Consider the following 226639-nt stretch of genomic DNA (forward strand, 5'->3'; position numbering starts at 1 on the left):
CGCCGCCAGCGCCCAGCGCAGCGGCACCAGTGCGTTCACCGTCGCAGCCTGCAATCCGCGGGCGGCGACGACCGCGGACTCATCGAAATCACCGGCGCTGCTGAGCGCCGCCGCGAGTACCATCGCTGTCTTGACCTGGTGTCTTACCGAAGGCACGTCACGCGCGAGACGTTCGGCGGTGCAGGCGTACCGCAGCGACCGCGCACCGTCTCCGGACACCATCGCCAGCTCGGCGCGCACCCAGGCCAGCCGCAAAGGCAGGCGCCACGGCCAACGAACATCACCGTGCGCAGACAACGACTCGGCCTGATCCAGTAAAGCGTGAGCAAGTGGGAACCGCGCCAGTCCCAGCGCATCTGCCGCCAGCCCGACAAACGCATCGGACCGAGCCTCGGCATCGCCATCGGCCAGTGCCAACGCGCGGCCGTCCAACCCGCGCGCCTGTGCATGCCAGCCAAGCTGACGCACCAGGGATGCGCGTGTGCTCAGCGCCCGCGAGGCCAACGCGCCGGGCCGCGACACCGCGATGGCATCCAGCTCTGCATGCGCGGCGGCATAGCGTCCGGATCCCCCCAGAGCCACGGCACGCAGCCAGACATCCTCGGGCGTGACGGCGACGGGAAGCGGCCAGATTGCTGGGAGCGGCCCGAAGGCGGCGTCGGTAAGCACCGCTGCTGCGGACGATCGGAAAGTCACCATGGGCGCGGTCACGGTACCAATTCCCCAAGAAATGGAGTTAACAGTTGATGCAGCGGATGTTAAATCCACGTCAACGGACGGCGTAAACAGTTGCCGAACGCCGCATTAAGGAAACGGAAAACCCACGGCCAAAACGGGCTGACCACGCAGGTGAGCGAGCGTTACGTACCAACGAAGAGCAAAGACGATGAACGTGATGTTAATTCTGGACCTAATGGCGTGATGTTGCCATGATCATCGCCTATTGACTGGATTTCGACCGCGCACCTACTTTGTGTACACCGCTTGTCATCGGCGACACGTCTGGTGCTACTTCACTCACGCGCAGGTCGACTGCGCGCGCAGCGAGAGGGTTAACCACATGCCGCAGCCACAGCAATTGCCTGGGCCCAACGCAGATATTTGGGATTGGCAGATGAAGGGCCTTTGCCGAGGGGTCGATTCGTCAGTGTTCTTCCATCCCGACGGTGAACGCGGCCGTGCCCGCGCTCAACGCGAGATGAAGGCCAAAGAGATGTGCCGGGCGTGCCCGGTGCTGGTGCAGTGCCGCGCACATGCGCTGGCCGTTGCCGAGCCCTACGGAATCTGGGGTGGACTTTCGGAGTCCGAGCGCGAACTGATCCTGCGCCGCGGGATACGTCGCTCCGCGTAATACGTACAGCATGCGTTGGGCCCCCGCGACCAGATGGTGGCGGGGGCCTAACGTTTGCGGAGACGCGACCTAGGCGGCGGAGCCCGCCGGCCGGTCATCGACCTTCCAGTTGAAAGCGATCTGCGACCCCTGGACGTCGGTCGCCATGACCGTGACATCGATCGTCTTTCCCTCCGCATCGACGACCGCGCACCGCTGAGTTGCGCCCTTCTCACCCTTCAACGGTCCCTCACACGTGGCGCCAGTGAGCGTGACCCCGGTCTTGTCCCGGATTCCGTCCTTGAGCCCCTGCTCCAGCTTCGCCTTGGCGAGTTCAGGTGACGATGCCCCCAAGCCGAAGTTCGCCTCGCAGCCCGAGAGCAACAGCCCGGCCAGGACAAGCGCCGTCAGTCGTGACATCCGAGTGGCCATCCGTTCAGTAAACCTCGGCAACTCCGAACACCAAAGGCGACGCCTGTCGGCCGGTCCCACCCCCATAAGGGATTGGGGTGGGACCCCAAACACGGACGCTATTTATTGGTCTCCAAAAGTTACTCATCAGTACGAAATGAATGTTAACTTTTCGGCGCCGGGCCGGGTGTGACCTGCATTACTCATCGCCATCTCGGCGCATGTATTAGGTCATTTATCTCGCACAACGACGGGAACGGGGCATAGATGGACATTCTCAGATGTAGAGAATCAAAATTCACTTATAGCGACCATTGGAGCAAGAGTTCCGAGGTCACATTCGCAAAGAGCGTGAGGAAACTGAGCCAGAGCATTGGCGCCAGCGGTGCTGCCGTGGCGCTGATACTCGCGGGAACATCTCCCGGAGCGCCCGCGGTGCATTCGGCGCTGAGGCCGGCCTATACGGCCGAAGTCCGGTTGACCGGAACCACCATTGGCGTGGGCGGCTCGTTTGAAGGGTTCGGGTTGACCATCCCCGCGTACTTCTACGGCAAGATCGTCCCGGAGGGAGACACGTACCACTCGGTTCCCTATCCGGGCAGTATCAACCTGAATTACCCGATCCTGTCCGACCTCCCCGGCCTGTCCGATCTCCCCTACTGGCCGCAGTCGATGACCAAATCCACCGACAAGGGCGCGTCGTTTGTGCTCACCGACCTGAAAAAAGTGCCGGCGGGCGAGAAGGTCACGCTGGCCGGACTGTCGCAGGGGGCGCAGGTGCTCGAAGTGGTGCGAGCCGCCATGGCCAACGACCCCGCCTACGTCGCGAACGCCCAGAACTACAACTTCACTCTGCTGGGCAACCCATCGCGCCCGGTGGGCGGCATGCTGACGCGCTTAGGGTTCCTCAGCCAGGTACCGGTCTTGAACGACCTCTTCCCCTTCGGCCGGCCAGGCCCGGTCGACAGCCCATTCAAGACTGTCGACTACCAGAATCAGTACGACGGCTTTGCCGACTTCCCCGCCTACTTCAACCCGCTGGCGATCACGAACTCCCTTGTCGGAATCGCTTTCGAACATATCTTTCCCGGATATGCCCTCGACAACCCGAACAACCCGAATGCGGTATCAACCACGGTGGGGAACACGACGTACGTGACCATCCCCCAGCTGCTACCCATCCTGTACCCGTTCCATGTCGCGGCAGCGACGATCGGTGCGCAGCGATTCGTGGACTTCCTCGACCCCGTGCTCCGGGTTTTCGTGGAAGCCGGGTATGACCGCACCGCCGACCCCAGCAAGGTACAACAGCTCAGCCTCTTCACACCGATGAGCAAGATCGTGCAAGCCATTGGCCAACTGCCGGCCGCGATCGCCGAAAGCATGGCGATTCTGGGCGGAAAGCCCTACAACCCGACGGTGCCCGCGCCGATCGTGCCAGGGCAGGCAGTCGATCCGACCGCCACCACAACGGGAACGGCCGAAGCAGTCGGCGCCGAGACAACGACCGCTCTCTCGCCGACCGGCGTGACCGGGCTGGCAACCCCGGTCAAGGCCGGTCCCACAGGGTTGATCGGCCTGCAGTCGGTGCCGGTGATCGGCCCGATCATCAAAGCCATCACGGCGACGCTGCCCAAGGCACTCGGCAACCTGCTGGCCACAATTGCCAGTAACCCCAACACCGTGCTTGGCCGTATCGTCACGGCACTGGCAGGTACGCCCAACAATGCTCCACCGGCCACCGTTACAGCTCAGTCGCCGGAAAAGCCCGCAGCCGATACGAACCCGCACATGGTGGCGGCAGTACCCGCTTCCCGGGAAGTGGACTCTGCCAAGGCGACCCCGGCTCAGCTGACCGCCAAGTCCGCTCCGCACAGTGCAACTGCTGCGCCGGAGACGAATTCGAGTGCCGCCCACACGCCGCCGCCCGCCGCCGCGACGGGAACCAGCGCACAGGTGTACGAGACAGTGGCTACGCAGACGCCACAAGCCGAGGAATCCAAGGCCGCCGCCGCTACCGCGCCAGAGAACCAGGAGCCTGCCGGTAAGGCCGCGACGCCTCCGACAAGCTCGCCAGAAGCGACAGCCACCTCACCCAAGAGCACCACACTCACGTCGCCGAAGAACGGCACGGCCAAACCTATTGCCCATGAGGGGGTTTCCTCGTCGGCGGTGAGCGCGCCGGACGTCACGGCCACCTCACCCAAGAGCGCGACGCTTACGTCTCCGAAAAATGGAGCGGCCACGGCAGAGACCACGAGCGGCCGCAAAGAGGCCGCCACGTCAACGTCTGATTCTGGCCGACCTGAGCACGCGTCCGCAGCATCGGACAACAGCCCACAGGCCAAATCCGCCTCCCCGGTGACGGATAAGAGCAACGGTTCAGCGCAGCCGTCGTCGTCGGGGCCAGACAGTGAGCATCACTCGTCGACGGCAGGGGCCGGTGGGCCGTCCTCGCACTCGACTGGTTCACATGCGGGTTCGGCACCGAAGGCTTCCAAGGCCGCCGCGTAGCAGTCCTCGACGGGCATAGGAAAACACCCCCGGTCCTGTTGGGCCGGGGGTGTTTTCGCGTGTATGCCTAGTGAGCGTGGCCGTGATGGCCATGCCCGTGATCTGCTTCCTCGGCCGGCTTATCGACGATGCTGGTCTCGGTGGTCAGGATCATCCGTGCGGCGGACGCCGCGTTGATGACGGCCGAACGTGTCACCTTCACCGGATCGATGACGCCATCGGCGATCAGGTCGCCGTACTCGAGCGTGGCGGCATTGAAGCCATGCCCCGCGTCCAGCTCGGCTACCTTGCTGACCACAACGGCTCCGTCCAGCCCCGCATTGGCGGCGATCCAGAACAGTGGCGCCGACAACGCGGACTCGAACACGTCGACACCCTTGGCCTCGTCACCCTTGAGCTCGACACGCAAACCGTCCAGCGCCGAACGAGCCTGCACCAGGGCGCTGCCGCCACCGGCGACGATGCCCTCCTCCACAGCGGCCTTGGCCGCCGAGACGGCGTCCTCGACACGGTGCTTACGCTCCTTGAGCGCGGTGTCGGTGGCAGCGCCCACCTTGATCACCGCGACACCGCCGGCCAGCTTGGCCAGGCGTTCCTGCAGCTTCTCGCGGTCCCAGTCAGAGTCGGTGGTCTCGATCTCCGCCTTCAGCTGAGCGACACGCGCCTTGATGGCATCCTCGGTGCCGCCGCCCTCGACGATGACCGTCTCGTCCTTGCTCACCACGATGCGGCGTGCGGTGCCGAGCACCTCGATGCCCGCCTCGCGCAGCGACAGACCCACATCGGGGTTGACCACCTGGGCGTTGGTGACGATCGCCAGGTCCTCCAGGAACGCCTTGCGGCGGTCGCCGAAGAACGGCGCCTTCACCGCGACGGCCTTGAGGGTCTTGCGGATCGCGTTGACGACCAGAGTGGACAGCGGCTCACCCTCCACGTCCTCGGCCACGATTAGCAGCGGCTTACCCTCCTTGGCCACCAGCTCCAGCAGCGGCAGCAGATCGGGCAGCGAGCTGATTTTGTCGCGATGCAGCAGCACCAGCGCGTCTTCCAGGATCGCCTTCTGCTCATCGAAGTCGGTCACGAAGTACTGCGACAGGTAGCCCTTGTCGAACTGCACACCGTCGGTGATGACCAGCTCGGTGTTGATGGTCGACGATTCCTCGACGCTGACCACACCGTCGCCGCCAACCTTGGTCATGGCCTCGCCGACCAGCTCGCCGATCTCCGGATCGCGCGAGGAGACCGTGGCCACCTGGGCGATGGCGTGCTCACCGGACACCGGTGCGGCCACCGTCAGCAGACGCTCGGACACCGCGTCCGCGGCGCGGGCGATACCGGCGCCGAGCGCAATCGGGTTGGCACCAGCGGCCACATTGCGCAGACCGGCCTTGACCAGCGCCTGCGCCAGCACCGTGGCGGTGGTGGTGCCGTCACCGGCGACGTCGTTGGTCTTGGTCGCCACCGACTTGACCAGCTGGGCACCCAGGTTTTCGAAGGGGTCTTCCAGGTCGATGTCGCGGGCGATGGTGACGCCGTCGTTGGTCACGGCGGGACCGCCGAATGCCTTGGCCAGCACCACGTGCCGACCACGGGGACCGAGCGTGACCTTGACCGCGTCGGCCAGCTTGTTGACCCCGGCTTCCAGGGCGCGGCGCGCGGTCTCGTTGAATTCGATCAGCTTGCTCATGTGTTCTCTCTATTCGGCTGATTCAGCACCGACAGGAATGGGTAAAACGCGTGCCGCCCCGGAAAACGCCTGCAACGCAGGTGGTTTCCGGGGCGGTCACACGGTGTTACTTGCTAACGACAGCCAGCACGTCGCGAGCCGACAGAATCAAGTACTCCTCGCCGTTGTACTTGATCTCGGTGCCGCCGTACTTGCTGTAGATGACGACGTCACCCTCGGACACGTCCAGGGGGATCCGCTTTTCGCCATCCTCATCCCAGCGGCCGGGGCCAACTGCGACGACGGTGCCTTCTTGCGGCTTCTCCTTGGCGGTGTCCGGGATGACCAGACCGGAAGCGGTCGTGGTCTCGGCCTCATTGGCCTGTACGAGGATCTTGTCCTCGAGTGGCTTGATGTTCACGGCCACAGTGATCCCTTTCCCTCTCAGGGTGGCTCGGTGGGCCTGATGCCCATGAGCCTGGATTGTCAACAGATGCTTCGGCGGCCGGATGAGTGCCGCGCCGTCGTCGCGGGTGCCGACACGACGTCAACCGATCGCCATCTAGCACTCTATACATGAGAGTGCTAGCGCTCAAGGCTGGGTTGTCGTTACCCGCTCAGGGTCCCGGGATCCATGAGCAGGTGGGCCGACACATCACCGACCATCTCCACATCCACCCGGCGCGAGCTGAAGTACCACCCGTGCTCGTCACGGCCGAACGTATCCCGGTATCGACCCACGACGATCGGCTGCAGCGGCAGCTGCTCGGTGGCCTGCACCACGCAAAACGTCGACCGCGCCGAGGCCGTGCGGTCGCCCGCGACCTCGACGATCGGGTTGAGCACCAGATGCCTGGTGCGCGGGGTGCCGCCGGTCTCGCGGTAGCGACGGGTGGTGGTGAAGAAGAGCTTGGTAATGGCCGAGGCGCCGGACACACTGCCCTGCTCGCCGCCGAAGGAGCCGCGGCCGAGGAGCTCCCCGACTCCGTCGAAGTCCCCCGCGTCCATCAGCTCGGCGTATCGATACAACAGATCGGTGATGGCAAGGCGGTCGGCCACGCTGTCGCTGGGGCCCGTCACCGCACCTGCCCCTTCACCACCGGCAGCCCAGGATCTGCCGCGGCCTGCAGCGAGGAGGGCTCGGCGCCCGCAGCCACCAGATGCGCCGCGAAGGAAGCGATCATGGCGCCGTTGTCGGTGCACAACCGCAGCGGTGGCACGCGAAGCGTCAGACCGGCCTCGGCACACCGCTGCTCGGCAAGTACGCGTACCCGCGAGTTGGCGGCCACACCACCGGCGATCAGCAGCGTCGAGACCCCCAGGTCCGCCGCCGCGCGCACCGCCTTCATGGTCAACACATCGGCGACCGCCTCCTGAAAGCCCGCAGCCACATTGGCGGCAGAGAAATCCGAGTCTTCGCGGTGTTTTTCCATGTAGCGGGCAACGGCCGTCTTAAGCCCCGAGAAACTGAAGCTGTGTCTGTCGTCGCGCGGCCCCGTCATGCCTCGCGGAAAGGGGACAGCCGATGAATCCCCTTGTTGCGCAAGCTCGTCGAGCACTCTGCCGCCCGGGTACCCCAGGCCGAGTAGCCGCGCGACCTTGTCATAGGCCTCACCGGCGGCATCATCCACCGTGGCACCGAGTTCCTCGATGGGCTCGGCCAGCGAGCGCACATGCAGCAGGCTGGTGTGCCCGCCCGAGACCAGCAGCGCCACGCATTCGGGCAGCGGCCCGTTCTCGTAGACATCGGCGGCAATGTGCCCGCCCAGATGGTTCACCCCATAGAAGGGCACCCCCCAGGCCAATGCCAGCCCCTTGGCGGCCGATACCCCGACCAGGAGCGCACCCGCAAGACCCGGACCGATGGTCGCGGCGACCACGTCGGGCTTCTGCACGCCTGCGATGTCTAGCGCGCGCCGCGCGGTGACGCCGAGTGCCTCCAGATGCGCGCGGGACGCGATCTCCGGCACCACGCCACCGAAACGTGCGTGCTCGTCGACGCTGGAGGCCACCTCATCGGCCAACAGCACCACCGACCCGTCGGGGGTCAGCTCGGCGATACCCACTCCGGTTTCGTCGCAGGAGCTTTCGATGGCGAGGATGACTGTCATGGCCGCACCAGCCTATTTCACGATGCCCTGCGCAGGGCGTTTCATGGTGAACGCATCGGCTCCGCTGCCCGGGTAGTACCGCTTGCGCACGCCGACGGTCTCGAATCCGGTGCCGTGGTAGAGCGTGATCGCCGCCGCATTGTCGGTGCGGACCTCCAGGAACACCGGCCCCGGATCCCGATCCGCATGCGCAAGCAGCTCGTCCAGCAGACGCCGTCCGATGCCCTGTTTCTGGTAGGCGGGATCCACGCCGATGGTGTGGATCTCGTACTCCGGTTCGTGATGCCCCAACCGGGAGATGCCGCCGTATCCCACCAGCGTGTGCCCGTCCCTGGCCGCCAGATAGTGGATGTGAGCGGACGCGAGCTCCGCGCGGAAGGCCGACTCCGGCCACGGGTCATCACCTGCGAACAGAATGGCCTCAAGTTCGGCGCACCGACGGGCGTCGCGCCGGCGAAGAGGCTTCAGCTCGACCGTCATCGACGCGGTTCTTTGGCGTCGGGGCGACGCAGATACAGCGGCGTCAGTGCACCCGGAGGCTGTCCCCAGTCAACCACCTGTACCAGCCGCGACGGAGACGGGAACTGACGGTCAAGCACCGGGAGATCGAAAAGCGCTGTGTGATGCGGCGATCCAGCCACCAGGGTGTAGCCCTGCACCGAGACGTCCGCGGGCGCGTCGACGGCCGGGCCGCCGATGCGTGTTCCGTCGTGGTAGCCGGCCCAGTACACCTCACGCCGGCGCGCGTCGGTGACGACGAGCACGCTGCCGGTGGTGTCATGGCCGATCGCGTCGAGTGTGCACACCGGGTACACCGGGATATCCAGCGCCAGGCCCATCGCCGCGGCGGTCGCCATCCCGACGCGCAGTCCGGTGAACGGACCCGGACCGCAACCCACCACAATCGCGTCGAGTTCACCGACGGCGACCCCGGCATCGGCACACGCCGCCCCGATATTGGGGGTAAGCGCCTCAGCATGTCCCTTGGCACCCATGGTGATTCGTTCGGACAAGGCCTGCACCGATCCGTCCGGCGCCCGTCTCACAAGCCCCGCTGTGATGGCGGGGGTGGCGGTGTCCAGGGCAAGTATCACGCTCACGGCTTACGGCTCCAATGCCAGGTTGCGGTGCGTTCATCGGAGTCGGGCGCGCGTTGCAGCCGGATGTCCAGATGGTGTTCCGACAACCGTTCTGCCAGCCCCTCGCCCCACTCCACGACGACCACCGAATCGTCCAGGTCGGTATCGAGATCCAGTGAGTCGAGCTCGCCGAGCAGGTCGGCCCCGTGATGTTCCAGCAGCCGATAGACGTCCACATGTACCAGTGCCGGTGCACCCGGGCGCCGCGCCTCGTGGACGCGGGCCAGCACGTACGACGGCGAGGTGATGGGGCCGTCGACATCCATGCCCACCGCGATTCCCTTGGTCAATGCGGTCTTTCCCGCCCCCAGCGCACCATCGAGCACGACGACGTCGCCCGCGGCGAGGTCACGCCCGATCCGTGCCCCGAAATCCAGTGTGTCCTGCAGTGTGGGCAACGCGATGCGTCCCGACTCATCGATCACAGTCCGGTCCGATCACGCAGACGCTGTTTGATGGCAGCGAAAAGTGTTGGTGTCGAGCGCCTGACAAGACGATCGATGCCGTCGTTGACGATTCCGGGATGTTCCAGTTGCACCAGATGCCCCGATTCGCGCACCAGGATCAACTCGTTGTGCCCGCTCGACCCCAATTGCGCTGCCATGGACTCCGATTGAACCAGCGGGGTGAGCATGTCGGTATCACCGCATACCACCAGGCTCGGCAGCGGCGCGATGGTCGGCAATGCCGCCGTCTCGTCGTGCTCCTCGAGCGCCCGCAGAAAATCCACGATGGTCGTGACGGGTGTCTGATGAATCATGCGCTCACTGAACCTCACCAAGGTCGGGCTCACCCGCTGACCTCCGTATGAGGCGGCCTGCAGCACCGGACCGACGAGCGACTTGACCGCGCCGCGGCCGTGGTGGGCGGGCCGCGGCGCGTAGTGCACGGCCGTGCGCAGCACCCGCAGCGCCGGATTGCGCAACCCCTCACCGATAGCAGTATGCGAAAGACCTTCGGCCGCACTGGCGATCAACCCGACCCCGACAATCCTGCGGCCGTACTGCTCGGGATGACGTCCGGCGTGGGCAAGGATGGTCATGCCGCCCATCGAATGCCCCACCAGGACAGCATTACCGCGAGGTACCAACACCCTCAGCACCGACTCGAGATCGTCGCCGAGCTGGCGGATGGTGCACGACTTGGGAGCCGGCAGGCCCGAGCGCCCGTGTCCGCGCTGGTCATAGAAGACCATGCGGACGTTGTCTCCCCAGCGGCTCGCGAGCTCGCGGCGCTGGAAATGAAACGACGCCATCTGCAGACAGAAGCCATGTACGAACACGACGGTCAGCGGCGCGTTCGACGGACCCACCTCCCGAACCGCCAGCGGCACACCGTCGTCGGTCATCACGATGCTGCCGCGATCGGTCTCCAAGAGGTCGAAATCCTCGTCGCGGTAGGGATCATCGAACCTGCGTCTACCGATCGAGCGCGCGGTGCCGACACCTGCCACCGTCACCACCGCACCGAGCCCCGCCACGCCGGCCAGCCAGGCGTTCGACTTACTGCTCAACGGTCCTGGAATCCCGGTACGTTCGCACCACCCTGCCGCGTGGGCAGGTCACCACCTCGTAGGCGATGGTGTCGAGCAGCTCCGCCCATTCCTGCGCGGTGGGTTCCCCCGCCGCACCCGAACCGAAAAGCGTTGCGACATCGCCGGCCCGCACCCCGGCCTCGTTGTCTCCCACGTCAACCACGAACTGGTCCATGCAGACACGGCCGATGTTCGGGTAGCGGCGCCCTCCGATGGCCACCTCGAAGCGGTTACCCAGTCCACGGACCACGCCATCGGCGTAACCGATCCCGATGAGGGCCGCGTTGGTATCGCGCGAAGCAGTCCATACGTGTCCGTAGGACACTCCTTCACCGGCCCGCACCGGCTTCACCGACGACACCGCGCACGTGAGCGACATCGCCGGAATCAGGCCGGTCTGTATCTCGCCCGGCATCGGGTTGACGCCGTACAGCGCAATACCCGCGCGCACCATGTCATATCGGACATCGGGACGAGTCAGCGTGGCCGCCGAATTCGACAGGTGTGCCACCTCGTAACGCAGCCCCAGATCACGTGCCAGCTCGAGCGCCTCGTCGAACCGGCCTTTCTGCATGTCGATGGTGGGATTACCGAGCTGATCGGCATACGCGAAATGAGACATGATGCCGCGCACCCGAATTGACTGCTCGGCCTGCGCCTTTGCCAACGCCTCGAAAAGGTCGCGGGTGTACTCGGCCGGTACCCCGTTGCGATTGAGCCCGGTATCCACCTTGACGGTCGTGATCGCCTGACGCCCGGTGGACTGCGCCGCGTCAAGCAACTCGCTGAGCTGATCGAGCGAAGACACCGCGACCTGGACATCGGCCTTCAGCGCGGCGGCGTAGTCGGCGCCCGGGGCATGCAGCCAGGCGAGCAGCGGCGCGTCGATCCCACCCGCGCGGACCTGCAGCGCCTCACTGATGGTGGCGACACCGAGTTCGTCGGCCCCGGCCGCGAGCGCGGCACGTGCCACCGGCAAGGCTCCGTGCCCGTAGCCGTCGGCCTTGACGACCACCATGAGCCGGGCCTCGCCGGCGTACTCACGCAGCAACTGGACGTTGTGCGCAATGGCACCCAGGTCGACGACCGCCTGCGCGGTCGTCTCACCCGTGTTCGGCGGGAGGCCGTCCGTTGTCGTCGAAGTTGTCGTCACCGGCTCTATTGTCCCATCCGCGTCAGATCCCCGAGTCGCTGCGCTCCCGCCCGCCGTATCAGTGCGCGAACGGCTGCACCGCGTCGAAGTGCCCGTTCGGTTTCAGCTCGTCAAGCCCCTTCAACACGGTGATGAGGTCATCGCGGAGCGCACGGGCAAGATCACCTGAGAAGCCTTCGCGCACCACCACCCGCAGCACCGCGACATCGGTGACGTCCTCGGGCATCGTGTAGGCCGGCACCTGCCAGCCAAAGGCCCGCAACGAATGCGAGATGTCGAACTCCGTGTATGGGCGGTCGCCCTTGAGCCGGAACGACACCACCGGAATCGCCGAGCCGTCGGTGATCACCTCGAAGTGCTCGCTCTTGTTCAGCTCGTCGCCGAACCAGCGGGCGGTCTCCGACAGACAGCGCATTACCTGCGCGTAACCGGCCCGCCCCAATCGCAGGAAGTTGTAGTACTGCCCGACCACCTGATTACCCGGGCGGGAGAAGTTGAGGGTGAATGTCGGCATATCTCCGCCGAGGTAGTTGACCCGGAACACCAGGTCTTCGGGCAGGTGTTCCTTGCTGCGCCACACCACGAAGCCGATTCCCGGATAGGTAAGGCCGTACTTGTGCCCACTGACGTTGATCGACACCACCCGGGGCAGCCGGAAATCCCAGTGCAGTTCGGGGTGCAGGAACGGCACCACGAATCCGCCGCTGGCGGCGTCCACGTGTACCGGGACATCCGGCTTGCCGGGCGTGGCCGCCAAAGTGTCCAGTGCCGCGCAGATCTCGGCAATCGGCTCCAGCTCACCGGTGAAGGTGGTGCCCAGAATGCCCACGACCCCGATGGTGTCCTCGTCCACCGCGTCGAGCACCTGCTCGGGAGTGATGACGTACCGGTCCTTCGCCATCGGGAGATATCGCGGCTCAACGTCGAAGTACCGGCAGAACTTCTCCCACACCACCTGCACGTTGGACCCCATCACCAAGTTCGGCGTGCGGCCCTTCCAGCCGTCACCGATCTTGGCGCGCCAGCGCCACTTGAGGGCCAGCCCGGCGAGCATCACCGCCTCACTGGATCCGATGGTCGATACCCCGATCGCCGATGACGGGTCCTCGGCAGATAGATCATCGGCGTGGAACAGATCGGCCACCATGGCCACGCACCGCGACTCGATCGCGGCGGTCGCCGGGTATTCGTCCTTGTCGATCATGTTCTTGTCGAACGTCTCGGCCATCAGCTTCTCGGCCTCGGGATCCATCCAGGTCGTGACGAAGGTGGCCAGGTTGAGCCGCGAACTGCCGTCGAGCATCAGTTCGTCGTGAATGAACCGGTAAGCGGCCTGCGGATCCATCGGCTCGTCGGGGAGGCGTAGGGCCGGGATGGGCGCTGTCGACAACCGGCCGGTGTATGCGGGGCTGAAGGACGAGGCGTTGATCTTTCCGGCGTGCGCCGAAAGACTGAACTGATCGCGGGGATTCGACATAAGCCGATTCTCACCCTATTTCGGCGACCGCCCAACGTAGATGCCCAAGAAGACGGGAAGCCGAAATGGGAGCTTTACCCGGACCGGGATCTGCCGCGGCGGCAGACGCCGCGCGGGCGTGCACGTAAGCCCCCATCGCCGCGGCCTTGTCGGCGGGAACTCCGGCGGCCAGCAGCGCACCGATCACACCCGAGAGCACATCGCCCGAGCCCGCCGTCGCCGCCCATGACCCGTGTGCCTTGTTTACGTACGCAGTTCCGTCCGGCTGTGCGATGACGGTGACGTTGCCCTTGAGGAGCACCGTGGCGCCCAGCCGCAGCGCCAACGACCGCGCGGCGCCAACCCGATCGGGGCCCGGAGGTTCACCTGCGAGCCTGCGGTACTCACCGGCATGCGGGGTCAGGAGCGTGGGGGCGTCGCGTGCTGCCACGAGATCAGCCAGCTCGGGGTGCTCGGCGAGGATCGTCAGGGCGTCGGCATCGACGAGTACCGGCAGCCCGCCCGAGAGCACCCGCCGCAGGGTTCGCGTCTGGCGCTCGCCGGTTCCGTATCCGGGACCGATCACCCAGGCCTGTACCCGGCCCGCGGCCTCTTCCGTCTGAGTGGCAATCACTTCCGGCCAATGCGAAACCACCTCGGCAGCAGCCGATCCGGCGTATCGAACCATCCCGGCCGTGGCAGCCACGGCCGCACCCGCACACAAGATGGCGGCCCCCGGATAGGTATGCGATCCCGCCAGCACACCCGTCACGCCTTGCGTGTACTTGTCATCGGCAGGTCCGGGAATAGGCCAGGCGAGGGCCACATCGCGGGCGTCGAGTTCCCGGATTGTCGTGGCGGGCAGATCAAGCCCGATGTCGACCAACCGGACCTCGCCGCAATCACCAAGAGCATGAACGGGTTTGTAGCCACCGAACGTCACCGTGACGGCGGCCCGGAAGGCCGCTCCGTCCACTGTGCCGGTGTGCACGTCTACGCCACTGGGGATGTCCACCGCGATCACCGGAATACCCTCGGCATTGATCTGTTCGGCGATCTCGGCGGCTCCCGGCCGCAGCGGGCCGGTCCCCGAAATTCCTACGACGCCATCCAGAACCAGATCGGTATCGCCGGGCACCGCGGACACCACCCGGCCGCCGGCCTTACGGAAGGCGGCAAGACCCGCACGGTGGGCCCGCTCGGGATTCAGCAGCACCGCGCTGGTTGATACTCCGCGCCGGCGCAGGAAGGTCAACGCCCACAAGGCGTCTCCCCCGTTATCTCCGGAACCGACGATCGCGCACACACGGCGCCCGACCACCACGCCGGCCCGCCGCGACAACTCGTCAGCGACGATCGTGGCCAATCCGTATGCCGCACGCCGCATCAGGACCCCTTCGGGCAGGGCGGCCAGCAGCGGTGCCTCGGCTTCCCGAATCTGCTCGGCGCTGTAGTAGAACTTCATGAATCGTGGGCTCCCCTCGCTCCCTCTTCGCCGTCGAGGAACTGGTGGGCGTGCGATGCAGACGGTACGCCGCGGGGTCGGCGACGCAGGGTTGGCGCGCCACAGGATGCAGACGCCGCTATTCGACGGTTACCGACTTGGCCAGGTTCCGCGGTTTGTCCACGTCGTATCCCCGGGCCTGCGCCACCGCCGCGGCGAACACCTGCATCGGAATCGTGGAGAGCAACGGCTGGTACAACGTCGACACCGCCGGAATCTCGATGAGGTGGTCCGCGTACGGCCGGATCGTCTCATCCCCCTCTTCGGCGATCACGATCGTCCGCGCCCCGCGAGCCTGAATCTCACGAATGTTGCTGAGCAGCTTCGAATGCAGCAACCCCATGCCCTTGGGTGACGGCATCACCACGATGACCGGCAGCCCCTCTTCGATCAGCGCGATCGGCCCGTGCTTGAGCTCTCCGGCCGCGAATCCCTCGGCGTGCATGTACGCCAGCTCCTTGAGCTTGAGCGCACCCTCCAGCGCCACCGGATATCCGACATGGCGCCCCAGGAACAGGATGCTGGAGGACTGCGCGTACTGCCGCGCGAGATCGGCGACCGGATCCATAGCGGCGATGACGCGCTCGATCAACTCCGGCATGGCCTCCAGCTCGTGGTACTCACGAGCCACTTCGTCGGGGTATTTGGTCCCGCGAGCTTGCGCCAAGGCCAGGCCCACAATGTAATTGGCGGTCACCTGCGCCAGGAATGTCTTCGTCGCGGCGACACCGATCTCCGGCCCGGCCCGCGTGTAGAGCACCGCATCGCATTCACGGGGAATCTGCGAACCGTTGGTATTACAGACGGCCAGCACCTTGGCCTTCTGCTCCTTGGCGTGCCGCACCGCTTCCAGGGTGTCCGCAGTCTCACCCGATTGCGAAATGGCGACGACGAGCGTGCTGCGATCCAAAACCGGGTCGCGGTAGCGGAATTCGCTCGCGAGCTCGATCTCCACGGGCAGCCGTGTCCAATGCTCGATGGCGTACTTGGCCAGCAGGCCCGAATGGAATGCCGTACCGCAGGCCACCACGAACACCTTGTCGATATCGCGCAGTTCCTGATCGGAGAGCCGCTGCTCATCGAGAATTATCCGGCCAAGGTCGAAGTGCCCCAACAAGGTGTCGGACACCGCCGCCGGCTGTTCGGCGATCTCCTTGAGCATGAAGTATTCGTAGCCGCCCTTTTCCGCGGCCGACAGGTCCCAGTCGATCGTGAAGACCCGCGCATTGTCGGCGTCATCGTTACCCGCGAAGTCGGTGATGCGATAGCCGTCCGCGGTGATCACCACAACCTGGTCCTGCCCCAGTTCGACGGCTTCCCTGGTGTATTCGATGAACGCGGCAACGTCGGACCCGAGGAACATCTCGCCGTCGCCGATACCCACGACCAGCGGGGTGGACCGGCGTGCGGCCACGATCGTGCCCGGGTCGTCGGCGTGGGAGAAGACGAGAGTGAAGTGCCCCTCCAGCCGTCGCACCACAGCCTGCACCGACGCCACGAAGTCGCCGGCGGTGTCTCCGGATTCGTACTGGCGCGCCACCAGATGCACGGCCACCTCGGAGTCGGTGTCGCTGGCGAATTCGACGCCCGCGGCCTCCAGCTCGGCACGCAACGCGGGGAAGTTCTCAATGATCCCGTTATGGACCACCGCGACCTTGCCGGTCGCATCCCGATGCGGGTGAGCGTTGCGGTCGGTGGGGGCACCGTGGGTGGCCCAGCGGGTGTGCCCCATGCCGGTGGTAGCGCCGAAGGATTCTCCCGATTCCGCGATCGCGGATTCCAGGTTGGCCAGCCGGCCCGCCTTGCGCTGCACCAGCAGCCCGCCGCTGCCGTCGGCCAGCGCAACCCCCGCCGAGTCATAGCCCCGGTACTCGAGCCGCCGCAGCGCCTCGAGGACGACACCAAGGGCGTCCCGGTGGCCGACGTACCCGACGATTCCGCACATAGCCCACCAGGGTAGTTCAGTTCCCGCTGCGGTCCGCAACGACAACGATCAGCTACGGTCATGCCATGGCGAGTACCCGCACGCTATTCAAAGCCCTGACCCGTCGTGGTCCGCACAAGGTTCTGCGTGGCGACCTGGCCTTCGCCGGGGTGAGCGGCGTCGTCTACACACCGGATTCCGGCTTCAATCTGCCTGCGGTGGCGTTCGGACACGACTGGCTGACCGGTACGAACAAGTACCGAGCGACCCTGGAACATCTCGCATCCTGGGGAATCGTCGCGGCGGCCCCGGACACCGAGAAGGGGTTGATCCCGTCACACCTGAATCTGGCTGCCGACTTGGCCACAACACTCGAGATCGTGACCCGGGTGCGCCTTGGCGACGGCAAGATCAGCGTGCATCCGACCAAGCTCGCGCTGGCCGGTCATGGGTTGGGGGCCTCGGCGGCGGTGTTCGCGGCCGCGCGGTCCTCAGCGCTGGTGGACAAGAAGAACCGGCCGACGGGCCCCAAGGCCGTCGTCGCGCTGTTTCCCAGCACGACGCAGCCGCCCGTCGAGAACGGTGCCGCCGCGTTGACCATCCCCGGCCTCGTTGTGACGAGCACCGACGACGCCCAATCGCTGCGATCGAATGCCCTGGCGCTCTCGCAGGCGTGGCCAGGTGCCGAGTTGCGGAACATCGCGAAGGCGAAGTCCAGCGGGCTACCGGAACACAGCTGGCTGCGCAGGTTTGTTGGACTCGGCGGATCGAACCGGGCAACCCAGCGCAACACTCGTGCCCTGTTGACCGGATACCTGCTGTTCCAGCTTGCCGGAGACAAGCGCTACCGCGACTTCGCGGACCCGGCAGCTGAACTACCGAATACCTCGCTGCCCGACGCCGCTGCGCTGGAGATCAGCCAGATCGATCGCGTGCAATCGCTGCTGAGGTAGTCAGCGCCGCCACCGCTGCCAGCGGTAGATGTCGTCCTCATCGAAGTCGGACTCGGTCATATGGATCTGCATGGGCATCTGAAGTTCCGTGACCTCGGCGGACTCATCGAGCATGATGTCGCCGCGTGCTGCGTCGGCGTCATCCCGCAGCTGATCCAGGGTGCTCTCGAAATCCGAGACGATGCCTGCGAGGGCGTCGGTGATGTCGATCATCGCCCAGCCTTAGGCAGTTCATCGGCGGCGATTTCACACGGCGTCTCCCCGGCATCCGTCCCCGCGGCCTGAGGCTGAGCCTGCCGGCTGCTGGGCCCCACCGAAGGCACGGGTGAGGGCTGCTGCGCAGGCTCGGGATGCTGGGCCGCGTTCGGCTGCTGTGTGTGGACCGGCGGTGGGTTTACCGGCGACATCGATCCGGCGGGCTGTGCGGCAGACAGGCCACCGGTAGACGGCGGAACCGCACCCCCCGGCGGCGTCGTGGTCCCGAGTGGCGCACCCGGGGTGGTCTGACCCGCAGGGGCCGGAGTGGCTTCCACCCCACCTGCTCCCGCCAGCTGAACGCCCGGTCCCTGCATCGGCTTGCCATCTGTGGCGAACGTCGCGCCCGCATCCGAGCGGGCCTCCTGGATCGCCGCATCCTTGGCCGCCGCCATCTTGGTGTCCGGGTCCTTCTTGTCGGCAGCCTCGTCGGCCTTCCCGTCGATCTTGTCCTCGGGCTTCTCGTCGCCCGCATCGCCGCCCTGTCCCAACTGGTCGAACGGGATGCTGGAGAGGCCCTCCGTGATGGCGCTGACAATGCCACTGGCCGCCTGGCCGATGGATCCGAGCGCACCCGTCATGGCCCCGGTCAACCCGCTGACAATCTGGCTCGGGTCCATGCCCTGCTGCCCTTGCCCCTGGCCGGCACCCTGCTGCCCACCGCCAGCCATCTGCCCGCCCTGATTACCCATCGCGGAGGCCGGGGTCGCCGTGCCCTGCATCCCGCCGCCCGCGCCGCCGCCGGCGGCGGACCCGTTGGCGGCGCTGCTCTGGCCACCCCCGGCAGCGTCTGGCTCCTGCTTGCCGCCCTTGTTTTTGTCCCTGTCCCTGTCCGTGGAGTTCTGCGGGGACTCGGTGTCCGAGTCGTACTCCGGTCCGAGCTGGCCAGGCGGGTTCTTGAACTCCGCGGGCAGCTCCTGCGTCAGCGCACTGGTGAACGTGTCGTACGCCTCGCCGCCCTTGCCCCATGCCGCCTTCATGGCGGGAAGCCATTTGCCCTCGATGTTCTGCTGGACGTGCGGACCGATCTTCGTGGCGTTGGTCTCGTCGGCCACCGACCTGTCGCCGGTACCGGTCTTGTAGGTGGCGACGGCGCTGTCAAAGGACGCACGATCGGTCACCAACCCATCGACCATGGTCGATGCCTGCTTCTTGAGATCGACGATGGTCCACAGCGTTTCGCGTAACCCGTCAAGACCGGTGGATACCTGCCCGAATTCCTTGGTCACGGCATCGGCGGTGGAGTTGTGCGTTCGCAGGAACTGATTCGCAGCCTCCGAGCCTTTGCCTTCCCACATGCTCATGAGCTGCTGCAGCTGTCCGTGCTGACGTTCGGCGGCGGACTTCATGGTGGTCACCGCGCTCTTGAACAGCTCAAGATCCGCACCGAGCTTGTTCAGGTCCATGCCGGCGTCCATGTCGTACCAATCGAACAGCTGGCGCTCGTTGGCGGTGAGGTCCGGGTTGGTGATCGTGACCGGCGACTTACCGTTTCCCCGGATCGCGGTGGTCGTGTAGTTCTGCGAGTTCGCGATCGCCTGGATGCCCTCGCTGCGCAGCGACTCGATGTCATACTTACCGGCCATTGGCTGCAGCCACCCTTGCCTTGTTCTTGGCATCCCGATCGGCATAACGCTGCGCAGTCGCACGGAGTTGTTCGGCGATCGCGGTGTTGGTGCGCTGCCAGTTCTCGAGGTGAGTGACCACCTCGCGCAGCCCATCCCTGACCGCGTCGCCCTTGGCCGTGTGCCACCGTCCGGCCGATGCCCCACCGAAAGACAACCCACGCAGCTGCTGAATGGCTTTTTGCAGCTCTTCTGCCACGCTGTCGAACTCCCCAGCGACCCCCCGGACACCAGCGACGTTGATCGAGGTTTCTCCCATATTGACTACGACGGGTGCATGCCACTTCCGGTTCCATCTTTTTTCACCGATCTGTGGATCATGCGTCTTCCCGTTCAACCGCTTGGTCGGGTAGGGTCGCCGCATGCGCATTGGAACCACGCTGAGCTATGCCGGCGGATTCACCGAAGTCGTTGACGAGCTCGCTGAGCTGGAGAAAGTCGGATTGGACATCGCGTTCGTCGCCGAGGCCTACTCGTATGACGCCGCGAGCCAGCTCGGGTTTCTCGCTGCCAAGACGTCCACCGTAAAGCTCGCGTCGGGGATCTTCCAGCTGTACACCCGAACCCCCACCTTGCTGGCCATGACGGCGGCCGGTCTGGATTATGTCTCCAACGGCCGGTTCGTCCTGGGCATCGGCGCCTCGGGCCCGCAGGTCATCGAGGGATTCCACGGCGTGAAGTACGACGCTCCCCTGGGCCGCACTCGTGAAACCGTCGAGATCTGCCGCAAGGTGTGGCGTCGGGAACGCCTGGAATTCGAAGGCAAGTACTTCACCGTGCCACTGCCTCCCGAACAGGGCACCGGATTGGGCAAGGCGCTGAAGCTGATCAATCACCCAGTGCGCGACCGCATTCCGGTGCTCATCGCCGCTCTTGGCCCCAAGAACGTGGCACTGACCGCCGAGATCGCCGAGGGCTGGCAGCCCATCTTCTTCCTTCCCGAGAAGGCCAATGACGTGTGGGGGGCCGCCCTGGCCGAAGGCAAGGCCAAGCGCGACCCGTCACTCGGCGAGCTCGAGGTCTACGCCGGGCCCGCACTCGCGATCGGTGACGACGTCGAAGCGCTGTACGGATTCGTCAAACCGAGCCTGGCGCTCTACATCGGCGGCATGGGCGCCAAGGGCAAGAACTTCTACCACAACCTCGCGACCGCGTACGGTTTCGGCAAGGAAGCCGACACCATCCAGGAGCTTTACCTGGCGGGCAAGAAGGCCGAGGCGACCGACGCCGTGCCTGACGAGCTGGTCAGGAACATCTCGCTCATCGGGCCCAAGAGCTTTGTCGCCGAACGGGTTGCGGCCTTCAAGGAGGCAGGTGTGACGACTCTCAATGTCGCCCCGCTCGCCGCCGATGCGGCAGGCCGGATCAAGCATGTCGAGGCTCTGCGCGAGCTGCTGTGATTCGTACGCCGTTCGCGTAGCGTTCGGCGTACGTTTGCCTGCCACCCCGAAGGTGGTGGGATGACAGCCATTCCGCGCCGCACGGTCCTGCGTGCCGCCCTGCTTGGGCTCGCTGTTGCTCCGGCGGCGGCATGCGGGCCGGCGTTGGTGACGACTCGTCCGAGACTGACGCATGGAGTCGCAAGCGGATTCCCCCGCTCCGATGGGGCGTTGGTCTGGGCGCGCTCGGATCGCCCGGCCACCATGCTCGTCGAAACAGCTGCCACCGAAAGCTTCTCGGACGTGCGACGTTTCACCGGCCCGACGCTCACGCCGGAGTCTGACGGGACAGGCCGGCTGCGCCTGACCGGCCTGCCCGCGGACAGCGAGGTGCACTACCGGGTGACGCTGGACTCCGATGGAGCCCTGAGTGAGCCTGTTACCGGCGTTTTCCGGACAGCACCGACCGACGCACGAAACGTGCGACTGATCTGGTCCGGCGATGTGGCGGGACAAGGATTCGGCATCAATCCAGACGTCGGCGGGATGAGGATCTTCCGCACCATGGCGGACCGGAATCCGCAGTTCTTCCTGCACAGCGGGGACACGGTGTACGCGGATGTTCCGATCCAGGAAACATTGACCCTGCCCGACGGACGGATATGGCGCAACGAGGTATCCGAGGCGAAAAGCGCTGTGGCACAGACACTCGACCAGTATCGCGGCCAACACGCGTACAACCTCACCGATGCCAACTACCGCTACTTCAACGCGCACGTTCCGCAACTAGTGCAGTGGGATGACCACGAAGTGCTCAACAACTGGTATCCGGGCGAGATTCTGGAGAACGACAAGTACACCGAAAAGCGAGTCGATGTGCTCGCACAACACGGGCACCGGGCATTCCATGAATGGCAACCAACCGAACGCCGCGAAGCCGTTGACGGCCTTGTGTACCAACGAGTCTCATACGGTCCGTTATTGGACGTGTTCATCCTCGACATGCGCAGCTACAAGGATCCCAACTCCACCAACCGGCAGCAGCACTGCGCCATCTTCGGCGCCCGCCAAACCGAATGGCTGATCAACGCCATGGCCTCATCCAAGGCCGTATGGAAGATCGTCGCCAATGACCTGCCGCTGGCACTGGTGGTACCCGACGGCAAGACGAACTTCGAGGCCGTCGCCAATGGCGACAACGGCCCCCCTCTGGGGCGAGAAACCGAACTGGCACACATCCTCTCGCAACTGAAAGCGCGGCAGGTCCGCAATGTGGTGTGGCTGACCGCCGACGTGCACTACACCGCGGCGCATGAATACTCGCCTGCGCGTGCCGCCTTCACAGACTTCGACCCGTTCTGGGAGTTTGTGTCGGGTCCACTGCATGCCGGCGCCGGCCAGGAGAAGCCACTCGACGGAACCTTCGGGCCGCGAGCGGATTACGTCCATGCGGCACCGCCGGATCAGCAGTCACCGCTGGACGGTTACCAGCATTTCGGGCAGGTCGATATCGACGGCACAAGCGGCGATCTCACCGTCACCCTGTGCGACGCCGCGGGTTCCGCGCTGTACACCCGCAGCCTGGCGCGCGCCTAGACCGCGCCGACCACCTCGGCCACCCGCTCGGCGAGGCGCTGTGCGGTCGACTGCTCGCCGGCCTCCACCATGACACGAACGAGTTGCTCGGTTCCGGAAGGACGCAACAGGATTCGGCCATTGCCCGCAAGCTCAGACTCCACAGCGGCGACGGCCGCAAGCACCTCGGGCGCCTTCGCCACCGTGTGCTTATCCGAGACCGGCACGTTGATCAGCGTCTGCGGCAGGCTACGCATCGCGGACGCAAGATCAGCCAATGACTTACCTGTTTGAGCCATCCGGGACATGAGACGCAGGCCGGTGACGATCCCGTCTCCGGTAGTGGCCAGTGAGGGCAACACGATATGACCGGATTGCTCGCCCCCCAAGGCGAATTGGCCCGCGCGCAACTCCTCCAGCACATAGCGGTCACCGACACCCGTCACCTTGACGTCGATGCCCGCCGAACGCATGGCGATATGCAATCCCTGATTGCTCATCACCGTGGTGACCAGCGTGTTATCAGTGAGCTCACCGGCTTCCGCCATCGCCGCGGCGAGCACAACCATGATGGCGTCGCCATCGATGACGTTCCCATCCGCATCTACCGCAAGGCATCTGTCAGCGTCGCCGTCATGCGCAAGCCCAAGGTGAGCATCGTGGGCCTTCACGGCGGCCTGCAGTGGACCGAGATGCGTTGACCCACAACCGTCGTTGATATTGAGCCCGTCAGGGTCGGCATTGATGTCTATCACGTGGGCACCCGCGGCGCGGTAGGCCAAGGGCGCCGCGTCGGAGGCCGCGCCGTGCGCACAATCGACCACCACGGTGACTCCGCTCAGCGGATGGGTGGCGGCATTGTGAACATGATGCAGATACCGGTCGAGGGCGTCGACGGCGTCGCGCACACGCCCGATGCCCGCCCCGGTCGGACGTGCCGCAGGAGTGTCCAGCTGCGCCTCGATGGCATCCTCGGCGGAGTCATCAAGCTTGTGACCGCCGGCACCGAAAATCTTGATGCCGTTGTCCGGCATGGGGTTATGCGAGGCCGAGATCATGACGCCGAAGGCCGCTCCGTAGGCACCCGTCAGGTATGCCACCGCCGGGGTGGGCAGTACACCGACTCGCAGCACGTCGACGCCTTCTGCCGCGATACCCGCGACAACCGCAGCCTCCAACATCTCACCACTGGCGCGCGGATCTCGGCCCACGACCGCGATGGCGTGACCACTGGCCAACGACCGCGCCGCGGCCGAGCCCAGCGCGACCGCAAGCTCGGCCGTCAGCTCGGCATTCGCGACACCACGCACTCCGTCAGTGCCGAATAGTGAGCCCATGCAGTAAACCTTCCATAACCAGTCATATCAAACTGGCCCAATAACGCGATTGCGCCGACACACAGGTTGTGTGCCGGCGCAATACGCGGACGAACAGAGTCGATCAGCGCTTCGAGTACTGAGGCGCCTTACGGGCCTTCTTGAGACCGTACTTCTTACGCTCGATCGCACGCGGGTCACGAGTGAGGAAGCCGGCCTTCTTCAGCACCGGACGGTCCTCGGGCTCCACGATGATGAGCGCACGGGCGATGGCCAGACGCAGCGCGCCCGCCTGACCCGAAGGGCCGCCACCGGACAGGTGAGCGTAGATGTCCACGCTGTCCACACGGTTGACGGAAACCAGCGGCGCCTTGATGAGCTGCTGGTGCACCTTGTTCGGGAAGTACTCCTCCAGAGTGCGGCCATCCAGGTGGAACTTGCCGGTGCCGGGGACGAGGCGCACGCGGACGACGGCCTCCTTGCGGCGGCCAACGGTCTGGATGGGCTTGTCGATGACGACGGGCCCACGAGGAGCGGCCTTGACGGCAGTCTCTTCGGCGGAATCCTCAACAACGACCTCGACGACCGCTTGGTCGCCGCCGTCCACTGCGATGTCCGCGTTCTCTTCGGGGGTCTGCTCTTCGGCGATATCGGTCACTGAGCCACCTGCTTAATCTCGAACGGGATCGGCTGCTGCGCGGCGTGCGGGTGCTCGGGACCTGCGTACACCTTCAGCTTGCGCTCGATCTGGCGGCCAAGCTTGTTCTTGGGCAGCATGCCGATGATTGCCTTCTCCACCGTGCGAGTGGGGAACTTCTCCAGCTGCTCGCCGATGCTGCGCTTACGCAGACCGCCCGGGAAGCCCGAGTGACGGTAGGCGAACTTGTCGGTGAGCTTCTTGCCGCTGAGGGCAATCTTCTCTGCGTTGATGATGACGACGAAATCGCCACCATCAGCATGCGGGGCGTAGGTCGGCTTGTGCTTGCCGCGCAGCAGGGTAGCTGCTTGAACGGCAAGACGGCCGAGCACTACATCCGTGGCGTCGATGACATACCAGCTTGTGGTGATGTCACCCGCCTTCGGCGTGTAGGTAGGCACAGTCTTTCCTTGTCTACTCGGGTGGATCCCCGGACGGCTGTTGCCGTTCGGAGCGCTGGTCATGGCGGGCGGTGGAGGTTGATCTCGGCGACCAGTGGTGACCCGAGCCTCGTGTGCGATGACGTACCGCACGCCAACGAAGGAGCTTACCGGGCGACGTCACCGCAGGTCAAAACGCGGTCGAGCCCGCCCTGTGGGCACCCCGGACACTTCCACAAAAAAACTGTGGGGCCTTGGCGGCTCTCCTCCGCCAAGGCCCCACAGGGTCTTCATTGCTGCCGGGATGATTAGTGCCAGGCTCCCGCAGCGCTCTGGTCGGTGTGCTGCGCGTCCTGGTTACCCTGATCAACCTTGGAGTTGAGCTGAGTCAGGATCTGGTTCAGATCCTGAGCCGACTGGTGCCAAGCCTTCTGGTATTCCTGATAAGCAGTCGCCTCCTGGCCCTGGGCCTGCTGGACCAACGGATCGATATCGTGTCGCAACTCTTCTAGGCCGGCTTGGAACTTGTTGATGATGCCCTTGACATCCGCAACCAGCGCGTCGATCTCGCCGTGGTTATACGTGATCTGCATGGTCAATCCCCTTTGCTATGTGATGCCTTGATGACTATTGCGAGACGCTTAAAAGGTCTGGCCCTCGTCCATTTCCTGGATGCGACGCTTGTTCGATTCCATGGTGTCGTGGATCCCGATCAGCACCTTCTGGATGTCACCCATCTCCTGATCGAAACGCGCCATCGCCTCGTCAAAGGCATGCCGCGCCTGCCCCTGCCAGGTGCTGGTGCCCACCGCTACGCGGTCCCGCAGCTGGTTCTGCATCGCAGTGAACTCCTGGTACTTGCCGTCGATCTTCTTGGCAGTCTGGTCGAGCAGCGCCAGGTCGTTCTGGAAAACAGCCACTTCAGTTCCTCCCTTGTCCCCAGGCCCGGCCAGTCACGGGGTGTGACTTCCGGTTTCTGGCCGGTTTGTCCTTACACCTACATACGATGGCCTGAACGCTAGATCGGTTCCATCTTTTCGAGATTTTTTTCCAGCAATCTCGCTAGTTACCCGAGATTACCTTTCGTACGGTTCGTATTGCCATATCACAAGCCTGTCGAACATCGACGTAGCTATCTCTCATGGACTGACAGCCAATACCTATTCTCAGGTCGTCGTCCAGAAGCACGGTCCATACGATGTCATGCGCCGGGCGAACCTCCGTGTAGGTGACAGCTGGCCGGTCCGCCTTGCGGTCGTCGGCTCTGAAATCTGTGAATACCCCCGGCGACTCCTTCGCCATGGCAGCTCGCAATGTCTCGGCGGTTGCGGCCAGAGTTTCTGTCGGATTCACCCGCACCTGGGTCACATGCACGACCGCCTCGGGGTCCGCGGGTGAGATCACCTCAACCCGCGCTGAGCCGGCACCGCCCGCAGGGATACGCCGTACTGCCCACTCGGCGGGCACCATAAGCTGCACATGCCCCTCCACCAGCAGCGATGTCGCGGCGACGGGTGCCGTGGGCGACGGTCGCCGCTCGCGCGCGGAGGCCACGGTCACGACAACACCGGTCACGACCACGACCACGGCCGCGGCCAGGCCAATCGCGGCAAGCGGCCACCACGCGGGAAGCCGCGGCGTGGACCTTGCGGGCGACGCGGGTGTCCATTCGGGCCTTCTGGCCACAACGGGCTCTTCGGCCTGCTCATCGACGAACGCCGGCCCCCGCGTGGCCTGACCGACATCGCGGAACACCGAATCCTCGGCGACCTGCGATACCCCAGGAGTCAAGCCGATCCGATCGACCGCGTCGACGATCGCCTCACCCATCTCACTATCGGCCGAGTCGACGAGGATCGCGGCGACTCCCGTCGATTCGCTGCGGACCACCTCCTCGACGGCACGCGCCACGGCGCGCGCAACATCTGCGGCGCTCTTGGTCTCCCAGGACCGTTCTTCGAGATGACGAACCGTCGCCTCCGGCTCACCGGCGGAGCCGTGCGCCACGACGATGACGGCGACCTCACCAGGTGACACCTCGACCACCACCAGGGAGCGCCCCGACAAATCGGTGCGCACACCGCGCTCGGCCAGAGCGATGGCGCGCGACCGCACGGTCAGCGTCGCGACCATCATCCGCGCGGCATTCGACAGCACAGTGCACCGTCCAGGACTCCACGCCGTCGGATGGATCAGCTGCATCGAATCGAGGCGAACCGGCGCATTCTGGTCAGTGAGCAACGATTCGAACAGGGCTGCCCAGAGCGCGCGCGACGGAACCACGCGACCTGGCAACAGAGCGATCTCATCATCGAGCGCGGCGACGGCCGACCGAACATCGGAATGCCCGGCCTCGCGGATGCCGACCTCGGTTCGCGCCCGGACCGCGGTCTCGGTCACTTCGATCACCACCCGCGGCCCTATCTGCGGGTCGCGATCCAGAATCACCGCGGATCGCTCCAAGCAACTTGGATCAGCTGTTGACCGCCCGAGCGCATGACCAGGGTGCCACGGCCCGGCGGCTGCTCACTCGGTCTGACCGTCCCCAGCAGCACACCCTCGTCTTTGTTGCCACTCATCTGTAAACCGATGCAGGACAGGTCCTTCATGCGCGCCATCATCGGCTCGAACATCGCCCGCGAGGCACCGCTGGTGCGACGTGCGATCACCACATGCAGGCCGATGTCCTTCGAGTGTGGCAGGTACTCCGCCAGCGGCAGCAGCGGGTTTCCACTCGGCAAAGCCACCAGGTCGTAGTCGTCGACCAGGATGTAGATCTCCGGGCCAGACCACCATGACCTGTCCCGCAACTCCTGTTGAGTCACATCGGGTCCCGGCATGCGCGACTTGAGGAGCTCGATCAACGCAGGCACCTCATCGACCAAGGTATTGCTCGACATTGCGTACTTGGCCAGATGCTCGCTCTCGACGACACCCAGCAAGGTGCGCCGATAGTCCACGATGAACAACTGCGCCTGTTGCGGGGTAGTAGTGCGGACGATCTCACGACACATGGTGCGCAACAAGCCTGTCTTGCCGCACTCGCTGTCGCCGAAGATCATCATGTGCGGCTGCTCGCCGAACTCCAGGAATGTCGGAGCCAGCTCGGTTTCGTTGATACCGACGAGGATGCGCAGGTTCGGCTGATCGTTCTGGGGTGCTTGCGGAACCAGTGCGGCGTAATCAATCTTGTGCGGCAGCATGCGAACCATCGGTGCTTCCGCCGTACTGCGTTGGCGCATACTCGCCGCGGCCGCACTGATCGCCTCACCAAGGTCCTGATTCGACGAGACACTGTCGACGCGCGGCAATCCGATGAGCATGTGCCGACGGTCGCGGGTAATACCCCGGCCCGGCCTGCCATCCGGAACAAGCTGTGCCAGCTTGCGATCGAAGTCCGAGTCCAGCGGATCACCAAGACGAAGCTCGACGCGCGTGCCAATCTGGTCCTTCAGGGCCGGACGGATCTCGGCCCAGCGCGACGCCGTGACCACCGTGTGCACACCGAAACCGAGCCCCTGCGCCGCAAGCGCGGTCACCTGCGGCTCGAGAGCCTCGAACTCCTGACGTACGGTGGACCAGCCATCGATGATGAAAAACACGTCGCCGAAAGGATCATTCGCAAGCTGTGGGTCACCGACACCCTTACGTCGCCGATACTCGGCCATCGAGTCAATTCCATAGGCGCGGAAGGCATTCTCGCGTGATCTGACAATCGTCAGCATCTCGGCGAACGTGCGCCGGATCAGATCTGACTCCAGGCGGCTGGCCACCGAACCGACATGCGGTAGCTGCGCCAATGACGTGAGCGTGCCACCACCGAAGTCCAGACAGTAGAACTGCACCTGCGCGGGACTGTGTGTCACCGCAAGCGAGGTCACCAGGGTGCGGATAGCCATCGACTTCCCAGACTGGGGTGCACCGACAATGGCGACGTTGCCCGCCGCCCCGGACAGATCGACGATGTAGGGGTCGCGTCGCTGTTCGTACGGCCGGTCCACGATTCCGATCGGTACAGTCAGACTGCCCACCGCGTCGAAACCGGCACGACCATGGCGAGGAATCAGGTCGCCCAACGTGGGCGAATCGTCAAGTGGCGGAAGCCACACCTCGTGAGCCGGATTGCCATGCCCCTCAACGCGATCGAGGATTGTGTCGATGACTGACCGCCCTATTACCCCTTCGGATACGGCTGGAGTGTCGTCTTCGGCTACTTCTGCGGGACGCATTTGCAGCGCCACCGGCGCTGCGGTGAACAACCGCGGCGCGGCTCCGGTTCCGGTGGAGGCGACGGCTCGACGCACCGGCCCATACGGCACATACGCACCAGACACATAAGAGGTTTGGAACCGGGTCAGCTCTCCCGAGTCGTCCTTGAGGTAGCAGGAACCGGGGGTGTTGGGCAGATGATAGGCATCCGGCACACCGATGGCGGCACGGGATTCGTTGGCCGAGAATGTCTTCAAGCACAGTCGGTAGGACAGGTGTGATTCCAGCCCGCGTAGACGACCCTCATCCAGACGCTGCGAAGCAAGCAGCAGGTGCACATGTAACGACCGGCCCAACCGGCCGATTGCCACGAAGAGCTCCGCGAAGTCCGGGTGCTGACTCAGCAATTCGGAGAACTCGTCGACGATGATGAACAGTGCCGGTAGTGGGGCAAGGGACGCGCCCGCGACGCGGGCACGCTCGTACTCGGTGACATTGGCGAAATTCCCCGCGGCACGCAGCAACTCCTGGCGCCGGTTCATCTCCCCGGCGAGCGCATCCTTCATGCGGGACACCAGGTTTGCTTCTTCAGCGAGGTTGGTGATGATGGCCGCGACATGCTGTGCCCGGTCCAAGCCGAGGAATGTCGCTCCGCCCTTGAAGTCGACGAGCACAAGATTGAGCGCATCCGGCGAGTGGGTCGCGATCATGCCGAGTGTCAACGTGCGCAAGAACTCCGACTTACCCGAGCCGGTCGCACCGATGCAGAGCCCGTGTGGACCCATGCCGTTCTCGGCGGCTTCCTTGATATCCAGCTCCATCGGAGTGCCGTCGACCGCGATGCCTATCGGGACCCGCAGCCTGTCACGGCCAACCCTATTCCGCCACACCACTTCCGGGTTGAGTAGCCCGGGATCACCGATGCCAAGGATATCGGACCAGCGCGTGCTGACCTCCGTCTGGATCTGAACCTCGTCGCCGCTGCCCGTCAGTACCCGGTAGGGCGCCAGGCGGCGCGCGCACGCCATCGCCTCCGTGACGGTGAGGTGATCCGGGTGGGCGAAAATCTCGGACCCGACGTTGCCCTTGGCGCCCAGCCCGCGTTCGGTCAGTTCCAATTGCATACCGCGACGGGCCGCGAGCGGATCCACTCTGGTACCGATCTCGACCAGAGTCACCGAATCGATGCCGTGATCAACAATGAGGCGTTCGGATCCGATCAGCGTGCCGCTATCGACGATGATCAGAATCTGCGGCCGGTCAGGGGATGGCTGCGCGGTCCGCGAGAACCGTTCCCGCTCGGCGATTAGCGACGCCAACGATTCTTCTACCTCACCCAGCGAGTGGTAGACGAGCCGAGAAGAGCCAACGCCATCGAACGCGCTCGGATGCTGGGAGTGCGGAAGCCACTTGAGCCAGTCCCAGTGCGGCGCCGCATGCCGATTGACCACCGCAGCCACCAGGAATTGATCCGGCCCGTGGAACATCGCCAGCTGACAGATCATGGCGCGCAACATGCCTCGCGCCACCTCCGGTGAACCATCGATGGTGACGGCCGCAAAACCTCTCAGGTTCAACGCGATAGGCAGCTCGGGCACTAACGAGTGTGTCCGCACGAACCGGCGCAGCGCCACCGACGCGACCGGTTCCAGTTCTTCAACCGGGCCGATCTCCGGCGCCACCAACTGCGCTGCCAAACGCTGATCCCCGACACCGACACGCACATGGCAGTAGTCAATGTCTGCGGGACGCCGCTCCCACATACGACGGCCACCGGCCAATGTCCAGAGCGCGGCGGGATCCGGGTTGTTCCAGAGTAAGGCCTTGCGCTGGGCCGCACCGGTGTCGGTGACGTTCTTGCGTACCACTTCGAGGTACCGCAGGTAATCCTTGCGGTCCTCGTTGATTTCGCCGGTCTTGGCTCCCTTGCCCCCGCTGTTGGACACCATGCTGACCATCGAGACCATCATCATGATGGGGAACAGCATGAACATCGGGTTGCGCATCATCCCGCCGCCCGCACCGCCACCCAAGCTCCCCGAGGTGACGAAGAAGGCGATCATGCCGACCATGGCGATCACCATGACCAGCGGCATGATCTTCGCAATGATCGGAGACGGGACCGGCCGCGGAATCTCCGGCGGCGGCTGCACATTGACCTCGCCGCCCGGGACACGAGGCACAGCAAGACGAGGCCGACGAATGAATATTGTGGTGTTCACCCCGTGCTCACTCAGGCCCTCCGGTTCCCCCGCGTCACATCTGTGGCAATCTGTGGCACTCACGCTACCGCCCCGCCCACGGCGGGCTACAGGATAGAGCCGTTATATCCGGTGCCGCAACGAATTCGCTCACAAGATCGCTGCAACCGCTGGTCTCATGGTCGGCCTTCGCCCGGATGCGCCGAACCGCTGGCGACGCTCACCAGCGTTCGGCTAGTGTGCATGCGCAAAGATCAACGACCGTGGGGGCAGGCAGGGGCACAGCATGACACATGCGCAGTCGGGCGCCGGGCAGCGTTCGGCAGTACTCGAACTGTGCCGCGTTTCCATTCAAGCTGAGCGCACCCAGGTCGATCTGGCGCTGCCGACGAGTGTCCCGCTGGCGCTTTTGGTCGGCTCGATAGTCGACATCATCAACCAACATGTCGGCGTTCCCGAACTGACCAGCCCGGAAGACGCCGTGGAAACGCATTGGCGTTTGTCCCGGCCCGGTCAGCCGCCTATGCAGATGTCCAGCACCCTCGGAGAGCTGGAGGTCCGCGATGGCGATCAACTGATTCTCACCGCGGCCGATGTGGCTGCACCGGATCCGCTGTTCGACGACGTCTTCCTTGCTGTGTCCACATTCCGGACCGTGTCGGCGCATCCGTGGAGCCGGACTGCCGCCCGGATACTCGGCGCCTCCGCATGCGGCCTGGCCGCCGTGCTCGGCGCTACGGCGCTGTTACACGCAGGCGCCACAAACCCCGGGCTGCTCCTTCCCATCATCGCGGTGGCGATCGCATTGGTGTCCATCACCGCCGCAGTATTCGCCAACCGGGTCTATGACGATTCCCTCGCCTCTGTGATGCTGAGCCACTGCGCCGTCGGCTTCTCGGCGGTGGCCGGAGCGCTGTTCGTACCGGGAAAGTACGGCGCCCCACACGTGATGCTGGCGCTCATGGTGGCGATGGTCGTATCCATCCTCGCCATGCGCGCGACCGGCACCGGAACGATGTCCCTGGTCGCGGCCGCGTCGGCATCGCTGCTCGGGTTCGGAGCAGCCCTGGGTTACGTGCTTTTCGCTCCCCCGATCTACAGCCTCGGTGCCGTGCTCGGCTCGGTCGGCATCTGCGCGTTGGCGCTCTCGCCGCGCGTGGCCATGGTGCTCGCCCGACTGCCGCTTCCCCCGGTGCCCACCCAGGGCGCACCTTCGCGTCCCGAACATTCGACGGCGCCGATCGACGCCATCGAAGGTCTCGACGGACTCGATACCGAGGGTGATGATGTTGAGGACGCCACGGCCCTGCCGCCGCTGCCCGACCTTCGCGAGAAGGCACTGCGGGCGCACGCCGTACTGACGGGATTGGTGTGCGGCGCATCCACCGTCACTGCGGCGGGAGCCATGCTGGCGGCACTGACCTTCCCTGGGGCGGGCGAACATCACCCCACCGGCCCACACCGATTCAGTGGTGTGGTGCTCGCCGGGTTGATCGCGCTGGCGATGATGCTTCGGGCACGCTCGCACGCCGACCTCGCACAGACGGTCGCGATCAACCTGGGCGGCTTGGCAATTCCGGCAGCGGCGTTCGCGTTCATCGCGGTCGCGTACCCGACGGCGGCGGTGTTCACTACCGTATTGACAACGATCGCGGCCGGTTGCGCCATCGCCCTCGGCTTCCTGGTGTCGGCCCGCAAGTACTCACCAGTGGCCCGCCGCACGGTGGAGATCATCGAATACATCGCGCTATCGCTGATCGTTCCGATTGCCGTCTGGGTATGCGGCGTGTACAGCGCCGTACGGGGATTGAACCTGCCATGAACCTCGGCGTGGCCCGCCGCGTCGCCACCGCTGCGGCCGTTGTGATGTTGGCGATGTCATTGCAGCTGGCAACGGGTTCAATGCACATGCTGGCGACCGCGCACGCCTTCGCGCCACTTCCCGTCGATCCGAGCATGCTCCCGGGCCCGCGACCTCCCGCTCCCGTCGAACCCACGGAGCAGAAGGAACTGTGCCGATTCCCCGGCATTGATCCCAAGCGCGATCTCAACAAGGTGCCTACCCAGCAGCGCGGGCTGGATCTGCCGTTGGTCTGGCAGCTATCGCGCGGCGCGGGCCAGACGGTCGCGGTGATCGATACGGGTGTGGCACGCAGTCCGCGACTGCCACCCTTGATCCCCGGCGGCGATTACGTCTTCGAAGGCGGCAACGGCACCCAGGACTGCGATGCGCACGGCACCATCGTGGCCGGAATTATCGCCGCCGCACCAGATCCCACCGGGGCAAGCGCGTTCAGCGGTATCGCACCCGATGTCAGTCTTATCACTATTCGTCAGTCCAGCGCGAAGTTCGCGGTGAAGAACAAGGGCGGCGGGGGCGACAGGGACGATCCCTCCAAGATCAGCGGTGTCGGAAACGTCGACACCCTGGCCATGGCGGTGCGCACTGCGGCCGACCTCGGCGCCACCGTCATCAACATCTCCGAGGTGGCCTGCGCCTCCGCCAAACAATTCCTGGATGACCGCCCGCTGGGCGCTGCCCTGCAATACGCCGTGGACGTCAAGAACGTGGTGGTGGTCGTTGCCGCGGGAAATGTCGGCGACGGCCAGTGCAAGAACCAGAACCCTCCACCGGATCCGGCGCGGCCCAACACCCCGGACTGGGATTCCCTCCTGGAGACGGTGAGTCCGGCTTGGTACAACGACCTCGTCCTGACGGTGGGCTCGATCGGCCTGGACGGGCAACCCTCTAAATTCAGTCTCGGTGGTCCCTGGGTCGATGTTTCTGCTCCTGGCGAAGACATCGTTTCGCTGGACCCCAACCGTGATGCGCTGACCAACGCCTACATGGGCGAGCAAGGCCCGGTACCCATTCAGGGCACCAGTTTCTCCGCGCCGGTCGTCAGTGGTGTTGTCGCGCTGGTGCGTTCACGCTTCCCTCAGCTCAGCGCGCGCGAAGTGATGGACCGCATCAAGAACACCGCACACCGCCCTCCGGGCGGCTGGGACCCTTATCTGGGCTACGGCGTAGTGGACGCACTGGCGGCGATCAGCGACGACCTCGGTACCACCAGTGATCTTGCCCGCGCCAACGCGGCCAAGAAGCTGCAGCTGCCGCCCGCACCCGCGCCACCCGACCCACGACCACGACGCGTCGCCCTCATCGGAATAGCGGCCTGCGCGGCATTCCTCGCCGCGGCGCTGGCGATGCTCGCGCCGGTCCGCAAGCTCCGACAAGGCCGGGACAACTCCACCGAATAGAACAACGGCGGTGGCGCTTTAGGCAGGCGCTGTAGTCGATGCCGACGGATTGATGGCCAAACCTGTCTTGTCCGGTGGCATTCCGTCGTGCACGACAAGTGCGTCTTCCTTGCTCAGTCGAGGCCCCGGCGGCAGCAGCCCGACGACCGGCCATGGGGCAGGAACGGGTTCAACCGTGAGCCCCAAAGCTTTTGCGGCCTCCAGATTCCCGATGCCAAAACGCACGCCGGTGTCGAGGATGAGATAGAGAGACTCGGCGCGCCCGGTATCGCCGCCTAAACCGGTGGACCGCACGAAAGCGCTGTGCGCGGGTGGAATATAGGCCGTGTCGAGGTTGGGGCCCTCCTTGTCGGCCTGCGCCAGCACCACCGGAACCTGATCGGTCTTCAACGGCAGCGAGTTACCCATCAAAAGCTTTGTCGAGGCGTGCTCCTGCGTTTTCTCCTGCCCGGGCTTCCAGCTGCTGCACAGCACCGACTTCTCCGGGACATCCACGATCTTTCCCGCGCGGTCCGGAAATGTCTGTACCGCAAGCACATTGAGACTCTGATGACCCGAGATCACGTCCGGGGCGACGGCGACGATGTCCTGCGCGCCTTGAGAGTCGGAGAACCGGATCAGATCGGCGGTGACCTCGTTGACGCGTTGCACTCCGTCCGAGAGCACCACGTAATACTCGGCAGAGTCCGCGCGACTCATCTTGATGACCGACCCGACTCGAATACCGCCAGTGGTGATAGGTGAAGACCTTCCGGCATCCGGGATGGGCGGCGGCGCGATGGCCGGAACCTCCGGAATCGCATTGAGGACTGACATCGAGATCGGCCGGGGCAGCACACCTTCCAGCCTCAGCGCGCGAGTCACCGCGGGGTTCGTCAGGTCCACCGCAGCGCGCTTGCCGTCGTAGAGCAGATACATCTGGCTGTTCACCGTCACCAGGGCATACCTGTCCTTCGGCATCTCCTGGTTGCCGTTCTCGAGGGTCACCTTGCCTGCGATCACCGTAGAAGTGACCGTGGAGCTCGGCGGGGGCGTCGCGACATCGCACACCGTCCAGATGGTGTCGTCCCCGGTTAGCGGCCCCGGAATAGAGGCCGGCGCACCGGGAATCCCGACGAGCGGGCCGCGCCGCGCCTTGGCCAGCTCCGAGTCCTTGACCGGCCTGGGATTCTCGTTGTTCCCGGAGATCAACCGGGCCGACGCCAAATTGAGTGCGGGGTGAAGTGTGTCCTGGATCCGGACGTAAACGGCACCGGTGTCTTTGGCCATGACGATGGGCTGATCACCCAGCGGCATGTTGGGACGAAAGAACGCCAAAATCGCACATCCGGCGACGACGACGGCAGCCAGCGCGATGCCGACCATGAGCGAACTGGACTGCGACCGCATCGGGTCATGAATCATTCGGACGTCACGGCGAACCAGCGCGTGTTCCATACGCCGCACCAGAAACCGGTACCCGCTTACCTGCAGTCGGGTGGTCGGTTGTCGCGCCATCGTCCCCCTCCAGGAAGTCTGCGGAACTCGGATCTACGACCCAACGATGCGGCTAGGTCTGCCCCCGGATCTTGTCAGATCGTACGTACCGGCCACACGGCCATGCAGCCTATTGCAATACTGGGCAACCACGATAGGTTGCGGGTGGCCACCGCGATGCCCGAGTCGGGTCGGCGCGGCATCACGGCGGGACGAAAGGGGGAACGATGACCTTGAGCGGAGCCGCGCCGGAACAGGTACGTCGGGCCACGATGCCGATCCAGATCATGGTGACCTCGCAACTGCTGATTCTCGCCGCGGTCCTGATTTCCTTGCTGTTCGGCTGGCCGTGGTGGGCGGCGTTGTTGATCGCGATCGCGTCCTTGGCACTCGCCCTCGGCCGTTGGGGCGGCCAGACGGTCAGGCATTGGGCAGTTACCGGATTCAAATATCTGACGGGCCGCACTTACCGAAGCTCGGGCAGCATTGCCGACACCCCCAGCGGCCAGGACAGCTGGACCGGAACTCGTTGGGAGAACGGGAAACTCATCACGGTGCTGGAGGTCAGCGCAACCCAACGCCACCCCTCCGTCATCACCCCGGACCACTGCGCCACCGACTCACTGGTGCCCCTGCGCGTGCTGCGGGAGTGCATGCATCAGAACGACATCGAGCTGGAGAGCATCGACGTCATCAGCAACGGCCAACGCACCGCACAGGGCACGGTCCTGCGCGGCGGCTACGACCGGCTGGTGGGCCCGCTACCTGCCGTCGCCATCCGCACTGTCTGGGTGGTACTGAGATTCGACCCCGGCGCGAACGTCGACGCGGTCTTCCGCCGCGGAGGCAGCCGACGTGGCGCGGAACGATGTGCCGTCATCGCCACCGCACGGGTCCGCCGGGCATTGGCGGCGGCCCACTGCGCCAGCACCATCCTGCAGGCGGGCCAGATTCACCGAATCAGCGCCGAAATGCTCCGGCAGTACGCGGGCGCACCCATGCACGAGGAGTGGGGCGGGCTCATGCTCATCGACTCCTACAACGTCGCGATGGGAATTGACCCGTGGTACATCACCGACGCCACCCTCACGGGACTGTGGGCGCGGCCCACGCTGGAGACCACCGTGACGGTTCGGCTGCGCCCGGCCGCGAAGGGCCGCACATCGGTTGGGGCACTGGTGCGGTGGGCAACCGACGAACAACTTCCGATACGCCATTCCACGGGCATGACCTCACTGAACGGGAGCCAGCGCGACGCGTTCTTCGCCGGACTTCCCGTGGGGGCCATCGGGTTGGAGTACCTGACCCGCAGCATCGAGATGAGCAACGAGGAACTCGACGGCATTCATCTGCCGACATCGGGCTGCGGACAATTGATCGGCTCGGATATGTCCGGCCGCGCGATCGCCGCACGATTGTCCGGACAGGGCGTTCACACCGTGGTGGTCCGCGCCGAACTCTACGTATGCCAGCAGGTGGTGCTCAGAGCGGTGGCGATCGGTGCGCTTGTGGTCGTCTACACCGACCGTCCCCACATGTGGGATGTCATGGTGACCTCGATCGGCGACGCCAACCGCATCCAATTCGCCAGTGGCCCGGGCTTTATCGACCCTCGATGCACGCTGGCCGTGGTGGACGGCATGCAGCCGACCGCACTTCCCAGCAACTGCACGGCACTGCACATCATCAGCAGCGAGTACGACGCACTTCCGGCCCGGCCGGATGTCATCATCGACCAGCCCAATGGCTACGGCGACCACATCCTCTTGACCGCCGGTGGCGAGACCATCCAGGTCCGCCTCGTGACGGTCAGCGATGAGTTGGCCTACCTGGGCCGGCCGATACAGGCTTTCGCGCAGTAGAAGTTTCGCGGCTTCAGGGCTCGTCGCGCATGCGCTCCCGGTAGGCGGCCACATGCTGCCGGTTACCGCAGTTTCCAGTGTCACAGAACATCCTGGATCTGTTACGCGACAGGTCGATCAGGACGGCATCACAATCCGGGGCGGCACAGGTCTTCAAACGCCGCTGTTCGCCTGTGCGCACCAGGTCCGCGAACACCATGGCGGTCTCGGCACCGAGGCGGTCCGCGAGCGGCGCGTCGCTGGCCGCCATGTGCAGGTGCCAATCGGGTTCCTCGACATGCCGGGTGAGCCACGGCGAGGCGTGGGTATCGGCCAGCAAGGCATTGACCTGCCGGACCACGTATTCCTCGTCGTTGATATGCGCCCAGATATCGCCCAATCGGGTCCGTAGCGTCTTCACGGCCTGCAGCTCGGCCTCATCGCCGTCACGCCTGCCGGTCCAGCCGTACCGATCCAACAGCGGCGGTAGGGCGTCCGGATCAGGGAGCAGTTCCCGATCGTTGCGGGCGGTGTTGATCAGCTCAGCCGCAGATTTCAGCCCCTGCTCCGTGTCATGAGTGAAAAGCATTTGACACCTGACATCCTTCACTTATACCGTCATGACCGTATTCGATTTTACTCATGACACACGGGAGGTGCGGTGAACGACAGGGCCACTTTCCGGGCGGGCGTGATCCTCGCCCTCGCCTCAGCCGCCACCTTCGGATTTTCCGGCCCCTTCGCCAAGTCACTCATGGCGGCAGGCTGGTCTCTGACAGCCGTCGTCACCGCACGCCTGGCCACCGGCGCCGCGGTCATGGTCGTGGCCGCCTGCATCGCGGCACCCGGATGGTTCTCCGAAGCCAGGCGCCACACCAAAGTCGTTGTGCTGTACGGGATCATTCCCGTGGCGGGTGCCCAGTTCTGCTACTTCGGCGCCGTCCGGCACATGTCGGTCGGCGTGGCGATGCTCCTGGAGTTCCTGAGCCCCATCCTGGTTATCGCCTGGACCTGGCTGTCCACCCGGCACCGTCCACACACCCGGGTACTTGCCGGCGCAGCCCTCGCGCTAGTTGGAATGCTGTTGGTACTCAACATCTTCAGCGGATCCCGCGTAGAGCCGGTGGGGGTGCTGTGGGGATTGGGCGCGGCCGTGTGCGCTGCGTACTACTTCATCTCGTCACACCGCGCGGGCGGCAAGGCGCAAGGGCTGCAACCGATCACGCTGACCACCAGCGGGCTACTCGTCGGCACCATCGCGGTCGGCGGCTTCGGGCTCACCGGGATCATGCCGATGACCTTTTCCACTCAGGATGTGCAGGTCGCGGGCTGGCATGCACCGGTCTACGTGCCCATCCTCATTCTCGGAGTGGTCACCACCGCGATCGCCTATCTCACCGGCATCGCCGCCATCGCCCGACTCAAGCCAAGCTATGCGTCGTTGATCGCGCTCACCGAAGTGCTGTGCGCGGTGATCGCGGGGTGGGTGCTGCTCGGGGAAACCATCGCACCCATCCAGTACGTGGGCGCCGCGGTCATTCTCGCGGGACTGGTTCTGGCACATCAGGGCGCGGGTACCTCGGCGGATGCCGAATCCAGCGCAGCCGGGCTCTCAGCTTCTTTACCTGCGGGATTGAAATCACATGGCAGTGACAGCGAATTATCCGTAACCTCAGTGTGTGACGCTACAGCCGAATCCACGCCCAGCCAGTAAGTTGTTCGCCGCCGCCGCACGCGCGGCGGTTGTTTCGGTTGCGGCAATCATGATGACCACGGGTCTCGCGGTCATCCTCCCCGCCACCGCTTCGGCGGCCTGTCCCAACGTCGAGGTTTCCTTCGCCCGCGGGCGTTCCCAGCCGCCAGGCGTCGGAAATATCGGCGACGGATTCATCAGCGCACTGCGCAACCGCGTCAAAGACGTTGGTGTGTACGCGGTCCGGTACGACGCCAACACTGACGTCAGCGGCGGAGCGAACGACCTGAGTGCCCACCTGCAATCGGTGGCCAACTCATGCCCCAACACCAAGCTGGTGGTGGGCGGTTACTCCCTCGGCGCCGGTGTCGTCGATACCGCGCTGGGTTTCCAGGGTCCCGTCTCGATCGGGGACTTCTTCAACTTCACCAATCCGGTTCCCCCTGAGGTCGGTGACCGCATTCGGGCGATCGTCACCTTCGGCAACATCGTCAACCGCTTCGCCCCGATCCAGAACCTCGCGGGCGCCTACTCCGATCGCGTCCTTGACCTGTGCAATGACGGCGACCCGGTCTGCATGGCGGGCGACAACGAGAGCTGGAAGTCCCACACCACATACCCGCCGGCACTCTTTGCGCAGGCTGCGGACTTCGCTGCCGCCCGGGTGAACTAGCCTCGCCTGGGTGACTGTTTCCCAGATCACCCACCGTCAGCTGTCGGTCAATGGAATCGACATGCACGTCGCCGAACAGGGCGAAGGCCCGGCGGTTGTTCTGTGCCATGGCTTTCCCGGGCTTTGGTACACCTGGCGCCACCAGCTGGCCGCGCTGTCTGCAGCCGGATATCGGGCCATCGCGCCGGATATGCGCGGATATGGACGCACCACGGCGCCGCGGGACGTAACCGCCTATGACCGCAACACCACGGTCAACGACCTCGTCAGCTTGTTGGACGCGCTGGATCTGCACGATGCGGTGTTTTCCGGACACGATTTCGGGGCACATCTGGTGTGGGACATGCCCGCCTGGGCGGGGGATCGAGTTCGCGCACTGATCCAGCTGTCGGTACCGCGCACCCGGCGACTCCCGGTAACACCGAGCGTTGGATTCAATCACCTTGCCTCTCAGCACTTCACACATCTGGAGTACTTCCAGGAGCCGGGCGTGGCAGAGTCCGAGCTGGATGCGCAGCCAAAGACATTCCTGGCCACGCTTTTCCACGCTCTCAGCGGGGCAAATCGCTATCTGGATTGTTGGGACCACCCGGCACGCGTGGGCGACAAACGTAACGGCTACCTAGATGTCCTTCCGAGTCCCCCTCCCCTGCCATGGAATTGGCTTTCCGAGCAGGATCTCGACTACTACGCAGCCGAATTCACGCGCACGGGATTCACTGGTGGCCTCAACTGGTACCGGGCCGAGGATCTGGTGTGGTCCCAGAATGAGCACCTGCACGACAGACCCATCGGCGTACCGGTGACCTTCATCGCCGGATCGGCTGATCCGGTCCTGGAAATGCTCGGCCGCGACCCCATGACGGCCATGGCCGATCTCGTTCCCGGTTTGCGGTCGGTGCTGATCGTCGAGGGGGCCGGACACTTCGTGCAGATGGAGCGGCCTGACGCGGTCAACACCGCGATGATTGAGTTCCTGGGGTCGCTTCCGCCCAGGTGACATGGCCCATACCGCACCGATATGACAACTAGATTGACTTACCCGTAGCATTCCCGTGTGACGACGTACAGTGCTGTTTCACCTGCAATCGCGCACGTCCGCCGGTGGGGATTTCCACTCGCCGCTCTGCTCATGTTCATCAGCCTGGTGACCATCTCGCAGCCGGTGACCGCGACCGCCGACCCGTGCGCCGCCGTGGACGTCTCCTTCGCTCGCGGCCGTGATGAGCCGCCCGGCCTCGGCCGCGTGGGTCAGGCGTTCGTTGACGCCCTCGGCCCCAAGGTCGGCAGCATGAACGTCTACCCCGTCAACTACAGCGCCGGACTGCTCTCCACCGGAGAAGGTGCCGATGACCTGCGCGCACACCTCAGCGACGTCGCATCATCCTGCCCGAACACCAAGCTGGTGATCGGCGGATACTCGATGGGCGCGACCGTCGTGGACGACGTCGCCAACAACCCGCCGCCGGACGTCGCCGGCCGGATCAGGGGAATCGCGACCTTCGGAAACATCGACCGGCGCGGCGGTGGCATGACCGGTCCCCTCGCCGGACGGTGGATCGATCAGTGCAATCCCGGCGACCCGGTCTGCCAGGAGGGCGGCCGCTCGTGGACCGCGCACCAGACCTACGAGCAGACAAATCTGCCCGCTCAGGCTGCGTCTTTCGTGGCGGGCAAGCTCTAGAGAAAGGGCACACAAGACCTCGCTGACCCGTAGCATCGTGGTGTGACCACGCATCAGCGGGGCACGAGGGTCGGCGTTGTCCTGAGTTATCTTGTCGCCCTGACGGTGTTCGCGCTGTCGGCGGTGAATGTTGTCGGGCTTGTCTATGCGGTGCCTCACGCGTCGGCAGATCCGTGTTCGGACGTAGACGTCTCATTTGCACGGGGTCGCAAGGAGCCAGTCGGGTTGGGCCGCGTGGGCGGTGAGTTCGTGGACTCTCTGACCCCGCGCATCGAGGCGACCGGGGCCAGCATGAACGTCTACCCCGTCAACTACGACGCTGGCATTTTTTCGGCCGGCGGCGGGGCCAATGATCTGAGCAATCATCTGCAAGCTGTGGCAGCCAGTTGCCCCCGTACCAAGCTCGTCATCGGCGGGTACTCGATGGGTGCGGAGGTAATCGACACGATCATCGGTGTTCCGAACGTGGGCATCGGGTTCAACCGCCCCCTACCTCCCGCAGTAGGCGACCGCATCGCGGCTATCGCGACGTTCGGCAACGCCACCCACCGTACGGGCGGCCCGCTGAGCGGTATCGCTGGCGTATTCGGCTCGCGGGCAATCGATCTCTGTAATCAAGGAGACCCGATCTGCATGGCCGGCCCCAACAACAGCTGGGACGCCCACACCTCGTATGAACGCACCGGACTTCCCGCTGAGGCCGCGGCGTTCGTTGCCTCGAAACTCAACCGCCACGGTGAAGCCGAGCCCAGCGAGTAGTCAGTCCTTCCGGACTCGAACATCACGCGTGATCAACACGCGAGCCGCCATCTCGTCATCGGGCGGATAGTCCACACCGACCAGTGTCAGACCACGCGCCGGTGCAGCCGCGAAATCGCTTGAACGCCTTTCCTTCTTGAGCAGGTCCGCGCACCACTGCGCCGGCCGTCTGCCCTCCCCCACTACCAGTACCGCACCCACCAACGACCGCACCATCGACCAGCAGAACGCGTCGGCGCTCACGTGCGCGGACACCTGATGTCCATCGACCGTCCAGTCGAACCGCTGCAATTCACGGATCGTTGTGGCGCCGTCACGATGACGGCAGAAGGCCGCGAAATCATTCAGCCCCAATAGTTTCTGCGAAGCCTCGGCCATGGCCCCGACGTCCAGCGGGCGGTGCCATCCGACGACATCGTGCCGCTCTAGAGGCAGCACTCCGAACGGCGCCGTGGAGAACCGATATTCGTAGTGCCGCCGCAGGGCCGAGAACCGCGCGTCGAAATGCTCGGGGGCACGCCGTATATCGAGCACGCGCACGTCTTTGGGCAGGAAACGCGACAGCCGCCGGATCAGCCTGCCGAACTCAGGCGCATCCGCGGAGCGGGATCTACCGAGGATTTCTGGGAGCCGAGCATGCGGGATGTCGAGATGCGCTACCTGGCCCGTGGCATGTACGCCCGCGTCGGTGCGCCCGGCGGCGTACAGCGAGACCGGCTCGCCCACGATCGTCGTGAATGCCTCACCCAGCACCCCGGCGACCGTACGTTGGTTGACTTGAGTGGCCCATCCCGCGAAATCGGTTCCGTCATAGGCAATATCGAGCCGTAAACGAACCAGCCCGCCACCGTCTCCGGTAGCGGGCTGGTTCTCAGGTGTGACCAAAGGTCATTCCTTCTTGTCTGCGTCCTCGGCCTCGGGAGCCTCAGCCGTGTCGGCTGCGGCATCCGCCGCGCCTTCCGCCTCGGCAGCCGCATCGTCTGCAGTGTCGGTCTCGACCTCGACGACATCCTCAGCAGGAGTCTCCTCGACCTTGGCCTCTTCGGCCTTCTTGGTCGAAGCGACCCGGCGAGCGCGGTCGGCCTCAGAGGTGACCGTCTTCTCCTTCACCAGCTCGATGACCGCCATGGGCGCGTTGTCGCCCTTACGGTTCTCGACCTTGATGATGCGGGTGTAGCCACCATTGCGATCGGCGTAGAACGGACCGATCTCCTCGAAAAGGGCGTGGATGACGTCCTTGTCGCGGATCTTCTTGAGCACCTCGCGCCGGTTGTGCAGCCCACCCTTCTTGGCGTGGGTGATCAGCTTCTCGGCGTAGGGCCGCAGCACGCGGGCCTTGGTCTCGGTGGTCTTGATCCGGCCGTGCTCGAACAGCGCGGTGGCCAGGTTGGCCAGCAGCGCCTTCTGGTGCGAAGACGACCCGCCGAGACGGGCACCCTTGGTGGGCTTTGGCATTGCGACTATCTCCTATTCGGGGCCGGCCCCCGTATCAGGTAGGACCGGGACGGATTGTGTTTAGAGCTGTTCGGTTTCGGCGAAGTCCTGATCGCCATCGAAGTCGTACGAACCGGTGTCCGACCATGTGCCGGTGGCAACGTCGTATCCGGCGACCTCGGACGGATCGAAGCTGGTCGGGCTGTCCTTGAGCGACAGGCCGAGCTGATGCAGCTTGATCTTCACCTCGTCGATGGACTTCTGACCGAAGTTGCGGATGTCCAGCAGATCCGACTCGGTGCGGGCAACCAGCTCGCCGACGGTGTGCACACCCTCGCGCTTGAGGCAGTTGTACGACCGGACGGTCAGGTCCAGGTCCTCGATGGGCAGCGCGAACGAGGCGATGTGGTCTGCCTCGGCCGGCGACGGCCCGATCTCGATGCCCTCGGCCTCGACGTTGAGTTCACGTGCCAGACCGAACAGCTCAACCAGCGTCTTGCCGGCCGAGGCCAGGGCGTCACGCGGGGTGATCGAGTTCTTGGTCTCGACATCCAGCACCAGCTTGTCGAAGTCGGTGCGCTGCTCGACACGGGTGGCGTCGACGTTGTACGTGACCTTGAGCACCGGCGAGTAGATGGAATCGACGGGGATACGACCGATCTCGGCGCCCGAGGCCTTGTTCTGCACGGCCGGGACGTAGCCGCGACCGCGCTCGACGACGAGCTCGATCTCCAGCTTGCCCTTGTCGTTCAGGGTCGCGATGTGCATGTCGGGGTTGTGCACGGTCACGCCGGCGGGCGGAACGATGTCACCGGCGGTGACGGCACCCGGTCCCTGCTTGCGCAGGTACATGGTGACCGGCTCGTCCTCCTCCGAGGACACCACGAGGCTCTTGAGGTTGAGGATGATGTCGGTGACGTCTTCCTTCACCCCGGGAACGGTGGTGAACTCGTGCAGCACACCGTCGATGCGGATGCTGGTGACGGCCGCGCCCGGGATGGACGACAGCAGGGTGCGCCGCAGCGAGTTGCCCAGGGTGTAGCCGAATCCCGGCTCCAGGGGCTCGATGACGAAGCGCGACCGGTTCTCGGCCAGCGTCTCCTCGGACAGGGTGGGTCGCTGAGAAATCAGCATTCTTTTCTATCTCCTTCTCGGCACCCGCTATTTGATGCCGGTCAGTGGGCCTGTAGCAGGATCGCTACCGGCGATTACTTCGAGTAGAACTCGACGATCAGCTGCTCGGTGAGCGGCACGTCGATCTGCGCGCGCTCGGGGAGCTGGTGCACCAGGATGCGCTGGCGCTCGCCGACAACCTGCAGCCAGCCCGGGATGGGCCGCTCGCCGGCGGTCTCGCGTGCAACCTCGAACGGCAAGGTGTTCAGCGACTTTTCCTTGACGTCGATGATGTCGTACTGCGACACCCGGTAGCTGGGCACATCGACCTTCACGTTGTTGACCGTGAAGTGGCCGTGCGAGACCAGCTGGCGAGCCTGACGACGAGTCCGGGCCAGACCGGCGCGGTAGACAACGTTGTCGAGACGGCTTTCCAGGATCTGCAGCAGCTGCTCACCGGTCTTGCCGGAGGACCGCACGGCCTCGGCGTAGTAGCGGCGGAACTGCTTCTCCATAACGCCGTAGGTGAAGCGGGCCTTCTGCTTCTCCTGCAGCTGCTGGCGGTATTCGCTCTCCTTGATCCGCGCGCGGCCGTGCTGGCCGGGAGGGTAAGGACGCTTCTCGTACGCGCTGGAGCCACCGACGAGGTCGACGCCCAGACGACGGGACTTGCGAGTGACGGGTCCGGTATAACGAGCCATTAGTTCAAGCCTCCCTTAGACCCGGCGCCGCTTGGGCGGACGGCAGCCGTTGTGCGGCTGCGGAGTGACATCGGAAATCGCGCCCACTTCGAGGCCGGCGGCCTGCAGCGAGCGGATGGCGGTCTCGCGGCCGGAGCCGGGACCCTTGACGAACACGTCGACCTTCTTGACGCCGTGCTCCTGCGCCTTGCGGGCAGCGTTCTCGGCAGCCAGCTGCGCGGCGAACGGAGTCGACTTACGCGAGCCCTTGAAGCCGACGTGGCCCGAGGACGCCCACGCGATCACGTTGCCCTGCGGGTCGGTGATCGAAACGATGGTGTTGTTGAACGTGCTCTTGATGTGCGCGGCGCCGAGGGGAATGTTCTTCTTTTCCCGGCGGCGGGTCTTCTGCGCCTTCTTGGGGCCGGAACCGGCGCCCTTCTTCGGTGGTGCCATCGGGGTTACCTAGCCTTCTTCTTGCCGGCGATGGTGCGCTTCGGGCCCTTGCGGGTGCGCGCATTGGTCTTGGTCCGCTGACCGCGCACCGGCAGGCCGCGACGGTGGCGCAGGCCCTGGTAGCAGCCGATCTCGATCTTGCGGCGGATGTCGGCCTGCACCTCGCGGCGCAGGTCACCCTCCACCTTGAGAGAGGCTTCGATGTATTCACGCAGCTGCGTCACCTGATCATCGGTCAGGTCCTTGCTGCGCTGCTCGGGGCTGATGCCCGTGGCGGCCAGGATCTCCTTGGAACGGGTCCGGCCAATGCCATAGATATAGGTGAGCGCGATTTCCATACGCTTATCGCGCGGTAGGTCGACGCCTACTAGACGTGCCATGCGGCAGTTCCTCTTTCATTCAACGAAGGTCTGTTCCCAGTCCGCCCCCTCTAGGTTGGGGCCCCGGCCTCCGTTCCGGGGGTGTCTGCCCGGCGTACCCGGTCAGTGGTTCTGGGAGGTCTTCATTCAGTTATGTAGCTGGTCAGCTAGGTCCTTGCGGACGTTCTGACTAGCCTTGCCTCTGCTTGTGGCGGGGGTCCTGGCAGATCACCATGACCCGCCCGTGCCGGCGAATGACGCGGCACTTGTCGCAGATCGGCTTGACGCTCGGGTTGACCTTCACGTTCCCAATCCTGTTCTTGTCGTTACTTGTACCGGTAAACGATCCGACCGCGGGACAGGTCATAGGGAGACAACTCCACTACCACTCTGTCCTCAGGCAGGATGCGGATGTAGTGCTGCCGCATCTTGCCGCTGATGTGGGCAAGTACCTTGTGTCCGTTCTCCAGCTCAATGCGAAACATCGCATTGGGCAGGGGTTCGACCACCCGGCCCTCGACCTCGATGGCTCCGTCTTTCTTAGCCATATCCTCCGCGATTCTTATTGCCTGCTCCGGCTATCGCCGGCATGACACGGCAACACTCACCGACCTCGAACGTGAGCCGGTGACAGGAAAATCCAGGACAGGGCACGCAGACAGTCGGCACGTAAGCCGCACCGTTGGTCAAGGATACCCGCGTAACGCCCCCAAACCAAACCGGCGAACGGGCCGTCAGAACCGCCCGGAGGTCTTACGACCAGGTGACTCCCGACCTGCTGATATGCGGAATCGCCGTGGGTCGCACCAGACCCGCCGTCAGCCAAGCGCCGGCGATCCAGATATGGGGTGCGGATTTGGCGGCCATCGTCCGCCTGGCCCGCATCGATACGTCCGAACCATCCAGGACTCGCTGCGCCCGCACGGACAGTATCCGGTTACGCACACCCGAGCGCCGCCGCTCGCGAGCGCTGCGGTTGATCGCCAGCCAGGCGGCGGCGAGATCGCTGGGCTCCCCCAGCGCCTCCGCGATGGCCTCGGCGGCCGCGGCAGCGTCGGCCACGCCCGAGTTGAGACTGCGACCCCCCAGCGGGGCGAACTGATGGGCGGCCTCACCCGCGAGCAGCACCCGACGGTTCACGTCGGTGTAGCTGCTGGCCACGCCCTGCACGGTCTGATGCACCTCGACCGACCTGATGTGGTCGGCGTACCAGATATCACCGGTGAGCGCCGTGACCCAGGAACGCACCAGTTCGGTCGACGGCGTGGCCTCATCGTGGGGCAGGAACTGAACATCAAGGCGCAGACCGTCCGGGTAGGGCAGCCGGATGGCGTGACGTCCGCCCAGATCGGGATGGTGGTACTGGATCTGCACCGGCAGATCGAGCGTGACACCGTCAGGGTGCGGTTCGACGTCGATCACCGCGGAAGGGGGCGACGGCGGGCGCTCGGACATACCGATGCCCAGTGCCTGCCGAATGGCCGACCTAGAACCGTCGGCGGCAATGACGTAGCTCGCGCGCAGCCGATCGCCGCTGGAAAGCGTCAACCGAGCGCCGGTGTGGTCGGTGCTGATGTCGGTGACAGCAATCCCGCAGTGGTACTCCACGCCCAAATTCAGCGCCTCGGCCAGGCTCTCTTCTTCAATGGTGCGCTGCGACAAGCTCATTCCCCATGCCGCGGGGTTCCACGGACCGGGTATCCGCGAGGGGGCATACGAGGACATGACGAACACCGGGCGGCCCTGGTAGAAGGTCTGGACACCATGGACCGCGAGCGCGGACTGGCGCAGACGGGCACCCAACTCGGGTGCCACCCGGTCGTATCGCCGCAATGTCGAGTGTCCGACGAACGTCGCGCAGTTCCGGTGGCGCTGGCGATCTTTCGAGCCGGCCGCCTCCAGCACAACAACGCGAATTCCCCGGCGCGCCAAAAGCGTGGCAGCCAGCAACCCCACGGGACCGCCGCCGACGATCACGACGGCGTCATCGGTGATGTCCCGATGCGCGTCCGTCGACACTGCCGCGAGGTGAGCCACCCACTGACGGTACCGCGCCAGGGCACGCGAGCGCCTGTTCAGCCCGGCAACACATAGCCAGCGGGGCGGATACGTGGTACCTATATCGGTAGTGGCGAACATCGCCGTCGGCAACGGGGAGGGGGTCGAGTGGACGGTCTGACAGTCGGATATCTGGCGGCCTTCGCGGTCGGTGGAATCGCCGTGCTCTCGGCTCTGCTGCTTACCGACATCGGCCATGGCGACGGGATGCCGTTTCTGAGCCTGACCTCGGTTTCCGCCGCCCTGACCGGCGCGGGCGCCGGTGGATTCATCGGCTCGGCTCTGGGCATCGCAACGCTGCCGACAGCAATCATTGCAGCCGTGTGCGCGGTTGCGCTGGTGTCGATCCTGCAACTTTTCTTGACGTACCTGCGGCGCCAGCAGGCGAACTCGCATTCGGGGCGCGCGTCCTATATCGGACGGCTCGGCACCATCACCCTGGAGGTGCCATCCGGCGGCGGCTGGGGCGAAGTCGCGTTCACCGATGCCGATGGCAACCGGGTGCACTCGCGCGCGATCACCGACGAACCCGACGGACTGGCCAAGAACGCCGCGGTCTACATCGCTGACGTGGACCACGAATACCTGCACGTCGTTGGCATTCCAAACCAAACCTCTAAGGACCCCGCATGAGCTCACTTCTGATCATCGTCATCATCGCCATCGCGGCGCTGGTGCTCTTCGTGGCGCTGCCGTTGGTCTACGTGCGCAACTACGTCAAGGTGCCGCCGAATGAGGTCGCGGTGTTCACGGGCCGTGGCCAGCCCAAGGTGGTGCGCGGTGGCGCGCGGTTCAAGATGCCCGGCATCGAGCGGGTGGACATCATGTCACTCGAACCATTCAACGTGAACATCAACCTGCAGAATGCGTTGTCCAACAACGGTGTTCCCGTTAACGTCGAGGCCGTCGGGCTGGTGCGCATCGGTTCCAACGACGAGGCAGTGCAGACCGCGGTGCAACGCTTCCTGACCTCCGACCTCTCGGAGTTGCAGCGCCAGATCAACGAGATCCTGGCCGGTAGCCTGCGCGGCATCACTGCCACCATGACCGTCGAGGACCTGAACTCCAACCGTGACTCGCTGGCACGCAGCGTCGTCGAGGAGGCAGGCGGTGACCTCGCCCGCATCGGCATGGAGGTCGACGTCCTGAAGATCGCGGGCATCTCCGACCGCAACGGGTACCTGGAATCGCTCGGCCAGCGCCGGATCGCCGAGGTCCGCCGCGATGCGACGGTCGGCACCGCCGAAGCCGAACGGGACGCGCAGATCCAATCCGCGCAGGCCCGCCAGGCGGGTGCCATCGCACAGGCCGAAGCCGATACCGCCATCGCCACCGCGACCCAGAAGCGCGATGTGGAGCTGGCCCGTCTGCGCGCGCAGACGGAGGCGGAGAACGCTCAGGCGGACCAGGCCGGTCCGCTCGCCCAGGCCCGCGCCGAAAAGGATGTCGGTATCGCCCGCGAGCAGGCGGAAGCCGCGCGTGTGCAGGCCCGCACCGAGGTGGAGCAGCGTCGTACCGAGCAGGCCCAGGCCGCGTTGCAAGCCGATGTCATCGCCCCGGCCGAGGCACGTCGTCAGGCCGATATCGCGATCGCCGAAGGTAGCCGGCAGGCCGCGATTCTGAAGGCGCAGGCCGATGCCGAGGCCGAGCGGCAGAAGGGTTCCGCCGAAGCCGACGCCCGCAAGGCGGCCGCGGACGCCTACCGCATCGAACAGCAGGCGGCCGCCGACGGCACCAAGGCCAAGCTGATCGCCGAAGCCGACGGCACGAAGGCCAAGCTGATCGCTGAGGCCGACGGCGTCAAGGCCAAGCTGTTGGCCGAAGCCGACGGTAAGAAGGAGGTCGCCGCCGCACTCAACGCCTACACGCCAGAGGCCGCCCGGCTGTTGACCCTGCCGGACATCCTCGCGTCGGTGGTGCAGGCGACGGAGGCCGCGTCGAAACCGATCGGCGAGATTGAAAGGCTGTCCATCATCGGGGGCTCCGGTGACGCCCAGGACGCGCTGGGCACTCTTTTCGGGGTGAGTCCGCAGGCAGTGGCCAAAGTGATTGAAAGCCTCAAGGTTTCGGGTATCGATGTGCCGGAGCTTTTGAACCGCACACAGCAGGCCAAGGAATCCACGTCCGCTGCCCCCGCACCCGCGGCGCATCCGGAAGAATCGGTGGAGGAATAGCGACACCTCCTGCGAAGTTGGGACGCAGCATGGGCGAATCGAACCTCACCAAGTACGGGATATGGAAGGGCGGCCCGGTCACCCCGGAGCAGGCCAAGGCCATCGAGGATCTCGGCTACGGATCGGTGTGGATCGGGGGTGTGTTCACCTCGGATCTCGCGTACGTGGAGCCGCTGCTGGAGGCGACCGAGAATCTCACGGTCGCCAGCGGCATCGTGAACATCTGGACCTCTCCCGTCGACGAGATAGCGGCTTCGTTCCACCGGATCGAGGCCGCCTATCCGGGGCGGTTCCTCCTGGGAGTGGGTGCCGGGCATCCGGAGGCCTCGGCCGAGTACCGCAAGCCGTACGACGCCCTTGTCGAGTACCTCGACGGGCTGGATGCCGCGGGCGTACCCAAGCAGCGCCGGGCATTGGCCGCGCTCGGCCCCAAGGTGCTCAAGCTCTCGGCCGATCGCACCGCGGGCGCACACCCCTATCTGACGACGCCCGAGCACACCCGAGAAGCCCGGCAGATCATCGGCCCGGACGCACTGCTCATTCCCGAGCACAAGGTGGTGCTCAGCACCGACGCCCAGAGCGCACGCGAGATCGGCCGCCGCACCGTCGACTTCTATCTTCAGTTGAGCAACTACGTAAACAACTGGAAGAGACTTGGTTTCAGCGACGAGGACGTCACCTCGCCGGGAAGTGACGCCTTCATCGACGCCGTGGTGGCGCATGGAACGGCCGAGGAAATCGCCGCACGATTGCACGAACACCTCGACGCCGGCGCGAACCAGGTACTCATTCAGGTCCTGGGCGATAAGGGGTTGGTCGACACATTGACCTCGTTGGCGGACACGCTTCGGTAATCCCCCACTAGGGTTAGTGCATGCGAATCTTGGTGACCGGCGGCGCCGGTTTCATCGGAGCCAACTTCGTACATGCGACCGTCCGTGAGCGCCCCGATGTCTCGGTGACCGTTCTCGACGCGCTGACTTACGCCGGTACCCGTGAGTCGTTGACTCCGGTCACCGCGTCGGTCGAGCTGGTACAGGGCGATATCTGCGATGCCGAGACAGTGGATCGGCTGGTCTCCGCGCACGATGTGGTGGTGCATTTCGCCGCAGAGACGCACAACGACAACTCGCTCGCGGACCCGTCGCCGTTCTTGCACAGCAACATCATTGGCACCTACACACTGCTGGAAGCAGTGCGCCGCCATGATGTGCGGCTGCACCACATCTCCACCGACGAGGTGTTCGGCGATCTCGAGCTCGATGACCCGAATCGGTTCACCGACACCACTCCATACAACCCGTCGAGCCCGTACTCGGCGACCAAGGCCTCGGCGGATCTGCTGGTGCGCGCCTGGATGAGATCGTTTGGGGTACGCGCGACGATCTCCAACTGTTCCAACAACTACGGGCCGTATCAGCATGTGGAGAAGTTCATTCCACGGCAGATCACCAACATCCTGACGGGCCGCCGTCCGCGCCTATACGGGGCCGGGGCGAACGTCCGGGACTGGATCCACGTCGATGACCACAACAGTGCGGTGTGGCGCATCATCGAGGACGGCGCCATCGGACGCACCTATCTCATCGGGGCTGACGGAGAACGGGACAACCTGTCGGTGTTGCGCACCATTCTGGAACTCATGGGCAAGTCGCCGGACGACTTCGATCACGTCACCGACCGCGCGGGCCACGACCTGCGTTACGCCATTGATCCCACCCCGCTGCGAGATGAATTGGGCTGGAAGCCAAAACATCTCGACTTCACCAGCGGGCTGGCCGAGACAATCTCGTGGTATCAGGACAACGAGGATTGGTGGCGTCCCATCAAGGATGGTGTGGAAGCCCGCTACGCGAAACAGGGGCAGTGACGTGCAGATTCGTGAGTTATCGGTGCCCGGCGCCTTCGAGATCACTCCGGTACAGCATCACGACAGCCGTGGGGTGTTCCTCGAATTGTTCAAGGGCGCAGCGCTTGCCGAGGCCATCGGCCACCCGTTCGATCTACAGCAGGCCAACTGCTCGGTATCGGCGGCCGGTTCGCTGCGCGGGATCCACTTCGCCGACGTGCCACCCGGGCAAGCCAAGTACGTCACCTGCCTGACCGGTTCCGTATATGACGTAGTGGTCGATATCCGTGTTGGTTCACCGACATTCGGCGCGTGGGACGCTGTGCTGCTGGACCCTCGAGACCGCCGGGCGGTCTACGTGCCCGAGGGTGTCGGCCACGGGTTCCTCGCCCTCGAGGACGCCTCGACGGTGGTCTACCTGTGCTCCGCCGGGTATGCCCCGGGCCGCGAACATGGCATCAATCCGCTGGATCCCACGATCGCGATCCAATGGCCGACCAGCCGACCCGACGGCACCGAGCTTTCGCTAGTTGTCTCCGAAAAGGACAGTGCTGCACCATCATTAATCGATGCCCAGGAGTCAGGTCTGCTTCCTGTCGCATCCGAGGTGCAGGCCTTCCTGGCGAACCTTTCCGGCTGATCGGCGAATCTTCCCACGCCACCGCGTGTTTGCTAAAGTCCGTACATGACGCAACCGCCTTCGGGGCCGCCGCCCTCGGATCCCGGGCCACCGGAGTTTCCGCCGTATCCGACTCCGACAGGCCCCGGGTACCCGCCGGTCGGGCCACCCCCAACGGGTGGATATCCGCCCGTTGGCCCGGCAGGGCCTGCGGGTGTCGAGCCTTATCCGCCCTATCCCCCGGCGAACCCGGCGGGTGGGTACCCACCGCCACCTCCGGGATACCCATCGGCGCCCTACGGTTATCCCGGGGCGGGCACCTATCCCCCCGTGGAAAGTGCACGGAGCACCAATGGATTTGCCATCACGGCGCTGATCTTCGGCATCATCCCCTGCCTCGGCGGAATCCTGGGCATCATCTTCGGCATCCTGGGCCTGAACCAGATCAAGCGAACCGGTCAGAACGGCCGCGGGTTGGCCATCGCGGGCATCGCGCTCGGCTCCCTGTGGGTGATCGCGTCGATTGTCGTGATCGCGGCGGGCATCAACGACAAGCCCAAGCGTGACGATTCCGGACACGTCACCCAGTCCGGCGATATGGATGTCACCCAATTGCGCGTAGGCGACTGCGTGGCCGATCTGGGCGACAAAGACTTCTACACGACGACCAAGGCGATTCCGTGTGCGCAGCCGCACAAGGCAGAGGTGTACGCACTGCTGCCGCTGTCCGGGAGCTCCGTGCCCCCACAGTCCGTACTGGACGAGAAGGGTAATGAGGGCTGCAGCACCGCGCTGGAAAGCTACTCCCCCAGCGCATTCGAGGACGACGGGGTCGAGATCACCTACCTCTACCCGACCAAACGTTCGTGGGCGCAGGGTGACCACTCGATCGCCTGCGTGGCCGTCTTCAGCACGGAGCGCACGGCGTCCATCAAGGGCAAGTAGCTACGGGCGCAGCGTCAGGATGCGGGGGCCGTCCTCGGTGACGGCCACCGTGTGCTCCCAGTGCGCGGCCCGCGATCCGTCAGTGGTGACCACGGTCCAATCGTCGGCCAGCACCCGGGTCTGAGTGGTGCCCAGCGTGAGCATCGGTTCAATGGCGAGCACCGACCCCACCGCGAGGAGTGGCCCCTTGCCGGGGGCTCCCTCATTGGGCAGGAACGGGTCAAGATGCATCGAGCGACCGATACCGTGGCCGCCGTAGCCATCCACGATTCCGAATGCCCGGTCGAACTGCTTCTCGGCCGCCCGGGTGCCCAGCTCGATCGCATGGGACACGTCGGTGAGCCGGTTTCCCGGAATCATCGCCGCGATACCGGCCTCCATGGACAGGCGGGTGGCTTCCGACAGCGCCTCGTCGACGGGGATGACCGTGCCCACCGCAAAGGTCCACGCGGAATCCCCGTGCCATCCGTCCAGGATCGCGCCACAGTCGATGGAGACCAGGTCACCGTCGGCCAAGACCGCTGTCGCCGAAGGTATTCCGTGGACCACCTGATCATTGACCGAGGAGCAGATCGAGGCCGGGAAACCGTGATAGCCCAGGAACGACGGCACCGCGCCGGCGTCCCGGATCACCGACTCGGCCACCTGATCCAGCTCCAGCGTCGAAATGCCCGGCTTCGCGGCGTCACGGACGGCGACCAATGCGGCGCCCACGATGGCGCCCGCGGCGGCCATGGCATCGAGTTCTCCGGCGGTGCGCTGCTCCACCGTCTTCTTGCGGCCGAAGAGACCCACTAACGACCCACTGCTGACTCGCCGCTACCGGCCCAGAGCCTGCGATGTCCGCGCGAAGACTTCGTCCACGGTGCCGACGGCATCGATGGTCTGCAGCACGCTCTGATAGTACTCCAGCAGCGGTGCGGTCTCGGCGCGGTACACGTTGAGCCGGTTGCGGATGATGTCCTCGGTGTCGTCGGCGCGGCCGCGGCCCAGCAGCCGCTGCACCAGCTCTTCCACCGGCACCCGGAACTCCAGCACGGCGTCGATCTTGACCCCGCGAGCCTCTTCCATCGCGGCTAGCGCATCAGCCTGATCCACGGTGCGCGGGAACCCGTCGAGGATGAAGCCGTCGGCGGCGTCGGCCTCGTCGAGGCGCGCTTCGACCATCTTGTTGGTGACCTCGCTGGGCACCAAGTCGCCGGCGTCCAGGTACTGCTTGGCCTGGATTCCCAGCTCGGTGCCTTCGCTGATGTTCGACCGGAAAAGGTCTCCGGTGGAGATCTGCGGAATGCCGAACTTCTCCGAAATCAGTTGCGCCTGCGTGCCTTTGCCTGCCCCGGGCGGGCCGAGTAACACCACTCTCACTTCAGGAACCCTTCGTAGTTACGCTGCATCAACTGGCTTTCGATCTGCTTCACGGTATCGAGGCCGACGCCGATCATGATCAGTACCGCAGTTCCACCAAACGGCAGGTTCTGCATACCACCGGAGTTCCCGATCTGCAGGAATAGGTTCGGCAAGATCGCGATGACACCGAGGTAGATCGAGCCCGGCCACGTGATGCGGTTGAGCACGTAGCGCAGGTAGTCAGCGGTCGCACGGCCGGGGCGAATACCGGGGATGAAGCCACCGAACTTGTTCATCTCGTCGGCACGCTCGTCGGGGTTGAAGGTGATCGACACGTAGAAGAACGTGAAGAACACGATCAGCGTGAAGTAGATCGCGATGTACCAGTAGTTGCTGGGATCGGTCAGGTAGGTGCTGACGAATCGATCCCACCAGCCGGTCTTGTCCTTCCCACCGCTGCGCACGAGCTGAGTGATCAGACCCGGGATGTACAGCAGCGAGGAGGCGAAGATGACCGGGATAACACCGGCCTGGTTGACCTTCAGCGGCAAGTAGGTAGAGGTACCGCCGTACATGCGCCGACCGACCATGCGCTTGGCGTACTGGACGGGAATGCGGCGCTGGCCCTGTTCGACGAACACCACACCGACCACGATGAGCAGCGCAGCCACACAGACGGCGGCGAAGGTGACACCACCGCGGCTGTCGAGGATGGTCTTGCCCTCAGCAGGGATCCGGGCCGCGATGCCGGCGAAGATCAGCAGCGACATACCGTTGCCGACTCCGCGTTCGGTGACCATCTCACCGAGCCACATGACCAGGGTGGATCCGGCGGTCATCACCAGAACCATCACGCTCAGCGAGAAGATCGACTGGTCCGAGACGATCTCGTCCTTGCGGTCACAGCCCTGCAGCAGGTTTCCGCTGGCACCGAGCGCGACGATCGAGGTGGACTGCAGCAGCGCCAGCGCGACCGACAGGTAGCGGGTGTACTGCGTCATCTTCGCCTGGCCGGACTGGCCTTCCTTGCGCAGCTGCTCGAACCGGGGAATGACCACGGTGAGCAGCTGAACGATGATGCTGGCGGTGATGTACGGCATGACGCCGACCGCGAAAACCGACAGCTGCAGCAGCGCGCCACCCGAGAAGAGGTTGATCAGCGAGTAGATCTGCGCCGAGTCGCCACTGCTGACCTGTTCGACGCAGTACTTGACGTTGGCGTAGTTCACGCCGGGAGACGGCAGGGTCGCACCCAGCCGATAAATGATCACGATCCCGATCGTGAAGAGGATCTTCCGCCTCAGGTCAGCTGTCCTGAGAGCAGAGACAAAAGCGGAAAGCACACATCCTCCTGCGCATCCTGCAGCTCGCCATGTGATCTGCTAGATGAATCAGCTGGTGATCCCAGCGTTGGGTAACCGTTTCGGCGGCCGTCAGGGCGCGCCCGGGCCGGATACGAGACTAACAGTTCGCTACATACCGGTGGAGAAGACGGTGTCCTTCTGGTCGGGGATGACGGTGCCATCGGTACGCAGCAGCGGGCCCGTACTGCCATCCGGGTTGGTCCGGCCGTCTGTCGCGCACAGGTACGGCTCCATACGCTGCGGATAGGGGTCGATGAACATCGGATTGATCAACCATTTGCCGTCGGCGTTGTCATAGGCCCGGCACATGAGTTCGGTCTTGTTCCGGTTGATGACGAGGTGGGCAGCGGTGGCATCGTCGACGAAGGTGACGTCGGTGGTCGAGTCCCCGGCGGCAAGAATCTGCCGTTTGTTGACGTCGTAGGGCTCGAAGGCGGCGGGGCCCTGCACACCGAAGACCACCTGGTTGGCCCAGCAGCGTTTGCCGTCGACGTAGGTGATCACCGTGTCGGCACCATCGGGTTGTCCGCCGCAGCCCTTGACGTGCGGCGTCTGCCTTCCGTTGGCGTCATAGACGCTGCGCACTCCGATCACCTGATTTGTCGGAATCCCGATTTCCGGTGACCACACCTTGGCCACCACCTCCGAGGACGCCGAGATCACCCAGGTACTGACGCCATGGGCCTGCAAGGTGGCAATGAGGTCCTTGATCTGCGGATAGACCCGCACATACCCCGGCACGGTGGTGGTACCGATGGTCTGAGTGGCTCCGATCGGCGCATCCAGGTTCTCGCGCTTGGCCGCCTGCGCGAATTGCGCGACCTCGTCGGCGGTGTAGCCGGCCGTCAGCGCGACCGTCCACACGTACGCGCCATTGCTCCAGCGCTGGTTGTATCCGGTGAAGGCTTCCTGTTCGTCATGGGTCTTGCCTTCGCGGATCGCCAGGATCTCGTCGGCGCATGCCGCGTTGGTCGAGGTGGGCAGCGGCCGGCCGGCGGGGGTTGCGGTGCCACATGCCTCACGCAGCGCGGTGGCCGCCACCTCGGTGATGTGACGGCTGGTGGAGTGCCAGTCTCCCGGTTGGCGGATCTTGTCGTGCCGCAGCATCCAGGCCAGGGTCGCATCGGAGATGTCGTTCTTGACTTCGGTGTTGTCCCAGTCGAAGAGCGCGATCGCCTTGGTGGGGCGCTTCCAGGTCCCGGTGCACGTGCTGTTGGCGTCGATCGCGGCCTGTAGCCGTTCCCTGACCTCGCCGTACCAGGGCAAGGTGGGGTCCAGCTGGCGGCATCCCGGCGCCGCGGACGCGGCGGGAGTACCCACATTGCATGCCGCAACGGACAATACGACGGCAGCAATCCACCTCATGGCATTCACCGGCCGAAATTACCACCGCGCGTCCGTGATTCGGGGCTGGTCACCGAACGTTCACCGGTATTTCCCGTGTAGCGAGACCGAATCTGCGCGGCTCGCTGCCAAATGCGTTCTCGCAGTTGCTCGATATCGGCCGGATACGGCGCCGACAGAACGTCGGCTCGTGCCTGTTTCGCGATGGCGACCTCACGGCGATAGTTCAGGAAGATCTGAATCTCACCGTCGCGGTCGGCCAGGTACTCATAGTCCGTGTGCCACGGCTCCGTAATGCGCATCAGTTCGGCATAGGTGGCCCACTGCCGCAATGTCTGCGGCCCGCCCGCCAGCACCAGCACTCCGCCGATTCGTTCGACGCTCTCCCACCCGGCCGATGCCGGCGTGTACGGGTACTCCCGTTGCCCCGCGGGCAGCTGCCGCCACGCCCGGAACTCAGCGGCCCTGCTGTCGAGTCCATGGGTGCGCCAGCGCACGGTTCCGTCGGGCGTACTCGGCGGACGCCGACGCAATGCCCGGGCCGCCTGCCGGGTGAGCACGGTCAGATGTGACGGCAGCAGCACAATCGGGTCCGCGGGCTCGGCATCGAACGGATTCAGATCGAGATGCGCACGGTCGATGAGCACCAGCGTGCCGGGTTGCCGCTGATAGGCCAGACCCCACAGCAGCCGTGCCAGCATCTTGGCGCCGGGCTCATCGGATAACACGTGCCAAGTTTCATGAAACCGGTTGGTGGAGAAGCGCACATCGGCCTCGGCGCGCAGCGTGATGATCGTGTAGGACCTTCCGTCGAGCAGCACGGAATGCCGGTGCAGCTTCATCACGCTGCCCGGTGCCGCGGCCGCGTGTGGCCGCACCGCTGTATCGGCCACGTTCACCTCCTGATCTCTCGGCCGCCCACTGTGCCGGAACAGCAAACACCTCGATCCGGGTCGCACGCAACCGAATTTGCGCAGGCCACGGGCCCGGGGGTGCGCAATCCCGGAGCGCGGCGCACTATGGTCGGGGCACCCCGACAACCCCTAAGGAGCCTCGATGACGCGGACCGATGACGACAGCTGGGATCTGGCCTCGAGCGTCGGGGCGACGGCGACGATGGTGGCAGCCCAACGAGCGCTGGCCAGTCGCGTACCCAATGCGCTGATCAACGATCCCTACGCGGAGCCGCTGGTGCGCGCCGTCGGCATCGAGTACTTCGCCAAGCTGGCCTCGGGTGATTTCGACCCCGAGCAGATGGCCGGTTTGGTGCAGCTGGGCATCACCGTGGACGGCATGGCCAACGGAATGGCAAGTCGCACCTGGTATTACGACACCGCCTTCGAGTCCGCCACGGCGGCCGGAGTGCGCCAGGCCGTCATCTTGGCGTCCGGACTCGACACCCGGGCCTACCGCCTGAATTGGCCGGCGGGCACCACGGTGTACGAGCTCGATCAGCCAGATGTGATCGCGTTCAAGACCGACAACCTGGCAGCACTAGGAGCATCGCCCAGCGCCGAGCGCCGGACTGTAGCGATCGACCTGCGCGACGACTGGCCATCGGCCTTGAAGGCGGCCGGCTTCGATCCCGGGCAGCCGACGGTGTGGTCTGCCGAGGGACTGCTGATCTACCTACCGCCGGAGGCACAGGATCGGTTGTTCGCGTCGATCACCGAGCTCAGTGCGCCGGGTAGCCGCCTCGTGTGTGAGCAGGTGCCCGGCCTGGAGACCGCCGATTTTTCCAAGGCACGCGAGCTGACTCGTCAATTTGCCGGAGACACACTGGATCTGGATATGGAATCGCTCGTCTACGCCGAAGAACGTCAAATGGCGGCGGACTGGCTGGCCGAACACGGATGGTCGGTGGTCACCGAGGAGAACGAGGCACTGTACGCACGGCTCAACCTGGAGCCGCCGAACCCATTGCTGCGCACCATATTCCCGAACATCGTGTACGTCGACGCGACGCTGGGCTAGCTCGCCACCCGCGAACGCAACCATGTCCACCAGGCCCGCCTCGGCGCCTCGGGTTCGTCGGTATCGGAGCTCTCAAACGGAACCCCTTTATAGACGGCCAGATACACGTCGATCGTGGTCACGATGACGATCATCAGCACCGGGCCCAGCATGATTCCCCAGAAGCCGAAGGCCGCGATACCCGAGAAGACCGCCAGCAGCATCAGGGCGGGATCCAGACGTGCTCCACGCGGTACCAGGAAGGGGCGCAGCACATTGTCGATGTTGGAGACCACCAGCAGGTGCCAGGCGATGACGAACAGCCCGCCGACCGGGTGGCCGAAGAGGATCATGCCGATACCGAACGGAATCGTCACGATGCCGCCCCCGAGCGGGATAATCGACAATGCGGTCAGCAGTATCGCGAAGAAGAAGAAACCCTGCCGGAACCCGGCGACATAAATCGACGCAGCACCGGCGACACCCTGCGCCATCGCAATCACAAACTGCCCCTTGACCGTTCCGCGCACCATGGCACCGATCTTGTCGAGGTACAGGTCGGTGATCTCCTCCCCCAGCGGATTGAGCTGCCGCAGCAGGTTGAGCACCTTGTCCTGCTTGACCAGGAGTGAGACGAACACGTACAGGAAGATGATGCACGCCGCGACCGCCGACGCGACGCTGCCGACCGCGCTCTGCAGCACCTGCAGCACCCCTTGCCCGACGTTCTCCGCCAGCGATGCGATCGACTGCCGCAGGCTGTCCGGGGTCAACTGCACGTGCACGAATGGGATCCGGGCCAGGACGTCGTTGACCACCGCGAACGCCCGTTGCCCGAGTGCGGTCATATCGGTGTCGTCCACCCAGTTGGAGACACTGTCGACCATGCGGGTGATCTGTACGGTCGCAACGTAAACCAGCGCACCGACCGGGACCACCACCGATCCCAGCGCGCACAGCAGCGTCAGGGTCGCGGCCACACCCGAGCCGAATCGCCGGCCCAGGCGCCGGTACACCGGCGTGAACAGATACGCGGCCACCCCGGCGACCACGATCAGGATGAAATAGCCGCGCAGAAAATAGATACCCACCGCGATACCCACCGCGGTGAGGACAGCGAGCACACGTCTCTGAAATACGGTCAGTTCGGTGTTCACACCACGCCCTTCCGCCGGCAGCTGCACTCGACACGTTAGTCGGTGTCAGCCCCCATCCCGGCGAAACATGCTCGTGCGGTGCGACTAGAAGCGGTAGTCGCCCAACATCATGGTCTGGGCGCCGCCAATGGATCGCTGGGCACGCTGCACCGTTTCCAAGGCCAATTGCGCCACCCGCCCGAGCACCGCATCGGTGACGGCCGCGGCGGCGGGCTGCGAGGACGTCCGCTGCCGCAGCATCGCCGTCAGCGGTGAACTCGGGAAGCTCGCGATCCGCACATCGTCGTCGGGATCTATGTCCGCGAGCTTCTTGGCCTTGGCCACCGCCTCGCGGAACCCGCCGAGTTCATCGACCAGGCCATGCGCCAGCGCATCCCTGCCCGACCAGATTCGGCCCTGCGCAACCGCTTTCACGGCGTCAACACTGAGGTTTCGCCCGTCGGCGACCCGCTGCACGAAATCTTCGTAATGCATGTCGATCTCGGCCTCGACGAGATCGCGCTGCTCGTCGGTGAACGGTTCGTTACTCGACCACGCATCAGCGTTGGCGTTGGTGCGCAAGGTGTCCGAGGCGACCCCGAGCTTCTCCTTGAGCCCACGGGTGATGAACTTTCCGGTGATCACCCCGATGGATCCGGTGATGGTGCCCGGGTTGGCGAGGATCGCGTCGGCACCCATGGCCACGTAGTAACCGCCGGATCCGGCGACCGCACCCATGGACGCCACCACTGGCTTGCCCGCCTCACGCGCCCGGATCACTTCTCGCCAAATGGTTTCCGAGCCGTTGACCGAGCCGCCGGGGCTGTCCACACGCAACACGATGGCGGCCACCGAATCGTCGGCGACCGCGTCGCGCAGCGCCTCGGCGATCACGTCACCTCCGCTGGCCGGTCCGGGCGGAAAGAGCCGGGGCCCGCTGCGGCCACTCACGATCGGTCCCGCCAGGGTGACCACGCCGATGGTCGGCCGCGACGGCCGCCCGGGCAGTGCGGGCAGGCTCGGCACCTGTGGCCGGGTGGCCCGGGCGTAGCGCGCCAGATACAGCAGCGGGGGTTCCTTATCGGCGTGCACACCGGTCAATTCACCGATGCGCGCATACGCCTCATCGCGATATCCGATGCGGTCGACCAGGCCTGCGGTCACCGCATCGGTGCGCCGCAGCGGCGCCCGGTCTGCCAGGGCGTCCACCTCTGCCGGGTCGAGCTTGCGCGATGCGGCGACACCGTCGCGAACCTGTTCGGACAGGCTTTCCAACAGCCGCCCGTCGGCTTCCCGCTGCGCCTCGGTGTAGCCGTCCTCGGTGAACAGGTTGGCCGCTGATTTGTACTGACCGCGCGTGAGGAACTGCGCCTCAACCCCGGCCTTGTCGAGAGCACCGCGCAGGAAGGTTCCGCTGGCCGCGAATCCGATGAGTCCCACGGTGCCGGACGGTTGCATCCACACCTCGCCGAAGGCCGACGCCAAGTAGTAGGCCAGGGTGCCCGGGTAGGTTTCGGACCACGCCACGCTCGGCTTGACCGCGCTGAACGCCTCGATGGCGGCCCGCAGCTCTTGGACGGCTCCGGCAGCGGCGGGCGGGATCTGCACCCGGGCGATGAGGCCGGCCACCCGCGGATCGTCGATCGCACGGTGGATGGCGGCAATGGTGTGCCGCAGCGACAGCGGCCTGCTCGCTCCGGAGAAGACCAGGCCCAGCGGATCGAAGCTGGCGGTTTCCGGCGGCACCTCGAGCAGATCGAGTTCCAGGATGCAGTCCCGGGGTACTCCCCGGTGACGTGCGGTGTCGACCTTGGCCAGCAGGTCGTTGACGTCCGTGGGCGTGGTGAAGGCGAACATGCCTTGAGCGTACCGACGAATGCGGCAACGCTCGCGGCTACAAATCCGTGCTGCTGTTCTGCTCGGCGCGTAGGGTCTGAACCATTCGCTGGCGGAGGGGCAACGATGACACGTGTACAGAAGACAACGGCCAAGAAGCTGTTGGCTCAGGTCGCTGCGGTACTCGCGGTCACCACGGTATCGGGGTGTATCGATACGTCCGGGTCACGCGAACTGACCTCATCGCAATCGACGTCATCGACGACGGCCGCCCCCGCCCGCAGCTATCCGGGTTTGTTTCCCGAGTATCGCGGCAAGTTTCACCCCAACCACACCGATCTGGGTGGGCGGAACAATGCCGAGCTTGCCGGTCTACTGCCCGTGGCCGCGGACTTTCCTGGACAAGGGGACACTCGCGCGCCGGATATCGCCGCCGATGACGGCTCCGGGCTGGGCATGCATGGCCAGACGGACGGTGAAACCCGCCCGCCCGAATGCCTCTACACACCGTTCGGTAAATCCTTCTCGAGGACACCGGACGGCTCGGACTGGAACCTCTACTACGCGGCATCGACGCTGCACGAAACAGATCCAGCCGGTGGCCGCATCGTCGTCACGGTGAATCGTGAACGCGAAAACACCGACGTATTCGCATTGACCACCGACTGGATCAAGAAATGCGGCCAGTACGACAGGGCGTTTCCGACATTCGCCAAGCCGGAGGTGCGTAATCGGCACGTCACCGACACCTTCGCGCCCGGACCGATCGTCGACGGAGTGCAGACCTACGTCTACACCAGCGCCAGCACCGACCTTGATGACACCTCCGCCGATAAACAGTCGTCGGGGGTGCGCGGACAACGCGTGCTGCTCGCCAGGGTGCGCTCGGTGGTGTTCGAGGTGGAAGGCACCGATCCGGCCGACGCGGGCCTGCTGGATCAGCTGATGGCCACCACCATCGCCAACGCCAAGCATGCGCCGCCGCCCGCCGATCAGAACGCCGGACGATTGGCCGGGCTGCCGGCCTGCGACACCGTCGCGGCCCAACCCGGAATTCCACAACCGGATCCGGCGCTGGATTGCACAATTCGCACCTCGGACGGCAGCGGGGTGATCTTCGAGGTGCTGGGCACTCCCACGGGAACCATCCGCGTGTTCAACGGCAGTGGTGCACAGCTGCAATCCATTCGCGTCCCCAATTCGATCTTCCAGCAGCGCGTGCCCTTCCTGCAGGACCTGGATCAGGACAAGCGCGAGGAGCTGCTGGTGGTCAGGGCAACCGGCGACCCGGCGGGCGATCTCATGGATGTGTGGCGCTCGCGGCCCAACTCCGATCAATTCGACATGACCGGAACGATTTTCGGCGTCCCGCGATTCTGGCTGACGTCCGATCGATTCATCGGAATCTTCTCGCGCAACGGCGCCGACGCCGGAGTGGCAGCGCTGTTCCGGTTCGTCGACAACAAGCTGGAGGTGCTGGCGCTGCTGGATACCGAAAGACGCGTCGACAACAAGCCTCTCGACGATCCGAAGTGGCGCCTGAACGCCAACGTCAAATGTGCGATGAACGTGTCCGATGACCCACCCGGAGCGCTGGGGGCACGGATGGATGCGTTACGCGCAGCCGGTGTCGACCCGGCCACAGCCGCGGAACATTTCTGCCTGCAGCCGTGGGTACCAACGCTGTACCGGCAGGGCACGCGGTGAGGTGCGCATGACAAAGTGGCACGCCACCATACTTCTCGGCGCAGGATTGACGCTCGCGGCATGCACACATGGCGGCATCCACCACTCCGGAACACCGACGAGCTCGGCGCCGAGTCGGCTCGACGCTCTACCGCTGTGCTCGTCGATCAAGCCACAGGCCATCGAACCCGACCCAGACCCGGCGCTGGACTGCGTGCTGCGGTCCAAGGATTCGGCGAAGCTGACATTCGAGGTGCTGGGTACGCCACCGATCACCGTCAAGGTCTACGAGCCCAACGGAACTGAGCGACAGACCTTTACCGTTCCCGTCAACAAACCGGAACGAACTCCCCCGCTCCTCGCCGACCTGGATCGCGACGGCCGCGACGAGCTGATCGTGGTGGACACCGTCGGCTCCGATGGTGATGTCCTGAATGTGTGGCGGGCCAACAAGGATTCGGGGAAGTTCGCCCAAGCGGGACAGGTGATCGGCTATCCGGACTTCCGGACTACCGATGAACACTTCACCGCGTTCTACGCCAGCACCGGGGCCGGATCGGGCAGGGTTTCCCTCTACCGGTTCGTCAACGACAAGGTCCTGGGACTCGGATCGCTCTTCGTACAGGCAGCGGACTGGCCGGATCCCCCCGATCCCGCCCGCACCTGGTACACCAACGGAAACACGCTGTGTTCCTTCAACTACGACGACGTTCCCCCGGGGCAAGCCGAGAAGACCAATCAGGCTCTGACGGACGCGGGCGTGGACCCGCCCGCCGCCCAGGACCGATTCTGCAAACAGGCCTGGGTCGCCGACATCTACCGGAAGCGCTAACCGGACGTAACCAACGCGGGTGCGGAGATGATCCTGACCTAGACGACTGAATCACCGCCCGGCCCGCGTGCCCGATGGTATGACTGTCGAATGACGCTCAAGATGACGGTGTCACCTGCTCTGATCGGCGGCGATGTCGATGAAGGGTACGGCAAGATCGCCGATGCATTCCGCGCCAACTTCGCGCGCGGAGACGAAATCGGTGCCGCCTTCTCCGTATACCGCGACGGTGTGAAGGTCGTCGACCTATGGGGTGGTTACCGCAACGGCCTCACCAAGGACCCGTGGCGTGAAGACACCATAGTCAACATGTTTTCCACCACCAAAGGTGTTGCATCCCTTGCTGTCTCCGTCGCCGCATCGCGCGGGCTGCTCGACTACGACGCGAAGGTCGCGGACTACTGGCCGGAGTTCGCCCAGGCCGGTAAGGCCAATGTCACGGTGCGTCAACTGCTGTCCCACCAGGCCGGGTTGCCCGCACTCGACGCGCCGCTGAAGCTGGCAGACCTGACCGACCCGATCAAGGTCTCCGCGGTGCTTGCCGCCCAAAAACCAGCGTGGACGCCGGGCACCCGACATGGCTACCACGCACTCACCCTGGGGTGGTACGAATCCGAGCTCATCCGTCGCACCGACCCTGCCGGCCGCACCATCGGACGGTTCTTCGCCGACGAGATCGCCGCTCCGCTGAGCCTGGATCTGCACATCGGATTGCCCGCCTCGGTGGACCGCGGCCGGGTGGCCGAACTACATGGCTGGAAGCGGCACGAAGCATTGCTGCACCTCAACACCATGCCGCCCCGATTTGTACTGGGACTTCTGAATCCTCGCGGCCTCACCGGCCGAAGTGCCAACCTGCCCAACGATATCGATGCGATGACCGACTTCAACCAAGAGAAGGTGCGTACCGTCGAGATGCCCGCCGCCAACGGGATCGGCTCGGCCCGCTCGGTGGCTCGCGCATATGGTTGCGCGGCAACCGGCGGGGCCGAACTCGGTCTGACACCGGCGACCCTCGAAACGGTGACAGAGCCCGCAGTCCCTCCCAGCAGAGGTATCCGCGACAAGGTGTTGCATGTCGACTCGGTGTTCTCGCTGGGGTACTGCAAACCGTTTCGCGACTGCGTCTTTGGGTCCTCCGGGAAGGCATTCGGCACCCCCGGGCTCGGTGGATCGTTTGGCTTTGCCGACCCCGACACCGGTATCGGATTCGCCTACGTGATGAACCGATTGGGCTTTCACCTGTTCAGCGATCCCCGCGAACTGGCGCTACGTCAGGCACTGTTTCGGGATGTGCTGGGCACACGTCCGCAGACATGAGCCTGCTGCTTCGCCGAGTGCATACCGCACGCAGGCAGTTCACGCGATAGCTCTGCTCCTGGTATGCACTCGGCGAAGCAGAAAGGGCGCCCACCCGAAGGTGGACGCCCTTTCTGGAAAGCGGTTACTAGGCCTCGTTGACCGATCCGCCTGCGGCGGTGATCTTCTCGCGAGCCGAGTCGCTGAACTTGTTGGCAGTCACCGACACCTTGACCTTGAGGTCTCCGTTGCCGAGCACCTTCACCAGCTCGTTCTTGCGCACCGCACCCTTGGCAACCAGGGCCTCGATGGTGACGTCGCCACCCTCGGGGAACAGCCGCTCGATGTCGGCCACGTTCACCACCTGGTATTCGGTGCGGAAGCGGTTCTTGAAGCCCTTGAGCTTCGGGAGCCGCATGTGGATGGGCATCTGCCCACCCTCGAAGGTCACCGGCACGTTCTTACGTGCCTTGGTGCCCTTGGTACCGCGACCCGCGGTCTTACCCTTGGACCCCTCACCACGGCCGACGCGGGTGCGCTCGGTCTTGGAGCCCGGGGCCGGGCGTAGGTGATGCAGTTTGATGGTCATTGCTTACTTCACATCCTCGACGGTGACCAGGTGGCGAACCACCTGGAGCAGGCCGCGGGTCTGCGCGTTGTCCTCACGGACAACGGTCTGGCGAATCTTGCGCAGACCCAGTGTCTTCAGACTTTCGCGCTGCTTCCATCGGGCTCCGATGGTGCTGCGCACCTGGGTGATCTTCACGTCAGCCATGGCTGCCTCCCTGTGCTGCCGCAGCTGCGAACTCGGCGCGGGCCCGGAGCATGCCGGCCGGTGCCACGTCCTCGATGGGCAGACCACGCCGGGCCGCAACCTCTTCGGGGCGCTGCAGCTGCTTGAGCGCCGCGACGGTTGCGTGGACCACGTTGATGGCGTTGTCGCTACCCAGCGACTTGGCCAGGATGTCGTGCACGCCGGCGCATTCAAGCACCGCGCGGGCAGCGCCACCGGCGATCACACCGGTACCGGCCGAGGCCGGACGCAGCATGACGACACCGGCGGAATCCTCGCCCTGAACCGGGTGGACGATGGTGCCACCGATGAGCGGAACGCGGAAGAAGTTCTTGCGAGCCTCGTCCACACCCTTGGCGATGGCGGCCGGAACTTCCTTAGCCTTGCCGTAGCCGACGCCCACCAGACCGTTGCCGTCTCCGACGATCACCAGTGCGGTGAAGCTGAACCGGCGACCACCCTTGACGACCTTGGAGACGCGGTTGATGGTGACCACGCGCTCCAGGTAGTTGCTCTTCTCGGCGTTGTCACGCCCACCACGACGGTCGTCGCGGTTGTCACGGCGTCCACGGCCGCCGTCGCGACCCTCGTTGGCGCCGCCCGCATTGTCGGGAGCGCCCGAATTGCGCTGCGCCATCATGCATTCCTTCCGTTGAAAGTCACGAACATCAGAACACCAACCCGTTCTCGCGGGCGGCGTCGGCGAGTGCGGCGATCCGGCCACCGTAGGTGTAGCCACCGCGGTCGAACACCACGGTGTCCACGCCGGCGGCCTTCGCACGCTCGGCGATCAGCTGACCGACCCGAGCACTGCGCGCCTTCTTGTCGCCGTCCACTGCCTGCACGTCGGGCTCGATGGACGAGGCCGCCGCCAGGGTGGTGCCGGTGAGATCGTTGACCAGCTGCACGTGGATGTGGCGGGCCGAACGGTTGACGACCAGACGTGGCCGTGCGTCCGTGCCGGACACCTTCTTGCGCAGACGTGCGTGGCGGCGCAGACGCGAGGTGCGGCGCACCTCCGAGACACTCTTGCCGACGGGCTCGTGCTGCTTCGCTTCTGTCTTCGTTTGAGCCATGGTCACTTACCTGTCTTTCCGACCTTGCGGCGGATCTGCTCACCCTCGTAGCGAATGCCCTTGCCCTTGTAAGGGTCGGGGCGACGCAGGCGGCGGATGTTGGCCGAGATCTGGCCAACCTTCTGCTTGTCGATTCCGCTGACCGAGAACTTGGTGGGGGTCTCGACCGCGAACGTGATGCCCTCAGGCGCCTCGATCAGCACCGGGTGGCTGTAACCGAGCGCGAACTCCAGGTTCGATCCCTTGGCGACGACGCGGTAACCCACGCCGAAGATCTCCATCTTGGTGGTGTAACCCTGTGTCACACCGGTCACCAGGTTGGCGATCAGGGTGCGGGACAACCCGTGCAGCGAGCGGTTGCGCCGCTCGTCATCGGGACGGGTCACCACGATGGCGCCCTCGTCGTTGCGCGAGACCGCAATCGGCTCGCTCACTGTCAGTTCCAGAGTGCCCTTGGAACCCTTGACGGAGATGTTCTGGCCGTCGATGTTGACGTCCACTCCGGCGGGAACCAGCACTGGCTGCTTTCCAATACGCGACATGTTTCTAGTCCTCCCCTACCAGACGTACGCGAGGACTTCGCCGCCCACGCCCTGTCGGGCCGCCTGGCGGTCGGTGAGCAGACCAGTGGACGTGGAGATGATCGCCACGCCGAGGCCACCGAGAACCTTGGGCAGATTGGTGGATTTTGCGTACACACGCAGACCGGGCTTCGACACGCGGCGCAGTCCGGCGATGCTGCGCTCACGGCTGGGGCCGTACTTGAGCGAGACAACCAGGCTCTTGCCCACGCGGGCGTCCTCGGTGCGGTAATCGGTGATGTAGCCCTCGCGCTTGAGGATCTCGGCGATGTTGGCCTTGATCTTCGAGTGCGGAAGGGTCACCTCATCGTGGTATGCCGAGTTGGCATTGCGCAGACGTGTCAGAAAGTCTGCGATCGGATCAGTCATAGTCATGACAGAGTCCATCAACCTTTCTCGCCGCGGTTCCCATACAGCACGCTCGTACTGGTTCCCGTAAAGGGCCTGGTACATCCCGTGGTGGGCCTACTGCGAAGTGATCTTCCGTATCTGACCGGGTTCGGTCAGGGGTCGTGCATCGATAGTGCGATCCATGGAGTCTGAAAGCACATACCGACCGGCCATAGGCGAAACACAGCCCAGGCAACCGGTCAAGTGTAGGTGACCTGGACGTACCGACCAAATCGACGGCGGCAGGTCAGCCGGTCGGTGTCAGCGTGAACGGCAGCCAGTAGGTGCCCGGTCCGTCGTCGGGGCATCCCGGCGCCCCCACGGTGAACGTGCGCTCGCCCGAAAAGCTGCCATCGCCGTTCGGGATCAGGAAGTCGGACCGGTCCGCGATCACCGCGCCGCCATCGCTGCAGTGGAACGGATAGTCCGAGGCCGATTCCCATCGATCGTCATTCCACCGGTAGTCGAACAGTGCGGGCGCATCGGGATTGTCGGCAAGCTCGGCCAGCCGCAACCAATGCGCGACACAGCCCTGCGCGCCGCAGGTGGTGGTGAAGCTCGCGGCCTGGGTCGAGGGCTCCGAGGCGTCGGGCCTGCCCTCGAATGTCTGCCGCGAATGGTCCAGGTAGGTGTCGTAAGTGCCGTACAGCGGCACCGGCTCGAGCCGGTCGGCGTGCGCCACCGCGGCACCGCCCAATGCCGTGACAACCGCGAGCGCCAGCGCGCTGTACCTGCGCATATGTCACTGATAACACAGCACATGCACGGCCGGGGCCGAACCGCCGAACACGGTTCTCAGATGACGCCCAGGGCCACCATCGCATCGGCGACGCGGGTGTATCCGGCGAGGTTGGCGCCAGTCACATAGTTTCCGGGGTCGCCGTAGTGATCCGCCGTTTCCACGCAGGTGCTGTGGATGGACCGCATGATCGACTGCAGGCGGCTTTCAGTCTGCTCAAACGACCACGAGTCACGGCTGGCGTTCTGCTGCATTTCCAGTGCACTCGTCGCCACTCCGCCGGCGTTCGAGGCCTTGCCGGGGGCGTACAGCACCGCCGCGTCCTGGAAGTACTTCACCGCCTCGGGAGTGCACGGCATGTTGGCACCCTCGGCGACCAGCTGCACGCCGTTCTCGATGAGCCTGCGGGCGTCCTTGCCGTCGAGTTCGTTCTGCGTGGCGCACGGCAGCGCGACCTGGCAGGGCACCTCCCAGATCGTGCCGTCGGTGACCTGACGCGCTCCGCCACCGCGCTCCTGGACGTACTCGGAGAGCCGGCCCCGCCGGACCTCTTTGATCTCCTTGAGCAGTTCGAGATTCAGGCCGCGTTCGTCGACAAGGTAGCCGTCGCTGTCGGAACAGGCGATGACCTTCGCGCCCAGCTGCTGGGCCTTCTCGACGGCATAGATCGCGACGTTCCCCGCGCCGGACACCACGACCGTCTTGTCGGCCAGAGATTGCGCACGCATCGCGAGCATCTCCTGCGCGAAAAGCACGACGCCGTAACCGGTGGCCTCGGTACGCACCTGAGATCCGCCCCAGGGCAGCCCCTTACCGGTCAGCACGCCCGATTCGTAGCGATTGGTGATGCGCTTGTACTGCCCGAACAGATACCCGATCTCACGCTGACCCACGCCGATATCACCGGCGGGCACGTCCGTGTATTCGCCGATGTGCCGGTACAGCTCGGTCATGAAGGACTGACAGAAGCGCATGATCTCGGCGTCGGAACGCCCCTTGGGATCGAAATCGGATCCGCCCTTGCCGCCGCCGATCGGGAGGCCGGTGAGCGCGTTCTTGAACATCTGCTCGAAACCGAGGAACTTGACGATCGACAGGTTCACGCTCGGATGAAAACGCAGACCGCCCTTGTACGGGCCCAGCGCGGAGTTGAACTCCACCCGATAGCCGCGGTTGATCTCGACAGCACCGTCGTCCCTGATCCATGGGACCCGAAAGATGATCTGCCGCTCGGGTTCGCAGATGCGTTCCAGGATCGACCAGCGGTCATAGTCCGGCGTCTTGCCGACCAACGGGGTAAGACTGGCCATCACCTCGTAGACAGCCTGCTGAAATTCCGCCTCCCCCGGGTTACGTGCGAGGACGGTCTGGAAACGCGGCTGGAAGACGGGGTGCAGAGCCTCAGGCATACCTAATAGAGTGCACCACAGCGCATTTGGCTAACCAAGCGGCATAAGACCGCGAGGCTAGGCCGCAGGTGCGGGCGCGGTGGCCAGTGCGTTGCCCTTGATCGTGTAGAAGAACGTGCCCTGTTCGGTCTGCGTCCTGATCAGGCCCGGTCCGGCAGCCTCGGGATGCCCGTCCACCACTCCGACACGCGACAACTTGGGGTTGGTGCCCACCGCGTGCCAGATCGCCCATTTTCCGTCCTTGACGCGCGCATCCACCTGAACCAGCAGATCGTCACGCCCGTCCTGGTCGATGTCGAGCAGCTCGACATCGGCGTTGCCGAGGAAGCCCTTGAAGGGCTCGGAGATCGTCTGCACGACCTTCCCATCCGCAGCACGCACTGTGACGGTGGTGGTTGCCCCTTCGGGCTGAGGTGTGCTGCTCGTCTCGAAGCGCAGCCCCAGCTGATCAGTGGACTGCAGTACCCCGGGATCCGCGCTGGCCACACCGGGAAGCGCCACAAGCGCCAGCGCTGCGAGCGCCGCGACGCCGGTGGTGCGCAACCGCGCCTTGCTGATTTCTCGTCGACCCTGCGAGACCTGCATCGGTGTGTCCATTCGTCATATTTGCTCAGACATGATTTCTTCGACCCCTCTCGCTAACCAACCCTCCAGATCAGCGAGTTTGTCGAGCCACTGCCGGACTATCAGCAATGTGGCCTCACAAAGGTATACCAGCTGGACCGCCGCCGCTAACTCAGCCATTCGTTGCGAGATGCGCAACACTGCGCAGAGAACTCCAGCACAGGCCACAGCCCCGCAACGTTCCTGGCCTGCTGACACACGCCAGGCGCTGAATCGATAGCAAAGTGTCCGACTACCCAGGCCGCATTCGACAGAGGCGCGAGCGCCGGTTCACCGGAACTCGCTGGCACAGCGGCGAAGGTTGCTGAGTCAGAATTGGTCGAGCCGCCGAAGGTGTGCCGGGACACCACCGGTGACGGCGCGCGTGTCGACTCACGGGCGGGCGCGTTCAGCGATGAGACGCGCGAATTCCGGCTGCAGCCGTTGAGCTTCGCCCACGGTGATGTGTCCGCCGTCGCGCGCTACCCACCGAGAATCGATGTTGGTGCGACATACGCCATCCGGACAGACCACCGGCCCCAGGTCGATGGTGGACACCCCGACGAGCCCCTGGGCGGCACGCTGCTCGGCGGCCGCAGCCGTGTTCTGCTGGCGCTGAACTTCTGCCAACGCCTCGGAGCGACCGCACCGGGAGGGCGACAGCCAGACCTCGTACCCCGGGCACTTGTACAGATCCCAGTTCACGAAGTGCGGCAAGGTACGCACCACCACGACGGGGACACGCGCCTCCGATAGCTTCTGCAACACCGCGGCCATGCCCAGCTGCCACAACCGGCCCTTACCGGCGTCATCAGTGATCCATTCCTGCGTATCCGGAAGCCGGAACCGCACATGTTGATCGGCCAGGAAGTAGTCACTCGAGGCGGAGGCGATCACCACCAGGCCCGGGCGGACGTCTGCCAGCGCACTCGTCCAACGCTGCACGAAGTCGGCGCAGCCGGGTGGCGAAGGATCCAGCACGAGCTCCACGAAAGGGCAGGCGGCGTTTGTCGCGAGAAGCATCGACCGGTTTTGCTGCGTCGCCGCCGGGACGAGCGCCTCGGCGAACTGTCCGGCATTGGAATCGCCGACGAGGACGACCGACCGCGAATCGACATCCGCGCCTTGGGGCCACAGACAGTCCAGACGGGTCTTTTCGGCATCCGGCATGTTGCCGACGCACCCTCTGCCGACATCCAGATGGGCTGCCCGCTGCGCACGCGCGTCGCGAATCTCCGGTGTGGCTATCTGCGCGGCACCGAATGTCACAGCCGAAACGAAGACCGCCACGCCGACCGACGCCGCCGCGAGTCGCGGCGCGCGCAGATCGGCCAGTTTCCGTCCCGTCCGGATCGGGTCCTCGACATACCGTTTGGACAACCAGGCCGGAAGCAACGAGAGCACGCCCACGCAGGGCACCAGCCATCGGTGCTCGGCGCCGAGCAGATTGTTGGCGAAAACGATGAGCGGCCAGTGCCACAGGTACCAGCTGTAGGACAGATCCCCGATCCATTGCATCGGCGCCGACGACAGCGACCAGCCGACAGGCTGGCGCGACGGTACGGTCCCAGCGATGATCAGCAGGCCCGCGCCCAGCACCGGGACCAGCGCATTGATTCCTGGAAAAGGGTCTGCCGCGGATATCGCAACGGCGCCCCAGGTGACGCCGGCCGCGCCGAGCGCCGCTATCGGTAACGCGACTCGGGTATCCCATCGGCGTATCCGGCTCTCCCCCAAGGCGATCAGCGCACCGACGCCGAACTCCCATGCGCGCGTAGGCGAGCTGTAGAACGAGAAGGCCGCATTGTGCGCATGGAACGGGAGACCATCGCTGGCCGTCAGATAGATCGCGAGCAGCAGCGATACCACCGACAGCGCCAGAAGCAGCGAGAAGGTGACAACCAAGCGACTTGCCCGCCGACGGGCCGCCACGTAGGCAGCCAACGCCATCGTGGCTGGGAAGATGAGATAGAACTGCTCCTCGACCGCCAGCGACCAGGTGTGCAGGAACGGATTCATCGCCGCCGGCGCCGCGAAGTATCCGGAGGGCTCCAGGAAAAGCACCGCGTTCGAGACGAATAGGGCTGCGGCGGCGGCCGTTCGTGCCGCGACCTGCATTGACCCCAGCGGACTTTGGATGACTGCGGCGATCGGCAGCACCACGACGATCAACAGGGCGAGCGCGGGCAGCAGACGGCGTACCCGGCGCGCATAGAAGCGACGCAGATCGATGTGGCCCGTCCTGCCGGTCTCGCGCAGCAGCAGTCGGGTGATCACAAATCCGGAGATGACGAAGAAGACATCGACGCCGATGAATCCACCGGGAACCGGGAGACCGCTGTGATAGGCGACCACCAGCAGAACGGCTACCGCCCGCAAACCTTGGATATCTCGCCGGCGGTCAACCACCGGCTGAGTCTAGATGACGAGCGTTCCCAGATCGGCCCGCAGCGGCGGCTACCGCCAGTACCCACACTGATGGCTGTCGGCGAAGCCCGCCATCGGCTTGGGCGTCGGTGGCGCCAGACGCAAGAACGCACCTCCAGGCGCATATTTGGGCCATTCCGGTTGACCGCCGCCGTTGGGATTCCCGGTCTTCACGAACTGTGCCCAGTAGCTGATCATCTGCGTGGACAGGGCCGCCGATTCCTGACTCAACGGTCTGGACAGATCGAACAGGTAACCCAATTCCGAACCGTGCGAGGCGCCCAACGGCAACGGCGCGCCTTGATACTGCTGCTCTACCGGTGCGGCGGGGTCAGCGAATTCGTAGGCGTACACCGGCGCCTTCCTGACCAGGGCCTCGGCCATATCGAGGGTCGGGCACGCGTAGCTGTTGTCGGTGTCGATCGCCGCCAGCGCGGCGAGCACGTTCCCGCCGTACGCAGACAAGGGATATCGCCGTCCGAGTTCGGTGGCGCGGTCCGCGTACTTGCTTTCCAGCGCACGTTGATACTCCTCGGCGCCGGGCACGGGCTTGTGCTGATACTGCTGGGCCTCGAACACTGTCGCCTCGTTGGCGTTACTGCCGATGAGGACGGGGACGGGAGACGACAGGCCGCTGGTGAATGCGTCCAGTGGCGGCGCCGGAAGCTCCGGTGTCCCGGTCACCGGGCTCACCGGCAGTCCAATGCCGGTGAACTGTGGCGAATCCCGCAGCGCATCAACCGATAACGCGCGCAAGCACGCGGCAACACCGGGCCCGGCCGGGCAACCCACGTCGGCCGCATAGGCGATGCTGTCACGGACGGCGGACGAGACGGGGGCCTGTGCCTGGCACGGGGCACTCTCCATGATGGCCGACCGGAACAGCCCGGAGGCCTTCGGCGCCACCATCAGATCGCACACCGATACGCCGCCCGCCGATTGGCCACCGATGGTTACCTGACCGGGGTCACCACCGAACGCGGCGATGTTGTCACGCACCCAGCGCAGCGCCGCCTCCTGATCCAGCAATCCGTAGTTGCCGATCACATCGGACAGGCCCGGTGCGGCCAGGAATCCCAGCGTCCCCAGCCGGTAATTGATGGTGACCACGGCAATCCCGCCCTGGGCGGCCAGTTTTCGCGCGTTGTAGCCGACACCGTTACCGGCGATGAAGGCACCGCCGTGAATCCACACCAGCACCGGCACCTTCCCCTGGGTGTGGCGCGGCATCGTGACGTTGAGGACCAGGCAGTCCTCGCTCTGGGTCAGATCGCTCTCGGCCCCAGGCTGCGGGCATTCGACGCCCGGGCCCGTCGCATCGCGGGTGTCCGACCACGGCTCGACGGGTTCTGGCTCGGTGAACCGTCGCGGGCCGACCGGCGGTGCCGCGTATGGAATAGCGGTGAAGACACGCACCTCGTCGTCGATGTGGCCGCGCACCGCGCCCGCACGGGTGTTGACGATCGTCGGGTCCGCGGCTGTGGTGGGACTGCATGCCACGACGGCTGCCAGGAGCATCAGCACAGCCAATAGCAACCGCGTCATGTCTCGCTTCTCGGGCACGGGCGCAAGCGTAATGGCCTGAAGGTCCGGACCGCTGGAGAGACGACAATAGGCCGGGACTCGATGAGTCCCGGCCTATTGATCAGTGGCTTACCAGCTGCTCTTGTGAATGCCTGGCAGCTCGCCGGCGTGTGCCATCTCCCGCAGGCAGATTCGGCACAGGCCGAACTTGCGGAACACGGCATGCGGACGGCCACACCGGTTGCACCGGGTGTACGCGCGCACGGCGAACTTGGGCTTCTTGGCGGCCTTGTTGACCAGAGCCTTCTTTGCCATATCAGTTCTCCTTGAAGGGGAAGCCGAGCTGGCGCAGCAGGGCCCGTCCCTCGTCGTCGTTGGTCGCCGAGGTGACGACGGTGATGTCCATGCCCCGCGGGCGGTCGATGGAGTCCACGTCGATCTCGTGGAACATCGACTGCTCGGTGAGACCGAAGGTGTAGTTGCCCTTGCCGTCGAACTGCTTGGGCGACAGGCCGCGGAAGTCGCGGATACGCGGCAGTGCGATGGACACGAGACGGTCCAGGAACTCCCACATGCGGTCGCCGCGCAGCGTGACGCGGGCACCGATCGGCATGCCTTCACGCAGCTTGAACTGTGCGATGGACTTGCGAGCCTTGCGGATCTCCGGCTTCTGGCCGGTGATCGCGGCCAGGTCGGTGACGGCGCCGTTGATGAGCTTGGCGTCACGCGCAGCGTCGCCGACACCCATGTTGACGACAACCTTCACGACGCCCGGGATCTGCATCACGTTGGCGTACTTGAACTCGTCGTTCAGCGCGGTCTTGATCTCTTCGCGGTAGCGAGTCTTCAGACGGGGCTGTGCGTTTTCGGTAGTGGTCATCAGATGTCCTTCCCGTTGCGGCGGGAGATGCGGACCTTCTTGCCGGTCTCTTCGTCGATGCGGTAGCCGATACGAGTGGGCTTACCGTCGGAGTCGATCACCATCACGTTCGACACGTGGATGGCGGCCTCCTGGGTGACAATCCCACCGGACTGCGCGCCACGCTCATTTGCCGACTGTGCGGTGTGCTTCTTGATACGGTTCACGCCCTCGACGAGGACACGGTTGCGCTCCGGGTAGGCCGCGATGACCTTGCCCTTGGCGCCCTTGTCCTTGCCGGCGATGACGAGAACGGTGTCGCCCTTGTGCACCTTCATTTACAGCACCTCCGGGGCGAGCGAAACGATCTTCATGAACTTCTTGTCGCGAAGCTCGCGACCGACGGGCCCGAAGATGCGGGTACCACGCGGGTCATTGTCGGCCTTGATGATGACGGCGGCGTTCTCATCGAACTTGATGTAGCTGCCATCCGGGCGGCGACGCTCTTTGACGGTACGGACTACGACGGCCTTGACGACGTCACCACGCTTGACGGTGCCTCCGGGGATGGCGTCCTTGACGGTCGCCACAATGATGTCCCCGATCCCGGCATAGCGTCGCGACGAGCCACCGAGCACGCGGATGCACAAGATTTCCTTGGCACCGGTGTTGTCGGCGACCTTCAGCCGTGACTCCTGCTGAATCACTGGTCTCTCCTACGTGACCTGGAAGTGGATGTGTGCCGGATTCCGACCCGACACACGCGGTCATGTTGTCTTCAGGGCGCGCGCCATCCCCGGGTTTTCACCTGGTGGGAATGCCTACCTGCCCCGGGGCGCCAAGCACCCACAAGACAACCGCCCTAGTGTAGGTGAACCCGCAGGTCGGATACAAATCCGAGCCACCGCACCCGCTCCCCTCGCCGACTCCCCTCGCCGAAACCTTGGTTCTGGCGGATTCGTCTCGCACATTCTCGCCACAACCTCGGTCTCGACGGGGTGCTACCGATTGAAAGCCGAGCCCTGCTCGCGATCCAGATAGGTATCGCCCTTGTTCTTCAGGAAGACCAGGTACACCACCAGCGATATCGCGATGCACACCGTGACGTAGACGATGAACAGCGGCACCTGACCGTGCTCCTTGAGCGCCTGATAGATCAGTGGCGCGGTCCCGCCGAACACCGAATTCGCCAGCGCATAGCCGACCCCTACCCCGAGCGCGCGCACATGAGACGGAAAAAGCTCGGATTTCACCAGCGCATTGATCGAGGTGTATCCGGTCAGGATGACGTAAGCCCCGGCCACCAACAGAAACGATGCGATCGGCGACCGCGTCTGCGGCAGATACGTGATGAGGACATACGTGTAGACCACTCCCCCAAAGCCGAACCACAGCAGCAGCGGCTTGCGGCCCACCTTGTCGCTGATGAGTCCGCCGATGGGTTGCAGCAGCATGAGGAAGATCAGCCCCGCCAGATTGATCCAGGTGGCAGTCATGGCCTGGTCCTTATAGGCGGTCTTGACGATTGCCGGCGCGTTGACGCTGTACGTGTAGAACGCGAGAGTGCCGCCCATGGTGATGAGGAAGCACAGCAGCAGCGGTTTCCAGTACCGGGTGAGCAGCTCGCGCATCGACCCGGAGCTGGTGTCGGCACCGGCCTTGATGGCCGCGAGCTGCTCCTCGCTGAGCGATTCGTCCATGGTGCGCCGCAGCCAGTACACGACGATCGCGGCCACACCTCCGACGGCAAAGGCTATGCGCCAACCGAATTCGTGAACCTGATCCTTGTCGAAGACGGTCAGAATGATCAGCAGCGTGAACTGGGCAAGCACATGGCCGCCGACCAATGTCACGTACTGGAACGACGAGAAGAACCCGCGCCGTTCGCGGGTGGCCGCCTCGGACATGTAGGTGGCTGAGGTGCCGTACTCGCCTCCCGTCGCGAAGCCCTGGACGAGCCTGCACAGGATCAGCACGATCGGTGCGGCCATTCCGATGCTGGTACGCGAAGGCACCAGGGCGATCACCATGGAGCACGCCGCCATCAGCGAGACGCTGATGGTCAGCGCGGCACGGCGGCCGTGCCGGTCGGCGAACCTGCCGAAGAACCACGACCCCAGGGGCCGCGTGATGAAGGTGACCGCGAAGATCGCGTACACGTAGACCGTCGAGTTCTCGTCGGTCTCATCGAAGAACTGCTTCTCGAAGTACATCGCGAAGACGGTGTAGACGTAGACGTCGTACCACTCGACGAGATTCCCGGAGGATCCTCTGATGGTGTTCCAGATGGCGCGGCGAGTGTCGGCCCGGCCCGATGGAGTTGGCGTGTGGGTACTCGAAACAGTCATGCAGGCTTACTGACCACCGGATGCCGGGCCTGGCGGAGGGCCGTGGCGGGCAGGATCGGGCGCGGTGATGCTGCTGGTCGACGCCACCGCAGCGGGAGCGTCGGCTGCCGGACCATCGGTCGACGGCATCATCCACGCCGGCGCCTTGCGCGTCGGCGATGCCGCCACCGGCTTCGGCGTGGACGATGAGGGTTGCGGTACCGATGTGGTGGGCGATGGCGTCGTGGCAGCGGGCGAGGTCGTCGCGCTCAACGGATTGGCGCTCTTGGAGGTCGACGCCGGGCCGCTCGTCGAACTGCTGCTGGGTGTCGTGGCGCTACTGCTGGCGGCCACCGCGTTGAGCCGGCCGACGACGAAATCGGCGGCCCGGTCGGCCGATCCGTCGGATTTGTACTGCATGTGCGGGCCGAGTCCACCGCCTGCCGGATCACAGATCCCGTCACCGGGGTTGCAGATGTCGATGACCTTGCTGCGCAGATCGTCCCGGATCTCCAGGTCCAGATTCATGCCAGCAACCTGCCAATTTTTCGGATTCCCGATCAATACGATTGCGGGGACGCGCTTTTCAAGGTCGGCCGGGAGCGGGTTGTTGAAGGTGAGACCTGTTCCGTTCTTGCCGAACAGCACATCGACGACGGCTGCGCCCTGAGAGAAACCGCCAAGCACGAACTGAGTGTTCGGGCAGTTTCGCGCGACTTCCTGGACGTGGAAGCTCATGTCATTGGCGCCGTCGCCGGCACGGACCCAATCGAAACTGGCCGGGTAATTGACCGCATAGATGTCGACACTCTTGCCCGGGAGCCGCTCGACGATCTCGTCGGTGACGGCCTTGCCGACATCGCCGAGGCCCGGCGAATCGTTGGTCCCGCGCGCGAAGGACACATCCACATCCGGACAGCCCGCCGCTCTGGCGGTGGGAGAGCTCTCCGTTTGTGCGGTGAGCACCGCGGCGGCTGCCGCGGATACCGCGAATATCGAAACCCCGACCGATCCACGCTTGACGTATCGGTTCATTCGTCCAGCGTAGACAGGTCGGCCCACACATTTACAGAGGTTGGCACCATCCGAAATGACTCTTACCGGGCCCTTACTCACTCCTGATCCGCGCCCGGACGGCACGTGCGCGGATCACCCACTCAGCGGGCACCGCCGTCACCGGAAACTGAAACACGTTCTACTCTTATGTCGTGGACGTGACATACGAGGGCACCAAGAAGGAACTGGCCACCGATGAGGGTGTGCTGCGCTACCACGAGGCCGGGGAGGGCGAGCCGCTGATCCTGCTGCACGGCTCGGGGCCCGGCGTGACCGGGTGGCGCAATTACCGCGGGAACCTCGAGGTTTTCGCGAAGCATTTCCACACCTACGTCTTGGAGTTCCCCGGGTTCGGCGTCAGCGACGCCGTGCAGGGGCACCCGGTCCTGACGGCCGGCGCCTCGGTCATCCGGTTCATGGACGGCCTCGGCATCGAATCCGCCGCTATCGTCGGGAACTCGATGGGCGGGGTCGTCGGTATCAACCTGGCGATCAAGCACCCCGATCGCATCACCAAACTCGTCACCATCGGCGGCGTAGGACCGAACATCTTCAGCCCGAGCCCCAGCGAGGGCCTGCGCCTGCTACAGGAGTTCACCGACAACCCCGATCGCGACAAGCTGGTCCGCTGGCTCAACTCGATGGTGTGGAATCCCGCCGTGGTCACCGAGGAACTCATCGAGGAGCGTTGGGAAGCGGCGATCAACCCGGACGCGCACAAAACCGCGCAGCTGATGTACGGCTCCAAAGCCTTTGCCATGCAACAGCAGTTCCTCGCGAACGCCGACATCGCGCCGTACTGGGCGATGATGCACAAGATCAAGTGCCCGACCCTGCTCACCTGGGGCCGCGACGACAGGGTCAGCCCGCCGGACATGGCGATAGTGCCGATGCGGCTCATCCCCAACGCCGAGCTGCACATCTTCCCCAACAGCGGCCACTGGGTGATGATCGAAGCCAAGCAGGCCTTCGAGCAGACGGTCGTGGACTTCCTGCGGCGCTAGTCGTCGAACGCATACCGCACGCAGACAAATCGCCGGATTCACCTGCGTGCGGTATGCACTCGGCGCAATGCACCCCAACGCAAAAGCGCGCCGCCCCTTTCGGGAACGGCGCGCTTTATGCGTATCTGCTTACTTGGCCTTCTCGAGAACCTCGACCAGGCGCCACCGCTTGGTGGCGGAGGTCGGACGGGTCTCCATCAGCGAGACGCGGTCGCCGACACCGGCGTCACCGTTCTCGTCGTGGGCCTTGACCTTCGACGTGGTGCGGATGATCTTGCCGTACAGCGAGTGCCGGTTACGGGACTCGAGCTCGACCACGATGGTCTTCTGCATCTTGTCCGACACGACGTAGCCGATGGCGGTCTTACGACGCCCACGCGGCTGCTCGGTGGCCGGGGTGTGCTTAGGCCCGGCGGCCTTCTTGGTCTCGCTCACTTGCTGTCCTCGCTATCGGGTCCTGCGGCCAATCCGAGCTCGCGCTCACGCATCACCGTGTAGATGCGCGCGATCTCCTGGCGCACCGCACGCAGCCGACGGTTGTTGGCGAGCTGACCGGTGGCCATCTGGAAGCGCAGGTTGAACAGCTCTTCCTTGGACTCACGCAGCTTGGTGATCAGCTCGTCTTCGGTGCTTTCCCGCAGTTCGCCAGCGGAAATTCCCACTGCCATCAGAACTGCTCCTCTCGTGTGATGATGCGCGCCTTGATCGGCAGCTTGTGGATCGCGCGCGTCAGGGCCTCGCGCGCGGTCTCCTCGTTCGGGTAGCTCAACTCGAACAGCACACGACCGGGCTTGACGTTCGCAACCCACCACTCCGGCGAACCCTTACCGGAACCCATGCGGGTTTCGGCGGGCTTCTTGGTCAGCGGGCGGTCCGGGAAGATGTTGATCCACACCTTGCCGCCACGCTTGATGTGCCGGTTGATGGCGATACGAGCGGACTCGATCTGCCGGTTCGTGATGTATGCGTGGCCCAGCGCCTGGATGCCGTAGTCACCGAAGGCAACAGTGGTACCGCCCGAGGCGGTGCCCTTCTTCTTCGGGTGATGCTGCTTGCGGTGCTTGACCTTACGGGGAATCAGCATGTTCAGCTCTCCGTGCTTGTCTCGGCCGGAGCATCTCCGGCCGGGGTTTCAGCGGCGGCACGGCCGGCCTCGGTGCTCGTCGCGGTGGTACCCGAGGCGCCGCTACGACGCGGACGGGCACCGGCCGGACGCTCACGGCGCGGACGGTCACCGGCAGGCGCGGCCACCGAGGCGGCGAGCTCGCGCTTGCCACCGACGATGTCGCCCTTGTAGATCCAGACCTTCACACCGATACGGCCGAAGGTCGTCTTGGCCTCGTACAGGCCGTAGTCGATGTCGGCGCGCAGCGTGTGCAGTGGCACCCGGCCTTCGCGGTAGAACTCCGAGCGGCTCATCTCAGCACCGCCAAGACGACCGGAGCACTGCACCCGGATGCCCTTGACGTTCGGCTGACGCATGGCCGACTGGATGGCCTTGCGCATCGCGCGACGGAACGCCACACGATTCGAGAGCTGCTCGGCGACACCCTGGGCAACCAGCTGCGCCTCGGCCTCGGGGTTCTTCACCTCGAGGATGTTCAGCTGCACCTGCTTCTTGGTCAGCTTCTCCAGGTCGGCGCGGATGCGGTCGGCCTCGGTGCCACGACGGCCGATGACGATGCCGGGACGTGCGGTGTGGATGTCAACGCGAACCCGGTCACGGGTGCGCTCGATCTCCACCTTGGCAATGCCGGCGCGCTCCAGGCCAGTGGCCAGGAGGCGGCGGATCGCCACGTCTTCCTTCACGTAGTCCGCGTACTGCTTGTCGGCGTACCAGCGGGACTTCCAGTCGGTGGTGATACCGAGCCGGAAACCGTGCGGATTGATCTTCTGGCCCACTAGCGCGAGCCTCCCTTCGCCTCAGCGGTGGTCTTGTTGGCGGCAGCCTTCGAGCCCTCGGCCCGGCGGGCGCGAGCGGCGGCCTGTGAGGTTCCGCCCTTACCACCCTTCTCGGACTTGGGACGGCTCTCCACCACCACGGTGATGTGGCTGGTGCGCTTGCGGATCCGGAATGCACGACCCTGCGCGCGGGGACGGATGCGCTTAGCGGTCGGGCCCTCGTCGGCGAAGATCTCCGTCACCACAAGGGTGGAGGGATCCAGGCCGTCGTTGTTCTGCGCGTTGGCAGCAGCGCTGGCGATGACCTTGGAAACCGGCTCGCTGGCTGCCTGCGGCGCCCACCGCAGGATATCGATGGCGTCGGTTACCGACTTGCCGCGCACCAGGTCGATGACCCGGCGTGCCTTGGTCGGCGAGACCCGCACGAACCGTGCAACGGCCTTGGCCGATGGGTATTCAGTCGTTGTAGTCATTAGCGCCGCTTGCTCTTTCGGTCGTCCTTGATGTGACCCTTGAAGGTCCGCGTCGGGGCGAACTCACCCAGCTTGTGACCGACCATTGCTTCGGTGACGAAGACGGGGACGTGCTTGCGCCCGTCGTGCACCGCGAAGGTGTGGCCGATGAAGTCGGGGATGATGGTCGACCGACGCGACCAGGTCTTGATGACCTGCTTGGTGTTCTTCTCGTTCTGTACGTCGACCTTCTTGAGCAGATGGTCGTCGATGAACGGGCCCTTCTTGAGGCTGCGTGGCATCGCTTACTCCTAGCGCTTCTTGCCGGTGCGCCGGCGACGGACGATGAGCTTGTCGCTCGCCTTGTTGGGCTTGCGGGTGCGGCCTTCGGGCTTGCCCCACGGGCTCACCGGGTGACGACCACCGGAGGTCTTACCTTCACCACCACCGTGCGGGTGGTCGACCGGGTTCATCACGACACCACGGACGGTGGGGCGCTTGCCCTTCCACCGCATACGGCCGGCCTTACCCCAGTTGATGTTGGCCTGCTCGGCGTTGCCGACCTCGCCGACGGTGGCGCGGCAGCGCACGTCGACACGGCGGATCTCACCGCTGGGCATACGCAGGGAGGCGTAAGCGCCTTCCTTGCCCAGCAGCTGGATTCCGGCACCGGCAGAGCGGGCCATCTTGGCTCCACCACCGGGACGCAGCTCCACGGCGTGCACGGTGGTACCCGTCGGGATGTTGCGCAGCGGCAGGTTGTTGCCGGGCTTGATGTCGGCGTTGGCGCCCGACTCCACCACGTCACCCTGCGACAGCCCGACCGGCGCGATGATGTAACGCTTCTCGCCGTCCAGGAAGTGCAGCAGCGCGATACGCGCGGTGCGGTTGGGGTCGTACTCGATGTGCGCGACCTTGGCGTTGACGCCGTCCTTGTCGTGGCGACGGAAATCAATCAACCGGTAGGCACGCTTGTGGCCGCCACCCTTGTGACGAGTGGTGATGCGGCCGTGGGCGTTACGGCCACCGGTGCCGTGCAGCGGGCGAACCAGCGACTTCTCGGGAGTCGAGCGAGTGATCTCCGAGAAATCGGCGACGCTCGAGCCGCGGCGACCGGGGGTCGTCGGCTTGTACTTGCGAATAGCCATGTCTTCTCTAGTCCTCTACTCCCCGACTACGCGGGGGCTCCAAACAGGTCGATCGGCTTGCTACCCGGTGCCAGGGTGACGATGGCGCGCTTGGTGCTCTTGCGCTGTCCGAAACCGGTGCGGGTGCGCTTGCGCTTGCCCTGCCGGTTGGCGGTGTTCACCGAGGAGACCTTGACGCTGAAGATCTGCTCGATGGCGATCTTGATCTGCGTCTTGTTCGAGTCCGGGTGGACGATGAAGGTGTACACGTTGTCTTCGATCAACGAGTACGACTTCTCCGAGATCACCGGGGCCAGGATGATGTCGCGGGGGTCAGCGATGGTTGCCATCAGGCCGACACCTCCTCTTTCTTCTTGGCGTTGATGAAGCCGTTGAGGGCCTCGACGCTGAACACCACGTCATCGGCCTTCAGCACGTCATAGGTATTGAGCTGGTCGTAGGCCAGCACATGCACGTTCGGCAGGTTCCGGACGCTCTTGACCGAAGTCAGATCGTCGCGGCCCAGCACCACCAGTACCTGCTTGCGGTCGCTGATCTCGGCCAGGAACGACTTGGCGCTCTTGGTCGAGGGCTCTTGTCCGGCAACCAGTTCGGTGATCGCGTGGATCCGGCCGTTGCGAGCCCGGTCAGACAGCGCACCGCGCAGGGCGGCGGCGATCATCTTCTTGGGCGTGCGCTGGCTGTAGTCACGCGGCTGCGGGCCGTGGACGATGCCACCACCGGTGAACTGCGGGGCGCGGGTCGAACCCTGACGGGCACGGCCGGTTCCCTTCTGGCGGTAAGGCTTCTTGCCACCACCGGACACCAGGCCACGCGTCTTGGTGGAGTGGGTGCCCTGACGGCCTGCGGCCAACTGAGCGGTCACCACCTGGTGCAGCAGCGCGATATTGGCTGGGGCGTCGAACAATTCGGCCGGCAGCTCGATGGAGCCGTCCGTCTTGCCGCCCGGAGCCTTGACTGCGATCTTCAAAAAATCCTCAGACACTACTTCTCACCTCGCTTGACAGCGGTGCGGACCACAACCAGGCCACCCTTACGTCCGGGGATGGCACCCTTGATCAGCAGTACGCCGTTCTCAGCATCAACCTTGTGCACCACCAGGTTCTGCGTGGTGACGCGATCGCTACCCATACGTCCGGACATCCGTGTGCCCTTGAAGACACGACCCGGGGTGGCGCAGCCACCGATCGAGCCGGGACGACGGTGCACGGCCTGCGCACCGTGGCTTGCGCCCTGACCACTGAAGCCGTGACGCTTCATGGTTCCGGCGAAGCCCTTACCCTTCGAGGTTCCGGTGACGTCCACGTACGCGCCGTCACTGAAGATCTCGGCGGTCAGCTCCTGGCCGACCTCGTACTCGGCGGCAGCGGCCTCGTCGTCCAGACGCAGCTCGGCCAGGTGGCGACGGGGGTTGATACCCGCGGCAGCGAACTGACCGGTGACCGGCTTGGTCACCTTGCGCGGGCTGATCTCACCGAACGCCAGCTGAACGGCGCTGTAGCCATCCTGCTCGGGGGTGCGGATGCGGGTCACCACATTGGGTCCGGCCTTGACGACGGTCACCGGGACAACCCGGTTGTTGTCGTCGAACACCTGTGTCATACCCAGCTTGGTGCCCAGAATTCCTTTTCTTGCCATGGTTTCTGGTTCTCCTACTGGATGTTCACGTCGACGCTGGCCGGCAGGTCGATGCGCATAAGCGCGTCAACCGTCTTCGGCGTCGGGTCGAGGATGTCGATGAGCCGCTTGTGGGTGCGCATCTCGAAGTGCTCGCGCGAATCCTTGTACTTGTGCGGCGACCGGATAACGCAATACACGTTCTTCTCGGTTGGCAGCGGCACAGGTCCAACGACACTCGCGCCGGTACGGGTCACCGTCTCAACAATCTTGCGCGCAGAGGCATCAATGGCCTCATGGTCGTAGGCCTTGAGCCTGATGCGGATCTTCTGTCCCGCCACGCTTCCTACCTCTACTATCACTGGTCCGGAGCGCGCCGAAGCGCACCACCCGATACCGCCGCTGTTTACCTGTCGTAGTTCACCGACCCCCGCGGTCGGGCGTGTCGCCCTCGCGCGCAGTCGTCCGCGGCGAAAATTCTCGTCGCTTGGACTGGGCCGACGCGCCCGTAAGGGCGCTTGTGGTTCGCCGTCCCCGTTCGCAGCGCACCATGGGCGACCCAAGGCACTGCAACCGGTTCACGGCAACCCGAACAGTATGCCTTATCCCGCGGCTGCGGCCAAATCCCTGGTGCACCCATCCGGCAACGGCAACTGCGAGCCCCTGACCTGCGAATCCGGGGACCTCTGGAACGCTAGTACAAGATTCGTTGAGGAGGTCGTGACGTGCGCTGGTCAGAAGCCGACGGAGGGCGTTCATTTCTGCGGGCACTGCCCGTCCTCTCCGGCAGTGCCCCACCGTTCAACATCGACTGCGCCCCTGACGAACCGCTCCCCTTGTTCGCCGAATGGATCGAGCAGGCGGTGCAGGCAGGCGTTCCCGAACCGCACGCGATGACGATCTCGACGGTCGATGCGCAGGGTGCACCGCGCGCACGGGTGCTGATCGTGAAGGCCATCGATGAGAACGGCTGGCACTTCGCGGCAAGCTCGGCGAGTCAGAAGGGCCGCGATCTGTCATCGCATCCTGTCGCGGCGCTGACCTTTCACTGGCCGGCGGTGGTGCGGCAGGTGCGAGTGGTGGGCACGGTTGTCGACGACGGTGCACAGGCGAGCGCTGCCGACTTCCTGAGCAGGCCCATCGGATCCCGAGCCATGGCCTTGACGCTGCGGCAGAGCCAGCCACTGGCGGACGCCGCGGAAATCGACGCCGAGCTCGACAAGGCCCACCGGAAGTTGGCAGACGACCCGGAGCTGGCACCGGTTGAGTGGGTGTCGTATTCGGTACGGCCCACGCAGGTGGAGTTCTGGCAGGGCTCCCCCGACCGGAAACACCTGCGGCTGAGTTACCAGCGCACTGACGACGGATGGGAGCGCACCCGGCTCTGGCCGTGAATCGAGGAGGAGTCGGTGGCCGGGTTCGCAGTCATCTTACTTTCGAGTAAGGTACGTGCTGTGAGTGCATCTCCGACCTATAAGGCCTGGCAGCGTCTGCAGAACAAGCCCGGCGGCTCCGCCCTGTTCTCCGCCGCCATGATGGCCCGTGTCCCCTACTTCGCCTCCGTGGTGCCGCATGTGCACCGGATGGAGCCGGGCTACTGCGAGGTGACCGCTCCCAAGTGGTACTTCGTCTACAACCATCTCAAGACATTCCATGCGATCGCCGCATGCAACCTGGCCGAGGTCGCGATGGGCATGTTGATGGAGGCCACCACCCCGTCCTCACATCGGTGGATTCCCAAGGCGATGAATGTGCAGTACCTCGGTAAGGCCACCACCTCGCTACGAGCCGTCGCCACGTTGGAGGGCCTGGACTTCGCCTCGATCACCGAAGGCACCGATGTGGTGGTGCCGATCAGCATCACCGATCGTGACGGCAAGGAAGTGGTGAAGGCAGAGATCACCACCTGGGTGACCCCCGCCTAAACTCCTTCGGCGGCCAAATTTTGCCGTTATAGACAAATCTATGGTGTGCCGCGCGCACACTCCGGCTATGGCCACCGCACTGTCTGAAATCGAGGAAGCCGGCCGAGTATTGGCCGATCCGACCGCCTATGCCGACGAGCCCCGCCTGCACGACGCGCTGACCCTGTTACGGCGTGAACAACCCGTGGCGAGAGTTGTCACCGACAACTATCGACCATTCTGGGCGGTCACCAAGCACGACGACATCATGGACGTCGAGCGCGACAACACGCTCTGGATCAACGAACCGCGTCCGCTGCTGATGAACCTCGAGCAAGAGGCCGAGCTGGACAAGCAGGCGGCCATGGGGATCGAGCTCAAGACCCTGGTACATATCGACGATCCCAAGCATCGCGTGTTGCGCGCCATCGGAGCCGACTGGTTCCGGCCAAAGGCCATGCGGGACATGAAACTCCGCACCGACGAACTGGCCACCCGATACGTGAACAAATTGATGGAGGCCGGCGGCACCTGCGATTTCGCGCAGGACGTCGCGGTGCACTTCCCGCTGTACGTCATCATGTCTCTGCTCGGGATTCCCGAATCGGACTTCGACCGGATGCTCAAGCTCACCCAGGAGCTCTTCGGCGGCGATGACACCGAGTTCCAGCGCGGCGCCACTCCGGAGGAGCAGCTGCTGGCCCTGCTGGACTTCTTCGGATACTTCAGCGGCCTGACCGCGTCCCGCCGCGAGAACCCCACCGATGACCTGGCATCAACGATCGCCAACGCGAAGGTCGACGGCGAGCTGCTCAGCGACGTCGACACCGCCTCGTACTACACGATCATCGCCACCGCCGGGCACGACACCACCAGCGCCACCATCGCCGGTGGGCTCGAAGCCCTGCTGCAGCATCCGGACCAGCTGGCGCGGCTGCGCGAGAATCCCGATCTCATGCCGCTGGCGGTCGACGAGATGATTCGGTGGGTGACGCCGGTCAAGGAGTTCATGCGAACTGCGACGGCCGATACCGAGATTCGCGGCGTCCCCATCGCTGAGGGTGATTCGGTGCTGCTCTCTTACCCCTCGGGTAATCGCGATGAAGACACCTTCGGTAATCCGTTCACCTTCGATGTGAGTCGAGATCCCAACAAACACTTGGCGTTCGGATTCGGCGTGCACTTCTGCCTGGGTGCCGCGCTGGCGCGGATGGAGGTCAACAGTTTCTTCTCGGCACTACTGCCCCGGCTGGAGTCCATCGAGATCGACGGGGATGTCGAGCGGATGTCCACCATATTCGTCGGGGGCATCAAGCACCTGCCCATCCGCTACAGCTTGCGGTAGCGGCCGGTGCTAATTGAGCCGGGCCGAACCGTCTGCCGCGACTTCGATTGACGCGCCTGCGATATCGGTATCCGCGATCTGTGCCGCCGTATCCCGGTCTTCGATCTTGGCGAAGGTACGCGCCCCCGCGGGCGTGCGGACGCTCACGAACGTCTGGAATGGAGATCCGTCTCGTCCGTAGTTGACGGTCCAGGCCTCGACGGTCGCTGCCCCCGAATACCCGTCGGCTGCCTCAGTTTTGGGCTCCTGATCGACCTCTGCCTGCACGTCCTCGTACCTGAACCCGGATGCGGGCGGCTCGGTTCCGTAGATTCCGAACGCGTGTTTGGTCAGGTATCCGCCGTTGGCCGTGATCAGCCCCTTCGCACCCGGGAGTTCACGGAGCCGCTCTGCCATGGTGGCGATGGAGTGGGTGACGTAGTTGCACCAGGGACCACCGGCGAACGTGAGCCCACCGGTGACCGTCAGCGGCCGCGCGGGATCATCGAGCGCCAGCCCCAACTCGGTGGCTGCAACCTGCACCGCCGAGGGGAAACACGAGTAAATGTCGATCAGGTCCACATCGTCGGTGCTCAGCCCGGCGATGTCGAACGCACGTCTTCCCGCGAGGCGGATTGCCGGAGACCGGTGCAGCTCATCGCGTTCACTGAGCGCGAAGGTGTCGTTGGCCTGGCTGCCCGCGAGCGGAAATATCCAGCGGTCCTCCGGAATTCCGAGCCGTCGCGCTGTTTCTACCGACGTCAGCAGCAGCACCGCACCCTGCTCGACCATGTTGTTGGAGTTCATCAGCTTGGTGTAGGGCGAGCTGATCCACCGATTGTCGGGACCCGGCGTAGCGATCTCCTCGGCGGTGTACGCATCGTTGGACCAGGCGTGAGCGTTGTGTACGGCCACCGCGTTAAACCGCTGCCACAGCTGAGAGATGGCGGTCCGATGTTCCGCGACGGACACACCATTAGCAACCCGGATCGCCTGCTCGAACAGTGGGTACACATGCCCGGGAGAGATGAGGCCGATGGTGGTCTCGGCGCCGCCCACCTGATCCATCCGGCCGCCGAGAATGGTTGGTTCGGCGATGGATTCGTCCTGCGTGGTCCACGACGGTTGCACTCCCGTGGCCATCATCTTGTTGCGTGAGCGCCACATCTCGGCCCCACCGATGAGAACCACATCGGCGTCCCCGGCCAGAATGTCGGCAGCCGCGTGGTTGACCAACAGCTGCGGCGAGTTGCCGCTGGGACCGGTGTAGAACGTCCGCTTGGGCGCCGCACCCAGACGTTCGCCGAGGAGCGCACCGGGGTCGCGGTACTTCCACGAGAAGATGTTCGCCACCGACACCGTGTCGACGGCCGTGAGCAGGTCCAGCGCCCCTGCGTCCTCGGCGGCCAGCCGGGCCGCTCGCTCCATGAGATCGATGGGCTCGGGGATCTCGGAGAACGGGCTGTCGGCGTCTGTGCGCTGGTTGACCTGTCCGGTACCGACGAGGACCGGCGTGCGAGGGTCGAGGGCCATCAGCCGATGGTAACCAACCACCCGGTTGGCCCCGGAGGGCCTCCCGCTACGTGGGCAATGCCGGACCGGCCCCCTCGATCTGGTTACCCGCGCCCGTCATGTCCTTGAGGTCAACACCGGAACGGCCAATCTCACGCGCCCCCGCCACCAGAGCGGCGACAACCTGCGCCGCCTGGTCATAACCCAGCCCCTCTGGAGGGTGAATATTGGATACACAATTACGTTGCGCATCAGTGCATCCCACCATCGGATTGTGCGTGAGGTAGATCCCGACGCTGTCGGCCACCGACAGCCCCGGACGTTCGCCGATGAGCACCAGCACCGTATCGACGCCCAGGGCGGCACCAATGTGATCCCCCAGCGCCACCCGCGCCTGCGTCGCGATGACGAGTGGCGCGATCGAGTACCCGCGAAGCCGCTGGTGCAGCGCCTGTAATAGCTGCACTCCGTGGTCGTCGAGGGCTCTCGGCGATAGACCGTCGGCGAGCACGATGCCGATATCGGCGTTGGAATCGGAGAGCACGTCCAGTGCGCCGTCGGCGGGCGCCCGCCCTAGGTCGGGGCGGCGCAGGTACTCGGATCGATCGCCGGCCCGGCTGGTCACCAACAGCGGTGTACCCAACCCGAGTCCGTCGATGCGTCCGGCCAGGGCGCGCGCATCCAGGGGCGTGTGCACCGCGTCCCGGGCGGCCGCGTGCGCGGTCCCGAACTCCAGCACTCGAGTGGTCGGCAACGCATCACCGCTGCGCCCCAACCCGATTCGGGACTGCGTGGATCGACGCAGCGTGTCCCAGATATCGTGTGCGGCACCGTTGCTCGCGACATCGCTCATAACAGCGCTCGCAATGGCGAGTCGCTGACCGCGATTTCACGCAGCCCACCGTCACGCTCCAGCATCCCCATGCGCTCAAGCCATTCGTTGAACTCCGGTGCCGGCCGCAGGCCGAATGTACGGCGCGCGAACAGCGCATCGTGGAAGGACAGGCTCTGATACCCCAGCATGACGTCATCGGCTCCGGGCACGGCGATGACGAATGCAACCCCCGCGGCGGTGAGCACCGTCAGCAGCACATCCATGTCATCTGAATCGGCCTCGGCGTGATTGGTGTAGCAGACGTCCACCCCCATCGGAAGTCCCAGCAGCTTGCCGCAGAAGTGATCCTCCAGCCCGGCCCTGATGATCTGCTTGCCGTCGTAAAGATATTCCGGCCCAATGAATCCCACGACGGTATTGACCAACAGCGGCTCCACCTCGCGCGCGACCGCGTATGCCCTGGCCTCCAGTGTCTGCTGATCAACGGCAACGCCGCCCACCCCGATGTGGGCTCCGGCAGAGAGCGCCGATCCCTGCCCCGTCTCCAGGTACATGACATTGTTGCCCACGGTGCCGCGCCCCAACGAACGCCCGGCCTCGTTCGCCTCACGCAGCAGTGCAAGGTTGACCCCGAAGCTCTCGTTGGCGCCTTCGGTCCCGGCAATCGACTGGAATACCAAGTCCACCGGTAGGTTTCGTTCGATGAGTTCCATCGTGGTGGTCACGTGTGCCAGCACACACGATTGTGTGGGGATATCGAATCGCAATCGGATGTCGTCGATGAGGCGCAGTAGGTCGGCTGCGGCGTGCGGGGAGTCCGTCGCGGGGTTGATGCCGATGACGGCATCACCGCATCCCAGCAGCAGGCCGTCGAGAGTGGCGGCGGCGATACCCCGTGCGTCGTCGGTGGGATGGTTGGGCTGCAAGCGAGTCGCCAAAGTGCCCGGTAGACCGATGGTGGTGCGGAAGGCGCTGTGGTTACGCACCGCGGCGCCGACGGCGATGAGGTCCTGATTACGCATCAGCTTGCTGACGGCTGCCACCATCTCAGGGGTCAGCCCAGCGGAAACATCTTTGAGCGACTGTGCCCCATGCGGTTTGGTGATCGTCTCCAGTAGCCAGTCGCGGAAATCGCCGACAGTGAGGTGTGAGATGACGGCAAAGGCCTCCGCATCATGGCTGTCGATGATGAGCCGGGTGACCTCGTCGGTGTCGTACGGGACGATCTCCTCGGAGAGGAACGTCGTCAGCGGCACCTCGGCAAGCGCCCAGCGTGCGGCGGCCCGCTCGGCATCCGACTGCGCCGCACAGCCCGCGAGCTCGTCGCCGGATCGGGGCGGCGAGGCCTTCGCGAGAACCTCGGCGAGCGATCCGAACTGGTAGGTGACCGGCCCTGCGGTGTGGCGAAAAGTGCTCATAATGTGCCTATTTCAATTCGTCCTCGGCTTCTGCAAGCGCCGCGAACTCTTCGTCCGGGGAGTTTGCGACCAAGTGGTGTCGGCTATAGAGCCCAAAGTACGCCATAAACAGGATGAACACCCCGAACGTGGCAAAAGCCGCGGTGGTATCGACGATGAAAGTCGCCACTACCGCCGCACACGCGATCACCAGTGCGAACCCGCTGGTGGCGATGCCGCCTGGGGTTCGATACGGCCGCTGCATCTCGGGCTCGCGAACACGCAGCACAATGTGACTGACCATCATCAGCACATAGCTCAGCGCCGCACCGAAAACCGCCATGTTGAGCAACATCGCGCCTTTGCCACTGAGCGACAAGAGGAATCCGATGACTCCCGGCACGATCAATGCCAGCACGGGAGCCTTCCGGCTGTTGGTGACCGATAGCCGGGTCGGCAGATAACCGGCACGGGACAACGCAAAGGTCTGCCGGCTGTAGGCGTACACGATCGAGAAGAAGCTGGCGACGAGGCCGGCCAGCCCGATGTAGTTGACCGCCTTGGCGACCGTGGTGGTTCCCAGCGCCTCGACCAAGGGATTACCCGACTGTCCCATCGCCTCGGCACCGCCCGCGCCGGGCACCAGGAACAGCACGACCGTACCGGTGACAACAAGCACCAGCATCGCCATCACGATGCCGCGTGGGATGTTCTTCGCGGGATCTCGCGCTTCCTCGGCCGCAAGCGGCACGCCCTCGATCGCCAGGAACAACCAGATCGCGAACGGCACCGCCGCCCAGATTCCCAAATACCCGTAGGGCAGTAATGCCGCTGCGCCCGTTGCTGTTTCATCCACGGGAATGTTGGTCAGGTTGTTCGCGTCGAATCGGCCGACGGCGCCGATCGCAAAGGTGATCAGGCCTACGAGCGCGATCCCGGTGATGATGAACATCGTCCTGAGCGCCTCGCCCGCACCACTGAGATGGATCCCTATGAAGATCGCGTACACAGCCAGGTAGATCCACCATCCGTCCTTGAGCCCGAACAGATGCAGTGATTGGACGTAACTTCCGATGAACGTGGCAATGGCGGCCGGAGCTATCGCGTACTCAATGAGAATCGCCGTCCCGGTTGCGAATCCACCCCATGGGCCCAGGGCACGCCGGGCGAAGGTGTAACCACCACCCGCGGTGGGTAGCGCCGACGACATCTCTGCCATGCTGAGCACCATCGACAGATACATCGCGGCGATGACAACCGCCGCGATGGCCATGCCACCGAAACCTCCCTTGCTCAAGCCGGTGTTCCAGCCCGCGTAATCGCCGGAGATCACGTAGCTCACGCCGAGCCCGGCCAGTAGCACCCAGCCTGCGGTCCCCGACCTCAGCTGCCGCCGCGCGAGATAGTCGGCACCCTCGAGATGCGATTGGACACCCGCATGATCGTGCGCGGCCTCCGGATGTGGACTGACGGTGTCATCGGGAGTTGACATCGTCCAATTGTGCGGCCGATGGCGTGTACATGTGCGGTAGACGCCAAGATTCGCACCCTCGTTACGACCACGCAACAAACTGGGCCGCCCGATGCCCGATCATCGCAATCGTGGCCGCCGGTCCGCGGCTCGGAATGGTCGGCATGATTGACCCGTCGATGACAAAGAGCCCGTCGATTCCCCTGACACGACAGTACTTGTCGACGACCGCGTACTTGTCCTCGTCATTACCCATGGGTGCGGTCGCACACAGATGTTGCGACGTGGACCACCGCGGACCACCGAACCGCCGACCGTACAGCTCGGTTACCAGACGGACTCCGTCCCGCAAGCGATCCATATCTGTGGTCTCGCTGTCATACCTCAAGTCGATGTACACCGGCGCTGCAGGATCGACCGAACGTAATTCGACTCGACCCCGGCACCTCGGGGTCATCAACGCTACGCCGATCTGCCTGGCATCGGCACCATTCACCTGAGCACCTGCCATGGCAGCGAATCCTGTTGTGTAAGGGCGTATCTCGAGACCCATCTGACGGTCGGTGTGCAAGACGGTGTCCAGTACGGGATACCCCGGCTGCCCACCATCGCCGGTGTCGAGCACCCACTCCGCGTGGTCCATCACGCGGGTCCCCACACCGGGTAGGTCGACAATGGGCTCGACCCCGACCGCGCGCAGGTCATCGGCCGGTCCCAGCCCGGAGAGCAGTAGCAGCTTGGCGCTCTCAATCGCACCCGCGCTCAATATGATTCGATCAGCGGTCAGAGTCCGCACCGAGCTCCCCACCGCCACCTGCACCCCAGAGGCGCGCCCGCCACCACACAGCACCCGCAATACACGAGTACCGGAGTACACCGCGAGATTGGGGCGCCAGCCCGCTCCCTCCAGATAGGCACGCGCTGGCCCGATCCGCATGCCGCTGTCGATGTTGAGTGGCACCAATCCCACCCCGACACCGGCCTTGCCGTTGAGGTCTGCCACCGCCGGATAGCCGGCTTTGACGGCGAGATCCGCCAGTTCTCTTCCAGCGGTGCTCTGTTCATGCCTGCGCCCGATCGGTATGGGTCCCGATGAGCCGTGTAGCGGATCATCCCGAAAGTCGCGATCGGTCTCCATCGCGCGGAAGTCATCACGTACATCCACCCAGGCCCACCCCGGCACCGACCATCCATCGAAATCCGCGGGCCGACCCCGCACGAAGTAACCGCCGTTGATCGCGCCGGAGCCACCCACCACCGATCCGCGCACCAACTCGGCCTGATCACCGGTGGATGTCAGCGTGGCCCAGTAGTAGGTGGCTATCTGACTGTCCGGGCCGATCGGCAGACGGTACCCGTCGCGCACACCGTCCTCGTCGGCGGACGACGCCGGCCCGGCCTCCACGAGCACCACACGAAATGACGGGTCTTCGGAAAGGCGGCTGGCCAGAATCGAACCCGCGCTGCCCGCGCCCACAATGAGCGCATCCGCGTGGATCGGCCTACTCAGGGCCGTAATTCCGGTCGAAGCGCACCCAGATCGCGCTCCTGCACGATCCCCGACCACAAGCCAATCCCATAGGCGATGTCGTCAAGACGCTTCAGCAATACGTACTCGAGCAGACCGATGCGATCATCGGGAGACGCCGAGTTGTCGTTGCGCTTCATCCAATCCACCACGCCGTCGACAATGGCGGCCACCACGAGCACTTGGCGACTGCGCCGCGACAGCGCGGCGGCCACCAACGCCAATGGCCAGTAATGGCGGCACAACGCGGACGCGATCTGCAACGCGGCACCGCCCACGCCCTGGGTGGCCACTCGAAGGACATCACGCGGTGGGGTGTCCACTCCCCGCAATGTCCGCGCGACACGCCCGGCCGCGAGCGCGGCCATGCCCGCCGCGGCCAGATAGCCCATCCCAGAACCCACCGCCGCCAGAATCCACACCAGCAGTGTCCATCGCGAGATGACCATCGGCGCCACCTTGTCGGGGTGGCGCGTCGACAGCGGCGCAGCGCTCATTCCGTAAAATGCTTTGCGCGCGAACCATTCTCGAAGTGTCAGTCGATGATCATGAGCCACATGGGATACCGGTTCGTACCGCAGCCGAGACCCCGCCTCGATCAGCCGCCAGCACAGATCCACGTCTTCACCGCATCGCAGCGATTCGTCGAACCCACCGATCTCGTCTATCGCGGCCCGGCGAACCACGATCGCCGCACTGGGGACATACGACACCGGGCCGTACGGAACGACGGGCGCCTCGCGAAGGCCAAGGTCCAACGAGGACCTGACCGCCTCATAGCGAGCAATCGCGTTGTCGCTCAAGACCAATCCCACAATCCGGGGGGCGACCAGAGCAACAGCCGGATCACTGAAATGCCCCAACAGTGCCTCCAGCCAGCCGCGCCTGGGCACCACATCCGAGTCAAGGAAGGCGACGAAATCCGTGGTCGCCAGCTTCAGCCCGGTATTGCGGGCCGCTGCCGGGCCCTGACTCTCGTCGTGACGTACCACCGTCACGTCACAGTGCATGCCCTCCAGATCGCATTCCAGGATCGGAATGGTGGAACCGTCGTCGATGACGATCACGCGCATCCCGCGCAACGCCCGTAGCAGCCGGCGAAGGCCAAATCCATTGTTAAGGCAAGGAATAACGACGGTCACGTCTCGATATCCGGGTCCACCCGTGGGCCGGGGGTGAGCGACGGTCGCATCCAGCAGCGTCCGGGCAAGCTGCGCGCTGGTCGCGTCACGGACCTCGAGCCGTCCACCGGAAAGCAGGGTCCGCGCGGCCGGAGCCAATCGCAGCAGCCGGGTTGGGGAGCCACCCAGTAGCGCCGAGCCCTCGTCGAGAACGCGAACGCGCCGATCCACCTGTACCGCGAATCCGTCGGGTAACCGTCCGTGCGGTGCGGACACGCCCTGCGCCGGCTCGTCACTGGTGGTCATACCAGCCGCCCGTCCGCGTCGGGTGTCCAACGGCGCACCGCGTCGGCGCATTGTCGAGTCATCGTCGCGAGCATCCGTGCGCCTTCCTGGCTGCTGGCGGTGGTCGGATCTCCGAGCACACCGATGGCGCTCACCGCCGCTACTCCGCCCGCACGCATAGGCGCCATCAGTTCGCGCAGCGGTGCCGAATTTCCGGCGAGCACTTCCTCACGACGCACGTTCTCTGGTGAAATATGCAGCAGCAGAGACGTTTCCACGTGTCCCGCATGAGCGTCGCCGCCTTCGACCGCACACGCCCACCATGCGATATCGCGCCCCTCGGAACGCAACAGTCGCACCGCGGAGACCGTCGCCTCGATATTCCCGCCGTGACCGTTTACGAAGACGATGCGCCGGCACCACTGTGTGGCCGACCGGGCGTACTCAACGAGGACCCGAGTCAGCGCCTCGGTCCCGATCGAGATCGTTCCAGCGAAGGATTGATGTTCTCCGCTGGATCCGTACGCGATGGCCGGGGCAAGGGCGGTCTGACCGTGACCCGTATCGGCGGCCAGCTCCCCCGCCGCAGCGGTAGCCACAGCATTGGCAATGCGGGTGTCGGTGTCCAGCGGCAAGTGCGGCCCGTGTTGTTCGGTTGAGCCGAGCGGAGTGAACAGCGTAATGGCCTCGTCTGCGAGCTCCGGAGAGATGGCGGTGCTCAAGACAGTCGGAACAGCCACCCGCCGATGGTAGGCCGAATTCACGTCAAATGCATCCAAAGTTGGCGCACACGATCGAGGTCTTTACATCCTTGCTGGCCGTCGGCTTATGCGCTAGGCGCTATTTCGTACCGATTGTCACGCCAGTCCCTGCCGCCACATCGACGACGCCGTCGCCGCGTTCGATTCGCGCTGCGCTGAACTAGTGCCGCCCGAGGCCCCGGGCAAATCCCTCGGGGATCAAAAGATCATCTGGCGATAGTTCGTGCACAGATTTTTTGCCAAGTCCCATCAGCGCCGAGTCGATGCCGCCGCGCATGATGTCCAGGACGTTCTCGACACCGGCCTGACCGGCGGCCGCGAGGCCCCAGAGATACGCCCGCCCGATCATCACCGCGCGCGCACCAAGGGCCAACGCCTTGACGACGTCGCTGCCCCGCCGGATGCCACCATCGAGCAGCACCTCGACATCACCGCCGACAGCCGCTGCGATGCCGGGCAATGCGCGGATCGAGGCAGGTGTTCCGTCGAGATTGTTACCACCGTGATTTGACACCGAGATCGCTGAAACTCCGCAATCCACAGCATTTTTGGCGTCATCGATGCGCATCACACCCTTGAGCATGAACGGACCGTCCCACTGCTCACGCATCCACCGCACGTCATCCCAGGTGGGCGCCGGGGTTCCCATCCACTGCCCGTAGGCATCGAAGAACGGCGGCCCGGCCTCGCCACGGGCCGCCTGGTTCGGCACCCGCAGGTCCGGGATGTTCATGCCCTTGCCGAACGACCACAGCCAGCCGGGCTTGGTCACCACTTCCGGCGCCAGCCGGATCATCGACCGCAGGTTCATCTTCTCGGGTATGGACGGGCTCCCCCAGTCGCGACCGTGCGAGAAGCTCCAGTCCAGGGTGGCGATAAGCCCCACCGCTCCAGCATCTTTCGCACGCTGGATGCGCTGAGCCACGTCGTCGCGTCCGCCCAGCCAGTAGATCTGAAAGTGCGTCTTCGGATTGGCAGCCACCACGTCCTCGATGGGCTTGCTGGCAAAGGATGACAGCCCCATGGCGGTTCCACGCGCGGCGGCCGCCCGCGCCACAGCCACCTCACCATCGGGATCCACCGCTTGAACGCCGGTCGGCGAGATCATCACCGGCAGTGAAATCTCTTGCCCCAACACTGTTGTCGACAGTTCACGGTCCGGCTGAATGCCAACGACGTGGGGCTTGAATCCAAGTTCCCCGAACGCCTCGACATTATCGCTGACCGTCAGCCCCTTCTCACTGGCCGAGATCAGCGAGCTGTAGACGGACTTCGGCAGCCGCTTCTTGGCCCGCTGCTGGGCAATCGCGACCGTTTCGAACCATGTGTTGCGCGCCATCTACCGTCCTGCTCGTATGTTGGAAAGGGGGTTCTCGTCGCACGCGCGCGATGGGGGCCGGCGAGTCAGGGTCAGCGCAACTGGGCCCGCGGCCGGGCCGCGCTTACCCTTCGAATGCGAATGGTCCCCACTGGGTTTGGGCACGACGCGATCTGCAGCCAGGGCCGCCTCGCCGTAGCCCTGTACGCATTCCGGGTCGGGCCCATCCATGGGCAACCCGGTAAAGAACTTCGCCGCCATACAGCCGCCCCGGCAGCTGTCATAATGCCCACAGCTGCTGCACGCACCCGCGGACTGTGGCTCGCGCAACTCGTTGAACAACTGTGAGTGCTTCCACACCTCATCAAAGCCACCATCGGACACCACATTTCCGGCCATGAACCGATCGTGGATGGCAAATGGGCACGCGTAGACATCACCGACCGGATCGATCAGGCACACCACCCGGCCAGCACCGCACATGTTCAGGCCTGGCAAACCACCGGAGCCATCGCCGTACGCCGACAGGTGGAAGAAGGAATCACCCGTGAGCACCCGCTCACCATTGAGCACCAGCCAGTCGTACAACTGACGCTGCTGCGCAGGGGTGGGGTGCAGTTCGTCCCATACATCGGCACCGCGCCCGGAAGGCCGCAACCGTGTAATCCGCAGCGTTGCACCGTATTTTGCCGCCAGATCCGCGAACTCGTCGAGTTGGTCCACGTTATGACGAGTGACCACCACCGAGATCTTGGCGTCCTTGAAGCCGGCGGCAGCCAGATTCTCCAGCGCGCGTACCGCCATGGCGAACGATCCCGCGCCGCGCACGGCGTCGTTCACCTCTGCGGTCGCGCCGTCCAGCGAGATCTGCACATCGACGTAATCGCTCGCGGCCAGCCGCGCCGCCACCTCCTCGGTGATGCGCACACCGTTGGTCGAGAACTTGACCCCCACATGGTGCTCGGTCGCATAGTCGACAAGCTCCCAAAAGTCTGCGCGCACAGTAGGTTCCCCGCCACCAATGTTCACGTAGAACACCTGCATGCGTTCAAGCTCGTCGATGATGCCCTTACACTGCGCGGTGGACAGCTCGCGCGGATCACGCTTGCCCGACGATGACAGGCAGTGCACACAGGACAGGTTGCAGGCGTAGGTCAGTTCCCAGGTGAGGCAGATGGGAGCATCCAGTCCCTGTTCGAACTGATCCACCAGGCGGGGTACAGCGGGAGCGCTCATCAAGCGTCCTCTCGGGTCACGATCATCGTCGAATCCGCCAGCACGGCCAATGCCCGCTGGTACGCGGCGGCCTGGCCGTCTTCGACACCGGCGGCGCGCCAAGCATTCTCAGCGCTGGTGTGGTCGGGAAGCGATTGCACGATCTGCAGCAGGGTGCGGTTCTTCAGGAAGGACAGCTTGCGGGTGCCGAAGTGGTAGAGCAGCGCCCCAAACGGCTCGGGGCGCAACGACACCTGGGGGTGCAACTGCCAGGGCCGGGTCCAATCGAAACCGGCGGGCGCCTCGTCAATCATGGCGCTCATCGAGGTGGGGCGTCTCAGTAGACGCCGCACATCCCGTCGATCGACACCTCTTCGACCAGCGATTCCTGCACCAACTCGGTGTCGGTGGTCTGTCCGGCGACAGTGGTGGGCTCGGCCATCTGTTCACTCCCTTGTGAGTCTGGACTGTGGCAACGATCACGATAATAATGGCATCGAGTGCAGAAAGGGAAGAGGGTGGCAGGAAATGGCACAGTTCTCGGCATGAGTGCGCAGCCGGCGCGCGTGGGACGGCGCCCTTCGACAACCCGGGATGAGATCACCGCAGTTGCCATGGCACTGTTCGCGCAGCGCAACTTCGACGACGTGAGCGTTGACGACATCGCCGCAGCGGCCGGTATCGCCAGGCGTACGGTGTTTCGGTACTACAGCTCCAAGAACGCAATCGTGTGGGGAGACTTCGACTCCCACCTTGAGGTGATGCGCGCACTGCTCGAGAAGACACCGGACACGGTGGATATCAGCACTGCCCTGCGCCAGGCATTGCTGACATTCAACGACTTTCCGGCCGATGAGACCCCGCGCCACCGCATGCGGATGCGGCTGATCTTGGAAGTCCCTGCGTTACAGGCTTACTCGATGCTGATGTACACCGGCTGGCGCGACGTCATCGCGCAGTTCGTGGCCACACGCACCGGCACCGATCCCGGCACCCTCTTACCGCAGACCGTTGCCTGGACCCTGCTCGGAGTGGCACTCGCCGCTTACGAACAATGGCTCGCCGACGAGTCCGCCACGCTCACCACACTGCTCGGCAAGGGCCTCGATGCCGCAGAGGTGGGCCTGCGCGGGCTGGGCTGAGCTCGCGAGCGGAAGGAACAGGCGCTACTCCAGCACGTCGGCGATGGGCGTTCCCGCGGCGATCTTGGCCCGCATCTTCATCACCGGGCCGGCCATCCCGCAGCCGACGACGCCGGTGAGCACACCGTCGCGCTCCAGATATGCCAGGAATTTGCGGCCGTCATCGGAAATGAGATGCACGGTATCCGCGTCGCCGAGATGTCCGAGCGACTGGATCTTCACGTCGTACTGATCGCTCCAAAAGTACGGCACGGCAGCAGCATTAGCCGCTGGCTCCTGACCGAGTAAGGCGGGTACGAGCGCGCGGACTTGATCGGCGACATTGCTCCAATGCTCCACCCGGCTGGGGCGGCCGTCAGCATCCGCCCACGCGGCGACATCGCCCAACGCCCAGACATGCGGGGTGCCGGTACGGCCCACCGCATCGCACACCACGCCGTTGTTGACCTCGACACCCGACCCGTCCAACCAGTCCGTGGCGGGCCGGCTCCCGATACCCAGCACGACGAGATCGGAGTCCAGGCGCGTGCCGTCGGACAAGGTGACGGACTGAACCCGTCCGTCTCCCTCGACCGCGTCTACGCCTACTCCCACCCGAACGTCTACGCCCTCATTGCGATGCAGCCGGGCAACCAGGTCGCCGAGCTGCTGTCCGATCGCCGCCAGCAGCGGAGCAGGTTGCGGTTCGACGAGAACCACGTCAACTCCGTTGGCACGCAATGTGGACGCGACCTCACACCCGATAAATCCGGCCCCGACCACCACCGCTCGCCGCGCCTTCGCAGCGTCGCCTCGCAGCGCGAAGCTGTCATCGGCGGTACGCAGGACGTGGATGCCGTCCAGCTCGGGGAAGGCAGCGATACGCCGGGGAACGAGGCCCGTCGCGATGACGGCCTCTCCGTACTCCAGGGTGCTGCCATCATCCAGCGTGGCCGTCCGGGCAGCAGGGTCCAGCGCGACCACCTTGGCACCGAGTCGCAGTTCAATCTGCTTCTCGTCGTAAAACTCTCGCGGTTTGAGCACTACCGCATCGATTGTCTTCTCCGCGTCGCGCAGGACGTCCTTGGACAGCGGCGGACGGTCGTAGGGCAAGTGCGCCTCGCTGCTTACGATGGTGATCGGCCCGGAGAACTCGGCGCGGCGTAACTGTTCGGCGGTTCGTACCGCCCCCAGCCCGCCACCGATGATCAGTACCCCTCGATCCGCATCGCTCATGGGTTTCTTCTTACACGACTGGACACGGGCGATGTCAGGCCTATCGCCTCTGCCTCTTACCCCTGGACCTGCGCCCGGTCCACCAGGTTGGAAAGCACCACGATGCTCTCGGTGCGGTCGATGTCCCCACTGGCACGGATGCGTTCCAGCGCACGCTCGAGATGCTGGATATCGCGTGCCAGCACCCGCAACATCGCATCGGAGGTTCCGGTCACCGTCGCGGCACTGACGACCTCGGGAATGTCGATCCACGCCCGCCGCAAGGCTTCCGGCGTGATGGTGCCCTGGCAGTAGACCTGGACGTAGGCCTCGGTATTCCAGCCGACGGCAGCACGATCCACCACGGTGGTGAATCCCTTGATCACCCCCGTCGCAACCAGCCGGTCGACACGGCGCTTGACCGCCGGGGCCGACAGGTTGACCTCCTCACCGATCTCGGCGAACGTCGCTCGAGCATTGCGCATCAACAGCGTCACGATCCGCTCATCGGTGGCATCGAGCTCGGCCATTCACGTTCCTCCTCCAGCGATCCGCCCAATCTGCAATAGAATGCCAAATTTACGTTCTGGACGCAATGAATCGCGGCCGCCTACACAACGCATAGAGATTGATTGCGGCAATCGCCTCTCCTACGCTCAGCGCATGACCGTTGTGCACGAGGGTGGACACCCGGCCGGCTCCCCCATCCAACAGCCAGACAGAACACCGACGACGCGTCACTACGTGATGGTGCCGCCGACGTACTACACCGTCGAATACGCGATCAATCCCTGGATGGACATATCCAATCCGGTCGATCCGACGTTGGCCACCGCCCAGTGGGATACGTTGCGCGCCACCTACGAACGCCTGGGCCACACGGTGGACATCCTGCCTCCCGTGGCCGGCCTACCGGACATGGTCTACGCGGCCAACGGCGGAGTCGTGCTGCGGGGCAACGCCGTTGTCGCACGGTTCACCCACCCCGAACGCGCCGGCGAATCCGCCGCACATGCCGAATGGATGCGTGTGCACGGACTGCGCGCCATGCATACCCGGTACACCAATGAGGGTCAGGGCGACTTCCTGCTGGCGGGCGATGTCATGTTGGCCGGCACGGGTTTCCGCACCGACGTCCGGTCTCATGTGGAAGTGGCGCGAATGCTCGACATTCCCGTGGTAACACTGGAGCTCGTCGATCCGCGGTTCTATCACCTGGATACCGCGCTGGCCGTACTGGATCCGCAGACCGTGGCGTACTACCCGCAGGCGTTCAGTGAGGCCTCGCAAGCCCGGCTGCAGTTCATGTACCCCAACGCGATCATCGCCAGCTCGACCGACGCCTACGTGCTCGGGATGAACGCGGTGTCCGACGGTCGCCACGTCATGCTGCCCGCCACCGCGACCGGATTCGCCGAACAACTCCGCACCGCCGGATTCGAACCGATCGGTATCGATCTCTCCGAGCTTCTCAAGGGCGGCGGTTCGGTGAAATGCTGCACGCTGGAGCTGCACTCGTGACCGTCACGGAGGCCCCCGGTATGTCACCCGACTCATACAAGAGCGCCGAATACATCGAGTTGGCCGAGCAGTACGGCGCACACAACTATGCGCCGCTACCGGTCGTCGCCCATCGCGCCGAGGGCGCGTGGATCGAAGACGTGGACGGCAAGCGCTATCTGGATTGTCTGGCCGCCTACTCGGCGGTGAACTTCGGCCACGGCAACCCCGAGATTCTCGCGGCCGCCCACGCTCAGCTCGACACGGTGACCCTGGTGAGCCGGGCATTTCATTCGGATCGTCTCGGCAGGTTCTGTCGCGACCTCGCCCGCCTCTGCGGCAAGGCCATGGTGCTGCCGATGAACACCGGGGCCGAGGCGGTGGAAAGTGGCATCAAGGTCGCCCGTAAATGGGGCACCGACGTCAAGGGAGTGCCCGCCGGACAGGCCAACATCGTGGTGGCGCACAACAACTTCCACGGCCGGACCATCAGCATCGTAAGTTTCTCCTCCGACGAGACGGCGCGCGGCGGGTTTGGCCCGTTCACACCCGGCTTCCGCATGGTGCCGTTCGGCGACATCGCCGCACTGGCACGGGCGATCGACGACAACACCGTCGCCGTCCTGCTCGAACCGGTTCAGGGCGAGGCCGGCATCATCATTCCGCCCGACGACTACCTGCCCGCGGTCCGCGCAATGTGCACCGAGAACAATGTGCTGTTCATCGCCGACGAGATCCAGGCCGGGCTCGCGCGCACCGGCAAGATGTTCGCGTGTGACCACTGGAACGTGGTCCCGGACGTCTACCTACTGGGTAAGGCGCTGGGCGGTGGCGTGGTCCCGGTCTCTGCCGTGGTCGCCGACGTCGACGTGCTTGGCGTGCTGCATCCAGGCGAACACGGCTCCACCTTCGGTGGAAATCCGTTGGCCGCAGCCATCGGATCGACAGTCGTGGCAATCCTCGAGCGTGGTGAGTTCCAGCGGCGGGCGGCGGTTCACGGTGGACATCTGCGACGACGCCTGGATGCGCTGATCGGCCACGGCGTCACCGAGGTGCGTTCACTGGGGCTGTGGGCCGGGGTCGACATCGATCCGAATCTGGCAACCGGAAGACAAATCAGTCTGCGCATGGCAGAGTGTGGCGTCTTAGTGAAGGACACGCATGGCGCGACTCTCCGGTTTGCACCACCCCTTGTCATCACCGAGGACGAAATCGATTGGGCAATAGACCAGTTCGCTGATGCGCTGGCCAAAAGCCGGTAGGTTTCGCCCGGCCCCAGGAGGCACAATGGCACCCTCGTCACCCAGCCTTGCCCAGCAGCTGCTGCGGCGCCGTCCCACGTCGGGGGCTCCCACTGCCCACGGCGCCGGCGGGCATCTGAGGCAATCGATGGGGACATTCCAACTCACCATGATCGGCGTCGGCGCCACGGTGGGCACCGGAATCTTCTTCATCTTGGCCGAATCCGTGCCCAAGGCAGGCCCCGCGGTGATGGCCTCGTTCCTGGTCGCTGGTCTCGCCGCAGGACTGGCAGCGCTCTGTTATGCCGAGTTGGCCTCCGCGGTACCGGTATCGGGTTCCTCGTTCTCCTACGCGTACACCACGCTGGGCGAGCTGGCAGCGATGGTGGTGGCTGCCTGTCTGCTGCTGGAGTACGGCGTATCAGCGGCCGCGGTCGCGGTGGGCTGGAGCCAGTACCTCGACAAACTTCTGGTCAATGTCTTCGGATCGCATCTGCCGCACGCGATCAGCGCCGCCCCCTGGGACAACGTCGATCCGGGAGTGCCGCATGCCTGGCTCAACCTGCCGGCCGTGGTCCTGATTGTCATGTGTGCGATCCTGCTCATCCGTGGAACCAGCGAGTCCGCACTCGTGAACACGGTCATGGTGCTGCTCAAACTCGCCGTTCTGACGGTCTTCGCGATCATCGCGTTCACCGCGTTTCAGGCGGGCAACTTCTCCGACTTCGCGCCGTTCGGCGTCAGCGGTATCGGCGCCGCAGCCGGAACGATCTTCTTCACCTATGTCGGACTGGACACGGTGTCCACCGCCGGCGAGGAAGTGAAGGACCCGCAACGCACGATGCCGCGCGCGCTCATCGCCGCACTCCTCATCGTCACCGCCTTCTACCTCGTGGTCGCCCTTGCCGCACTCGGCGCACAGCCGTGGCGGGAGTTCGAGGGACAGTCCGCCGGCCTGGCCCTGATTCTGGACAAGGTCACCGGAAGTACCTCTGCCAGTACCTTCCTCGCGGTCGGCGCGGTCATTTCGATCTTCTCGATCACCCTGGTCTCGATGTACGGCCAGACCCGCATCCTGTTCGCCATCGGCCGCGACGGCCTGCTGCCCTCGGTCTTCGCGCAGGTCAATCCCCGCACGCTGACACCGGTGAACAACACGATCATCGTCGCGATCGTCGTGGGCCTCATGGCCGCCTTCGTACCGCTGAACAGCCTCGCGAACATGGTGTCGATCGGCACCCTCACCGCGTTCATCGTGGTGTCGATCGGTGTCATCATCCTGCGGGTCCGAGAGCCTGAGCTGCCGCGCGCCTTCCGTGTTCCCGGCTACCCGGTCACTCCGGTTCTGTCCGTGATTGCCTGCGGCTACATCCTGTTCAGTCTGCCCTGGGTCACCTGGATCGCATTCGGGTCCTGGGTTGCCGTGGTGCTGGTGTTCTACCTGGTGTGGGGACGGCACCACAGCGCGCTGAACGACGCACCCAACGACCCAGCCGAACTGCCCGAGAAGGAACCGGTATGACCGTCGTCGTCGGATATCTCTCGGGCAAGGGCGGCAAGGGCGCCCTGCACCTGGCTGTCGAATCTGCCCGCGTTCTGGAGACCTCGCTGACGGTCACCACCGTGGTACCGAAGCCGTGGACCACACTGTCGAAAGCCAAGATCGACGCCGAGTACGCGCAATGGGCTCAGAAGCTCTCCGACGATTCGAAGTCCGAGGCCGCCGCGTATCTCGAAAAGATCAGCGCCGGAATCGATGTCACATTCCACAACGTGGCTCACCGCTCGGTGTCCGGCGGGCTGCTGGAAGCGGTGGAGGCCTCTGACGCGGATGTACTCGTCGTGGGCTCCGCCTCGGAAGGAAGCCTCGGGCAAGTGGTGCTGGGCTCGACCGGGGACCGGCTGTTGCACTCCTCCCCCGTCCCCCTGGCCATCAGCCCCCGCGGTTACCGCGGTTCGAAGGCCGGCACGGTCAGCCGGGTCACCTGCGGATACCCGGGCACAGAGGATGCGGTTGACGTTGTACACCAAGCGGTTCGGCTGACACAACGTCTGCACGCGCCGCTGCGCGTGGTCACCTTCGCCGTACGCGGCCGCACCATGCTGACGGCCGGGGTGGGCCCCGAGGCCGAGGACGCGGTGCTCGCCAGCTGGGTCGCCCAGTCCGAAGAGGCGCTGGCCGGACTGCGTCAGGACGGAGTGATCGAATCCGAGGTCGAGCTCAAGGTCGTCACCGGCGACAGCTGGGACGACGCCTTGGACAACGCCGAGTGGCTCGACGGCGAGCTATTGGTGCTCGGCAGCCGCCCCCACAGCACGGTTGCCCGCGTCTTCCTGGGTTCCCGCGCAACCAAGATCGTCAGGCACAGCCCGGTTCCCGTCGTGGTGATGCCGGGCTAGAGCTGTCTCAGTAGGTCAGGTGCCCCTTGTCGACGGGCACCTGAGCACCGGCCAACGTGCCGGAGGCGTCGCCCGCCAGCCACACCACCACATCGGAGATCTCATCGGGCTCGAGCATCTTGTTGGGCGACAACGGCATCGGCGCAATGCTTGGCAGATAATTGGGATGTTCGGCCAGTAGCTTCATCATGGCGTCGCCGGTGATCATCGGCGTGGTCACCCCGTACGGATGGATCGAGTTGACCCGGATGCCGTACTCGGCCAGTTCGATCGTCAACGACTTGGTGAGTCCGGTCAGGCCGAACTTCGAGGCGACATAGGCGCCGTTACCCGGAGTGCCCTTGAGCCCGGACACCGAGCTGACGATCACGATCGAACCGCCGTTTCCGGCCTTGATCATTGTCGGCACAACGGCTTTCACGGTCTTCCAGGTGCCGGTGAGGTTGGTGTCGATGACGTCTTCCCACTGCTGGTCGGGCATCTCCCACAACCTGCCCCAGCTGAGCACTCCAGCATTGGCGATGAGGATGTCAATGTGCCCGAACTGGGCAACGGCCTCCTCGACCACACTCTGCAGTGCCGCGCCGTTGCGGACATCGGCCTGCTCGGCGATGATCTTGCGCCCGGCAGCCTCCACGAGCCGCACCGTTTCCTTGAGATCTTCCGGTGTCGCAGCCTCGTATCCCGCATACTCCGACACGGGGGCACACACGTCGATCGCAACGATGTCCGCGCCCGCCTGGGCCAGCCGGACGGCGTGCTGCCGTCCCTGCCCACGAGCCGCACCGGTTACGAAGGCCACTTTTCCAGCCAAGGGCTGATCCGCCATGTCTGCTCCTTTGCACTTGAAGCCAGGCTAGCAGCAGCACTAGAACGTGTTCCAGATTCAGGGCCGCTCAGCGGACAAATGAACACTGTCATCAGGAAGCGTGAACCACCGCAAGGCGATCGAGGTGCGCGCCATCATCCCCTGGGCCGCGCCATCGGCCTAGAGATCGCCGAGGATCTCCGCACGTTTGGTGTTGTATTCCGCTTCGGACACCAGTGATGCCAGCTTCAACCGATCGAGTTCGGCAAGCCGGTCGGATACGGAGCCACCGGGGCCAGGGTCGGCCGACGAGGCCCGCTCAGCTCCCTCCGTCTTGCGCAGAATGGCGTCAATCTGTTGGCGGACAACCGGGTTAGAACGGATATCCACCACTCCATCGGTGCCAATGCCGTTGGCCTTAAGAACCTTCATGATCTCGAAGAGTGGGCCGGCCTGGCCGGTCAGGTCATACTCGCGGCCCTGCGACGAGCTGGTGAATTTGGCCGGTACCTGACCGCTGAGTAACGCGGTGCGCTGCCAATCGATCTGAAACCGCTCGGTGCCGGGCGCGACGAGCACAACGAGCTTGCCGCGCGAGAGGGCAGGTACCTGCAGCACCGACACCCGGGTCCTCGTCTCGGCGCGGAACGGGCTGATCCCGTCCCCGTGCACCTGAAGCGTCAGCTTGATGACCGGCTGATCGTTGACCCTCATGCCCGTCTCATTGGCGGCAATTACGTCGGCAAGTGCGAGAATACCGTTGGCCTCCAACAGCTTACGCGCCTCATCGGTTCGAGTGAAGACCAACGTCAGCACGAACGCCAACACCACGATCCCGATGGTGATACCGACGCCGCTGTACAGCATCCAACTCGTCGCGGGTTGGTCGATCACGTAATACATCACGATGAATATCGGCCCGACGATCCCGCAGATCAACGAGAAGGCCAGGATTTTCAGAAAGCGTCCGACCACGTTCATGGCGCTCATCATCCTCCACCTGCGCGGCATCTTGTGCGGGATCCAGCCAGCCTCTAATATTGGCAATACATGTTGTCAACGATGCCGACATTGCTGGATAGGAGGCATTCACCATGCCCAAGCTCACCGCCGTCGACAGCCCGTCGGCCCGCGATCCCCATCCGTACGACTACTACCACCGGCCGGGCATGGATCTACGCCCAATTCCCGAGGGCAAGAACGAGTTCGGCTGGATCTGGCGTCACTGCCGACACGTGCTGTTCGACAACTGGTTCGACGTCGAAGACGACGTCACCCCCACGCCACTGACCCGCCTGTTCGACGATCACATGTGGCAGGGCGACGAGCTGATGGATGCCGTGGTGGCCATGTTCGAACGGATGGGCTCGGCACGCGCACGGCCCCTGTTCGAGCAGGCCATCACCGATGGCATTGATTCCCTGGACGACCCGCCGGACGAACTGCGCGCCCTTCTGGAGGACGCATACCGAGTGCCCGAATGGTGGGATCCCGCCAAGGCGGAACGTGGACGACAACGGCTGTATCGGACCACCGTCCCCACCTTCCTCATCATGGCCACATTCGGTGTATTCGACACCGTCATGAACTCCGATGTTTCGACATCGACAGGCGCCACCGGAAGATTCCGCGACCAGGGTCCGCAACGACAGATCGAGACCGGCAGGTTCTTCGCCACCCTGTTCGATCGGGATGCCATGCGGCCCGGGTCACCACAGATGAAGCTGACCCTACGCGTGCGGCTTGTACATTCGTTGGCCCGCAAGGGCCTTCGATCCGCATGGGGTCCAGATAACTATGCGAGATTTGGTGCGCCGATTCCCAACTCGTCAATGTGCGGATTCATCGAGGCCGGGGCGCTGGGTGGATTGGTGCTCGACCAGCGATTCGGCCGACCGTGCACACTCAAGGAGATCGATGATGTATGGCACTACATGTCTCGATGGGCGTTGTTATTCGGCGTGACAGAGACGTTGTGCCCCAAGTCTGGCATCGAGGCGATGCACAACCTCGACTACCTGCTGGCACGATCCGGCGAAGCATCGAAATGGCGAGTGGAACTTGTGGAAGTCCTGTCCTCGCTGACTACCGGCGGGTTCCAGAACCGAATAGGCGACCTGCTGTATTCGACCGTCATTGGCGGTCCTGGTTCGGTTCTCATGGGATCGCAAGCGATGGACGAGTTCCTACGCGACACCCAGTTCGAACGGATACCCCATCGACTCCCGGGCACGATCGTCAAAGCCGTCGCGACAGCCGGCGGACATACCGCCGCCATCCGCGATCGGGTACCAGGAATCAACTGGGTCCGCCGTGTCACGTACGGAAGGCTGATACCGAACCCCAGCCTTCTCATCAACCCGGTCTTCGACGTTCTCGAGAAGCTCCACAAGGTCAGCTCCACCTACACGATGCACGACACCAACACTTCCGGGCACGCCTTCGCCAGCTAGCCGCGATGTCCGCTCTTGTGAGCTCTCCCCGCGCGGCCTAATATTGACAATGCACGTTGTCAATGATGTCGACGTCAACAACCAGGAGGCGCCCGGATGCCCGAACTCACCGTGGTCGACAAACCACTGTCTGGCGATCCGCACCCGTTCGACTACTACTTCCGGCCGGGCATGGATCTACGCCCAATTCCCGAGGGCAAGAACGAATTCGGGTGGATCTGGCGCCACTGCAGACACTATTTGTTCGATCCCTGGTTCGACGTCGAGGACGAGGTGACCCCCACCCCGGCGACCCGCCTGTTCGACGATCACATGTGGCAGGGCGACGAGCCGATGGACGCCGTCGCCGAGCTGTTTCACGAGCTCGGGTCCGCTCAGGCCCGAGCACTGTTCGAACAGGCCGTCGAGCATGGCGTCGACAGCCTGGATGATCCTCCCGAGGCGCTGCGTGCACTGTTCGCGGATGCCTACCGCGTGCCGCCATGGTGGGATCCAGCCAAGGCGGAACGGGGCCGGCTGCGGGCGCGCCAGGTGACCACCGCAACCACCGCGGTCATGGCGACCTTCGCGGTATTCGACACCGTCATGAACTCCGATGTGTCGGCAGCCACCGGTGCCACCGGCCGGTTCCGTTATCAGAGCGCCCAACGGCTGGCAGAGACGAATCGGTTCTTCTCCATGATCTTCGACCGTGACGGGTTGGTACCCGGCTCCGAACAGATCAAGCTGACGATGCGCGTTCGTCTGGTGCACGCACTGGCGCGGCGGGGCCTGCGCAGCGCCTGGGGCGAGGACAACTTCGCCGAATACGGCGCTCCCATCTCCAACGCGTCCATGTGCGGATTCATCGAGGCGATGCTCGGAGCGCTCCTTGTCGACTACCGACTCGGAAGATCTTGCACGCTAAGGGAAATCGATGACGTATGGCATTACCTGCTGCGATGGGCGCTGATGTTCGGCGTCACCGAAGACCTGCTGCCACGCACCGGCATCGACGCCATGCGCAATCTGGATTACCTGCTGGCCCGTTCCGGAGATGCCTCGCGTTGGCGCGTCGAGCTGATCGAGGCGCTGGCCACCGGCATATCCGGAGCGCGGACCGGACCCGTCCGGCGCATCTTCGCTGAAGTGCTCGCGGGCCCCGGCAGCATGCTGATGGGACCGGCGGCCATGGACGAATTCTTCCAGGGCACAACCTTCGAAGGGATCAACCATCGCCTGTCGGGCTGGCTGTTCAGCACGGCGGCCGCGGTCAATGCCAACGCATCCGCGGTTTTCGATCGGCTGCCCGGAATCGGCCTGATGCGCCGGCAGTTGGACGCGTTCAATCCCAATCCCAGTGCGGTGAACAACCTTTTCTCGGAGCTGATCGAGAAACGCGCCAAGGTGGCCTCGACGTACACGATGCACGACAACAACACGTCCGGGCACGCCTTCGCCCGCTGACTAATTCTGCCGAGCGGGAATCTCACGAGGTAAATCAGGCCAAATCCCTCGCCAGATTCCCACTCGCCGAACAGAATACGAAAACGGCGCCCACCCCGAAGGGTGAGCGCCGTTTTCTTGGCGTCTTTAGATCACTTGAGGATCTTGGTAACGCGACCCGCGCCGACGGTACGACCGCCCTCACGGATGGCGAAACGCAGACCCTCGTCCATGGCCACCGGCTGGATCAGCTTGACGGAGATGTCGGTGTTGTCACCGGGCATAACCATCTCGGTGCCCTCGGGCAGCGTCACAACACCGGTCACGTCAGTGGTACGGAAGTAGAACTGCGGACGGTAGTTGTTGAAGAACGGCGTGTGGCGGCCGCCCTCGTCCTTGGACAGGATGTAGACGCTGCCCTCGAACTCGGTGTGCGGGGTGGTGGTGCCGGGCTTGACCACAACCTGGCCACGCTCGACGTCCTCACGCTTCACACCACGGACCAGCAGACCGACGTTGTCGCCAGCCTGGCCCTGATCGAGCAGCTTGCGGAACATCTCAACACCGGTGACGGTCGTCTTGGTGGTGGTGTCCTTGATGCCGACGATCTCGACGTCCTCGTTCACGTTGATCACGCCACGCTCGACACGACCGGTCACCACGGTGCCACGACCGGTGATGGTGAACACGTCCTCGACGGGCATCAGGAACGGCTTGTCGGTCTCGCGAACCGGGTCCGGGATCGACTCGTCAACCGCGTCCATCAGATCGGCAACGGTCTTGCCCCACTCGGCGTCGCCCTCGAGCGCCTTCAGCGCCGAGACACGCACCACGGGAGCGTTGTCGCCGTCGAAGTCCTGGCTGCTCAGCAGCTCACGAACTTCCATCTCGACGAGCTCGAGGAGCTCCTCGTCGTCCACCATGTCGGACTTGTTCAGCGCGACCAGGATGTAGGGCACACCGACCTGACGAGCGAGCAGCACGTGCTCGCGAGTCTGCGGCATGGGGCCGTCCGTCGCGGCGACCACCAGGATCGCGCCGTCCATCTGGGCGGCACCGGTGATCATGTTCTTGATGTAGTCAGCGTGACCGGGGGCGTCAACGTGTGCGTAGTGACGCTTCTCGGTCTGGTACTCCACGTGCGAGATGTTGATCGTGATACCACGAGCCTTCTCTTCGGGAGCGTTGTCGATCTGGTCGAAGGCCGACGCCTCGTTCAAATCGGGGTACTTGTCATGCAGCACCTTGGTGATAGCTGCAGTGAGAGTGGTCTTGCCGTGGTCAACGTGACCGATGGTCCCGATGTTGACGTGCGGCTTCGTCCGCTCGAACTTCGCCTTCGCCACTTGTGTCCTCCTGGACTCTTGTTGTTGTTACTTACAGTGTTGCGCCAGGGGCGCGGTGCTCCGGCGGACTATTCGCCCGTTGCCTTCGCGATGATCTCCTTCGACACGTTCGCCGGAACTTCGGCGTACGAGTCAAACACCATGGAGTAGTTAGCCCGGCCCTGGGTCTTCGACCGAAGGTCGCCGACGTAGCCGAACATCTCCGACAGCGGAACCTGTGCCTTGACGACACGAGCACCGCTGCGCTCCTCCATAGCCTGGATCTGGCCACGGCGGGAGTTCAGGTCGCCGATCACATCACCCATGTAGTCCTCGGGGGTGGTGACCTCGACAGCCATGATCGGCTCGAGGATGACCGGCTGGGCCGACTGGGCGGCCTTCTTCAGAGCCTGCGAACCAGCGATCTTGAACGCCATTTCCGACGAGTCAACGTCGTGGTACGCACCGTCGAGCAGGGTGACCTTGATGTTCACCAGCGGGTAGCCGGCCAGGATGCCGTACTGCATGGCGTCCTGTGCACCGGCGTCCACCGACGGGATGTACTCGCGCGGAACGCGTCCACCGGTGACCTTGTTCGAGAACTCGTAGGTGGCGCCGTCCTCGGCATCCACCAGCGGCTCGAGGCTGATGATCACCTTCGCGAACTGGCCCGATCCACCCGTCTGCTTCTTGTGGGTGAATTCGACGTTCTCGACCGTCTTGCGGATCGTCTCGCGGTAGGCCACCTGCGGCTTACCGACGTTGGCCTCGACCTTGAACTCGCGGCGCATGCGGTCCACCAGGATGTCCAAGTGGAGCTCGCCCATGCCACCGATGATCGTCTGACCGGTCTCCTGGTCCAGCTTGACCTTGAAGGTCGGATCCTCTTCGGCCAGCTTCTGGATCGCGGTGCCCAGCTTCTCCTGGTCGCTCTTGGTCTTCGGCTCGATGGCCACCTGGATAACCGGATCCGGGAAGGTCATCGACTCCAGCACGATCTGGTTGTTCGGATCGCACAGGGTGTCACCGGTGGTGGTGTCCTTGAGACCGATGACCGCGTAGATGTGGCCCGCGGCGGCGGACTCGACCGGGTTCTCCTTGTTGGAGTGCATCTGGAACAGCTTGCCCAGACGCTCCTTCTTGCCCTTGGTGGAGTTGACCACCTGAGCACCGGAGTCGACCTTGCCCGAGTACACACGGATGTAGATCAGCTTGCCGAAGAACGGGTGGGTGGCCACCTTGAACGCCAGCGCACTGAACGGCTCGGAGGTGTTGGGCTCACGCGTGATGAGCTCTTCTTCCTTGCCCGGGACATGACCGGTGGTGGCACCGACGTCCAGCGGCGACGGCAGGTAATCGATGACCGCGTCGAGCATGGGCTGTACGCCCTTGTTCTTGAACGCGCTACCGCACAGCACCGGGTAGGCCTCGGACGTGATGGTCAGCTTGCGGATCGCAGCCTTGATCTCGTCGATGGTCAGCTCTTCGCCGCCCAGGTACTTCTCCAGCAGCTCTTCATCGGTCTCGGCAACGGCCTCGAGCAGCGCTGCGCGGTACTCGTCGGCCTTGTCCTTGAGCTCGGCGGGGATCTCTACGGTCTCGTAGCTCTCGCCCATCTTGGTCTCGCCACGCCACACCTTGGCGTTCATCTCGACCAGGTCGATGATGCCTTCGAAGTCGTTCTCGGCACCGATCGGCAGCTGGATGGGCAGCGCGCGCGCACCGAGACGATCCTCGATGGTCTTCACGGTGAAGTAGAAGTCGGCGCCCAGCTTGTCCATCTTGTTCACGAAACAGATACGCGGAACGTCGTAGCGGTCGGCCTGACGCCACACCTGCTCGGACTGCGGCTCCACGCCCTCTTTGCCATCGAAAACCGCGACGGCACCGTCGAGGACACGCAGGTTGCGCTCCACCTCAACGGTGAAGTCGACGTGCCCAGGGGTGTCGATGATGTTGAGCTGGTTTTCTTTCCAGTACGCGGTCGTCGCGGCCGACGTGATGGTGATGCCGCGCTCCTGCTCCTGCTCCATCCAGTCCATGGTGGCTGCGCCGTCGTGGACCTCACCGATCTTGTACGTGATACCGGTGTAGAAGAGGATGCGTTCGGTCGTGGTGGTCTTGCCGGCATCGATGTGGGCCATGATGCCGAAGTTGCGGACCTTGTTCAGGTCGGTCAGCACTTCCTGTGCCACAGAAGTTTCCGCTCTTTCGCTTCGAATTGGGGATGGACGAACTGGGCGGGCCTCGCTATGAAGTGAGGCCCGTCAGATCACCAGCGGTAGTGCGCGAACGCCCGGTTGGCCTCGGCCATCTTGTGGACATCCTCGCGGCGCTTCACCGATGCGCCCAGGCCATTGCTGGCGTCCAGGATCTCATTGGCAAGCCGCTCGACCATGGTCTTCTCACGACGAGCGCGCGAGAAGCTCACCAGCCAGCGCAGGGCCAGGGTGGTGGAGCGATCGGGACGCACCTCGACCGGCACCTGGTAGGTGGCACCACCGACGCGGCGGCTGCGCACCTCGAGGGCGGGCTTCACGTTGTCCATGGCGCGCTTGAGGGTGACGACCGGATCGGTGCCGGTCTTGTCCCGGGCCTGCTCCAGGGCGCCGTAAACGATGCGCTCGGCGATGGACTTCTTGCCATCGAGCAGCACCTTGTTGACCAGCTGGGTAACCAGCTGCGAACTGTAAACCGGGTCGTTGACCAGGGGGCGCGACGGCGCGGGTCCCTTACGCGGCATTAGCTCTTCTCCTTCTTGGCGCCGTAGCGGCTGCGAGCCTGCTTGCGGTTCTTGACTCCCTGGGTGTCCAGCGAGCCGCGGATGATCTTGTAGCGCACACCGGGGAGGTCCTTCACACGACCACCACGCACGAGCACCATCGAGTGCTCCTGCAGGTTGTGGCCCTCACCCGGGATGTAAGCGGTGACCTCCACCGCGCTGGTCAGCCGCACACGGGCCACCTTCCGCAGCGCCGAGTTCGGCTTCTTCGGGGTGGTGGTGTAGACGCGGGTGCACACGCCACGGCGCTGCGGGCTGCCCTTAAGGGCCGCGGTCTTCACCTTGGCGATCTTGTCCCGGCGACCCTTACGGACCAGCTGGTTGATGGTTGGCATGTACCGGCTTTCTGTCTCTAGCTACTACTGGGCTCTAGCACTGCGAGCCCATATGAAGGCCCTGTTGTCCTGCGGTTTTCGCCCGTATCGGTATCCCGAGGCCGGGCGTGTCGCACGCACCGCGGCCGCGAAGAAAAACTCCTTCACCCTCTGGGCATGCGAATTGACCTGGCGCCCTATCTGACCCCCGCTGGGTAACCCAGTGGTGGCCATCGGCCAGGCACAGCGCCCTACCATACCAGGGCTGATCACGGTGAGACAAACTCGCCTACCAGCGACAAAGCGCAGGTCATCGACAACTCACCGACGCGCGGGCAACTTGCCTACTTGCGCTCGGCAAGACCCGACGCGAAGCGGTGCACCATCTCCGTAAACGCGATATCGGGATCCATCTCGATGCCCGCCATGAAGCCCGTCATCTCCAACATGACGAAGCCGTGCATCGCAGCCCACAGCTCGACACCCGCATGGAAGGCAGTGTCCTCGTTGAGTCCGTAGACGCCGATGGCCTCGGTCGCCGGCTTGGCCAGCTCGCGTGCGTCGATGGTCGGACGGTTCACGGCATCCAGGAACGGCATCCGGGTCAGCGCCGCATATCTACCGGGGTGGTGGTGTGCGTAACTGCGGTACGCGCCGGCCATCGCCAGGATCGCGTCCTCACTGGTGCGCCCCGAGCTCACGGTGTGCAGCATGCCCACGATCTCGGCCAGCACCCGGTCACGCACCTCATGGCGCAGATCATCAAGGCTGTCCACGTGGTTATAGAGCGAGGGCCCCTTCGTGCCGAGCTCGACGGCCAACGCATTGATCGTCAACGCATCCCAGCCGGCCCGATCCAAGAAGGACAACGCGGCGTTGATGACCGTGTCGCGGTTGAGCCGTGTTGCCCGCGCAGGGTTTCTGCGGTGCGCGGTTGCGGGCTCGGTCGTCACGTGTGGTCCACCTTCTGGGGGTGAGTCGTTCTAGTGCGGTGCTCTTTGGTGCGGCCTTGTGGAGCAGATGGCCTGCTATGACCCTATCTCCCCCACCGTCACCTTTGTGTTTGTCAGCCCATCGAGTCTGTCGTGGCGCCCGGTGGCTTATTCTCATCGAGTGACCTGGACGCTGAAATGACACACGTTCTAGTTTCCGTGGGGCGGCGAGCGCTGGTCGCCGCCCTGGTGACCGCCGGCATCGCCGCGTTGGCGAGCTCGCCTGCGGGCCGTTCGGACCTCGCAGACAACATTCGCCTGGTGAAGAACGGCGACACCCACATCACCCAGTACGGGCTCGTGACCACCATCGATTGCAGCGATTCGACCGTCTTTGTGAACGGGTCGCAGAACGTCATCACCGCTCTCGGCAGCTGCTACGCCATCTCGGTGCAGGGGTCCTCCAACACGATCATCGCCGACAACGTGGTCAACGACATCACTGTCTACGGCTTCAACCAGAAGGTCCTCTACAAGTCCGGTGAACCGGCGGTCATCGATCGCGGGCGCGAGCTGGGCATGATGAATTTCATCGACCGCATTCCCGGCTAACCCCCTGCCGTCATCCAAAACTCCGGATAATCGACGTCATGTCCCGCCATTATGTGGTCCTGGCCCTGACCCTCGTCGCCCTCGGACTGGCAGGCTGCGGTGCCATCAAACCGGGTTCGAGCAATCCGACGCCCGGCACCTGGACTCCCCCGTCCACCTCGGCCTCGTCCAGCCCGTCCACACCGACCTCCGCCAAGGTCGATATCGGGGACGAGACGGTGATCGGGTACTTCGGCCAAACCACGACCGCCGCCTGCGACGAGGGCAAGCGCCTGAACATCACGGGTGCCAACAACACGCTCACCATCACCGGCGCCTGCGACAAGGTCACCGTCTCGGGTTTCTCCAACACCGTCACGTTCGACGAGCTGAAAACCGAAGTGACGGTGACCGGCTACGGGAACAAGCTGACCTACAAGACGGGCGAACCCAAGGTCAACAACTACGGAAGCAACAACACCATTCAGAAGGCTTCCTAGCCACCGCTCACAACACCGTCTGCACGATGTGTTCGACCAGTTGGCGAGCCGCAGTGCAACTATCGCCGCCCTTGCGGTACTGAACCCACCAGGTCAACGAACCGGTACCGGCCGGAACCGTCACCCCGCAGCCCCCGCCGGGGCCAGTGCTGGTGAACCCCTTGCGGCCGTTGATCGTAATGTCGGCGGTCTTCTGTCCCATCCCGTCGGCAGACGTGCGATCGCGGTCGACGTCACCGCCCTCGTAGTAGGCGTACAAGAGGTCGATGAGATTTCCCGCATCATCGGCTGCGACCCAATAGCACAGTGCCCCAAAGAAATTCTGGTAGACCTGGGCGGCCTTGACGGTCTCCACGATCGTCTTCTCATCGAGCGGACCACACTGGCCGTTGGCGAATCCGTAGGGGTCCAGCTTGTCGTTCTCGCCTCGCTCGTTGGAGTTCAGTGACTCTCCCGGAGCGACGGCGGAACCGTCGACGGTGCGCGCACACCCGGTGGGACCGACGAGGAGCAGCGCCGCTGCGGCAAGCGCGCCGACAATCCTTTTCATTGCTTGCCTACCTTGCTGAGCAGTGAGTCCATCAGGGTCTCGACGGCCTTGCACGGGTCGTTCTTGACGTCTCCCGATTGCAGGGACCAATGCAGGAAATCGGGCCCGGATCCCGCGGACAGCTCACACAACCCGACATTGCTCACGCGGTAACCGGGATAGGACTTGGTGGTCACCGATTCCACCGTGTGTCCGAGGTTTCGCGCGACGGACGCCTCCTTCTGTGCCGAGCTGCCCCGATACCAGTACAGCGACAAAGACGTATCTCCGGTTCCGGGGCCGGTGGACCACCGGCAGCCAAGCAGGCTGTCCACATCGCGCTTGAGTGCTGGATTACCCACCGCTGCAGTGACTTCCGCATCGGTCATGCCACCGCAGTCGCCGAGTTTGAAACCCTTACCGGGCCCGTTGTTCACCTCGGGAACCGTGGTCACCTGCACATCGGGAGATCCGCCACCGTCGTCGTCACCGCCGGAGGACCGCGGCGAGCAGCCAGCCAGCACCACGGCGGCAACAACCAGGGCCGATACCGGAACCATCCGCACACTCACGGTGTCCACAGTACGTCCGTATCCCGTGGGTCTCCCTGAAGTCTGAGTGTGTCGGCGCTACTACCGCCCCGGGCTCAGACAGCTCAGACCCCGGCTCCGTGGCGGCCGGCACCCGCGGCGAACCGGCCGGCTCCCTCCAGCGCCTCGGCCGCCACCCGCCCGATGCTGCCGAACTCGTTATCCAATGCCGCGTCCTCGGCCATCCCCCACTGCGCGATCGCCGAATCGCGGTCTGCTCGCACACATTGCTGGGGGAATGCCGCGATCTCCGCCGCCAACGCCTCCGCGGCGGCGCGGGCCTGCCCACGAGGCACCACGCGATTGGCCAGGCCGATGTCCAGAGCCTCTGGTGCGGCGACGGGACGCCCGGTGAGGATGAGGTCCATGGCACGCGAGTGCCCGATCAACCGCGGCAATCTGATCGTCCCGCCATCGATGAGCGGCACGCCCCAGCGCCTGCAGAACACCCCCAGGACGGCGTCCTCCTCGACCACCCGAAGGTCACACCACAACGCGAGCTCGATACCACCGGCGACGGCATGCCCCGATATCGCAGCGATCACCGGCTTGGACAGCCGCAGCCGTGACGGGCCCATCGGACCGGGGCCGTGCGGGTGCAGTTCATTTCCACGGTCGGTGCCCATGGCCTTGAGATCTGCTCCGGCACAGAATGTTCCGCCATCACCCCAGAGCACCGCCACGGATGCCTCCGGGTCGGCGTCAAACTCGGCGAACGCCGCGAGCAGCGCCGCGGCGGTTGGGCCGTCAACGGCGTTACGAGCGTGGGGGCGGTTGAGAATGACCGTGGTCACCGGTCCTGCCTTCTCTACGCGAACAGCATTCTCACTCACAGGGAGGCCTCCTCCATCTCGGCATTGTCGCGCAGTGTCACCAGTTCATCCTTGAACTCCCGGTAACGGGAACGTATTTCGTCGGCCGGCCAGTCCGTCGGCAACAACTCATCCGGTAGCACCGGGTCGGCGAGCAGATGCCGCACCATCGCCGCAGCCAGCACAAATCGCGCAGGAATTGCCTCGGCCTGATCCCACCACCGCAACAGGGACGTCGCATAGAGCGACCACCCGGGCAGATCCCACAGCTGAGCGGACAATGCTTCGGGGGTCGCGGTCCGGGTCTGCAACACCCAGACGTGGTCGGTAACCGAAGGTGGCAGCTCGATGTCCAGATTGTCCGGACGCAGCCACACTCCCTCGCGCAGTTCTCCGAAACGGCTTTGCCGCAACGTGGTTCGCAGGTCATTGCGGTCACGCGCATCGCGCCCCACGCTGGTGATAACCAGCTGTGTCCAGTCTCCGTTCCAGGAACGCCGATGCGGATCGCAGGCCTCGTCCTGCCGCAGCTGACGGGCCTGCAGACGCTCGGCGAGCCGATATCCCGATTCGGTTCGCGCAAGATCTCCCGCAGAGACCATCCGGGTCAGCGCCACCCTTACCGTGGTATCACTGATTCCGAATAAGGTTGTCAGTGAACGCATTTCGCGCACAGACAGCTCCGCAGGGTGTGCGCCCAGCAGCAGGCTCAGGATGACCGAACGCGCGGTCATCGGGTGATGCTCGACCGGGTTAGTCATCGCTACAGATCGGTGGGCCTGCGGCCGTAATCACCGAAGGGCTCATCACGATGCCGGACCGCTTGCCGGTAACCGTTCGTCATGGCATCGAACGTGAACGCGTGGGCCTCCGCGGTGTGCCGGGATATGCCGTCGAAGACGGTGCCCACCATGGCGCTATTGGCAATGCCCTGGTTGATGAGCACCGAGTTGCATGCGAGCTTGACCATCATCAACTGGTTCAACGGCATCGCGGCGATCCGCGCCACCAATCGCTCGGTGCGCTCGTCCAGATCATCGGGCTCCGGCGCTTCGACCGCCAAACCCCACTCGTATGCCTGCTTACCCGACAGACAATCTCCGGTCAGCATAAGGCGTTTCGCCCGCTGATCGCCGAGCTTGTGTGCCCACAGCCCGGTGGCCGGTACACCCCATACCCGGGTGGGCGGGTACCCGATCTTGGCATCGGCAGCGACGATCAACTGGTCGGCATGCAAGGCGATGTCGGTACCACCGGCCACGCAATACCCGTGCACCTTCACCACGGTCGGCTTGTTGGCGTGCAACAACGAGGAGAAGCCGCGGGTGAACCGGCTCATCATCTGGTAGTCGAGCATGGGGTCCCAGTTGATGTTCGGCAGGTGGTTGCGCAGCTGCACCTCACCGTCTAGCGCGGTGCCTGAATACTGCGCCGTGCCTTCATCGTTCGCCTCAGCATAGGCACTGAGGTCGAAGCCCCCGCAGAATCCGTCTCCCCTGCCCGACACCAGGATGACGTGAACCTGCGGATCCAGGTCGGCACGCTCCACCAGTGCCGCCAGTTCCAGTGGGGTCTCGGCGATGATGGCGTTGCCCTGTTCGGGCCGGTTGAAGGTGATGCGCGCGACGCGGTCGGTGACCTCGTAGGTCATCGTCTTGAGTGTGTCCACCGGCTAGCTACCCGACTTGACGGTCGCCCGCTCCAGGATGGGCGAAAGGTCCAGTCCGGTGGGGAGCGTGCCGAACGCACCACCCCAGTCACCGGCAAGCCGGGTCGCCAGGAATGCCTGTGCGACCGCCGGATGACCATGACGGACCAGCAGCGCCCCCTGCAGCGCGAGGCAGATGTCCTCGGCGACCTTGCGGGCACGGTAGGTGACCGAATCCAGATCACCGAGCTGCGAATGCAATCCGTTGATATGGCGGTCCAGCCGTTCGTCCTGCCCCTGAGCGAGCGCAAGCTCCTTGAACAGCACCTCGATGCACTCGGGCTTGGTGGCCATGGCGCGCAACGTGTCCAGGGCGCTGACGTTCCCCGAACCTTCCCAGATTCCCATCAGCGGTGCTTCACGATAAAGACGCGGCAGTCCTGAATCCTCGACATACCCATTGCCACCCAGACATTCCATCGCCTCACCGGCATGTGGGGTCGCCCGCTTACACACCCAATACTTGCTGGCGGCCAAGCCGATACGGCGTAACAGGGACTCGGTCTCGTCACCGCGGGTGGCGCGGTCCGTGGCACCCGCCATCCGCATCGCGACCATGGTGGCGGCCTCCGCTTCGATGGCGAGGTCCGCGAGCACGTTGCGCATGAGTGGCTGATCGATGAGGTAATCACCGAAGGCCTTGCGATGCTGAGCATGGTGCATGGCCAGCGCCACACCGGCGCGCATGCTGGTGGCCGATCCCAGGGTGCAGTCCAGCCGCGTCATGTTCACCATCTCGATGATGGTCTTGACGCCCTTGCCTTCCTCACCGACGAGCCATGCCGTGGCGTCGTCGTACTCGACCTCCGAGGATGCGTTGGAATGGTTGCCGAGCTTGTCCTTCAAGCGCTGCAACCGCATCCGGTTACGGGTGCCATCCGGCAGTATCCGCGGCAGGAAGAAACATGACAGGCCGCCGGGCGCCTGGGCGAGCACCAGGAACACATCGCACATCGGCGCCGAGGTGAACCACTTGTGCCCCACCAACGTATAGCTGCCGTCGGCGTTCGGCGTGGCCGTGGTGGTGCCTGCGCGCACATCCGAGCCGCCCTGCTTCTCGGTCATGGACATACCCGCGGTCAGCCCTGCCTTGGTGGCGGGTACCGAAAGCACCGGGTCGTAGACACGACTGGACAGCAGCGGCTCGTAGATGGCCGCCAGCTCGGGATTGGCACGCAGAGCCGGTATCACTGCGTAGGTCATCGAGATGGGACACATGTGGCCTGGATCGGCAGTCCATACGCCGGTCTTCGCGGCACGCACGACGTGAGCGCCCGGCCGGTCGTCTGCCCACGGTGCCCCATGTAGTCCATGAGCGACTGCTTCCCGCATGAGCTCGTGATAGGCCGGGTCAAACTCGATGTCGTCGACGCGATGACCCCAACGGTCGTGGGTGTGCAGCACCGGACGGTTCCGGTTCGCCAACTCGCCGGCGCGCTGCATGCGGTCGGTGCCGTTGAGCGCACCGACCTCGACAACCTCGTCGACACCCCACTGACCACCTTCGCGAATGAGGGCTTCCATCAGCACGGGACTGGTCGCGGCGTTGCAGTCGCGCAGGGCGGGGACCTGATTGGTGACGACATGCGTATCGGCCATGCGTCCAGTGTTACATTTCTACGACAACCGCACAAGATCTGTTCACATGCCATTCCGTGCGCCTCTCGTGCGCTAGAAAGAAAAGCGTGGAGAAGGTCGTCTTCGTGCTGCGCCAACCGCCCGACGCCGCCACCGATGAGTGGTCTGAGCAGCTACGCACGAACGTTGTGGACAAGATCCGGGCCACGGGCCCGCATGGCCTGACCATATGCGTGCATGACGCCGCAGTGCGTGCCGCGAGCCTGCGTCTGGTAGCCCTGGACCCGCCCTTCGCCGCCACCGTCAGCGTGTGGGTTCAGCAGTCATATGGTCCGGCGATACGCGAGATCGAGGCAATCCTCGCCGCAGCATCGGCCAATGCACACGGATATCTGGTGACGGAGTCGGTGCCGCTACCAGCCCCCGAGCCCGAACCGGGATCGCGGTCAACGGGTTTCACCAACATCGCACTGCTGCGCAGGCCCGCCGACATGCCCTTCGACACCTGGCGTCAGCAGTGGCAGGGCGTGCATACCCACAACGCGCTCGAGCTGCAATCGACCATCGGCTATGAACAGAACCTGGTCGTACGCGCCGTCACGGCCGACGCACCCGCGACCTCAGCCATCGTCTTCGAGCAGTTCCCCGCGACGGCCCTCACCGACCCACTGGCCTGGTACGGCGCCGCGGATCAACAGCAGCTGAGCCAACGCGCGATGGCCATGCTCGAGAGCGTCAAAGCCTTTGGAGCCCATACCAACATCGACACCGTGGCCACCAGTCGATACGACGTAATTCGACCGTTCTCGTGACACCTGTCGCACCCCCGCCGACATCACACTCTTGACATACAACCAAATGGTTGTAGATTGGAATTGTGACCGACTCGGATGAGGACAGGGCTGACGCCATGTTCCATGCACTCTCCGACCGCACCCGACGCGACATCCTGCGGCGCGTGTTGGCCGGCGAGCACTCGGTCTCGACGCTTGCGGCGAACTACGACATGAGTTTCGCCGCAGTGCAAAAGCACGTCGCCGTGCTGGAGAAGTCCGGGCTGCTGACAAAAAGACGCAACGGCCGCGAACAGCTGGCCAGCGGCGACGTAGAAGCGGTTCGCTCGGTTGGCGCCATGCTCACCGAGCTTGAGCAGTTCTGGCGCGGCAGGATCGCCCGCATCGACGAACTCATCGCATACCCATCATCGACGCTCGATACACCAGGTAAGGACTGAATCATGCCCGTCACCAACGTCACTCACGATATCGATACCCTGACCATCACCATCGACGCGGAGTTCGAAGCGCCGATCAGCCGGATCTGGCAGATCTATGCCGACCCGCGTCAACTCGAAAAGGTATGGGGTCCACCAAGCTATCCGGCCACGTTCGTCGACCATGACTTCACGCCCGGCGGCCGGGTGAATTACTACATGACCGGACCGGATGGCGCACGGTATGCGGGCTGGTGGGAGCTCACGACCATCGATGAACCGAACAGCTTCGCGTTCAGGGATGGCTTCTCCGACGAAGATCTGAATCCGGTTGACAACATGCCGGTCTCGACGAACCTCTACACCTTCGCCGAAAAGGACGGCCGCACCCTGGCGACCTACGTCAGCACGTTTGAGACTGCCGAGGCACTGCAACAGGTACTGGACATGGGCGTCATCGAAGGTGCGTCGTCGGCGATCAACCAGATCGACGACCTCATCGGTTCGTAAGCGCCATGGTGCACTACCGCGACCCCGGCACCATCACCTTCGAGGCGACGATCGAGCAGCCCGAGGGCCCCGGCGCCTACGTCGTGTTCCCGTTCTCCGCTGTCGACACCTTCGGAGTCAAGGCCAGGGTGCCGGTGCACGCCGTGTTCGACGGCTCGGTGACCTACACGGGCTCGCTGGCACCGTATGGCGGCAGGCACCTACTCGGGGTGCGCAAGGACATTCAGAAACAGCTGGGCAAGGGGCCCGGGGACACCGTGCGCGTCGAGGTCAGACTCGATACCGACCGTGCTTAGGCGTCTTGTTTCTCACGCTGGGCCGGCTCACCGTGATGCACGAAGTACCCGAGCACCACGATCGCGAACCACACCAGGCCCACCAGGATCGCGGTACGGCCATCCTCCGTGAAGAACAGCAGCACCACGACCAGCGCAAGGAAGGCCAGCGCCAAGATGTTCGTCACCGGCGCCCCCGGCAGCCGGTAATCCGAAGCAGGCAGCTCGCCGGCCGCGACCCGCTTCCGGTAAATCAAGTGGGACACCAGGATCGAGCCCCACACGAAAATGATGCCGATGGTCGATACCGACGTGATGTAGGCGAACGCCTTGTCCGGTGAGAGCCAGTTCACGAACACGCCAATGCCCATGGCCAGCGCGGAGAAGCAGATGGCCAACATCGGGACGTGCCGCGAACTCAGCGACTGCAGACCCACCGGGGCATCGCCACGTTGCGCCAGGCTGCGCACCATCCGGCCCGTGGAGTAGATGCCCGAGTTGCAGGAGGACAGGGCGGCCGTCAGCAAGATGAAGTTCACGATGTTCGCCGCCTGCGGAATGTTCAGGTACTCGAACACCGCGACGAAGGGGCTCTCGCCCTTGTGGTAGTTCCGCCAGCCCTGAATCGACAGGATGACGATCAGCGCACCCACGTAGAAGAGCCCGATGCGGAATGGCAGGGTGTTAATCGCCTTGCGCAGGGTGACTTTCGGGTTCTCGGCCTCCCCCGCCGTCACACCCACGAGCTCAACACCGACATAGGCGAACACAACGATCTGCAAGCTCAGCAGCGCCTGGCTGAATCCGGTCGGGAAGAACCCGCCGTCGTTCCACAGATTGGCGACTGCGGGGCCCGACTCCGGCCCGAGGCCCGCGATGGGAAGCAGCACACCGATGCCGATGATGATCATGCCGACGATCGCCGTCACCTTGATCATCGAGAACCAGAACTCGGCCTCGCCGAAGATCTTCACCGATATCAGGTTGGCCGCGAACAGGATCAGCAGAACAGCCAGGGCGGTGACCCACTGCGGAATACCGGGCCACCACCGCTGGATGTAGACCCCGGCGACGGTAATCTCCGCCATACAGGTGGTGGCCCACACCGCCCAGTACGTCCAACCGTTGGCGAATCCGGCGAAACGCCCCATGAACTCTTCGGCGTACTCGGAGATGCTGCCCGACACCGGCCGATAGACCAGCAGTTCACCGAGTGCCCGCATGATCACGAAGATGGCCAGACCTGCCACCAGGTACGCCAAGATGAGCGCCGGACCGGCCTTCTCGATGGCACCGCCGGCGCCGTAGAACAGGCCGGTGCCGATCGCACCGCCGATTGCGATCATCTGCACCGTGCGTGCGGATAGGCCACGTGAGTAACCGGCGTCGGGCGTCTCGGATTCGGAATTGGCAACGGTCATCGGAACATCATTGCGTGAGCAGACACTTATTGCACGGGAAACCCGGACACACCGTCCACAACTCGCGTGGAATTGCGTGGCCTGGCTAGGTATTTATGCGCTGAGCCGACTTCTCTTACGTACATAGGCTTCTGGCATGCTCAACCCACAGTTCATTGGACGCGTGGCATTGCCGATATTCGCCGCGGTACTTCCGTTCATGATTATCGCCGGACAGCTCCGTCTGGACGTTTGTCGCTGGTGGATCGTCTACGGCACCGCAACCATGGTGGCTGCCCTGATGGGTATCACCACGTTCATCGCACCCGTGGTTCTCGTTGTCGTTGCCGGGAGTGCCTTGCGGCGCGCGTGGATCGCCGCAAGGCGAAAGGGAAAGGCCCCCGGGGTGTAACCCGGGGGCCTTTCTCCTGCTTGCGATCTAGCGGTAGTCGCTGTATCCGTAGTCGTCCAGCGGCACCGCAGCACCGGTGTTGGAACCGAAGTCGGGGCTGTAGTACTGATCCTCGTACGACGGGATCGTGTACGCGGCGGCCCGCGCCTCTTCGGTCGGTTGCACCGAGATGTTGCGGTAACGGTTGATACCGGTACCAGCCGGGATCAACTTACCGATGATGACGTTCTCCTTCAGACCATTCAGTCTGTCGCTGCGGCAGTTGATGGCCGCATCGGTCAGCACGCGAGTGGTCTCCTGGAAGGACGCCGCCGACAGCCACGAGTCGGTGGCCAGCGATGCCTTGGTGATGCCCATCAGCACCGGACGGCCGGCCGCGGGCTCGTTGCCCTCGGCCACCACGCGACGGTTCGCGGTCTCGAACTCGCCACGCTCGGTGAGCGAGCCGGGCAGGAATTCCGTTGCGCCCGAGTCGATGATCGTCACGCGACGCAGCATCTGGCGCACGATGACCTCGATGTGCTTGTCGTGGATCGACACACCCTGGCTGCGGTACACCTCCTGGACCTCGTTGACCAGGTGCACCTGCACCTGACGCGGGCCCATGACACGGAGCACCTCGTGCGGATCGGCCGCACCCTCCATGAGCTGCTGTCCGACCTCGACGTGGTCGCCATCGGCCAGCGGACGCTCCGAACCGTCCTCGTGCTTGAAGACGCGCAGGCGCTGACGCTTGGAGAGCTTGTCGTAGACAACTTCCTCGCCACCGTCATCCGGGATGATGGTGATCTTGTAGAAGCGCTCGCCCTCTTCCAGGCGAACCCGTCCGGTGACATCGGCAATTGGCGCCTTGCCCTTGGGAACTCGCGCCTCGAACAGCTCGGTGACACGCGGCAGACCACCGGTGATGTCGTCACCGACGCCACCCTGGTGGAAGGTACGCATGGTCAGCTGGGTACCGGGCTCACCGATGGACTGTGCGGCCACGATGCCCGCCGCCTCACCGATGTCGACGAGCTTGCCGGTTGCCATCGAGCGGCCGTAGCACATCGCGCAGACCCCGGTACCGGTGGTGCAGGTGAGCACCGACCGCACCTTGACCGTGGTGACGCCCGCGGCGAGAAGCTTCTCGATCGCCGGGTCACCCAGGTCGTGTCCACGCTCCACCAGCACGTTGCCATCGGCATCCACCGCGTCAGCGGCGAGAGTCCGTGCGTACGCAGAGGTTTCGATGTGCGCGTCGCGGATCAGCGTGCCGTCGTCCTGCTTCTCGGCGATGGTCACGTTGATGCCACGCTCGGTACCGCAGTCGTGCTCGCGGACGATGACGTCCTGCGAGACGTCCACCAGACGACGGGTCAGGTAACCCGAGTCAGCGGTGCGAAGCGCGGTGTCCGCCAGACCCTTACGGGCGCCGTGCGTGTTGATGAAGTACTCCAGAACGGTCAGGCCCTCACGGAACGAGGACTTGATCGGCCGTGGGATGTACTCACCCTTCGGGTTAGTCACCAGACCCTTCATGCCCGCCAGGTTGCGCACCTGGGTCATGTTGCCGGTCGCGCCGGACTTGGGCAGCAAGGTGATCGGGTTGTCAGCCGGGTAGTGCTCCTCCAGCGCCTTACCGACCTCGTCGGTGGCTTCCTGCCAGATCTTGACCAGCGCGTCGCGACGCTCCTGGTTGTTCAAAGCACCACGCTGGTACTGCTTTTCGATCCGCTCCGCTTCCTTCTCGTAGCGGTCCAGGATCTCCGCCTTCTGCGGCGGCACCAGCACGTCGGCCATCGAGACCGTGACACCCGAACGCGTGGCCCAGTGGAAACCGGCGTCCTTCAGCTTGTCGACGGTCTGCGCAACCACGATCATCGGGAACCGCTCGGCGAGGTCGTTGATGATCGCCGACTGCACCTTCTTGTGCATCTGCTTGTTCACGAACGGGTACCCGTGGGGCAGCAGTTCGTTGAACAGCACGCGGCCCAGCGTGGTCTCGGCGACCCAGGCATCGCCTGGCTGCCAACCGTTTTCGAACAGCTCGGCCTCAACCTCGGCCGGCGGACGCTGCTGCGTCAGCCGCACCCGGATCGGTGCACGCACGCTCAGCGCGCCACGATCCAGGGCCATGATGGCCTCGGCGGGCGAGCTGTAAACACCGGTCTCCGGCTGGTCCTTGGCGGCCGGGGCATGCGCACCGGTATCGCCGGGGACCTCGGTGGTCAGGAAGTACAGACCGGTCACCATGTCCAGACGCGGCATGGCCAGCGGGCGGCCCGACGCGGGCGACAGGATGTTGTTCGAGGACAGCATCAGGATGCGAGCCTCGGCCTGCGCCTCCGCCGACAGCGGCAGGTGCACGGCCATCTGGTCACCGTCGAAGTCGGCGTTGAACGCCTCACACACCAGCGGGTGCAGCTGAATTGCCTTGCCTTCCACCAGCTGCGGCTCGAAGGCCTGGATACCCAGGCGGTGCAGCGTTGGTGCACGGTTCAGCAGCACCGGGTGCTCGGCGATGACCTCTTCGAGGACATCCCACACCTGAGCGCGCTGACGCTCCACCATGCGCTTGGCGCTCTTGATGTTCTGCGCGTGGTTCAGGTCGACCAGACGCTTCATCACGAACGGCTTGAACAGCTCCAGAGCCATCAGCTTGGGCAGACCGCACTGGTGCAGCTTGAGCTGCGGGCCGACCACGATGACCGAACGGCCCGAGTAGTCAACGCGCTTACCGAGCAGGTTCTGGCGGAACCGACCCTGCTTACCCTTGAGCAGATCCGACAGCGACTTCAGCGGACGGTTACCCGGTCCGGTGACCGGACGTCCACGACGGCCGTTGTCGAACAGCGCATCCACGGACTCCTGCAGCATCCGCTTCTCGTTGTTGACGATGATCTCGGGCGCACCCAGATCGATCAGTCGCTTGAGGCGGTTGTTGCGGTTGATCACGCGGCGGTACAGGTCGTTCAGGTCAGAGGTCGCGAAACGGCCACCGTCGAGCTGAACCATCGGACGCAGCTCCGGCGGGATCACCGGTACCGCGTCGAGCACCATGCCACCGGGGCTGTTGGTGGAGTTCTGGAACGCAGCCACCACCTTCAGGCGCTTGAGGGCACGAAGCTTCTTCTGCCCCTTGCCACTGCGGATGGTCTCGCGCAGGTTCTCGGCCTCGGCATCGAGATCGAAGGTCTGAATGAGCTTCTGCACGGCCTCGGCACCCATGGCACCGGTGAAGTACTCGCCGTAACGGTCCACCAGCTCGCGGTAGAGCACCTCGTCCACGATCAGCTGCTTGGGAGCCAGCTTGGTGAAGGTGGTCCAGATCTCGTCGAGCCGGTCCAGCTCACGCTGGGACCGATCGCGCAGCTGACGCATCTCGCGCTCGCCACCGTCACGCACCTTGCGGCGCACATCGGACTTGGCACCCTCGGCCTCGAGCTCGGCCAGGTCGGCCTCGAGCTTCTGGGCGCGGGCCTCCAGGTCGGCGTCGCGCTGATCGGCGACAGCCTTCTTCTCGACCTCCATCTCGGCCTCAAGCGTCGAGAGCTCGTTGTGACGCAGCTCGTCGTCGACGGCGGTGATGACGTAAGCGGCGAAGTAGATGATCTTTTCCAGATCCTTCGGCGCCAGGTCGAGCAGGTATCCGAGACGCGACGGAACACCCTTGAAGTACCAGATGTGCGTGACCGGGGCGGCCAGCTCGATGTGGCCCATCCGCTCACGGCGCACCTTGGCGCGAGTCACCTCGACGCCACAGCGCTCACAGATGATGCCCTTGAAGCGCACGCGCTTGTACTTGCCGCAGTAGCACTCCCAGTCGCGAGTAGGTCCGAAGATCTTCTCGCAGAACAGGCCGTCCTTCTCGGGCTTGAGCGTGCGGTAGTTGATGGTCTCCGGCTTCTTGACTTCGCCGAAGGACCAGTTACGGATGTCATCCGCCGACGCGAGGCCGATACGGAGTTCATCGAAGAAGTTGACGTCCAGCACGTAAACTCCCTTTCCCCTTGCGGGATAGAAATCGGTTAGGCGAAGTCCTCAATGGACGCAGATTCGTTGCGGGACAAGTTGATTCCCAGGTTCGCGGCAGCGCGCTCCAGGTCCTCGTCGTCGCCGTCGCGCATTTCGATGGCGGCGCCGTCCTTGGACAGCACCTCCACGTTCAGGCACAGCGACTGGAGTTCCTTGAGCAGAACCTTGAACGACTCCGGGATACCCGGCTCGGGGATGTTCTCGCCCTTGACGATCGCCTCGTAGACCTTCACGCGACCGACGGTGTCGTCGGACTTGATGGTCAACAGCTCCTGCAGCGTGTATGCCGCACCGTAGGCCTGCATGGCCCAGCACTCCATCTCACCGAATCGCTGACCACCGAACTGCGCCTTACCACCGAGCGGCTGCTGGGTGATCATCGAGTACGGCCCGGTCGAACGCGCGTGAATCTTGTCGTCGACCAAGTGGTGCAGCTTCAGGATGTACATGTAGCCGACTGTCACCGGGTACGGGAACGGCTCACCGCTACGGCCGTCGAACAGCCGTGCCTTGCCGTCACCGTCCACCATGACCTCGCCGTCCCGGTTGGGCAGCGTCGAGGACAGCAGTCCGGTCAGCTCCTCCTCGCGGGCGCCGTCGAACACCGGGGTGGCCGTGCGGGTGTCGGCCGGGGCCGACTGCAGATCCTCGGGGAGGTTCTGCGCCCACTCGGGGTTGCCCTCGATGTTCCAGCCGGTCTTGGCCACCCACCCCAGGTGGGTCTCCAGAATCTGGCCGATGTTCATACGGCGCGGCACACCGTGGGTGTTCAGGATGATGTCCACCGGGGTGCCATCGGGCAGGAACGGCATGTCCTCGACGGGCAGGATCTTGCCGATGACGCCCTTGTTGCCGTGGCGTCCGGCCAGCTTGTCACCGTCGGAGATCTTGCGCTTCTGCGCGACGTACACGCGAACGAGCTCGTTCACGCCGGCGGGCAGGTCGTCGTCGTCATCACGCGAGAAGACGCGGATGCCGATGACCTTGCCGGACTCACCGTGCGGCACCTTCAGGGAGGTGTCGCGAACCTCGCGGGCCTTCTCACCGAAGATGGCACGCAGCAGGCGCTCCTCGGGGGTCAGCTCGGTCTCACCCTTCGGGGTGACCTTGCCGACGAGGATGTCGCCGTCGCGGACCTCGGCGCCGATGCGGACGATGCCGCGCTCGTCGAGATCTGCCAGCACCTCATCGGAGACGTTCGGGATGTCCCGGGTGATCTCCTCAGCGCCCAGCTTGGTGTCGCGCGCATCGATTTCGTGCTCTTCGATGTGAATCGAGGTGAGCACATCCTCTTCCACCAGACGGTTGGACAGGATGATGGCGTCCTCGTAGTTGTGGCCTTCCCACGGCATGACCGCCACGAGCAGGTTCTTACCGAGGGCCATTTCGCCGTTCTCGGTGCAAGGACCGTCGGCGATGACCTGACCGACCTCGACCCGCTGGCCTTCGTCCACGATGGGCTTCTGGTTGGCGCAGGTGCCGTGGTTGGAACGGGCGAACTTGCGCAACCGGTAGCTCTGGCGGGTGCCGTCGTCGGCCATCACGGTGACGTAGTCGGCGGACACCTCTTCGATGACACCGGCCTTCTCCGCGACGACGACGTCGCCGGCGTCGATGGCGGCACGCAGCTCCATACCGGTACCGACCAGCGGGGCCTCGCTGCGCACCAGCGGAACCGCCTGGCGCTGCATGTTGGCACCCATGAGGGCACGGTTGGCGTCGTCGTGCTCGAGGAACGGGATCATGGCGGTCGCGACCGACACCATCTGGCGCGGCGAGACGTCCATGTAGTCCACCTCGGTCGCCGAGACGAACTCGACCTCGCCACCCTTACGGCGGACCAGGATTTTGTCCTCGGTGAAGCGGCCGTCGGCGTCCACGGGCGAGTTGGCCTGTGCCACGACGTGGCGGTCCTCTTCGTCGGCGGTCAGGTAGTGGATGTCGTCGGTGACGACACCCTCGGACACCTTGCGGTACGGCGTCTCGATGAAGCCGAACGGGTTGACCCGCGCGTACACCGACAGCGAACCGATCAGGCCGATGTTCGGGCCTTCCGGGGTCTCGATCGGGCACATGCGGCCGTAGTGCGAGGGGTGCACGTCGCGGACCTCAAGGCCGGCGCGGTCACGGGTCAGACCACCGGGGCCCAGCGCCGAAAGACGACGCTTGTGGGTCAGACCCGACAGCGGGTTGTTCTGGTCCATGAACTGCGACAGCTGGCTGGTTCCGAAGAACTCCTTGATCGCCGCCACGACGGGACGGATGTTGATCAGGGTCTGCGGGGTGATCGCCTCGACGTCCTGAGTGGTCATGCGCTCACGCACCACGCGCTCCATACGCGACAGGCCGACCCGGATCTGGTTCTGGATCAGCTCGCCCACGGTACGCAGACGACGGTTACCGAAGTGGTCGATGTCGTCGACCTCGACCGGGACCTCGAGGCCGCCGGGGGCGGTCATCGTGGTCTGGCCCTCGTGCAGACGCACCAGGTACTCGATGGTGGCGACGACGTCTTCCTCGGTGAGCGTGGTGGCAGTCACCAGAGCCGGGTTGGCACCGCCAAGACCCAGCTTCTTGTTCACCTTGTACCGGCCCACGCGGGCCAGGTCGTAACGCTTCTCCTTGAAGAACAGGTTCTCCAGCAGGGCCTGCGCGGACTCCTTGGTCGGCGGCTCGCCCGGACGCAGCTTGCGGTAGATGTCCAGCAGGGCCTCGTCGGGACCGGCGATGTTGTCCTTCTCCAGGGTCCCCATCATGATCTCGGAGAACCCGAAACGCTCGACGATCTGCTCGTTGGTCCAGCCGAGTGCCTTCAGCAGCACGGTGACGGGCTGACGACGCTTGCGATCGATGCGCACACCCACGGTGTCGCGCTTGTCGACATCGAACTCGAGCCATGCACCACGGCCGGGGATGACCTTGACGCTGTGCAGGGTCTTCTCGGTCGACTTGTCGATGTTCTCGTCGAAGTAGACGCCGGGCGAACGGACGAGCTGCGACACGACCACGCGCTCGGTGCCGTTGATGATGAAGGTGCCCATGTCGGTCATCATCGGGAAGTCACCCATGAAGACCGTCTGGCTCTTGATCTCGCCGGTGTTGTTGTTGATGAACTCGGCCGTGACGAACAGCGGAGCCGCGTACGTCATGTCCTTGTCTTTGCACTCGTCGACGGGTGCCTTGACCTCGTCGAAGCGCGGGTCGCTGAAGGACAGCGACATCGAGCCCGAGAAGTCCTCGATCGGCGAAAGCTCCGTGAGGATCTCCTCAAGGCCGCCGGTCGGGTTCACCTCACCGCGAGCAGTCGCAACCTCACGCCAGCGGGGTGAGCCAACCAGCCATTCAAAGGACTCCGTCTGCACATCCAGCAGGCCGGGAACCGCGAGCGGTTCACGCAGCTTGGCGAAGGAAAGTCGGCTGGGCGCCCCAGGTACGGAGTTAGTAGTTGCGTTATCGGTCTTAGTCTGGCGAGAGACTGCCAAGATCGGTCCTCCAGTGTTGCCGCGCATCTGCGATGTTTTGCGCAAGCAACGACCAAACACACACCCGATCGATCACAACACGAATGAACACCGTCGTGGCGAGGGAAGGTGGGCAGGAGGCAGCCAGCGCAACGTCTAACAATAGCGTACTATCGCGCAGCCTTCAACTGCACGGTCAATTACGCGGATCAGTGCTGGCTGGCGGCCTCACTGCATTCGCATACGTCCGTGCTGCCAAACAGAGTGACTCGTCGCACGCCGCCCGTCAAGAGATAGCGCCAGTATTTTCGGCGTTTCTTTCTCCGCAACGCCGAGCGCATACCGGGCGCAGGCAAATGACCGCGATGACCTGCATGCGGTATGCCCTCGGCAACGACGTCGGTGTCACGTGGGCGGCCTGCCTCGCACCACCACGATGTGGCCGTCGCAGTCTCCCCCGCTCAACGGCGCACTCACTCGATCAACCCGGCCATTCGCCGGGTTGCTACTACCCGCGTACGGGCGGGATCTGACCCGTGGGAGCGTCGTCGTCGCTCGTGTCGATGGCCTGGGTGGACGGCTCGGCATGCGGCGGCGCCAGCGTGGCGGTGGTGACACCGGTGGGCTCGTCACCGAAGTCGTGCACACGGAACTGGTGGGTGCCGGCGAAGCTGTCCTGGATCGCGGCCTGCGCATTGGGCGGCAGCTGGTGCATGATCTCGCGCACCCGGGCCTGGCGACGCCCGACCGCGGCCCGCTCGGGCATACCCGGGGTGGCCTGGATCTGAGGCGGCACGCCTTCGATCTCCTCGACACCACCGTCATGGTGTCCGGCGTCGAGGTGCGCCTGCTCCTCGGCCATAGTGGCTTCGTCCTTTTCCTCGGACATACCGATCGGACCGATACGGCGGCCGTTCAGGAACTGCTTGATCACCGGCTCATCGCTGGTCAACAGCACCTCACGGGGGCCGAACATGACGAGCTGACGGCGGTACAGCATGCCCATGTTGTCCGGCACCGTACGGGCGATGTTGATGTTGTGCGTCACGATCAGGATCGTGGCGTCGATCTGCGCGTTGATGTCGATGAGCAGCTGGCTCAGGTAGGCGGTACGCACCGGGTCCAGACCGGAGTCCGGCTCGTCACAGAGGATGATCTGCGGGTCCAGCACGAGCGAGCGGGCCAGGCCGGCACGCTTACGCATACCGCCGGAGATCTCGCCGGGGAACTTGGTCTCGTGGCCGGTAAGACCCACGACGTCAAGCTTCTGCATGACGATGTCGCGGATCTCGGATTCCTTCTTCTTGGTGTGCTCACGCAAGGGGAAGGCGGTGTTGTCGTACAGGTTCATCGAGCCGAACAGCGCGCCGTCCTGGAACATCACGCCGAACAGCTTGCGGATCTCGTAGAGCTCCTTGGAGGAGCACTCCATGATGTTGGTGCCGTCGATGTAGATGGCGCCCTGCTCGGGGCGCAGCAGACCGATCAGCGACTTCAGGAAGACCGACTTACCGGTACCGGAGGGCCCCAGCAGCACGCTGACCTCACCCGGCGGCAGGGACAAGGTGACGTTCTCCCAGATTCGTTGTGAACCAAAGGACTTGGTCAAACCCTCAACGGAGACTTCTGCACCCACCAGGCGATCCTTCCGCAACACGCACACTTCACCACCAACCCGGCCAGGCTGTGGTTCGGATCACTTTAGCGTATGCCCAGGAGCTGCATCGCGTTTGTGTCCATACGAGTCCGTCGACTGGCTAACTGTGATAACCAGCCACTACGCGTTTAGTACGCGCTGCGCCTGGATCACGCGCGAGTCCGTCCTCGAGGCCTTGCCGACTACTTGTCCGCGGACTCCCTATCCGCCACGCCATGGCGCCGACGCTCCACGATGAGCAGCGCCCCGGCCAGCAGGGCGATGAGCACGACGATCAGACCGACGATATCGGCGAAGACGCTTGGATGGGTGAGGCCGTATCCGGTCAGCAGATCGATCTCCGCACGCTGCCGAACGAACTCACCGAGAACAGCCCCCAGCGCGGATGCCGTGACGGCCAAGCCTCCGACCACGGTCAGTTGCACCGGCGAGACCCCGTGGAAGACCGCATAGAAGAGGTAGACGGCCAGCGTCGCGATACCGGCCCCCGACAGCAGCAGGCCCAGCACCAATCCTCCCTCGGTGGTCGCGGACCGCAGTTCGATCACGATCGCCACCACTCCGGCCACCAGCAGCGCCACGCCCAGGGCAGCGACGAGGGTGCGCTTGCCCGTATCGATGAGATATCCGGCAGCCGGTGCCAAGACCAGTCCGGAGGCAAAGAGTGCGAACGCCGGCGTATCCGAAGGCGCCTGCTCACGATCGAGCGACCACCACATCGCCGCGTGGTCGAAGTCCGCGAACCGCACCAGGAACGTGAGCACGGTGATCGCCAGCAGTGCTGCCAGCACCACCGGCCGGGTGAGCACCTCGGCCGCGATCAAGGCCGCCGAGCCGCGGCGGCGGGTCTGCGCGAAGAGCGCACCGAAGGCTGCCAACGCGATGATCGCGAGAATTACCGCGCGCACCGGCGACGCCTCGTCGATCAGCAGCCAGGCCAGCGCGGACACCCCGACCAGCCACAGCAGGGCGCCGACCAGGTCGAAGGTGTCGAAGGTACCGACGAACTCACGGTGCGGCTGGGTGAGCACCACGATCAGCACCACGACGGTTGCCGCAAGAATTCCGTAGGTGATCGGGCGCCAGTTCTGCGGTGAGTTGATGTCCAGGACCTCGCCCGCCAGCATCGCCACCGGGTACATCGCCACCCAGAAGCCCAGAGACAGACCCCGGCCCTTTCTGGGGGTCGAATGCAGGACGATCAGCATGGACGCCACCATGGTCAGACCCGCACCCAATGCCGAAACCAGCATGACCCAGGCAAGTAGCGTCGCCGACCCCGGTATCAACGATCCGGCTGTCGACAGCCCAAGGATCACCAGGCCCGCGGCCAGGAAGGTCGTCGGGCGAATGTGATTGCCCAGCCGGGCGAACACAAGCAATGTCACCACTGCCACGACGTCACCCGCGACGGTCGCCCACTCAATCGTGCCGAGGGCATCGTCACCCCGGTCTACTCCCCACACCGCCGCCAGACCGTGGTCCAGCATGGTCAGCCGCGCTACGAGTAGTGCGGCGCAAGCGATAAAGACGTGCCGAACGGCCAGATTCATGTCACCTTCATTCTCTCGTCCCCATCACTCTATGAGCCCCAGCCACATTCGTCCTGCGATAGCCGTTATCGCAAGGGCTACCTACGGGCTGGCGGTGCCGGTTCTGCGCTTGCCGCGCGCCCATCGAATCGCCCGGAAGGTCAACCAGCCGAGCGCGACCATGAGCACCAGCACCACGACAAACGCGAGAATCGGCAGTGCCAGGGCGAGGATGGTCAGGACCAGCGAGGTGCCGTCCTCGGCGGTCGAGACCAGTGGGTTCCCCACTCCCGCAGTGGTGCCGGTGACGAAGGGGCGTGCGACTGTCCGGCTGGCGTGGACGCTGCCGGCGGTGATGGCCCCGAGTATCGCGGCCACTGCGGGTGGCAGGTGTGAGGAAAGGCTTGTCTCGGCGGTGAACAAAATGGCCCCCGACGCCGGCGCGATGAACGTGCCGACCGCATGCAGGACCGAGTCCAGGGCCGGAATCTTGTCGCCTATGAGATCGAGCACAAAGATCACCGCGAGGACGATGAGCGCCGGGGTGGAGGACAGCCAGCTGTATGACGGGCCGAGTTCGATCCACCCGAGTCTGTCGGCGGCGCCGACCGCGAGCAGCGGCAGCCAGGCATTCAGCCCGGCAGCACCCGAGAGCCCGAATGCCCCGAGGATGGCACTGATGGCCGAGGTGATCTCCATGCCACGAGTGTGACGCCGTCACGCGGTTTCAGGTGCGATTTCCTGGCGCCGTCACGCTCGTGTGTCGAGTTCGACAACCAGTGGTGTCCCACCCTCGAACCAGGCGCGATGCAATTCGACAATCTTGCGGCGCGATGGCAACCCCTTGCGGTGAAACACATTCTCGAGGTAGTCGAAGGGGTGTACGACACCACAGAATCGCTCGCGAGCCGCCTCGTACACCGGATCCCCGGGCGCTATCGCCCGAGCCACGCCGGTGTGCGTCCCGTCGGTGAGCCGCAGGCTCACCGACGGGTTGACCTGAATGTTCTTGACCCACAGGGTGTGCCGGCCGGTAATCGCAGCCAAGTAGGCCCTGTTCCCATCGCGCACCGCTTTGACATAGGTGACGCGTGGGCTCCCCGACTTTCGTCCGATGGTGGTCAGTACGCCCACGCCGCGCGGTACCCGGATCGTGAACCATGGCCGGTGCAACGCATGGAGCGCGCCGGCGAACCGACGGCGCTCAGCCAGCGGCGCCTTGGTCGTGTCCAGCCCCGGCCTTCGCTCGAAGACGTACCGCCCGTCCGTGTAGCGCAACGACTCCGGCAGCGGACCGTCCATGATCTCAGCGGGGAGCCCAGTTGCCGTGGAAGCCTGCCGGAACACGCTGCGGCAGGTCCACCGTCGCCGCGAGTTCCAGCGTCTGTGCGTCCAGGACCACGAACTTGCCCTGCGACGTCCCGGCGCTCAGACCAAACCCGACGAGCACACCGTCGTCCTCAGCGGTGCCCGACGGATTCGGCACAAACGACATCTCACCTACCGCAAGAGAATCAAGGGTGGTCCGGATGTCGGTACCCGTCTGGTAATCGAACTTGACCAGGCTGCCGTCTACCTTGCCGTCGGACTCGAATGCCCCCGCGATGCAGGGCAGGTACCCGTAGCGGTGCTTCTTTCCGGTCAGCTCCTCGTTGATGCGGGGGAACTCGAGGTGGCGATCATCTCGGCGCTCCATGGTGACGGTGCCCTTGGTCAAGTTGATGACCCACCGGTCCAGCAGCCCACGCGCATCGCTGGGGCCGAGTACATCGGCGGAGAACATGGAGTCGTAGCGGACCAAATCGATCACCACAACTTCCTGACCGTCACGCATCTCGGAGTACCCGTTGAGCGGGTGGAAGACGTAGCACGGCTCGATCTCGAACCAGCGCACGTCCGCATTGCCGCCGTCACGCGGCATCACACCAATTCTTGCTGGGTACTTGGGATTCCATGAGTAGGGAATGGAGGGAGACTTACCGGACAGTTGACTTGCCCTGGCCGCGATGGGACCCGGGATCTTGATCTTGCCGATCAGGGATTGCATGACCAACTGGGCGGGCTTACGCAGAATCGGCGGCATCGGTACCGATTTGGTGATCATCGCGGTATCGAGGGTGACCGGCAGGTCGTAGAAGACGACGTACTTCTCGGTGAGCGTGAAGTCGTGCATCATCGGGGAACCCTGGACCTTGACGTCAACCGTACGGCGGGCCCGTCCCGAGGTATCGATGACCGAGTATTGAACGGTGTTGCCGCGAGCGAAAGAGTATGACACTGCGTGCATTTCGCCGGTGTCGGGATCGATCTTCGGGTGCGCGGTGTAGCCACCGTGCAGAGTCCCCTGGAAGTCACAGGGCCCCACCGTGTCGAGCTCGTCGTTGAGCTCGTAGTTGGCGATACCACCTTCCACCAACGCCAGCGTGCGGCCCGCATGACTGAGCGCATTGGTGTTGGGCCCGATCAACGATGTGCCGGCCGAGCTGCCGGTAGCGACCGTCGGCTCACCGAGGGCCTTGCGTACCGCCGCGGTCCGCACCCAGCGGTTGCGATACCACTGCGCCTTCCCATCCCGGAGCGACAGGCCGTGCACCATCGCATCGCCGCTGAACAGGTGATAGGTCGCGGGGTCCACCTCGGCGGCGGGATTGGGGCCGTTGCGCAGGTAACGCCCGTCCAGATAATCCGGAATGGTCCCCTCGACCAACAGGTCGGTACTGGTCACTTCCTGCTGAACCGGTTCCCAGACTCCGGTCAGATACACACTCTCGGTGGCGGTGGGCTGGACTGTGGCGGTCATCGTGTCCTCCAGGGCTGACTGGCTGGCATAACATCGTTATTACGCCGTTATGGTGAACGTACTCCCGTTGTGCGAACATGGCAAGACAATGAGCTCATCTATTCCGCGTAACAGTCCGGGAGACGACCGGGCCGTCGCCCGTAACCCCCGGGTCGATCTCGTCGCAGCGGCCGTTCGGCTTCTGAACGAACAGGGGCCCGATGCACTGCAGACCCGGAAGATCGCCGCGGCCGCCGGCACCTCCACCATGGCGGTCTACACCTACTTCGGCGGCATGCGCGAGCTCATCGCGGAGGTGGCCGAGGAAGGGCTGCGTCAGTTCTCCGGCGCGCAGGCCGACGTACCCCAGACCGACGATCCCATCGCAGATTTCATGGTGACGGGCATGGTCTACCGCCAGTTCGCCATCGACCACCCCCACATGTACCGGCTGATGTTCGGTGTCACCAGCGCGCACGGCATCAACGCGCCCAGCCGGAACATGTTCAACACTGTGCACCTGACACCGCAGCACGCCAGCGCGACGCAGCTCTATCGCAGCGTGCAACGTTCGATGGCCGCAGGCCGGATCGACGGCTCCCCCGACGATGCCGCGAAGGTCGCCGCGACCGCCGCCAAGTTCTGGACCGTCATGCACGGGTTCGTCATGCTGGAGCTGGCCGGGTTCTGGGGCGAGAACGGTGAAGCCGTTGGCCCCGTGCTGGGCTCCATGACCACGGATCTGCTTGTCGCGCTGGGCGACTCCCCCGAACAGGTGAACAGCTCGGCCACCACCGCCGCCACCCGGATTGCCGCACTGATCTAGAGGGGCGCCCAGGACACCTCATCCGGTTCCCTCTTGGGCGCCGGGGTTGCGGGCGGCGCCGGAAACGCCGCCGCGGTGTCCCGCAGCGCGGCCACGGTGCGGACGGCCTTTGCCGCTGGAGCGCGCATATCCCAGGCCAGACGCGCCAGCAGTTGCCTGCGCCGGTCGTCATCGGTGCGCGCCGTCGTTCGTGGTGCGGGTGCGGGTGCCTGCGGCGCACGTCGACGCCGGACACGAACCACCATCAGGAGCAGCAACAGAGCGCCCAGGGCGATCAGCAGGTAGACGGCCACACCCCGAGTGTGCGGGCTGAAAACGAAACCGGCCCCTGGAAGTCCGAAGACTCCCAGGGGCCGGGATTCGAAACGTACTGCGAACTACTTGACGGTGATCGTCGCGCCGGCGGCCTCGAGCTTGGCCTTGGCGTCGTCGGCGGCCTCCTTGGCAACCTTCTCGAGCAGCGGCTTGGGGGCGCTGTCGACCAGGTCCTTGGCTTCCTTCAGGCCCAGGCCGGAGACGATCTCGCGCACAACCTTGATAACGCCGATCTTCTTGTCGCCGGCGCTCTCCAGGATGACGTCGAACTCGCTCTGCTCTTCGGCAGCCTCGGCGGCCGGGGCAGCGCCACCGACGGCGGCGACGGCGACCGGAGCGGCAGCGGTGACCTCGAAGACCTCTTCGAAGGTCTTGACGAACTCGGACAGCTCAAGCAGCGTCAGCTCCTTGAAAGCATCGATCAGTTCCTCGGTGCTCAGCTTTGCCATGATGTTGGTTCCTTCCTTGATTTACAACAGGTTTGGTTGGTACTGGCGTATCGAAGGGGCGCTTTACGCGGCCTCTTCGCTGGCCTTCTTTTCCTGCAGGGCGGCGGCCAGGCGTGCAACCTGGGACGCCGGGGCGTTGAACAGCCCGGCGGCCTTGGCCAGGTTGCCCTTCATTGCGCCGGCCAGCTTGGCCAGCAGCACCTCGCGCGATTCCAGATCGGCGATGCGCTCAACCTCGGCAACTGACAAGGCGCGGCCATCCATGTAGCCGCCCTTGATGATCAGGGCCTTGTTGTCTTTCGCGAAGGTCTTGATGGCCTTCGCAGCGTCCACGGGCTCGCCCTTGATGAACGCGATTGCCGTTGGGCCGGTGAACAGTTCGTCCAGGCCCTCCACGCCAGCTTCCGAAGCCGCACGCTTGACCAGCGTGTTCTTGGCGACGGAGTAGGTGGCGGAAGCTCCGAGAGAGCGACGCAGGGTGGCCAGAGCGGACACCGACAGGCCGCGGTACTCGGTGATCACGGTCGCAGTCGAATCCTTGAACTGCTCGGTGATCTCGGCAACGGCGGTGACCTTTTCAGTCTTGGCCATGTATTGCCTCCTCATCTCGTTTCGGTCGCTGCACCTAAGACAAGACGGTCCAAGATCGAGAAGGCGTCTGGAAATGACGAACGCCCCGACGCAGACAGGTCGGGGCGTGAAAATCCACAGACTTTTGGTCCGCGGGTTTAACCTCGTCCTCCTGCGTGGGCCGCCAGGACAAGTCCTGGACCTTCAACCTCATAAGAGGTGACCGACGGTCTTCGGTGGAGCTGGGCCAGATTACCGCAGATGAGGGCGATCATCCAAAACGGCGTGGTATCCAGGAATGGTGCCGCTGTCCTCCGAAGTCCCCACCCGAACAGGCGTCGCACGTAACGGCGATATCGAGCTCTTCTACGAAGACCTGGGGAACCCCGCCGATCCGGCGGTAATCCTGGTGATGGGAGTCGCGGCGCAGCTCCCGATGTGGCCTGACGGATTCTGCCGGCAGCTCCTCGACCGTGGCTATCGGGTCATCCGTTTCGACAATCGCGACTGCGGGCTGTCGACAAAACTCGATGGCCACAAGGCGCCGGGATCGGTTCAGCGCCGGGTCGTGCGCTATGCCTTCGGCCTGGGCAGCGAGGTGCCGTACACCCTGATCGACATGGCCGAGGATGTCCGCACCCTCGTCGACCACCTTGAACTGGACACGGTGCATATCGCGGGCGCGTCGATGGGCGGCATGATCGTGCAGGTCTTCGCGGGCACTTATCCCGAGCGCGTCAATTCCGTCGGCATCATCTATTCGGCGACCGGCCGGCCGTTCTCCCGACTGCCGTCCTGGGAACTGATCAAAACGGCCATGACCGCCCCCGGTAAGAACGCGACAGCCGAGGAATGGCTCGAGTTCGAGGTGAACAACGGCATCGTCTACAACGGGCCCGACAACCTGCCCTCCCGCGAGGAACTGCGGCAGCGCATCCTGGCCCACAGGGCCCGCAGTGACTACAAGGTGGGCACCGTGCGTCAATTCGACGCCATTTTGGGTACTGGCAGCCTGCTGCGGTTCACACGGGCCATCACCGCTCCGACGGTGGTCATCCATGGCCGAAACGACCCACTGGTGCCGTATCAGAACGGCCGGGTAGTGGCCAAGAACATCAGGAACTCACGATTCGCGCTCATCGAAGGCATGGGCCACGATCTGCCTGAGCCGGTGTGGGAGCCGGTGACCTCAGAGTTGTTGGCAACTTTTGACCGGGGCGCCTCCCGCTCGCGGGGGACCGCGTGCAGGACTGACTAGGGCTGCACGGCCATGATGCGGCACACTTGCATTTCATGACTGCCCAAGAACGTTCCGGCCGGAGCGTAGGTGAAGGCCGTGGACGTCAGGTTGCGCCGCTCGGGCGCGTGGCGTTGCTCTCCGAGGCCGCGCGGCTGGGCACAACCGGCTGGCAGGTCGCCCGTACCGCGGGGCGAGTACTGGGCAAGATCACCAAAAAGGGCAGCCTCGAGCAGAAGCTCATCGCCGAGCTTCCGCAGACCTTCTCCGACCTCGGCCCCACGTACGTCAAGCTCGGCCAGATCATCGCGTCCAGCCCGGGCGCGTTCGGCGAGCCACTCTCTCGTGAATTCCGCGGGCTGCTGGACCGCGTACCACCCGCCGATTCCGTCCAGGTCCGTGAACTCATCATCTCCGAGCTCGGAGATGAACCCGAAAAGCTCTTCGCCAGTTTTGACACCGAACCGTTCGCATCCGCGTCGATCGCCCAGGTGCATTACGCGACACTGCATTCCGGTGAGGACGTGGTGGTCAAGATCCAGCGCCCGGGAATCCGGCGCCGGGTGGCCGCCGACCTGCAGATCATGAAACGCGGCGCGGCCCTGCTGGAACGGGGCAAGGTGGGCCGGATGCTCTCGGCCCGCGATGTGGTGGACGATTTCTCCGGAAACCTGTCCGAGGAGCTGGACTTCCTCGCCGAGGGCCAGGCCATGCAGACCTGGGTGGAGCACCTGCACACCTCGTCGCTCGGCAAGAACATCCGGGTGCCGGATGTTCACTGGCATTACACAACCTCCAGAGTGCTCACCATGGAGCGGGTGCACGGCATCCGCATCGACGACGCCCCGGCCATTCGGAAGGCGGGATTCGACGGCACCGAACTGGTGAAGTCGCTGTTGTTCTCGGTGTTCGAATCCGGACTGCGTCAGGGCTTGTTCCATGGCGACCTGCATGCGGGAAATCTTCTGGTGGACGACGAGGGCCGGATCGTGTTCCTGGACTTCGGCATCGTCGGCTTCATCGACCCACGGACCCGCTGGCTGTTGCGCGAGCTGATTCACGCGCTGCTGGTCAAGAAAGATCATCGCGCCGCGGGCAAGATCGTGGTGCTGTTGGGCGCCGTCGGCAATCCCGGCGACGCAGACAAGGGCACCCGGGACATCCAGGCCTTCACTACCCCGCTCACGATGAAATCCCTTGGCGACATGTCATATTCGGAGATCGGCAAGCAACTGTCGGCACTCGCCGAGCAGTACGACGTGAAGCTTCCCCGTGAGTTGGTGCTCATCGGCAAGCAATTCCTGTACGTCGAGCGGTATATGAAGCTGCTGGCGCCGCGCTGGCAGATGATGGAAGACCCCGAGCTCAAGGGCTACTTCGGCAATTTCATTGTCGATATCAGCCGTGAGCACAACCGCGAGGGAGATATCTGAGATGACAGCCAGCACCGCCAAGGTCGGCGATATCGAACTGTGTTTCGAGGAGTTCGGCAATCCGGCCGACCCAGCGGTACTGCTCATCATGGGCATCGGCGCGCAGATGGTCTTCTGGCGTACCGAATTCTGCCAGCAGCTCGCCGGCCAGGGTTACCGTGTCATTCGCTTCGACAATCGCGACTGCGGTCTGTCCACCAAGCTGGACGGGGTACGCGCCGGGGGCGGTGCACTCATTCCGACCATGGCGAAATTCCTTGCCGGCGTGAAGATCACCGATACCGCCTACACCCTGGTGGATATGGCGGCGGACGCCGCCGGTCTGCTCGATCATCTCGGCATCGAACAGGCACACATCGTGGGCGCCTCGATGGGCGGCATGATCGCCCAGGTTTTCGCCGCCGAGCATCCCGACCGGACGCAGACGGTCACCATCATCATGTCGAGCAACAACCAGCCCTTCCTGCCCCCACCCGGGCCACGCCAGCTGATGGCGTTGCTGAAACCCCCGCCGGCCGGCGCCACCCGCGAGGAGATCATCGCCAACAGCGTGGAAGTGGGCCGGACTATCGGCAGCCCGAAATACCGCCAGTCGCAAGCGAAGTCATATCTGCACGCCGCCGAGTACTACGATCGCAGCTACTACCCCAAGGGGTTCGCCCGGCAGTTCGCCGCGATCATGGGAACCGGCAACCTGGCACCCTTCGACAACCGAATCACCTCCCCCGCACTGGTTTTGCATGGCAGGGCCGACAAGCTGATGCGTCCGTCGGGCGCGCGTGCCATCGCCCGGGCCATTCCCGGCGCACGTTTGGCACTGATCGACGGAATGGGCCACGATCTGCCCGAACCACTGTGGGGCCGCGTCATCGCCAAGCTCACCGAGAACTTCGCCCGATCGGAACCGGCGCAGGACGAGACGGAATCCGAGGCGGCGGGTCGCTAATTAGCACCCGTAGGGAACGATCTCGCGCAGATCAAACCCCTTGCTAAATATGCCCATTTCCCTTGTACCTGCAACAATCTTGCTCTAGCCTCGGCACGGGACATCAGCCAGCACCAACGTCCACCAATCGCTCGCGCGCCGCTCGGGGCATCGCGCCATCCTCATGGGAGGTCGCCCTATGTCTAAATTGACCCCAAAATTCTCCGATGTACAAGCGCATTACGACCTGTCCGACGACTTCTTCGCACTGTTTCTCGACCCCAGCCGAACCTACAGCTGCGCATACTTCGAGCCTGAGACCCTGACGCTCGAGCAGGCACAGCAGGCCAAGATCGACCTCGCACTGGGAAAGCTGGGCTTGGAGCCCGGGATGACCCTGCTGGATGTGGGCTGCGGTTGGGGCTCCACCCTGAGGCGCGCTCTCGAACACTACGACGTCAACGTCATCGGCCTCACCCTCAGCAAGAATCAATTTACGCATGTCACCAACCTTCTCGACTCCGTCGAGAGTTCGCGTACCCATGAGGTGCGATTGGCCGGGTGGGAGGAGTTCGACGGCACCGTAGACCGGATCGTCAGCATCGGGGCCTTCGAGCATTTCGGCCACGAGCGGTACGACAGCTTCTTCTCGATGGCGCACCGGATACTGCCGGATGACGGAAAGATGTTGCTGCACACCATCGTCAGCTATCACCCCGAGGAACTGAAGCGCATGGGCATTCCGCTCCTGATGTCCCGGGTCCGATTCATGCACTTCATGATGACCGAGATATTCCCCGGTGGCCGTTTACCTTCCGTCCCGATGGTGGATCAGCACGCCGCGCTGGCAGACTTCCACATAACGCGCCACCAGTGCCTGCAACCGCACTATGCGCGCACCTTGGACTGCTGGGCCGAGAACCTCGTAGCGCATAAGGACGAAGCGATTTCCCTTCAGTCCCAAGAGGTTTACGATCGATACATCAAATACCTGACGGGCTGTGCCGATGCCTTCCGGGAAGGCTGGATCGACGTCGTTCAGTTCACCTGCGAGAAGTAGGAGTCGACGAGACCCTGGACCGCGCCGGCCGCCAGTTCCTTGTCGGCGGGCACGAGCCCGATACGGGTACGACGATCAAGAATGTCATCGGTGTCGAGCGCGCCCTCATGGGTGAGCGCGAACTCGACCTGCTCGCGGGTGATGCCGACGCCACTAATCAACTGGGCGCCAACGGAGCCCGGCCAGTCATCGACCACCGCCAGGTTCTGTGTCACACATTCCGAAGCCGCCAGCGGCCGGCGTTCCAGGCCCGCGTCCAACGCGTCCTGAGCCATCTTGCGATAGGTGGTCAGCTTGCCGCCCACCACGCTGACCACACCCGAATCCGATACCCGGACCGCGTGCTTACGGGACAAGTCGGCGGTCGCGGAATCATCCCCGTCAAGCAGGGGCCGCAGCCCCGCAAAACGTCCCACCACATCGGATTCGGACAGTGAGGTCTGCAGCACCGTGTTCACGGTGTCGAGGAGGAACTGCTCTTCGGACGCAGAGGGTTCGGCCACATCCGGTATCGGTCCGGGTGCCGGTTCATCGGTGAGACCGAGATACACCCGATCGTGGATGGCCGGCAGCGCGAACACGAAACGATTGATCGTGCCGGGCACCGGAACGGTCAGGGCCGCGGTAAGTCCGCCGAAGCTGGCGGCCCGGAAGACCAGGTGCGTACCACGGCTGGGACGCAGCTTGATGTCATGATCGACTTGGCCGGCCCACACCCCGGCGGCGTTGATAACCAAACCAGCCTGTACCCGGACGGTATTGCCGGTCAGCTCGTCGCGAAGCAACGCACCGTCTCCGGTGACCTCCTCGGCGCAGACACGGGTGAGGATCCGGGCGCCCAATCCGGCTGCTGTGCGCGCGATCGACACCACCAGCCGCGCATCGTCGACGAGCTGGCCGTCGAAGGCCATCAGGCCACCGCGAAGCCCATTGCGCCGCACCGTTGGGGCACGGCGGATCACTTCACCCGCATCGATGGCGCGTGAGCGGGGCAGCACATCAGCCGAGGTGTGCGCGAGTTTGCGTAGCCCGTCCCCCGCCACGAATCCCACCCGCACCAGCGTCCGGCTGAACATACTCACCGCAGGGTGCAACGGAACAACCTGCGCGAGAGGGTGAATGAGATGCGGGGCGGTACGCGTCATGAGGATGTGCCGCTCAATCGCACTCTCCCGGGCGATGCCCACCTGGCCCGAAGCGAGGTAGCGCAATCCGCCGTGTACCAGCTTTGAACTGAATCTGCTTGTCCCGAAAGCCAAGTCATGCTTTTCGACCAAAGTGACCCGCAGTCCTCGGCTCGCCGCGTCGAGCGCCACCCCGACTCCGGTAATGCCGCCGCCGATGACGAGGACGTCAGTCGGAGCGCCACCGGCCAGCGCCGCAAGATCGGCGCCGCGGCGCATGCTATTGAGCTGGGTTGTCATGAATTCTCCTAAGGGGCAGATCAAGCCGTGAGATATCCGTCGATGGCAGTGGCCAATTCGTGCACCAGCTCGTCCGGCGACATGATGTCGGTGACGATGCGCGCCGACTGGAGAACCGACTGACCGATCAGCAGCACCATCGCCGCCATCTGCTCCGGGGCCCCACCACGAATCGATCCGTCGCCCTGCCCCTCGGCGATGAGCATCGCTGTCCAGCCGATGAGCGCACGCTGACTGGTCCCCAATCGCCGCACGATGTAGGTCAGCAGAAGTTCGGGGTCCGAACGCAAGATCGCCGCGAAAATCGAATGCTCGCGCACCTGGGTGACCAGCCCTGTCACCGATTGGACCAGGCGATCACGTGCGTGTCCCTGTCCGGTCGCGGGAAGGATTGACGCCATTTCCCGGGTCAGCAGATCGGCGACCAGGGAGCGCACATCGGGCCAGCGCCGATACACCGACGGACGGCTGACACCGGCGCGTTTGGCGACCTCGACCAACGTGGTGCGGCGCACTCCGAACTCGGTGACGCATGACAACGCCGCGTCCAGGATGCGTTCGGTGACGGCATCCGCCGGAATCTCCGCGACCCCGGCGATATCAGTGGTCTCGACCGTCATGTCACCTCACCCTCTCCCAGAAATCTGCGTTACAACTTGCCATCGTATGTAATACTGTAACGCATGATGGAGTGGGACGCCTGGGGCGTGGCCGAAAAACGACAGACTCTCTCACCTCAGGTGAAGGCGCTTTTGGCGTCGGCGCTGGGCATTCCCGAACGAGATCCGGTCAGCCGCGATGAGTCGACCGTCACGTTGTCCCCCAGCTCGCTCACCGAAGAACAGCTGGCCGCTCTGTCCGAACTGCTCGGCGCGGAGCATGTCCGCACCGATCACGGCGCCCGGCTGCGGCACGCGGGCGGCAAGAGCACCCCGGACCTGTTGCGCCGTCGCTCCACCGACGTCCAGGAAGCCCCGGACGCCATCGTCTACCCCGCATCGCATGCGGAGGTCTCCTCTCTCCTTGCGCTGTGCGGCGAGCAGGCCATCGCGGTCGTACCGTTCGGCGGCGGCACCAGCGTGGTCGGCGGGCTGGACCCTGAGCGCGGCGGATTCACCGCAGTCATCGCAGTGGATCTGCGAAGGATGTCCGGCCTGGTCTCCCTCGACGAGGAATCCGGAACCGCCGTGCTACTGCCGGGAACAACAGGCCCCGAAGCCGAGGAACTTCTTGGCGCCAAGGGCTTCTCACTAGGGCACTTCCCCCAGAGCTTCCGGTTCGCGAGCATCGGCGGTTTTGCCGCCACCCGCTCCTCCGGGCAGGCCTCCAGCGGATACGGGCGCTTCGACGCGATGGTGGACGCGGTCCGGATCGCCACCCCGCGCGGAGATCTGGAGCTGGGCAGGGCGCCCGCGTCGGCAGCCGGACCCGACCTACGGCAGCTCTTCCTGGGATCGGAAGGAGCCCTCGGCATCATCACCGAGGTGACGGTGCGCGTGCACCGGCTCCCCGAGGACACCTGGTACCAGGGCTGGTCCTTCCCCTCCTTCGATGCCGGGGCCCAGGCGCTGCGCACGCTGGTCCAGTCCGATGCCGCACCCACGGTGCTGCGGCTGTCCGATGAAGCCGAAAGCGGACTCAATCTCGCACTGGCCAAGGACATCGGCGGGAAGAACCCTGCCACCGGAGTGCTGGCGATCACCACTGTCGAGGGCACCCCGGGGCATGTCGCGGCCCGCTCGGCCGAAGTGGCGGCCGTTCTCACCGCCGCCGGTGGCACCGCTCTCGGCGACGAGCCCGGCAAGGCCTGGGATCACGGCCGTTTCGATGCACCGTACCTGCGCGATGCCCTCATCGACGCCGGCGCGGTGGTGGAGACGTTGGAGACCGCGACCTCATGGCGCAACCTCGCCACCCTGCGTACGGCGGTCACCACCGCACTCTCTGAAACACTTGGCGCCCAAGGCACCCCGCCATTGGTGTTGTGCCATATCTCGCACACCTATCGCACCGGTGCCTCGCTCTACTTCACCGTGGTGTGCGCGGCCGCCGAGGAGCCGATGACCCAATGGGGCAAGGCGAAGAAGGCCGCGGGTGACGCCATCGTCGCCGCGGGTGGCACCATCACCCACCATCACGCGGTAGGGCGCGATCATCAGCCGTGGCTTGTCGATGAGGTCGGCGAGCTCGGCATCGAGATACTGCAGGCGGTGAAGCGAACCGTCGATCCGCGGGGAATTCTCAACCCCGGCAAGCTAATTCCTGTCAGCGAGTAATGCCGATGACCCACCTCACCGTCCTGACGAATCCGGCAGCCGGTCACGGCGCAGCGCAGGCAGCCGAGGCTGCCATCGCGCATCTGCGAGCGCGCGGGCTGACGGTGACGCATCACGCCGCGTCATCGGCATCGGAATCGCACGCACTTGCCCAAGAAGCCGCCCGCACGGGCGCCCGCGGGATCGTCGCCGCGGGCGGAGACGGTCTGGTGAGCATCGCGCTGCAGGCGGTCGCGTCCACCCCGGTAGCGCTGGGTGTCATCCCCATCGGCACCGGAAATGATTGCGCCCGCATGCTGGACATCCCGCTCGGTGACCCGGTTGCCGCCGCCGACGTGATCGCGTCCGGCAGCACCCGGGTGATCGACTGCGGGCGCGTGCAATACAACGGACACACAACCTGGTTTGCCACCGTGGTGGCATCGGGATTCGACTCGTTGGTCAATGATCGGGCCAACCGGATGAGCTGGCCCCGTGGCCGGCGCCGGTATGACATCGCCATGGCGTTGGAAGCGGCGAAGCTGCGGCCGCTACCGTTCCGCATCGAATTGGATGATCAGGTGATCGAGACCGATGTCACCCTGGTCGCGGTCGGAAACGGAACCTCGTATGGCGGCGGAATGCGCATCTGCCCCAATGCCATTCTGGACGACGGGCTGCTGGATGTGACCGTGGTGGCCGCGGGCGGACGGCTGCGCCTGCTGCGGCTCTCCCCTACGGTCTACAAGGGCACCCATGTCGATCTGCCCGAGGTCAGCACCTACCGGTCGCGGCGTGTCCGGCTGTCCGCCGCCGATATCACCGCCTATGCCGACGGCGATCCGGTGGCGCCCCTGCCGATCGATATCGATGTCGTTCCCGGAGCCCTGACCGTCTTCGCTTGACCGTTGCGCCGGATCCGGAAACTTTTTTTCCCGCGAGGTGTCTGATCGGTGATGCGCGGTTCGTCAGACAGGTAGAGAGTGGATCGCAGAGTTCCGCTCACTGATACCGACGGAGGGCTCCACCATGCATTACCTCGCGCTACTGATAGGTCCCCAGCAGGAACGCACCCCCGACGAGGCTGCGCAGGAACTGACGGATTACTTGAACTTCCAGGCCAAGGCAGCGTCAGTCATCCGCGCTGGCGATGCGCTGTATCCCGAAGCCGACAGCGTCCGGATCACCGGCGGACCCGATGCCCCCGTCATCACCGACGGTCCGTTCGCCGAGGGCGCCGAGGTCGCGAACGGCTACTACGTATTGGAGGCGGACAATCTCGATGACGCCCTTGCCTTGGCCCGGGACATCCCGGAGGCCAAGCGCGGCGCGGTCGAAGTGTGGCCACTGGTCCACTGCTCCCAGGAATTCGGCGGACAGGGGTCCACAAGCTGGCTCGCACTGCTGTTGGAGCCCGGAGAACACGCACATGTACCGGGCAGCCCCGAATGGGAGGCCGTGGCGGCCAAGCACGGGGTGTTCGGTGAGAAGGCAAGTGGGCACATCAAGATCGCGGGACCGCTGCATCCCCCGTCCACGGCCACCACGGTCCGGGTCCGCGACGGAGAGACTGTGCTCACCGACGGCCCGTACGTCGAGGGAAGTGAAATCGCGAACGGTTTCTACGTGCTCACCACCGATGACCGCGACCAAGCCATCCAGCTGGCCTCGCAGCTGCCGGCATCGGCGGTGCAGTTGCGGCAGCTCACCGGCGTCTCGGGTTTCTAACACCGGATGACCAGCCTGGACGGCGTCTTTCGGCGGGAGTGGGGGCCAACGGTCGCCGCCATCGCACGGTGGTCGGGAGACCTCACCGTCGCCGAGGACGCCGTTCAGGAAGCGTGCACTGATGCTGTGCGCACCTGGCCGCGCGACGGAGTACCCGACAATCCGGGCGGGTGGTTGCTCACGGCCGCACGGAATAGGGCGCGCGACCGGTTGCGGCGCGAGACACTGCGTCCGGGAAAGGAATTGGCCGCCGTGGTCGACGACATCACCGCCCGCACCGACGTCTCCGATCCCCAATATGTGCACGATGATGAGCTGCGGATGATGTTCACCTGTGCCCATCCCGCGCTCGAGCGAGTCTCCCAGTTGGCCCTCACGCTGCGGCTGGTATCGGGGCTGACGGTCGCCGAGATCGCCCGGGCACTCTTGCACAGCGAGGCCGCGATTGGTCAGCGAATCACCCGCGCCAAGGCCAAGATTCGCACGGCGAACATTCCCCTGCGGGTGCCGCCCGCCGAGCTCCTGCCCGAACGCACCCCGCACGTACTCAGCTGCATCTATTCGGTCTTCACCGAGGGCTACTGGTCCACGGGCGGGCCGTCGGCGATTCGCGACGAGCTCTGCGACGAGGGGGTACGGCTGGCCGGTGAGCTGAGCAAGCTCATGCCGCAGGAACGAGAGGCCAATGCACTGGCCGCACTGGTACTGCTTCATGATTCACGACGACTGGTACGCATGGATCGTGACGGCGCGCTGGTGCCCCTGGACGAACAAGACCGGACCCGATGGGATAACGAGCGCATCTCCCGTGGATTGAGCCAGTTACGGCAGGCCGCCGGCTCGACCGGCCCCTATCTACCGCAGGCGGTGATCGCCGCCCTGCACGCCACCGCGCCCTCCTGGGAAGAAACCGACTGGCACACCATCTGTCAGGCCTACGACCGGCTCGCCCAGATGACGGGCTCACCAGTGGTGCTGGTGAACCGGGCGTTGGCCATCGGTCTGCGCGATACCCCCGACGCAGGACTGGCCGCACTGGAGAAGGTGGCCCACGATCCGCGATTGGCGCGATCGAATCTGGCGGCCACCGTCCGCGCCGACCTACTTCGGCGCGCCGGACGAAACTCCGACGCCGCACAGTGGTACCGAACAGCGTTGTCCACCAATGGTTCCGACCCAGGACGTGCATTCCTGCGCCGGCGGATAGCCGAGTGCGAAGGCTAAGGCAGCGGAGCTGACCACACCAAGCGAGTACCGCCGGTGTCCATCGCCGAGACGCTGAACGTGCCACCCGATTCCGCGGCCCGATTGGCAAGCCCGCTCAGGCCGCTGCGCGCAACCACCTCCGGGATCCCGATGCCGTCATCCACCACCTGCACGACCAGCTCATCGTCCACCGAAACCGTCACCGACAACTCCTTGGCGCGCGCATGCCGGACCACATTGCTCACCGCCTCACGCACCACCGCCTCGGCATCGCCCGAGGTACTCGCGGGCACGACGTCCAGCGGCCCACTCATGCGCACCGATACGCGCAGGCCGGAATCGGCCGTGAGCTCGTTGATGGTGGAACGCAATGTGGCACGCAAGGATTCGTCGTTGGTGTGTAAATCGAAGATCGCGGTCCGGATCTCCTGGATCACCTCATGCAGCTGGTCGATATGGTCGGCCAGACGAGCCGCTACCGCCGGATCCGCAGATCGCCGATGCGTGCTCTGCATCGCCAGGCCGACGGCGAACAACCGCTGAATGACGTGGTCGTGCAGGTCACGGGCAATACGATCGCGGTCGGCCAGCACATCGAGTTCGTGTTTGGCCAGGCGGACCTCGGCTTGTTCCAGCGCCAGCGCAGCCTGCCCTGCGAAGGAGGCCGCCATGTCGAGCTGCTCCTCGTCAAAGGCCACCGAGCTGACGGTGCGCAGCAGAATCAACACACCCGCCGTCGACTCCCCGCCGCCGAGGGGCAGGACCAGCGCCGGCCCGAATGCCAGGTCGGTGCCTTCGGCGAGGTCAATTGCGAGTCGGCCTACATTCCGTGGCTCGTGATCAACGAAGGTGCTCCCCGAGGTGGAACCGTCGATAGGGATCACCTTCTCGCACAGCACCTCTGCACCTTCGCCGATGCACACCGACACCACCAGCTCGACGACGTCGTCACTCGCGCCGACGGGGAGTGCGATGAACGCGAAGTCTGCCTCGGCGAGCAGAGCGGCATTGGCGGCCACCAGGTGCAGCGCCTTGCCCGGTTCCGCACCGCCGAGCAGCTCGGCAGTGATGTGGGCGGTGGCGCGCTGCCATTGCTCACGGCGGCGCGCGTGCTGATAGAGGCGGGCGTTCTCGATGGCGATCCCCGCCGCCCCGGCGAGCGCGCGCACCACCACCTCGTCATCCTCGGTGAACTCCTGCCCGTCGAGCTTCTCGGTGAGGTAGAGCCGACCGAATATCTCACCGCGCACCTGCACGGGCACACCCAGAAAGGTCCTCATGGGCGGATGGTTCGCCGGGAACCCGACCGAGGCCGGGTGCGCCGCGATATCCCGCAGGCGCAGCGGCTTGGCCTCGTCGATCACCACGCCAAGCACACCGTGACCGGTGGGCAGCGGTCCGATCAGCTCGCGGGTGGCCTCGTCGATGCCCTCGTAGACGAACTCGGCAAGTTTCTCGTCCGATCCCACCACGCCGAGGGCACCGTACCGGGCACTGACGAGCTCCGATGCCGCGCAGACGATTTCCCGCAGGGTCGCGTCCAGCTCCAGCCCCGAGCTGACGGCCATGACGGCGTCGAGGAGGGCATCCATGCGACCCCGCGTGCCATCGACTATCTGCTCGATTCGCCCCTGCACTTCAGCGAGCAATTCACGCAGCTGCAAATGGGCAAGCTCGGCCGTCACCCGATTGGGTTGCGCACCAACATCCTCGACCACAGTTCAACTCTCGCACACCTTGCTCCCCGGTGAACACGAACCCGTCAGCCGTGCAGGCCCTGGTTGTCACGTGCGAGCTTGGTGGCCAGCACGGCAACCTGCGTGCGGCGTTCAAGGTCCAGTTTGGTGAGCAGACGTGAGACATAATTCTTGACCGTCTTCTCCGCCAAGAACATTCGTTCCGCGATCTGACGGTTCGTGAGCCCCTCCCCGATCAGCTCCAACAACGTGCGCTCCTGCGCGGTGAGCCCGGCCAACGGCGACGGGTTGTCCGCCGCCGCCCGCAGCTTGTTCATCAACGCGGCGGCGGCCCGGTTGTCCAGCAACGAGCGCCCCGCGCCCACGGTGCGGACCGCGGAGATCAACTCCATCCCCTTGATGTCCTTGATGACGTAGCCGCCGGCGCCCGCCATGATCGCATCGAGCATGGCGTGTTCGTCGGTGAATGAGGTCAGCATCAGACAGTTGAGATTCGGTAGCTTGGAACGCAACTCGCGACACAGCTCGACGCCGTTGCCGTCGGGAAGACGAATGTCCAGCACCGCGATGTCTGGTTGAAGTGCCGGGATGCGTGCCATCGCCTCGGCCACCGAAGACGCCTGCCCGATTACCGAGAAATCCTCTTCCTCTTCGAGCAGGTCAGCCAGACCGCGGCGTACCACCTCATGGTCGTCGACCAGGAACACCGTGATCATGTCCGTTTCCCTTCCACCCGCTGCACCCAGTGTGGCACCGGCGACGGAATCCAGCAGCGGCATCATCGCAGTCCACCCACGTAGAGATCGCCGATGTTCTTGTCGCTGTGCGATATCGCGTCCAGCAGATGACGGGCCGACACCAGCGTCCCGACGCTCACGCTGTCCTGAAGTGGGATAGAGCGCACCGACATGGCATTCCTTCCCGTCGTACCCGTTGTTTCACGGTAGGACGCCAAGGATCTGGGCCGCTACGGTCTTTGGTCCCTACTCACGACAAAACCCCCATTTCCTCCCTCGGTACGAAGGGGAAACGGGGGTTTTGTGCAGCTAATGCGCGTTGAGGCTACTGGACCTCGAGGAAGTTCCGGGTCACGCTCGGATCGACCTGGATGCCGGGGCCCGTCGTGGTGGTGACCACAACCTTCTTCAGGTAGCGGCCCTTGGCCGACGACGGCTTGGCACGCAGGATCTCATCCAGCACGGCACCGTAGTTCTCCGCCAGCTTCTCGGCATCGAACGAGGCCTTGCCGATGATCAGGTGAAGGTTGGAGTGCTTGTCGACGCGGAAGTTGATCTTTCCGCCCTTGATGTCGGTGACGGCCTTGGCCACGTCCGGGGTCACGGTGCCGGTCTTGGGGTTCGGCATCAAACCGCGCGGGCCCAGGACACGAGCGATGCGGCCGACCTTGGCCATCTGGTCCGGGGTGGCGATGGCGGCGTCGAAATCCACCCAGCCGCCCTGAATCCGCTCGATCAGGTCGTCGCTACCGACAACGTCGGCGCCGGCGGCGGCAGCCGCTTCGGCTTTGTCGCCCACCGCGAAGACGATGACGCGAGCGGTCTTACCGGTACCGTGCGGAAGGTTCACGGTGCCGCGGACCATCTGGTCAGCCTTGCGGGGGTCGACGCCGAGGCGCATCGCGACCTCAACAGTGGCGTCGTACTTCTTGGACGAGGTCTCCTTGGCCAGCTTTGCGGCTTCCAGAGGGCTGTACAGCTTCTCGCGGTCCACCTTCTCGGCGGCCTCGCGATATGCCTTGCTGTTCTTGCTCATTGGTATCCAATCAATTGTTGGTCGTGGTCGTGCAGGCCGAAGCGGGCCTTACCACTGGACTTCTGGTGTCGACTGCCGACTTTCTGCGCTGATTACTCGTACTTCTTCGCGAAAAGCCGACATTCGGCGGGTGGTTGTTCGGTGCTATTCGACGGTGATGCCCATCGAGCGCGCGGTGCCGGCAATGATCTTGGCGGCGGCGTCGATGTCGTTGGCGTTGAGGTCTTCCTTCTTCGTCTCGGCGATCTCGCGCACCTGATCCCACGTCACCTTGGCGACCTTGGTCTTGTGCGGCTCACCGGAACCCTTGGGCACACCGGCGGCCTTCAACAGCAGCTTGGCGGCGGGAGGGGTCTTGAGTGCGAAGGTGAAGCTGCGATCCTCGTAGACACTGATTTCCACGGGGATGACGTTTCCGCGCTGCGAATCCGTCGCGGCGTTGTACGCCTTGCAGAACTCCATGATGTTGACGCCGTGCTGACCGAGCGCGGGACCGACCGGAGGCGCGGGGTTGGCTTCGCCGGCCTTGATCTGCAGCTTGATCAGCCCGACGACCTTTTTCTTCGGGGCCATTGGGGTCTTCCTACTTTCCTTCCGTACCCGCACGTTTTCGTACGGGCTCTGCGAACCGGCATGCGGTCCGAAGTCTTTTTAGAGCTTCTCCACCTGGGTGAAGTTGAGCTCGACCGGGGTCTCGCGGCCGAAGATGGACACCAGCACCTTGAGACGCTGCTGTTCGGCGTTGACCTCGCTGATGCTGGCGGGCAGCGTCGCGAACGGGCCGTCGGTGACGGTGACCGACTCGCCGACCTCGAAGTCGACCTCGATGACCGGGCGCTCCAGGCCACCGGTCTCGGCGGCAGCCGCCGCGGTCTCGGTCGCCGAGCCCTTGGCGGGCTTCTTGGCGGGAGTCTGCGGCAGCAGGAACTTCACCACGTCATCGAGGGCCAGCGGCGACGGACGCGAGGTGGCGCCGACAAAACCGGTGACACCCGGGGTGTTGCGGACAGCACCCCAAGACTCGTCGTTCAGTTCCATCCGGACCAGGATGTAGCCGGGCAGCACCTTACGGTTGACCTGCTTACGCTGGCCGTTCTTGATCTCGGTGACCTCTTCGGTGGGCACCTCGATCTGGAAGATGTAGTCGCCGACGTCCAGGTTCTGCACACGGGTCTGCAGGTTCGCCTTGACCTTGTTCTCGTAACCGGCGTACGAGTGAACGACGTACCACTCGCCCGGCTCGCGGCGCAGCTGAGCCTTCAACGTGACGGCAGGGTCGGCGTCCTCATCGGCCTCAGCCTCGGCATCCGAAGGCGACTCGGTCTGCTCCTGGGCCGTTTCCTCGGCCTCGGTGCTCTCGTCGACCACGTCGACCGATACGGCGGTATCCGCGGTGTCTTCTGGCTCGCTCGCAGCGTCGCCATCGAAGGTCGTCACCGTTTGTCCTCTCTCGTCTCTCTACTACCCGAACACCAGCATGACCAGCCGGGCCAGGCCCAGGTCGATCACACCGATCAGGGTGACCATGAACACCAGGAAGACCAGCACCACCGAGGTGTAGCTGACCATCTGCTTGCGGTTCGGCCAGATGACCTTGCGCAGCTCGGCCACAACCTGCTTGAGGAACACCCAAAGCTGGACGAGCGGATTGCGCGACGGTCCCGTCTTGTCCTTCTTGGCGGCCGGTTTCCGACTGTTCTTCGCAGCCTTCTTCTTGACCTCACCGGTCTCGGAACCACCGGATTCGGTGAGCTCCGTGGCCGCGGTCGAGACGTCAGCACGGCGGGTCCGCTTACCCGTCGGGCGAAGCGGCTTGGTCGAGGTGACGGCCCGGTCGCTGTCGACTCCGGACTCGTCTAGCTCGTCGCTCATGCCCTTCCGTACCTCTCTGTTTCCCTAGTGCTTACTCCAGGGTGTTGCAGGGGTGACAGGACTTGAACCTGCAACCTGCGGTTTTGGAGACCGCTGCTCTGCCAGTTGAGCTACACCCCTATGGCTGGCATGCCAACCTGGTGGCCGGGGCCCTCACACAACACACGCGCCTCCCGAGTACCCGACAGGCGCGTTGTGGTGGGAAAACCCCGAATCTCGAGTGTACCCCGAGGCCATCCCCAGACTGAAATTGCCCACCGATCTGCGCGCAGACGGGTGGGGCCCTTTCTCAGAGGAGCTTGATATCGGCCATCCGGTCCGAGTCACGGCCCATCAGGGTGGTGAAGGCCTCCATGACCAGCTCGCCATTCTGATCGCGCACGATGTTGCGGGTGGTCACGATGTCCACGCCGAAGGCCTCCTTGTGGGAGTCGACCTGGAAGTCGCACGACAACTCATCGCCCTCGGTGATGGGCTTGTGATACACGAACTTCTGCTCGGAGTGCACGATCTGCATGGTGTCCATGCCGACGTCATAGGTGCGGAAGAATTCCTTCTGCACCAGCAGCGCCATCACCGCCGGGAAGGCCAGGGGCGCGATGAGGCCGTCATGTCCGAGCTCGGCCGCCGCGCTCGGGTCGAGGCTGGCCGGATCCACAGCCTTGACCGACTGTGCGAACTCGCGGATCTTCTCCCGCCCCACCACGTAGGTCCTGGAGTACTTATGCGTCATTCCGACGATATCGAGTTGGAGCGCCATGACTACGCCAGCGTCGCAGTCGCGATAGCGCGCCCGAAGATCTTCTTGCCGTTGGTGGTGGCGGTCAGCGCGATGGTGACCGACTTGGTGTCCTCGTCGACCGACTTCACCCGACCGTTGAAGACGATCTCCGCGCCCACACCGTCATTGGGAACAGTGACAAAGCTGGTGAAACGCACGTTGTACTCGGTCACCGCCGCCGGGTCGCCGATCCACTCGGTGACGTAACCGCCACCCAGGCCCATGGTCAGCATGCCGTGCGCGATGGCGCCGTCCTCGAGTCCCACCAGCTTGGCGGTCTCGTCGTCCCAGTGGATGGGGTTGAGGTCGCCGGAAACGCCGGCGTAGTTCACAAGATCCTGCCGAGTCAGCGGAATCATCTTCTCCGGCAGCTGATCTCCCACGCTGACCGAACTGAATTCACGCAATGCCATCAGTTGAACCCGCCTTCTTCTCCGTCTTCTGCAGTGCGCCCGGCAAGAGTCGTGATCAGCTCCTGCACCAGCTCACCCTTGTCATTGGTGATGAGGCTCTTGGTGACGATGATGTCGGCACCGAACGAGCGCCGGATCGAGTCGAGGTACACATCGCAAGACAGCTTGTCTCCGGCAGTGATCGGGCGCAGGATTCTGAGTTCCTGGTCGACCTGGACGATCTTCTCATCCCTGATCCCGATGTTCGCATGGTCGAAGAAGGCCGCCTGAGCGGTGTATCCGAAGATGCAGAGGAAGGTCGGCGTAGCGACCAACGAGCCGTAGCCAAGAGCCGCGGCGGCGGACTCTTCGTGGTGAGCGGGGTGGTCGCTCTTCACCGCGTCGGCGTGCTCGCGAATCTTCTCCCGCTCGACCACATAGTGATCGGGGTATCGGTAGTGAGTTCCGACAAGATCTTGCGATAAAGCCACGGGGCGGAACCTACCTACTGATGTTGATCGATACCAAGTAAGGCTTGCCTATTCGTGTCGCGTTTCAGCGACACGAGAACCACCGGCTAGCGCGACTCTTTGTGAGGCTGGTGCGATCCGCAGTTCGGGCAGAACTTCTTCAGTTCCAGCCGGTCAGGGTCGTTACGCCGGTTCTTCTTGGTGATGTAGTTACGGTGCTTGCACGTCTCACATGCCAAGGTGACCTTGGGCCGGACGTCTGTGCTGGAGGCCACTGCAGTTGCCCTCTTTCGTTCGTTGTCTCTATGTTCGGGTGGTAGCGGTGGGGAGGCTCGATCTCCCGACCTCACGATTATGAGTCGTGCGCTCTAACCAGCTGAGCTACACCGCCCCGCAGACAGAGCCGGCGTTTCCGCCTGCCGTCTACCGAGCCCCCTAACGGAATCGAACCGTTGACCTTTTCCTTACCATGGAAACGCTCTACCGACTGAGCTAAGGGGGCATAAAGCCCTCACGAGGGTACCCGTTGACGTCGGCGGAACCAAAACGGCTCTACCGGGGCACAGACCCGTCTACTTTCGGTCGCGCATCACCGGCGTGAGAGACACCAATGCGGGTATCCGGGGGCCATGAGTGAACCAGGCCTGATCATCGTCGGCAGTGGCCCGGCAGGCGTCGCGGCAGCGGAGTCGTTCCGCGAGCACAACGCGAGCGCACCGGTGCAGATACTCACCGCAGACCCTGACTCCCCCTATGAACGTCCGCCGCTGAGCAAGCAGTATCTGCGGAGACAGACAGACGACGTCATCCTGCATCCCCCGTCTTGGTACGACGAGCGCGCGATCGAACTCATCAGCAGTACAGCGATAGACCGCATCGACGTCGATGACCGTGCTGTGTACGCGGGCGAGCAGCGCTATGACTTCCGCAGCCTCATCCTTGCGTCCGGCGCGGCACCCTCCCCCTTGTCTGTACCGGGTGGGCACCACGCTCTGCTGTTGCGCTCATTGACCGACGCCACCGTGCTGCGGGACGCAGCGGACACCGCCGACTCCGCGGTCGTTGTCGGCGCCGGGTTTATCGGCTGCGAAGCCGCAGCATCCCTGTCGCTACGCGGTGTGTCGGTGACTTTGGTTGCACCCGAATCCCTTCCTCAAGAAACGCGGCTTGGCCGAGAGGCCGGCGAGCGCCTGCGCGACCTGGTGACCGCGGCAGGGGTGCATTACATCGGCGGGGTGGAGGTCGAGGAAATCACCGGGAAGGGTGTAAGGCTCAACACTGGTGTCACCGTCGCTGGCGATCTCACTCTGGCCGCCACAGGTGTCACACCACAAAGCCGCCTCGCCACTAAAGCCGGTATACGGGTGGAGGATTCGCGAATCGTCGTCGGCGCCGACATGCGCACGTCCGCGAGCGGGGTCTACGCCGCCGGAGATGTCGCCCGTGCATGGAACGCCATCGCCGGGCGATATCTGACAGTGGAACACTGGCAGGACGCGATCGACCAGGGCTCGGTTGCGGGAGCCTCCGCCGCGGACCATGAGGCTATCTGGGATGCGGTACCGGGGTTTTGGACCACCATTGGCGAGGCCACGGTGAAGTACCACGCCTGGGGCGACGGCTACGAAGATAGCCGGATGATCAGTAGCACCGAGGGATTCACCGTTTGGTACGAAGCCAACGCTGCGACGGTCGCGGTGCTTACCTATAACGCTGACGATGATTACGAACTGGGCAGACAACTCATCGCCGAGGGTAAGCCCGCACCCACGGCCGCCCGGTGATCTCACCGCCCGCGGCTCAATGGTTGCGCAGCTTGCCAATCAGTTCGCTCTTGGCCAGCCGCGAATAGCCCGACAATCCAAGTTCCTTGGCGCGCTTGCGAAGCTCGACCACGGTCCAGTCATCGTAGGTACCCGACTTGCCGCCCTTGCGCCCTACCGCGGAGCTTCCACGGGCAGCGGCCGCATTGGAGATCCTTGCCGACTTTTCCTTGGAATCACCTTGTTTCCGTAGTTCCTTGTACATTTTCTCGTTCTTGATCGACGAGTTCGGCACAATATTCACCTCCGTAGTAGAACCATGTCCGGTAGGGGCTTCCCCCTCACCAGAAGTCCTAAACCTGCGCCCGGGAACGTAAACCAGTCAGCGGCCCGTCCCCCGCACTGGGGACGGGCCGCTGTCGATCGGTAGCTACCGCTGGGCTTCTTCGCGCGCCTCATTGGCATCCGCGGCTTTACGCGCGGCCTCGGCCTCCGCTTCCTTCTTCGCGGCCTCACGCTGGGAATCAGCCTTGTCCTGCTGCGCCTGGCCTTCCCGCTTGAGGTCGTCGCGGCCCGTTACCGCACCGGCGACTTCCTTGATCTTGCCCTTTGCGCCCTCAACGACGCCCTCGATACCTTCTTCGGGACCACTCTTGTCAGACATACATTTCCTTTCCTTTTGTCACCACGTAGGCACGCGGCAGTTGGTACTCACCACCCCTACTTGCGGGCTTCCCATATCCAGTGCCCTTAAACCGCAAGGGAAGTAACCTTCACCACATGCGGGCCGTACGGGCCGCGCCCGTCACTTGACCGGCGCCTTCTTCTTGGCCTGAGCCGCAGCCTTCTTCTCGGTGCTCGCGTCTCCACCGGCTAGCTGACCGCCGGAGTTCTCCAGGTGTGCGCGCACGAACCACTGGAACTTCTCGAGTTCCCCGGCGTGGCCAATCAGCAGGTCCTGCGACACGAGGTCCAGATCGTCGAGTGTCTTGATCGCGGTGCGGGTGTCCGCGATCACGCCGTCGTATACCAAGTTCAGCGCCGCCAGATGAGCCTGCACTGTGTCGCGGCCGACCGAATAGTCGTCCCAGGTACGGTCTTTCAGGATGGCACCAGGCGTGCCTTGCGGGGACCGGCCCAACGCGGCGATACGCTCGGCGACTTCGTCGGCGTAGCCACGCACCAGCTCGACCTGCGGATCCAGCATCTCGTGTACCCCGATGAAGTTGGGGCCCACTACATTCCAGTGCACATGTTTCAGCGTGAGATGCAAGTCGTTGTAGGTGCTGAGCTGTGTTTGCAGCAGATCGGCGATCTTCCTACCCTGCACATCGGAAAGCCCAGGGATGGTGAACGTGGTCATAGTCAGCTCCTTCGCTATATGTGGCGTCAGAACAGGACTACCCACCGGATGCCAGAACCAAACAGGCCCCTCTCCCGATCTTTCTCGCTGAGAACCGCGGTCCGGCGCGACAGCGTCAATGGCAACTACGAGCCCGCTCCGGGCACCCCGGTCGCGGCCGCGACCGACGGCCCCTGGCCAACTACGAACACGTCGATGGCGACATCGTCGTCACGGTAACCGGCGCCCTGGTGCAACCCGGCCGTTGCACCGATCAGCCGATTCGCCTCATCGCCCGTCAACGGATACTCAGCCACCGCATGTCGCCAATGCGCGGCCAGAACCGTCGTTCCTTCCGGCATCTGCCCTAGCTCACGGTCCAGCACGTCACGCAACAGGGCAGCATCGAGGTAGTAGGCAACCTCTGACAACACCACTAGATCGAAATCTTCTGCAGGCCAACTTGAATCCAACGACTGCCGATGAAAGCTCACCCGATCCGATAGGCCACACCGAGCGATACGAGCGCGCGCGGATTCGAGCGCCGAATCCACTAGGTCAATCGCGGTGACCCGTTCGCAGCGTGCCGCCAACTGCTCGGTGAGCACCCCCACGGAGCATCCGGGTTCGAAGACATGGCGATAGCGCCGTCGGGGCAGCATCGCCATGGTGATCGCGTACTTCCTCTGTTCATACCACCGCCGGGCGAGCTGCCACGGGTCGTCGGATATGGCGTACATCTCGTCGAAGAAGTTGTCCGGTACCCGCGCCATCAGTGGAACACCGCCTCACCAAGGGTGAGGAGCCGATCGACAACGTGCGACGGCAGTATCGCCTCCGCACCCGGCCACCGGGGGCGCAGCTGTGTCTGGAACACATTGGTAGCCTGCCGCTTTAAGCCACATGCTGCGCGGTCACCAGGTGCCGTGCACATGCGGTGCCATGGCACCGCATTGTCACCAGGCACGGCCCAATGCCACATCCAGACCGGGTACTCCAGCAGTAGCGCACCGGTGCGCCGCGCGGCGGCGGCAGACGCGCGCCCGACGGCCTCGTGGTCCGGATGACCATCGCCACGCCACGTGGCAGCGCACCAGGCCCCAGGCGGCGCGGCCTCGAGAATCTCGGCGAGGAGGCCGCCCATTTCCTCTTCCCTCTCCGAAATCGCACCATCGGCCAGACCGAGCCTCACCGGAGGATCAAGACCAAGAATATTTGTAGCGCAGAGTAATTCGGCATGGCGATCCCGTTCCAGCCAACAGCGTTCCGTGGGCGACAAATCCGGATACGCACCACCGCCATCGCTCACCGACACCACGACGACGTCGACTCCCCGTGCGCGCAACATGGCTGCCGTGCAGCCGAATCCCAAGGTCTCGTCGTCGGGATGCGGCGCGACCAGGACCAGGAACGGGCACTCGTCCAGATCCAGGATCGGAAACTCACGCGGCCACGCGAGCCACTCCGCAAGGGACGTACCGCCGGCCGAAATCGGCCGTTCGGCAAGCCGCTCGCAGTTCCCGGCGTTGGCGACACTCATCTGGCCGCCGCCCTGCCCAAGGCCGCGAGATCCCGCTCGGCATGGCTCTGCCGGACGTACATGGTGAGATCGGCAACGTGCTGGGCATGCCTGGCATCGAGCGCCAATGGCCCGGGCCCCAACGCACGGCCGGTGCGCACGATCGACTGGTCCACAGCATGCTCCACAACAGCCCTGACGCGGCGTGCGATGAGTTCGGTACGTTCGCTGTGAGGTTCAGCGTCGACAGAGGCGGCGGCTGTCATGAGCATGGCCTCCGCCGCGGCGAGCGCAGCGTCCACCGCACCGAGGTGAGCTTGTGCGTGGGGATCACCGGAAGATCGGCGATGCCCCTCGGCGACCGCCCGGTAGAGAGGTGCGGCCACACCGCGTGCCCCGCCGAGCCAGCAGGCCGCCACACCCATGGCGCCGTGCCAGAAGCCCGGACGGTCCAGGTACTGGCCAGGTTTCCCAACGGGTATGCCGATTGCGCCACTCAATTGCACCGAGCGCGTGTCGCTTTCCCGCATGCCCGCGTTCTGCCAAATCGGCGGCAGCACGGTCGCCTCCGGCTGGCTCATGTCAACGGCATAGAGCCCCCGCACGTTGTCCTCTCTTCTGGCGGTGATGAGAGCGTGGGTGCACGAACCAGCACCCGAACACCAAGCCTTCGTCCCATCCAGCACGCAGTCACCGTCCCGCTGTGCGACGGTGACCACCGTGTTCGGCGCCTCGGCCGCCCACACGCCCCACAGCTGTGCCGGGCCCGGAACAGGGCCATCGAGTTCATACAGGATCGCCGTGGCGTCGCAGTGCGCTTCGGCAAGCCGTCCCGCGGTCACGTCGTGTTGAGTCAGCGCCGCAAGCTTCCACCATCGCGCGGCGGTATGTCCGGCTCCCGGCATCGGGAGTGCCAGCTCACCGGCGTGCAGCCACCGGCGCACGAGATCGGCCGTCATCCCGCGCCCTCGCGGCGTGAGAAGGACTGCAGATACGCCGCGAATCCCTCGGGAGCTCTGCCGACGCGGCGGGCTGACGTCTCGACCGATAGCGCGTCATCGCGATGTATCCGGTAGTTCTTCAGTTCGAATCGCTGGGCAAGATCGACGTCCTCTCCGCTGCCGATCGCGGCGAATCCGCCTTCTTTCCAATATTTGTCGGCGCGAAAACCCATGTTCGCACCGTGCACATGGCCATGGCCGTCCGGCTTGCGCTTTGCGCGGTACGCATTCAGATAGCGGCGCACCACACCTGCCGGTGTCTGCCGCCAGTTCTCCACGCGAACGACACCGAGCACCATGTCGGCTCCCGAATCCGTCTGGCGCACCAGCCAATCGGTGTCAACCCGACTGTCGGCATCGGTGGTGGCGTACCACACTCGATGCTGCGCCGAAGCCGCTACTGCGCACACCGTCCGCGCATACGAGAAGCCTGCCGCTCTGGCCGCCCCGACATTACGGGCCTGGACCTCGATGAAATGCACATCGGATCCGTACTTCCCCGCCAAACGAATGCTTTCGTCATCGCAGTCGTCCAAAACGACGACCGTCAGGGTCGGCGCCGGGAAGCACGCCGCTGCAGTCACCACGGCGCTCAGGCAGCTCGGCAGGTTGTCGACTTCATTGTGCGCGGGCACCACCACGACCGCCCGCTCGTATGCCACAGCGCGGCGCGGCCGTCCGCCCCGACCCGAACGATCCAGTGGAACGGTTACCGACACAGCCGGTCCTGAAATGCGATGACGGACATTACTTCTCCTCACAGGCTGAATCGACAAGACCAGCCCGGGCCTCACCCCTCCGACCGTCTCCCCGCACGCATACCCGTTCTGACGCGGTTCATGCATGCCAGCGCAGTCCGGTTGCCGGCACAGCGAAATCCCCCGTCCGTGCATGAACAAGCGCAAGCCGGGTACACGAAAGTGATGCCCAACGAAAGGAACACGATGATGTCCGCTGTCCTTCAGGATCGGACGATCGCGATACTGGCCGCCGACGGAGTCGAACGTGTCGAGCTGGAGGAGCCACGTAACTCGATCGTGGCCGCCGGTGGCACCGTAGTAGTGCTCTCGATCAGATCAGGTGAGATTGCCGCGCGTGACCACGATCTGTCGCCGGCCGGGACGCTGCACGTCGACCGCGAGGTCGGCACGGCATCCGTGGACGACTACGACGCGCTGGTGCTTCCCGGGGGCACCGTCAATCCCGACAAACTGCGCGCCGATGCGGATGCGGTGGATTTCGTGCGTGCGTTTGTGCGATCCGGCAAGCCCGTGGCCGCGATCTGCCATGGGCCGTGGACCCTTGCCGAGGCAGGTGTATTGCAAGGACGAACGGTCACGTCGTACCGCAGTATCCGCACGGACCTGCGCAATGCCGGGGCCCATGTCCTCGATGAGGAGCTGGTCATCGACCACAACCTCATCACCAGTCGCTCCCCGGAGGACCTGCCGGCGTTCTGTCGGGCCATCGTGGACAACGTCGCTGCCGCCAGCGCCAGACGATGACCGAGATCGGTGACGGCTCGCGTGCGCTACCGAGGGTGGCATGGCACGGGGGCGTACAAAGCCTGCCGGCACAGTTCCTCGGCCTCGGCGGTCGACCGGTCCAGCGGTAACCGGGTATCGATCACGTGCGCCTCGCCCCACCCGTTGTCCACACCGACGAACTCAGAACTCAACGCCGCCGCGATATCACCGCTGGCATCCGACACTCCGTCGTGACGGGCGGCCACCCGATGTTGGGCGGTGATCAGCGGCGCCATGCACAAGAACTCAACCATCGGCGCTCCGGCTTCGTATGCGAGCTGATGCGCCCGCAACCGATGGCGCGGATTGCGCCAGGTCGCGTCGAGGATGACGGTGTGTCCTCCGGCCAGGCATACCCGCGCTCTGCGAAGCACAGCGTCGTACACGGCGGCCACGTTCTCCGGGGAGTACAGCCCCGCGTCGAGCACCCCCTTTCCGCCGGATATCAGGCCCAGACGATGCAACTGATGGCGCACCTCATCGGTGGAGATGATCTGCGCACCAACATCTTCCGATATCCGGCGCGCCAAGGTGCTCTTACCTGTGCCTGGTCCGCCGCCGACCAGCACAAGCCGAACCGTTGCCGCACTCAGGTGGCTCAGCGCCATCGACACATGCTTGGTGGCCCGGGCCAGGGCCGCGCGCTGCCCCTGGGCGAACCGGGTGCAATCCACCTTGGCCCGGACCAAAGATCGATAGGCGATGTAGAAGTGCCGCAACGGCTCCGGTGCTGGATCGGCGGATAGTTCCACGTAGCGATTCATGAAGTACTCGCCCAGATCCTGCCGCCCCAGGAATTCCAGATCCATGGCCAGGAATGCGGCATCGTCGAGGCTGTCCGCGTGCCGCAGCCGGTCGTCGAATTCCAGACAATCGAGCATCACCGGACCATCGGGCAGGCAGAAGACGTCGCTGGCCATCAGATCACCGTGCCCGTCGATGATCCTGTGGTCGGCGATGCGCTGTGCGAACAGCACCGCCCGCCCGGAGATGAACTGTGTCGCGAGCGTCCGGACCATGCGCACGTCATCCGCGGCGAGCACCGTTCCGACGTACTTCTCCAACGAGGTCAGCGTGTCCTCCCAACGGTCGACGACAGCGTCAAGCGCTCCGGCCTCGTCGATCGACGGGCTGCGATCGGCACGCTTGTGGAATGCCGCCAGCACCTCCGCGACCGCATCCAGATGCGACTTGGTGACCCGGCCCGCCTTGGCCATCGCCGACAATCGCGCGGCATCCGGGTAGCGCCGCATCACCACGACCGGTTCGCCCGGCCCGCCCTCGGGATCGGTGAGATGCGAGACACCGATGTAACTGTCACTCGAGATGCGGCTGTTGAGCGCCACCTCGCGGGCACAAGCCCTTTCGCGAAGCTCCAGGGTGCTGAAGTCGAGGAGGTTGGTGACCACGGGTTTTTTGAGTTTGTATGCCCGCCCTCCAGCCAAAATGACGATACCCGTGTGTGTTTCACGGATCTCTGCACCGACGTACGTGGGGCTGGCGGTCGATCGCATTGCGCGCATGACTTCATCGTTGCCGGGTGCGGGACGCGGATATCCGGCCATGTGCCCCTGATCTGTGGGTCGGAAGTCACCAGTTCTCCCCCACCAGGGCCCTCTCCGCGTTTCCCGGGCCACATACCCGGGGACTTCGGGTCCGTGGCCGGTGACCAAATGCCCTGTCCGCGCCCGGATGTGTCACCGAGAGTCGATATCACCACCAGTGAGCGGAGCCCGACATGCCCAAGACGATGGTTCACATCGACGTAGTCCAGACTGCGATCCAACTTGCGTGCCGTGCACCGTCTTTGCACAACACTCAGCCATGGCGCTGGATCGTCGACCCAGGCTCCGGGGCCGGTGATTTGCACCTATACCTGGACCGCTCGCGCTGCGTGAACAGAACTGACGACAGGGGCCGCGAAGCGATCATCAGCTGCGGTGCAGCTCTGGACCATTTCCGGGTAGCGATGGCCTCGGCGGGCTGGATGGCACGGGTGGAACGGATCCCCGACCCCGACAACCCCGACCATCTCGCGGCCATCACGTTCTTGCCCAGATCCGTCGTGGTGGTGGGTGATCGTCGACGTGCGGATGCGATCCTGCAGCGCCGCACCGATCGTCTTCCGTTCGAGTCGCCGCCGAACTGGTCGCAGTTCGCCCGGATGTTGAACTCGGTGATCTCCGATCGGGCGGTGATCCTGGATGTGATCGACGATGCGATGCGGCCGAGACTGGCCGAGGCGTCGGCACTCAGCGATGCCCTGCGTATCTACGATTCGGCCTACCAAAACGAACTCGATTGGTGGACAGCATCGTTCACACTGAGAGAAGGTATTCCGCGCAGTGCGCTGGTGTCGGCCGGCGAGAGCGATCACGTCGACATCGGCCGCACCTTCCCGGTCGTCTCAGAACGGGCCACACGGCCCGGCCTGCAGGAAGATCGGGCCAAGGTCCTGGCGCTTTCCACCGCCAGGGACACCCCAAAACACCTGCTGCGCTGCGGCGAGCTGCTGTCCGAGGTGCTGCTGGAAGCGACCCTGGCCGGGATGGCGACCTGCACCATCACGCACATGCTGGAACTGACCGCCAGTCGCGAGGTCGTCGGCGCCACCATCGGGCGAGCGCACCCGCAGGCATTGATCCGGGTTGGCCTTGCTCCGACCTTCGGTCGCGTCCCGCCTCCGACGCCCCGGCGATCGCTTGCCGATGTGTTCGAGATCCGCGGCTAGGGCAGTGCCATGAGCGAGATCCCCGCCTCCCAGTCCGCGGTGGTCGTCGGCATCGATGGTTCACGATCCGCGGTTCGGGCCGCGTTATGGGCGGTCGATGAGGCACTGCACCGTGACGTACCGCTGCGTCTGGTCCACGTGGCTCCCCAGCCGGAGTTCCCGGAGTTCGACAACGAGCCAAGCACCGCCGGGATGGCACTACGGCATGCCGTCCGCGAGATCGGGTCGACGCGAAAGCCAGTGAAGGTTCACGCCGATATCCGGCACGGACGGGTAGCTGACGTGCTGCTGGACGCCTCACGCAACGCCCTCATGTTGTGCGTGGGCGCAATCGGCATAAGCGGTTCCGACACCAGGAAAGTCGGATCCACTGCTGCGGAAGTTCTCCGGTCGGTGCGCTGCCCGGTCGCGGTGATCCGTGATAGCCAGGTACCGGCCGGTGCGGAGCCCTCAGTGGTGGTGGAGGTCGACGAGACCCACGAGTCGGTGGCCTCGTTGGAACTCGCGGCGCACGAGGCACGGCTGCGCCGCGCACCGATGCGCGTCCTGCTGCGCCATCGCCCGATGCCTCTCTTCGGGCATCGGGTCGCCACCTTGGCACGCGGCGACCGTCAGGTGGCGGCCGTCCTGCTGGAGCGACGCCTGGCGCCGATACGGGCGCGGCACTCCGACCTGGACATCCGTGTACTCGATCCGGTGGGCGGCACGCTGGATTACCTGGAACGCCACGGGCATTCCGTACAGCTGGTGGTTCTCGGAGCCGGCGATGCGGCACACGTGCAGGAGTTGGTCGGCCCCAATGGATGCGGCGTGCTGGGGCGCACGCACTGTTCGGTGCTCGTTGCCGCGCGTCAGCGGCTGCTGTAGACAGCACCATCGGGTGATGCCCACCACGCGTGATGCCTTCGTATGGGGTACCTCGCTACTCGCGTCATCGGGACCGTGTCGGATCAGGATCGTTGTGTACCGCTTTTACACAACGAAACCGAGCCACACATCCCGTGCCGGGAGGAGTCGAAATGATTACGCGAACTGCACCGTACAGCGTCTCGCCGGACGTCAGCCTGCTCATCCTGGTTGAGGCCGGCCCCGCACACGACCTTCGTGAGCATCCGGGTGCAATCAATTCGGCCACACCGATTTTCGAGGCCATTCGGGTGGCCGGGCACACGGTTGCACCCCTTCACGCCAACGCCGCGGGTGTACCGCCCGAGCTGCGGTCCATCTTCGTGGTCACCGCGCCTGCCTGCCCCGAGTTCGAGCGGCTCGCCGAACATCTGCGGGCCCTTCCCGGTGTTGCCGCGACCTATCTGGAATGTGACGACGCCCGCCCGGGGCCTGCCACCGTCAGTGCCATCCCGGTATCGATCGGTGTTCAGCGCCGGGCACTGATCCGCCGTGTCACCCACCGCGGCGTCGGTGCACTGGGCGCACGCCGGCTCGCCGGCTAGTAGACACCCAGTGGGGGCGGTGCGCTGTCGCACCGCCCCCACTGGCTTAGGTGACCCGTTACTGGATACCCGCATTGGGCGGGGCGATATGCGTCCGCCCCTCGGGTTCCACCACCATTACTCCGGGGATATCCACCAGCGCAGCGGCATTCGCAATATCACCGGATACCACGCCGATCTCGCGGTGCACCTGCATACCGGCCATGCCGGCGGCCCGCAACGCGGCCACCGTGCCGTCGAAATCACGCTCTTCGATCGTCACGGTGACCCGCTGCGCCGTCACTGTGGGGCCTGTACTAGCCCGGCACCCACATCCACGGCCGGAACGTTGAGCGGTGCCGCGTGCTGCAACAGCACCGCCCAGAGCTGCCGGCCGGTGAGCCCCGTGGCCTCGCACCAGAGCGCCGCGATACCGGACACATGGGGCGTGGCCATGCTGGTTCCGCTGATCGAGTTGTAGCGCTTCGGCATCGGCCACGAGGAGTACACATCGACACCCGGTCCGGCAAGGTCGATGCGGCCGGCCGCCTTCGTCTTGGTGCTCGAACGCGCCGAGAACCAGCCCGGGTTCAAGGACGAATCCACCGCGGCGATGGCCATGATCGACCGGCTGTTCGCGGGCACGCCGACGAAGCCGTAGTTTCCGATCCTGCGGTTGGCGTTGTTCCCCGCCGCGGCGATGATCAGCGAACCGCGGTCTAGCGCACGCTGACCCACCGTCTCATAGGCGAGGGACGTCTTATCAACGTTGGCGCCCAACGACATCGAGATGACGGCGCAGTTGTTGGCCACCGCCCAGTTGATGCCCGCGAGAATACCGCCGTCGGCCCCCGACCCGGCGTTACTCAGCACCTTGCCCGCGAAGATCTCGGCCTCGGTCGCCGCTCCGTAACGACGACTCCCCCGCGGAGAGCGCGGTCCACACGAGGTACCGATGCAGTGTGTGCCGTGCCCATGCCCATCGTCGGCGCTCTCGCCGTCGATGAACGACTGCATGGTCACGTGACGCTTCTTGAAGTCCGGATGTGCGGCGTCGAAGCCCGTATCCAGCACCGCCACCCGAACCCCGCGGCCGGTCTTTGAACTCGTGTCTGTTCTCGTGGCCTGCAGACCCCACGTCGACGAGTCGTTATCGGCATAGGCAGCGGCGAGTTCTTCGACGGTCGCGGTGTCGGCCTGCAACCGCGCGAAGAGGTCGGAGACACCATGCTGGTAGCCGCTGAGGTATTCGGCGGAGGTGACCGTGAGTGCGTGATGGATCAACTCCGGTTCCACGGACAACACCGTGCCGCCAGCCGACGCCGCGGCCTGAAGCGCCATGGTCTGCTCCGGGTCGGAATCCACGACGGCCAGACCGAGCTCGTCGAACACCGTGGCATCGGCGTCGACGACGGCGCTGATATCCATCGCTTGATTCTCAAAATCGCTGCTGTGTGCGATGTTCGAGATCCCCGCGATACCTGCGAGCGTGGTGACGTTGTTTCCGCGCGCCGTCGCCGGTGCGAAGACAACCACTTGTCTTCCTGTGTAGATCTGCGAGTCGGTGTTAGTCATTTCCAGGTCCGTCCTTTCCTGACGTACGTGATGGGAAGCCGTAGACGCCCAACGGGAGATAGACGCACTAGCTCGGCTACCAGCAATGGTCGGCAGCGTCGCGCGATTTCGAACGAGTGATCCACTACCTGCATTTGGGCGCGGTCGGTGCCGCCCCGGCGAGGCCGCAGCGCGTCATCTCATCGCCCGCCAGGAACGAGGTAGCCCGCTACTCGTGCGGGTACCGGCCCGCGAGCCCTACCGTTTCAGCAGACCTATCACCCAAGGGAGCCGATCATGACAACGCTTGAACGACAAGCAATCCGGCAGCCGTCACCGATACCCACGACCAAGGTTGCGGCCAGTGGCACCGCCGGCGCGATCTCGGTCGTGCTGGTCTTCGTCCTCGGCAAGTTCAATGTCGAGATACCCGGAGACGTCGGCTCGGCCATCACTGTCCTGTTCTCCGTCGCATCCGGATACTTGGTGCACGAACGCACCGTTCTGCAGCCACCGGATTCGGAGAACGCCGCGGACGAATGAACCACCGCGGGCAGTTGGCAGCCGCCTATTCCTGCGGGTTCGCCAGGTCGCTCCACACGATCTTGGCAAGCTGATCACGGTCTGCGACATCGAGTTTGATGCACGCTCGGTAGATGTGGCCTTCGATGGTCCGCACCGACAGCGTGAGGCGCTCGGCGATCTCGCGGTTGCACAATCCCTGCCCGATGAGCGCCGCGATCTCACGTTCACGTGCGGTGACCGGCAGCGGGCGCGCGGCGGCCCGGATTGCGGGCGTAGCGGCGCCACCGCATTGACCTGCGATCCGCAGTGCACGGGCTGCGGATTCGGCGCTCTTGCTCCGGTCTCCATCGCGACCGCGTACCGCCACCGCCTGCGCTGCGGCATCCGCGGCCGAGAGCAGCAGGCCCGCGTTCTCGAACTCACCACTCACCGCATCCAGTGCCGCGGCATCGGAGGCACCGACGGCCACCGCGTGCCGCGCATACAGCTGCACCAGCGGACCGTGCACGCGCGGGACAAGCGACCCGAGGCGGCGCCCCACGGTCCGGTCACCGAACCGCGCCGCATGGTGCAGCGCCTCGGCCTCCACCGCGTATTGGCCCGCGGTGTGTGCGGCGTCGGCCGCGCGCCGGGCAATATCGACCGCCGACCGGTCTGCACCGCGCGCGGCCGCAAGCCAGGATTTCGCGATCAACAACTGGGGGTCGTGCAATGCGACGAACTGTCCTGAGTGTTCTCCGGATTCGGTCAGCACGCGCTCGGCGTCTTCCACCTTGCCGAGTGCGGCATAGGCGCGGGCCAGTAATAGCCGTGCGGGCAGCTGCCAAGGCAGTGGCTTCTCGGCATTGAGCGCGGCCAGCGCCTGTTCGATCGACGATATCGCCGTCGGGAAGGCGCCGCGGTGCACGGCAACCAGACCGGCCATGATGCGCGCTATCGCCCACGCCAGAAACTGTCCGGCCGAGGAGAATTCGGTGTATTCCGTGACCCGGCGGTCGGCCAGCCGAAGCTGCCCCGTGTAGACAAGTGCCAGCACATCGCAGTAACGCACCATCACCGCGATCATGCCGTCGGTGGATCTTTTCTGCGCACGGCACCTCGCGGCGATCGGCTCGAACTCGTCGCCGCGGCCAGCGACGGGCAGCGCGAGCCCGATACCGAACGCCGCGAATTCCACCGCCTGCCGGGGAGCCTCCGGATCCGACAGCACCAGCGTCGCCGCCGCCAGCCCCTCGTCGAACTGGTTCTCGTGTACGGCCAACGCCGCCCCCGTCGCGTCGACGACCAGTTTCAGGGCGGGATGCTGCACCCGTTCACGCAGCAGTGCCATCAGCTCGTGTGCACGCCGCACATCGCCCATCGACCAGAACGCGATGGACACCAGCGGAAGGCCCCACAGGACCAGCGAGAGTTCATCGAGCTGGTCCGGATCGAACTCGGCGAGCACCTGCTCGGCTTCCTCGGGCCGGCCCTGCCACAGCAGAGCGCGCGAGAGCACCTCGGCCGCGCGCAGGCCTCCGTCACGTTCCACCGCGCAGCGCGCCAGATGCTCACCCACCGGCAGGTTGGACAGATACACCGCGTCCTTCGCGGCGGAGACCAGGAGGGCCGGGTCCGTGGCCTCGTCGCTGCCGACCGACAGCTGCGCGAGCCGGATGCGCTTGGCAGCCGAGTCGATGTCACGCTCCCGAAGTGCCCGCACCAGCTGACCGCGCAGACGCCGGGCCGATGCGGTGCCCACTCTGCGCCGGATCACCTCGCCCAGCATCGGATGGCTGAACCGCACATTCATCCGCCGGCCGTCGGCTTCGACACGGACGAAGCCGCTGAGCTCGGCACCGTCCAGAGCATCGCCACCTGCGATCTCGCACAATGTGTCGAGATTGAGCGGTTCACACAAGGACAGCAGTTTCAGCACGTTGAGTACGTCGCCGTCCAACTGTTCGAGGCGATCTCCGAGCAGCGCGGCCAGCCCCGACGGGACAACCGTGTTACCGCGCAGTTGCCACACGCCGTTGACGGCGGTGAGGGATCCGGCCTCAACGGCCCCTTCCACCAGATGTCGCAGGAACAGCGGATTTCCACCGGATGACTCCCACATCACGTCGGCGCTCAGCCCTTCGAGGGCTCCGCCGAGCACTGATTCCACGAGGGCGACACTCTGCTGCTTGGTGAACGCCTCGAGTTCAAACCGGCGCAGGTAGTCGTCCTTCCACAATGCGGTGACCGCATCGGGAACGGGCTCGCCGCTACGCACGGTGGCCACCAGCCGGCCCGCATGGCCGACCGCGATCTGATGCAGCAGAGTCGCCGACAGATCATCCAGCAGATGAGCATCGTCGATCCCGATGATCGGATGTGGCGTCGCGACAATGGATTCCCGCGCCGCAGCGATGAGCGCAGCCGGGTCACGCGATCCGGTTGTCTGTATCCAGTGAGCGAACACGCCCAGCGGAATGTTCCGCGACGACTCGGTGCACGCCACCCAGCGAACCTGGCATTCCAGCGAGTCGGTGACCGTGCGCGCGAGGGTGGTCTTGCCTACTCCCGCCGAGCCGACCAGCACCACACCGCACGACAGGCTGTCCGACAGCGTCGCGCGGACAGCCTCGAATTCGTTTGGGCGGTCGAGCAACTGCCAGCTCCCCGACATGGAGAAAGAGTTTAGATCGCGACGGCGGTTTGTGTGGGCCAGTCCGGGGGCCGGTTTCTCCGGTGCGGCTGGTTTGGTGATCGCACGTGTCATCGCAACCATCTCAGTCCGGTAGATCCTGAACCCCGGCCGGCTCCATCCGCGACACACCGTTCTTCTCATGCCGAAAGTTGCTGGAGGCCTCGTAAACCCGAAGTTTCAACCTGTTGATCGACCCCAATGGCCGATGCGCGGCCAGGGCGCGCCATGAATTGAAGGACAGTACGTCGTCTCCGAACACCCGCCTCTTGTCACCATATGAATCTTGCACGGGGAAGACGATTTTGGCGATTCCCCGATGCGGGGAGTCCCCTTCCGGCCACGCGACGGTGGCATCTTCCAGGGGCATGGTCTTCTCGTCGGTGCATAGTTGCGCCCTCAGTTCGTACTCAGCACTGTTGTGCCGGAAGAACTCTGATACCAGGTGGCGGAACTCGTCGTCAGCGATGTCGTCCGGCAGAAGGACCCCTTCGAGGTCCCGCACGGACTTCGACAGCGGTACGTAACTGAGCTTGGCCACATACTCTCCGTACCGCAGCGGCGCCGAGGAATAGAACGTGTCACCGAGGATGTGGGTGTTGGGCCGAACGAACACGGCCACCGATTCCGGCAGTGAGAGTCCCACGCGTGGAAGCAGTTTCGCCACCCCGCCGAGAAGGTTGCTACCCAGTCTCAGCGCGGTATCCGGCAGCCGCGCCAGCAACCAGGCCGTGGGCATCCCCCGCCGTAGATATGCTTTCGCGTCGGCGAAGAGGAACTCGCGGTGGGTGACCAACACGAAATCCTGGGTGGTGGCCTCGTCATCGGGGAGCGTCCGCGGGCCCGCCACACCCAGGACCTTGATGCCCAGGCCCCGCACGCCCCGGATCCGGTCGCTGCGCAGCAGGCCAGACGTGGTGGACAACCTGGAGATGATCGGATAACTACCGGGCGTTGCGAACATGCCCTGGCGTAGGTGCGGTGGCAGGTCCGGATAGACCGTCAGCTCCCCGCGCAAGATGCCGTGGCTCTTCGCGTGCGCATCACGAACGGCATGCCGATACTTCCGGAAGGCCCGCTGGTTGTTCGTGTGCAGCACCTTGACGATCTTGTCGATGGCTTCCTCCTCGCCGGGAGGTGCCGCGTCCATGTTCTCGTTGTACCGAAGGTAGGTACGCGTCGCTTCGATCGATTCATCGGTGGCGCCCATCGCGGTCCAGTCCTCCCGTATTAGTGGTCCGGGACGGTCGATATCCATCGGACACGGTGACGTTCTCAGTGTCGTGAATGCCGGAGGTGCCGCGCATGAGTACACGACTACTCAATCCTGCGCTGCGGCCAGCGCCCATGTGCGTGAATTGACGAGGTATTCCCGGTGCGATCGGAAATCCGATTTCGTGGGTATCGAGTAGCGCAATACTCACGTTCTGACGCGTCAGAATTTGTCAGCATTACGGTATGGCGAAAAAGAGTGGACCCGCCACATCAGCCACCACATTGGCCTCGTGGCTCGCAACACGAATTGATCGGTCGGTCGGGTGGTCACGCCTGCCCACGGCATTCGGCATCGCAGTGCTCATCGGGCTCCGTAACGCGCTGCGAGCCGACAATCTGTTCGATACGGGGCGGGCGCCGGGTGGATCACCGCCGCCGGAGGACGCCGCCTACCGCAGTGCCCGGACGTTGGACGGCACCTACAACAACCTCGAACATCCGCTGATGGGGTCGGTCGGCAGCCGGTTCGGGCGTAACGCGCCCCTTGCCCAGACCTTCCCCGAATCCTCCGAACAACTCCTGGACCCGAACCCGCGGCTGATCAGCCGCAGGCTGCTGACCCGCGACGAGTTCATTCCGGCGACGACGCTGAACGTGCTGGCCGCGGCATGGATCCAATTCGAGGTCCACGACTGGTTCAGCCATAACACCGTCGAAGCCGAGCCATGGACGGTGCCGGTCGACGGGAACGATCCGTGGCCACAGCGTCCGATGCAGATACGCCGCACCGCACCCGACCCATGCCCCGATGCGTCCGGTCCCCCGACGTTCGTCACGCAGGACACCCATTGGTGGGACGGATCGCAGGTCTACGGCGGCACCCGCGTCATCGCCGATGCGCTGCGCACCGGGTCCGGGGGCACGCTACGGCTGGACGGACAAGGCCTGCCGCCTGCTGATGTCGAGGCGCTGGCCAGCACATCAGAGACGGCCGTGAACTTCTGGGTCGGCCTGGCCATCCTGCATTCGCTGTTCATGCGGGAACACAACGCGATCTGCGAGCATCTGGCTGCCTGTCATCCGGAAATGTCCGACCAGGAGCTGTACGACAAGGCCCGCCTAGTCAACACCGCGCTGATGGCGAAAATCCACACGATCGACTGGACTCCCGCCATAATCGGGCACCCCACCACGGTATTCGCGATGAACTCCAACTGGTCCGGCATTCTGGGCGAGCGCTTAGGCAACCTATTTCGGCGCCAGCCACATAACGCTCTGCTGCGCGGTATACCCGGCTCCCCCACAAGTCTGCATAACGTGCCATATTCGCTGACCGAAGAATTTGTCGCGGTGTACCGCATGCACCCGCTAATTCCCGATCGTTTCGTGCTGCGGTCGGCCTCCGATGATTCCGTGATCGCCGAACACGAATTACCGGATCTGGCCGTCCAACATGTGCGAACCCGCTTCAGCGAGACGTCGATAGAGAACATCATTTATTCGTTCGGCCGTGCCAATCCGGGTGCGCTGACTCTGCATAACTTCCCGCGTCATCTGCAACGTCTGGAGCGGCCGGACGGATCCATTTTGGATCTCGCCGCCATCGACGTGCTCCGGGTCCGTGAGCGGGGCGTGCCCCGTTACAACGAGTTCCGGCGGATGCTGCGTCTGCGGCCGGTGTCTTCGTTCGGCGAGCTCACCGACGACCCCGTGGTGGCCAAGGAGCTCGCGGCCATATACGGCGATGTCGAACGAGTGGATCTGATGGTCGGGCTGTACGCGGAGCCCAAACCGAAGGGATTTGGGTTCAGCGACACCGCTTTTCGAATCTTCGTGCTGATGGCGTCCCGCCGGCTGGAGAGCGACAGATTCTTCACAACCGACTTCCGGCCCGAGATCTACACGCCGGAAGGCATCGCGTGGGTCAGGGACAACTCGATGCGTTCGGTGCTGCTCCGGCACTTCCCGTCCCTGGACGCCGCGCTGGACGGTGTCGCGAATCCTTTCGCACCGTGGACGCCCGCGTGGGCCGGCGGATCGACCGAGTAGGCGAATACTCATGACCGACAAGGACGTTTGGGTTCACAATCGTCAGATGAGTTCCACCGGATTCATGCCCTTCGGTGTGCGATGAGCAGCCCCGTGCCACGCGGGCCCAAACGGCCATCGGTCATAAGCCCGATGGTCCTGGCCGATCCGCAGACGGCACTGCCGGCCGAGGCCAACGCCTTGGTCACCGACGATGACGATCGCAGGATGGTGCTGATCGAGCTTCTCGTCGGGGCGGGTGTCGACCCCGACGATGTGCGCGACCAATTCCTGCACATGTTCAATCGGGTACTGCGCGACGAGCCGCCCACACCAACGCCCGTCGGCCGCCACTATGTACGGTGCATGCTCACCCCCGACGAAATCCAGCGCCTGGTCCGTGGCGGCGCCAAGTCCCCTACCGCCAAAAGCGCACAACAAGCGCTGCAGCTGATCCGGCGGGTGTGGCCGGATCTGGTGGTGGAGGCGCATCTGGACCGCTCACTCACCACGATCAAGGCCGATGCGGCGATCCGTACCTATGGCTCCGGCGGGACCGGAGTCGTTTGGGCCGTGCTGGATTCGGGAATCGATGCCGAGCATCCCCATTTCGCCGCTAACGGCACCCTCACCGCGGATTCAGTGATGCCGCTGCACAAAGATTTCACGCTTTCCCCGGAGGCCTCGAAGGGGCCGCTCGTCGACGTCTACGGACACGGCACCCATGTGGCCGGCATCATCGCGGGCGAATCCCCCACCGACCCGAAACTCATCCGGATCGCATCCACTCAACCGACCGCCGAGGGGCTGCCGGAATGGGTTCCGCGAGTGCTGGCGCAGGGGTCGAGGCTGTCCGGGGTGGCTCCGCACGCCAACCTGGTGAGCCTGAAGGTCCTCGACGACGACGGCAAGACCCTGTCCAGTGTGCTCATCGACGCCCTCAACTATGTGCGCGAGATCAACAGCTACGGCAACGACCTACAGATCCACGGCGTGAATCTGTCGCTGGGATGCGGATGGATGCCAAGGGATTACGCGGCGGGCCAAAGCCCGCTGTGCCGCGAGCTCGATCTGCTCACCGGATCAGGGGTGGTTTGCGTCGTCAGTGCCGGAAACCTCGGGGCCGGCACCGCGGCAGCCGGTGTGGGCGCCGCGATCTTGGGCACAACGGCCGATGTCTACGGCCAGCTCTCCACCATCACCGATCCCGGCAATGCTGCCACCGCCATCACCGTCGGCTCGGTCCACCGGTACCGGCCGCATACCAGCGGTGTCACGTTCGACTCCTCCAAGGGGCCCACTCTCGATGGCCGGCGCAAACCCGACCTGGTGGCCCCTGGTGAGCGGATCACCTCTGCGGCAACCGGTCTCATGGCCAAGGGCATTGACCTGTTGAAGGACGACGGCACCGAGGGGGCCGCCAACTACATCGAAGACAGCGGGACCTCCATGGCCGCCGCACATGTGTCGGGTGCGATCGCCGCATTTTTGTCGGCTCGCACGGAGTTCGTGGGTAAACCACAAGAGGTCAAGGACATCTTCCTGAAGTCGGCCGTCGACTTGGGGCGTCACGAGTTCTTTCAGGGCGCGGGGCTTGTCGACCTGATGCGTGCACTATCCAACACCTAGAGACGAGCGATTACATCATGACAACGATCAAAGGATTGCCCTACTACGAACCGGATTTCAACGCCGATGGCTCACTCAACGACGCCACCGGTGACGGCGATGGCGGATTGCCGGCCGCGGTCGCGGCCGGTGGCATCACCGATCTGTTCCTGATGTCACACGGATGGAACAACAATGTGGCTTCCGCACGCCAGCTCTACACCGCGATGTTCTCGTTGATCGCCGATCAGCTCGGCGGCGATACAGACGGTGTGGCCGTCGCCGGAATCAACTGGCCGTCGGTGCTGCTGCCCGACGACAGCCCCGATAGCGCGCCGCCCGTACCTTCCACGGGCGCGGAGCTGGCCGCGGCCCTCACGCCACGCTTCCCCGTCCAGGCCGCGCAACTGAAAAAGATGGGCGAGCTGCTCGACGAGAAACCGCAGCAGTCGGCCAAGCTCATCGAGTTCCATACCTTGGCCGCCGGACTGGTCACCACCCCCGCCCAGTCGCAAGAGGACAGCGGCGAGTCCGACATCGTGAAGGGCGATCCGCTCGCGGTGTTCGGACAAGCCTCCGCCATGGCACCGAAGTCGACGAGTGCCGCACAGGGACTTGGTAATCCCTTCGCCGCGCTGTGGTCGGGGGCTCGCGAGATCCTGCGCACGATGAGCTACTACGAGATGAAGAACCGGGCCGGAGTTGTCGGCCAGCGCGGTCTCGGTCCGCTGCTGGCCTCACTGTCGGGCCCCGACGGCCCGCCCCGTATTCACCTCATCGGACACAGTTTCGGGGCGCGACTGGTCTCCTACGCGCTGGCAGGGCTTCCGGCAACCGGCACCAGCCCCGTCAAGTCGCTCACCCTGATCCAGGGCGCCTTCTCCCACTTCACCTTCAACCGCAAGCTGCTCTTCGACCCGGGCCGCGGACCCGGCGGCCTCGCCGGGCTCGAAGAGCGTGTGGACGGGCCGCTGCTGTCGACATACACCGCCGCCGATCGCGCGGTCGGCTGGTGGTACCCGGCGGCCAGCATGCTTGCGCGGCAGGACAGCCAAGCCGGACAAGACCCCTGGTTCCGCTGGGGCGCGATGGGTCACGACGGATACCAGCAGGATCCGGCCGCGACGACACTCGAGCTTGCCGAGGCCGGAAAGCCGTACGACTTCCAGCGCGGGCATTTCTACCGGCTTGACGCCAACAAGGTCATCGACGACGCCAGCCAATCCCAGTTCAGTGGTGCACACAGCGATATCAAGCATCCCGAGGTGGCGTGGGCTATCGTCTCGGCCGCGCGCGCCTCCCAGAACTGAACACGAAAACCGCTCCCGCAGTGTGAGATCGAGTACCGCACTACGCGTGAATCACGCTCCGGTACCGAACAGGATGAATACGTCCTAGCTCGAACTCACACCCTATGCAGGGAGATAAAAATGGCCACCGCAGTCAAGTCGACGAATCACAAGCCGTCCGAGACCGAGTACGAAATTTCAGGGGCCGCCGGTGCGGCCGCTGTCACCGAACACGAATTGCCGTCGGCGCGAGCGGGCGACGCCGACACCGAAACCACCAACGCCGCAACACAAGCGCACGGTGAATCCACAGTCAGTGAACTGGGTTCCGTCGACGGGTTGAGCACCGACGAGTCAGAGCTCGCGCCATTGGACGCCATTCTGGGTAGTTACCCCGAGTTGGCCAACAGCGCCGAGGTCATCATCGGTACCGATGATGGCGTTCGGGTCGGCAACACCACCACGTTCCCCTGGCGTGCAATCTGCCACCTGATCATCACCTCCGCCAACAACCGCACCTATGTCGGAACGGGCTGGCTGATCGCTCCCCGCACCGTGATGACGGCCGGGCACTGCGTCTATATGCATGCCGATGGCGGCTGGGTGCGCTCGATCCAGGTGATCCCCGGGCGCAATGCCGGTGTGCGCCCGTTCGGCACGCACGTGGGTACCGCCTTCCGCAGCGTCACCGGCTGGACCCAGAACCAGAATCGCGACAACGACTATGGCGCGATCATCCTGCCGGCGTCGTCACGTCCGGGCGATCAGACGGGATACTTCGGTTTCGCCACTCGCAATGACGATTTCCTGAAGGCCGCCGCGCTGAACCTGTCCGGGTATCCCGGCGAGAAGAACGGCGAGCAGTGGTTCATGGCGCAACGCACCAAGTCGGTCTCCGACCGCGTCATCACCTACGACATCGACACCACGGGCGGTCAGAGCGGTTCACCGGTATGGGTGTTGCAGAACGGCAACCGTTACGGCGTCGGCATTCACACCAACGGCGCCAACTCGGGCAACTCCGCCACCCGGATCAACAGCGCCGTCTTCAACAACATGTCGACGTGGAAGAGTGGCGGTATGTGACAAGGCTTTTCAGGTAATCAGAGAATCCGGACACAGGAGGATACGTGGTCGGCATCTCGTTTCGAGACTCCGCCGGGCGTCCGATGGCCGGTGCTGTGATCAGCATCGACTCGGCGCCCGGCGAGGTCCACGATATTGCCATGGTGGCCGACGATTGGGGCGAGGTGGTCATCTCCGCACCGGTGGCCGGTGACTATCGATTTCTTGTGTCGCACACCGGGAAGACTTTTCATGCCACGGCCCATATCGCCGAGGGACAAGATCAGCTGACGGTGACCGCCGGCTAGACCGTCCCGGCGCCGATCAGTACGACGTCTCGCGCGATGTCGCACGCGTGGCCGGGTAACAACCGTGCAGGCCGCTGATGAGACGATGCGCCTCGTCAAGTTCCTTGCGCATGGCGCGCAAGCGCCGATGATGGCGTGGGGCAGCAAGATTCGCGTGGCGGTCGATCTGCCGCTCGGCCTTGTCGATCTGTTGCGACACATAGTCCACGTGCTCATACAGCGACCGCAGCAGGACCCGAGCCTGCGCCACCGCCGCGTCTTCAGCCATGCGGGCATGGTCGCACCAATTTCCCCACTCTTCGCGCCGGCACGGGGCTGATCCGGAAATGAACCACAACAGATGTAGTGCCTCCTTGGCGAACCACTCACCGAGCCATTGACTTCGTAATAGTTTCGATACTACTTTCGTAATAGTTTCGTAGGTGCGGAGAGGAGGCACGGTCATGGCACGTTTCTTCCGTCATGGCGAACTGCCCCTCGTGCTCCTGGCGCTGCTGGCGCAGCGGCCCATGCACGGCTATGAACTGATGTCCGAACTATCACGGCTGTTCGGCGCCGGTGGCTACCAACCATCGCCCGGAACCGTGTATCCCGCAGTCGAAGCACTGGCCGCCGAAGGCCTACTGAACGGCCAGACACGCGAGGGCCGGACGGTGTACCGCACGTCAGCCGAGGGCGAGCGGGCACTGACCAGCAGAGCCGACGTACTGGCGGGCGTGGAGCTGCGCACCGGCGCACGGTTCGGCCGCGGCGACTCATTCGAGAAGATCCTCGCCCGGTTCTCCGCGCGGATCATGCCGTCGGCAGGCCGGGTGGATCCCACCGCGGTGGAGAAGATCCTCGATCAGGCCGCCCTGGAGATTACTGGCCTTGCCAGAGTTGACGATCGCAGGAGAGGAGCCAAGCAGTGAGCGATGACGCCTTTGAACGTGCAGTGGAACGTGCCGAACGCCGGGCCGACGAGGAGCAGCGACGGCTCGATCGAAAACGCCGGGCATGGATCGGGCAGATGAATCGAACTGCCTTCCGGATCCACGCCAGCACCTACGCCGCTGTGCAGGTCCTGCTCGTGGCGATCTGGGCGCTTACCTGGCAGTTCGACCATGGCACGGCATACCCGTGGTTCATCTATCCCCTCTTGGGCTGGGGAATCGCCCTCATCGCCCACTACGTCGTCGCCAGCTCCATCTGGCGTCATCATCCCGACACCGGCCCAGAGCCCTGGCCTGCCGAGGGCGTCAATCGAGCCACCCGTGAAACACCCACCCAGGAGCCGCTATGAACACCCCTGTTGACGAAGCCGCCCGGCCCATCAAGACAAGGCGCATCAAGTTCCGGTATCCGACCGGTTCATTGAATCGCCACTACGTGCAGGGCGATCTGGTGATGAGCCACATCATCGCGATGCTGTCGGCGGTGTTCCCGGAGGGAGAGGACTACTTCATCCGGTCCGTCAAACACTTCTCCGACCAGATCACCGATCCCCTGCTGAAAAAGCAGGTGGCCGGGTTCATAGGTCAGGAGGTGACACACGGGCGTGAGCACCGCGAACTCAACGAGCGACTGCAGCAGATGGGTTACCCGACGGGCATCGTCGACCGGATGACCAAACGAGGGATGAGTCTCTACACGCGGTACCTGCCGCCTCGATTCAACCTCGCCATGACGGCGGCCCTGGAGCATTACACCGCGACGCTCGCCGAGACTCTGCTGACCGATCAGCGCGCGCAAGATCTGCTGGGCGAGGGCGAGGTCCGCTCGATGCTCCTCTGGCACGCGCTGGAAGAGTCCGAACATCGCGCCGTGGCCTTCGACGTCTATCGAACGGTCGGGGGCACCGAGCGCATGCGCGCGTGGGCGATGCGGCTGATCACGACGGTGTTCCTGTGCGGGACGCTCCTGGACACCCTGATGTCGCTGCTTCTCGACCGGGCGACGTACAACCCCGTCAGGTTGTTCAGAAGCATTGCCGAACTGCGGCATTCGCCCTTCGTGACCCGGGACGTGCTCGCCCGGGTCAGGGCCTACAACCGGCCCGGTTTCCATCCGGATGAATTCGACAACACCGACCTGGTTGAACGCTGGAACACCGAACTCTTCGGCGAGCAGGGACAGCTGGCCGGCCATCTGCGCTGAGCCGATACGCCGGGCGCAATCTGCGCATCCCCCCTGAAAAAACCTCAGGCCCCCTCGAAAGGGGGCCTGAGTGCTGTGGCGGGTGCAGGATTCGAACCTGCGTAGGCGTAAGCCGACGGATTTACAGTCCGCTCCCATTGGCCGCTCGGGCAACCCGCCTTATCAGACGATGCAGGATACAACGATAGGGTCGTGCCAACGCAAACCGACTGGATACGGAACATACGAAGACCAGAAAGAGGAGCAGTCATGGCGGATTCATCATTCGACATCGTGAGCAAGATCGACCGCCAGGAGGTCGACAATGCGCTCAATCAGGCGGCCAAGGAGCTGACCACACGATTCGACTTCCGTGGGACCGACACCACTATCGCCTGGAAAGGTGACGAGACCATCGAGCTGATCAGCTCCACCGAGGAGCGTCTGAAGGCGGCCGTGGACGTCTTCAAGGAAAAGCTGATCCGCCGGGACATCAGCATGAAGGCCTTCGACGCGGGCGACCCGCAGCCCAGCGGCAAGACCTACCGGCTCACCGGGACCCTCAAGCAGGGCATCGACACCGAGAACGCCAAGAAGATCAATAAGATCATCCGCGACGAGGGCCCCAAGGGTGTCAAGTCGCAGGTGCAGGGCGAAGAGATCCGGGTGTCGAGCAAGAAGCGTGATGACCTGCAGGCCGTCCAGGCACTGTTGAAGGGCTCGGACCTGGATATTGCCTTGCAGTTCGTGAACTACCGGTAGCAGGATCGGTCGATGATCCCCGCTGTCTCGCCATCGCACCTGATCGGCTTCGCGCTCGTCGCGTACGCCCTCATCGTGATTCCGGGACCGAGCGTGCTGTTTTCCGTCGGCCGTTCGCTCAGCCTGGGCCGCCGCGCGGGCCTGCTGAGCGTGCTGGGCAATACGGCAGGCACCGCGGTGTTCGTGGCGCCTGCGACGGCCGGACTGGGCGCCCTGCTGACCGCCTCCTCCTGGGCGCTGACGGCGGTGAAGCTGGTTGGCGCTGCCTATCTGATCTACCTTGGCGTACAGGCGATTCGGAACCGCAAGTCGCTCAACGAGGCATTGAACGCAGACCGGCCCGCGGCGGGACAACGACACGTCTTCCGGCAGGGCTTCATCGTCGGCCTGACCAACCCGAAGACGGCGTTGTTCTTCGCCGCGGTGCTGCCGCAGTTCGCCGATCCTGCCGCAGGCTCGGTGCCGACCCAGATCTTCCTCTTCGGCATCGTGTTCATCGCGATAGCTCTTGTCTCGGACAGCCTGTGGGCACTGCTGGCCAGCACCGCGCGCAATTGGTTCGCCCGTTCACCCAAGCGCCTGGAGACAATGGGCGGTGCGGGCGGCTTCATGATTGTCGGCCTGGGGGCCGGGGTGGCGATCTCAGGTACCCACGCCTAGTGAGCCTCCGCGCAGGCGGTCAGCAGCGCTGCCAGCAGTGCACGATCGGGCCGGTACGGGGTGTTGAAACCCAACCGGTGCACCAGATCGCCGTAGCGGTCCCGCAATTGGCGCGCGCCCTGCGCGGGATCGGTCACGGTGATCGCCGCGGTATCGACGAACTCGTCGTCGATCAGATTGGTCATCGCATCCCATTCGCCCTGTTTGGACAGCTCTTTGAGTTTCGGGCCAACCTCTGAGCGCCCGTGCAGTTCCAGGATCGGCCAGTAGGCGGGCGTGGACCCATAGAAGGCGAGCTGCTTGCGCACCGCCGCCCGCGCACTCGCCAGCTCGGTGTCGTCGCGCCCGATGATGATCATCGGCGAGTGGTGGATCTGAATGTCGGCGAGTGTCTTTCCGGACTTCTGCGCGCCACGTGCCAGCGTCGGCACGGTGATCTGCGCGAGGTAGTCGGGTGTACAGAACGGGTGGGACAAGAATCCGTCGGCCACCTCGCCCGCAACCTCGGTCATCCCGCTACCGACACCGGCCAGCCAGATAGGTGGCGGGCCAAAGGCGCTCACCTCGGCGGGATCAGGCATGAACATTGGCGTCATGAGGGTGTGCTGATAGAACTCGCCGCGATAGTCCAGACGCCCACGTTCCTGCCACGACTGCCAGATGGCGCGCACCGCCAGCACCATGTCACGCATCCGCGCCGCGGGACTGCTCCACGGCATGCCGAACCTACGGGTGATGTGCGGTTTGATCTGCGTACCGAGCCCGAGGATGAATCGCCCGCCCGAGTAGGCTTGCAGATCCCAGCCAATGTTGGCCAACAGCATCGGATTTCGCGCGAAGGCGACCGCGATGGAGGTCCCCAGGGTGACATCCCTGGTGTGCTCGGCGGCCAGCAGCAGCGGCAGAAACGGGTCGTGCGCGCCCTCGAATGTCCAGATACCCGCGTAGCCGGCCCCCTCGGCTTCGGCGGCATCGGCGGCCATGGTGGTCAGCCCGGTCGTGAGCGTCACATCGATCAACACCGCACTCATATTGCCGAAGTCCATATTCACGGCGCATCGGGCCCATACCCTGGCGGGCATGGCAGCACTTCGTGAACCACAAGTCGTCGTCCTCGGGGGCGGATCCTGGGGCACCACGGTGGCCTCGATTGTGGCGCGCCGCAGCCCCACCCTGCAGTGGGCCCGTTCGCCGGAAACCGTCGCGGATATCAATGAACGGCACCGCAATTCGCGGTACCTGAGCGACGAGGTCGAACTGACGGAAAGCCTGCGCGCCACCTCGGATCTGCACGAGGCCATCGAACAGGCCGATGTGGTGATCATGGGTGTTCCCTCCCACAGCTTCCGCGAGGTGCTGACCGAGATCGGGCAGTCCTTACGTCCGTGGGTGCCGATCGTGTCGCTGGTTAAGGGCCTCGAGCAGGGCTCCCGGATGCGGATGTCACAGATCATCGAGGAAGTGCTGCCAGGACACCCGGCGGGCATCCTGGCCGGGCCCAACATCGCCAAGGAGGTGGCTCGCGGGTATGCGGCCGCTGGGGTGGTCGCGATGCCCGATCAGCACCAGGCAGCGCGTCTGGGCGAGCTGTTCCGCACATCGCGCTTCCGCGTGTACAGCACCAACGACGTGGTGGGTGTGGAGATGGCGGGCGCACTCAAGAACGTCTTCGCCATCGCCAGCGGCATGGGTTACGCGATCGGGATCGGCGAGAACACCCGCGCCATGGTGATCGCGCGGGCACTGCGGGAAATGACCAAACTCGGTGTGGCCATGGGCGGTAACCCGGAGACCTTTCCCGGCCTGGCGGGCCTGGGCGACCTCATCGTCACCTGCACGAGTGCCAGCAGCCGCAACCGGCACGTGGGCGAGGAGATCGGCAAGGGCAAGACCATCGACGAGATCATCGAATCGATGAATCAGGTGGCCGAGGGCGTGAAGGCGTCCTCCGTGGTGATGACCCTTGCCGACGAGTACGGCATCCAGATGCCGATCGCCCGTGAGGTCGACGGGGTGATCAACCACGGCTCCACAGTTGAGCAGGCCTATCGCGGACTCATGGCGGCCACTCCCGGCCACGAGGTGCACGGCACCGGATTCTGATCAGGCGGGCAGGTACTCGGGCTTCACCACATCGCGCAGCTCGGATAGCGCCACCCGGCTCTGCATCGGCCCCTCGGCGTACGCGGCCACGCGGTATGGCTCGAAAGAGAACAGCAGCGCGTCGCCGTCCAGCGAAAGTTCTGTGAAATTGCCTGGCTCCGGAACCGTTCCGGTATCGACGAATTCGGTTCCCACACCGCCGAGCTGCGCGCGCAGATCGGCGCGGACCAGCGCGGCGATCTTGGGCAGAGCCGTCGCCGGGTCGATCACCAGCGACCCGATGGTGATGGGCTGTTTGGTGACGCGGTCGAAGGCCAGGGTGCGAAAGGCGAATCCCGGGTGATAGCCGCCGAGCGACTCGCTGATCGAGAACCGCACGCTGTCGGAGGGATGCACACCCTTGCCCTGATACGCCTCGAAGCTGACCTGCAGCGCCCACGGCTTGCCTTCGGGCGGGGCTCCCGCACGCTCGACGGACTTGCGGAAATTAGCGCGGATATCCGCCACCAGCTCGTCGGTCGCCTTCTGCAGCTCAGGGAAGGACGAATCCCACTGGACGGGGATGAGCAGGTGCTGGGTGGCCTGCGGGGTGACCTCGTCGATGACGCAGCCCTGAACGGCGTCCCAGCGACCGCCGTGTTTGGGGCAGGCGGGTTCGCCGGCGGGGTCAACGGTCGCGGTGGGGGTTGCCACGGCAGAGGCTGACACACTGGCGGATTCCTGCGCGGGGGCGTCCGTGGGTGCTTCTCCCCTATCGCAGCCGACAAGGACGATGCCGCACAGAACGGCGATCAGCAGGTTCCCAAGACGCATGCGACCAATCTAACCAGCGGCTAGGTGGTGTAGCTGCCGCCCGGACCCACCACGAAGCCGTTCTGCCAGCGGTTGTTGACACAGGTCAAGGTGCCGCCACCGTCCAGGCCGCAGCTGACCTCGCGGTAGCTCAGGCGATGCCCCGGCGCCAGGGGCTTGAAGACATCGCCGCCGAGGCCGTAAATCGGCCGGTCGGTGCTGGCGAAACCGGGGGCGTTACTGCCGCTGACGAGGTTCGCTCCATTGGGCGCCCCGGGCAGCGGGCCACTGCAGCCATAGCTGGCATCGGCGCGCTTGATCATGCAGGAGATCCCACCGGGAATGGTGAAGCCGTAGGCCGTGTCCGCCAAGACGCTGTACTCCAGCGGTGACACCGGAGTGAGGCCGTTGACGTTCGGAAGCCCGGACGGGTCAAGAGGATTCGGGGTATCTGGGTCGGCGGACGCCACGCCCGCCAGCATCAAGGCGGCAATCGCGCTGGTCACGGCGCCAAGGATCGGCAGGGTACGCATCCCGTGACCATATCCAAGATCGCGCGCAATCTCGCGTCTACTGGTCAAAGACGATATCGACGCTGTCGGTGACCGGAACGGCCTGACAGGCCAGCGTCAGCCCCATCGCCAGGTCGGCATCGACCAGGGTGTCGTTGCGAAGCATCCGTACCTCGCCGCGGCGCACCGTGCAGGCACACGCGCTGCAGGCACCCTCGCGGCATGAGTACGGGGCATCGAGGCCCTGGGCGAGCAGCACGTCGAGCAGCGGGGTGTTCCTGGGCCACTCGACGGTGACCTGTGTGCCGTCGAGTTCCACCGTCGCCTCCGCGGTGTCCCCGCCACCCTGCGGGACCACGATGTCGGCGAACGGGTCGCCGGTCAGCGACTGGTAGAGCTCGACGTGAATGTGGCTGGCCGGCATCCCGACGGCCGACAACGCGGCGCGCGCCCCGTCCATGAACGGCGCCGGGCCACAGATGTAGGTGCCGTACCGGGTGTAGGCCTTGAACAACTCGGCCATGGCGTCACGGGTCGGCAATCCGCGCTCGGATTCGAGCCAGTGCACAACCCGCAGCCGGTCCGGGAACTCCACCATGATGTCGTCGATCTCGGCACCGAAGATGACGCTCTGCTCATCCCTGTTCGCGTAGAACAAGTACACCGTTCCGGCACCACCCAGCAGCACCGACTTAGCGATGGACAGCATGGGGGTGATGCCGCTGCCGGCCGCGATCAGCAAGAAGTCGCCGTCCAGCGACCGCGGCACGAAAACCCCGGACGGGGTGAGCACGGTGATGTGATCACCCACGACGACGTTGTCGCACAGCCAGTTCGACGCGTAACCGCCGTCCGTGCGTTTGATGGTGACGACGAGGTCGTCATCGAGATGCGGTGAGCTGGACAGCGAGTAGCAGCGGGCCACCGATCCCGTTTGTTCACTGGGGATTTTCAGCGTGAGGAATTGCCCCGGTCGATACCGGAAGGCATCGACGAGGGCATCGGGCACTTCGAACACCAGGGAAACCGCATCCCCTGTCTCCCTGATGATCTCGACGACCTCCAGTGAATGTACGTGGGGATTACCAGTCACCTTGGGGGCATCCGGTGTGACGGTGTCTGTCATCGACGGCGCCTAGAGCTCGATACCGAAACGGGCCGCGATCTTCTTGCCCGGCCCGTACTTGCCGAGTCCGTAGAACGGCGCCATCAGATCCCCGTAACGCGGTCCGATGATGCGCGGTATGGCGTCGAACACCCGGGCATCAGGACCGATCAACACACGGGGCCGATTCTTCTCGACACCCCGCAGAATGATCCGCGCCGCCGAGTCCGGCCGGGTGATCGCCGCGAGCTGGAAGCCCTTTCGGACGGTTTCGCGGTCCACGCCCTCGGGGATACCCCGCGCGCTTGAGGCGATGTTGGTCTTGATCCCGCCGGGGTGCACACAGGTGACTCCGACGGGGTACTTGGCCGCCCGGATCTCCTGACGCAGTGCCTCAGTGAAGCCACGAACAGCGAATTTTGCTGCGTTATAGGCACTCTGAGACGGGATGCCCATGAATCCAAACACCGACGACACATTGATGATGTGGCCATCGCCCGATTCGATGAGATGCGGGAGGAAGGCCTTGGTGCCGTGCGCAACTCCCCAGAAGTTGATGTTCATCAGCCAGTCGAAGTCGTCCCATTCCATGTCTTTGACGTCGGCGGAAAGCGCGACGCCGGCATTGTTGAACACCAGGTTGACCTGACCGAACTCGTTCTTGACGTCTGCGGCATGGGCGTACACGGCGGCCCTGTCGGCGACGTCGAGTTCAAAGGGGATGGCGGTCGCGCCCGCCTTCTCGCAACGCCCGGCGGTATCGGCCACGCCTGCGGTGTCGATATCCGAGAGCGCCAACCGCACACCGCGCTGGGCCAGATTCAAGGCCAGGCTGCGGCCGATACCCGAACCGGCACCGGTGATGACGGCGACCTTGTTGTCGAAGTTCTTCATGGTTTCTCGCTTCTGTTGGGCGGAAGTGGCGGCCTAGCGTGCGGACAGGCTTGGCGAGGTCTGCCGCGGACCGTCCGCGAGGGGAATAGTCTTGCGCACAGCCGGGCGTACCGCGCCTTCGAACTCATACTCGGTGGGATCGACTTTTCTTGTCTGCGACCAGTATTCGAAGGTGAATCCGGACCACAACGTCCGGTTCTTGCCGTGCTCGTCCAGGTACCAGCTCTGGCAACCGCCGTTGTTCCAGACCGAGCCCTGCAGCTTGCGCTGAACCTCGGCGTTGAACCGGTCCTGGGCTTCGCGGGTAGGCACAATCGCCTGGGCGTAGGCCTCATCAACGTGCTTGATGGCCTCGGTGACGTAATGGATCTGCGACTCGATCATGAACACGATCGAGTTGTGGCCCAGCCCGGTGTTGGGGCCCAGGAGGAAGAACAGGTTGGGCATGCCGGCGATCGTGATGCCGCGATGAGCGGTGACACCCTCTACCGACCAACGGTCGCCGAGATCCTCGCCGTTCTGGCCCTTCAGATCCAGATACTTGTACGAGTCGGTGACGTGGAAGCCGGTGCCGAAAATGATGGCGTCGACCTTGCGCTCGATTCCGTCGCTGGTGACCACACCGTCGGCGGTCACCCGCGTGATGGACTCGGTGACCAATTCCGTCTTCGGGTTCTCGATCGCCTTGTAGTACGTGGCCGAGCCCAGCAGGCGTTTGCAGCCGGCCCGGTAATCCGGTGTCACCTTCCGGCGTACGTCCGGATCCGAGATCTGGCTCTTGATGTACGCACGGCCCAGCAGCTCAACGCCTTTCAGCAAGGCCGGGCGCCGGTTCATCGCGTATGCGCCCGCCTCGGCGCCGAAGTACATGCCGCTGCGGAACAACGCCCGCAGCCCCGGGACGCTTGCGAACGCCCGCTTGGCCGCCGGACCGAATTCGACATTGCTGCGCGGCAACACCCACGGCGGCGTGCGCTGGAAGAGTTTCAGCTCGCCGACCTTGCCGACGATCTCGGGGACGAACTGAATAGCGCTGGCACCCGTACCGATGACGGCGACCTTCTTGCCGGTGAGGTCGAAGTCGTGGTTCCACTGCGCGGAATGAAAGACCGGCCCCTCGAAACGGTCGAGGCCGTCGATCTCCGGGATGCTCGGAATGTGCAGGGCGCCGACCCCCGAGATGAGGAACTGGCAGATGTACTCCTGCCCACTCTCGGTGAATACATGCCAGCGGTACTCGCTCTCGTCCCAGTACCCGCGAGTGACACGTGTGTTGAAGGTGACATGCCGATACAAGCCGTACTTGGCGGCGACTTCCTTGAGATAGTCGAAGATCTCGGGCTGCCTGGAAAAGAGTTGATCCCAGTTCGACCGCGGCTCGAACGAGAACGAGTAGAGGTGCGTCGGCACATCGCATGCCGCACCGGGGTAGGTGTTGTCGCGCCAGGTGCCACCCATTTCGCCGGCCTTTTCAAGGATGCGGAACGGCACCCCCATCTTCTGCAGCGCGATCGCCGCACCGATACCCGAGAAACCGGTGCCGACTATCAGCGCCCGGACCCGGATGGGATCGGCGGAGCCGCTGTCGATCACAGTGTCGGGCTGCTGTTCTTCGGACGGTGTATCGGTGACAGTCATGTGGCGCAATCGCTTTCTGTTTTCGAAGGTGGACCCTTGGCACGGCAGAACTGGCTCATTGCCACCGGCAACGAGCCAGTTCTGCTCTCGCGCTTATCGCGACTTGATCTCGGCCAGGATGTCGTCTGGCATCGCCCGCGACATCCGCAACAGTCGCCCGGTGAATTTGCCGTCCAGGAAACCGATCTCGTGCATGAAGCGCATCAACGGCTCCGAAACCCATGTCGCGTTCTCGCGGTAGTTCGGTGACGTCAAGAAGGCGTACAGGCCGCGCAGCGGATGAATCCCCACCGACCGGTATGCCTTCGGGTTGAAGAGCACCGGGTAGATACCGATTACCGCAAGGGCGAAAACCCCGCGGTGGAATGCGTTGGACACCGGGCCTCGTTCGGCGATCTGACGCACCAATTCCTCACGCGCATAGGTGATATGCCGCGCCTCTTCGAGCACATGGATCTTCATCAGCTGGCGCGCATGCGGCTGCACCGTCTCGTCCATCATCGATTCGCGCTGCGCGCGGTCCAACACCTCTTCGACCAGCAGCAGCCCGCCCAGGCCCGAGGGGCCCAGCGGCGCCAGTCCCAGAAGCCGGATGACGCGCGTCGCGAACTTGGGATAGGTGTACGGCTCGACGCCGAGCTTGTTCACGAGACGACCGAACATTGTGGAGTGCCGCGCTTCCTCGCTGACCTCGGTCAGCGCGTAACGGCCGTGATCGGTCGCTCCCCCGTTCTGCTCGACAACCTGCCGCCACAGCATGGCGCTGAGACCGGTCTCGACATAGATGCCGAAGCTGAGTACTGAGCCGAGCTCATGACGCGTCAGTTCGATGCGCTGTTCCTGGGTCAGCTTGTCCCACAGTTTGGTGCCATACAGCGACGTCCGCTGCGGAGTGGTCCAGTACAACCCAGGAACCACGGGGGCATCCCAGTCGATGTCGACTTCACCGTCGTAGGCACGTTCCGCGGCCGAACGCAGCAGTCGTTGCGCCGTCTTCTGCCGGTCGCCCACGGACTTGCCCCGCACCGACGAGGCGCCGGCCTCGTGAAGAGCCGTTGGTTGGTCGATGGTCGTCATTGATCCCGCCCTCCAATTTTATACATTACTTTCAGTACCCGTTACTTTGAGTCTTAACGTTGCACCCTGGTTTGTCAATCCCCGAATGGGGTCATAAAAGGCCGCGACCTCCGAGAATCGACCGCGCGGCGCTGGTCGTGAACATTCCTGCGTCCTGGGCGATATCGAGGTATCGCCGCAACAACACCTGATTGCGGTGGCGACTGTTCTCGCTCCGCGCCGCCGCCCTGCGGCCGGCCCGCTCGGTCAGGCCCACGCTGCGGTACACCTGCGGACGCACGATCAGCGAGGTCGCCAAGACCGTCAACAGCGCAACCGAGATATCAGCCGGGGCAGCGGGCAGATACCGCCGGGCATCCACCGCGCGGTACAGCTCGTCCTCGGCGAACTCCAGCTGACGGCGGCCGACCAGAACACAGATCTTCGCGACCTGCCGAACCACAGGCTGCGCCTGCTCGTCGGCCTCGAGCTCACTCATCAGCTGATGAATCAACCTGTGCAGCAAGAGAATGAATCCACGGCCGAGAGGACCATGCGGAATGAGTGGGACGAAGAACCGCTGCAGACGCTGCACGGCCATCGGCGCGGGCACAAGCTCCAACCCCGTCTTGTTGATCAGCCGGCCGACCATGGTCGCGTTGCGGCTGATATCGCGAACGCTGGCCAACAGAAAGCGGGTGTAGTCATCGGCGAGCGTGTTGCCCTCGATGACATCCCGGAACATCAGTGACGCCAGCGCACCCTGCGCATCCACGACGAAACTCAGCAGACTGACCAGCTCCTGGCGCGCCAGTTCGTCACGTTGCTCCACCGAAAGTGCACCCCACTCGGGGGTGCCGTAGAGCGACACCCGATGGGGAGCCAGCCAATGCATCCCGGAACTCAGGGGCGCATCCCAGTCGATGTCCAGTTCGGGGTCATAGCTGAGCTCTGTGGCTTCGAAGAGCAACCGGCGCGCCGTCTTGAGGCGATCACCCACCCGGCGACGACGCGTAGGAACGCCACCGTCCACCGTGGTGGCCTGACTGAACTCGTAGTCGGTGTAGTTGATGTCTTTGTAACTACTGGACGTCACGTCGCTGTCCTCTGATCCCCAAGGTTTAGTACCCGTATTAAATAGTATCGGGTACTCTTTGTTACGCATATGTCAGCGAGCTTGCCGGGGCGGTATCCCGGTTGTCAAGAGGAGAGCCATGACCCTTCCCCGACAGGACGACACCAACAGCGTCTTCAGCCATAGCCCGCATGATGATTCGGACTACATCGGCGAGGCGACGGTGACCGTTCGCGGTGTCGAGGTACCGGTCCAGCTGGAGCTCAAGGGGTACAGCGAGCCGATCGACGGCATTTACCGATGGATCGGACGCATCAGGCCGAACGAACAACTGACCGCGATCGTCGGCGACGAGGCACGCGTGCATGCCACGATCCGCACCGCACATAGCGCGCGGGATGCCTTCATCGGCGACCCAGACCCGTGGAATCGGTATCGGGTGATCGGGAAGAGCACTCCGCCCTTCCACGTCGCTACCGATCTCTCGGAAGTCGAACCGGAATAAGGGTTTTCGCCCCTACTGCCGTCGAGCGCGAATCAGCGCCACGAGTTCGCGCTCAACCTCGCGCAGTGGCTGCACCGAGCGCGCCGCCCGCGCTTGCAACAGCGCCCCCTCGATCGCGCTGACAATCAGCGACGCCACGCCGTCCGCGCCGTCGACCAGGCCCGAGTCCCGCAATGAACCCTCCAGCTGGGTCCGCATCCCCAGGAAGGCGTCGTGGGCCGCGGTCCGGATCTGCTCCTCCCCCGGACCCGCGAGCGCGGCCGCCGCATGAGGGCATCCGGTGTCGAAGTCGTGGGTCTGCAGCTGGTTTGTCCACCACTTGATGAATTTGGCGAGGACGTACTCGGTATCGCCACGCTCCCTTAGCGCGCCAAGGAACGCGTTGGCCTGCGCCGAGGCCTCCCTTTCGGCCTCGGCGATGAGCTCACCCTTGCCCTCCGGGAAGTGCTGATAAATGGAGTTCCGGGCCGTACCGCTGCGTTTAAGCAGATCAGCGAGGCCGGTGCCGTGCACCCCACGTTCGCGCATCATCGCGATCGCGCTATCGATCAGCCGCTGCCGTGGACCCGGTGTCACCTCAGCCTCCTCATTCAAATGGACCGATCGGTCCATGCCCTGCTACCGTCGATATGGACCAATCAGTCTACGCGGAAGGTGCGGTATGACCATCGAAATCGAGAACCTGTCCGGACTCGAACTGCTGAAGAGCATGGGAGGAGCGCCGGAGGCGACGCCACCCATTTCCCGGCTACTCGGGATGCAGCTGGAAGAAATCAACTTCGGTTCCGTCGCATTCAGCGTGGTCACCCGGCCCGAGTTCGCCAATCCCCTCGGCACCCTGCACGGCGGAATCTGCGCGACGCTGCTCGACTCCGTCATGGGTTGCGCCGTGCACTCCACACTGGAGGCTGGAATCGGTTACGGGACACTCGAACTCAAGGTCAACTATGTCCGTACCGTCGCCACCGACGGCGAGAAGCTGATCGCGACGGGCACGGTCTTGCACCCAGGGCGCAGGGTCGCGACCGCCGAGGGCAAGGTTGTCGACTCCCAGGGCCGGCTGGTGGCACACGGGACCACCACGGTGATGGTGTATCGCTGATGAGTGCCACCGAGGACTTTCTGCGGGCCTCGTCGGCCGTCGGAAAACTCGTCACCGCAATACTCCCGGAGCAGTGGGACGAGCCGACGCCGTGCGCCGAGTGGACTCTGCGCCAGCTGGTCACCCATCTGATCGACGTGAACTACTCGCTGTCCGAGCGCTTCGGCGGGCCCGGTGGCGGCGCCGACGATGATCCCGCCGCGGCGTATCAGCAGTCGGTCTTGGCATTGAGCGAGACGCTGACACGCCCCGGGGTGCTCGAGCAGACCTATCCCGGCCCATTCGCCCACACGACCGGAGACAACCAGCTTCGGATCCGGATGGCCGACCTGTTGACCCACGGCTGGGACCTGGCACAGTCCACCGGCGTTCCCGCGAACCTGCCCGCCGACCTCGTCGAGAATGCGCTCGGCCTGGTTGAGCAGCGTGCGGGAGCCTTCGCACGGTCGGGGAAGTTCGGTACCCCACAGCCCGTCGCCCCGGATGCGCCCGTACTCGACCGGCTGGCCGCGCAGACCGGACGCACGGTCCGGTTGCCGTCGAATCGTTAGAAGCGGGCCATATCCTCAAGGCGCGCAATACGATCGGCCATCGGAGGATGTGTCGAGAACAGCGATGCCACCCGGTCGCCGGCCCGGAACGGGTTGGCGATCATCAGGTGCGACTGGCTGGCCAGCTGCGGCTCCGGCGGCAACGGTGCGGCCTGCACCCCGCCGGAGATCTTGCGCAGGGCCGAGGCCAGGGCCAGCGGATCTCCGGTCAGTTCGGCGCCCGACTGGTCGGCCTGATACTCACGTGAACGGGACACCGCCATTTTCACCACCGTGGCAGCCACCGGCCCCAGCATCGAAACCAGGAAAAGGGCAAAGGGATTCGGGCGATCGTCGCCGCCACCACCGAAGAAGTTCATGAACATCGCCATATTGGCCAGCCCCGAGATGACGGCCGCAAGCGCACCCGCCACACTCGAGATCAGGATGTCGCGGTTGTAGACATGCGAGAGTTCGTGGCCCAGCACGGCGCGCAGCTCACGCTCGGAGAGCAGATCGATGATGCCCGTTGTGCAGCAGACCGCCGCATTACGCGGATTGCGGCCCGTCGCAAAGGCATTGGGCGCATTGGTGTCACTGATGTACAGCCTGGGCATCGGCTGGCGTGCCACGGTCGCCAGCTCCCGCACGATCCGGTACATCGCGGGCTGCTGCAATTCCGTCACCGGCTGGGCGTGCATGGCACGCAACGCCAAGGTGTCGCTCTTGAAGTACACGTACGCATTCATGCCCACGGCAAACAGAACGGCCAGCAGCAGGATGCTCTTGCTGTGGAACAGCGAGCCGATGAACACGATCATCGCCGACATGCCGCCCAGCAGGAGCACTGTCTTCAGTCCGTTGGCGTGGCTCGGTCCTGCCGTCGACATGAGCTTCCCTTCCGTCTACTCGGTTCACCCAAGCTAACGAAGCAGGGCGCGCTCGGGTTCCGCGCGCTCAGCCGTGACGACGGACGGTGTATTCGATGAGCACGCCCAACGCGTCGCGGGCGGCACCCGCGGGCAGCTCGACCAGCTCTGCCTTGGCGCGATCGGCGTAGTCCAGTACCACCGACTTCGCCTGAACCAGCCCGTTCGATCCCCGCAGTAGCGTCAACGCCTCTTCCACCTCGGCATCGTCGGTGATCGGCGCGGCCAGCAGGACACGCAGCCGATCGGCCTCCGGCCCGGTATCGCGCAGGGCGTACAGCATCGGCAGCGTGTGCACCCCCTCGCGCAGGTCGGTGCCGGGTGTCTTACCGGACTCGTCGGTGAGGCTCTCGATGTCGATGATGTCGTCGGAGATCTGGAACGCGGTCCCGACGATGGCACCCAGCCGGCTCAGCCGCTCGATCTGCTCGTCATCGCACCGGGAGGTCATGCCGCCGAAGCGCCCGGTCGCCGCGATCAGCGACCCGGTCTTCTCGTGGATCACCTTGAGGTAGTGCTCGGTCTCGTCACCGCCCTGCGGCACCCCGGCGGTCTCCCGCATCTGGCCCGTCACCAGTTCGGCGAAGGTCTCCGCGACGATCCGCACCGCGGTGGGCCCCAGCCGGGACACCAGCCGCGAGGCCGTGGCCAGCAGATAGTCCCCGGCGAGGATCGCGACGTTGTTGCCCCAGCGAGCATTGGCGCTGGGCACGCCGCGACGCTTCTGCGCCTCGTCCATGACGTCGTCGTGGTACAGCGTGGCCAGGTGAATGAGCTCGCACACCGCGCCGGCGAGGATCACCTCGTCGTTGTCCGGATCGGGTCCGGTCTGGGCGGCGAGCACCGTGAACAACGGGCGGAAGCGCTTACCGCCTGCGTGGAAAAGGTGCAGCACCGACTCCGTCAACAGCGGGTCCGACTGCCCAAGCTCGGTCACGATGAGGGTTTCGATCGCGGCCAAATGGTCGCGCACCTTCGCGGCGAATACGGGATCACCGAGGTCAACTCCGGCCACCGTGGTCGAGTTACTCACCGGTCCAACATACTGTGAAGGTGCAGACGTCAGCGGACCTGGTCGTCGTCGGTGCCGGACCAGCCGGATCGGCGGCCGCGGCGTGGGCGGCACGCTCCGGGCGTGAGGTGGTCCTGGTCGATTCGGCGGTGTTCCCCCGAGACAAGACCTGCGGTGACGGGCTGACCCCGCGCGCCGTCGAACAGCTGGAGCTGCTGGGGCTGAAACCATGGCTCGACGAGCACATCCGGTACCAGGGTCTGCGGCTGCATGGATTTGGCGGCGACATCGAAGTGCCCTGGCCTGGGCCATCTTTCGGCGGCACCGGCAGCGCGGTGCGCCGCACCGAATTGGACGACAAGATCCGGCAGGTGGCGGTGGATTCCGGGGCCAAGATGGCCGAATCCACCAAGGCGGTTGACGTCGAACGCGACTCGGCGGGCCGGGTCACCTCGGTACGGGTGCTCGACGACAGCGGCCCCGGCGATATCGCCTGCAAGGCCGTCATCGTCGCCGACGGTGTGCGCTCCCCTCTGGGAAAGGTCCTCGGGCGCGAGTGGCACAAGGACACCGTGTATGCCGTCGCCGGTCGCGCGTACATCGAGTCGGCACGCGGCGACGAGGAATGGATGACCTCGCATCTGGAGCTGCGTTCACCCGAGGGCCAGGTGCTCCCCGGGTACGGCTGGATCTTCCCGCTGGGCGGCGGGCAGATCAACATCGGCGTCGGCGCACTCGCCACCTCCAAGCGCCCCGCTGATGCTGCGCTGCGTCCGCTCATCGAGTACTACACCGAGCTGCGGCGCGAAGACTTCGGCCTCAGTGGCCGCCTGCACTCCATCGCCTCGGCACTGCTGCCGATGGGCGGTGCGGTGTCCGGCGTCGCGGGCCCCAACTGGATGCTCATCGGCGACGCCGCCGCGTGCGTCAACCCGCTCAACGGCGAGGGCATCGATTACGGTCTGGAGACCGGTCATCTGGCCGCCGAGGTGCTCGACGCCCACGACTACGCACAGCTGTGGCCGGAGCTGCTCCGCGACCGGTATGGCCGGTCGTTCTCGATCGCGCGACGGCTCGCGGCGCTGCTGACCCTGCCGCGCTTCCTGCCCATCATGGGCCCGGTCGGCATGCGCTCTCAGGTGCTGATGCGGGTCGCGGTGCGGCTCATGGGAAATCTGGTGACCGACGAAGACCATGACGCGGTGGCGCGCGCCTGGCGGGTGGCCGGTGGCGGCTCACGCCGCATCGATTCACGCCCGCCGTTCAGCTGATGGGAGCCTGTGGTCAGAGCGTGGCCACATGCAGGGCGACAATGCCGCCAGTGAGGTTGCGCCACCGCACATTCGACCATCCGGCCGAGATGATCTGCTGCGCCAGCGCCTCCTGATCAGGCCATGCCCGGATCGATTCGGCCAGATATACGTACGCGTCCGGATTACTGCTGACGGCGCGCGCGACCGAGGGCAGCGTCTTCATCAGGTACTCCATGTACAGCGTGCGGAAAGGCCGGTTGACCGGAGTCGAGAATTCACACACCGCAAGGCGGCCACCAGGTTTGGTGACGCGCGCCATCTCCCGCAGTCCCTCGACGTGATCGACGACGTTGCGCAGACCGAAGCTGATGGTGACCGCGTCGAATGAATGATCCGCGAACGGTAGCCGGGTCGCATCTCCGGCCACCTTGGGCACAGTGCGATGCGCACCGGCCTTGAGCATGCCGACCGAGAAATCCGCCGCCACACACCAGGCGCCGGACTGGGTGAGCTCTGCCGTCGAGACCGCGGTGCCCGCGGCGATGTCGAGCACCTTGTCCCCTGGCTTCAGTTTCAGCGATTCGCGGGTGGCACGGCGCCAGGCGCGGTCACGACCGAAGGACAGCACGGTATTGGTGATGTCGTATCGCTTGGCCACCGCATCGAACATGGACGCGACCTCGTGCGGGTCCTTTTCCAGGGTGGCGCGGTTCATACCGTGACGGTACAGCGCACTAGGCCGTCATGATGCCGCGGCCCAGCGTGGTGCCCGCCGCGGCGGCGTAGTGCTCAAGCAGCTCGTCGCAGATGGCGGGCCAGGTGCGTGACAGCACCCCCCGGCGGGCGGCCGCCGAGAATCGGCTGCGGGTCGCCGGCTGCACCAGATGATCGACGGCCATTCCCAGCCGCGCCTCGAAATCAGCCACCGGCAGCAGCATTCCGTTGCGTCCCGGGATCACCAGATCACGTGGTCCACCGGCATCCGGAGCGATGGCCGGGACCCCGCTGGCCAGCGCCTCCTGCACCGCCTGACAGAACGTTTCGTGCTCGCCCGGGTGAATGAAGACATCGAGGCTGGCGTATGCCCGCGACAGCGCCGACCCAGTCAACTCTCCGGTGAAAATTGCTGTGGGCATAAGCTTTTCGAGTGCGTCTCGCTCCACGCCCCCGCCCACGATGACGAGCTGCAGGTCATCGCGCTGAGCCAGCACCGCCAGGCGTTCCACATGTTTCTCGGGAGCCAGACGCCCGACAAACCCGATGATCGGCTTGCCCTCGGGCGACCAGGAGTGGCGCAGATCCTCATCACGCGCCGAGGGCGCGAAGCGTTCGATGTCGACACCGCGTGACCACCGAAACACTCGCGGTATTCCGTGCGCGGCAAGATCTTCCATCGCAGAAGAAGACGGGGCCAAGGTGCGGTCGGCACGGCCGTGCAGATGCTTGGTCCAGCGCCAGGCGGCACGAGCGGCGAAACCGGCGCCATAGCTGTCAGCGAAACCCGCCACATCAGTCTGGTAGACCGCGACGGTGGGGATGTCCAGATGCTGGGCGGCACGCAACCCGCCGTATCCCAGGACGAAGGGTGAGGCCAGGTGCACCACGTCGGGCGCGAAATCACGAAGGATCCGCACCATGCGTGGCTGCGGCACGCCCAGCGGCAGGGTGCTCACCTTCGGAAACATGACGGCCGGCACCCGGTGCACGGGCACTCCGTCGTATTCGGTACCAGCGGGGGCCTGTCCACGGGGAGTGTCCGGTGCGATGACGACGGCCTCATGCCCGGTGCGGCGGAGGTGCTCCAGCACCCGCAGCACCGAGTTGGAAACTCCGTTGACGTTCGGCAAGAACGACTCGGCGACGATCGCGATGCGCACGTAGACAGCATGTCAGCGTCACCTGGCAGTTAGGTTGCCCCCAGGCATACGTCACGCAAACTTAAGCGTGAACGGGCGCCGCACTTCGTCGCTGTATCCATGCAAGCCCCAGCAGCACCGTTCCAGCGACCGCCCACACCACGACGATGATGGACCCGGCCGGAACTATCGACAATGAGGCGTTACGCCCTTGTACGCGAACCAAATCCGGGTCGGATTTGTCGTACTCGACATATATGCGCATACCCGGGCTGAGCTCGGACGGGTAGAGAACGCCCAATTCCGGCCGGTACGTGACTCGTTCGGGCGTGACGAACTCGATGGTGGATCGCCGCGGCCCGGCGCTGAGCACCTCGGCCAGCGCGACACCCATGTCTCGTTCGATGGCCTTGTCGTTTCGCCAGGCACCCGCGACCAGGAGCAGTGACTGCAGGGTCATCAGGCCCGCCAATATCAGCACCCCGATCCTGACCCTCTTGATGACACGGGAGCGTCGGTTCACAGGGCAGCCCTGATGGCGGCGTGCAGTTCACGCAGAGTGGAGCGGTCGGCCTTGACCTCCAGAACCCTGATGCCCCCGGCGGGTTCGTCCAGTGCGGGGCCGAGCTCCTCTACGGAGATGGATTGCGAATCCACATGGTAGGCCCGGCACAGGGCCGCGATGTCGACATCGTGCGGGGTTCCGAAGATGCGGGAGGACACGTCACCGAATCGCGGATCGCCCTGTTCCAGCAGTTCGAAGATGCCGCCGCCGTTGTCATTTGAGACCACGATGGTCAAGTTCTCGGGGCGCGGCTCGGTCGGGCCTATCAGCAGCCCCGAGCTGTCGTGCACGAAGGTGAGATCACCGATCAGGGCCACGGTACGACCCCCCTTGTGCGCCAACGCCGCACCGATCGCGGTGGACACCGTGCCATCGATACCGGCGACCCCACGATTGGAACGCACCCGAACATCTCGGGCACCCCACGGGACCAGCGCGGCATCGCGTACCGGGTTGGAGGCGCCGAGCACCAGCTGGTCGCCGTCGCGCAATGACCCACATACCTTGGCCGCCACATGCAAACCGGTGGTCAGCGGATGAGTGCCCAGCTGTACGCGCACCGCGTCGAGCGCCTTCTGGTGCGCGTGCGCGCACCGTTGCAACCACGCGGCATCGGGGTTTCCGGACGTGACTGCCCGGGTTCCGGTGGCCTGGGAGTTGCCGGACACGTCGGGCCAGCGCGGGCCGGTGGTCAACGCGTATACCGGAATTCTATTGTCCGCCAACAATGATGACACCTGACGGTGCAGGGTCGGCCGTCCCAGCATGATCACCTGCTGCGGATGCAACAGGGTCAGCGCCAGTGGATGCACAGGGTTGTCGGGTTGGGGCGCAGTAGGTTCGGCCACCGTGGGCAACATCGACAGATTGGGGTGCGCGGCCGCGCCATGCCCCGCGATCACCACGGTATCGGGGGTCAGGTCGATCTCAACGGGTTCGTCGAACGTCACGTCCGGGGTGTAGGTCCACGGCATCCCGCCGGGGCGGCCCGCGGGTATCGCTCCCCCGTCGCGATCGGGCACAAGCGGTTCGCGCAACGGAATGTCGAACTGCACCGGGCCGGCATTGGCAGTGCGGGATCCCTTGGCGGCAGCCAACACTCGACAAGTCGCCGAGCGCCAGTGCGGGTTCTGCGCCTCAAGCTTCTCCGAGCCCTCCTCGGCCAGACCGATGCTGATCGCGGCGCGAACCTGGGTGCCGAAGTAGCCGAGCTGCTCCATCGTCTGATTGGCACCGGTGCCGAGCAGTTCGTAGGGGCGGTTGGCGGACAGCACGATCAGCGGAATGCGGGCGTAATTGGCCTCCACCACCGCGGGCCCCAGATTGGCTACTGCCGTGCCGGACGTCATCGCCACCGGCACTGGAGCGCCGCTGGCCGCCGCCAGACCGACCGCCAGGAAGCCCGCGGTGCGCTCATCGATGCGCACATGCAGACGCAACCGACCGGCCTTGTCCGCATCGTGCAATGCGAAGGCCAGGGGTGCGTTGCGCGACCCCGGACACAGCACGACATCGCGGACGCCGCCGCGGATCAGCTCGTCGACGACGGCATGGGCCTGTGCGGTCGACGGGTTCATGCCATCAGGGTGTCATACCGCCTGTGAGGCGCTCGCAAAGAACTCCAGGATCACGCGGTTGACCTCGTCGGGGCGTTCGATGAAGCCCAGGTGCCCGGCGTCGGCAATCTCTACGTAGGTACCGCCGGGGATGGCGTCGGCCACCTCCCGGCCGAGGTATGGCGGCAGGGTCATATCGTCACTGAACCCGATGACCAGCGACGGGACCGTGATGCCTGAGTACGCACCGGGCCGGTCGGGGCCGGGGATGGCACTGCGCTGGTGATCGATGCCACCCGAGGTCGGCTCCGGCCACAGCGTGAACATGTCGATCCAGTCCTTGATCGCGGCATCGTTGTTGAGGGTCTTCGGCGAGAAGTTCAACAGCAGACGCATGGCCGCCTGGTATGCCGCCGGCACCTGCACACCCGATGCGGACAGTTCGAGCTCGGCCTTGCGGAAGAACGATCGGGTGGAGTCCTCGCGCCCCCGCGTTCCCATGAACACCGCTGCGGTCACCAGATCCGGACGGGTGAGGGCGAGTTCCTGGGCGACTAGCGCGCCCATGGAGAACCCGACCAACCGGGCCGGGGCCGCGCCGAGACTCTCGATGAGCGCCGCGGCATCGGCCACCATGTCCTGCAGGGTGAAGCCGTCGGCACACTCGGTGGTCGGCGGTATCCCCCGGTTGTTGAAGGTGATGGTGCGATAACCCGCGGCGCGGAATGCCGGTACCTGGTGCAGGTGCCAGCTGCGCCCCGCACCGCCGCGCCCGGAGATGAAGACGACGGGGTCACCGGAGGCGCCGAGCGCCAGGGGCCCACGATCGTCGTAGCTGATCTGGATGCCGTTGATGTTCGCGAGAGGCACGTTGAGAGAACCTACCGGTTCAGCAGCGGGTAGCAGTCGGCCACACGGCGCCGCCACCAGTCGCGGCGGTCGGTGGGAGCGGCGAGTGTCGCCAGCCGGGCTGGGTCGGGTGTGAACGACGACACCGGCAGGTAGCCGTCCTCGGGCGTCGGCGCCTGCGCCACATCCTCGACAAAGAATCCCCCGGTCCCCAATCCGCAGGCATGCTCGAGCACCGGCAGTGCGGCGGCCGCACGCAAACCGATACCGATACCGACCGCGCTGTCCAGGGCGCTGGAGATCACCGCGGGCATGCCGATCCGCGAGGAGATATCCAGCAGCGCGGCCACCCCGCCGAGTGGGGCCACCTTGAGCACCGCGATATCGGCCGCGCAAGCCCGCACAACACGCATCGGATCGCTCGCACGCCTGATGCTCTCGTCGGCCGCGATCGGCACATCCGGGAGGCGCCGGCGTACCTCCGCCAGTTCCTCGACCGTGGCGCAGGGTTGTTCGGCGTACTCCAGATCGCCGGTGCGGGTCAGTGCCGTCAGTGCCTCAATGGCCTGCTCGACGGTCCATCCCGCGTTGGCGTCCACCCGCACGGTGGGAATCTGCGCGCGAACCGCCTCGACGCGCGCGATGTCCTCATCCAGGGTCTGCCCGGGCTCGGCCACCTTGACCTTGGCGGTACGGGCGCCAGGAAAACGAGCCAGCACCTCAGGCACCTCCGCGGCGGCCACCGCGGGCACGGTGGCGTTGACCGGAATTCGGGTGCGCCGAGGCTCCGGCAGCTCGGTGTAAGCGGCCTCGATCGCCGCGGCCAACCAGGCTGAGGCCTCAGGCGGCTGGTACTCGGGAAAGGCACCAAACTCGCCCCAGCCCGCGGGGCCGTCGACCAACGCCACCTCACGGGTGGTTATGCCGCGGAATCGCACCCGCATGGGTAGCGCGACCACGTGCAGCCGGTCCAGCACATCGTCTAACGCGGGCAACTCCACACCTGCGATCGTCGCACGCAATTCAGAACGTTCGGCGAGAAGCCCTGAAAGTGACTTTGGCTTCTAGAGCCGCACCGCAACCGGGTGCGAATCTGCCCACATCGGTGGATAGGCACATCGGCGGATAGGCAAAGGAGAGCAGATGCTGACGGTTCACGGTCTCGCGGGATTTCAATCGGGCTGCCGGTGCGCAGGCTGTTCCACGGCCGAGTCGCAGCGACTGCAGCGAATCGGTGACTCAGAACGCGAACGCTGGGAGCGGATCAACCAACGGGCCACCCGGCGAACCCAGCGCTACTTCGCCGACGCCGGGAATCATCCGTTGAACTGGCAGAAGCCCTGGACCACCGAGGAGATCGACAAGGCCCTGGACGCGTCGACCACCGCGGCACAAGTCGCGGCTCACCTGGGCCGCTCGATCGGAGCCGTCCATGCGGCACGGCGGCGGTTCGGCCCGCGTGCCAGTTGAGGCCACCAACGTACTCACAGGACGTAATGTCCCGCAGCCTTGGCACCCCGACATCAGCCCAGAACTATCGCGAGTGCCACAACGACGATCCAGACGGCTCCCAGTACCTGCAGAACCCGGTCACTGAGGACGATCTCTTCTGGCTCACCGGCCGACGCCGCGTCGACGTCTACGGCGTAGCGCAGAATCGCCAAGGTGATGGGAATCATCGAGACCGTGAACCACGATCCGGCCTGACCGTCCCGCTCGAATGCCCAAAGCCCGTAAAACACGACGACAGCAGCCGCTGACAAGGTCCACACGAATCGGAGATAGGTCTGGGTGTAGCGCTCTAGCGAGCGGCGAATCTTGGCGCCGGTGCGTTCAGCGAGTTGCAGTTCCGCATAACGCTTTCCAGCAACCATGAACATGGATGCGAATGCCATGACCAACAGGAACCATTGCGACAGCGGGATTCCCGTCGCCGCACCACCCGCGATAGCACGCAGCAGATACGCCGAAGATACGCCGAAGATACGATACAGATATCAAGCACCACTTGATGTTTCAGCCCAAGGCAATATGCGAGCTGAATGGCGAGGTATGTACCGACCACCAAAGTCAGAGCCGGCGAAACTGCCATGGAAAGACTCAGGGACGCCACAGACAGTGCGATCGCAACCAAGTAGGCGACAGTCGGCGCCACCACTCCCGCAGCGATCGGCCGGAATCGCTTAGTCGGGTGGACACGGTCGGCGCTGACATCCCGGGCATCGTTGACCAGATAGATCGCCGAAGCCGCCAGGCTGAACACGACAAAAGCCGCACCCGCCGCGCCGCAAACCTTGGCATAGTCGTAGCGGACAGCGCCGCCCAGCGTGGCCAGGGGCGCAGCAACCACGAGGACATTCTTGATCCACTGCCGGGGGCGCATGGCGCGCACGACACCGCCTAGCGTCTCCCCTAAGGTCCGGGTGGGATGCAGCCCGTCGCACGTCACCGTTGCTGCCCTGCGAGCCGTTGGCGCAGAATAGAAATGCGCCCGAGCCGAATGTCAAACCTGCCATCCGCAGTCCACGGTTCTTCCCAGCCCGCAGCGGAGATAACAGCCGAGAGCACCCATGCGGTGAATCCCCAGATCACCACATCATCAACGCGGAACACCGGCATCACCCCGCGCGAGCCCAGTAGCCGCCACCGAATGGCGGTGCGGTGGGACGGATCGATCAGCTGAGCCAGTGGCATCTGGAGGACCTCTGCCGTCTCGCCCGGATCGACGACCCACGTGGGAGTGACCACCGACCAGTACGCAATCACCGGGGTCACGCAATAGGTGAAGGGAACCAGCGCGCAGCTGTCCAGTACTGCAATGGGCTGTACACCAACTGGATTCAGTCCGACTTCCTCATTCGCCTCACGCAGCGCAGTGCCGACCAGGGACAAGTCGCCAGCCTCCGCGAATCCACCGGGAAATGCAATTTCCCGTGGACCACGGCGCAGCGCCTCAGAGCGGCGCAGGAGTAGAACACTGGCGTCATCGGGCAGCCCACGCCGTCGCGGGTTCGGTGTGCCGTTCAACAGGATCAGGACGGCGGCGTGGCGGCGCACCCAATACTGCCCCAACCCATTGAAGCCGGTTCGCAGCTGTGCTGACGCATGTTCAGGGTTCATCGCCAACCCCTGCAGCCAAGGGGGAACCGCGGTCGATTGCACGACGGCCTCCGAGACCTTCGACATCTCTGTTTGCCTCTCACTGGACCGTGGGCGGAGCCCGGACGCCGTTGATAAATTCACATGTACGACATATTTGTCTCGCTAGAGACTATAAAGCTCTGTTCAAAGGTTATCTATAGAGACATTTCTATTGAAATATCTCAGCCGGGTATGGCAGGGTTGGCTGATGCCGATGACGCAGAGACCCGTCTCATCACCGACACCCCTGATCAACCGACTGGCACGCCATGCCATGTCCAGACCTCGCTCTAACGGGCATGACGAAAGCTCACTTCCGGGATTGAAGGTCGTGCTGACGGGAGCATCCTCGGGTATCGGTGAGGTGGCAGCACAACTTCTCGCCGCTCTGGGAGCCGAGGTCATCATGGTGGCGCGCCGCCAACCCGAACTTGAAGCACTGCAACAGAAGATCGCCGATACCGGCGGAGCATCCCACTGGTATTGCGCAGACCTATCCGATGCCAGCGCGCGCGAAGATCTCATCGCGCGCGCTATCGCCGACCATGGCACCCCCGACGTGCTCGTCAACAACGCGGCCAGATCAATCCGGCGCACAATCGGTGACGCAGTGGACCGCTTCCACGATTACGAGCGCACGATGGCGTTGAACTACTTTGGGCCGGTACAACTTACCCTCGGTTTTCTGCCCGGGATGCGCGAGCGCGGGTCCGGCCACATAGTTAACGTGTCTACCACTGCCGCACTGATCGGGCTCGCTCCCAGATACTCCGCCTACGCCGCCTCAAAACGGGCACTCGGTGTATTCGGACGTACTCTGTCTGCGGAGCTGGGTCGAGAAAAGATCGACGTGACCACCCTGTACTACCCCCTCGTGCGAACGCCCATGGCCGCTGCCACCCCCAAATACGCGAACCGGCCCTCACTTTCAGCCACTGAAGCAGCGGAATGGATTGTGCATGCGATCCGCAAGCGTCCCCCACAGATCTCGCCGCGTCTTGCACGAGGGCTCGGCCTCGTCACCGCCTTGGTGCCAGACACTGCGCTGGCGCAAGCAATGGTGCGCGGAACCTAACCCGCACCGCCAAACCCCAGATTCGCAAACCACACCGCTAAATTTCTTGGAGAGCAGTTATGAAGAAGACCGACCCAACGCCCGATTTGACTGGCCAGACCGTGGTCATCACCGGGGCCAACGGAGGGCTGGGCGCGCAGCTCGCCGCATTCGCCACCTCGGGTAATGCACGGGTGATCTTGGCCTGCCGCAATATCGACACCGCCCAGAGCGTCGCCGATAAGATCGGCGGCGATACCGTTGTTGAGCGTCTGGATCTCTCAGATCTGGCATCGGTGCGAACATTCGCAGACCGAGTCGACGAACCCATTGACGTACTCATCAACAACGCGGGAATCATGAACGTGCCGCATGGTGTCACCGCAGATGGATTCGAAAGCACCTTCGGGACAAATCATCTAGGGCACTTTGCATTGACTGGACTGCTGCTGGAACGTATTCGCAAACGCGTGGTGACGGTGTCTAGCATCGCCCACCTGGGCGCCACTCGCAGTAGCCTGGCGGACCCACTATTCCGGAATCATCTCTACCGCCGTGTCGTCGCCTATGCCAATTCCAAGGCCGCCAACGTGATGTTCGCCCGGGAGCTGAACCGCCGACTGGTCGCCGCAGGCTCACCGACTATCTCCGTGGCCGCACATCCCGGGGTGGTCTCCACAGGCTTGTACGACCACAGTTCACTGGCCTTCCTTCAACGAATGAAACCTCTGGTCACCGCCCTTGGAGGAACCCTCGCCGAAGGAATGGCGCCCATCGCCCATGCCGGATTCGGCACCGGGGTTCTCGGCGGCGACTTCTACGGTCCGCGTTTCGGATACCGAGGCAGGGGTGTCGTGCATTCCCTGTCCAGCAGGCTTTCACGCGATCACGAACAGGCGCTACAACTTTGGACGCTCTCCGAGAAGCTCTCCGGGGTCCACTATCCGCTATCGACATTCACCACGGGAAGCAATCACTCGTGAGATCGGCCTATCGGCATGGTGCCGCAGGTAAGACGGTTGCGATCACCGGTGCCGCGCGCGGAATCGGATTCGCCACCGCGAAGGCGTTTGCAGATGCCCACGCCAAGGTTGTCATCGGCGATATCGACGCTGAGGCCGTAGACAAGGCCGCTGCCGGCCTGGGCGTCGTTGGAGTACATCTCGATGTCACACAAAAGGATTCGTTCTCGGCCTTCCTCGATCGCGCCGAGAACGAAAACGGACCGCTAGACGTGCTGATCAACAACGCGGGAATCATGCCAACCGGCCCCTTTCTCAACTACCGCGAGCAGTTGATCCGACGCACCGTCGACATCGATCTGGTGGGCGTGATCCTGGGGACGCAGTTGGCCGCCGAACGCATGGTCACTCGAGGCAGCGGACACATCATCAACATCGCGTCCATTGCCGGACGCGTTCCTGCGCCTGGCTTGGCGATCTATAACGCCGCCAAGTTCGGCGCGATCGGATTCACCGAGGCTGTCAGCGCCGAGTTGGCGCCCCATAACGTATGTGTGTCCACCGTGCAGCCCAGTCACACTGCCACCGAGCTCATCGACGGTTTGACAAGCCCAGGAATTCTAGTGGCGACGCCCGAGCAGGTTGCCCGGACGATTATGAAAGTAGTTCACACACAACAGCTTCATGCTTATCCCACGATCGGAATGGGCGCTGTTGCGCTCATGGGTCCGATACCGGGCCGGCTCAAGCGCCGACTCCTGAGGACTCGGCTGTACCGAGATCTGTTCCTGGTCTCCGATACCGTCAAACGCAAGGAATACGACGCACGCATTGCACGAAGCTGAGGCCCTCTGCGCTCAGCGCCGCCCCGCGGGGCCGCTGAGCAGGGGAAAATCATGCGACGGTGTCAGGAATGGACGCCTGGCCTCCTGGCGCTGCGCCACAGAACCGCCGATTCTGGCCAGGCGCACCGGTAAGTCGGTATCAGCCGGCCCAACGAGGTTGGACATCAACCTGATACCGGTCGACATCGCACGACGCGACTTCATAATGTGCTGCCCGAACCCGTTCATCGCCCATGGCTTGAAGAAGCCACGTGCAAAACGTCGAGTTGCGGCGAACATCGGCCCGTACTCATAGTTCAACCGGTGCGGCCAAGTGACACTGTGGTCCGCCTCGTCCAGATGCTCGACGGCGAATCGACCGGTCTCCAACGCGTAGTCAATACCCTCTCCCGTGAAAGGGTTTACGCAGCCCGCAGCATCTCCGAGTAACATCCAATTGCGTCCGGCTACATGAGAGACCGCTCCTCCCAGCGGCAGGAGTGCAGACTTGACCTGCATGGGTACACCCAATAGCCCGAACTCATTGCGTACGTCGGCCACATACTTGTCCAACAACGGCAACAGACCCGAATGCAGTTCGTGGTTCTTGGCTGAGTATGCGATAACACCCACGTTGACAAGCGGGTCGGACCCGATATCAATCTGACCGTTCCCTTGAGAATGACCAAGCGGAAAGATCCACCCATATCCCGGCAGTGTTGTCCCATCGGGCATTTGGGGGCCGAGGTGCGCGACGAGCCAATCCGATGGCCTGTCCGTCCGCATGAAGGCACGCATCGCCGTGCCATAGACACTCTCTCGATGCCACTGACGACCCAGCAGCGCACCGAATTTCGATCGGACCCCGTCTGCGACGAGAACAGTGCGTGCCACAACATTCACGGGGTTGTCGTCACCACCGTCGGAAACCCGCCGCAACTCGACTCCGGCTATCCGGTCTCTGTCGAAAGAGACTGCGGCCGCGCGGTATCCGAACAGGGTGCGTGCGCCTGATTCTTCAGCCACTTGCACCAAGTGGCGATCGAGCTCGGTGCGGGTGATCACGCTTCCGTAGTTGGGAAAGGAGCGGCCGTTCCAAGGCAGCCGATGATCCCGACCCCAACCGTATACATGCAGGCCGCGTGTCACTGGATGCTCGAGCACCCAGTCCGACAACCCCAACAGGTTCAGTTCTGCGATCGCACGAGGTGTCAGTCCGTCGCCGCAGGTTTTGTCCCGAGGGAACTGTGCCATGTCGACGAGCAGGACATCACGCCCAGACCGGGCAGCCCAGGACGCGGCGGCAGCACCTGATGGACCAGCGCCGACCACCAGTACATCTGTTTTCAACTGCCTACCGACGGTCTCGATATCCATACCCATCTGAAAGCCGCCCATGACGTCCTTCCCCATCGAGGTGCCCATTGATACGTAATAGAGTAAACGTTCCTGCGGCGGAAGAATCAAGACCGAGGGACCCGCACCACGGCCGACACCCCCGAACATGCACTTTATGTGCGCATTTACACCATCACCTCCCCAGTCCCAGCCTCATTCGGACCAAAGATCTTCCCGGTGAGCGAAATGAGGTCATGATATGTTCTTGTAAATCTGTTGCATCGAAAGAAGGTGCCTGGGTACTGCCGGGCACCCCGGAGGAGCGAGGCAGGCTGTATGGGTGGCGTTGTACGCGCAGTCCGATCCGGGATCGCACGGGAGTGGCACGGGTTCCAGTCCCTAAGAGCAGCCGGCGCCCTACCCTCAGCTCGGGCACTACCGGCCATTGCCTGGGAGGCCCTGCACAGCGGACCCGCCGCCAGCGGCGCCATCCTGGGGCACCTGCACGGCGACCGAGTTGCGATCATTGACCCGGAGGGCTCCCTGACCTATCGCAAGCTCGGAGAGCTGTGTTCTGCGGCCACCATCGGACTTCGTTCGATACTGCGCGGGCACAATCGACCGGTCATCGCGATGATGACCCGCAACAGTCGGCACACCTTTATCGCACTGTTGAGTGCGATTGGCGTCGGAGCCAAGGTCATCGCGATGAACACCGATATGGGCGGAAAGCAGATCGAGGAGGTGTGCACCCGCGAAGGTGTACACCTGCTTATTCACGACGAGGCCTTCGAGGAACGCCTGCAGGCACTCGATCCGCGGGTGTCCCGCGTGATCGCGGCACGGAGCACTCCCGGTCCGCGTGACGACGACTTGGCGGCCCTGGCCGCCAAGTCAGCAGCCGGCCGTCCACAGCGACCGGCGTACGCGCCCCAGCTCGTCATCCTCACCAGTGGAAGTACCGGCGCGCCAAAGGGAAGCAGTCGTACCGGAGGGAACGGCCAGCGCCCCACCCTCGCTGCCGGAGCCGGCTTCTTCGAGAAGATCCCGTTCCGTCCCAACGACGTCGTGTTTCTCGCTCCACCGGTCTATCACGGCTGGGGAGCGATTTGCGCAGGCTCAGCTCTGGCACTCGGCGCGACCTTGGTGCTCGAGCCAAGCTTTGCTGCAAGCAGCGCAGTCGAACTTGTCGCCAAGCATCGCTGTACCGCAATAATTTTGGTGCCCACCATGATTCGCAGGCTGCTATCCCTTGGACACGAGGCACTCGCACCGATCGACCACAAGGCGATCCGCATCATCGGATCCGGTGGCGCACGTCTCGAAGGCGCCCTCGTCGAAGCCGTACGCGACGAGTTCGGATCGGTTCTGCACAACCTTTACGGCGCCACCGAGGCGGCATTCATCAGTATCGCCACTCCGGGCGAGTTGATAGCCGATCCGGAATCGGCTGGCTCACCGCCAACCGGCGTGACCGTGAAGATCTACTCCGGTGACACCGAAGCCGGCGTCGGCGAGGTCGGCGACATCTACGTCGGGAGCTTCATGACCTCACCCCAGTACACCGATGGCCGCCGCAAAGAGACCCGTGGGAATCTTCTCAAGACCGGGGACACCGGCTATTTCAACGAGTTCGGCCGACTGTTCGTCATCGGGCGTAGCGACGGAATGATCGTGTCCGGCGGCGAAAATGTCTTTCCCGAGGAGGTTGAGGGCACACTACTGGGGCATCCAGATATCAGGGACGCCAAAGTGGTGCCGGTAGCCGATGCCGACTTCGGTCAGCGACTCAAGGCATACGTCGTATTGGCCAACAATCCCGGGCCCAGCCCAGATGAGATCAAAGCCTATGTATCGCAAGAGTTATCGCGATCACGGGTGCCTCGCGACATTGTCTATGTCGACGATCTCAAACGCACAGGAACCGGAAAGGTCACCAAGTCGACGCTCGACGAACTCGACGACCGGCAGATTGCGGCCGACTCACTGGCCCACGAAACGAAATCGTAAGGAGGGCACATGCCCCTGATCGAGCCGACCCTGGCCACACCGTCTCCTACCAACACCAGTACATCGAGCCTCGATGTACTGGTGCGGGCACAGAAGGACGCATTCCTCCATGAGGGTGTGCCAAGCATCGAAACCCGCCGCGATCGCCTCGCACGGCTACAGAACGCGCTGACAAGTCACGCCGAGGAACTGGCAACCGCAATCGACGCCGACTTCGGCACACGGTCCCGTGCCCTGTCATTGGGTGGCGATATCATGTACACAGTCGGTGAAATCGCTGAACTGCGTGGCTTTCTGCCGAGATGGATCAAAGCCGAGACACCTCATCCACTACGCCGCGCGCTTGGCCTGTCCCAGGAAATCAGACCTACCCCCTTGGGTGTTGTCGGGGTTGCCGGGCCGTGGAACTTTCCCATCCAGCTGTCCATGGTGCCCGCTGCGGGGGCCATTGCGGCCGGGAACCGGGTGATGATTCGACCATCCTCAGTGACGCGCCGCACCGGTGAGGTTCTGGCCAAGGCAGTCGCCAAGCATTTCGATTCCACAGAAGTCAGCGTCATCACCGCGGAATATGGCCCCGGATCGGCATTTTCGAGACTTCCATTCGACTCGTTCTTCTTCACCGGCTCACCGGAAATCGGGCGCGAAGTAGCTCGTGACTGCGCCGCCAACCTGGTACCGGTCGCACTGGAGCTGGGCGGCAAGAACCCCGTAGTGGTGGATCAGGACGCCAACATTGTTCGTGTGGCCCGCCGCATCGCCGCCGCAAAACTTCTGAACAGCGGGCAGGTATGCCTGAGTCCGGACTATGTCTTCGTTCCGGCACGAATGTTGCCGGACTTTGTCACACATGTCCTGCAGACCTGGCAACGTGCCTGCCCACAAGTCCTCCAGAATCCTGACTACACCTCGATCATCAACGACGCGAACTATAACCGCATCGTTGAGCACATCGAGGATGCCCGGGAACTCGGCGCGACAGTTCACCAGCACATCCCCCAACGCGAAAATCTGCCCGATCGCGAATCGCGAAAAATCCCACCCACCATGATTACTGGCCTGGCGCCCGGCATGACCATCGAGGAGGACGAGATATTCGGGCCCGTCCTGTCCATCTATACCTACGAAGACCTCGACGACGTCATCGCGTTCATCAACGACCGGCCTTGCCCGCTGACGATGTATTGGTATGGACCCGACAACGAACGTAAGCGGGCGCTGATCGATCGCACCCGAAGCGGTTCGGTCAACTGCAACGAATTCATGCTGCACATGATGCCTGCCGCGGACATGCCGTTCGGCGGCGTGGGTAACAGTGGGTACGGGTACTACCACGGAAAGTACAGCATTCAGAACTTCTCGCATGCCCGCGCGCTTGTGACTTACCGAGGACCGGTTTCGTTCAGCCCTCTCATGACCCCACGGATCATGGCCAAATCAACCGGGCTGATCTCCGGACTGCTGCGGCTAATGCACCGGTAATCCAAGGGCTCGTTGGACTCCCCACAGGCGCGGTAGGGGCCCGCAGGGCCAGCCTCGCGAAGGAGCTGAAAAACGATGGCGCGCAGAGTTTCCGACCGTTATCGATGGCTCCTGCCGGTAGAACCGGCCGCGGTAATCAACATCCTGCAGGATGTTGAGGCCCTCCCCACTTTGACAAAGCCCTACCTTCCGGCGTGGGCGATCATTGACATCGAGACCGTCGTCACCCGGCGCGATGCGGACGGGTTGCCCGCCGAAGTACGAACCACGACTTCGGCCTTCGGCGTGCGGGACCGCATGACGAGTCACTATCACTGGACGGATTCTGGCTGTCGGTGGCGGATCACATCCAGCAGGCTACTCAAATCCGCAGGATGCGATCTCGCCGTCGAACCCGCTGTGGCCGGCTCCCTTCTGACCGTCGACACCTGGGCCGAGTTCAGGGCACTGCTGACGCCCAGTCCCGTCTTGCGCCGGCTTGAAAAGCTACAGCGGATCGGTTTCGAGAACCTGCACGAGATCATCACCGAAGAGGCCCACAGAAGAACAGTCGATGATGAGTCATCATCTCAATAATGACTCCATATAGAGAGTTCTCCACTCTTCTTTGGCATTATGATCTGCAGAAAGAGTTGACGTTCCATATCAGGCGTGAGACTCTTTCTAATAATTGATTCAGCGAGGAGTCTTTGGATGACTGATGTGGCGCCGCCGCCTACTTCGGCAATCGACGAACCGGACCTGGTGACGATGGAGACCAGGGTGGGCAACAACACCTACCATGCCGGCACCAGGATCCCCGACCGGCCCAACGACGACAGCCTGCGCCCGAAAGACAGGGCCCAGCACGCAGTTCCACCACACTCGCTCCTATGGAAATACATGGGCAGCCTGTCGGTCATGCTCACCACCGGTCAGCGCGCGGCAATCCTGGAAAACATGTGGCCACAACTCGGGCAGGGAGTGTCCGACCACTCAGTGCTGGTGTCCAAGGGCGATTTCCGGTCCTTGCGTGAGCGTGCTGCCAACACCCTGAAGACCATCGGTGGAGTGTTGTACGGCAGCCCGGAACACGCGACCCGATACGGGGTGCAGATCCGCAACTTCCACAAGTCGATCAAAGGCGAAATGCCCAACGGTCGGCGATACCACGCCATCGACGCCGAAACGTTCTATTGGGCTCACGTCACCTTCTTCGAGCTGATATATCGGACCAGCGAGCTTGGAGTGATCGCCTTGTCTCGAGAAGAGAAGGAACAAATCTTCGAGGAGAGTAAGTTCTGGTTCTCTCTCTACGGCGTGGACGATCGCGCGCAACCCACGACATATGCCGACTTCGAGAAGTACCTGGCCGACGTCAAGGCCAACCAACTCATCGACATGGGTATCGCTCAATACACTGCCGGGTCTGCCAAGACCGCCGATTACATCGTGCGGGCCGCGCCGCCCCGATTGCGCCGCCCGGTTCAGTTGGCCGCACCCATGATCGCTGCGGTTCTTCGCATCACCACAATGGGCCACATGGAGCCGGAACTACTGGACCGACTTCGACTGTCGGAATATTGGACGGCCCGAGACCGCCGACGTTACCGACGGCTACTCGCCGCACTACGCGTGGCACATCAGATTGGCGCCAGGTATCGCCTCCCCCTGGCACTTCGATATGCACCCTTCGCCATCGAGGCATTCCGGCGTGAAGGCGTCCATCCCGATGACATCACTGTGGAATCGGCCAGAGACGCGCTACGTAAGGCTAAGGCCCAGCATGCATCGGATCGCGCTGACTCCGGCGATTTCCGCACCCGCAGTCCGCGCGTAGCCATTGCACCCGAAGACGGAGTATGCGCCAAATGTGAACGGGTGCTGGAGAATTGCGGAGAGTGCGCAGCAACCGGACTCGTCGATGGGGATAGCTGCGATGTGTGCAACGGCGCTCAGCGAGGTTGCCCAGTGCATCACGCCGAATGGGACACACCGGCAGTGGCCGGCTAACCGCCGAGAAAGGACTCCCGTGGTAACCGATGCCCCGACTCGCAGTGAAACCGTCACAACGTCAATAGACGGGGAAGAAACCTCTGCCGGACAAGCTATTTCAACGACCAGCGACGAGCCCGCAGTGGGGGTACCTCAACAACGATTGACTTTTTCGGTGCGACGAGATGTCGTCGTGATGTCTGCACTACTGGCGCTCTCGCTGGCGGGTGGCGGCTGGCTGGGCTGGCTGTGGCACCAAAGTCAGCGATCGGTAGCCGCCGCACGATCCGAGTTGAACGCCGTGCAGGATGCCGCGTCATCTCGCCGCCACGCCGAGGATGTCGCCCTGAACTACGCCAAGGGTGCTGCTCAGATGGACTACAAGGACATCCCTGGCTGGACCAGACAACTGACCGCCAACACCTCGCCCGAGCTGACCAAGAAGCTGAAGGATGCGGCCTCCTCCATGGAGCAGATCATCGTTCCGTTGCAGTGGACCTCCGCTCCCACCCCGATAACGGCCACCACCCGCTCGGATCGCGACGGTGTCTTCGTGGTCAATTGCTTCGTCAGCGTGATGACCAAGAACACGCAGGCCCCTGACGGCGTTCAGTCAACCGCCACATACACCGTTACCGTCAACAAGAACGACAACTGGAGAATCACAGATGTTGGCGGCGTGGATTCGGCACTGCGCGCGGGGAATTAGGCACAACTGCGGTCGGCCCTGCTAACGCGTCGTGTCTGACTCACGGCTCTGAACCACATGCACGGTGAACGCGCCCGGTGTCGAAACCGAATCGATTGCGCTGTCCAGCAACCGGCTTGTATCGAACGTCGTCAACGCCGCCGCTGTGGCCTGCAGCGGCGGCAGCAACGGTTCGGTCAGGTTGTAGAGGTCAGGGCCGACATCCGTTACGAACTGACGCAGCCGTCCCAGCACCTGGCCGGCCCCATTCCTGATGTCATCAGGATATTTTCCGCTTTGATACAGCAGCACGATCGCACCCTCGACCACGGTCTGCATGTTGTCGAAGAAGTTCGGGGCAACGCGTTTGAAATCCACGAGAGACGGTGCGATGACGTCGCGCTTGTTTAACAAACTCTGGGTCAGGGCAAGGACGTCGCGCAGGTCATCCTTTCGTGACGCCACAAGAGTCTGAAAGTTGCGACCAGCATTGCCCAACAGGGCAGGCGCCGAATCATCGGAGAGTGCGGTACTGAGTTCACCGACGATCCCATCGACCAGGTCTGGGTTGAGGCCACCGAGAAGTTGTGTCAGAGCGACGGCGGCCTCACCAATGGTTCCGGCAACGGTGCCGGGCTCTGCGGTCAGATGTTGCCCATCGACCAGGTATGCCCCGCCGTCGGCGGCAGGTTTTATGGACAGATAGGTCTCGCCCAGCGCTGAGAGGTTCTCGATCCGGAACTCACTGTCTGCGGGCACCCGGATAGTGGACGGGTACTCGAATTCGACAGCGACACCATGGGCATCCGCATTGAGGGCGCTGACCTTTCCGATAGGTACACCGCGCAGCAGCACTCGCGAATGTGGCACCAGGCCCGCCGAATCACGCACCTGGAGATGGACTCGCTGCACGCCGTCATCGGAAGTCAGCCACGGAACGCCCTGTTGTCCGATCAGCACGGCCGACACCACCAGCAGCGCTAGCAGCGCGCAGATCGAAATAGCGTTCCGGATCAACGAAGTGCTCCTAGCTTGGCCAACACATTCCTGGTGTCGGCGGTGCGGTCAGTGCCATCGGGTGTGGTGACCTCGGTGATATCAATCTGCGGGTTGAGCAGGAAAGGCAGCAGCGTCTGATTGGTGAAGGTATCGATCGTGGAGCCCCCGCCCGGCGGCCCGGTCTGCTCCAGCGCCGTGGAAACCGAGTCCAGAAGCGGTACCAGCCAGGCGCCTCTACCGAAGATGTCGCCCAATGCGGCGAGCACGCCCACCACGCCACCAATCGCCGACCAAAACTTGGTCCAGAAGTCCACCGACTCTGCAGTCAGGAAATCGTCGAGAACACCGGCCTGATTCCTCAGACTGGTCGCCAGCGCACTGAGGGTGTCGATGCCGCGATCAACCTCGGCGCTGCTGCCCGCCAGACTGCGCAGATCTCGCGCGACGGTCGCGGCCACCTTTCGAGTCTCGTCCGCGTTCTGTGGCATGGCGGCATTGATGTTCCGCAGCATTTCCTGCAAACGCTGGATCGACCCAGTGCCGATGAACGTGGCGAGGCTGGCCATCATGTCCTCGATCGAGGCGGGTGGGCGAGTACGTCCCACAGGAATCCGCGCACCATCACTCAGCGATGGCCCACCTCCGTCACCCGCGGGTCTTCCGAGGCTGACATAGGAATCGCCCAGCACAGTGTCCTGCACTATGGCTGCCGTGCTGGCGGCTGGTATTCGCGCCTGGGGATCCAGACGCGTGGTGACGGCAACCACGCCACCTTCAAGAACGACCGACCGGACAGATCCGACATTGTCACCCTCGTAGGTGACCTTTGCCCCCGCAGGCAGATTCAGCACACTGCTGAACTCCAGCACCACCCGCATCGTCGGTGTCCCACCGAAGGTCGGCGGCTGCATCTTGACGGGATTGAGCCCACAGCCGGCGACACTGATTGCCACCAGAACCATCCACACTAGCGAAACATGTCGCCGCATCCACATCATGGACCTTTGACACCCCCGTTGAGAACGAGCTGAAGAAGATCTACCGAAGTGACACCGTCAGGCACTCCGTAAAAGAACCCACAATGGTCCTTGGCCCGCGGGTCCAAATCGGTACGCGAGCACACCATTCCGTTATCCGATGGTCCGGCCTCGACCCTGGGCGACACAGCAGGTATCTCGCGAGTGCGCACACGCGCCCAGAAGTTGCGTATCCCGTCGATGATGTTCGGCAATGTGCCTGCGTACATCACGATGACGCCGGTGTGCTCGGAGAGCAGCTGAACCGTAGCGGTCGCCGTATCGAATGTGTTCCAAACGATGTCGTGTAAATGGGTGGCCACATCCAGAAGGACCTGGATGATCGGGTTCAGCCGCGGGCCGATCAGGCTCGCGACAGCCTGGAAGAGCCCGAGCGACAACGAGTCCAAACCCGAGGGAGCCAGCCGCAACAACGAGTCCAGCTCTGTCCAGTTAACGGTGATACCCCTCATCGTCGTTGCGATGTCCCGGATCAATTGATCGGCATCCAATGCGCTCGGGTCGCTCACCGCACCCGCGAAGCTGGACAGCGCATCACGCATACCTGGCCCGGCCCCCTCAAGCTGTGCGGCGGCAGCGACGACTAGCCGATCCACTGCCCTACCGCGCCCCGTATCGGACAGCTGTCTGACCACATTGGTGATGGCCGCGGTGCTCTCGGTAATACTCTTGGCGGTCTCCGTGCGCTGCAAGGGAATACAGGCCCCTGGCGTCAACGCTGCCGCCGCGCGGCCACCGGTGAGTTCGAGGGTGCGATCAGCCAGGATGGTAGGGGCCCGCGTGATGGCGAAGACATCATCGGGAACTGTCATGCCACGGTCGAGTGTGAACGTGACCCGCACGGAGGTCGCCGAAGCCTCGACACGATCGACCTGACCGACGGGAACGCCCATCCGGGACACCGCATTACCGGGATATAGCCCGGTAGAATCACGCAAAGTGACGCAGTAGCCCGTCGACCCCTGCCCGGGCGAAACGGTCTGCCCGGAACGCTCGACTACCGAGCATGAGGTGCCGGCCGCCACCGTTGCGGCCACTAAGAGCATGGGCAGCCACCGCACGGTGAGCGTTCGACTCAGCATGTGCGCCCCGGGATGGGTACGCACATATCGGTCGCCAGTACCGGAAGTTCCGGCGCGAGCCGCATCCCTCCCGGTGACACGGCCGCACGCACATTGGTGACGAAGTTCCCCAAGTTCCAGATGATTCGGGGGATATCGGTGTTGATAGTATTGAGGGCGTTGTTCACCCGTTTCAGGCTGTCCAACAACCAGTCTCGATGTGATTGGTAGAAGTCTGTCGCGACCACGAGCGCATCAACCAGCTTCGAGATCCCGACTCCAGCACCCGCGATGCCGAGCTTGTACGTGTCCAGGGTCGCGACCAGTATCGAAGCCTGGCGCACCAACGCC

236 protein-coding genes, 4 tRNA genes and 1 pseudogene (2 of these 241 cut by a window edge) are annotated in these 226639 nt (G+C 64.4%); 80 read left to right on the forward strand and 161 right to left on the reverse strand.

Translation table 11 applies throughout. From position 1 onward, the window contains the following. Window positions 1-699, reverse strand: the 5' portion of a protein-coding gene (locus RHO23_RS15140; RefSeq protein WP_057968012.1) for a hypothetical protein. It extends 129 nt beyond the left edge of the window; the window shows 699 of its 828 coding nt (coding positions 1-699); the start codon lies at window positions 697-699; its stop codon lies beyond the left edge, outside the window. Window positions 700-1060: 361 nt separating this feature from the next. Between RHO23_RS15140 and RHO23_RS15145 the strand changes: the two genes are divergently transcribed. Then, the gene (locus RHO23_RS15145) at window positions 1061-1351 is read left to right on the forward strand and encodes a WhiB family transcriptional regulator (RefSeq protein ID WP_030096777.1); all 291 of its coding nucleotides are present in this window, start codon (window positions 1061-1063) and stop codon (window positions 1349-1351) included. 69 nt (window positions 1352-1420) lie between these two features. Here the strand turns inward: RHO23_RS15145 and RHO23_RS15150 are convergent, their stop codons facing one another. Then, a complete protein-coding gene (locus RHO23_RS15150) occupies window positions 1421-1750 on the reverse strand; it encodes a DUF4333 domain-containing protein (RefSeq protein WP_057968008.1) in 330 nt (109 codons plus the stop codon). A 342-nt stretch (window positions 1751-2092) separates the two neighbouring features. Here RHO23_RS15150 and RHO23_RS15155 point away from each other — a divergent pair, with 342 nt between their 5' ends. After that, window positions 2093-4255: a PE-PPE domain-containing protein gene (locus RHO23_RS15155; RefSeq protein WP_227465432.1), complete on the forward strand. Its 2163-nt coding sequence runs from the start codon at window positions 2093-2095 to the stop codon at window positions 4253-4255. 67 nt (window positions 4256-4322) lie between these two features. Here RHO23_RS15155 and groL read toward each other — a convergent pair whose 3' ends face one another. The 12 genes from groL to glmS form a co-directional block, all read right to left on the reverse strand. Continuing rightward, entirely contained in the window at window positions 4323-5942 is a 1620-nt protein-coding gene (groL, locus tag RHO23_RS15160) for a chaperonin GroEL (protein WP_057967504.1), read from the reverse strand. Window positions 5943-6048: 106 nt separating this feature from the next. Then, window positions 6049-6348 carry a co-chaperone GroES gene (gene groES / locus RHO23_RS15165; RefSeq protein ID WP_005056050.1) on the reverse strand — a complete coding sequence of 100 codons (300 nt, stop codon included), beginning with the start codon at window positions 6346-6348 and terminating at the stop codon, window positions 6049-6051. Between the two features lie 182 nt (window positions 6349-6530). Further along, entirely contained in the window at window positions 6531-6929 is a 399-nt protein-coding gene (locus RHO23_RS15170) for a nuclear transport factor 2 family protein (RefSeq protein ID WP_070915812.1), read from the reverse strand. 68 nt (window positions 6930-6997) lie between these two features. Further along, a complete protein-coding gene (gene tsaD / locus RHO23_RS15175; protein WP_057967503.1) occupies window positions 6998-8032 on the reverse strand; it encodes a tRNA (adenosine(37)-N6)-threonylcarbamoyltransferase complex transferase subunit TsaD in 1035 nt (344 codons plus the stop codon). 12 nt (window positions 8033-8044) lie between these two features. After that, on the reverse strand, window positions 8045-8512 hold the full coding sequence (gene rimI, locus RHO23_RS15180) for a ribosomal protein S18-alanine N-acetyltransferase (protein WP_057967502.1): 468 nt from the start codon (window positions 8510-8512) through the stop codon (window positions 8045-8047). Further along, on the reverse strand, window positions 8509-9132 hold the full coding sequence (gene tsaB, locus RHO23_RS15185) for a tRNA (adenosine(37)-N6)-threonylcarbamoyltransferase complex dimerization subunit type 1 TsaB (RefSeq protein WP_423488032.1): 624 nt from the start codon (window positions 9130-9132) through the stop codon (window positions 8509-8511). Before tsaB ends, rimI begins: the two co-directional genes overlap by 4 nt. Next, a complete protein-coding gene (gene tsaE, locus RHO23_RS15190) occupies window positions 9129-9596 on the reverse strand; it encodes a tRNA (adenosine(37)-N6)-threonylcarbamoyltransferase complex ATPase subunit type 1 TsaE (RefSeq protein ID WP_070915315.1) in 468 nt (155 codons plus the stop codon). The genes tsaB and tsaE overlap by 4 nt, the downstream gene beginning before the upstream one ends. Beyond that, complete coding sequence (locus RHO23_RS15195) at window positions 9593-10684, reverse strand: alpha/beta fold hydrolase (RefSeq protein WP_046254613.1); 1092 nt, start codon at window positions 10682-10684, stop codon at window positions 9593-9595. Before RHO23_RS15195 ends, tsaE begins: the two co-directional genes overlap by 4 nt. Further along, window positions 10674-11867: an alanine racemase gene (alr, locus tag RHO23_RS15200; protein WP_418039863.1), complete on the reverse strand. Its 1194-nt coding sequence runs from the start codon at window positions 11865-11867 to the stop codon at window positions 10674-10676. The genes RHO23_RS15195 and alr overlap by 11 nt, the downstream gene beginning before the upstream one ends. Before the next feature lie 49 nt (window positions 11868-11916). After that, window positions 11917-13335: a glutamate decarboxylase gene (locus RHO23_RS15205; protein ID WP_057965774.1), complete on the reverse strand. Its 1419-nt coding sequence runs from the start codon at window positions 13333-13335 to the stop codon at window positions 11917-11919. Between the two features lie 10 nt (window positions 13336-13345). After that, on the reverse strand, window positions 13346-14779 hold the full coding sequence (locus RHO23_RS15210; RefSeq protein ID WP_064409466.1) for a bifunctional ADP-dependent NAD(P)H-hydrate dehydratase/NAD(P)H-hydrate epimerase: 1434 nt from the start codon (window positions 14777-14779) through the stop codon (window positions 13346-13348). 118 nt (window positions 14780-14897) lie between these two features. Beyond that, the gene (gene glmS / locus RHO23_RS15215; RefSeq protein WP_070927357.1) at window positions 14898-16763 is read right to left on the reverse strand and encodes a glutamine--fructose-6-phosphate transaminase (isomerizing); all 1866 of its coding nucleotides are present in this window, start codon (window positions 16761-16763) and stop codon (window positions 14898-14900) included. A 65-nt stretch (window positions 16764-16828) separates the two neighbouring features. Between glmS and RHO23_RS15220 the strand changes: the two genes are divergently transcribed. Further along, window positions 16829-17695, forward strand: coding sequence for an alpha/beta hydrolase (locus RHO23_RS15220; protein WP_064409467.1), 867 nt, complete (start codon window positions 16829-16831; stop codon window positions 17693-17695). Here the strand turns inward: RHO23_RS15220 and RHO23_RS15225 are convergent, their stop codons facing one another. From RHO23_RS15225 to RHO23_RS15235, 3 genes are read right to left on the reverse strand one after another with little or no spacing between them, the layout of a single operon-like run. Next, window positions 17696-17908, reverse strand: a complete 213-nt coding sequence (locus tag RHO23_RS15225) for a hypothetical protein (RefSeq protein WP_064409468.1) — start codon at window positions 17906-17908, stop codon at window positions 17696-17698. After that, a complete protein-coding gene (locus tag RHO23_RS15230) occupies window positions 17905-19536 on the reverse strand; it encodes a hypothetical protein (protein ID WP_423488033.1) in 1632 nt (543 codons plus the stop codon). The genes RHO23_RS15225 and RHO23_RS15230 overlap by 4 nt, the downstream gene beginning before the upstream one ends. Beyond that, window positions 19526-19834 carry a type VII secretion target gene (locus RHO23_RS15235; RefSeq protein WP_030096761.1) on the reverse strand — a complete coding sequence of 103 codons (309 nt, stop codon included), beginning with the start codon at window positions 19832-19834 and terminating at the stop codon, window positions 19526-19528. Before RHO23_RS15235 ends, RHO23_RS15230 begins: the two co-directional genes overlap by 11 nt. Window positions 19835-19937: 103 nt before the next feature. Here RHO23_RS15235 and RHO23_RS15240 point away from each other — a divergent pair, with 103 nt between their 5' ends. Beyond that, a complete protein-coding gene (locus tag RHO23_RS15240) occupies window positions 19938-20975 on the forward strand; it encodes an LLM class F420-dependent oxidoreductase (RefSeq protein ID WP_030096760.1) in 1038 nt (345 codons plus the stop codon). Window positions 20976-21035: 60 nt separating this feature from the next. Beyond that, a complete protein-coding gene (locus RHO23_RS15245) occupies window positions 21036-22550 on the forward strand; it encodes an alkaline phosphatase D family protein (protein ID WP_064409470.1) in 1515 nt (504 codons plus the stop codon). Here the strand turns inward: RHO23_RS15245 and glmM are convergent. The 7 genes from glmM to eccCa form a co-directional block, all read right to left on the reverse strand. Further along, window positions 22547-23866, reverse strand: coding sequence for a phosphoglucosamine mutase (gene glmM / locus RHO23_RS15250; protein ID WP_070922927.1), 1320 nt, complete (start codon window positions 23864-23866; stop codon window positions 22547-22549). The genes RHO23_RS15245 and glmM overlap by 4 nt on opposite strands. A 103-nt stretch (window positions 23867-23969) precedes the next feature. Beyond that, complete coding sequence (gene rpsI / locus RHO23_RS15255; RefSeq protein ID WP_030096757.1) at window positions 23970-24503, reverse strand: 30S ribosomal protein S9; 534 nt, start codon at window positions 24501-24503, stop codon at window positions 23970-23972. Next, window positions 24500-24943 (reverse strand): 50S ribosomal protein L13, encoded by a 444-nt coding sequence (gene rplM, locus RHO23_RS15260; protein ID WP_030096756.1) that lies wholly within the window; start codon window positions 24941-24943, stop codon window positions 24500-24502. Before rplM ends, rpsI begins: the two co-directional genes overlap by 4 nt. Before the next feature lie 287 nt (window positions 24944-25230). Further along, window positions 25231-25515, reverse strand: a complete 285-nt coding sequence (locus tag RHO23_RS15265; protein ID WP_057965780.1) for a WXG100 family type VII secretion target — start codon at window positions 25513-25515, stop codon at window positions 25231-25233. 48 nt (window positions 25516-25563) lie between these two features. Further along, a complete protein-coding gene (locus RHO23_RS15270) occupies window positions 25564-25842 on the reverse strand; it encodes a WXG100 family type VII secretion target (RefSeq protein WP_057965781.1) in 279 nt (92 codons plus the stop codon). Window positions 25843-25984: 142 nt separating this feature from the next. Next, the gene (locus RHO23_RS15275) at window positions 25985-27370 is read right to left on the reverse strand and encodes a type VII secretion-associated protein (RefSeq protein WP_423488034.1); all 1386 of its coding nucleotides are present in this window, start codon (window positions 27368-27370) and stop codon (window positions 25985-25987) included. Then, on the reverse strand, window positions 27367-31353 hold the full coding sequence (gene eccCa / locus RHO23_RS15280; RefSeq protein ID WP_064409473.1) for a type VII secretion protein EccCa: 3987 nt from the start codon (window positions 31351-31353) through the stop codon (window positions 27367-27369). The genes RHO23_RS15275 and eccCa overlap by 4 nt, the downstream gene beginning before the upstream one ends. A gap of 265 nt (window positions 31354-31618) precedes the next feature. Between eccCa and eccD the strand changes: the two genes are divergently transcribed. Both eccD and mycP read left to right on the forward strand, forming a co-directional pair. Next, entirely contained in the window at window positions 31619-33154 is a 1536-nt protein-coding gene (eccD, locus tag RHO23_RS15285; protein WP_064409474.1) for a type VII secretion integral membrane protein EccD, read from the forward strand. Then, window positions 33151-34593 carry a type VII secretion-associated serine protease mycosin gene (gene mycP / locus RHO23_RS15290; RefSeq protein WP_064409475.1) on the forward strand — a complete coding sequence of 481 codons (1443 nt, stop codon included), beginning with the start codon at window positions 33151-33153 and terminating at the stop codon, window positions 34591-34593. The genes eccD and mycP overlap by 4 nt, the downstream gene beginning before the upstream one ends. 18 nt (window positions 34594-34611) lie before the next feature. On the opposite strand, the gene eccB is transcribed toward mycP, so the two are convergent. Then, window positions 34612-36090, reverse strand: a complete 1479-nt coding sequence (eccB, locus tag RHO23_RS15295; protein ID WP_423488035.1) for a type VII secretion protein EccB — start codon at window positions 36088-36090, stop codon at window positions 34612-34614. Between the two features lie 206 nt (window positions 36091-36296). Between eccB and eccE the strand changes: the two genes are divergently transcribed. Continuing rightward, a complete protein-coding gene (eccE, locus tag RHO23_RS15300) occupies window positions 36297-37931 on the forward strand; it encodes a type VII secretion protein EccE (RefSeq protein WP_264922087.1) in 1635 nt (544 codons plus the stop codon). A gap of 13 nt (window positions 37932-37944) precedes the next feature. Here the strand turns inward: eccE and RHO23_RS15305 are convergent, their stop codons facing one another. Beyond that, the gene (locus tag RHO23_RS15305) at window positions 37945-38499 is read right to left on the reverse strand and encodes a CGNR zinc finger domain-containing protein (protein ID WP_030096747.1); all 555 of its coding nucleotides are present in this window, start codon (window positions 38497-38499) and stop codon (window positions 37945-37947) included. Between the two features lie 72 nt (window positions 38500-38571). Between RHO23_RS15305 and RHO23_RS15310 the strand changes: the two genes are divergently transcribed. The 5 genes from RHO23_RS15310 to RHO23_RS15330 all read left to right on the forward strand — a co-directional run bounded on the left by RHO23_RS15310 (window position 38572) and on the right by RHO23_RS15330 (window position 42719). Next, window positions 38572-39624 carry an EamA family transporter gene (locus RHO23_RS15310; RefSeq protein ID WP_264922088.1) on the forward strand — a complete coding sequence of 351 codons (1053 nt, stop codon included), beginning with the start codon at window positions 38572-38574 and terminating at the stop codon, window positions 39622-39624. A gap of 1 nt (window position 39625) precedes the next feature. Next, window positions 39626-40276: a cutinase family protein gene (locus tag RHO23_RS15315; protein ID WP_162269722.1), complete on the forward strand. Its 651-nt coding sequence runs from the start codon at window positions 39626-39628 to the stop codon at window positions 40274-40276. Window positions 40277-40286: 10 nt separating this feature from the next. Continuing rightward, window positions 40287-41276: an alpha/beta fold hydrolase gene (locus RHO23_RS15320; RefSeq protein ID WP_423488036.1), complete on the forward strand. Its 990-nt coding sequence runs from the start codon at window positions 40287-40289 to the stop codon at window positions 41274-41276. Window positions 41277-41408: 132 nt separating this feature from the next. Further along, window positions 41409-41960 carry a cutinase family protein gene (locus RHO23_RS15325; protein ID WP_030096743.1) on the forward strand — a complete coding sequence of 184 codons (552 nt, stop codon included), beginning with the start codon at window positions 41409-41411 and terminating at the stop codon, window positions 41958-41960. A 42-nt stretch (window positions 41961-42002) separates the two neighbouring features. Then, window positions 42003-42719 (forward strand): cutinase family protein, encoded by a 717-nt coding sequence (locus tag RHO23_RS15330; protein ID WP_046254634.1) that lies wholly within the window; start codon window positions 42003-42005, stop codon window positions 42717-42719. Here RHO23_RS15330 and truA read toward each other — a convergent pair whose 3' ends face one another. The 9 genes from truA to RHO23_RS15375 form a co-directional block, all read right to left on the reverse strand. Then, window positions 42720-43604, reverse strand: coding sequence for a tRNA pseudouridine(38-40) synthase TruA (truA, locus tag RHO23_RS15335; RefSeq protein ID WP_070922934.1), 885 nt, complete (start codon window positions 43602-43604; stop codon window positions 42720-42722). It abuts the gene before it with no gap. Between the two features lie 3 nt (window positions 43605-43607). Next, entirely contained in the window at window positions 43608-44174 is a 567-nt protein-coding gene (gene rplQ, locus RHO23_RS15340; protein WP_030096740.1) for a 50S ribosomal protein L17, read from the reverse strand. A gap of 60 nt (window positions 44175-44234) precedes the next feature. Then, on the reverse strand, window positions 44235-45287 hold the full coding sequence (locus tag RHO23_RS15345; protein WP_030096739.1) for a DNA-directed RNA polymerase subunit alpha: 1053 nt from the start codon (window positions 45285-45287) through the stop codon (window positions 44235-44237). Window positions 45288-45361: 74 nt separating this feature from the next. Continuing rightward, on the reverse strand, window positions 45362-45967 hold the full coding sequence (gene rpsD, locus RHO23_RS15350) for a 30S ribosomal protein S4 (protein ID WP_030096738.1): 606 nt from the start codon (window positions 45965-45967) through the stop codon (window positions 45362-45364). 15 nt (window positions 45968-45982) lie between these two features. Beyond that, a complete protein-coding gene (rpsK, locus tag RHO23_RS15355) occupies window positions 45983-46402 on the reverse strand; it encodes a 30S ribosomal protein S11 (RefSeq protein ID WP_030096737.1) in 420 nt (139 codons plus the stop codon). Between the two features lie 5 nt (window positions 46403-46407). After that, window positions 46408-46782: a 30S ribosomal protein S13 gene (gene rpsM / locus RHO23_RS15360; RefSeq protein ID WP_030096736.1), complete on the reverse strand. Its 375-nt coding sequence runs from the start codon at window positions 46780-46782 to the stop codon at window positions 46408-46410. 169 nt (window positions 46783-46951) lie between these two features. Then, window positions 46952-47065: a 50S ribosomal protein L36 gene (rpmJ, locus tag RHO23_RS15365; RefSeq protein WP_003886927.1), complete on the reverse strand. Its 114-nt coding sequence runs from the start codon at window positions 47063-47065 to the stop codon at window positions 46952-46954. A gap of 22 nt (window positions 47066-47087) precedes the next feature. Continuing rightward, window positions 47088-47309, reverse strand: a complete 222-nt coding sequence (infA, locus tag RHO23_RS15370; protein ID WP_003418601.1) for a translation initiation factor IF-1 — start codon at window positions 47307-47309, stop codon at window positions 47088-47090. A 205-nt stretch (window positions 47310-47514) separates the two neighbouring features. Continuing rightward, window positions 47515-48798: an FAD-dependent oxidoreductase gene (locus RHO23_RS15375; protein ID WP_070921369.1), complete on the reverse strand. Its 1284-nt coding sequence runs from the start codon at window positions 48796-48798 to the stop codon at window positions 47515-47517. A gap of 129 nt (window positions 48799-48927) precedes the next feature. On the opposite strand from RHO23_RS15375, the gene RHO23_RS15380 reads away from it, so the two are divergent. Genes RHO23_RS15380 through RHO23_RS15405 form a run of 6 tightly spaced genes read left to right on the forward strand, consistent with a single transcriptional unit; the run spans window position 48928 to window position 54406 of the window. Further along, a complete protein-coding gene (locus RHO23_RS15380; RefSeq protein WP_064409481.1) occupies window positions 48928-49452 on the forward strand; it encodes a hypothetical protein in 525 nt (174 codons plus the stop codon). Continuing rightward, window positions 49449-50993 carry a flotillin family protein gene (locus RHO23_RS15385; protein WP_070920848.1) on the forward strand — a complete coding sequence of 515 codons (1545 nt, stop codon included), beginning with the start codon at window positions 49449-49451 and terminating at the stop codon, window positions 50991-50993. Before RHO23_RS15380 ends, RHO23_RS15385 begins: the two co-directional genes overlap by 4 nt. Window positions 50994-51022: 29 nt before the next feature. Further along, entirely contained in the window at window positions 51023-51847 is an 825-nt protein-coding gene (locus RHO23_RS15390; protein WP_064409482.1) for an LLM class F420-dependent oxidoreductase, read from the forward strand. A gap of 20 nt (window positions 51848-51867) precedes the next feature. Continuing rightward, on the forward strand, window positions 51868-52863 hold the full coding sequence (gene rfbB, locus RHO23_RS15395) for a dTDP-glucose 4,6-dehydratase (protein ID WP_070920850.1): 996 nt from the start codon (window positions 51868-51870) through the stop codon (window positions 52861-52863). A gap of 1 nt (window position 52864) precedes the next feature. Beyond that, a complete protein-coding gene (locus RHO23_RS15400) occupies window positions 52865-53482 on the forward strand; it encodes a dTDP-4-dehydrorhamnose 3,5-epimerase family protein (protein WP_070915354.1) in 618 nt (205 codons plus the stop codon). A gap of 45 nt (window positions 53483-53527) precedes the next feature. After that, the gene (locus RHO23_RS15405) at window positions 53528-54406 is read left to right on the forward strand and encodes a DUF4190 domain-containing protein (RefSeq protein ID WP_070941375.1); all 879 of its coding nucleotides are present in this window, start codon (window positions 53528-53530) and stop codon (window positions 54404-54406) included. On the opposite strand, the gene map is transcribed toward RHO23_RS15405, so the two are convergent. The 5 genes from map to RHO23_RS15430 form a co-directional block, all read right to left on the reverse strand. Continuing rightward, window positions 54407-55201 (reverse strand): type I methionyl aminopeptidase, encoded by a 795-nt coding sequence (gene map / locus RHO23_RS15410; RefSeq protein WP_030096728.1) that lies wholly within the window; start codon window positions 55199-55201, stop codon window positions 54407-54409. It lies immediately after the preceding gene. 24 nt (window positions 55202-55225) lie between these two features. Continuing rightward, the gene (locus tag RHO23_RS15415) at window positions 55226-55771 is read right to left on the reverse strand and encodes an adenylate kinase (RefSeq protein ID WP_030096727.1); all 546 of its coding nucleotides are present in this window, start codon (window positions 55769-55771) and stop codon (window positions 55226-55228) included. Next, complete coding sequence (secY, locus tag RHO23_RS15420; protein ID WP_030096726.1) at window positions 55768-57096, reverse strand: preprotein translocase subunit SecY; 1329 nt, start codon at window positions 57094-57096, stop codon at window positions 55768-55770. The genes RHO23_RS15415 and secY overlap by 4 nt, the downstream gene beginning before the upstream one ends. A 129-nt stretch (window positions 57097-57225) precedes the next feature. Beyond that, window positions 57226-58482, reverse strand: a complete 1257-nt coding sequence (locus RHO23_RS15425; RefSeq protein ID WP_030096725.1) for a haloacid dehalogenase-like hydrolase — start codon at window positions 58480-58482, stop codon at window positions 57226-57228. Between the two features lie 5 nt (window positions 58483-58487). Then, window positions 58488-59354 (reverse strand): hypothetical protein, encoded by an 867-nt coding sequence (locus tag RHO23_RS15430; RefSeq protein WP_423488037.1) that lies wholly within the window; start codon window positions 59352-59354, stop codon window positions 58488-58490. Between the two features lie 163 nt (window positions 59355-59517). Between RHO23_RS15430 and RHO23_RS15435 the strand changes: the two genes are divergently transcribed. Then, entirely contained in the window at window positions 59518-60435 is a 918-nt protein-coding gene (locus RHO23_RS15435) for a class I SAM-dependent methyltransferase (RefSeq protein ID WP_064409488.1), read from the forward strand. Here the strand turns inward: RHO23_RS15435 and RHO23_RS15440 are convergent. After that, complete coding sequence (locus tag RHO23_RS15440; RefSeq protein ID WP_070915817.1) at window positions 60432-61571, reverse strand: AI-2E family transporter; 1140 nt, start codon at window positions 61569-61571, stop codon at window positions 60432-60434. The two genes, RHO23_RS15435 and RHO23_RS15440, sit on opposite strands and share 4 nt — an antisense overlap. 84 nt (window positions 61572-61655) lie before the next feature. Next, a complete protein-coding gene (gene sppA / locus RHO23_RS15445; RefSeq protein ID WP_423488038.1) occupies window positions 61656-63407 on the reverse strand; it encodes a signal peptide peptidase SppA in 1752 nt (583 codons plus the stop codon). A gap of 105 nt (window positions 63408-63512) precedes the next feature. Between sppA and RHO23_RS15450 the strand changes: the two genes are divergently transcribed. From RHO23_RS15450 to RHO23_RS15460, 3 genes are all read left to right on the forward strand, one after another. Continuing rightward, on the forward strand, window positions 63513-65093 hold the full coding sequence (locus tag RHO23_RS15450; protein ID WP_423488039.1) for a sensor domain-containing protein: 1581 nt from the start codon (window positions 63513-63515) through the stop codon (window positions 65091-65093). A gap of 7 nt (window positions 65094-65100) precedes the next feature. Continuing rightward, window positions 65101-65904: a hypothetical protein gene (locus RHO23_RS15455; protein WP_423488040.1), complete on the forward strand. Its 804-nt coding sequence runs from the start codon at window positions 65101-65103 to the stop codon at window positions 65902-65904. A gap of 90 nt (window positions 65905-65994) precedes the next feature. Next, window positions 65995-67224 carry a serine hydrolase domain-containing protein gene (locus RHO23_RS15460; protein ID WP_423488041.1) on the forward strand — a complete coding sequence of 410 codons (1230 nt, stop codon included), beginning with the start codon at window positions 65995-65997 and terminating at the stop codon, window positions 67222-67224. A 127-nt stretch (window positions 67225-67351) separates the two neighbouring features. On the opposite strand, the gene rplO is transcribed toward RHO23_RS15460, so the two are convergent. The 17 genes from rplO to RHO23_RS15545 all read right to left on the reverse strand — a co-directional run bounded on the left by rplO (window position 67352) and on the right by RHO23_RS15545 (window position 80966). After that, window positions 67352-67792, reverse strand: a complete 441-nt coding sequence (rplO, locus tag RHO23_RS15465) for a 50S ribosomal protein L15 (protein WP_030096716.1) — start codon at window positions 67790-67792, stop codon at window positions 67352-67354. Between the two features lie 3 nt (window positions 67793-67795). Beyond that, entirely contained in the window at window positions 67796-67978 is a 183-nt protein-coding gene (rpmD, locus tag RHO23_RS15470; RefSeq protein ID WP_005055719.1) for a 50S ribosomal protein L30, read from the reverse strand. Further along, entirely contained in the window at window positions 67971-68636 is a 666-nt protein-coding gene (gene rpsE / locus RHO23_RS15475) for a 30S ribosomal protein S5 (RefSeq protein ID WP_030096715.1), read from the reverse strand. The genes rpmD and rpsE overlap by 8 nt, the downstream gene beginning before the upstream one ends. Before the next feature lie 28 nt (window positions 68637-68664). After that, window positions 68665-69072 (reverse strand): 50S ribosomal protein L18, encoded by a 408-nt coding sequence (gene rplR / locus RHO23_RS15480; protein WP_030096714.1) that lies wholly within the window; start codon window positions 69070-69072, stop codon window positions 68665-68667. A gap of 2 nt (window positions 69073-69074) precedes the next feature. Next, window positions 69075-69614, reverse strand: coding sequence for a 50S ribosomal protein L6 (gene rplF, locus RHO23_RS15485; RefSeq protein ID WP_423488042.1), 540 nt, complete (start codon window positions 69612-69614; stop codon window positions 69075-69077). A gap of 15 nt (window positions 69615-69629) precedes the next feature. Then, on the reverse strand, window positions 69630-70028 hold the full coding sequence (gene rpsH / locus RHO23_RS15490) for a 30S ribosomal protein S8 (protein WP_030096712.1): 399 nt from the start codon (window positions 70026-70028) through the stop codon (window positions 69630-69632). A gap of 262 nt (window positions 70029-70290) precedes the next feature. After that, window positions 70291-70782: a hypothetical protein gene (locus RHO23_RS15495; RefSeq protein ID WP_064409493.1), complete on the reverse strand. Its 492-nt coding sequence runs from the start codon at window positions 70780-70782 to the stop codon at window positions 70291-70293. A gap of 56 nt (window positions 70783-70838) precedes the next feature. Next, complete coding sequence (gdhA, locus tag RHO23_RS15500; protein WP_030096710.1) at window positions 70839-72191, reverse strand: NADP-specific glutamate dehydrogenase; 1353 nt, start codon at window positions 72189-72191, stop codon at window positions 70839-70841. 57 nt (window positions 72192-72248) lie between these two features. Then, window positions 72249-72776, reverse strand: a complete 528-nt coding sequence (locus tag RHO23_RS15505; RefSeq protein WP_044105301.1) for a hypothetical protein — start codon at window positions 72774-72776, stop codon at window positions 72249-72251. A 411-nt stretch (window positions 72777-73187) separates the two neighbouring features. Beyond that, window positions 73188-75203 (reverse strand): acyltransferase family protein, encoded by a 2016-nt coding sequence (locus RHO23_RS15510; protein WP_082822456.1) that lies wholly within the window; start codon window positions 75201-75203, stop codon window positions 73188-73190. A gap of 48 nt (window positions 75204-75251) precedes the next feature. Next, complete coding sequence (locus RHO23_RS15515) at window positions 75252-76766, reverse strand: carboxylesterase/lipase family protein (RefSeq protein ID WP_064409495.1); 1515 nt, start codon at window positions 76764-76766, stop codon at window positions 75252-75254. Window positions 76767-76874: 108 nt separating this feature from the next. Beyond that, window positions 76875-77060, reverse strand: a complete 186-nt coding sequence (locus tag RHO23_RS15520; protein ID WP_005055692.1) for a type Z 30S ribosomal protein S14 — start codon at window positions 77058-77060, stop codon at window positions 76875-76877. A 1-nt stretch (window position 77061) separates the two neighbouring features. After that, window positions 77062-77625, reverse strand: coding sequence for a 50S ribosomal protein L5 (rplE, locus tag RHO23_RS15525; RefSeq protein WP_030096706.1), 564 nt, complete (start codon window positions 77623-77625; stop codon window positions 77062-77064). After that, window positions 77625-77942, reverse strand: a complete 318-nt coding sequence (gene rplX, locus RHO23_RS15530) for a 50S ribosomal protein L24 (protein ID WP_030096705.1) — start codon at window positions 77940-77942, stop codon at window positions 77625-77627. Before rplX ends, rplE begins: the two co-directional genes overlap by 1 nt. Continuing rightward, on the reverse strand, window positions 77943-78311 hold the full coding sequence (rplN, locus tag RHO23_RS15535) for a 50S ribosomal protein L14 (RefSeq protein WP_005055680.1): 369 nt from the start codon (window positions 78309-78311) through the stop codon (window positions 77943-77945). Window positions 78312-78605: 294 nt separating this feature from the next. Beyond that, window positions 78606-79952: an MFS transporter gene (locus tag RHO23_RS15540; RefSeq protein WP_423488043.1), complete on the reverse strand. Its 1347-nt coding sequence runs from the start codon at window positions 79950-79952 to the stop codon at window positions 78606-78608. 6 nt (window positions 79953-79958) lie between these two features. Continuing rightward, window positions 79959-80966, reverse strand: coding sequence for a cutinase family protein (locus RHO23_RS15545; protein ID WP_070915372.1), 1008 nt, complete (start codon window positions 80964-80966; stop codon window positions 79959-79961). A 173-nt stretch (window positions 80967-81139) separates the two neighbouring features. Here RHO23_RS15545 and RHO23_RS15550 point away from each other — a divergent pair, with 173 nt between their 5' ends. Next, on the forward strand, window positions 81140-81991 hold the full coding sequence (locus RHO23_RS15550) for an alpha/beta fold hydrolase (protein WP_030096702.1): 852 nt from the start codon (window positions 81140-81142) through the stop codon (window positions 81989-81991). A gap of 129 nt (window positions 81992-82120) precedes the next feature. On the opposite strand, the gene rpsQ is transcribed toward RHO23_RS15550, so the two are convergent. From rpsQ to rpsJ, 11 genes are read right to left on the reverse strand one after another with little or no spacing between them, the layout of a single operon-like run. After that, window positions 82121-82426 (reverse strand): 30S ribosomal protein S17, encoded by a 306-nt coding sequence (rpsQ, locus tag RHO23_RS15555; RefSeq protein WP_030096701.1) that lies wholly within the window; start codon window positions 82424-82426, stop codon window positions 82121-82123. Further along, complete coding sequence (gene rpmC, locus RHO23_RS15560; RefSeq protein ID WP_030096700.1) at window positions 82423-82659, reverse strand: 50S ribosomal protein L29; 237 nt, start codon at window positions 82657-82659, stop codon at window positions 82423-82425. The genes rpsQ and rpmC overlap by 4 nt, the downstream gene beginning before the upstream one ends. After that, a complete protein-coding gene (rplP, locus tag RHO23_RS15565) occupies window positions 82659-83075 on the reverse strand; it encodes a 50S ribosomal protein L16 (RefSeq protein WP_030096699.1) in 417 nt (138 codons plus the stop codon). The genes rpmC and rplP overlap by 1 nt, the downstream gene beginning before the upstream one ends. 2 nt (window positions 83076-83077) lie before the next feature. Next, window positions 83078-83893, reverse strand: a complete 816-nt coding sequence (gene rpsC / locus RHO23_RS15570) for a 30S ribosomal protein S3 (protein WP_030096698.1) — start codon at window positions 83891-83893, stop codon at window positions 83078-83080. After that, entirely contained in the window at window positions 83893-84366 is a 474-nt protein-coding gene (gene rplV, locus RHO23_RS15575) for a 50S ribosomal protein L22 (protein WP_030096697.1), read from the reverse strand. The genes rpsC and rplV overlap by 1 nt, the downstream gene beginning before the upstream one ends. Next, window positions 84366-84647, reverse strand: a complete 282-nt coding sequence (gene rpsS / locus RHO23_RS15580) for a 30S ribosomal protein S19 (protein ID WP_030096696.1) — start codon at window positions 84645-84647, stop codon at window positions 84366-84368. Before rpsS ends, rplV begins: the two co-directional genes overlap by 1 nt. A 9-nt stretch (window positions 84648-84656) precedes the next feature. Next, entirely contained in the window at window positions 84657-85493 is an 837-nt protein-coding gene (gene rplB, locus RHO23_RS15585) for a 50S ribosomal protein L2 (protein WP_030096695.1), read from the reverse strand. A 26-nt stretch (window positions 85494-85519) separates the two neighbouring features. Then, window positions 85520-85822, reverse strand: a complete 303-nt coding sequence (rplW, locus tag RHO23_RS15590; protein ID WP_005055645.1) for a 50S ribosomal protein L23 — start codon at window positions 85820-85822, stop codon at window positions 85520-85522. Then, window positions 85822-86463: a 50S ribosomal protein L4 gene (gene rplD / locus RHO23_RS15595; RefSeq protein ID WP_030096694.1), complete on the reverse strand. Its 642-nt coding sequence runs from the start codon at window positions 86461-86463 to the stop codon at window positions 85822-85824. Before rplD ends, rplW begins: the two co-directional genes overlap by 1 nt. A gap of 14 nt (window positions 86464-86477) precedes the next feature. Then, window positions 86478-87131, reverse strand: coding sequence for a 50S ribosomal protein L3 (gene rplC / locus RHO23_RS15600; RefSeq protein ID WP_030096693.1), 654 nt, complete (start codon window positions 87129-87131; stop codon window positions 86478-86480). 14 nt (window positions 87132-87145) lie between these two features. Continuing rightward, window positions 87146-87451: a 30S ribosomal protein S10 gene (rpsJ, locus tag RHO23_RS15605; protein WP_003883485.1), complete on the reverse strand. Its 306-nt coding sequence runs from the start codon at window positions 87449-87451 to the stop codon at window positions 87146-87148. Between the two features lie 384 nt (window positions 87452-87835). Between rpsJ and RHO23_RS15610 the strand changes: the two genes are divergently transcribed. The 3 genes from RHO23_RS15610 (at window position 87836) to RHO23_RS15620 (ending at window position 90359) form a co-directional block, all read left to right on the forward strand. Then, on the forward strand, window positions 87836-88504 hold the full coding sequence (locus tag RHO23_RS15610; RefSeq protein ID WP_423488044.1) for a pyridoxine/pyridoxamine 5'-phosphate oxidase: 669 nt from the start codon (window positions 87836-87838) through the stop codon (window positions 88502-88504). A 60-nt stretch (window positions 88505-88564) separates the two neighbouring features. Then, window positions 88565-89035 carry a hotdog fold domain-containing protein gene (locus tag RHO23_RS15615; RefSeq protein WP_030096691.1) on the forward strand — a complete coding sequence of 157 codons (471 nt, stop codon included), beginning with the start codon at window positions 88565-88567 and terminating at the stop codon, window positions 89033-89035. A gap of 67 nt (window positions 89036-89102) precedes the next feature. Continuing rightward, window positions 89103-90359 (forward strand): cytochrome P450, encoded by a 1257-nt coding sequence (locus tag RHO23_RS15620; RefSeq protein WP_070941384.1) that lies wholly within the window; start codon window positions 89103-89105, stop codon window positions 90357-90359. A 9-nt stretch (window positions 90360-90368) separates the two neighbouring features. On the opposite strand, the gene RHO23_RS15625 is transcribed toward RHO23_RS15620, so the two are convergent. The 11 genes from RHO23_RS15625 to mftA all read right to left on the reverse strand — a co-directional run bounded on the left by RHO23_RS15625 (window position 90369) and on the right by mftA (window position 102223). Continuing rightward, on the reverse strand, window positions 90369-91871 hold the full coding sequence (locus tag RHO23_RS15625) for an acetyl-CoA acetyltransferase (protein ID WP_064409499.1): 1503 nt from the start codon (window positions 91869-91871) through the stop codon (window positions 90369-90371). Window positions 91872-91917: 46 nt separating this feature from the next. Then, window positions 91918-92703 (reverse strand): ethanolamine ammonia-lyase subunit EutC, encoded by a 786-nt coding sequence (gene eutC, locus RHO23_RS15630; RefSeq protein ID WP_064409500.1) that lies wholly within the window; start codon window positions 92701-92703, stop codon window positions 91918-91920. Next, the gene (locus RHO23_RS15635) at window positions 92700-94103 is read right to left on the reverse strand and encodes an ethanolamine ammonia-lyase subunit EutB (RefSeq protein WP_064409501.1); all 1404 of its coding nucleotides are present in this window, start codon (window positions 94101-94103) and stop codon (window positions 92700-92702) included. Before RHO23_RS15635 ends, eutC begins: the two co-directional genes overlap by 4 nt. Window positions 94104-94110: 7 nt before the next feature. Then, a complete protein-coding gene (gene eat / locus RHO23_RS15640) occupies window positions 94111-95574 on the reverse strand; it encodes an ethanolamine permease (RefSeq protein WP_423488045.1) in 1464 nt (487 codons plus the stop codon). A gap of 61 nt (window positions 95575-95635) precedes the next feature. Then, window positions 95636-97030, reverse strand: coding sequence for a mycofactocin dehydrogenase MftG (mftG, locus tag RHO23_RS15645; RefSeq protein ID WP_064409503.1), 1395 nt, complete (start codon window positions 97028-97030; stop codon window positions 95636-95638). Window positions 97031-97059: 29 nt separating this feature from the next. Next, on the reverse strand, window positions 97060-98508 hold the full coding sequence (mftF, locus tag RHO23_RS15650; RefSeq protein ID WP_078284383.1) for a mycofactocin biosynthesis glycosyltransferase MftF: 1449 nt from the start codon (window positions 98506-98508) through the stop codon (window positions 97060-97062). Further along, window positions 98505-99251, reverse strand: a complete 747-nt coding sequence (gene mftE, locus RHO23_RS15655) for a mycofactocin biosynthesis peptidyl-dipeptidase MftE (protein WP_064410416.1) — start codon at window positions 99249-99251, stop codon at window positions 98505-98507. Before mftE ends, mftF begins: the two co-directional genes overlap by 4 nt. A 157-nt stretch (window positions 99252-99408) precedes the next feature. Then, window positions 99409-100587, reverse strand: a complete 1179-nt coding sequence (gene mftD, locus RHO23_RS15660; protein ID WP_423488046.1) for a pre-mycofactocin synthase MftD — start codon at window positions 100585-100587, stop codon at window positions 99409-99411. Further along, on the reverse strand, window positions 100588-101775 hold the full coding sequence (gene mftC, locus RHO23_RS15665) for a mycofactocin radical SAM maturase (protein ID WP_423489239.1): 1188 nt from the start codon (window positions 101773-101775) through the stop codon (window positions 100588-100590). A gap of 26 nt (window positions 101776-101801) precedes the next feature. Next, a complete protein-coding gene (mftB, locus tag RHO23_RS15670; protein ID WP_030096680.1) occupies window positions 101802-102104 on the reverse strand; it encodes a mycofactocin biosynthesis chaperone MftB in 303 nt (100 codons plus the stop codon). Between the two features lie 14 nt (window positions 102105-102118). Beyond that, window positions 102119-102223: a mycofactocin precursor MftA gene (gene mftA, locus RHO23_RS15675; RefSeq protein ID WP_030096679.1), complete on the reverse strand. Its 105-nt coding sequence runs from the start codon at window positions 102221-102223 to the stop codon at window positions 102119-102121. A 103-nt stretch (window positions 102224-102326) separates the two neighbouring features. Between mftA and mftR the strand changes: the two genes are divergently transcribed. Continuing rightward, complete coding sequence (mftR, locus tag RHO23_RS15680) at window positions 102327-102923, forward strand: mycofactocin system transcriptional regulator (RefSeq protein ID WP_070915391.1); 597 nt, start codon at window positions 102327-102329, stop codon at window positions 102921-102923. A gap of 24 nt (window positions 102924-102947) precedes the next feature. Here the strand turns inward: mftR and RHO23_RS15685 are convergent, their stop codons facing one another. Beyond that, window positions 102948-104138, reverse strand: a complete 1191-nt coding sequence (locus tag RHO23_RS15685) for an NAD(P)/FAD-dependent oxidoreductase (protein ID WP_096503743.1) — start codon at window positions 104136-104138, stop codon at window positions 102948-102950. 56 nt (window positions 104139-104194) lie between these two features. Continuing rightward, window positions 104195-104647, reverse strand: a complete 453-nt coding sequence (locus RHO23_RS15690; protein ID WP_030096676.1) for an Lrp/AsnC family transcriptional regulator — start codon at window positions 104645-104647, stop codon at window positions 104195-104197. Window positions 104648-104780: 133 nt separating this feature from the next. Between RHO23_RS15690 and ddaH the strand changes: the two genes are divergently transcribed. From ddaH to RHO23_RS15710, 4 genes are read left to right on the forward strand one after another with little or no spacing between them, the layout of a single operon-like run. After that, window positions 104781-105638, forward strand: coding sequence for a dimethylargininase (ddaH, locus tag RHO23_RS15695; RefSeq protein ID WP_109421102.1), 858 nt, complete (start codon window positions 104781-104783; stop codon window positions 105636-105638). A gap of 20 nt (window positions 105639-105658) precedes the next feature. Further along, window positions 105659-106879, forward strand: coding sequence for an ornithine--oxo-acid transaminase (gene rocD / locus RHO23_RS15700; RefSeq protein ID WP_423489240.1), 1221 nt, complete (start codon window positions 105659-105661; stop codon window positions 106877-106879). A 25-nt stretch (window positions 106880-106904) separates the two neighbouring features. Then, window positions 106905-108380, forward strand: a complete 1476-nt coding sequence (locus RHO23_RS15705; RefSeq protein WP_064409509.1) for an APC family permease — start codon at window positions 106905-106907, stop codon at window positions 108378-108380. Then, a complete protein-coding gene (locus RHO23_RS15710; protein WP_030096672.1) occupies window positions 108377-109258 on the forward strand; it encodes a universal stress protein in 882 nt (293 codons plus the stop codon). Before RHO23_RS15705 ends, RHO23_RS15710 begins: the two co-directional genes overlap by 4 nt. A gap of 7 nt (window positions 109259-109265) precedes the next feature. Here RHO23_RS15710 and RHO23_RS15715 read toward each other — a convergent pair whose 3' ends face one another. Next, window positions 109266-110087 (reverse strand): mycofactocin-coupled SDR family oxidoreductase, encoded by an 822-nt coding sequence (locus tag RHO23_RS15715; RefSeq protein WP_064409510.1) that lies wholly within the window; start codon window positions 110085-110087, stop codon window positions 109266-109268. 159 nt (window positions 110088-110246) lie between these two features. Further along, the gene (locus RHO23_RS15720) at window positions 110247-111047 is read right to left on the reverse strand and encodes an SHOCT domain-containing protein (RefSeq protein WP_070941390.1); all 801 of its coding nucleotides are present in this window, start codon (window positions 111045-111047) and stop codon (window positions 110247-110249) included. Between the two features lie 113 nt (window positions 111048-111160). Between RHO23_RS15720 and RHO23_RS15725 the strand changes: the two genes are divergently transcribed. Next, the gene (locus tag RHO23_RS15725) at window positions 111161-112519 is read left to right on the forward strand and encodes an oxygenase MpaB family protein (protein ID WP_064409511.1); all 1359 of its coding nucleotides are present in this window, start codon (window positions 111161-111163) and stop codon (window positions 112517-112519) included. Window positions 112520-112615: 96 nt separating this feature from the next. Continuing rightward, on the forward strand, window positions 112616-113965 hold the full coding sequence (locus tag RHO23_RS15730) for an oxygenase MpaB family protein (RefSeq protein ID WP_064409512.1): 1350 nt from the start codon (window positions 112616-112618) through the stop codon (window positions 113963-113965). A gap of 131 nt (window positions 113966-114096) precedes the next feature. On the opposite strand, the gene tuf is transcribed toward RHO23_RS15730, so the two are convergent. From tuf to RHO23_RS15755, 5 genes are all read right to left on the reverse strand, one after another. Beyond that, window positions 114097-115290 carry an elongation factor Tu gene (gene tuf / locus RHO23_RS15735; RefSeq protein ID WP_030096667.1) on the reverse strand — a complete coding sequence of 398 codons (1194 nt, stop codon included), beginning with the start codon at window positions 115288-115290 and terminating at the stop codon, window positions 114097-114099. A gap of 68 nt (window positions 115291-115358) precedes the next feature. Next, window positions 115359-117413 carry an elongation factor G gene (gene fusA, locus RHO23_RS15740; protein WP_199340705.1) on the reverse strand — a complete coding sequence of 685 codons (2055 nt, stop codon included), beginning with the start codon at window positions 117411-117413 and terminating at the stop codon, window positions 115359-115361. A gap of 128 nt (window positions 117414-117541) precedes the next feature. Then, window positions 117542-118012 carry a 30S ribosomal protein S7 gene (gene rpsG / locus RHO23_RS15745; protein WP_030096665.1) on the reverse strand — a complete coding sequence of 157 codons (471 nt, stop codon included), beginning with the start codon at window positions 118010-118012 and terminating at the stop codon, window positions 117542-117544. Then, entirely contained in the window at window positions 118012-118386 is a 375-nt protein-coding gene (gene rpsL, locus RHO23_RS15750) for a 30S ribosomal protein S12 (RefSeq protein ID WP_003929602.1), read from the reverse strand. Before rpsL ends, rpsG begins: the two co-directional genes overlap by 1 nt. Window positions 118387-118709: 323 nt before the next feature. Continuing rightward, a complete protein-coding gene (locus RHO23_RS15755) occupies window positions 118710-119318 on the reverse strand; it encodes a TetR/AcrR family transcriptional regulator (protein ID WP_030096664.1) in 609 nt (202 codons plus the stop codon). A 177-nt stretch (window positions 119319-119495) separates the two neighbouring features. Here RHO23_RS15755 and RHO23_RS15760 point away from each other — a divergent pair, with 177 nt between their 5' ends. Both RHO23_RS15760 and RHO23_RS15765 read left to right on the forward strand, forming a co-directional pair. Continuing rightward, a complete protein-coding gene (locus RHO23_RS15760; RefSeq protein ID WP_070941391.1) occupies window positions 119496-119909 on the forward strand; it encodes a DUF3060 domain-containing protein in 414 nt (137 codons plus the stop codon). A 38-nt stretch (window positions 119910-119947) separates the two neighbouring features. Next, window positions 119948-120388, forward strand: a complete 441-nt coding sequence (locus tag RHO23_RS15765; protein ID WP_070915404.1) for a DUF3060 domain-containing protein — start codon at window positions 119948-119950, stop codon at window positions 120386-120388. Window positions 120389-120395: 7 nt separating this feature from the next. Here RHO23_RS15765 and RHO23_RS15770 read toward each other — a convergent pair whose 3' ends face one another. From RHO23_RS15770 to RHO23_RS15795, 6 genes are all read right to left on the reverse strand, one after another. Continuing rightward, window positions 120396-120938, reverse strand: coding sequence for a DUF3558 domain-containing protein (locus RHO23_RS15770; RefSeq protein ID WP_030096661.1), 543 nt, complete (start codon window positions 120936-120938; stop codon window positions 120396-120398). Continuing rightward, the gene (locus tag RHO23_RS15775; protein ID WP_030096660.1) at window positions 120935-121498 is read right to left on the reverse strand and encodes a DUF3558 family protein; all 564 of its coding nucleotides are present in this window, start codon (window positions 121496-121498) and stop codon (window positions 120935-120937) included. The genes RHO23_RS15770 and RHO23_RS15775 overlap by 4 nt, the downstream gene beginning before the upstream one ends. A 74-nt stretch (window positions 121499-121572) precedes the next feature. Next, window positions 121573-122340, reverse strand: coding sequence for a crotonase/enoyl-CoA hydratase family protein (locus tag RHO23_RS15780; protein ID WP_064409516.1), 768 nt, complete (start codon window positions 122338-122340; stop codon window positions 121573-121575). Then, entirely contained in the window at window positions 122337-123080 is a 744-nt protein-coding gene (locus tag RHO23_RS15785; protein WP_418037350.1) for a PaaX family transcriptional regulator C-terminal domain-containing protein, read from the reverse strand. The genes RHO23_RS15780 and RHO23_RS15785 overlap by 4 nt, the downstream gene beginning before the upstream one ends. 2 nt (window positions 123081-123082) lie before the next feature. Then, entirely contained in the window at window positions 123083-123970 is an 888-nt protein-coding gene (locus tag RHO23_RS15790; RefSeq protein WP_044105293.1) for a crotonase/enoyl-CoA hydratase family protein, read from the reverse strand. A 21-nt stretch (window positions 123971-123991) separates the two neighbouring features. Next, window positions 123992-125626, reverse strand: coding sequence for an acyl-CoA dehydrogenase family protein (locus RHO23_RS15795; RefSeq protein WP_423488047.1), 1635 nt, complete (start codon window positions 125624-125626; stop codon window positions 123992-123994). An 86-nt stretch (window positions 125627-125712) separates the two neighbouring features. On the opposite strand from RHO23_RS15795, the gene RHO23_RS15800 reads away from it, so the two are divergent. From RHO23_RS15800 to RHO23_RS15815, 4 genes are all read left to right on the forward strand, one after another. Next, entirely contained in the window at window positions 125713-126417 is a 705-nt protein-coding gene (locus tag RHO23_RS15800) for a hypothetical protein (RefSeq protein WP_423488048.1), read from the forward strand. Between the two features lie 65 nt (window positions 126418-126482). Next, window positions 126483-126839 (forward strand): ArsR/SmtB family transcription factor, encoded by a 357-nt coding sequence (locus RHO23_RS15805; RefSeq protein ID WP_064409520.1) that lies wholly within the window; start codon window positions 126483-126485, stop codon window positions 126837-126839. A gap of 3 nt (window positions 126840-126842) precedes the next feature. Continuing rightward, on the forward strand, window positions 126843-127328 hold the full coding sequence (locus RHO23_RS15810; protein ID WP_030096653.1) for an SRPBCC family protein: 486 nt from the start codon (window positions 126843-126845) through the stop codon (window positions 127326-127328). A gap of 5 nt (window positions 127329-127333) precedes the next feature. Further along, entirely contained in the window at window positions 127334-127624 is a 291-nt protein-coding gene (locus RHO23_RS15815) for a DUF1905 domain-containing protein (protein WP_070920872.1), read from the forward strand. Here RHO23_RS15815 and RHO23_RS15820 read toward each other — a convergent pair. Next, complete coding sequence (locus RHO23_RS15820) at window positions 127621-129024, reverse strand: amino acid permease (protein ID WP_030096651.1); 1404 nt, start codon at window positions 129022-129024, stop codon at window positions 127621-127623. The genes RHO23_RS15815 and RHO23_RS15820 overlap by 4 nt on opposite strands. Window positions 129025-129160: 136 nt before the next feature. Between RHO23_RS15820 and RHO23_RS15825 the strand changes: the two genes are divergently transcribed. After that, window positions 129161-129415 carry a hypothetical protein gene (locus tag RHO23_RS15825; RefSeq protein WP_423488049.1) on the forward strand — a complete coding sequence of 85 codons (255 nt, stop codon included), beginning with the start codon at window positions 129161-129163 and terminating at the stop codon, window positions 129413-129415. Window positions 129416-129442: 27 nt separating this feature from the next. Here the strand turns inward: RHO23_RS15825 and RHO23_RS15830 are convergent, their stop codons facing one another. The 7 genes from RHO23_RS15830 to RHO23_RS15860 all read right to left on the reverse strand — a co-directional run bounded on the left by RHO23_RS15830 (window position 129443) and on the right by RHO23_RS15860 (window position 142882). Beyond that, window positions 129443-133390 (reverse strand): DNA-directed RNA polymerase subunit beta', encoded by a 3948-nt coding sequence (locus tag RHO23_RS15830; protein WP_030096649.1) that lies wholly within the window; start codon window positions 133388-133390, stop codon window positions 129443-129445. Between the two features lie 35 nt (window positions 133391-133425). Continuing rightward, entirely contained in the window at window positions 133426-136941 is a 3516-nt protein-coding gene (locus RHO23_RS15835; protein WP_101312781.1) for a DNA-directed RNA polymerase subunit beta, read from the reverse strand. Between the two features lie 460 nt (window positions 136942-137401). Beyond that, a complete protein-coding gene (locus RHO23_RS15840) occupies window positions 137402-138529 on the reverse strand; it encodes an ABC transporter ATP-binding protein (RefSeq protein WP_057967513.1) in 1128 nt (375 codons plus the stop codon). Window positions 138530-138732: 203 nt separating this feature from the next. Continuing rightward, a complete protein-coding gene (locus tag RHO23_RS15845; RefSeq protein WP_064409523.1) occupies window positions 138733-140103 on the reverse strand; it encodes an MFS transporter in 1371 nt (456 codons plus the stop codon). Window positions 140104-140184: 81 nt separating this feature from the next. Then, on the reverse strand, window positions 140185-140781 hold the full coding sequence (locus RHO23_RS15850) for a DUF4126 domain-containing protein (RefSeq protein WP_070922966.1): 597 nt from the start codon (window positions 140779-140781) through the stop codon (window positions 140185-140187). A 51-nt stretch (window positions 140782-140832) separates the two neighbouring features. Beyond that, a complete protein-coding gene (locus RHO23_RS15855; RefSeq protein WP_081346030.1) occupies window positions 140833-141384 on the reverse strand; it encodes a nitroreductase family deazaflavin-dependent oxidoreductase in 552 nt (183 codons plus the stop codon). Window positions 141385-141388: 4 nt separating this feature from the next. After that, complete coding sequence (locus tag RHO23_RS15860) at window positions 141389-142882, reverse strand: carotenoid oxygenase family protein (protein WP_070922967.1); 1494 nt, start codon at window positions 142880-142882, stop codon at window positions 141389-141391. A gap of 88 nt (window positions 142883-142970) precedes the next feature. On the opposite strand from RHO23_RS15860, the gene RHO23_RS15865 reads away from it, so the two are divergent. Next, on the forward strand, window positions 142971-143687 hold the full coding sequence (locus RHO23_RS15865; protein WP_070923160.1) for a TetR/AcrR family transcriptional regulator: 717 nt from the start codon (window positions 142971-142973) through the stop codon (window positions 143685-143687). Here RHO23_RS15865 and RHO23_RS15870 read toward each other — a convergent pair. The 3 genes from RHO23_RS15870 to rplJ all read right to left on the reverse strand — a co-directional run bounded on the left by RHO23_RS15870 (window position 143684) and on the right by rplJ (window position 145042). Beyond that, a complete protein-coding gene (locus tag RHO23_RS15870) occupies window positions 143684-143980 on the reverse strand; it encodes a hypothetical protein (RefSeq protein WP_070922968.1) in 297 nt (98 codons plus the stop codon). The genes RHO23_RS15865 and RHO23_RS15870 overlap by 4 nt on opposite strands. An 84-nt stretch (window positions 143981-144064) precedes the next feature. Beyond that, window positions 144065-144451 carry a 50S ribosomal protein L7/L12 gene (gene rplL / locus RHO23_RS15875; protein WP_064409528.1) on the reverse strand — a complete coding sequence of 129 codons (387 nt, stop codon included), beginning with the start codon at window positions 144449-144451 and terminating at the stop codon, window positions 144065-144067. Window positions 144452-144514: 63 nt separating this feature from the next. Then, window positions 144515-145042, reverse strand: a complete 528-nt coding sequence (gene rplJ, locus RHO23_RS15880; protein ID WP_030096639.1) for a 50S ribosomal protein L10 — start codon at window positions 145040-145042, stop codon at window positions 144515-144517. Window positions 145043-145319: 277 nt separating this feature from the next. Here rplJ and RHO23_RS15885 point away from each other — a divergent pair, with 277 nt between their 5' ends. The 4 genes from RHO23_RS15885 to RHO23_RS15900 all read left to right on the forward strand — a co-directional run bounded on the left by RHO23_RS15885 (window position 145320) and on the right by RHO23_RS15900 (window position 149676). Next, window positions 145320-146279, forward strand: coding sequence for an alpha/beta fold hydrolase (locus RHO23_RS15885; RefSeq protein WP_057967436.1), 960 nt, complete (start codon window positions 145320-145322; stop codon window positions 146277-146279). A gap of 107 nt (window positions 146280-146386) precedes the next feature. Next, a complete protein-coding gene (locus RHO23_RS15890) occupies window positions 146387-147691 on the forward strand; it encodes an ABC1 kinase family protein (protein ID WP_081346033.1) in 1305 nt (434 codons plus the stop codon). A gap of 1 nt (window position 147692) precedes the next feature. Beyond that, window positions 147693-148637 carry an alpha/beta fold hydrolase gene (locus RHO23_RS15895; RefSeq protein WP_070922970.1) on the forward strand — a complete coding sequence of 315 codons (945 nt, stop codon included), beginning with the start codon at window positions 147693-147695 and terminating at the stop codon, window positions 148635-148637. A gap of 178 nt (window positions 148638-148815) precedes the next feature. Beyond that, entirely contained in the window at window positions 148816-149676 is an 861-nt protein-coding gene (locus RHO23_RS15900) for a cyclopropane mycolic acid synthase family methyltransferase (protein WP_046254700.1), read from the forward strand. On the opposite strand, the gene RHO23_RS15905 is transcribed toward RHO23_RS15900, so the two are convergent. Both RHO23_RS15905 and RHO23_RS15910 read right to left on the reverse strand, forming a co-directional pair. Beyond that, a complete protein-coding gene (locus RHO23_RS15905; RefSeq protein ID WP_064409530.1) occupies window positions 149655-151100 on the reverse strand; it encodes a glycerol-3-phosphate dehydrogenase/oxidase in 1446 nt (481 codons plus the stop codon). The two genes, RHO23_RS15900 and RHO23_RS15905, sit on opposite strands and share 22 nt — an antisense overlap. 20 nt (window positions 151101-151120) lie before the next feature. Next, complete coding sequence (locus RHO23_RS15910) at window positions 151121-151720, reverse strand: TetR/AcrR family transcriptional regulator (protein ID WP_057964804.1); 600 nt, start codon at window positions 151718-151720, stop codon at window positions 151121-151123. A 63-nt stretch (window positions 151721-151783) separates the two neighbouring features. Here RHO23_RS15910 and RHO23_RS15915 point away from each other — a divergent pair, with 63 nt between their 5' ends. From RHO23_RS15915 to RHO23_RS15930, 4 genes are all read left to right on the forward strand, one after another. Continuing rightward, complete coding sequence (locus RHO23_RS15915) at window positions 151784-153376, forward strand: FAD-binding oxidoreductase (protein WP_064409531.1); 1593 nt, start codon at window positions 151784-151786, stop codon at window positions 153374-153376. Window positions 153377-153381: 5 nt separating this feature from the next. After that, window positions 153382-154260 (forward strand): diacylglycerol kinase, encoded by an 879-nt coding sequence (locus RHO23_RS15920; protein WP_064410421.1) that lies wholly within the window; start codon window positions 153382-153384, stop codon window positions 154258-154260. A 124-nt stretch (window positions 154261-154384) separates the two neighbouring features. Continuing rightward, window positions 154385-155083, forward strand: coding sequence for a YciI family protein (locus tag RHO23_RS15925; RefSeq protein WP_064409532.1), 699 nt, complete (start codon window positions 154385-154387; stop codon window positions 155081-155083). 6 nt (window positions 155084-155089) lie between these two features. Then, on the forward strand, window positions 155090-156307 hold the full coding sequence (locus RHO23_RS15930; protein ID WP_064409533.1) for an RNA polymerase sigma factor: 1218 nt from the start codon (window positions 155090-155092) through the stop codon (window positions 156305-156307). Here the strand turns inward: RHO23_RS15930 and RHO23_RS15935 are convergent. The 14 genes from RHO23_RS15935 to RHO23_RS16000 form a co-directional block, all read right to left on the reverse strand. After that, window positions 156304-158007, reverse strand: a complete 1704-nt coding sequence (locus RHO23_RS15935; protein ID WP_070922971.1) for a GAF domain-containing sensor histidine kinase — start codon at window positions 158005-158007, stop codon at window positions 156304-156306. The genes RHO23_RS15930 and RHO23_RS15935 overlap by 4 nt on opposite strands. Before the next feature lie 44 nt (window positions 158008-158051). Further along, on the reverse strand, window positions 158052-158702 hold the full coding sequence (locus RHO23_RS15940; RefSeq protein ID WP_030096619.1) for a response regulator transcription factor: 651 nt from the start codon (window positions 158700-158702) through the stop codon (window positions 158052-158054). Window positions 158703-158764: 62 nt separating this feature from the next. Then, window positions 158765-158896 carry a hypothetical protein gene (locus RHO23_RS15945; protein ID WP_264922143.1) on the reverse strand — a complete coding sequence of 44 codons (132 nt, stop codon included), beginning with the start codon at window positions 158894-158896 and terminating at the stop codon, window positions 158765-158767. Between the two features lie 152 nt (window positions 158897-159048). After that, on the reverse strand, window positions 159049-159759 hold the full coding sequence (gene rplA, locus RHO23_RS15950; protein WP_030096618.1) for a 50S ribosomal protein L1: 711 nt from the start codon (window positions 159757-159759) through the stop codon (window positions 159049-159051). Between the two features lie 144 nt (window positions 159760-159903). Continuing rightward, window positions 159904-160332, reverse strand: a complete 429-nt coding sequence (rplK, locus tag RHO23_RS15955; protein ID WP_030096617.1) for a 50S ribosomal protein L11 — start codon at window positions 160330-160332, stop codon at window positions 159904-159906. A 78-nt stretch (window positions 160333-160410) separates the two neighbouring features. Then, complete coding sequence (gene nusG, locus RHO23_RS15960; RefSeq protein ID WP_070920883.1) at window positions 160411-161196, reverse strand: transcription termination/antitermination protein NusG; 786 nt, start codon at window positions 161194-161196, stop codon at window positions 160411-160413. A gap of 24 nt (window positions 161197-161220) precedes the next feature. Then, window positions 161221-161631 (reverse strand): preprotein translocase subunit SecE, encoded by a 411-nt coding sequence (gene secE, locus RHO23_RS15965; protein WP_046254710.1) that lies wholly within the window; start codon window positions 161629-161631, stop codon window positions 161221-161223. 47 nt (window positions 161632-161678) lie between these two features. After that, window positions 161679-161751 (reverse strand) — tRNA-Trp (locus tag RHO23_RS15970). A 169-nt stretch (window positions 161752-161920) separates the two neighbouring features. Beyond that, window positions 161921-162391, reverse strand: coding sequence for an FAS1-like dehydratase domain-containing protein (locus RHO23_RS15975; RefSeq protein ID WP_030096614.1), 471 nt, complete (start codon window positions 162389-162391; stop codon window positions 161921-161923). A gap of 2 nt (window positions 162392-162393) precedes the next feature. Beyond that, entirely contained in the window at window positions 162394-162825 is a 432-nt protein-coding gene (hadB, locus tag RHO23_RS15980) for a (3R)-hydroxyacyl-ACP dehydratase subunit HadB (RefSeq protein ID WP_030096613.1), read from the reverse strand. Further along, window positions 162825-163295, reverse strand: coding sequence for a (3R)-hydroxyacyl-ACP dehydratase subunit HadA (hadA, locus tag RHO23_RS15985; protein WP_070922972.1), 471 nt, complete (start codon window positions 163293-163295; stop codon window positions 162825-162827). Before hadA ends, hadB begins: the two co-directional genes overlap by 1 nt. 86 nt (window positions 163296-163381) lie before the next feature. Beyond that, entirely contained in the window at window positions 163382-163549 is a 168-nt protein-coding gene (gene rpmG / locus RHO23_RS15990) for a 50S ribosomal protein L33 (protein WP_030096611.1), read from the reverse strand. A 39-nt stretch (window positions 163550-163588) separates the two neighbouring features. Continuing rightward, window positions 163589-163665: transfer RNA gene (locus tag RHO23_RS15995), tRNA-Met, on the reverse strand. Window positions 163666-163703: 38 nt separating this feature from the next. Beyond that, a tRNA-Thr gene (locus RHO23_RS16000) sits at window positions 163704-163776 on the reverse strand. Between the two features lie 127 nt (window positions 163777-163903). On the opposite strand from RHO23_RS16000, the gene RHO23_RS16005 reads away from it, so the two are divergent. After that, on the forward strand, window positions 163904-165058 hold the full coding sequence (locus RHO23_RS16005) for an NAD(P)/FAD-dependent oxidoreductase (RefSeq protein WP_070922973.1): 1155 nt from the start codon (window positions 163904-163906) through the stop codon (window positions 165056-165058). A gap of 16 nt (window positions 165059-165074) precedes the next feature. Here RHO23_RS16005 and RHO23_RS16010 read toward each other — a convergent pair whose 3' ends face one another. From RHO23_RS16010 to RHO23_RS16040, 7 genes are all read right to left on the reverse strand, one after another. Then, the gene (locus RHO23_RS16010) at window positions 165075-165332 is read right to left on the reverse strand and encodes a DUF7218 family protein (RefSeq protein ID WP_070915823.1); all 258 of its coding nucleotides are present in this window, start codon (window positions 165330-165332) and stop codon (window positions 165075-165077) included. 135 nt (window positions 165333-165467) lie between these two features. Next, complete coding sequence (locus RHO23_RS16015) at window positions 165468-165701, reverse strand: CsbD family protein (RefSeq protein WP_030096608.1); 234 nt, start codon at window positions 165699-165701, stop codon at window positions 165468-165470. A 141-nt stretch (window positions 165702-165842) separates the two neighbouring features. Next, window positions 165843-166400 carry a Dps family protein gene (locus tag RHO23_RS16020; RefSeq protein WP_030096607.1) on the reverse strand — a complete coding sequence of 186 codons (558 nt, stop codon included), beginning with the start codon at window positions 166398-166400 and terminating at the stop codon, window positions 165843-165845. Window positions 166401-166525: 125 nt separating this feature from the next. Continuing rightward, the gene (locus RHO23_RS16025; RefSeq protein WP_070922974.1) at window positions 166526-167155 is read right to left on the reverse strand and encodes an SAM-dependent methyltransferase; all 630 of its coding nucleotides are present in this window, start codon (window positions 167153-167155) and stop codon (window positions 166526-166528) included. After that, window positions 167152-167919 (reverse strand): PIG-L deacetylase family protein, encoded by a 768-nt coding sequence (locus tag RHO23_RS16030; protein WP_070922975.1) that lies wholly within the window; start codon window positions 167917-167919, stop codon window positions 167152-167154. Before RHO23_RS16030 ends, RHO23_RS16025 begins: the two co-directional genes overlap by 4 nt. Beyond that, entirely contained in the window at window positions 167916-168857 is a 942-nt protein-coding gene (locus RHO23_RS16035; protein WP_070922976.1) for an acyl-CoA dehydrogenase family protein, read from the reverse strand. Before RHO23_RS16035 ends, RHO23_RS16030 begins: the two co-directional genes overlap by 4 nt. Beyond that, the gene (locus tag RHO23_RS16040) at window positions 168854-169561 is read right to left on the reverse strand and encodes a glycosyltransferase (protein ID WP_070922977.1); all 708 of its coding nucleotides are present in this window, start codon (window positions 169559-169561) and stop codon (window positions 168854-168856) included. The genes RHO23_RS16035 and RHO23_RS16040 overlap by 4 nt, the downstream gene beginning before the upstream one ends. Before the next feature lie 285 nt (window positions 169562-169846). Here RHO23_RS16040 and RHO23_RS16045 point away from each other — a divergent pair, with 285 nt between their 5' ends. Beyond that, a complete protein-coding gene (locus RHO23_RS16045) occupies window positions 169847-170404 on the forward strand; it encodes a type 1 glutamine amidotransferase domain-containing protein (protein ID WP_070923161.1) in 558 nt (185 codons plus the stop codon). A 26-nt stretch (window positions 170405-170430) separates the two neighbouring features. Here the strand turns inward: RHO23_RS16045 and RHO23_RS16050 are convergent, their stop codons facing one another. Next, window positions 170431-171990 carry an AAA family ATPase gene (locus RHO23_RS16050; protein WP_070922978.1) on the reverse strand — a complete coding sequence of 520 codons (1560 nt, stop codon included), beginning with the start codon at window positions 171988-171990 and terminating at the stop codon, window positions 170431-170433. Between the two features lie 173 nt (window positions 171991-172163). Between RHO23_RS16050 and RHO23_RS16055 the strand changes: the two genes are divergently transcribed. From RHO23_RS16055 to RHO23_RS16065, 3 genes are all read left to right on the forward strand, one after another. Next, window positions 172164-173156 carry an Acg family FMN-binding oxidoreductase gene (locus RHO23_RS16055; RefSeq protein ID WP_064409547.1) on the forward strand — a complete coding sequence of 331 codons (993 nt, stop codon included), beginning with the start codon at window positions 172164-172166 and terminating at the stop codon, window positions 173154-173156. 9 nt (window positions 173157-173165) lie between these two features. Next, window positions 173166-174023, forward strand: coding sequence for a universal stress protein (locus RHO23_RS16060; RefSeq protein WP_070922979.1), 858 nt, complete (start codon window positions 173166-173168; stop codon window positions 174021-174023). 152 nt (window positions 174024-174175) lie between these two features. Then, window positions 174176-174607 (forward strand): hypothetical protein, encoded by a 432-nt coding sequence (locus RHO23_RS16065; protein WP_070920891.1) that lies wholly within the window; start codon window positions 174176-174178, stop codon window positions 174605-174607. A 58-nt stretch (window positions 174608-174665) separates the two neighbouring features. Here the strand turns inward: RHO23_RS16065 and RHO23_RS16070 are convergent, their stop codons facing one another. Together RHO23_RS16070 and RHO23_RS16075 are read right to left on the reverse strand one after the other, a co-directional pair. After that, window positions 174666-174890: a hypothetical protein gene (locus tag RHO23_RS16070; protein ID WP_044105109.1), complete on the reverse strand. Its 225-nt coding sequence runs from the start codon at window positions 174888-174890 to the stop codon at window positions 174666-174668. Next, window positions 174887-176161, reverse strand: coding sequence for a S8 family serine peptidase (locus RHO23_RS16075; protein WP_064409550.1), 1275 nt, complete (start codon window positions 176159-176161; stop codon window positions 174887-174889). The genes RHO23_RS16070 and RHO23_RS16075 overlap by 4 nt, the downstream gene beginning before the upstream one ends. 276 nt (window positions 176162-176437) lie before the next feature. Between RHO23_RS16075 and RHO23_RS16080 the strand changes: the two genes are divergently transcribed. Continuing rightward, window positions 176438-176683, forward strand: coding sequence for a hypothetical protein (locus tag RHO23_RS16080; RefSeq protein WP_064409551.1), 246 nt, complete (start codon window positions 176438-176440; stop codon window positions 176681-176683). Window positions 176684-176708: 25 nt separating this feature from the next. Here RHO23_RS16080 and RHO23_RS16085 read toward each other — a convergent pair whose 3' ends face one another. Then, window positions 176709-179318 (reverse strand): LuxR C-terminal-related transcriptional regulator, encoded by a 2610-nt coding sequence (locus tag RHO23_RS16085; protein ID WP_070923162.1) that lies wholly within the window; start codon window positions 179316-179318, stop codon window positions 176709-176711. Between the two features lie 103 nt (window positions 179319-179421). Continuing rightward, the gene (locus tag RHO23_RS16090; protein WP_030096596.1) at window positions 179422-180546 is read right to left on the reverse strand and encodes a catalase family protein; all 1125 of its coding nucleotides are present in this window, start codon (window positions 180544-180546) and stop codon (window positions 179422-179424) included. A gap of 248 nt (window positions 180547-180794) precedes the next feature. Here RHO23_RS16090 and RHO23_RS16095 point away from each other — a divergent pair, with 248 nt between their 5' ends. The 5 genes from RHO23_RS16095 (at window position 180795) to RHO23_RS16115 (ending at window position 186849) form a co-directional block, all read left to right on the forward strand. After that, window positions 180795-182600 (forward strand): peroxidase family protein, encoded by a 1806-nt coding sequence (locus RHO23_RS16095; RefSeq protein WP_070922980.1) that lies wholly within the window; start codon window positions 180795-180797, stop codon window positions 182598-182600. Window positions 182601-182681: 81 nt separating this feature from the next. After that, window positions 182682-184208, forward strand: coding sequence for a S8 family peptidase (locus RHO23_RS16100; protein WP_070922981.1), 1527 nt, complete (start codon window positions 182682-182684; stop codon window positions 184206-184208). A 17-nt stretch (window positions 184209-184225) separates the two neighbouring features. Then, entirely contained in the window at window positions 184226-185497 is a 1272-nt protein-coding gene (locus RHO23_RS16105; RefSeq protein ID WP_070922982.1) for a serine/threonine protein kinase, read from the forward strand. Between the two features lie 120 nt (window positions 185498-185617). Continuing rightward, window positions 185618-186562 (forward strand): trypsin-like serine peptidase, encoded by a 945-nt coding sequence (locus RHO23_RS16110; protein ID WP_081346035.1) that lies wholly within the window; start codon window positions 185618-185620, stop codon window positions 186560-186562. 44 nt (window positions 186563-186606) lie between these two features. Continuing rightward, on the forward strand, window positions 186607-186849 hold the full coding sequence (locus tag RHO23_RS16115; protein ID WP_057964819.1) for a hypothetical protein: 243 nt from the start codon (window positions 186607-186609) through the stop codon (window positions 186847-186849). Between the two features lie 16 nt (window positions 186850-186865). Here the strand turns inward: RHO23_RS16115 and RHO23_RS16120 are convergent, their stop codons facing one another. Further along, entirely contained in the window at window positions 186866-187117 is a 252-nt protein-coding gene (locus tag RHO23_RS16120) for a hypothetical protein (RefSeq protein ID WP_199347551.1), read from the reverse strand. A 175-nt stretch (window positions 187118-187292) separates the two neighbouring features. Between RHO23_RS16120 and RHO23_RS16125 the strand changes: the two genes are divergently transcribed. The 3 genes from RHO23_RS16125 to RHO23_RS16135 are packed head-to-tail and all read left to right on the forward strand — an operon-like array spanning window position 187293 to window position 188985. Continuing rightward, the gene (locus tag RHO23_RS16125) at window positions 187293-187760 is read left to right on the forward strand and encodes a PadR family transcriptional regulator (protein WP_070927425.1); all 468 of its coding nucleotides are present in this window, start codon (window positions 187293-187295) and stop codon (window positions 187758-187760) included. Then, window positions 187757-188131 carry a 2TM domain-containing protein gene (locus RHO23_RS16130; protein ID WP_070922984.1) on the forward strand — a complete coding sequence of 125 codons (375 nt, stop codon included), beginning with the start codon at window positions 187757-187759 and terminating at the stop codon, window positions 188129-188131. The genes RHO23_RS16125 and RHO23_RS16130 overlap by 4 nt, the downstream gene beginning before the upstream one ends. Beyond that, the gene (locus RHO23_RS16135) at window positions 188128-188985 is read left to right on the forward strand and encodes a metal-dependent hydrolase (protein ID WP_070915460.1); all 858 of its coding nucleotides are present in this window, start codon (window positions 188128-188130) and stop codon (window positions 188983-188985) included. Before RHO23_RS16130 ends, RHO23_RS16135 begins: the two co-directional genes overlap by 4 nt. Before the next feature lie 76 nt (window positions 188986-189061). On the opposite strand, the gene RHO23_RS16140 is transcribed toward RHO23_RS16135, so the two are convergent. Further along, window positions 189062-189144 (reverse strand) — tRNA-Tyr (locus tag RHO23_RS16140). 90 nt (window positions 189145-189234) lie between these two features. On the opposite strand from RHO23_RS16140, the gene RHO23_RS16145 reads away from it, so the two are divergent. Further along, window positions 189235-189726, forward strand: coding sequence for a YajQ family cyclic di-GMP-binding protein (locus RHO23_RS16145; RefSeq protein ID WP_030096586.1), 492 nt, complete (start codon window positions 189235-189237; stop codon window positions 189724-189726). A gap of 12 nt (window positions 189727-189738) precedes the next feature. Then, a complete protein-coding gene (locus RHO23_RS16150; protein WP_030096585.1) occupies window positions 189739-190386 on the forward strand; it encodes a LysE family translocator in 648 nt (215 codons plus the stop codon). Here the strand turns inward: RHO23_RS16150 and RHO23_RS16155 are convergent. After that, complete coding sequence (locus RHO23_RS16155) at window positions 190383-191432, reverse strand: TIGR03617 family F420-dependent LLM class oxidoreductase (RefSeq protein WP_070922985.1); 1050 nt, start codon at window positions 191430-191432, stop codon at window positions 190383-190385. The genes RHO23_RS16150 and RHO23_RS16155 overlap by 4 nt on opposite strands. A 34-nt stretch (window positions 191433-191466) precedes the next feature. Here RHO23_RS16155 and RHO23_RS16160 point away from each other — a divergent pair, with 34 nt between their 5' ends. Then, complete coding sequence (locus RHO23_RS16160; protein ID WP_030096583.1) at window positions 191467-192489, forward strand: NAD(P)H-dependent glycerol-3-phosphate dehydrogenase; 1023 nt, start codon at window positions 191467-191469, stop codon at window positions 192487-192489. Here RHO23_RS16160 and RHO23_RS16165 read toward each other — a convergent pair whose 3' ends face one another. From RHO23_RS16165 to RHO23_RS16195, 7 genes are all read right to left on the reverse strand, one after another. Beyond that, entirely contained in the window at window positions 192490-193302 is an 813-nt protein-coding gene (locus RHO23_RS16165) for an RsiV family protein (protein ID WP_070922986.1), read from the reverse strand. It abuts the gene before it with no gap. Window positions 193303-193322: 20 nt separating this feature from the next. After that, window positions 193323-193814 (reverse strand): hypothetical protein, encoded by a 492-nt coding sequence (locus RHO23_RS16170; RefSeq protein ID WP_046254735.1) that lies wholly within the window; start codon window positions 193812-193814, stop codon window positions 193323-193325. 37 nt (window positions 193815-193851) lie between these two features. Continuing rightward, complete coding sequence (locus RHO23_RS16175; protein ID WP_070915476.1) at window positions 193852-194919, reverse strand: ferredoxin--NADP reductase; 1068 nt, start codon at window positions 194917-194919, stop codon at window positions 193852-193854. A 9-nt stretch (window positions 194920-194928) separates the two neighbouring features. Further along, entirely contained in the window at window positions 194929-195792 is an 864-nt protein-coding gene (locus RHO23_RS16180; protein ID WP_070920900.1) for an SDR family NAD(P)-dependent oxidoreductase, read from the reverse strand. Window positions 195793-195825: 33 nt separating this feature from the next. After that, window positions 195826-197430, reverse strand: coding sequence for a flavin-containing monooxygenase (locus RHO23_RS16185; RefSeq protein WP_070922987.1), 1605 nt, complete (start codon window positions 197428-197430; stop codon window positions 195826-195828). Window positions 197431-197523: 93 nt separating this feature from the next. After that, window positions 197524-198507, reverse strand: a complete 984-nt coding sequence (locus RHO23_RS16190; RefSeq protein ID WP_030096577.1) for an AurF N-oxygenase family protein — start codon at window positions 198505-198507, stop codon at window positions 197524-197526. Between the two features lie 91 nt (window positions 198508-198598). Next, window positions 198599-199582, reverse strand: a complete 984-nt coding sequence (locus RHO23_RS16195) for a diiron oxygenase (RefSeq protein ID WP_070915482.1) — start codon at window positions 199580-199582, stop codon at window positions 198599-198601. A 118-nt stretch (window positions 199583-199700) separates the two neighbouring features. On the opposite strand from RHO23_RS16195, the gene RHO23_RS16200 reads away from it, so the two are divergent. Beyond that, on the forward strand, window positions 199701-200066 hold the full coding sequence (locus tag RHO23_RS16200) for a DUF4873 domain-containing protein (protein WP_070922988.1): 366 nt from the start codon (window positions 199701-199703) through the stop codon (window positions 200064-200066). Window positions 200067-200078: 12 nt separating this feature from the next. Here RHO23_RS16200 and RHO23_RS16205 read toward each other — a convergent pair whose 3' ends face one another. After that, entirely contained in the window at window positions 200079-200678 is a 600-nt protein-coding gene (locus RHO23_RS16205; RefSeq protein ID WP_070922989.1) for a TetR/AcrR family transcriptional regulator, read from the reverse strand. A gap of 49 nt (window positions 200679-200727) precedes the next feature. On the opposite strand from RHO23_RS16205, the gene RHO23_RS16210 reads away from it, so the two are divergent. After that, on the forward strand, window positions 200728-201168 hold the full coding sequence (locus RHO23_RS16210; protein ID WP_064409564.1) for a PaaI family thioesterase: 441 nt from the start codon (window positions 200728-200730) through the stop codon (window positions 201166-201168). Next, window positions 201168-201719, forward strand: coding sequence for a TIGR03086 family metal-binding protein (locus RHO23_RS16215; protein ID WP_070922990.1), 552 nt, complete (start codon window positions 201168-201170; stop codon window positions 201717-201719). Before RHO23_RS16210 ends, RHO23_RS16215 begins: the two co-directional genes overlap by 1 nt. On the opposite strand, the gene htpX is transcribed toward RHO23_RS16215, so the two are convergent. Further along, window positions 201716-202588, reverse strand: coding sequence for a zinc metalloprotease HtpX (gene htpX / locus RHO23_RS16220; RefSeq protein ID WP_030096571.1), 873 nt, complete (start codon window positions 202586-202588; stop codon window positions 201716-201718). The two genes, RHO23_RS16215 and htpX, sit on opposite strands and share 4 nt — an antisense overlap. 67 nt (window positions 202589-202655) lie before the next feature. Further along, the gene (locus RHO23_RS16225) at window positions 202656-203642 is read right to left on the reverse strand and encodes a polyprenyl synthetase family protein (RefSeq protein ID WP_030096570.1); all 987 of its coding nucleotides are present in this window, start codon (window positions 203640-203642) and stop codon (window positions 202656-202658) included. A gap of 38 nt (window positions 203643-203680) precedes the next feature. Between RHO23_RS16225 and menJ the strand changes: the two genes are divergently transcribed. Next, window positions 203681-204910 (forward strand): menaquinone reductase, encoded by a 1230-nt coding sequence (gene menJ / locus RHO23_RS16230; RefSeq protein WP_070923164.1) that lies wholly within the window; start codon window positions 203681-203683, stop codon window positions 204908-204910. Window positions 204911-204923: 13 nt separating this feature from the next. On the opposite strand, the gene RHO23_RS16235 is transcribed toward menJ, so the two are convergent. The 6 genes from RHO23_RS16235 to RHO23_RS16260 form a co-directional block, all read right to left on the reverse strand. Continuing rightward, window positions 204924-205607, reverse strand: coding sequence for a demethylmenaquinone methyltransferase (locus RHO23_RS16235; RefSeq protein WP_030096568.1), 684 nt, complete (start codon window positions 205605-205607; stop codon window positions 204924-204926). Window positions 205608-205626: 19 nt separating this feature from the next. Next, window positions 205627-206769, reverse strand: coding sequence for a glycosyltransferase family 4 protein (locus RHO23_RS16240; protein ID WP_030096567.1), 1143 nt, complete (start codon window positions 206767-206769; stop codon window positions 205627-205629). 61 nt (window positions 206770-206830) lie between these two features. Further along, complete coding sequence (locus RHO23_RS16245; RefSeq protein WP_109418704.1) at window positions 206831-207271, reverse strand: DUF3592 domain-containing protein; 441 nt, start codon at window positions 207269-207271, stop codon at window positions 206831-206833. Continuing rightward, window positions 207268-208890 carry a 2-succinyl-5-enolpyruvyl-6-hydroxy-3-cyclohexene-1-carboxylic-acid synthase gene (gene menD, locus RHO23_RS16250; RefSeq protein ID WP_064409567.1) on the reverse strand — a complete coding sequence of 541 codons (1623 nt, stop codon included), beginning with the start codon at window positions 208888-208890 and terminating at the stop codon, window positions 207268-207270. The genes RHO23_RS16245 and menD overlap by 4 nt, the downstream gene beginning before the upstream one ends. A gap of 12 nt (window positions 208891-208902) precedes the next feature. After that, a complete protein-coding gene (locus RHO23_RS16255) occupies window positions 208903-209739 on the reverse strand; it encodes an alpha/beta fold hydrolase (RefSeq protein WP_064409568.1) in 837 nt (278 codons plus the stop codon). Window positions 209740-209750: 11 nt separating this feature from the next. After that, a complete protein-coding gene (locus RHO23_RS16260) occupies window positions 209751-210719 on the reverse strand; it encodes an o-succinylbenzoate synthase (protein WP_423489241.1) in 969 nt (322 codons plus the stop codon). 142 nt (window positions 210720-210861) lie between these two features. On the opposite strand from RHO23_RS16260, the gene RHO23_RS16265 reads away from it, so the two are divergent. Next, window positions 210862-211188: a hypothetical protein gene (locus RHO23_RS16265; RefSeq protein WP_064409569.1), complete on the forward strand. Its 327-nt coding sequence runs from the start codon at window positions 210862-210864 to the stop codon at window positions 211186-211188. Between the two features lie 53 nt (window positions 211189-211241). Here the strand turns inward: RHO23_RS16265 and RHO23_RS16270 are convergent. Both RHO23_RS16270 and RHO23_RS16275 read right to left on the reverse strand, forming a co-directional pair. Continuing rightward, window positions 211242-212101 (reverse strand): annotated as a pseudogene (locus RHO23_RS16270) (decaprenyl-phosphate phosphoribosyltransferase). 62 nt (window positions 212102-212163) lie between these two features. Beyond that, window positions 212164-212904: an NUDIX hydrolase gene (locus RHO23_RS16275; protein WP_070941431.1), complete on the reverse strand. Its 741-nt coding sequence runs from the start codon at window positions 212902-212904 to the stop codon at window positions 212164-212166. 229 nt (window positions 212905-213133) lie between these two features. Here RHO23_RS16275 and RHO23_RS16280 point away from each other — a divergent pair, with 229 nt between their 5' ends. Genes RHO23_RS16280 through RHO23_RS16290 form a run of 3 tightly spaced genes read left to right on the forward strand, consistent with a single transcriptional unit; the run spans window position 213134 to window position 215720 of the window. Next, window positions 213134-213934, forward strand: coding sequence for an SDR family NAD(P)-dependent oxidoreductase (locus RHO23_RS16280; protein WP_423488050.1), 801 nt, complete (start codon window positions 213134-213136; stop codon window positions 213932-213934). Between the two features lie 59 nt (window positions 213935-213993). After that, window positions 213994-214896, forward strand: coding sequence for an SDR family NAD(P)-dependent oxidoreductase (locus RHO23_RS16285; RefSeq protein WP_070941432.1), 903 nt, complete (start codon window positions 213994-213996; stop codon window positions 214894-214896). After that, window positions 214893-215720, forward strand: coding sequence for an SDR family NAD(P)-dependent oxidoreductase (locus tag RHO23_RS16290; protein WP_206193554.1), 828 nt, complete (start codon window positions 214893-214895; stop codon window positions 215718-215720). The genes RHO23_RS16285 and RHO23_RS16290 overlap by 4 nt, the downstream gene beginning before the upstream one ends. Window positions 215721-215732: 12 nt before the next feature. On the opposite strand, the gene RHO23_RS16295 is transcribed toward RHO23_RS16290, so the two are convergent. Then, window positions 215733-217124: a geranylgeranyl reductase family protein gene (locus RHO23_RS16295; protein ID WP_234798219.1), complete on the reverse strand. Its 1392-nt coding sequence runs from the start codon at window positions 217122-217124 to the stop codon at window positions 215733-215735. A gap of 249 nt (window positions 217125-217373) precedes the next feature. On the opposite strand from RHO23_RS16295, the gene RHO23_RS16300 reads away from it, so the two are divergent. The 5 genes from RHO23_RS16300 to RHO23_RS16320 all read left to right on the forward strand — a co-directional run bounded on the left by RHO23_RS16300 (window position 217374) and on the right by RHO23_RS16320 (window position 223212). Beyond that, window positions 217374-219047 carry an AMP-binding protein gene (locus tag RHO23_RS16300; RefSeq protein ID WP_423488051.1) on the forward strand — a complete coding sequence of 558 codons (1674 nt, stop codon included), beginning with the start codon at window positions 217374-217376 and terminating at the stop codon, window positions 219045-219047. Window positions 219048-219056: 9 nt separating this feature from the next. Then, window positions 219057-220529, forward strand: a complete 1473-nt coding sequence (locus RHO23_RS16305) for an aldehyde dehydrogenase family protein (RefSeq protein ID WP_070941434.1) — start codon at window positions 219057-219059, stop codon at window positions 220527-220529. 75 nt (window positions 220530-220604) lie between these two features. Next, window positions 220605-221105 (forward strand): hypothetical protein, encoded by a 501-nt coding sequence (locus tag RHO23_RS16310; protein WP_070941435.1) that lies wholly within the window; start codon window positions 220605-220607, stop codon window positions 221103-221105. A gap of 117 nt (window positions 221106-221222) precedes the next feature. Beyond that, window positions 221223-222521: an oxygenase MpaB family protein gene (locus RHO23_RS16315; protein WP_070941436.1), complete on the forward strand. Its 1299-nt coding sequence runs from the start codon at window positions 221223-221225 to the stop codon at window positions 222519-222521. 178 nt (window positions 222522-222699) lie between these two features. Further along, window positions 222700-223212, forward strand: a complete 513-nt coding sequence (locus RHO23_RS16320) for a hypothetical protein (protein WP_206193555.1) — start codon at window positions 222700-222702, stop codon at window positions 223210-223212. Window positions 223213-223233: 21 nt separating this feature from the next. Here the strand turns inward: RHO23_RS16320 and RHO23_RS16325 are convergent, their stop codons facing one another. The 4 genes in view from RHO23_RS16325 to RHO23_RS16340 are tightly spaced (at most 41 nt apart) and all read right to left on the reverse strand, a layout consistent with a single transcriptional unit that may run on beyond the window. Next, window positions 223234-224208 carry an MlaD family protein gene (locus RHO23_RS16325; protein ID WP_070941437.1) on the reverse strand — a complete coding sequence of 325 codons (975 nt, stop codon included), beginning with the start codon at window positions 224206-224208 and terminating at the stop codon, window positions 223234-223236. Continuing rightward, window positions 224205-225143 carry an MlaD family protein gene (locus tag RHO23_RS16330; protein ID WP_164687566.1) on the reverse strand — a complete coding sequence of 313 codons (939 nt, stop codon included), beginning with the start codon at window positions 225141-225143 and terminating at the stop codon, window positions 224205-224207. The genes RHO23_RS16325 and RHO23_RS16330 overlap by 4 nt, the downstream gene beginning before the upstream one ends. Window positions 225144-225184: 41 nt before the next feature. After that, entirely contained in the window at window positions 225185-226309 is a 1125-nt protein-coding gene (locus RHO23_RS16335) for an MlaD family protein (RefSeq protein ID WP_070941439.1), read from the reverse strand. Beyond that, window positions 226303-226639, reverse strand: partial view of an MlaD family protein gene (locus RHO23_RS16340; protein ID WP_070941440.1) — the 3' end only. It continues 686 nt past the right edge of the window; the window shows 337 of its 1023 coding nt (coding positions 687-1023); its start codon lies off the right edge, out of view — the gene reads right to left on this strand; it ends in the stop codon at window positions 226303-226305. The genes RHO23_RS16335 and RHO23_RS16340 overlap by 7 nt, the downstream gene beginning before the upstream one ends.

The organism is Mycobacteroides sp. PCS013 (assembly GCF_049532645.1).
In the GTDB taxonomy this organism is placed as follows: domain Bacteria; phylum Actinomycetota; class Actinomycetes; order Mycobacteriales; family Mycobacteriaceae; genus Mycobacterium; species Mycobacterium gwanakae.

What these genes read in the sequence shown, in the direction of transcription:
- RHO23_RS15145 (WP_030096777.1), top strand. Translation starts at nt 1,061, where the DNA reads ATGCCGCAGCCACAGCAATTGCCTGGGCCCAACGCAGATATTTGGGAT.
- RHO23_RS15150 (WP_057968008.1), bottom strand. Translation starts at nt 1,750, where the DNA reads ATGTCACGACTGACGGCGCTTGTCCTGGCCGGGCTGTTGCTCTCGGGC.
- groL (WP_057967504.1), bottom strand. Translation starts at nt 5,942, where the DNA reads ATGAGCAAGCTGATCGAATTCAACGAGACCGCGCGCCGCGCCCTGGAA.
- RHO23_RS15170 (WP_070915812.1), bottom strand. Translation starts at nt 6,929, where the DNA reads ATGGACGCGGGGGACTTCGACGGAGTCGGGGAGCTCCTCGGCCGCGGC.
- tsaD (WP_057967503.1), bottom strand. Translation starts at nt 8,032, where the DNA reads ATGACAGTCATCCTCGCCATCGAAAGCTCCTGCGACGAAACCGGAGTG.
- rimI (WP_057967502.1), bottom strand. Translation starts at nt 8,512, where the DNA reads ATGACGGTCGAGCTGAAGCCTCTTCGCCGGCGCGACGCCCGTCGGTGC.
- RHO23_RS15205 (WP_057965774.1), bottom strand. Translation starts at nt 13,335, where the DNA reads ATGTCGAATCCCCGCGATCAGTTCAGTCTTTCGGCGCACGCCGGAAAG.
- RHO23_RS15210 (WP_064409466.1), bottom strand. Translation starts at nt 14,779, where the DNA reads ATGAAGTTCTACTACAGCGCCGAGCAGATTCGGGAAGCCGAGGCACCG.
- glmS (WP_070927357.1), bottom strand. Translation starts at nt 16,763, where the DNA reads ATGTGCGGAATCGTCGGGTACGTCGGCCACCGGGACGCCCTTGGTGTC.
- RHO23_RS15220 (WP_064409467.1), top strand. Translation starts at nt 16,829, where the DNA reads ATGGCGAGTACCCGCACGCTATTCAAAGCCCTGACCCGTCGTGGTCCG.
- RHO23_RS15225 (WP_064409468.1), bottom strand. Translation starts at nt 17,908, where the DNA reads ATGATCGACATCACCGACGCCCTCGCAGGCATCGTCTCGGATTTCGAG.
- RHO23_RS15230 (WP_423488033.1), bottom strand. Translation starts at nt 19,536, where the DNA reads ATGGCCGGTAAGTATGACATCGAGTCGCTGCGCAGCGAGGGCATCCAG.
- RHO23_RS15235 (WP_030096761.1), bottom strand. Translation starts at nt 19,834, where the DNA reads ATGGGAGAAACCTCGATCAACGTCGCTGGTGTCCGGGGGGTCGCTGGG.
- RHO23_RS15240 (WP_030096760.1), top strand. Translation starts at nt 19,938, where the DNA reads ATGCGCATTGGAACCACGCTGAGCTATGCCGGCGGATTCACCGAAGTC.
- RHO23_RS15245 (WP_064409470.1), top strand. Translation starts at nt 21,036, where the DNA reads ATGACAGCCATTCCGCGCCGCACGGTCCTGCGTGCCGCCCTGCTTGGG.
- glmM (WP_070922927.1), bottom strand. Translation starts at nt 23,866, where the DNA reads ATGGGCTCACTATTCGGCACTGACGGAGTGCGTGGTGTCGCGAATGCC.
- RHO23_RS15265 (WP_057965780.1), bottom strand. Translation starts at nt 25,515, where the DNA reads ATGCAGATCACGTATAACCACGGCGAGATCGACGCGCTGGTTGCGGAT.
- eccD (WP_064409474.1), top strand. Translation starts at nt 31,619, where the DNA reads ATGACACATGCGCAGTCGGGCGCCGGGCAGCGTTCGGCAGTACTCGAA.
- mycP (WP_064409475.1), top strand. Translation starts at nt 33,151, where the DNA reads ATGAACCTCGGCGTGGCCCGCCGCGTCGCCACCGCTGCGGCCGTTGTG.
- eccB (WP_423488035.1), bottom strand. Translation starts at nt 36,090, where the DNA reads ATGGCGCGACAACCGACCACCCGACTGCAGGTAAGCGGGTACCGGTTT.
- eccE (WP_264922087.1), top strand. Translation starts at nt 36,297, where the DNA reads ATGACCTTGAGCGGAGCCGCGCCGGAACAGGTACGTCGGGCCACGATG.
- RHO23_RS15305 (WP_030096747.1), bottom strand. Translation starts at nt 38,499, where the DNA reads ATGCTTTTCACTCATGACACGGAGCAGGGGCTGAAATCTGCGGCTGAG.
- RHO23_RS15325 (WP_030096743.1), top strand. Translation starts at nt 41,409, where the DNA reads ATGTTCATCAGCCTGGTGACCATCTCGCAGCCGGTGACCGCGACCGCC.
- rplQ (WP_030096740.1), bottom strand. Translation starts at nt 44,174, where the DNA reads ATGCCAAAGCCCACCAAGGGTGCCCGTCTCGGCGGGTCGTCTTCGCAC.
- RHO23_RS15345 (WP_030096739.1), bottom strand. Translation starts at nt 45,287, where the DNA reads ATGCTGATTTCTCAGCGACCCACCCTGTCCGAGGAGACGCTGGCCGAG.
- rpsD (WP_030096738.1), bottom strand. Translation starts at nt 45,967, where the DNA reads ATGGCTCGTTATACCGGACCCGTCACTCGCAAGTCCCGTCGTCTGGGC.
- rpsK (WP_030096737.1), bottom strand. Translation starts at nt 46,402, where the DNA reads ATGGCACCACCGAAGAAGGGCGCCGGTTCCGGCCCCAAGAAGGCGCAG.
- rpsM (WP_030096736.1), bottom strand. Translation starts at nt 46,782, where the DNA reads ATGGCACGTCTAGTAGGCGTCGACCTACCGCGCGATAAGCGTATGGAA.
- infA (WP_003418601.1), bottom strand. Translation starts at nt 47,309, where the DNA reads ATGGCTAAGAAAGACGGAGCCATCGAGGTCGAGGGCCGGGTGGTCGAA.
- RHO23_RS15385 (WP_070920848.1), top strand. Translation starts at nt 49,449, where the DNA reads ATGAGCTCACTTCTGATCATCGTCATCATCGCCATCGCGGCGCTGGTG.
- RHO23_RS15390 (WP_064409482.1), top strand. Translation starts at nt 51,023, where the DNA reads ATGGGCGAATCGAACCTCACCAAGTACGGGATATGGAAGGGCGGCCCG.
- rfbB (WP_070920850.1), top strand. Translation starts at nt 51,868, where the DNA reads ATGCGAATCTTGGTGACCGGCGGCGCCGGTTTCATCGGAGCCAACTTC.
- RHO23_RS15405 (WP_070941375.1), top strand. Translation starts at nt 53,528, where the DNA reads ATGACGCAACCGCCTTCGGGGCCGCCGCCCTCGGATCCCGGGCCACCG.
- RHO23_RS15425 (WP_030096725.1), bottom strand. Translation starts at nt 58,482, where the DNA reads ATGAGGTGGATTGCTGCCGTCGTATTGTCCGTTGCGGCATGCAATGTG.
- RHO23_RS15435 (WP_064409488.1), top strand. Translation starts at nt 59,518, where the DNA reads ATGACGCGGACCGATGACGACAGCTGGGATCTGGCCTCGAGCGTCGGG.
- sppA (WP_423488038.1), bottom strand. Translation starts at nt 63,407, where the DNA reads ATGTTCGCCTTCACCACGCCCACGGACGTCAACGACCTGCTGGCCAAG.
- RHO23_RS15450 (WP_423488039.1), top strand. Translation starts at nt 63,513, where the DNA reads ATGACACGTGTACAGAAGACAACGGCCAAGAAGCTGTTGGCTCAGGTC.
- RHO23_RS15455 (WP_423488040.1), top strand. Translation starts at nt 65,101, where the DNA reads ATGACAAAGTGGCACGCCACCATACTTCTCGGCGCAGGATTGACGCTC.
- RHO23_RS15460 (WP_423488041.1), top strand. Translation starts at nt 65,995, where the DNA reads ATGACGCTCAAGATGACGGTGTCACCTGCTCTGATCGGCGGCGATGTC.
- rplO (WP_030096716.1), bottom strand. Translation starts at nt 67,792, where the DNA reads ATGACCATCAAACTGCATCACCTACGCCCGGCCCCGGGCTCCAAGACC.
- rpmD (WP_005055719.1), bottom strand. Translation starts at nt 67,978, where the DNA reads ATGGCTGACGTGAAGATCACCCAGGTGCGCAGCACCATCGGAGCCCGA.
- rpsE (WP_030096715.1), bottom strand. Translation starts at nt 68,636, where the DNA reads ATGATGGCGCAGCGCAATTCGGGCGCTCCCGACAATGCGGGCGGCGCC.
- rplR (WP_030096714.1), bottom strand. Translation starts at nt 69,072, where the DNA reads ATGGCTCAAACGAAGACAGAAGCGAAGCAGCACGAGCCCGTCGGCAAG.
- rplF (WP_423488042.1), bottom strand. Translation starts at nt 69,614, where the DNA reads ATGTCGCGTATTGGAAAGCAGCCAGTGCTGGTTCCCGCCGGAGTGGAC.
- rpsH (WP_030096712.1), bottom strand. Translation starts at nt 70,028, where the DNA reads ATGACTATGACTGATCCGATCGCAGACTTTCTGACACGTCTGCGCAAT.
- RHO23_RS15495 (WP_064409493.1), bottom strand. Translation starts at nt 70,782, where the DNA reads ATGCGCAGGTACAGCGCGCTGGCGCTCGCGGTTGTCACGGCATTGGGC.
- gdhA (WP_030096710.1), bottom strand. Translation starts at nt 72,191, where the DNA reads ATGCCTGAGGCTCTGCACCCCGTCTTCCAGCCGCGTTTCCAGACCGTC.
- RHO23_RS15505 (WP_044105301.1), bottom strand. Translation starts at nt 72,776, where the DNA reads ATGCAGGTCTCGCAGGGTCGACGAGAAATCAGCAAGGCGCGGTTGCGC.
- RHO23_RS15515 (WP_064409495.1), bottom strand. Translation starts at nt 76,766, where the DNA reads ATGACGCGGTTGCTATTGGCTGTGCTGATGCTCCTGGCAGCCGTCGTG.
- RHO23_RS15520 (WP_005055692.1), bottom strand. Translation starts at nt 77,060, where the DNA reads ATGGCAAAGAAGGCTCTGGTCAACAAGGCCGCCAAGAAGCCCAAGTTC.
- rplE (WP_030096706.1), bottom strand. Translation starts at nt 77,625, where the DNA reads ATGACCACTACCGAAAACGCACAGCCCCGTCTGAAGACTCGCTACCGC.
- rplX (WP_030096705.1), bottom strand. Translation starts at nt 77,942, where the DNA reads ATGAAGGTGCACAAGGGCGACACCGTTCTCGTCATCGCCGGCAAGGAC.
- RHO23_RS15540 (WP_423488043.1), bottom strand. Translation starts at nt 79,952, where the DNA reads ATGACTGTTTCGAGTACCCACACGCCAACTCCATCGGGCCGGGCCGAC.
- RHO23_RS15545 (WP_070915372.1), bottom strand. Translation starts at nt 80,966, where the DNA reads ATGAACCGATACGTCAAGCGTGGATCGGTCGGGGTTTCGATATTCGCG.
- rpmC (WP_030096700.1), bottom strand. Translation starts at nt 82,659, where the DNA reads ATGGCAGTGGGAATTTCCGCTGGCGAACTGCGGGAAAGCACCGAAGAC.
- rplP (WP_030096699.1), bottom strand. Translation starts at nt 83,075, where the DNA reads ATGCTGATTCCCCGTAAGGTCAAGCACCGCAAGCAGCATCACCCGAAG.
- rplV (WP_030096697.1), bottom strand. Translation starts at nt 84,366, where the DNA reads ATGACTACAACGACTGAATACCCATCGGCCAAGGCCGTTGCACGGTTC.
- rpsS (WP_030096696.1), bottom strand. Translation starts at nt 84,647, where the DNA reads ATGCCACGCAGCCTCAAGAAGGGCCCGTTCATCGACGACCATCTGCTC.
- rplB (WP_030096695.1), bottom strand. Translation starts at nt 85,493, where the DNA reads ATGGCTATTCGCAAGTACAAGCCGACGACCCCCGGTCGCCGCGGCTCG.
- rplW (WP_005055645.1), bottom strand. Translation starts at nt 85,822, where the DNA reads ATGGCAACCATCGCTGACCCCCGCGACATCATCCTGGCCCCGGTGATC.
- rplC (WP_030096693.1), bottom strand. Translation starts at nt 87,131, where the DNA reads ATGGCAAGAAAAGGAATTCTGGGCACCAAGCTGGGTATGACACAGGTG.
- RHO23_RS15620 (WP_070941384.1), top strand. Translation starts at nt 89,103, where the DNA reads ATGGCCACCGCACTGTCTGAAATCGAGGAAGCCGGCCGAGTATTGGCC.
- RHO23_RS15625 (WP_064409499.1), bottom strand. Translation starts at nt 91,871, where the DNA reads ATGGCCCTCGACCCTCGCACGCCGGTCCTCGTCGGTACCGGACAGGTC.
- eutC (WP_064409500.1), bottom strand. Translation starts at nt 92,703, where the DNA reads ATGAGCGATGTCGCGAGCAACGGTGCCGCACACGATATCTGGGACACG.
- RHO23_RS15635 (WP_064409501.1), bottom strand. Translation starts at nt 94,103, where the DNA reads ATGAGCACTTTTCGCCACACCGCAGGGCCGGTCACCTACCAGTTCGGA.
- eat (WP_423488045.1), bottom strand. Translation starts at nt 95,574, where the DNA reads ATGTCAACTCCCGATGACACCGTCAGTCCACATCCGGAGGCCGCGCAC.
- mftF (WP_078284383.1), bottom strand. Translation starts at nt 98,508, where the DNA reads ATGACCACCAGTGACGAGCCGGCGCAGGGCGTGTCCGCACCGCACGGA.
- mftD (WP_423488046.1), bottom strand. Translation starts at nt 100,587, where the DNA reads ATGGCGCGCAACACATGGTTCGAAACGGTCGCGATTGCCCAGCAGCGG.
- mftB (WP_030096680.1), bottom strand. Translation starts at nt 102,104, where the DNA reads ATGAGCGCCATGATTGACGAGGCGCCCGCCGGTTTCGATTGGACCCGG.
- mftA (WP_030096679.1), bottom strand. Translation starts at nt 102,223, where the DNA reads ATGGCCGAGCCCACCACTGTCGCCGGACAGACCACCGACACCGAGTTG.
- mftR (WP_070915391.1), top strand. Translation starts at nt 102,327, where the DNA reads ATGAGTGCGCAGCCGGCGCGCGTGGGACGGCGCCCTTCGACAACCCGG.
- RHO23_RS15685 (WP_096503743.1), bottom strand. Translation starts at nt 104,138, where the DNA reads ATGAGCGATGCGGATCGAGGGGTACTGATCATCGGTGGCGGGCTGGGG.
- RHO23_RS15690 (WP_030096676.1), bottom strand. Translation starts at nt 104,647, where the DNA reads ATGGCCGAGCTCGATGCCACCGATGAGCGGATCGTGACGCTGTTGATG.
- ddaH (WP_109421102.1), top strand. Translation starts at nt 104,781, where the DNA reads ATGACCGTTGTGCACGAGGGTGGACACCCGGCCGGCTCCCCCATCCAA.
- rocD (WP_423489240.1), top strand. Translation starts at nt 105,659, where the DNA reads ATGTCACCCGACTCATACAAGAGCGCCGAATACATCGAGTTGGCCGAG.
- RHO23_RS15705 (WP_064409509.1), top strand. Translation starts at nt 106,905, where the DNA reads ATGGCACCCTCGTCACCCAGCCTTGCCCAGCAGCTGCTGCGGCGCCGT.
- RHO23_RS15710 (WP_030096672.1), top strand. Translation starts at nt 108,377, where the DNA reads ATGACCGTCGTCGTCGGATATCTCTCGGGCAAGGGCGGCAAGGGCGCC.
- RHO23_RS15715 (WP_064409510.1), bottom strand. Translation starts at nt 110,087, where the DNA reads ATGGCGGATCAGCCCTTGGCTGGAAAAGTGGCCTTCGTAACCGGTGCG.
- RHO23_RS15720 (WP_070941390.1), bottom strand. Translation starts at nt 111,047, where the DNA reads ATGAACGTGGTCGGACGCTTTCTGAAAATCCTGGCCTTCTCGTTGATC.
- RHO23_RS15725 (WP_064409511.1), top strand. Translation starts at nt 111,161, where the DNA reads ATGCCCAAGCTCACCGCCGTCGACAGCCCGTCGGCCCGCGATCCCCAT.
- RHO23_RS15730 (WP_064409512.1), top strand. Translation starts at nt 112,616, where the DNA reads ATGCCCGAACTCACCGTGGTCGACAAACCACTGTCTGGCGATCCGCAC.
- fusA (WP_199340705.1), bottom strand. Translation starts at nt 117,413, where the DNA reads ATGGCCCACATCGATGCCGGCAAGACCACCACGACCGAACGCATCCTC.
- rpsG (WP_030096665.1), bottom strand. Translation starts at nt 118,012, where the DNA reads ATGCCGCGTAAGGGACCCGCGCCGTCGCGCCCCCTGGTCAACGACCCG.
- rpsL (WP_003929602.1), bottom strand. Translation starts at nt 118,386, where the DNA reads ATGCCAACCATCAACCAGCTGGTCCGTAAGGGTCGCCGGGACAAGATC.
- RHO23_RS15760 (WP_070941391.1), top strand. Translation starts at nt 119,496, where the DNA reads ATGACACACGTTCTAGTTTCCGTGGGGCGGCGAGCGCTGGTCGCCGCC.
- RHO23_RS15765 (WP_070915404.1), top strand. Translation starts at nt 119,948, where the DNA reads ATGTCCCGCCATTATGTGGTCCTGGCCCTGACCCTCGTCGCCCTCGGA.
- RHO23_RS15770 (WP_030096661.1), bottom strand. Translation starts at nt 120,938, where the DNA reads ATGAAAAGGATTGTCGGCGCGCTTGCCGCAGCGGCGCTGCTCCTCGTC.
- RHO23_RS15785 (WP_418037350.1), bottom strand. Translation starts at nt 123,080, where the DNA reads ATGACTAACCCGGTCGAGCATCACCCGATGACCGCGCGTTCGGTCATC.
- RHO23_RS15790 (WP_044105293.1), bottom strand. Translation starts at nt 123,970, where the DNA reads ATGACCTACGAGGTCACCGACCGCGTCGCGCGCATCACCTTCAACCGG.
- RHO23_RS15795 (WP_423488047.1), bottom strand. Translation starts at nt 125,626, where the DNA reads ATGGCCGATACGCATGTCGTCACCAATCAGGTCCCCGCCCTGCGCGAC.
- RHO23_RS15810 (WP_030096653.1), top strand. Translation starts at nt 126,843, where the DNA reads ATGCCCGTCACCAACGTCACTCACGATATCGATACCCTGACCATCACC.
- RHO23_RS15815 (WP_070920872.1), top strand. Translation starts at nt 127,334, where the DNA reads ATGGTGCACTACCGCGACCCCGGCACCATCACCTTCGAGGCGACGATC.
- RHO23_RS15820 (WP_030096651.1), bottom strand. Translation starts at nt 129,024, where the DNA reads ATGACCGTTGCCAATTCCGAATCCGAGACGCCCGACGCCGGTTACTCA.
- RHO23_RS15825 (WP_423488049.1), top strand. Translation starts at nt 129,161, where the DNA reads ATGCTCAACCCACAGTTCATTGGACGCGTGGCATTGCCGATATTCGCC.
- RHO23_RS15835 (WP_101312781.1), bottom strand. Translation starts at nt 136,941, where the DNA reads ATGCGCGGCAACACTGGAGGACCGATCTTGGCAGTCTCTCGCCAGACT.
- RHO23_RS15845 (WP_064409523.1), bottom strand. Translation starts at nt 140,103, where the DNA reads ATGAATCTGGCCGTTCGGCACGTCTTTATCGCTTGCGCCGCACTACTC.
- RHO23_RS15850 (WP_070922966.1), bottom strand. Translation starts at nt 140,781, where the DNA reads ATGGAGATCACCTCGGCCATCAGTGCCATCCTCGGGGCATTCGGGCTC.
- RHO23_RS15855 (WP_081346030.1), bottom strand. Translation starts at nt 141,384, where the DNA reads ATGGACGGTCCGCTGCCGGAGTCGTTGCGCTACACGGACGGGCGGTAC.
- RHO23_RS15860 (WP_070922967.1), bottom strand. Translation starts at nt 142,882, where the DNA reads ATGACCGCCACAGTCCAGCCCACCGCCACCGAGAGTGTGTATCTGACC.
- RHO23_RS15865 (WP_070923160.1), top strand. Translation starts at nt 142,971, where the DNA reads ATGAGCTCATCTATTCCGCGTAACAGTCCGGGAGACGACCGGGCCGTC.
- rplL (WP_064409528.1), bottom strand. Translation starts at nt 144,451, where the DNA reads ATGGCAAAGCTGAGCACCGAGGAACTGATCGATGCTTTCAAGGAGCTG.
- rplJ (WP_030096639.1), bottom strand. Translation starts at nt 145,042, where the DNA reads ATGGCCAAGACTGAAAAGGTCACCGCCGTTGCCGAGATCACCGAGCAG.
- RHO23_RS15885 (WP_057967436.1), top strand. Translation starts at nt 145,320, where the DNA reads ATGGTGCCGCTGTCCTCCGAAGTCCCCACCCGAACAGGCGTCGCACGT.
- RHO23_RS15895 (WP_070922970.1), top strand. Translation starts at nt 147,693, where the DNA reads ATGACAGCCAGCACCGCCAAGGTCGGCGATATCGAACTGTGTTTCGAG.
- RHO23_RS15900 (WP_046254700.1), top strand. Translation starts at nt 148,816, where the DNA reads ATGTCTAAATTGACCCCAAAATTCTCCGATGTACAAGCGCATTACGAC.
- RHO23_RS15905 (WP_064409530.1), bottom strand. Translation starts at nt 151,100, where the DNA reads ATGACAACCCAGCTCAATAGCATGCGCCGCGGCGCCGATCTTGCGGCG.
- RHO23_RS15910 (WP_057964804.1), bottom strand. Translation starts at nt 151,720, where the DNA reads ATGACGGTCGAGACCACTGATATCGCCGGGGTCGCGGAGATTCCGGCG.
- RHO23_RS15915 (WP_064409531.1), top strand. Translation starts at nt 151,784, where the DNA reads ATGATGGAGTGGGACGCCTGGGGCGTGGCCGAAAAACGACAGACTCTC.
- RHO23_RS15920 (WP_064410421.1), top strand. Translation starts at nt 153,382, where the DNA reads ATGACCCACCTCACCGTCCTGACGAATCCGGCAGCCGGTCACGGCGCA.
- RHO23_RS15925 (WP_064409532.1), top strand. Translation starts at nt 154,385, where the DNA reads ATGCATTACCTCGCGCTACTGATAGGTCCCCAGCAGGAACGCACCCCC.
- RHO23_RS15930 (WP_064409533.1), top strand. Translation starts at nt 155,090, where the DNA reads ATGACCAGCCTGGACGGCGTCTTTCGGCGGGAGTGGGGGCCAACGGTC.
- RHO23_RS15940 (WP_030096619.1), bottom strand. Translation starts at nt 158,702, where the DNA reads ATGATCACGGTGTTCCTGGTCGACGACCATGAGGTGGTACGCCGCGGT.
- RHO23_RS15945 (WP_264922143.1), bottom strand. Translation starts at nt 158,896, where the DNA reads ATGTCGGTGCGCTCTATCCCACTTCAGGACAGCGTGAGCGTCGGGACG.
- rplA (WP_030096618.1), bottom strand. Translation starts at nt 159,759, where the DNA reads ATGAGCAAGAACAGCAAGGCATATCGCGAGGCCGCCGAGAAGGTGGAC.
- rplK (WP_030096617.1), bottom strand. Translation starts at nt 160,332, where the DNA reads ATGGCCCCGAAGAAAAAGGTCGTCGGGCTGATCAAGCTGCAGATCAAG.
- secE (WP_046254710.1), bottom strand. Translation starts at nt 161,631, where the DNA reads ATGAGCGACGAGCTAGACGAGTCCGGAGTCGACAGCGACCGGGCCGTC.
- RHO23_RS15975 (WP_030096614.1), bottom strand. Translation starts at nt 162,391, where the DNA reads ATGGCGCTCCAACTCGATATCGTCGGAATGACGCATAAGTACTCCAGG.
- hadB (WP_030096613.1), bottom strand. Translation starts at nt 162,825, where the DNA reads ATGGCATTGCGTGAATTCAGTTCGGTCAGCGTGGGAGATCAGCTGCCG.
- RHO23_RS16005 (WP_070922973.1), top strand. Translation starts at nt 163,904, where the DNA reads ATGAGTGAACCAGGCCTGATCATCGTCGGCAGTGGCCCGGCAGGCGTC.
- RHO23_RS16015 (WP_030096608.1), bottom strand. Translation starts at nt 165,701, where the DNA reads ATGTCTGACAAGAGTGGTCCCGAAGAAGGTATCGAGGGCGTCGTTGAG.
- RHO23_RS16020 (WP_030096607.1), bottom strand. Translation starts at nt 166,400, where the DNA reads ATGACCACGTTCACCATCCCTGGGCTTTCCGATGTGCAGGGTAGGAAG.
- RHO23_RS16030 (WP_070922975.1), bottom strand. Translation starts at nt 167,919, where the DNA reads ATGAGTGTCGCCAACGCCGGGAACTGCGAGCGGCTTGCCGAACGGCCG.
- RHO23_RS16035 (WP_070922976.1), bottom strand. Translation starts at nt 168,857, where the DNA reads ATGACGGCCGATCTCGTGCGCCGGTGGCTGCACGCCGGTGAGCTGGCA.
- RHO23_RS16045 (WP_070923161.1), top strand. Translation starts at nt 169,847, where the DNA reads ATGTCCGCTGTCCTTCAGGATCGGACGATCGCGATACTGGCCGCCGAC.
- RHO23_RS16050 (WP_070922978.1), bottom strand. Translation starts at nt 171,990, where the DNA reads ATGGCCGGATATCCGCGTCCCGCACCCGGCAACGATGAAGTCATGCGC.
- RHO23_RS16055 (WP_064409547.1), top strand. Translation starts at nt 172,164, where the DNA reads ATGCCCAAGACGATGGTTCACATCGACGTAGTCCAGACTGCGATCCAA.
- RHO23_RS16060 (WP_070922979.1), top strand. Translation starts at nt 173,166, where the DNA reads ATGAGCGAGATCCCCGCCTCCCAGTCCGCGGTGGTCGTCGGCATCGAT.
- RHO23_RS16065 (WP_070920891.1), top strand. Translation starts at nt 174,176, where the DNA reads ATGATTACGCGAACTGCACCGTACAGCGTCTCGCCGGACGTCAGCCTG.
- RHO23_RS16075 (WP_064409550.1), bottom strand. Translation starts at nt 176,161, where the DNA reads ATGACTAACACCGACTCGCAGATCTACACAGGAAGACAAGTGGTTGTC.
- RHO23_RS16080 (WP_064409551.1), top strand. Translation starts at nt 176,438, where the DNA reads ATGACAACGCTTGAACGACAAGCAATCCGGCAGCCGTCACCGATACCC.
- RHO23_RS16085 (WP_070923162.1), bottom strand. Translation starts at nt 179,318, where the DNA reads ATGTCGGGGAGCTGGCAGTTGCTCGACCGCCCAAACGAATTCGAGGCT.
- RHO23_RS16090 (WP_030096596.1), bottom strand. Translation starts at nt 180,546, where the DNA reads ATGGGCGCCACCGATGAATCGATCGAAGCGACGCGTACCTACCTTCGG.
- RHO23_RS16095 (WP_070922980.1), top strand. Translation starts at nt 180,795, where the DNA reads ATGGCGAAAAAGAGTGGACCCGCCACATCAGCCACCACATTGGCCTCG.
- RHO23_RS16100 (WP_070922981.1), top strand. Translation starts at nt 182,682, where the DNA reads ATGAGCAGCCCCGTGCCACGCGGGCCCAAACGGCCATCGGTCATAAGC.
- RHO23_RS16105 (WP_070922982.1), top strand. Translation starts at nt 184,226, where the DNA reads ATGACAACGATCAAAGGATTGCCCTACTACGAACCGGATTTCAACGCC.
- RHO23_RS16110 (WP_081346035.1), top strand. Translation starts at nt 185,618, where the DNA reads ATGGCCACCGCAGTCAAGTCGACGAATCACAAGCCGTCCGAGACCGAG.
- RHO23_RS16120 (WP_199347551.1), bottom strand. Translation starts at nt 187,117, where the DNA reads ATGGCTGAAGACGCGGCGGTGGCGCAGGCTCGGGTCCTGCTGCGGTCG.
- RHO23_RS16125 (WP_070927425.1), top strand. Translation starts at nt 187,293, where the DNA reads ATGGCACGTTTCTTCCGTCATGGCGAACTGCCCCTCGTGCTCCTGGCG.
- RHO23_RS16135 (WP_070915460.1), top strand. Translation starts at nt 188,128, where the DNA reads ATGAACACCCCTGTTGACGAAGCCGCCCGGCCCATCAAGACAAGGCGC.
- RHO23_RS16145 (WP_030096586.1), top strand. Translation starts at nt 189,235, where the DNA reads ATGGCGGATTCATCATTCGACATCGTGAGCAAGATCGACCGCCAGGAG.
- RHO23_RS16150 (WP_030096585.1), top strand. Translation starts at nt 189,739, where the DNA reads ATGATCCCCGCTGTCTCGCCATCGCACCTGATCGGCTTCGCGCTCGTC.
- RHO23_RS16155 (WP_070922985.1), bottom strand. Translation starts at nt 191,432, where the DNA reads ATGGACTTCGGCAATATGAGTGCGGTGTTGATCGATGTGACGCTCACG.
- RHO23_RS16160 (WP_030096583.1), top strand. Translation starts at nt 191,467, where the DNA reads ATGGCAGCACTTCGTGAACCACAAGTCGTCGTCCTCGGGGGCGGATCC.
- RHO23_RS16165 (WP_070922986.1), bottom strand. Translation starts at nt 193,302, where the DNA reads ATGCGTCTTGGGAACCTGCTGATCGCCGTTCTGTGCGGCATCGTCCTT.
- RHO23_RS16170 (WP_046254735.1), bottom strand. Translation starts at nt 193,814, where the DNA reads ATGCGTACCCTGCCGATCCTTGGCGCCGTGACCAGCGCGATTGCCGCC.
- RHO23_RS16175 (WP_070915476.1), bottom strand. Translation starts at nt 194,919, where the DNA reads ATGACAGACACCGTCACACCGGATGCCCCCAAGGTGACTGGTAATCCC.
- RHO23_RS16180 (WP_070920900.1), bottom strand. Translation starts at nt 195,792, where the DNA reads ATGAAGAACTTCGACAACAAGGTCGCCGTCATCACCGGTGCCGGTTCG.
- RHO23_RS16185 (WP_070922987.1), bottom strand. Translation starts at nt 197,430, where the DNA reads ATGACTGTCACCGATACACCGTCCGAAGAACAGCAGCCCGACACTGTG.
- RHO23_RS16190 (WP_030096577.1), bottom strand. Translation starts at nt 198,507, where the DNA reads ATGACGACCATCGACCAACCAACGGCTCTTCACGAGGCCGGCGCCTCG.
- RHO23_RS16200 (WP_070922988.1), top strand. Translation starts at nt 199,701, where the DNA reads ATGACCCTTCCCCGACAGGACGACACCAACAGCGTCTTCAGCCATAGC.
- RHO23_RS16205 (WP_070922989.1), bottom strand. Translation starts at nt 200,678, where the DNA reads ATGGACCGATCGGTCCATTTGAATGAGGAGGCTGAGGTGACACCGGGT.
- RHO23_RS16210 (WP_064409564.1), top strand. Translation starts at nt 200,728, where the DNA reads ATGACCATCGAAATCGAGAACCTGTCCGGACTCGAACTGCTGAAGAGC.
- RHO23_RS16215 (WP_070922990.1), top strand. Translation starts at nt 201,168, where the DNA reads ATGAGTGCCACCGAGGACTTTCTGCGGGCCTCGTCGGCCGTCGGAAAA.
- htpX (WP_030096571.1), bottom strand. Translation starts at nt 202,588, where the DNA reads ATGTCGACGGCAGGACCGAGCCACGCCAACGGACTGAAGACAGTGCTC.
- RHO23_RS16235 (WP_030096568.1), bottom strand. Translation starts at nt 205,607, where the DNA reads ATGAACCGCGCCACCCTGGAAAAGGACCCGCACGAGGTCGCGTCCATG.
- menD (WP_064409567.1), bottom strand. Translation starts at nt 208,890, where the DNA reads ATGAACCCGTCGACCGCACAGGCCCATGCCGTCGTCGACGAGCTGATC.
- RHO23_RS16265 (WP_064409569.1), top strand. Translation starts at nt 210,862, where the DNA reads ATGCTGACGGTTCACGGTCTCGCGGGATTTCAATCGGGCTGCCGGTGC.
- RHO23_RS16275 (WP_070941431.1), bottom strand. Translation starts at nt 212,904, where the DNA reads ATGTCGAAGGTCTCGGAGGCCGTCGTGCAATCGACCGCGGTTCCCCCT.
- RHO23_RS16280 (WP_423488050.1), top strand. Translation starts at nt 213,134, where the DNA reads ATGTCCAGACCTCGCTCTAACGGGCATGACGAAAGCTCACTTCCGGGA.
- RHO23_RS16285 (WP_070941432.1), top strand. Translation starts at nt 213,994, where the DNA reads ATGAAGAAGACCGACCCAACGCCCGATTTGACTGGCCAGACCGTGGTC.
- RHO23_RS16295 (WP_234798219.1), bottom strand. Translation starts at nt 217,124, where the DNA reads ATGGGCACCTCGATGGGGAAGGACGTCATGGGCGGCTTTCAGATGGGT.
- RHO23_RS16300 (WP_423488051.1), top strand. Translation starts at nt 217,374, where the DNA reads ATGGGTGGCGTTGTACGCGCAGTCCGATCCGGGATCGCACGGGAGTGG.
- RHO23_RS16305 (WP_070941434.1), top strand. Translation starts at nt 219,057, where the DNA reads ATGCCCCTGATCGAGCCGACCCTGGCCACACCGTCTCCTACCAACACC.
- RHO23_RS16310 (WP_070941435.1), top strand. Translation starts at nt 220,605, where the DNA reads ATGGCGCGCAGAGTTTCCGACCGTTATCGATGGCTCCTGCCGGTAGAA.
- RHO23_RS16315 (WP_070941436.1), top strand. Translation starts at nt 221,223, where the DNA reads ATGACTGATGTGGCGCCGCCGCCTACTTCGGCAATCGACGAACCGGAC.
- RHO23_RS16320 (WP_206193555.1), top strand. Translation starts at nt 222,700, where the DNA reads ATGTCTGCACTACTGGCGCTCTCGCTGGCGGGTGGCGGCTGGCTGGGC.
- RHO23_RS16335 (WP_070941439.1), bottom strand. Translation starts at nt 226,309, where the DNA reads ATGCTGAGTCGAACGCTCACCGTGCGGTGGCTGCCCATGCTCTTAGTG.